The sequence below is a fragment of the Bacillus thuringiensis genome (assembly GCF_022095615.2).
GTDB classification, from domain to species: domain Bacteria; phylum Bacillota; class Bacilli; order Bacillales; family Bacillaceae_G; genus Bacillus_A; species Bacillus_A cereus_AG.
Genome location: NZ_CP155559.1, coordinates 4,167,008 through 4,397,693 on the forward strand (window position 1 = coordinate 4,167,008; position 230,686 = coordinate 4,397,693).

The window sequence follows — 230,686 nt, forward strand, 5'->3', positions numbered from 1 at the left end:
CCCAGATGGTTCTAAAATAGCGTATTCTACATCCCGTACATCCCCAACTCCCTGCTCTCTTAATTGCATCATTAAATCATCTATATTATAACGTTGCTTTCTCATCTTCTTTTCATCAATTTTCCCCGCATTTACAAGAATAGCCGGCTCGCCTTCTATTAAATGGCGAAAGCGTTGATACTTTAACGAAACAACTGACAAAATGATCTGTATACACATAAGAAAAGTCATCGGAACTAATTGGTGCCAAAGTGATTTATCGGTATTTTCAATTGCCACTACAGCCATTTCACCAAGCATAATGAATACGACTAAATCTAATACACTTAGCTCTCCAATTTCACGTTTACCCATAAGACGAAAAATAATTAATATGATGATATACAAAAGCATCGTCCGGCCAATGATTGATACCCATTCCATTTCTACATCTCCTTTTTTACGTATAGACTCCCCTATAAAAAAGAAACTAGTCTAACTTAATCAAAATGAAAATATGCTTGTATTAAAAAGGGGGAATGTATACATGGATGGAACGAAAAAATTATCAACCGCAATTGGCTTTGGTATCGTTACACTATTAATTCTCGCATCACTTATTAGCATGGTTATGGCTCTTTTATTAAAATTTACAGATATGAATGAAGGGACATTAGCTGTTACTATTTTTATACTAGCTCTGTTATCTATGCTTATATCTGGATTTACTGCCGGCAAAAAGGCACAAGGGAAAGGCTGGTTAGTAGGCTTCACAACAGGACTTACATTCGCCATACTTGTTTTTCTAGTTAACTATTTAGGCTTCTCTCAAACTTTATCGAACTCCCAGTTACTTTATCAATTAGCATTGATGGGTGCGAGTACACTCGGCGGTATTTTCGGTGTAAATATGTCAAAACAAAACAACTAAAAAAAGGCCCTGCACATTTCATGCAGGGCCTTCCTCATTAGTTTTTCACAACTTCACGAATCGCATTGCGATCGAAAGTTAAGTGTGAACCACCAGATTTAATAACGATTTTCGTATCATCTACTGATTCGATTGTACCGTGTAAACCACCGATTGTTACGATAGCATCACCTTTTGCTAATTCATTTTGCATTTGAGCAACTGCTTTTTGACGCTTTTGTTGCGGGCGAATTAATAAGAAATAGAAAATCGCAAACATCGCAACAATCATAACGATATTCATCATACCTGGATTCATCTTTTGTTCCTCCTTTTAAATTATGTATTAGAAGTTTTTAGCATTCGGTTTATTAAAGCCATACTGTTCAAAGAATTCTTCGCGGAAATCGCCAAGACGGTCTTCACGAATAGCTTGTCTCACCTGCTCCATTAAGTTTAACAGAAAATGAAGGTTGTGATAAGACGTTAAACGAATTCCGAACGTTTCATCACATTTCATTAAGTGACGAATGTACGCACGAGAGTAATTTTTACATGTATAGCAGTCACAATTTGGATCAAGCGGACCGAAGTCTCTTGCAAATTTCGCATTTTTTACAACTAGACGGCCTTCACTTGTCATACATGTACCATTTCGAGCGATACGAGTTGGAAGTACGCAGTCAAACATATCAATACCACGAATTGCACCATCGATTAACGAGTCAGGAGAACCTACTCCCATTAAGTAACGTGGCTTATTATCTGGAAGAAGTGGCGTTGTAAACTCAAGTACACGGTTCATAATATCTTTTGGTTCTCCAACAGATAAACCACCTACAGCGTAACCAGGGAAGTCCATTGAAACAAGGTCTTTTGCACTTTGACGACGAAGCTCTTCGAACTCTCCGCCTTGTACGATACCGAATAAACCTTGATCTTGTGGACGTTCATGCGCTTTTAAACAACGTTCTGCCCAGCGGCTTGTACGCTCTACAGACTTCTTCATATATTCAAAAGTAGCTGGGAATGGTGGACACTCATCAAATGCCATCATAATATCTGATCCTAATGCATTCTGAATTTCCATCGCTTTTTCTGGTGATAAGAATAATTTATCTCCATTTAAGTGATTACGGAAGTGAACACCTTCCTCTTCAATACGACGGAAGTCACTTAAACTGAATACTTGGAAACCACCAGAGTCCGTTAAGATTGCACGATCCCAGTTCATAAATTTATGCAAACCACCTGCTTCACGAATAATTTCGTGACCTGGGCGTAGCCATAAGTGATACGTATTACTTAAAATAATGCCAGAATCCATTGCTTTTAATTCTTCTGGTGACATTGTTTTAACTGTTGCAAGTGTACCAACTGGCATAAATGTTGGTGTATCAAATGAACCGTGCGGTGTATGTACGCGTCCTAAACGGGCACCTGTTTGTTTACAAGTTTTAATAAATTCATAACGAATTGCTGTCATAATTTACTCCTTTTATTTGTTTCCCATCTTAGCATGTGATGCAACGAACATTGCATCACCGAAGCTAAAGAAACGATATTTTTCTTTTACTGCTTCATTATAAGCATGAAGTACATTATCTCTGTTCGCAAATGCACTTACAAGCATAATTAATGTTGATTTCGGTAAATGGAAGTTTGTAATTAAACCATCAATTGCTTTAAATTCATAACCTGGATACATAAAAATGTCTGTCCAGCCAGAAGCAGCACAAAGCTTGCCGTCATGATCTGTCGCAATTGTTTCTAACGTACGAGTTGAAGTCGTACCTACCGTAATAATACGTCCACCACTCTCTTTCACACGATTTAATAATGCCGCTGTCTCTTCAGACATATGGTAATATTCTGCGTGCATATGGTGTTCTTCAATCGTATCGGCAGAAACTGGTCTAAATGTTCCAAGCCCTACGTGAAGTGTAATGAAAGCTAACCCGACGCCTTTTTGTTTTAACTTCTCCAATAACTCTTCTGTAAAGTGAAGTCCTGCAGTTGGCGCTGCTGCTGAGCCGATCTCTTTCGCATATACTGTTTGATAGCGATCGCGATCTTCTAGCGTCTCTTTAATATACGGAGGAAGTGGCATTTCCCCAAGTTCATCTAAAATTTCATAGAAGATGCCGTCATATGAAAATTCAAGCTGACGTCCACCTTGATCTGCAGTTCCTGTGCAAGTTGCTTTTAATTTCCCTTCGCCAAAAGAGATAATAGTTCCTTCTTTTACACGTTTCGCTGGCTTAACAAGCGTTTCCCACGTATCGCCTTCTTCTTGTTTTAAAAGAAGTACTTCAATGTGCGCGCCTGTATCTTCTTTCACACCGTGCAAACGAGCAGGCATTACTTTCGTTTCATTTAAAACTAAGCAATCCCCCTCATGTAAGTAAGAAAGAATATCCGTAAAATGTTTATGCTCAATATCGCCTGTTTCACGGTCTAACACCATTAATCTTGATGTTTCACGATCTTCTAACGGGACTTGTGCAATAAGTTCTTCTGGTAAATGAAAATCAAACAGATTTATATCCATAACTATATCCACCTATTTCTTATTTAAATCGATTTATTATATACATAATAAAAGATAATACAATACTTAACACAATACATGTAATGACAGGAAAATAAAAGGTAACGTTTCCTTTTTTCATAAAAATATCGCCTGGAAGTCTTCCAATAAACTTCCAAGCTAATCCAACAACAATGAGTAAGATACCTGCTGTAATAAGCAATTTTGGCATCTCCGTCATACTTTTGGCATCTCCATTCCGAAATGCTCATATGCAAGCGGCGTTACAATTCGGCCTCTTGGCGTTCGTTGTAAAAAGCCAATTTGTAATAAATACGGCTCATACACATCTTCAATCGTATGAGATTCTTCTCCGATCGTTGCCGAAACCGTTTCTAATCCGACTGGGCCACCGCGGAATTTCTCAATAATACCAAGCAATAATTTATGATCGATATGATCTAGACCTAATTTATCTACTTGCAGTAGTTCTAACGCCATTTGTGTAATTTCCATTGTAACTGTTCCGTTACCACGAACTTGTGCGAAATCTCGTACACGTCGTAATAAACGATTCGCAATACGAGGTGTACCACGAGCACGTCTTGCAATTTCTAGTGCAGCTAACGAATCAATTTCAACTTCAAATACTTCTGCTGTACGTTCTACAATCTCAGACAACTGATCTACTGTATAGTACTCTAATCTTGAAAGTACACCGAAACGGTCACGAAGTGGTGCTGATAATGCCCCTGCACGTGTCGTTGCTCCAACTAATGTAAATGGAGGTAAATCTAAACGTACAGATCGTGCTGACGGTCCTTTCCCAATTACAATATCAAGGCAAAAATCTTCCATCGCAGGATATAGCACTTCTTCAATCGATCTATGCAAACGATGAATTTCATCTATAAATAATACATCCCCCGGCTGAAGCGCTGTTAATACAGCTGCTAAATCTCCTGGTCTTTCAATTGCTGGACCTGAAGTTGTTCTAACATTTACGCCCATTTCATTGGCAATAATATTGGCAAGCGTCGTTTTACCAAGTCCTGGTGGTCCATATAGAAGCACATGATCTAACGTTTCTTCACGCATTTTCGCTGCTTCAATAAACACCTCTAAATTATGTTTCGCTTTATCTTGGCCAATATACTGACGGAGCGTCTGTGGCCGTAATGAATATTCTAAATCCGAATCTTCATATGCAGATTCCCCTGAAAGGAGACGTTCGTCCATTATACTCACCTCTTACCATTTAGTAAAAGACTAAGTGCCTTTTTAATATACTGATCCGTCGTTAATGATTCTTTTAATAACTCTGGTACAACGCGAGAAACTTCTCGTTCTGCGTATCCAAGTGCGCGCAGAGCTTCCAGCGCCTCATCAAGCTCAGCTGATGAACCTTTCTTCTCATCAAAACGTTCTGTATCTGAGAATAAATCAACAAATGCATCTGGTACGACGTCAGCTAGTTTTCCTTTTAAATCTAAAATCATTTGGCGTGCTGTTTTCTTTCCGACGCCCGGGAATTTCACTAAAAACTTCTCGTCTTCATGTTCAATTGCTTGAACGACCTGTCCTGTTTGACCAGAAGCTAAAATTGCAAGAGCGCCTTTTGGTCCAATGCCAGACACACCTAACAACTTTGTAAATAATAAACGCTCTTCACGTGTTTTAAACCCGTAAAGTGCCATAATATCTTCTCTCACATAATGATATGTATAGACACGGATTTCTTGCTTACTTCTTTGAAATACATACGGATTTGGTGTGAAAATTTGATAACCAATTCCATTATGGTCAATTACGACATATTCCGGTCCTACATACTCCACGTAACCTGTAACATATTCAAACAAAATACGATCTCTCCCTCTTAAATCATGTATTCCATTTTAACATATTTAATGATAGAAAAGCGAGACTACCCCAACAAATGTTCTCCATTTGAAACTTCTGTTATTTTCCATTGACAGAAAGCATGAAGCAACTTAATATACAGAAGTCGATAATGATTATCAATACTAATTAAAGGGGTTACATCAGGATGAAACAGAAGCTATTTATTTTATTTACTATTATGCTAGTTGTTCTTTCTATCGTTGGCTGTTCTTCTCAAAAAGAAGAATCGAAAGCGAAAGAACAACCGAAAACAAAAGTTGTAAAACACGCTAAAGGGGAAGCTACAATTCCAGTAAATCCAAAGAGAATTGTTGACTTATCTGGATCAACAGAAGAATTATTACTTCTTGGACACAAACCTGTTGGTACAGCAAACACATATAAAGATAAAATCCAAAAGCATTTAACAGACAAGCTAGATGGTGTAAAAGCAGTAGGTTGGTATTGGGCACCTAAAGTTGATTTAGAAGCTGTTACTGCTTTAAAACCAGACTTAATTATTTTAAATAATCGTCAATTGAAGATCTATGATCAATTAGAAAAGGTTGCACCGACAGTTGTTTTAGAAACAAACTTAGAAGACTGGCGCGGTAAGTTTAAAGAAGTAGGTAAACTATTTGACGAAGAAAAGAAAGCAGACAAATGGATTGCAGACTACGATAAAAAAGCAGACTCTTTATCTAAAAAAATTAAAGAGAAAACAAAAGATGAGAACTTTATGTTCGTCGCAGTTACACCACAAAACTTCCGTGTATACGGTAGCTTCGGGTACGGTGACATCATCTTTAACGACTTAAAACTTCCGGCAACAAAAGGTACAGATTTAAAACAAACGATGGCGCAAGTATCACTAGAAGGTCTTGTTGCATTCCAACCTGATCAAATGTTTATTGTAAACTTTGGTGGCGAAGCTGATAAAGTTTACGAAGACTATAAAAGTAGTGCCGTTTGGAAAGACAATAAAGCAGTTAAAAACAATCACGTATATGAAGTATCAAATGAGGTCTTCAATACAAAAGCATTCAACCCAATCGGAAAAGATATGCTAATCGATGAAATCGCAAAACAAATTTTAGATAAAAATAAATAAAAAAAGCAGCTCACCATGAGCTGCTTTTTTTACTTATTTTGCACTGCGTATTGCTTCATTTTTTCAATCGTCTTCACAAAACCTTCTTTTGATTTAATACGAATACCACGCTTCAATTTCGCGCGCTCATAACTCTCAAGCTTTTTCATATCAATTTGAAAGAAGGAATGAATCGCATTATCACTTTTCGGTACACCTTTAAAAATTTGTAATATCCCTTCCTCTGAAACACCAAAATATCCGCTCGTTTTCAATAATGGAGAAATATCATCAACTTTCTTTTGTAATACGATTTGTACATCATCACGATCAACGAGCTGCCATTCTTTATATTGCTGTAAAAACTTTTCTAAGTCCGCCACTTTTTCTGTAAATATTTCCTCACTTACTTCTCCATCAACATACATTCGCTCTAATAAAATTGTAACTTCAGGCTCTTTTACTGTTACTTCTGGTACTGGCCCTTCCGCCTTCACATTCGTTTCATAAACGAAGCAAAACATCATAACGAAAGCTTGCATCGCAATCAGTATCCATTTCATTTCCGTTCACCTCTTTTAGGCAAGATCAAACTTTCATTAGTAGTTTTTCCGAAAATGGGGGTTTTATCCATATAAATGACCGTATTACATTTCACTCGAAAATAAAAAATGCAGATAAAGTTTTAGCTTTATCTGCATTAGCATTTGTTTTTATATAAAATGAAAGACGCCTGCAAAGCAGGCGTCTTGATGCGTTTACGGCGAGAGACCAGGCGACCACATTCGCGTGTTTAGCACTTAAGCATATCTCTCGTCTTACGTAAATTAGCTCATCGCTTTGCTAATATAACATTAATAAAGTATAAGTGCAACATATTTATAAAAACATTTTATTTTCTCTTTCACCCAAACGAACTTTATGTAAATTATAAATTGATAAATGTAATGTATATGTTACAATTGATGCAACAGCGAAATCATAATAAACAGGAGATGGATATTGTGAAAAAAATAAAGGATGAACGTCTCATTCTGAAAACATTAAAAAACATACGTATTGCCTTTCTTTTTCAATCACTTGGTATAATTGGCATTTTAGGCTATATCGGATTCACTGAAGGAATGGATCAAATTACGAAATCTCCATTATGGTTATTATTTATGCTTACGAGTATTTTAATTGCTTATTTACAGTTAAGCGTTTCTATCGATGTACAAGAGAGCGAAAAAGATATAAAGTTAACTCCTTATTACAAAATTATTTTACGTTCTCTTATTGTTGGAATTATTATAGCTATTATTTATATCATTTTCAGTCCAGAAAGACCTCTCTTTGAAGCAGTTTTAACAGGTAGTATTTTCTTCATATGCTTTTTAGCGTCTTATTCCGTTAGTTATTTTATTAAAAAACGTCGTGTACAAGACAATGATGAATAAAGAGGAAGGGCTCCCCCTTCCTCTTTTATTTTGCTATCGCATAGTACCAGTAGTACCAGTTAAACCGTAACGAATGTCTCGGAACATATTCCCTATATCACGATTAAAATCGTTTGTAACTGTACCGTTACGTAGGCGTGTACTCATTGCATCGACACGAGTAAACATGTCATTTCTTACAGAGACGTACACGTTTCTGTTCCCAACTTCATTTACAACAGCTTGACGAACTTCATTTGCAAGTGCCGTTTCATTCGATACTGGATTACGCGGTTTTACTGCAATTGCCACATCGTTTCCATATACAACTGTAGACACGCGGTCTACGTTATTCATACGTTTCACACGATTTGTTATTCTTTCTGCTGTTTTACCATCATTGTTAATGTATGAATTGTTCATTGTGATATTACGTGTTGGATGCGGATTAGCAATTTGCCCGTTGTAATTTACATCGCGGTAATAATTGTTATATCCTGTATCGTTACGACCATTTCTATATGTTACATAATCTGTATAACGATCGTTACGCGTTACATTATCACGATACTGGTGTGTATCATTATAAGATGTACGCTCATAATTGTAATTACGTCCATCCATTGCATTGTTATCTTTTGGTGTACCACATGCAGCTAAGGCACTGGTAACTAACAAAGAAGCAGCAATCACTTTTACTTTCGTATTCAATACAAAAACCCCCTCTGTTAGAATGAACTTCTCTTCTGAAAAGCTCCCTCTTATGATGAGTAACAGAGTAGGTTTTTACACTGTTAATATTTCACTGGGAATTTTCTAACATTTGATGTAGATCTTCCGTTTTATGAAAGACTCTACACACAAAAAAGGTGGGAATAATCCCACCTTTTTTAAACTTCCTCTTCGTCCTCTTCTTCTGAAACTGGCTCTCCAAATACATTTGGTGGATCTGGTTGATAATACATTGTTCCTGGCTGTGGTGCATATGCCGATTGAGTTGGTTGATAATATAACGGATTCGCATATTGCGGACCTCCAGGTTGCGGACTATATAGCCTACTCTCTCCTCCGCACCCACAATCTTCCTCTCCTTGCACGAGCGGCGGCATATTATTATCCATTGGCATCATATTTGGGTTTGGCATAGACGTATATTGCGGTCCAAACGGTGCTCCTTGCTGATATGGCATTTGATATGGATTTGATGGTTGATTATATGGATTCGGCGGCATCATAGGCTGTTGATACGGCATTTGATATGGCATCATATTTGGCATTTGATTATTACCCATGGTCGGCATCATATTCGGCATTTGATTATTATCCATGATCGGCATCATATTCGGCATTTGATTGTTATCCATAATCGGCATCATATTCGGCATTTGATTGTTATCCATGATTGGCATCATATTCGGCATTTGATTGTTATCCATGATTGGCATCATATTCGGCATTTGATTGTTATCCATGATCGGCATCATATTTGGCATTTGATTGTTATCCATGATCGGCATCATATTTGGCATTTGATTGTTATCCATGATCGGCATCATATTTGGCATTTGATTGTTATCCATGATCGGCATCACATTTGGCATTTGATTGTTATCCATGATCGGCATCATATTTGGCATTTGATTGTTATCCATGATCGGCATGATGTTTGGTATTGGGTTATTATCCATGATTGGCATTATATTTGGCGGTTGATTATTATCCATGATTGGCATTATATTTGGCGGTTGATTATTATCCATGATTGGCATTATATTTGGTGGTTGATTATTATCCAACATTGGCATGATGTTTGGCATTTGAATATTTGGCGGTATTACTTGTGGAATAACTACATTCTCTTTCGTTACATTTGGTGATACGATATTCCCTACATTTTCTTTCTTCACTTGCGGTGACACGATATTCCCTATATTTTCTTTCTTTACTTGCGGTGACACGATATTCCCTACATTTTCTTTCTTTACTTGCGGTGACACGATATTCCCTACATTTTCTTTCTTTACTTGCGGTGACACGATATTCCCTACATTTTCTTTCTTTACTTGTGGTGATACTATGTTTCCTACATTTTCTTTCTTTACTTGTGGTGATACGATATTCCCTACATTTTCTTTCTTTACTTGTGGTGATACTATGTTATTTTTTTTCGTTTGCGGAGAAATGACGTTATTAGGTTTCATCTTATTAATTTGAGGAGCAATTAACTCGCTTCCTTTTTTAATGACATCCGAAATTTTATATTCTTTTTTCGCTTTTATTGGTGGTTGCGGCGGCTGTGGTAATACATTTACCGAGAATTTCGTGTTTTCTTTCTCTGCTGGTTTTTGTTTTTCTATAACAGGTGGTTTTTGAATAACAGACGGTTTTTCAACTGGTTTTTCTATTTGAATTGGCTTTTCTTTTTGCACTTCTTTTTGTGGCTTTACCTGTACTTCCTTTTGCGGTTTCACTTGCATTTCCTTCTGTGGTTTTACCTGTACTTCTTTTTGTGGTTTTACTTGCACTTCTTTTTGTGTTTGTTGCATAGCAGGTTGTTGTGTAATTGGTGCCGATTGATACGTAATTTCTTCCTCATCTTCTATTCCAAGCGGCGTTGGCGTTGCTGCAAATTCTTTTTGTTGCACTTCTTTAACATATTGTTTTGGAGGTGCTGATCCTGCTCCAGCATGCTGTTTTACATGAACGCTGTTTGATGGTACTTTAATTTTCATACCTGGCATAATTAAATCTGGATTACTAAGTTGTGTATTTGTATTTTTCAACGTATCAAAATCCACTCCGTACTTTTTCGCAATTTTCCAAAGGGTATCCCCTTTTTGCACGATATGAATTTTCAAATTTTCCCCCTCCTGTATAACTTATCTATAAGTAACAAATCTCATGAAGTAACCCTTTCTAAATAAAGCTAACTTCTTTTCACTTGTATCACTTCTTCGATTTTCAATATCATTAGAAGTGGAATAAGCATAAGAAAATCGCAATGATTTCTTCAAAACAATGTATGCCCATTTCGTTCTCGTTATGATTATATGCATGAAAAAAAGCAACAGAAATACCGTTGCTTTACACACGCTCTAACATACGATTTAATGCAAGAACCGCTTCTTCAGTCACTTGTTTATCTACGCTAATAACGTTAATTTCTTCTCCTCTTTCTACCGTTTCAAGCACCCATAATAAGTGCGGCAGATCAATTCGGTTCATCGTTAAGCACGGACACATAAATGGATTAAGTGAAACAATCTCTTTATCTGGATGCTGCTGAATAATTCGGTTCACTAAATTCATCTCGGTACCAATTGCCCATTTACTTCCAGGCGGCGCTGCTTCAATCATATCAATAATATATTTCGTTGATCCTGCGTAATCCGAAGCATCAACAACCTCATAACAACATTCTGGATGTACAATAATATTCATATCCGGATGATTTTTACGTACATTTTCAATGTTTTTCACTGTAAAGTTTTGATGAACCGAACAATGCCCTTTCCATAAAATCACTTGAATTCCTTCTATATCTCCATCGTACTCTAATGAATCTGTATGTGGGTCCCATACTGCCATTTTATCTAACGGGATACCTAAATCGTATGCTGTATTTCTTCCTAAATGTTGATCCGGTAAAAAGACAAGACGCTCTTTTTGTGTAAACGCCCAAGACACCATTTGTTTTGCATTAGAAGAAGTTACTGTTGCTCCGCCATTACGACCACAAAACGCTTTAATTGCAGCTGTAGAGTTAACATATGTTAACGGAATCATCGTATCTCCAAATAATTTCGCAAGCTCTTTCCATGCTCTTTCTGTTTGTTCAATATCTGCCATATCTGCCATCGAACAACCTGCACGCATATCTGGCAAAATAACGATTTGATCATCTGTCGTTAACATATCTGCTGTTTCTGCCATAAAGTGTACACCACAAAATACAATATATTTTGCTTCTTTATTGCTCGCTGCAACTTGCGCAAGCTGAAGTGAATCTCCTGCTGCATCAGAAAATTGTACCACTTCATCTTTTTGGTAATGATGTCCTGGAATAAATAGTGTTTTCCCCATTTTTTCTTTAATTTCACGAACACGCTTTTCCATGTCTTCTGTTGTCATCGTGTAATAACGCTCTGGTAACATCGTTTCAATCGGTTGTACTTTTTCTAAAATACTCATATTCCTTTGTCCCCCTCTAAGCCACTTTCCTTACGCCTCAATATTGAAACTAATATCAAGTGCTTTCACTGAATGTGTTAACGCTCCAAGTGAAATATAATCGACCCCTGTTTTTCCATATTTCGATAACTCTTCAATTGTAATGCCTCCTGATGCTTCCGTAACGATGGCACTTGGTACAATCTTTGAAAACTCCCGAATCTCATCTGGCGTACGGTTATCAAACATAATAATATCTGCACCAGCAGCTACAGCCTCTCTCACTTGCTCCTCCGTTTCTGTTTCCACTTCTACTTTCACCATATGTCCTAATTTTTCTTTCACCGATGTAACAGCTTTCGTAATAGAACCAGCAAAAGCAATATGATTGTCTTTAATCATGACACCGTCATATAAACCGAAACGGTGATTAAATCCGCCTCCGCACACAACTGCATACTTATCAAACATACGTAGCCCTGGCATCGTTTTTCGCGTATCACAAATACGTGTATGGCCGCTATCTAACGCAAGAACAGCTTTATGTGTCATCGTAGCTATCCCGCTCATACGCTGGATAACGTTTAATATAACGCGCTCTGCCGTTAATAACGAGACAATTGGTCCTTGCGCAGTTGCTATTATTTCGCCCTTTTCTACAAGATCTCCATCTTTTTTATGAAGCTCCACTTCAATTCTTTCATCAATTAATTTAAATCCTTCTTCAATTACTAAACGCCCCGCAAAGACACCTGTATCCTTCGCAAGAAACGTTCCTTTTGAAAGTAAATTGTCTGGAAAAATAAGCTGAGATGTTACATCTCTTTCTCCTATATCTTCTAGAAAAAATCGATTTAATGCTTCTTTCACTTTTATCGTGTTCATAGAGCCCCTCTTCCCTTCATCACACAAGTTGTAGTTTTCTTTTCACTCGAACGATCTCTTTTTTTACGCTATTTCTATCTGGATAATCACTTCGATAATGGCCACCAATACTTTCTTCTCTTTGCAAAGCTGATACGACTATAAGTTCACAGGCTGTTAACATATTAATAAGCGTTATCTCTTCATTTGTAAGAGCATCATGTTGTAATATCATATTTCGAACACCGTACTTACTAAGCCATCTCTTTGCATAAGATAAACTTTGCTCTGTTCGCACAATCCCAACGTATTTCATCATACATTCTTGTATTTCTTCTTTCGCCGGCAAATGATTCAGAACAATAAACTTCTTTTCCTTCTCAGCCACGTTGTTCCAGCTTTCTTTTGTCGCTTTGGTTAAAATATGTTGTCCTATTCTTTTTCCAAACACAAGACCTTCTAATAATGAATTACTTGCTAATCTATTTGCTCCATGAACACCATTACAAGCTACTTCACCGACCGCATATAAATCTGGAATGGATGTCTCCCCATCACAGTTCGTTTTCACGCCGCCCATATGAAAATGAGCACCGGGTACGACTGGAATGCGTTTTTCATTTATATCGACACCATTTTTTTTACACAATAATGATACCGTCGGAAAACGTTCTTCGAAATTTTGGATAGACTCGATATTCAAATACACTTTTTCACCCGCCAAAAGCTGTTCATGAATCGCTCTTGCTACTACATCACGCGGCGCAAGATCGTGATCAGGATGTATGTCCATCATAAAACGCTGCCCTTTTCCATTTATAAGGACAGCTCCTTCACCGCGAACAGCTTCAGAAACGAGGCCTGGGCACCGCCCGCCCGCGTATAACATTGTTGGATGAAATTGTACAAACTCTAAATCTACGAGCTCCCCGCCTGCGCGGTATACCATTGCAAGTCCATCACCCGTAATTGTCTTGTCGTTAGAAGTAAAGGCGTATAAACCGCCAATCCCTCCTGTTGCTAACACCGTATAATCTGCAACGTAACGCTTCAGCTTCCCTTCACTATTTCGTGTTAAAACTCCAACACATTTACCATTTTCTATAATAAAATCGAGCACCATTTCCTGTTCCACTACCGTAACGTGCGGAGCTACTTCTTGAATGAAATGCTCTAATAAATTCTTTCCTGTTGCATCGCCACCTGCATGTAAAATACGACGCTTTCGATGTGCACCTTCTTTTCCAAGATGAGGACCCTTTTCATCTCCATCAAATTTCATTCCATTTCCAATGAGATTATTCATTTCTTTCGGTCCTTCCTCGACTAAATAACGGACCACATCTTCATTGTTATAATGACATCCTGCTACTAACGTATCTTCCAAGTGATCATTTGGATTGTCATATGTAGCAACTGCTGCGGCAATTCCACCTTGCGCTAAATATGTATTATTATTACGATTTGTTTCCTTTGTGATAATAATCACATTCTTTTCGTGACAAATCTCTTTCGCAACACGAAGTGCCGCAACGCCACTTCCAATAATTAAGACATCTGCACTTGGCATAATTGTTGCCTCCTACTTTACACTTTTCAACTGTCTTGACACCTATATTTACATAGTTTTAAAATAATGACAAGAGTTTTTTTATAATTCTTATTTTCACTACCATAAAAAAAAATATAAGAACTGTAACTCTTACTAGGGAGAGGAACTTACATGATGATATATCTTGACTATGCAGCTACTACACCTATGAGTGAAGAAGCATTACACACATATATGAAAGCAGCATCGCAATACTTTGGAAATGAACAAAGTTTACATGATATTGGAGGAACAGCCTCTTCTTTATTACAAGTTTGCCGAAAAACATTTGCTGACATGATTGGTGGAAAGGAACAAGGGGTATTCTTCACAAGCGGTGGCTCGGAATCCAACTACCTTGCGATTCAATCCCTTTTAAAGGCCAGAAGCGAGAAACATATCATTACAACACCTATGGAGCATGCATCCATTCGAAGTTATTTTCAATCCTTACAATCAGAAGGGTATACAATTACTGAAATTCCTGTTGATAAAAGCGGGGTAATCCATTTAGATGATTTAGAATCAGCTATTACAGAAAATACTGTTCTAGCAAGTATACAGCACGGAAACTCTGAAATTGGAACCGTTCAAAACATCGCAGAGATCGGAGCACTTTTAAAAAAATATAACGTTTTATTTCATTCAGATTGTGTACAAACATTTGGTAAACTTCCTATCAATGTTTTTGAGATGGGGATTGATAGTCTTTCTGTTTCAGCACATAAAATATACGGACCAAAGGGCGTTGGCGCTTGCTATATAAATCCGCAAGCTCGCTGGAAACAAATATTTCCGGGAACTTCTCACGAAAAAGGGTTTCGCCCAGGTACAGTAAACGTTCCTGGCATCGCTGCTTTTTTAACAGCTGCTGAGAATATATTAAAAAACCAACAAAAAGAGAGCTTACGTTTTAAAGAGTTACGATCCTACTTTTTAAGACATTTACAAGCCCTTCCTCTAGAAATTCAAGTAGAAGGTCATTCTACTTCTTGTTTACCACATATTGTTGGGGTTACAATAAAAGGAATAGAAGGTCAATATACAATGCTAGAATGTAATCGACATGGTATTGCTATTTCCACCGGAAGTGCTTGCCAAGTCGGTAAACAAGAACCTTCGAAAACAATGCTTGCAATTGGAAAAACGTATGAAGAGGCAAAACAATATGTCCGCTTCTCTTTCGGACAACAAACAACGAAAGATCAAATTGATACTACTATTCATGCACTACACACAATTGGAAATCAATTTTATAGAGGTGTTAAATCATAATGAAACAAAATGACCAAAAAAAGATTTTAGGTGAAGAAAGACGACAACTTATCCTTCAGTGGCTTCTCGCTGCAAATGAACCGTTATCTGGGAATGAACTATCTAAAAAGACGAACGTAAGTCGACAAGTTATCGTGCAAGATATTTCCTTGCTTAAAGCACGAAACGAACCAATTATTGCAACTGCTCAAGGATATTTATATTTAAAACCACAAGAGAAACAACAAACTTTCGAACGCGTAATTGTATGCCAACATAAACCAGCGGAAGTACGTCAAGAACTTACAATGCTTGTTGACCACGGCGTTACGATTAAAGATGTAAAAGTTGAGCATCCTGTATACGGTGACTTAACAGCATCCATCATGGTAAGTAATCGCTTTGATGTAGAGCAATATTTACAAAAAATCGAAAACACGAATGCCTCCTATCTTTCACAACTAACAGATGGTATTCACTTACATACAATTGAGGCAGATTCAAAAGAAAAGTTAGACGCTGCTTGTGAGGCACTAGATAAAGCAGGATTTCTCGTTTATTAATTCATGTAAAGCACAGAGTTTTTTAACATTCTCTGTGCTTTTTTAATGCTATAATATTGTAATCAATCGTAAAGGAGATCAAATATGGGAATTGAACTCGTTCACTTTAGCATTGGCAAACCGAAACAAATGAAATATGGCGAAGGTAAAGAAATGATATCAGGTATATGTAAAGATCCTACAGAAGAGGCTTTCCTCTCAAAAGACGGATTCCTCGGTGATGACGTAGCAGATTTAAAACACCATGGGGGACCTGATCGCGCAGTTTGCGTGTACCCACACGAGCATTATGCACTATGGGAAGAGGAATTTCAAACTACGCTTCCCGCTTCCACATTTGGTGAAAACATTACCGTAACAAATATGTTAGAGCGCGATGTTTGCATCGGAGATACATATCAACTAGGTGAAGCAATCATTCAAATCACACAAGCAAGAGTACCTTGTAGCACAATTTCAAAACGCCTTGGTATTCCTGGCATACTGCCGCGCATTGTAGCAACTGGATTTACTGGCTACCTATGCCGCGTTCTTCAAGAAGGTACTGTACGTAAAGATTCTAAAATTACATTACTAGAACGTCAACCGAGCAATGTATCTGTTTTATTCTCTAACGAAATTTATTTTCATAATAGAAAAGATAAAGATGGCATTGAAAAGATTCTTGCTGTTCCAGAACTAGCTGATATTTGGCGTGGTCAGTTAGAAGATCGTCTTGTGAAGTTAAAATAAAGAATCCCACCATTTATAGGTGGGATTTTATTTATCTATCAGACGGTATAACCTAACTCCCCCTTACAACCAATAAGAAGAATAACTTCCCAGCACAGTCACAGAAAAGCCGAGTGCTTCAAGTTCCATCGTTACGCCTGGCAATAATACATCATCGTATGCTTTATCGACATCGATTAAGAAAAAGTAATTTCCGAGTCCTGTTTTCATCGGGCGCGATTCGATTTTTGATAAATTTAATTTTCTCCATGCGAAAGCTGATAACACTTGATATAGCGCTCCTGCATAATCAGCAGGTAACGTTATCATAAGCGTCGTTTTCTCTCCGCGATTTTCTCCATTATTTGAGAGTATTGCTTTCTTTTTCTTATGGAGCACAAGGAAGCGTGTATGATTGTTTTTATGCGTATGAATGCTACGTCTTACGATCGTCAATCCATATTTTTCTGCAGCTGCTTCATTTGCAATGGCAGCGATTTTTTCTTCAGGATGTTCTTTCACATATTGCGCAGCAGCACTTGTTGATGTCATATCTCGAACGGTTACCCCTTTTAATTCTTCATTTAAAAACTTATGACATTGCGCAATAGCATGCGGATGAGAATGCACTGCATATACTTCTTCCCACACTTCTGCATACTGCGGATGTACAAGTAAATGTTGCTGAATCGGTACTGTAATTTCTCCTACAATAGAAAGCGGCTGCTCATGCACGAGGTAATCAACTGTTATATTCACTGAACCTTCTATGGCGTTTTCTAGTGGTACCACTGCATAATCTACATTTCCATTTGCAGCTGCATCAATACAATCTGGAATCGTTCGATACGGTACATGCTCTGCTTCTGGAAAAAAACGACTCACCGCCATATTTGTAAATGTTGCTTCTGGTCCTAAATATCCTACTCGAATCATCGTCTTTTCCCCTCTTTTTCGTTTTCTTACTGTTATACCATACTTTTTAATATTCTTCTATGTAAATTTCGAATATTAAAAAAAGACTAGCATTCGCTAGTCTAAATGTTTCCTATATTCTCTTTGAGCGAAAAAGAAATAAATAATGCATGCAGCGATATAAAATAGAATAAACAAACCTACTTTTCGTAATGAACCATCCATAAAGATCGTATTATGAAACGTATATAACGCAACCGCACTATGCATACTCCCGACTATAATAGGTGCAAAAAATAGCATACACAATTGCCAGCGAGAAATCTTCCACACTTCTTCCTTCGTCATTCCAAGCTTAGAGAGCGCACCGTACTGCTTTCGATCCGATGCAATATTATGAAACCATTTAAAATATACGATACTACATGAAGTAAGAAAGAATAATATACTAATGAATGAGCCTACAAATAGAGTAATATCGCCGAACTCTTTCATATTCACATATAACTCCATATTACTTCGAAATGCGTTATTATCATCTTGTTTCATATGTTTCCGTAAAGCTTCATTTAATTTTTTCGTATTTTCGATATTTGGTAATGTGTATCCTCTATACATCATTTTTTCAGCATCCGGAACCTTATTTGCTATACTGTCAAAATCTTCATCATTCATGACGAAAAACAGACCGTTAATGTGCGCAAGATGATAGTTAAATCGCACCCCTTCTTTTTGACCGTTAAATACGAATGGATACGTTTGATTCATTACTTGTAATTGAATCTCTTTTTGATTATATATATTCGGATGATTGTATTTATTATAATAAACAAGTGTAACAGTTCCTTTTTTAGGATGATACGTTTTCTGTTTTTGTTTTCTTGCCTCCTGATTGTATTCACTTTCTTTAATGAGCGGCGCTACTTCTGTTTCTCCCTTGTTGGACTGAAAAGATGCATGCACTCCAACAAAGCTCATAGATTGAAAATCATCATATCCATATTGATGCAGTAATTGTTCAACCGTACCTTCCTCAAAGACTTCATGAGTAGAAACACCTTTTTCTATATATGAAAATGAGTGTGCGCCCCCGTCCCGCCACATATCTTGCATACTAGAAAAATATAAGAACACCGTACCTGTTGCCGTAACTACAAATGTCGTTGCCATAGAAAGCATAAAGAAAAAGCGACCATTTTCCTTCATTCGATGTGACAATTGATTTACTATAAATAAATACGGATATGTATACATAATCTTTTTATTTCGTTTAATCATTTCTAACAATTGGATTGTACCGTGTGTAAAAGAAAAGTACGTTCCGAAAAAGACAAGTATAGACACAGGGAAAAAATATAATCCTATCGTTTCCATTGTCACTTGTAGCGCTAACGTATATCCTGTCCCTAAACAAATAAAGCCGAATATACAAAGCCATATTGATGTTTTCTTCTCTTTTTTATCCGTTCGAAATTCTTTCAATAACCGAATAATTTTTATGTTCCATATACGTAAAGCACTTATAAAAGATAACAGAATAAAAACAACCATATATGTAATAAACGTTACCCCAATCGCTTTCACGTCAAATATGACAGGGAGTTCTCTCGGAAGACGCATTAGCATGCTAAACACCATAAAAAAGAGTTTCAAAAAGATCATGCCAACCCCTATACCAAAAATATTAGCAAATACTCCAATCAACATTTGCTCGGTCATAATCACTCCTATTACGTTAGATTTCGTTGCTCCCATTAACATATATAATCCCAATTCTTTCTTACGCGCCTCTATGAAAATAGAAGTAGAGTACAAAATAAATATGACGAAAAAAGAAATGATTATAATATTACATAGAACAAGTCCCCAGCGTACGTTTTGATACCACAGCGTCTCCTGCATATACGGATGCACAATAACAGACATATATGCATAAGAAGCAAATATCGCAAAACAACTACTTAGGAAAAACACTTTATAATTACGCCAATTTCCTTTTATATTTTGCAGCGCTAATTGCCAAATGTTCATCTATCGTCCTCCTATAACTTACTACATGCGTAAAAAGCTAGAGGTTTCCCTAGCTTTTTACGTGTTTCAAATATCCTCTTTGCGCGATTATAAAGTAAATCGCAGAAGCTACAATGTATGCTCCAATTACAATCGCACCTGATTTCCATAAATCGAGATAAAGCATTTTCCCTAACGTATGAAGAGCAAATCCACTATGAATTGCACCAATTAAAATTGGGATAAAGAAGATAACACCCATTTGTCGAATTGCAATGTTGCGAATTTCTTTATCTGTCATACCAATTCTCTTTAACGATTTAAATTGAATACGATCTTGTTCTTTATCGTTAAACCATTTAAAGTATGTCATACTACAAGCGAAGAAGAAGAACAGTACAGCTACAAAGAAACCGATAAACATCGTAATTGCTCCTGATTCCCTTATATTTTTATAAGCGAACACCGAGTTATTTAATTCCTCTTGCTTATCTGGTGCAACTTCCTTTTTCAAATCTAACACAAGGTCTTCTGTATTTTTCCAGTCTTCTATATAATAACCGTAATATTTCGTCTTTTCTTCATCTGGTACGAGCTTTGCGTATTTCTCAAAATCTTGATCATTTACAATGAGATATTCACTATCATTAAAAACAGAAAATGAAGTTGGCTCATTTAACTGAACAGACTGCATTTGTCCGTTCATTTTAAATTCATACGGTTTCGCAAGATCTACCTTCATCATATCTTTCGCCATATCCATTATGACCATCGTTGCACTACCTGGTGCATTATGAACTTCTCTAACTTGCTCTCTCTTTTGTTTACGTACTTCAGCGTTATATTCTTTTTCTGAAACAATCGCCATTGGCACTTCATGTTCACTGTTAAACATCGTGATTTTTTGAGTTCCAGGAAGTTTGACGTACGTTACTTCTCGCGCTTCTTCAAATCCGTGTTTTTTTATTAATTCTTTTGTTTTCCCTTCTTTTATAATATTATGCGTATTAATTCCTTTTTCCTCATACGAAATAGCATGCGGGGTACTAGTTACTGCCTTATAACTCATATCCTCAAAAAATACGTACAGTGTACCGACTGCCGAAGATACAACTGCCGTAATGATAGAAATTACAAATAGAAAACGAGCATTATCTTTCATTTTATAAATAAGATTGCTAAGTACGAACATATTTGGATATGTATAAAAAGATTTTTTTCGTTTTTGTAGCGCCTTTAATACGACTGTACTACCTTGTGTAAACAGTAAATAAGTTCCGCCTATCGTCAGCCCTACAATCGGTAAAAACAGCATAATAAAATTCATAAATGTCACTTGGAAGCTAAGTACATATGCAACAATAATACATCCTATTCCCGCTACACATAACCATGTAAATGCAAAAGGTTCTACTTTCTGTTTTCTTGCTTCTCTTAATAAATCAATAATTTGCAAGCGCCCTACTGTCCAAACGCTAAATAATGATAGGATTAAAAATAGGATAAAGTATACACCCGCTGTAATAAGAATTGCTTTACTATTCCATACGAGTGGAAGTGTTTTATCTATTTTCAATATTACGCTTAATGCTTGGAAAAATAATTTAGAACAAAGCATGCCAAGCCCAATACCTACTACAATTGCAATACTACCTAACATCAGTTGTTCTAATATAATCATTCGGCCAAGTTGAGATTTTGTTCCGCCTATTAATGTTAATAGACCAAACTCTTTTTTTCTTGCTCGTAAAAATGTTGAATTTGCATATAAAATAAAGAGCGCTGAGAAGATGACTACAATATAATTCATCGATTCTAACCCTTTTGAAATCATCGTCTTCATACTAATATTACCGCTTACGACATCTGGATGATAAATGAAGGAAGCATACATAAAAAATACGACAATCGATAAACAACTACTAATCAGAAACGCTTTATAATTACGCCAATTTCCTTTTACGTTATTAAGCGCGAGCTGGCGAAAGTTCATGATATTCCCCTCCTAGCATCGCAAGTACGTCCAGAATTTCTTGGAAAAAGGCCTGTTTCGTTCTCCCTTTATGTATTTCTGAGAAAATTTCTCCATCACGTATGAAGAGAATGCGTTCACAATAACTAGCAGCTACTGGATCGTGCGTTACCATTGCAATCGTTACTTTCTTTTGTTCATGTAAGTCTTGCAACGCACTCATTAATGATTTCGCCGACTTCGAATCTAAGTTTCCAGTTGGCTCATCCGCTAAAATTAACGTCGGTTCATGAATGATCGCTCTCGCAGCTGCTGCACGTTGTTGTTGTCCGCCTGATACTTCATATACTTTTTTATTTAAAATTTCTTCGATATTTAAAAACTTTGCAATCTCAAGCACTTTCGCATCGATTTCATTTACAGATTTTTTCGCCATTACAAGCGGTAAAATAATATTTTCTTTAATCGATAACGTATCAAGTAAGTTAAAATCTTGGAAGATGAATCCTAAATGTGTACGACGAAACTCCGCTAATTTTGCAGCACGCATTTGATTAATTTCTTCGCCATTTACAAGCACATGACCTGAAGTTTGCTTATCAATTGTTGCTAATAAATTTAAAAGCGTTGTTTTTCCGCTTCCTGAAGGACCCATAATCCCTACAAATTCGCCTTCTTCTATTTTAAAATTTATATCATTTAAAGCAGTCGTCGCTACTGAACCTTTCGATTGATACACCTTCGTTAATCCCTTTACTTCAAGAACACTCATTTCTAATCCCCCTATGTGTTTTCTTCTTACATTTACTATAAGAAAAATAAGAAAAAGAAACGAGTGATTTCCCTTACAAAACGTTTTGTTATCTTACAGTTTTGTCATTTTTCTCATTAATGTATGATATTCTTCATCTTTGGCAAATTGGAACGTGAATGTTGTCCCTTCCCCTTCAGCCGATTGCACATACATTCCATGATGTAAATTATCACAAATTTCCCTCGTAATATATAAACCCATTCCAGTCGCTTCTCTCGTTTTACGGCCATTTATTCCCGTAAAGAATGGATCAAATATACGCTTTACATCTTGCTCTGGAATACCAATTCCATTGTCCTTAATATGTAGTAACACCTTTTGATCTTTCTCTTCAATTTGAAATTGAATTTCCTTTTTCTCTGCTTCTGAAATTTTCGTATACTTAATTGCATTTACAACAATTTGCCCTATAGCAATACTTAGCCATTTTCTATCAGATGCAACCATACAAGTATCTTCATCAAACATTACTTTCGGAAATACCGACGATTGAATGAAAGATTTTCGATTTTCATTAATAATACCCCTGATGATATCTATCACATTTACTACTTCTACTTTATAATCTTTCGCAAATTGCTCTAACCTTGCCATATGTAACGCCAAATCTAAACCATTTAGTATACGGTTATTTTCTTCACGAATACTTTCAACTGTTGCTCTTGCTTCACGATGCTCTTTCCCAAACTTCTGTAATAGCAATTCTATAACCGATACTGGTGTTTTCATTTGATGAATCCATTGGTTCATAAATATCATTTGCTGTTGTTCTTTCGCATGTTGTTTATGAACTTCATTCATATATTGCTGTCTTAATAGCGTAAACGATTCAACAACCATCTCTTGCTCTGACGTATAAGAAGTATCAATAAGTAAAGAGTCGTGTAATGTATTTCCGCTAGCAACATATTTTTCGATTCTTTTTAAAAATACACTTCGTTTTCGATAATCGTAAATGAGGTATACAGTAAATACAACTGTCCCTAATAAAAGCCCATATAACCACGTACTCCAATCAATGGATCTTTTTTCTAAAAGACTTTGCAACTGCAAGACGAGCCCAAATAAACAAAGGCTAATAATATAAGAAAGAAGTAAAGAAAAACGGTCCATGAGGTAATTTTTAACCTTCATGCCCTTCGCCCCACTCTGTAAGAAGCGCATAACCATATCCGCGTTTCGTTACAATTGCATTTTGAATGCCTAGCTCCTCTAGTTTCTTCCTTACGCGTTTTACATTTACGGTTAATGTATTATCATCAACAAAAGCTACCTCATCCCACAGGGCTTCTAACAGTTCTTCACGCGTTACATACTGATTTGCCTGTTTCATCAAACACTCTAATAAGTAAAATTCATTTTTCGTCAGCTCCGTTTGTTGCCCTTGCCACTCAACAATGTGCTGGGACGGAAATAACAACAGTCCATTTACACCTAAACAATCACTCTCAGCAACAGATGCATACTCACCATACCCACGGCGAAGTGCACTTTTCACCTTTGCCATTACAATATCTAAATGGAATGGCTTTGTAATGTAATCATCTCCGCCATTCTCGATCGCCATTACTTGATCCATTTCCCCTGTTCTTGCAGAAACAAAAATAATCGGCGCATTCGATACAGTACGAATTTGACGACACCAATAAAAACCATCAAAATATGGTAAATTAATATCCAGTAATACGAGATGAGGATTTATTTTCACGAACTCATCTTTTATATGACGTAAATCACTCGCTCTAAATGATTGATAGCCATACCTTTCTAAATGCTCCTCTAATATTCCCGCTATTTTTTCATCGTCTTCTACAATTAATATTTTATACATGTTCGTTTTCTCCCCATAAGAAATTCTTCCAAAACCACTCCTTGTTCTATTATAAATTGAAAATTTAATTAGTGGGTATTTTTTCCTATACGAATCAGACATTTACAATAAAAAAAAGACTGCCCTATTTCGGCAGTCTTAATCGATAAATTCAAATTGATATTCAAGAATTTTTACAATATCTCCGTCTTCTGCACCACGTGCACGAAGGGCTTCATCAATACCCATTCCACGCATTTGACGAGCAAATCGGCGTACAGATTCATCACGTGAGAAGTCTGTCATTTTGAATGTTTTCTCAATATCATAACCAGAAATAACAAATGTGCCATCACTTTCGCGTGTAATTTCAAAATTAGATTCAGATTCAAATTTGTACATTACACTTGCTTCAGATTCTTCTACATCATCGTACATTGGGAATTCTGGTGTTGTTTCTAATAAGTTCGCTACTTCAAATAGTAAATCACGAACACCTTGTTTCGTTACAGCTGAGATTGGGAAGATTTTTACTTCGTCTCCCACTTTCTCTTTAAATGCTTGTAAGTTTTCTTCTGCATCTGGCATATCCATTTTGTTTGCTACAACAACTTGTGGACGCTCAGTTAAACGCATATTGTATTCTTTTAATTCATTATTGATTGTAACATAATCTTCATATGGCTCACGTCCTTCTAAACCAGACATATCAATAACGTGCACGATTACACGTGTACGTTCGATATGACGTAAGAATTGGTGTCCAAGTCCAACGCCGGAATGTGCCCCCTCAATTAGTCCAGGAAGGTCAGCCATAACGAAGCTGCGGTTATCACCAGTTTCAACAACACCAAGATTTGGAACGATTGTTGTAAAGTGATATTCTGCAATTTTCGGACGCGCTGATGATACAACAGATAATAATGTAGATTTACCTACACTTGGGAATCCAACAAGTCCAACATCTGCCAGCACTTTAAGTTCTAGCGTGACATCACGTTCTTGACCTGGTTCCCCGTTCTCAGCGATTTCTGGCGCTGGGTTCGTCGGTGTTGCGAAACGTGAGTTACCACGGCCACCGCGGCCACCTTTTGCGATTACAGCTGTTTGTTCATGCGTTACTAAATCGGCAAGAATTTCACCTGTTTTTTCATCTTTTACTATTGTTCCCGGTGGAACCTTTACGATTAAATCCTCAGATTTACGACCGTGCTGACCTTTACTCATTCCGTGCTGACCGCGATCAGCTTTGAAATGACGTTGGTAGCGGAAGTCCATTAATGTACGTAAGCCTTCCTCAACAACAAAAACAACATCTGCACCTTTACCACCGTCGCCACCTGCTGGGCCACCTTTAGGTACATACTTCTCGCGACGATACGCAACCATTCCGTTACCACCGTCGCCGCCTTTTACATATATCTTGACCTGATCTACAAACATTATTTCACCACACTTTTTTCGATTGGTTGTAATATAACTGAGACTTCTTCGTCTCGTACTGTATAAGAAATGGAATACCATTTATTGTTTTGGTTCGCAAGCCAATTCTGTAGTTCTTCTACACTCGTTAGCTTACCACGAAAATCAAAAAAGAAACGAGCATTCTCCGCGTCACATTCAATTGTGATACAAACATAATTTTCAACATATACGTCTAAACTATGCTGAAGTATTGAGAAAAATTGATTCGTCCATATACATACAGTCTCATCTAAATGAGATAAGTTATGTAAATTCCCTAATACTTCGTACTCCAATAAGCACGGCTGCTGTTTCCAATTATATGTTAAAATCCACTCTGAAAATAAAGGCATTGATAGCCCTATCAGGTTGGATTCTTGTCTCGCTTCTTGGACAAAACGATCGATGAGACTATGAATCTCTTCCACTTTTCCAAGTGAAAGGTTTCCTTTCACCATCTGCATACGATTGAGCCAATCATGTCTTGAATGACGCAATGCATCTATAATTGTCCATTTTTCATTCATTTAGATACCCCTTAATATAGAAAAACTCTAACCTGCACTCAGGTTAGAGTTTTCCGTGAGTTCTTATGCTTCTTGAGCAACAGGATATACGCTCACTTGTTTGCGGTCACGGCCAAGACGCTCAAAGCGTACTACGCCGTCAACTTTCGCGTATAAAGTGTCATCGCCACCACGACCAACGTTAACACCTGGATAAATTTTTGTACCGCGTTGACGGTAAAGAATTGAACCACCTGAAACCGTTTGACCATCTGCGCGTTTAGCACCAAGACGTTTTGACTGAGAGTCACGACCGTTCTTTGTACTACCTACACCTTTCTTAGATGCGAAAAACTGAAGATCTAATCTTAACATACGTTACACCTCCTGCACTTTTTCTATTAAACGGATATACTTTCCGTAATCAAGTTCGATCGTCTTAAGCGAAACAACCAATCCTTCTAAAAGTATCTGTGCTTTTTCTGCTGTATGAACGTCTAAATCATTAGGCAATTCATACGTTAAGAATCCGCCGTCACTCCCGAGTTCAATAGTTGCCTGCACATTACAAAGTTCTTCCACTGCATTTATAGAACCAAACACAACCGCTGTAGTTCCAGCACAGACAAGATCTTGTCCATGTGGCGCATAATTGGCATGTCCAGTCATTTTAAATGATTGGATACTTCCTAATTTCGTGCGACTTATCGTAATTTTAATCATGTTAACCTGAATTAAGCGTTGATAGCTTCAACAACTAGCTTAGTGTAAGGTTGACGATGACCTTGTTTCTTACGATTGTTCTTTTTCGCTTTGTATTTGAAAACGATGATTTTCTTAGCGCGACCTTGTTTTTCAACTTTCGCAGTAACTGTTGCACCTTCTACAACTGGGCTACCAACTTTAACGTTTTCGCCACCAACGAAAAGAACTTTGTCAAAAGTAACAGTTTCACCAGCTTCAACATCTAATTTTTCAATGTAGATTGCTTGACCAGCTTCAACTTTAATTTGTTTTCCACCTGTTTCGATAATTGCGTACATACTTGCACCTCCTCTTAATTACTAAGACTCGCCAAAAACGAGGTAGACATAAATGTCTTTAGGGAACCTGTCTTGTGCGGTTGTAGCATATAGCCGTTTAGGTGCTATAAACTATAACATAAAGATGTTATCATGAATCATAGACGGTTGTCAATAAATGTTCTGCTAACTATTTTTCCCGTTCTACAATTTCTTTTTTACTTCCAAAACGGATAATGGCGTACTTTTCGATCATATCATCTTTGAAATAAATTTCAAATGGAATATTTTTTTGTAATTCTTTTTGCAAAAATTGTTTTTGTAATTCTTTAGGTGCAGCGATTAATACTACCTCATCCTCTATATTGCCATATGTAATTAGCTCTCTCTCTAACTCATACGCAATTGTTTCATATGACATCACATACCCCGTTGCTTTGCAAGGTACACACTCTTCTAGTAATACGTCGCGTAAAGAATGTTTCTTACGTTTACGTGTCATCTCCAAAATCCCTAACTCTGTAAAACCGAGCACTCTTGTATATGTGCGATCATTTTGCATAGCAGCCATGAGACATTCTCTTACCTTTTCTTTATCTTCTCTTCTTTTCATATTAATAAAATCAATTAATATCATACCACCGATATCACGCAGTCTTAATTGACGTGCAATTTCTTCAGCTGCCGCCTCATTTGTACGAAGGACTGTATCTTGTAAATTCTGTTTCCCAGTAAACTTGCCCGTATTCACATCAATTACAGTCATCGTCTCCATTTGTTCCACAATTAAATACGCACCATTCGGGAGCCATACAATTTTTTGAAGTGCTTTCTCGATCTCACGCTCTATTCCAAAATGGTTAAACATTGAAGATTTTTCATTATAAAAAGATACTTTTTCTTTTCCGACTTTTTCTTCTAATTCTTTTACTATACTTCTTGTATCTACAACTACTTTTTCAATCATTTCAATCGGATTCTCTTGAAATACACGATCTAAAAAGGTCGCAGGTCGATGAAGTAGTAGCGGCGCTTTTCCTTGGCCCTCTTTTCTTTTTAATTCTTCATATAACTGCTGTAACCTTTGCATTTCAGCTTGTATGTCTTCAATTTCTCCTTTTTCAGAAGCAGAGCGAAAAATGTACCCTCCTGTCCCTTCTACCTCAATTTGGAGTAGCTGTTGCCTTCTTTTATTATTTTTTATTTTTCGAGAAACCGCACGCATTTCATCATATGGCATATAAACGACATATTTCCCGGTAAATTCTATGTTTGCTGTCAATTTCGGCCCTTTCGTATCAATTGCCTCTTTCACAACTTGTACGAGTACTGCTTGCCCTTCATGTATACGATAAGAAGATGGTACATCATCGTATGAAAGGTACGCATGTTTTTCTAAACCGATGTTTACAAAAGCTGCGTTCATTCCAGCAATCGTTCTTACGATACGTCCAACATAAATATGCCCAACAATCTCTTGTTCTTCATTTCGTTTCCATAAAAACTCAACAATTTTTTTCTTCTCTTCAATTGCAACGCGTTTTTCCGATCCTGCATAGTTCATATATAACGTTTTCAAAATTCTTTCCTCACTTTATAATCTTCTTTGCTTTTACAATAATAAAAGGTTAGTGCTATCGTCAACACTAACCGATTAATTCTTCAACAGATGAAGTTGTTCGTTTTTCAGTAAAATACGCATAGAGTAATTCATTTTCATCCAATGTGTAATGTTCTTTATATTTTCCATGGACGATAATAGAGTGCTTATACCCTCTACGAAATTTTGTGAATATCTTATATAAATGATCTTCGGATTGCACTTCAATAGGTGCAATCTTTTCAATTCCTCTTTTGTTCCCATAATAACGTTCTAATAAAAAACGCATAAAGGCATACTGTCTTTGTTTCCACTCTTGATATAACGACACCGCTAAAAATATGAGTAGTACCCACATCATAATATTATTACTATTCCAAAGTAACTGCCACACTAGTATTACACTAAAAAAAACACATGATAATTTCATCATCTTTTCATGTGCTTGTAAATAAGGAAAACGATATGATAATACGTTAAACAATACTTTTCCACCATCAAGCGGCCAAATAGGCAGTAAATTAAATGCTAAAATAATTATATTATTCCATATAAAGAAATAATATAAATCCGTACCCAGCCAACCAGCTTCAAACACTATATAACCTACCACCATCATCCAAATATGTTGTATAGGTCCTGCAATTACAACAACAAGTTCCTCTTTCAATGACTTATTCCCATGTTCCTCAAGCTCAGCCACACCACCAAACGGTAAAAGTTGAATCTTTTTAATACGCCAATTATAGTGTGCCGCCGCAAAGGCATGCCCAAGTTCATGGATAAGAACGATACAAAATAACAGTAGTAACTCTTTAAAACGTGCCGTAAAAATACCAATGACAATAATAACCCAAAACAACGGATGCACGGAAATCTTCGTTAAAACTTCTCTATATTTAATCAAATGAAATCACCTGAATCGGGTCAATAAACTTTTCATTCTTTTTTATCGCGAAATAAAACTTACCATTTTTATTATTTGCATCATTATTCACCGTTCCAATTTTTTGTTTCTTTGAAACGTAATCATATAATTTTACTGACATGTCATTTAAATTCGCATACCACGATTCTGTTCCATCTGCATGCTGAATTTGAACCGTATTACCAAGTTCCTCTTTCTTTCCTGCAAAAACAACTAGCCCTTCATTCACTGACTCAACAGTTGCATTTGTAGCTGTTTGAACAAATACACCTTGGCCATTTTTTTGAAACCCTTGCATCACCTTTCCAGAAGCAGGGATGGCATAATCTTTTTGCTGAATAGTTCCTTCTTTTTTCTCAGTAGGTGAAAAAAATACGAGCGGTTTTCCAAACTGCTTTTCGTACCATTTCGCTACAGTAGCAAACTGAAATTCTTCTTTCATCACTTTTTCTGTAACAGCTTTAGCACCGTCGAAAGAAGAGGGTGCATTCTTATATAAAATAGCGATAGAAAGAACTAATATTGCTGATAACAAAACTTTGAAGAAAAATACTTCTTTTCGAAATAAAGGATGAATTTCCTTTTCTCCTCCTTCAATAAATACTGTTTCACTATCAAAATTCCCTCCAGCAAAATACTGCTCTTCCTCCATCCTTTCTTGCTCTGCCTTCCTTTTCGCAATCCGTTTTTTAATTTCTTCTACACGTCTATTCTTCATACTGTCTCCTTTCTTTCGTTAAGCTAATTAAAATAGAAACAGTTGTATACAGTTTGTACATATGTATGAGCTAAGAAAGAAAGATATTCGTGTGAAGAAAAAAGAAAGCACTTCGCATATGTGCGAAGTGCTTTTAACGGATTCCAAAGAAGTTTTTCATCTTTGTAAATACCGATACCTTTTCTTGTTCAAATGCTTGCAATGGTACATTCTCACCCAACAAGCGTCTTGCAATATTACGATAAGCTAACGCTGCTTTTCCGCTCGGTTGCAACGCTACAGGTTCACCTGTATTTGTAGCACGAATAACTTCATCATCATCCTCGACAACACCAAGAAGCTCGATTGACAATGTACGTACGATTTCATCAACATCTAACATATCCTGCTCATGAAGCATATGACTACGTACACGATTAATAACAAGTTTTGGTGGTTCAATATCCTCTTTTTCTAAAAGCCCGATAATACGATCCGCATCGCGCATTGAGGATACTTCTGGCGTCGTAACAACGATTGCTTTATCCGCACCAGCTACCGCATTTTTAAACCCCTGCTCAATCCCCGCAGGACAATCAATTAATATGTAATCATAATCTTGACGTAATACTTGTATTAATTCATCCATTTGTTCAGGTGTTACCGCTGATTTATCACTCGTTTGTGCTGCAGGTAATAAATAAAGATCGTCAAAACGCTTATCTTTAATAAGCGCCTGAGGTAAACGGCAACGCCCTTCAACGACATCAACAAGATCAAATACAATACGATTTTCCAGCCCCATTACTACGTCTAAGTTTCGAAGACCGATATCTGTGTCAATTAAGCACACTTTCTTTCCAGATAACGCTAGGGCTGTACCAATGTTCGCAGACGTTGTAGTTTTACCTACTCCGCCTTTTCCAGATGTAATTACTATTGCCTCTCCCACAGCTATACAATTCCCCTTTCTAACTTTGTTAAATTAGGTCTAAGATGAGTGAGAAGTTGCAGTCGATCGACAACAATGTGATTGTTCTCATTAATATACGCACATTCTGCCGCCTCCGCTCCGTCTTCTTTCTCTTCCGGAGCCCGCATTGCCACATCACTAATTCGAAGTTGCATCGGGTTCATATCAGATGCAGCTATTACAGCATCCGAATCCCCATAATACCCAGCATGCGCAATTCCTCTTAATGATCCTACGACAAAAATATTCCCCCCAGCGATAACCGTTCCGCCTGGATTAACATCTCCAATTAACAATAAATTTCCTTTTACATGTAAAACTTGTCCAGAGCGAACAATTTTGGAAATAGGGACAATTTCTGTTTCTTCTTTCCAAGCTATTGCTTCTGCTTTAGTTATAACATCACTTTCAATTGAATCCACAACAAGATTCTTTTTATTACGAATTAACGTACGAATCTCTTCTTGTTGGACTTCTGTTAAATAACGATTTCCCACTTTCACATGCACTTCAATTAAAGAGCGCCCATCACCATCATAGTAATGTGTAGAAAGCTTTTCATCCAATTCCTCCAGTAATTCAGAGAATGAACAACAATCATCTAAATGAAGCGTTATTCCGTCTTTTGTCCCTTTTATTGTTACATTTTGTTGCTTTTTTTCTTCCACTAAAGTTCACCCCACCGATTCAATTCGACATAAAATTAGAAAATCCTTTTTTCTTTTTCTTCCATCGCTTTTGAAAGACGCATTAAATATCGTCTCAGTGGGAAACAAACTATCAATAAGAAAATTGCATTTAGCAATAAAGTAGACAGGAGACGATCTGTGAAAAAGACATACGCCGACATATGAGTACGTCCTAACAAAGTTAAAAATCCATACACATAATACTCTAGTGCTACAATGCTACCTAGTACGATAGAAGCAACAATAAATAAATTCAATTGTAGTACCTTCATCACACTATAAACTAAATAAGCTAAAATCGGATACGCAAAAATATATATACCGACAAGTTCTGTGTATACGGTATCAAATAAGAAACCAAATAAGAGTCCGTAATAAATCCCTTGGACCGGACTATAGTACACAGTAACAAAACATAACACAATTATAAAGAAATGAGGTGCTGCTATACTGTCTTTCCAAAAAACCTCTGTTGGAACAATAGTAGCAAACATATTTTCAAATAAAAAAACAAAAAGGAGCAAAAGAGGAAGAGCTGCTCTTTTTAGAATCTTCATCATCTCTTCTCCCCCTCCTATTCTAATGGCGCTGAAGGCTTCGCACGTTTCGCAACCATAACATGCTCTACGTCATTTAAATCAGCGGCAGGTTTTACATAAGCTGTTTTTGTTAAGCCGTATGGATCTGGCTGAACATCAACGATTGTTCCAATTACAAGACCTTTCGGGAAAATATCACCAAGTCCAGATGTTACAACTAATTGATTAGGTGCTACTTTTGCATCAGAACCAATCTTTGTGAAAAGAAGTAAGTGCTTTTCTTTATCATAACCTTCAATCAATCCAAAGATTTTCTCATCACCTTGTACGATAGCAGAAACACGATTTGTTCGGCTCATAGAGCTTAGCAATTCTACTGATGATGTAAACTGAGATACACTTTTCACTCGTCCAACTAGGCCTTGTGAAGTCACTACAGCCATATCTTTTTTAATTCCTTGCTGTGCCCCTTTATCAACTCCAACTAAATCGTACCATTTATCCGGGTTACGAGAAACGACAGTAGCTGGAATTTCAGTATAATCACTAGGCAACTCTTTTTTACCAGTTAACTCTTGTAACTTCTTTTTATCATCTTCTAATTGTTTTACTTTCCCTGATAGACCTGCATAATTATCTAATTTTGCTTTTAATTCTTTATTCTCTTCATACGTGCGCTTTACATCTTCTACATTTTCGAAGAATCCAGCTACGTATTTCGCTGGCTTTTGGAATACACGTTCTACAACACCGACAGTGTCTTTAACAAACTGCTCTGGCCATGTTAAACTGTTCCGTTCTTTCAATGAGATTCCAATCAATGCCACGAGAAGAATAATACTAACTAACAAAACAATTAATCTTTTGTTTAAGAAAAACTGTGGCACGTTCACACCCTCTTAATTTCATTGATTTTTATTTTGCAATATTATCGAGCAGCAGTTTTGAAAAGATCGATATTGTCTAATGCTTTACCCGTTCCAATTGCTACGCAATCTAATGGGTCTTCTGCAACAAGAACTGGCATATTTGTTTCTTCACTAATCACTTTATCTAAGTTACGTAGTAAAGCTCCGCCACCTGTTAATACGATACCACGGTCCATAATGTCTGCCGCTAATTCAGGTGGAGTTTTCTCTAACGTATTTTTAACAGATTCTACAATTGCATCTACTGTATCTTTTAATGCATCTGCAATTTCTTCTGGCTGAATTAGTACTGTTTTTGGTAAACCACTTACTAAATCACGACCGCGAATTTCCATAGGCTCGATACCTTCTGGCTCGCCTGCAGAACCGATTTCTAATTTTAATGCTTCAGCTGTTCTTTCACCAATCATTAAGTTATAGCTTTTCTTAATGTACTGAATAATTGAATCGTCCATATCATCACCAGCAACACGAACTGATTGACTTGTTACAATACCACCTAAAGAAATGATTGCAACTTCTGTTGTACCGCCACCGATATCAACAACCATACTACCAGTTGGTTCCCAAACAGGTAAGTTCGCACCAATTGCTGCTGCAAATGGTTCTTCGATTGGATAAGCATCACGAGCACCCGCTTGACGAGTTGCATCGATTACTGCACGTCTTTCTACAGCTGTAATCCCAGACGGTACACATACCATTACGTATGGTTTACGTGAAAAGAATCCATTTGATTTTTGAGCTTGTTGAATGTAATATTTCATCATTGTTGCTGTCGTTTCGTAATCAGCAATTACACCGTCTTTCATCGGGCGAAGTGCCACAACGTTTCCTGGTGTACGACCAATCATTTGTTTTGCATCGCTACCTACAGCAACGATTTGTTTCGTATCAGTTTGTAACGCTACTACTGAAGGTTCACGTAAAACTACACCTTTTCCTTTTACATATACAAGCGTGTTCGCAGTTCCTAAATCTATTCCAAGATCGCGAGTAAAGCCACCAAATCCAAACATATTATTATCTTCCTTTCTTGTTTTCACGGACTCATTTTTTCTTACTTTATATTATAAAAACAGTACGTTTTTTATATCTTTATCCTTTTTGTAGATAATTTTCTACAAAAAACTCATAAATCACATTATAAAACAAAATAAGTAAAAAGCATAGTCTTAAATATGACCTTTTTCCTTTAAACTCACGAATTTATGGTCACCTATTATAATATGGTCAAGCACTTCAATTCCGATAATTCGCCCGCATTCTACTAAGCGTTTCGTTACTTCAATATCTTCTCGGCTCGGCGTGGGATCTCCTGAGGGATGATTATGGAGACATATGATAGAGGCTGCCGCACGGCGAAATGCTTCTTTAAAAACTTCTCGCGGGTGTACAATCGACGTATTTAAACTTCCAATAAAAATCGTTTGCCTATGTATGACTTGATTCTTCGTGTTCAAATATAAACATACAAAATGCTCCTGCTGCAGGAAGCGCATTTCTTCCATCATATATCTTGCACAATCTTCTGGGCTTCGAATGCTGTATCTATTTTGATATTCTAACCGTACCATTCTTCTACCGAGTTCAAAAGCAGCTATAAGCTGGGCTGCCTTTGCAATCCCGACGCCATGTATACTGACAAGCTCTTCTAACGTTGCATCTTTCAACATACGTAAACCATCAAAGTGATGTAAGATTTTATCTGATAACTTTAAAACTGTTTCTTCTTTAGAACCTGTTCTGAGTAATACTGCAAGAAGCTCCCTATTCGATAAACTTCCAGCTCCTTCTAACAATAAACGCTCCCGTGGCTGTTCTTCTTTGACAACATCACGAATACCGTTCATTTCTCCACCCCTTTTACTTGTTCTCTCAAAGAAAATCCCATGCAATTTTACGCATGGGTTACATCAATATTAAATTGTTTTAATTCCCGAACAAGACGTGAAATTGGTAAACCGACTACACTATAATAGTCCCCTTGAATATGTTGAACAAAAATAGATCCTTTACCTTGAATTCCATAACTTCCCGCTTTATCAAGAGGCTCTTTTGATGCAACGTATGCGTCAATTTCCTCTTCTGTTAATTCCCAAAACGTAACTTCTGTACGCTCGTAAAAAGTGACTGTTTTGTCTTTTGTTATAATTGCAACACCAGTATACACTTCATGTGTTTTCCCTGATAATAATTGCAACATTTCTTTCGCCTCAGCCTCATTAGAAGGCTTTCCAAGAATACGCGATTCATATGTAACAATTGTGTCTGCACCTAACACAATATGATCACTGTTATTTTCTGCTACCGCAGATGCCTTTTGCAGGGAAAGGGACATAACAATATCAGAAGGTGATGAGTACGCACCAATCGTTTCTTCTACTTCACTTACAATGATTTCAAATGGTACATCTGCTAACTCAAGCAGTTCCTTCCTGCGAGGTGACCCTGATGCTAAAATAATTTTTCTCATATTTTCTCCTTCCTTTCTCACATGAAGCAGAATCATTTATATCAATCGTATCAAAGGAATAGTTTGTCCACAAATGAAAGAAATATTATTTTCTCTAAACAAAATAATACTTTTTACTAAAATACGATTATATTCCTGCCATAGAGAAAGCACTTTGCTCTAAATTCAAAAGAAAAGAAAGAAGTACCTATACTTCTTTCTTCATCATTTCATTATCCTATTATTTCACCTTTTGTGAAACAATTTTTTCATATGAAAGCATACCATCAATAATAACTTGATTTAATTTCGCCAAAGATTCCTTATCACCTTTTCCATCCTTCACTGTTTTCACAGCTACTGACGTATACATATACAATTTCTTTGCTTCTTCCTGCTTCATACTTTTCCCTTCTTTTTCAATTGCTTTCCACTCTTTTTCAATCGCACCTATATCTTTTGCGTTACTTTTTCCACTAGCTTGTACGCTAGAAGCATATTTTGCTAAATGAGTATATAATGGCTGTACTTTTGTTAAAAACGCCCCAACTTCTTTATCATTTTTCAGTAACGCTTTATCTGTTATATCCCAGTTCTTTTTCAATACGGAGACATTATCATTTTTATACTGCGTCATTAATTGATTTACGCCCTGTTCATCACTAGCAATACCAACAACTAATGCATACTTATCGCCGCTCGGTTTTAAAGCTGCTACGCCTCCATTACCTTTCCACTCTTCAAGAGCGGCCTGTCCCTTTTCTTCGGAAGAATAAATCCCTCCTTGAACAAAAAATAATTTCATTGGATCTAATGACGTTCCTGTCTGCGCTTTTTGTTTTTCCTCTTTTGGTGCTGGTGTTTGTTCTGACGTTCCACCCACCTTTGATTCTTCATTTTGCATCTGCTTCGAAGCTGTTACTTCACTTCCCCCTGTCGCTCCTTGCCCTTTAAGTAACTGTAGCATTCCCATCCCAAACGCCGTACCAATAACAATCGCAGTTGCAACGATTGCAATTAACGTATTGCTCCACTTCTTTCGTTTTTTTTCCGTAGACACTAATTTCGCTTTTTGAAACGGAACAACGTTTTTCGGTCTTTCACTTTCTACTACCATCCATTCAAATTCATCTTTCTTCTTCTCCTCATACTTCGCTTCTGTTCCATTCACTTTCACTGAGATCGTTCGTGATTGCTTGTCCATACACTCACACCTCACCTCTTATCGTTGTCCGCATCATATCATATTCCTTTCACAAAAAAACGAGATATTTGTCAGAGGAATTCGCCAAATAACCCTATATATTTATCTTATATGTATGCATTTGACTTCATTTGTAGAACAAAAAAACTAGATAGCAAAGACCATCTAGTTTTTCTCGCGAATATATTTTCGAACTTCCGAAATGAAATAAAGAGAACCTGTTATGATAAAAACATCATTTTCTCCAATCATTTCAACCTTTGTATCAATTGCCTCTTTCCAATTTTCAAAAACTAGTTTTGACTCTTTCTTTGCATACGATGCTAGCTTATCAGCAGAAATAGCACGATCAAAGGCGAATGTTGTAAAAATAATTTCATCGGCGATGGTTTCTAATTGACCTACCATATTATGCAATTGCTTATCACCAAGGGCAGTAAATAAAACTATTACATTTTTATCTTTGTAATGTGATTCTACCGTTTTCACAAGGCTTTCAATACCTTCTGGATTATGAGCACCATCTATAATGATATCTGGATTACTTTGCAGTTTTTCAAAGCGCCCAATCCAATAAGCTTCCTGTAATCCAGTTCTTATTTCTTCTTCCTCAATTAAAAATGATACGTATGTTTTTACATACATAACTGCCATCAGTGCAAGTGCTGCGTTTCCTACTTGATGACTGCCTTTCATTGAGATTCGCACATCTTCAAAAAAGGCGAAAGGACAAGTGAAATCGAACTGTTCTCCATCTTCACAAGACTGTTTATGTAACGCTGTAAAATGCTTGCCCATCTCGTATAAGTTTGCATGATTTTCCTTTGCAACCTTTTGAATGACTTGCAATGCTTCCTCATCTTTCACACCAGTAATAACCGGGACACCAGACTTAATAATCCCCGCCTTTTCATATGCAATTTCTCCTAGTGTATTCCCTAAAATATGCATATGATCGTGGCCAATATTTGTAATAATCGTGAGAACAGGATGAATAACATTCGTAGAATCAAAGCGCCCTCCAAGCCCTGTTTCAAATAAAACAACATCACAGAAATTAACTTTACCGAAATAATAAATTGCCATAACAGTAATAATTTCAAACTCAGTCGCTTCCCCTAAATCCGTCCCATCTAGTTTTTCAACGACTGGCTTTACCATCTTTACAAGTTCAGTAATCTCTTCATCTGCAATTGGTGTTCCGTTCACACTAATACGCTCGTTAAATGTTTCAATATATGGAGAGGTAAATGTTCCTACCTTATATTTTGCATTTTCTAACATGTAGCGCATATATGTTAATGTTGAACCTTTTCCATTTGTACCAGCAAGATGAACACATTTTATGTGACGCTCCGGATTTCCGAGCTCTTCTAGCATCCATCTCATTCTTTCCAATCCTGGTTTAATACCAAACTTCAATCGGCTATGAATCCACCCTATCGCTTCTTCGTATGTATGTATCACGTATGCTTTCCCCTTTCAAAAGACAACCTTCATACTCCTATTATACGCAAAGAAAAGAGACTCACCAATATAGTGAGCCTCTAAAAAATATTTTACTTTTCAAGATCTGCTAGACGTTGGCGAACTGCTTCACGTTTTTCTAGATAGTCTTGCTCTTTCGCACGCTCTCCATCAATAACTGCTGCAGGAGCTTTCGCTACGAAACCTTGGTTTGAAAGTTTCTTCTGTACACGTTCTACTTCTTTGTCGAACTTCTCAAATTCTTTCTCAAGACGTGCTCTCTCTTCATCAAGATTGATAAGATCAGCTAATGGTAAGAATAACTCTGCACCTGATACGATTGCAGTCATTGCTTTTTCTGGTGCTTGTAAATCCGTTTGAATTATTAATTCACTTGGGTTACAGAAACGCTCAATGTAAGAGCTGTTTTTTGTAAGTTGAGCAAGTACAGCCTCATCTTTTGCTTTAATTTGCATTTGGACTTTTTTGCTCATTGGCGTATTAACTTCTGCACGGATGTTACGAACAGAGCGAATGATATCAACTAGAAGGTGCATTTCTGCCGCAGCTTCTGTATCTTGTAAATCTTCGCGAACTGTTGGCCATGCTGCTACTGTAATAGATTCGCCTTCATGCGGTAAATGTTGCCAAATCTTCTCTGTTACGAATGGCATGAATGGGTGTAATAGACGCATTGTTTGATCTAATACGTAAGCTAAAATAGAACGAGTTGTTTTCTTAGCTGCTTCATCTTCACCGTATAGTGGAAGTTTCGCCATTTCAATGTACCAGTCACAGAAATCGTCCCAAATGAAGTTGTATAATGAACGACCAGCTTCACCGAACTCATATTTATCCATGTTACGCGTTACACTTTCGATTGTTTCGTTTAAGCGAGTTAAAATCCACTTATCCGCAACTGATTTTTCACCAGTTAAATCGATTTCTTCATACTTCATGTCATCCATATTCATTAATACGAAACGTGATGCGTTCCAAATTTTATTAATGAAGTTCCAAGTAGATTCTACTTTTTCCATGCTGAAACGTAAATCTTGACCTGGTGCACTTCCTGTTGATAAGAAGTAACGCATTGCATCTGCACCGTACTTCTCGATAACATCCATCGGATCAATACCGTTACCAAGAGATTTACTCATTTTACGTCCTTGCTCATCACGAACTAAACCATGAATCAATACATCTTTAAATGGACGCTCGCCTGTAAACTCTAAACCTTGGAAAATCATACGAGATACCCAGAAGAAGATGATGTCATAACCAGTTACTAAAGCATCTGTTGAATAGAACTTTTTAAAGTCTGCTGCATCTTCATTCGGCCAGCCAAGTGTTGAGAACGGCCATAACGCTGAACTGAACCATGTATCAAGTACGTCATTATCTTGATTCCAGTTTTCAATATCTGCTGGTGCTTCTGTACCTACGTATACTTCACCAGTTTCTTTATGATACCAAGCTGGGATGCGGTGTCCCCACCATAATTGACGAGAAATACACCAGTCATGAATATTTTCCATCCAGCGTAAGTATGTGTTTTCAAAACGCTCTGGTACGAACGTTACTTTTTCTTCTTCTTTTTGTTGAAGTGCTACTGCTTTTTCTGCAAGTGGAGCCATTTTTACGAACCATTGTGTTGATAAGTAAGGCTCAACTACTGCACCGCTACGCTCACTATGACCCACTGAATGCATATGAGGCTCGATTTCTACTAATACGCCAGCCTCTTGTAAGTCTTTCACTAACGCTTTACGGCATTCGAAACGATCCATACCGTTATACTTACCAGCTTTTTCGTTCATCGATCCATCTTCATTCATTACTAAGATGCGTGGTAAGTCATGACGGTTACCTACTTCAAAGTCATTCGGGTCATGAGCTGGTGTAATTTTTACAACACCTGTTCCGAAATCTTTTTCTACGTACTCATCAGCAATAATCGGAATCTCACGGCCTACGATTGGAAGTGTAACTGTTTTTCCGATTAAATGTTTGTAACGATCATCTTCTGGATGAACCGCTACCGCTGTATCACCAAGCATCGTTTCTGGACGAGTAGTAGCAAGGCGAATGTGACCTGAACCGTCTGTTAACGGATAGTTCATATGGTAGAATGCACCTTGAACTTCTTTATGAATTACTTCAATATCAGAAAGAGCCGTGCGTGTTGCTGGGTCCCAGTTGATAATATATTCACCGCGGTAAATTAAGCCTTTTTCGTATAATTGAACGAATACTTTATTAACCGCATTAGATAAACCTTCGTCTAATGTGAAACGTTCACGAGAATAGTCTAGTCCTAAACCAACTTTCCCCCATTGTTGACGAATGTGAGACGCGTATTCCTCTTTCCATTCCCAAGCTTTTTCAAGGAATTTCTCACGGCCAAGATCGTAACGTGAAATACCTTCTTCACGAAGTTTTCCTTCTACTTTCGCTTGTGTTGCGATACCCGCATGGTCCATTCCTGGAAGCCATAATACATCGTAACCTTGCATACGCTTCGTACGAGTTAAAATATCTTGAAGAGTTGTATCCCAAGCATGACCTAAGTGTAACTTACCAGTTACGTTCGGAGGTGGAATTACAATTGTGTATGGTTGTTTCTTCTCATCTCCTGTTGCTTCGAAATATTTGCCTTCAAGCCACCATTGATAAAGGCCTTCTTCAACGGACATATGATCATATTTAGTTGGTAAATTCTTTTCCGTGTTTGACATTATTTTCCCTCCTTAAAATAAAAAATGCCCCTCATCCAAAAAGGACGAGGGACATCGCGGTACCACCTTTATTTACAAACAAATTCAGGAATTTGCTTATACTCTTAATTTGATAACGGACAAATCCGTCTTTTCCTAATGAGAACTGTTCCGTTCAGAAAAGATGCTCCAGGGCTACCTTCTAACATAACTATCTAGAGAATCTCCCAGCTAATGATTCTCCTCTCTGAAGACGTTTCTTGTTATACTCTTCCCCTTCAAGGCATTTATATGATTGTTAATTATTATATACAATAGTGTAAAAAACGAAACCCTATTCGTCAAGATAAATTTAATACCACGGCTTTTTGGGCAAAAAAAGAAGATAAGTAGCATCCTCTACTTATCTTCTTTATCCCGCTATTTGTGGGCAGTAAGACCCTCCACTAATTAAAGTTTCACTTTATCCGTTCCCTTGCTGTGCAGCTTGTAACTGCGAGAGGAAATATTCTATATTGCTTACGAGCCAATGCGATTGTTGTAAGCTCTTTACTCCGAGAAGTTCATTTTCCTCATTGCGACTCTCTCTTCTTTTCTTATAAGACTGGATTTGCCGAATAAATTGCGATGGATACGTCATATACGCAAACATGAGTAGTTGCTCTTCTTTCGTAAAAGGGAAATTTTTTTGGTACATTTGATACCATTCAAACCGATCACTTCGCGCAATTGGATACGTATTTAAAGACCGAGAATAAAACCCTACTATATCTTGCACAGGCGTTGCAAACTTTGATTTTTCTAAACTAATAAAATAGCCATTCCGTTCATAATCAAATAAGAAATGATTAAGCGATACGTTACCATGCACAAAAGTAATACGTGTTTTTTCTTTTTCCTTCATCGCATCGTTCCACTCAGTTAATTGCTTCGTTGCAAACTCACGCGCCCTCATTACATGATGATAGTACGTACAATATTGCAATTCAAATGGAGACATATACCATTTCGCTTCAGATTCTACGAGAAACTCTTCTAACATCTCACCATCATTCTCCCAGCGATCGGATATATTTGTATAATGTTTTTCTAAATCTTCTTCTGTATACGTTTCTTCTTTCACCGTTTTTTGATGTAACGTTCCGAGAGTTTGAAACATTTTATGGTACTGATCATTATCCTCGCCGTTGCCTTCCGCACGTTCTAACCAAGGCATTAAATAATAATTATACGTCCCGTCACTTAAAATATAATTTCCATCCGTCGCATGGTATATAGGTACATAATTTGAAAAACCGTTCTCCTTCAAATATTGAATATGGTGCAGAAAGTTATTCCGCTCTAACTTTCTGCTTTCTATTTTCTTGAGCGCATATGGACCTTGATTCGTGTAAATTTTCGTTACGCTTCCGTGCTCTTCCATATGCTGTGTATCCAATCTATATTGCCTTACAATGGGTTCATAGCGATTTCGTAATTCCATATCCATACGAATAACCCTTTCTATTCAAAACATAGCCTTTAGGAAAATAAGCGAGTGAAAACACTCACTTATTTCACTTTTGCTCTTGAAACGGGAATATAAATAATTTGTCCCGCAGTTAAATATATATCTTCTGTTTGATTGACACGGTATAAGTTTTGTACAGATGTTTCATAACGGTCTGCAACAGATTCGATTGTATCCCCTTCTTGCACGAAATATATTCTTAACTTTGTAAATTCTTCTTCCGGTTCTTTCGTAAATAATTTCGTTAAATAAAGTGCATTTTCATCTCGCTGTGAATACGTTTCTTCTTCTTGCTCTTCTTGTTTTTTCGCTTTTTCTTTCTTGAAATCTTTTCTTCCGAACAATTCAAATTGTGGCGTTGATTCTTTCTCCTCTTCACGCTCCACAAATTCATGTTCTTCTATTTCCTCTTCCTCTACTTCCTGCTCTTTTCTTTCCTCTAGTTGAAACGGTTCAAATGCGTAATCTTCCCACTCATCTGATTCCTTATAGACTGGTTCTTCTACGTGGGCAGGTCTATTTTCATCTTCTTGTGCGGAATAAGCCTCTAACTCAGCATACGCCGTTTCTTCCTCTTCATCCTCGATTCTTTCTTCATCACATAAACCTGTAATAGATATATCCGCTAATAACTGTAAGCAACCATTTTCCTTTAATTCATAATCAAATTCCTCAATGGATACATATAGTTCTTCAATTACTTTCACTCGATTTCTTGGAATTGATATTTCAAGCGGAAAGGAATGAACAAGTTCATTAACCCCATCTTCCCTTGTTTCTACATAATCAATTGACTTCGCTGGTGATAGATCTCTTAATGAATAAGCTGAATCATCTTGCCGTGCAACATACTCTCCCGTTAAATCTAATTGCCCTCTCACGATAACTTCATGATCAAGCTCTTCTATCTCAACGTCTGGATCTAACGAAATTGACAAAAGTTCTTCGACTTCCTGTCCTTTTTGGAACCAAACAGATTCTTTTAATGAAAAACGTAATGAATGATCTGTTGCCACTTCTTTTCCCCCTCCCAAACTATATGTCATTACAGATTTATGTATGGAAAGCTAACTTTATGAATAAAAAAAATCGCTCCCCTTATGGAGAGCGATTTTCTTTCATCAATTAAGCTTTTAATTTTGACATTGCAATTTCTGCCGCTGCAATCGTCGCTTCAATATCTGCATCACTATGTGCTGTCGATAAGAATAGACCTTCGAATTGAGATGGTGGCAAGAATACACCTTGTTCTACCATTTCACGATAATAAGCCGCAAAGAATTCTAAGTTTGAAGATTTTGCTGCGTCGTAATTAATAACTGGTTCATCTGTAAAGAAGATACCAATCATCGAACCCGCACGGTTAATATAGTGCGGAATGCCATGTTTTTCAGCCGCTTTACGTAAGCCAGCTTCTAACATTTCAGCTTTACGCTCAAATTCTACATATGATTCTGGCGTTAACTGTACTAACGTTTCATAACCTGCTGCCATTGCAAGTGGGTTACCTGATAAAGTACCCGCTTGGTAAATCGGTCCGCTCGGTGCAACTTGGCGCATAATTTCTGCTTTACCACCGTATGCTCCTACTGGTAAGCCACCACCGATTACTTTACCTAAACAAGTTAAATCAGGTGTTACACCATAATAGCCTTGTCCGCAATTATAAGCAACTCGGAATCCTGTCATGACTTCATCAAAAATAAGCAATGCACCATTTTGCTCTGTTACTTCACGAAGACCTTCTAAAAATCCTGGTTGCGGAGGAACAACACCCATATTTCCTGCTACTGGTTCTACAATTATACAAGCAATATCATCACCGAATTGTTCGAAAGCGTATTTCACACTGTCTAAATCGTTATACGCTACGGTAATCGTATTTTTCGCTACACCTTCTGGTACACCAGGGCTATCTGGTAAACCTAGCGTCGCCACACCAGAACCCGCTTTAATTAATAACGAATCACCATGACCGTGGTAACAACCGATAAATTTCAAAATTTTATTACGTCCTGTATAACCACGAGCTAAACGTAGCGCACTCATTGTCGCTTCTGTTCCAGAGTTAACCATACGTACAATCTCAATTGATGGTACGCGCTCAATAACAAGTTTCGCTAATTTATTCTCAATTTCCGTTGGAGCACCGAAGCTTGTTCCTCTTTCAGCAACAGATTTTAAAGCTTCAACAACACGATCATTCGCATGACCATGAATTAAAGGACCCCATGATAATACGTAATCGATGTATTCATTTCCATCGATATCATATACTTTAGAGCCTTTTCCGCGCTCCATGAACAACGGATTCATACCAACAGACTTAAAGGCACGAACTGGGCTATTTACGCCACCAGGCATTAAATCTTGTGCCTCTTCAAACGCCGCAATCGACTTATCAAACTTTTTCATTATTTAGCGCCTCCTTCTTGTAACCATCTTGCTGCATCTTTTGCATGATACGTAATAATTAAATCTGCTCCTGCACGTTTCATGCTAATTAATTTTTCAAGTACAACTTCTTTTTCATTAATCCAACCATTTTGTGCTGCCGCTTTAATCATGGAATATTCACCACTTACGTTATAAGCAACGACTGGTAAATTAAAGTTATTTTTCACATCACGAACGATATCTAAGTAAGAAAGGGCTGGCTTTACAATTAAGAAATCTGCCCCTTCCATTACATCTGATTCAGCTTCACGGAATGCTTCCATACGGTTCGCTGGATCCATTTGATATGTTTTACGATCACCAAATTGCGGGGCACCGTGCGCCGCATCACGGAATGGCCCGTAAAATGCTGATGAATATTTCACAGCGTACGACATTACTGGTACGTGAGAAAAGCCATTTTCATCTAATGCATGGCGGATTGCTGTTACGAATCCGTCCATCATGTTTGATGGCGCAATAATGTCTGCTCCTGCTTTCGCTTGACTTACAGCTGTTTTCGCAAGAACTGCAAGAGACTCATCATTTAAAATAATACCATCTTCAATTACACCGCAATGACCATGGCTTGTGAATTGACATAAACATGTATCCGCAACTACTACTAGCTCAGGGAATTCACCTTTAATTTGCTTAACTGCACGTTGCACAATTCCATGATCACAATATGCTGATGATCCAACTTCATCTTTTTCAGCAGGTAAACCAAATACAATAACAGAACGAATACCTAAATCAACAACCTCTTGCATTTCAGCTTGCAATAAATCTAAAGACATTTGATATACGCCTGGCATAGAAGGCACTTCATTACGAACGTTTTCTCCTTCTAATACAAAAATAGGGTAAATAAAATCTTCCGTATGTAAAAACGTTTCACGCACAAGCGCACGCATATTACCGCTTTGTCTTAAGCGACGATGACGATTAAATTGTAAAGAGTTCATAGATTTCTATCCCCATTCTTTTATTTTATCCCGCTATTTGCGGGCAGTAAGACCCTACTAATTAAAGTTTCACTTTATAGATTCACAAATGCAGTGTAGTAATGCTTCTACCGTGTACTCTTTCGGCATAATAATATGTGGAAAATAAAGGCTCGCCTCTTTTTCCGTAATAGGCCCTATACAAGCAATTGTACATTTTTTTGTCCATTCTCTCCAGTTTGTACCCTCAAGTAAACGAACAAAACTAGTAACAGTTGAAGGGCTCGTAAATGTAATAATGTCTACTTTCCCTAACTTCAACGCTACTATAAGCTCTTGCCTTCTCTCTACATTCTCTTTCGTACTATATACGATTAGCTCATCTAGAGAAACACCAATTTCGCGAAGTGCAACTGGAATTACATCTCTTCCTAAATTCCCTTTCGGAAATAAAATGCGCTCGTTTCCACTTAGTCTTTTTACAAACTCTTCTGCAAATACTTCTGCAACAAATGAAGTTGGAACGAAGTCCACTTCATAGCCCCGCTTTTCTAACTCCAACCTTGTTTTCACGCCTACTGCAGCAATTTTAGTCTTTGCGTGTAGCCTCTTTCTCAAACTATCTAGAAAAAAAGCTACCCCATTTTTACTCGTAAAAATAACCCAGTCATACGAATGCAGCTGCTCTGCTATATGTTGAATTTGCCTATGAGACATACCTTCCATACGCAAAAGCGGAATTTCCAATGGAATTCCGCTCTTTTCTTTCACCGCTACACTCATTTGTTTTGCTTGATGCTGGGCACGTGTAATTAATACCGTTTTGCCAGCGAGAGCGTTCATATTTATTGTTGCCCCTTATTTGCAGCAAGAATGAGTTCTTTTGCGCCTTGTTTAATTAAACGGTCTGCAGCCTCTAGTCCAACTTCCTTTGGATTCATGCCTACTACTGTCTCTTTCAATAAAACAGAACCGTCCATAGAACCGACAAGAGCCGTTAATTCGATTGCATCGTTTTCTGTAAGCGTAGCATATCCAGCGATTGGAACTTGGCATCCTCCTTCGAGTTTATGAAGAAATACTCGTTCTGCTGCCACTGTTCTTTCTGTTACTGCATCATTCATATGCGCTAACAACTGTAGTAAGTCCTTATCATCCTCACGGCACTCAATCGCTAATGCACCTTGCCCTACAGCGGGTACGCATAACGTTTCATCTAAATGTTCTGTAATAACTTCATTATCCCAGCCCATTCTTTGTAATCCAGCTGTTGCTAAAATAATTGCATCGTAATCTTCTTCTTGTAATTTACGTAAACGTGTATCGATATTTCCACGAATCCACTTCACTTGTAAATCTGGTCTCGCAGCTAATAATTGTGCACTGCGTCTTAAACTACTCGTACCTAAAATAGCACCTTCTGCTAACTCTTTAAACGATGCTCCGCTTTTTGAGATAAAAGCATCACGAGGGTCAACACGCTTCGGTGTACAACCAATCATTAATCCTTCTGGAAGTACGGCCGGCATATCTTTCATACTATGTACAGCCATATCAATTTCTTTCGTAAGTAACGCATGTTCAATCTCTTTAACAAACAAACCTTTTCCGCCTACTTTTGAAAGAGTAACATCTAAAATAACATCACCTTTTGTGACGATTTCTTTCACTTCAAATTCATATGGTAAACCTAGCGCTTTTAACTGATCAATAAACCAGTTTGTTTGCGTTAATGCTAATTTACTCTTTCGTGACCCTACAATAATTTTGCGCATAATTCTCTCTCCTCATTATAAATACCAAAAGTGGAAGTTGGATAAACTGCTTAATAGAAAAATATTGATTAGCATTACGAGAAACGCTCCGATGTTCCACTGCACGATTTTCTTCCCTTGCACCACGTCTGCCGCTCGTAAATAAAGACCCGCACAATATACAAATAGAACGACAAAAGATCCGATCACTTTCGTATCATACCAATGGAAATTGTCCAATTTCGTATATCCCCATATGCATCCTAATAAAATAGCTAGTAAGAAAAATGGAACAGAAAATAAATTTAATCCGTAAGACATCGATTCTAGCTTCGGTAAATTCCCTAACCTTCTTAATCTCGCATTCCATTTTTTCTTTTTTAATAGGCGATATTGCAATAAATACATAATAGAAAAAATAAACGATACAGTGAAAGTTGCATAAGAAATAATAGCCATACCGACATGTACATATACAAGTTCTGAAACTAATTGCTCTGCCAGTACCGGCGACATCTTTCCGAGCGGTGTAAAAATAGAAAAAGCGCTTACGCCAAATGCGACAACATTTGTAAAAAAGACTAGAAAGTCAATTCTCATAAATCGATTAATGACTAACGACATCGTAATCAATAGCCAAACATAAAAATAAATCCCTGATAATAAAGTTAATATAGGATTCGTTTCTGAATCTGTAGCCCTAAGTAACATAAAGATAGACTGCAGAACCCATACAATCGAAAGTAACCAAAAAGCAAATCGGTTCGCCTTTCGGTTACTTTGGAAATAATCTATAAAATATAAACTAATGCTGCAAGCATATAAAATAATTGCAATATGATAAATAATACTGTTATTTAAAAAACTCATCCGATCATCCTTCCAAATTATAAAGATGGAACGGATGGTGTCCACGCTCTTTTATGTTCTACTTCTTCCGCACAACTCTCTACATCTTCCATTTCTAAGTCGAAAATCTTTGCAAATAACGCTAATTTTTCGTCTGCTCCCTCTTCAGCAGCTATTTCTTTCGCTACTAAAATTGGGTCTTTTAATAATTGATTAATAATACTTTTCGTATGCTTACTAATTACTTTTCTCTCACGATCACTAAGGTTCGGTATTTTCCGTTCCAAGCTTTCCATCGTTTCACTTTGGATAGCAAGTGCCTTATCACGAAGAGCTGCTATTAACGGAACAACACCAAGTGTACTTAACCACGTTTTAAATAAAACAATTTCCTCTTCAATCATAAATTGAATTTTCTCCGCTTCTTTCAAACGCTCAGCACGATTTGCTTCCACTACTCCTTGCAAATCATCAATGTCATATAAGAAAGAACCTTCTAGCTCATTAATCGCTGGATCAATATCACGTGGCACTGCAATATCAACCATAAATAAAGGACGACCAGAGCGCATTTTCTCTACCTTTGTCATCATCTCTTTCGTAATGACATACTCAGATGCACCAGTTGAACTAATTAAAATATCTGCTTCTAATAATGCACATTGTAATTCACTTAAAGGCTTTGCATATCCCATATATTTCTCAGCCATTACTTCCGCTTTCGTAAACGTCCTATTCATGACTGTTACTTTTCGAGCACCGCTTCCATATAAGTTTTGCAGTGCCAGTTCACCCATCTTACCAGCACCAAGAATAAGCACATGACAATCTGTTAACTCACCAAATATTTTCTTTCCGAGCTCAACAGCAGCATAGCTAACAGACATCGCGCTTTCACCAATCGTCGTTTCTGAGTGCGCACGTTTCGCTAACGTAACCACCTGCTTAAACAACTCATTAAAAATTGTGCCTGTCGCTTTTACTTGTTGCGCTTCTAAAAAGCTATCTTTTATTTGGCCTAAAATCTGTGTTTCTCCAACTACCATAGAATCTAAACCGCACGTCACGCGGAATAAATGATCTATTGCACCATCTTGTTCAAAAATAGTTAAATATGGCGCGACTTCTTCTATTTCAAGCTGAAACCAATCAGCTAAAAACTTCTTAATATAATACCGTCCCGTGTGTAATTGATCGACAACAGCATAAATCTCAGTGCGATTACAAGTTGATACAATGACATTCTCTAACACGCTCTTTTGATTTTGTAATGTAGTCATTGCTTGCTCTAACTCTGCTGCCTGAAATGTGAGTTTCTCACGAAATTCTACAGGGGCTGTTCGATAATTTACACTAACAACAAGAATATGCACGCAGCATGTCCCCCTTCACCCGTTTTATCACTTTATCTACTATCATAATACAACTTTCCTCTTATGAATCTGACAATCGTGTGAACAACCGATTATTTTTTATTTATTCTCCGTATGTAATAAAGGAGATTCAGTAAAACTAATAAAGATTTTCTACTTTATAATGATTATAAATTAATAACTCTATTTGTACGTTACCAAAAAAAGCCCTCATAATCAAGTGATGGAAACTATTCCATATGAATTATAACATCATCTTTCCTATCTTCTTTCATCATGAAGGAAAATATGTATGATTGTTCCAAATTGTAGCACAAACTTTCTCAATACAATGTATTTGACATTGTATTTCTTTTTCGTTATATTGGTTTTACAAAATTAAATTGTGCACAACTTAATAAGAAAGGAGTTATGTATGACAGAGAATTCTTTACATCTAGATAATCAACTTTGTTTTTCTATTTACGCCTGTTCTAAAGAAGTGACCCGCTTTTATCGACCATATTTAGAAAAGATGGGTATTACGTATCCCCAGTACATTACTTTACTCGTACTATGGGAGCAAGATGGACTAACAGTAAAAGAAATTGGAGAACGTCTATTTTTAGATTCCGGTACGTTAACACCTATGTTAAAACGAATGGAATCATTAAAACTTGTAAAACGCGTTCGTTCCAAAGAAGATGAGCGCAAAGTTTGTATTGAATTAACAGAACAAGGTAAAGATTTAAAAGAAAAGGCTTGTTCATTGCCGACAACAATGGCAACAAATTTAGGAATTACAGAACAAGAATATCGTTCTTTATTAATTCAATTAAATAAACTAATTGAAACAATGAAAACAATAAATGATAGAAAAGGGGAATAAACATGGATAAATTATATACTGCTTCAGTAACTGCTACAGGTGGAAGAAACGGAAAAGTAGTTTCAGATGATGGCATATTAAATCTTGATGTAAAAATGCCGAAAGCACTAGGTGGTGCAGGCGGAGAGGCAACAAATCCAGAACAACTATTTGCTGCTGGTTATGCCGCTTGTTTTGATAGTGCATTACAACTTGTCATTCGTACAAAACGCATGAAAGTAGAAAGTACAGAAGTAACTGCTCACGTTTCTATCGGAAAAGATACAGATGGTGGTTTTGGCCTATCTGCTGTACTTGACGTACACGTTGCTGGCGTTTCTCACGCTGAAGCACAAGAACTTGTAGAAGCTGCTCACGGTGTATGCCCTTATTCGAAAGCAACAAGAGGTAATATTGAGGTTACGTTAAACGTAAGATAAAAGAATTTAGTAAATAAAAAAAACGCGCGACATTCGTCACGCGTTTTTTGTTTTTGTCATTCTATGAATTGCCTTCCACGCTTCTTCTTTTCCAAGTCCTGTTTCAGAAGAGAATAGAACGATTTCATCGCCAATTTCAACAGCAAGCGTTTCTTTTACAACTTTTAAATGCTTTTGCCATTTTCCTTTCGGAATTTTATCGGCTTTCGTCGCAATAATAATTGTTGGGATTTCATAATGCTTTAAGAAATCATACATCATCACGTCATCATTTGTTGGTTGGTGACGTAAATCAACTACTAATACAGCTGCGTCTAATTGCTCACGTGTTGTAAAGTAAGTCTCAATCATCTTGCCCCATGCTGCGCGCTCTGTTTTAGATACTTTCGCATAGCCATAACCTGGAACGTCAACAAAATGCATCATCTCATTGATTAAGAAAAAGTTCAACGTTTGCGTTTTCCCTGGTTTAGAAGAAATACGTACTAACTTTTTACGATTTAAAATTTTATTAATAAAGGAAGACTTCCCGACATTTGAACGACCTGCTAATGCAATTTCTGGTAAATCACTGTCTGGATATTGTTCTGGTTTAACAGCACTAATTACAATATCTGCTTTTGTTACTTTCATTGTTTCACTCCTACTAATGCGTGCTCCAATACTTCATCTAAATGAGATGCAAGCACAAACGTAAGGTTTTCTTTTACGCTTTCTGGAATATCATCTAAATCTTTCTCGTTTTCTGCTGGCAAAATAATTTTTGTTAAGCCTGCGCGGTGAGCACTTAATGTTTTTTCTTTTAAACCACCAATTGGTAATACACGACCACGAAGTGTAATTTCACCTGTCATCCCCACTTCTTTACTTACAGGAATACCTGTTAGTGCAGAAATAAGTGCCGTTGCCATCGTAATACCTGCTGATGGTCCATCTTTTGGAACTGCTCCTTCTGGAACATGAATATGAATATCATTTTTCTCATGGAAATTCGGATCAATCTGAAGCTCTTCTGCACGAGAACGAATATAGCTAAACGCTGCTTGTGCGGATTCTTTCATAACATCCCCAAGTTTACCTGTTAAAATTAATTTCCCTTTACCAGGCGCTACAGACACTTCAATCGCAAGTGTATCACCGCCTGCTGCTGTATACGCTAACCCTGTCGCCATACCAACTTGGTCTGTTTTTTCGGCTTGCCCATAACGGAATATGTGCTTACCAAGTAAATCAACAATGTTTTTCTCTGTTACTACAATACGCTTGCGTTCTGCTGTAACGATAATTTTTGCTGCTTTACGACAAACTTTTGCGATTTGACGCTCTAGCGTACGAACACCAGCCTCACGTGTATAATAACGAATAATTTCAAGAAGTGCTTCATCACGTACTTGTAAATTACCTTTTCGTAAGCCATGCTCTTTTAATTGTTTCGGCAATAAATGTTCACGGGCAATGTGAACTTTTTCAAGTTCTGTATAGCCAGCAATCGAAATAATTTCCATACGGTCAAGCAGCGGACCTGGAACACTTGAAAGTGTATTCGCAGTTGCTACAAACATAACTTTCGATAGATCATACGGTTCTTCAATGTAATGATCACTGAAGTTATGGTTTTGTTCTGGGTCTAACACTTCAAGTAATGCCGCTGATGGATCTCCACGGAAGTCGTTAGACATTTTATCAATCTCATCTAATAAAAAGACTGGATTAACTGTTTTCGCCTTTTTCATACCTTGAATAATGCGTCCTGGCATCGCTCCAACGTACGTACGACGGTGACCACGGATCTCCGATTCATCACGTACACCACCAAGGGATACACGGACAAAATTACGATTTAATGATGTTGCAATCGAACGCGCTAACGAAGTTTTCCCGACCCCAGGAGGTCCTACTAAGCAAAGGATAGGTCCTTTTAATGAATTCGTTAACTTCTGTACAGCTAAATATTCAAGTACGCGCTCTTTCACTTTCTCAAGACCGTAATGATCTTTGTTTAAAATCTCTTCCGAATGAGCAAGATCAATCATATCTTCTGTCGCTTCTGTCCACGGAAGAGCTAATAACCAATCCATATAATTGCGAATAACACCGCTCTCCGCAGAACTTGCTGGTAACTTTTCATAACGATCTAATTCTTTCAGTGCAGCCTTCATTGTTTCTTCAGGCATTCCTGACTGTTCAATTTTCTCACGAAGTTCTTCAACTTCCCCGCCCTTACCTTCTTTATCGCCAAGTTCAGTTTGAATCGCCTTCATTTGCTCACGTAAGAAATATTCTTTTTGCGTGCGCTCCATTGAACGTTTCACTTTTTGTCCAATTTTCTTTTCTAAACTAAGTAACTCTTGTTCATCTTGAATAATTGAAATAAGTGTATGTAATCGTTCCTTCACAGATACAATCTCTAAGATTTCTTGTTTCTGTTTCGTTTTAATCGGCAAGTGAGAAGCAATTAAATCAGCTAATCTCCCTGGCTCTTCTACATCAGCTACCGTTGCAAATGTTTCATTTGAAACTTTTTTCGAAACTTTAATATATTGTTCGAAATGCTCCAGTAATGTACGCATAAGAGCTTTCTCTTCTAGATCATCTTCTACTTCTTCCGTTACCGTTTTGATAGAAACTTGCACTACATTTTCTTCTTCGATAAACTCTACTACTTCAGCTCTATGTAAACCTTCTACAAGGACACGAAGCGTACCGTTCGGCAATTTTAACATTTGCTTCACTTTCGCCACTGTACCTACACTATATATGTCATCTTCTTTCGGATCATCGATATTCATTTCTTTTTGCATCGCTAAAAAGATGATATTTTCATCCATTGCCGCCTGCTCTAGTGCTTGTATCGATTTATCACGTCCTACATCAAGATGCAGAACCATCGTTGGATATACGAGAACGCCTCTTAATGGTAGGAGGGGTACGATTCTTTCATTCGTATTCATACTAGACATAGCACCTCCATAATAAATTAAACTCCTGTTCAACTATTTTATATTACAATACATCTAGATGCAATTGCAGAGATTTTCCGCAATTGTAAATCCCTCGTTTTTCTCCCTTATAAAAAGGAAAAAAGACTCCGCTTAAGCATACAAACTTAAACGAAGTCTGGCAAATTTTATTATCGTTCATTCTCACATTGATTGTGCATCTGTTTCGTCCACAGCAGTATGTATATCCAGCTCTCGATGCATATTTTCCTGCATAAACGTTAGCTCAAATACTTCTTTTAACTTACGAACAGGAATGATTTCAATTCCTTTTATTGTGTACAAAAACGGTTGCATGTTTTCAGCAGGAATAATGACTTTCTTCGCACCTGCTTTTTTCGCAGCTTTTATTTTTGCGTACACACCACCAATCGGTTTCACTTCACCGTGTATACTTATTTCACCGGTCATCGCTACTTCATTATTCACATACGTACGATGCACTGCTGAATATACACCCGTTGCCATAGCAATACCTGCGGAAGGCCCATCAATTGGGATACCGCCTGGAAAATTAATATGTATATCGTACCCTTCTGGCAACACATCTAGAGAACGAAGTACCGTTAATACATTATCTACAGAACCTTTCGCCATACTTTTACGGCGAATGGATTTCGTTTGACTACCAATACTTTCCTCTTCAACAATTCCGGTAACATTTACCGATCCTTTATCTTTCGCTTTGATTGCTGTTACTTCAATTTCTAATAACGCGCCTGTATTTGGTCCGTATACAGCAAGTCCATTTACAAGGCCGATTCTTGGAATAGGATAAATACGTTTTTCATATTTTGGTGTAAGTTGACTAGAGTGAACAACCCACTCTATATCTTCATCTTTAATGAAAGAACGTTCTTCATTTATCGCCATACCAGCAGAAATTTGCACAAGATTAATCGCTTCTCGTCCATTTCTTGCATACATCCCAATCATTTCAATACCATTCTCACCCATTTGCATTTCCACTTTGTCAGCTGCATTCTTCGCTACTTTTTGGATTTCTTCTGTATCTAACTCCCGAAAAAATACTTCTAAGCAGCGTGACCGAATAGCAGGAGGAATCTCCTCCGGCGAACGCGTCGTCGCCCCAACTAAGCGAAAATCAGCTGGTAAACCTTTTTGAAAAATGTCATGTATATATGTTGGAATCATCGTATTCTCTTCACTATAGTATGCACTTTCCAAAAACACTTTCCGGTCTTCCAGCACCTTTAACATTTTGTTCATTTGAATCGGATGTAGTTCACCAATCTCATCAATAAACAAAATACCACCATGTGCATCTGTTACCGCACCTTTTTTTGGCTGCGGGATACCCGCTTGCCCCATTGCACCAGCTCCTTGATAAATCGGATCATGTACCGAACCGATTAAAGGGTCTGCAATGCCACGTTCATCAAACCTAGCTGTCGTCGCATCCAGTTCAATAAATGTTGCATTCGTGCGAAATGGAGATTTTGGATTTCGTTTCGCTTCCTCTAAAACAAGACGTGCTGCCGCTGTCTTTCCAACACCTGGTGGGCCATATATAATCACATGTTGCGGGTTCGGGCCACAAAGAGCCGCTTTTAACGACTTAATCCCGTCCTCTTGCCCTACAATATCTAAAAAGGATGTAGGACGCACCTTTTCCGCAAGCGGCTCTGTTAAAGAAATCTCGCGCATTTTACGAAGTTGTTCTAATTCTTTTTTCGATTCTCGATCAATTGAAACTTTTTGTGTTCGCTGATTTCGAAGTAAATGCCAAAAGTACAATCCGACAATTACACCAAAAACAAGTTGAACAAGTAGAAATATATTTGTCCAGCTCATCATTTATTTCCTCCCGCAATGTTTTATCTCTTAGTATTTCCGCGGAGGAACATAGCTAAACATAAAGAAAAACAGCAATTATAAAAATTGCTGTTTCTCCTTTGCACTATGCAGATGTTTTTGTATCAAGTACAGTACCGTCTTGTAACACCAATTTCGGCGGTTCATTGTCAGCTACTGTTTCTTTCGTAAGAATACACTTCTCAATATCTTTGCGAGATGGCAGTTCGAACATTACATCAAGCATCAAGCCTTCAATAATAGAACGAAGTCCACGAGCACCTGTTTTACGTTCAATTGCTTTTTTCGCAATTTCAATTAGTGCACCTTCTTCAAACTCTAACTCAACATCGTCAAGCTCCAATAGTTTTTGGAATTGCTTAACAAGTGCATTTTTCGGTTTCGTTAAAATATCAACAAGAGCATCTTCATCAAGCGGCTCTAGGTTCGCAATAACTGGAAGACGACCGATAAACTCTGGAATTAAACCAAATCTTAAAAGGTCCTCTGGTAATACGTGAGATAAAACATGCTTCTCATTTACATCAGCATTCTTCTTCTCAGAACCAAATCCAATTACTTTTTCACCAAGACGACGTTTAATAATTGGCTCGATGCCATCAAACGCTCCACCACAGATGAATAAGATATTCGTTGTATCAATTTGAATAAACTCTTGGTGCGGATGCTTACGACCACCTTGAGGTGGAACACTTGCTACAGTACCTTCTAAAATTTTCAGAAGTGCCTGCTGCACACCTTCACCAGATACATCACGTGTAATTGATGGATTTTCGGACTTACGTGCCACTTTATCAATCTCATCAATATAAATGATTCCTTTTTCCGCTTTCTCTACATCATAATCAGCTGCTTGGATTAATTTTAGTAAGATGTTTTCTACATCTTCCCCAACGTATCCAGCTTCTGTTAAAGATGTTGCGTCCGCGATCGCAAATGGAACATTTAAAATACGCGCTAATGTTTGTGCCAGTAATGTTTTACCACTACCCGTTGGCCCAATAAGTGAAATATTACTCTTCGCTAATTCTACATCATCAATTTTGCTGTTAGAATTAATACGTTTGTAATGGTTATATACCGCTACCGCTAGTGCTTTTTTCGCGTTATCTTGTCCGATGACATACTCATCTAAAATTTCACGAATTTCTACCGGTTTCGGTACATCTTTGAATTCTACTTCTTCGTCCTTCGCAAGCTCCTCTTGTACAATTTCAGTACAAAGTTCGATACACTCGTCACAAATGTAAACACCTGGACCTGCAACTAACTTTCGAACTTGCGTTTGTGTTTTACCACAGAAAGAACATTTTAATTGACCTTTTTCATCATTAAATTTAAACATATTTTCACACCCCTTACAAAGTGCTAACCTCTTGCCTTCGTATGTACACGATAAATGTATCGTATGTAAATACATATTATGTCACTACGTGGCGAGAAATACAAATAATATGACTAGTTATGTACAAATAAAAAAATTTTAAAACTTTTGAAATATGTATATTCGACTTACAAAGGAACTTTTCCTTCTTCATCAAAAAGTTTTATAAATATATTTCTATATTTATAAAACAAGGCACGATTAAAATCGCGCCTTGTTATTTTATTATGCAGCGTTGTCTACTAAGAAGTCTACAGCTTTACGCACTTTAAGGTCTTCAGATAAAGCGTCTACACTTCCAAGAGCTTGCTTGATAGCGTCTACTGGCATACCGTACATTTCAGCCATTTTTTCAACTTCTGCAGTTACTTCTTCTTCAGTAACTTCGATGTTTTCAGCTTCAATGATAGCTTCAAGAACAAGATTGATTCTTACGCGTTTTTGAGCGTCTTCTTTCATTTGCTCTTTTAACTTGTCAGCGTCAGTACCTGTGAATTGGTAGTAAAGCTCAAGGTTCATACCTTGTTGGCTTAAACGTTGCTCGAATTCACGAACCATACGATCTAACTCAGTGTCGATCATAGCTTCCGGAATCTCGATTTCAGCGTTAGCAGCAGCTAATTCTACTACTTCGTCACGTACTTTGTGCTCAGCTTCGTGCTTTTTGCCTTCTTCTAAGTTTGTACGAAGTTTTGTTTTTAATTCATCAAGAGTTGCAACTTCTTCGTCAGCTTCTTTAGCGAACTCGTCGTTTAACTCAGGAAGTTCTTTTGTTTTGATTTCGTGAATTGTTACTTTGAATGTAGCTGGTTTGCCAGCTAATTCAGCAGCATGGTACTCTTCTGGGAATGATACTTCAACTTCTTTAGAATCACCAGATTTAAGACCAATTACTTGCTCTTCGAAACCAGGGATGAAAGTACCAGAACCGATTGCAAGAGAGTAGTTTTCGCCTTTTCCGCCTTCAAATGCTTCGCCATCAACGAAACCTTCGAAGTCGATTACAGCTGTATCACCGTTTTCAACAGTTCCTTCTTCTTTAACAACTAGTTCAGCTTGACGCTCTTGTAAAGATTTTAATTCGTTCTCTACATCTTCATCAGTTACAGTTGTTTCAACTTTTTCTACCGCTAAACCTTTGTACTCACCTAATTTAACTTCAGGTTTCACTGTAACTTTTGCAGTGAAGATAAGGTTAGCATTTTTTTCGAACTTCTCGATGTTGATTTCAGGATGATCAACTGGGAAGATACCAGCTTCATCAATCGCTTCACCGTATGCTTTTGGTAAGATGATATCTATAGCATCTTGATATAAAGATTCGATACCAAAGCGTTGTTCGAATAACGGACGAGGCATTTTTCCTTTACGGAAACCTGGTACGTTGATTGTTTGTACTACTTTTTTGAACGCAGCGTCGATAGAGTTGTTTACTTCTTTAGCATCAACTTCGATTGTTAAAACGCCTACGTTACCTTCTAATTTTTCCCATTTTGCAGCCATTTATTCTTTCCCTCCAACTATAATAATGTATGCACATACCTCTATAGATTAAAATCTTCATTATCTCTTTTTTGAAATAACAAAAGTACAAATAATCCTCTAGCAAAAGCTTTCAGATATAATGTTCCAATCTATTAATTGCCTAAAAGACAACTACGGTATATTTTGTTCGAGAATAATATGAAACATATTAAGTAAGAGAATTACACTTCTCTTCTCTTACAAACAGGCAGATTTCTGCCTTTTGCAACCCTTACATTATAACATAGAATATGCTCGTTTCAAGAACCGAACGATTCTTTTTCATAATTATACGGGCAAATATCCATCTCTTTCAACACGTAATAACCATTGATAGGCAATATGAAACTCTTCTAATTCAATATTATACGCTGTCATAAGCTCTTCTTCATTAATAGTCAATCCGAAACGCTTTCTTCCAATTCTCTCTAAAACAGCAGCCCAAATCTCCACTTTATCCATTAATAGGGCGAATGGGAAAACGCTAATTCGCAATTCTTTCCAATATGTAACCATCGCTTCAAATATATCGGGATAATTTTGCTCTAATCGACTTGATAATGTATGTATAATGTTATCGGATTGCTCCTCATTATGACCTGTAAATGCTGGAATTATCTTGATCGTATTCCCAAACTTTTCTACCTCTATCTCTTCTTCTATTTGATTCTCTATCATTTTATACAAAATAGAAGTTTTCAAATAAGGGTGCTGTTTTTCGTCTATTAAAAATTTCTTTAAAATAGGTAATGCAAGATCCAAGTCTTTTAACGAAAGTTGCTGAATCGCTCTTAGCTTTTGCCCAAAGTTTTCTCCAAACATTTCATTAGTAAATTCATCCAACTCAAAATTCGAATCGACTAGTGACGTATCTACTTCATTTAACATACCTTCTGCAAATAAAGCGAGCTGCGCTAATTTTTCCTTTTGCTCAGGCATTATATCTTTCGTTTGCAAAACTTTTTCGACGGTTTCAATAACGCCTTCATAATCATTTGTTTGAACTAAAATCGTCACATATGTTTCAAGAATATCACCAAATAATACAGCTCCCATTTCAAGCAACTGTTCACATTTGTCTTTCGCTTCTTCCATATGCTTTAATTCTAACAAACAAATAACCGAAGCTAGTTCTGTTTGTTCCGTTTCTGCATTATACTGACGTAATATTTCAAAGCAGCGCAATGCATCTTCGAATTTCCGCTCTTTCAGTGCTAAAAAACCTTCATCAATATATCGCTCTGATAGCTGCGGAAACAATACGACCGTATTTTCTTTTTTATCCATACGTCCGCCTCTTTTTCTAGATTTTAATTATCTTTAAAGTAAATATATCAAATGAGTAATGAGAACACAACATCCCAAAACCCTTTGTTTGAAATATGAAAATATTTAATTTTTATATTTCAATATAAACAAACCCTTACTAAAAATTAAAAATGCGCAAACAAAAACCCTCAGCAATTAAAGCAGAGGATTCATCATTAATGGAAAGCTTTTATAATAGTGGGGTATATAACAAGGGTAATAATTTGGAGAACAATGATTGCCATAACAATCATGCTAAAATAGAAGATTGGTTTACTTCGCTTCATTAAAAACATAATAATAAGCATCGTACAAGCAAACAAACTTAAGAAGAACATACTCGTTGTCAAACTAAGTATACCACTCGGGACAAAGAACAATAACACTACACTACAAGTACCTATAATTCCAAATAACCATTCCATTCATTCACTCATTCCCTTTCCCTCTCATGGCTGTTTTTTTGCTAAGCGATTAAATGTTTTACAACATCAACTACATACATTAATTTCTCATACGCCACAAATCCAAAAGCAACTGTTAAACCCGTTACGATTAATCCTTTCATCATTTCTTCCTCCTCGTTTTATCGTTGTTACTTTCATTATAGAGGATTAGCAAGTTGTTACCATCGAACTACCTTACAGTTACCTTACAGAGTTGTAAGATTTCAAAAAGGATAGAAAAACACCTCATATCACTTGAGAGGTTTTCACGGAATTTCTCTATACTCACTTGCAAAACTAACTTTTTTCTCTTGTTTATTTTTGGGAGAATCTATTCTTAAACTAATAGATTTACTAAATAATTTTGGATTGAAATAATAACAAGAATCCGTTTGAAGACAATATACGCAATACACATCTATTTCTTATTTATTCACTTCTTTTGTAGCGACTCCACTTGCCGTAGAATAACTAGATCGGAATCTAACTTCAAGAATCCCTCTCGAGTTCAATTCTCTATATTTCACTTGTACCCTCTTAAACATTCCATCTTTATACACTGCAAGATCAAACGAAGAATGTTCCGTTTGTGGCGTTAAAATCATATATCCCTTTTCATACAAATCCACTTGAGCCTTTAAAACCGCTTAATCTCCTTTTGTTTTTGTATGATGGTGCACTTTCCCTCAACACCTTTTTACATATTTTTAAAATAATATTCTTTAATCTTCTTAACTTACCTTCAAATATTTTCGTATTACAGGAAAACACCGGATTAAAATCATGTTAAAATATTTTTGTACAATTAAGAATTTAATTTACAAGGGGGATTATATATGTTTAAAAAAATGGCTGCAGATGTATTAGGACTAAGCGATGTAGGTTCTGTCATTACACCGAAAGATTATGATAAAGTTGATGCTGATGATTACGTGATGCATGAAGATGGAGAAAAAATTTATTTTCTAATTAAATCAAAGTCAGATGAATACTGCTTCACAAACAAAGGATTAATCCACCTAGACGGTACAAGTGCGACAAGCAAAAAGCGTACACTTCGCCGCTATAGCTATAGTAAATATCTAATTAAAAACGTAGCACTCGAAACTGCGGGAACGATTGATTTAGATGTAGAAATTAAGTTTCAAATGGGCGATGAGCATTATTCAATTGATGTTCATAAAAAACATATTGAAGAATTAAAAGATTTATATAAAGCTTTACTTAAAATCGAAGAAATTTCATACGACAACGGTATTACATTGCAGTATGCACATAAAAGTTTAGATATGGCATCTAACGCTTTCAGCCGTATTTCAAACGCACAAGTAAATTTAGCAGACCAATTTAAAGAAATGAACGAGATCGCTTTTAACTGGCTCGTTGATACGAAGAAACAATATAACGTGAAAGATTATGGTTTTGTCTTTGAAAAGTTTATTAATAACTAAACAAAAAACCTTGTTATCAAAAGATAACAAGGTTTTCTTAGCGTCCCAGGAAAGATTCCAATTCCAACTCCCGACCCGCCCATTTCCGTACTATTTTATATATTTTGATCGCAGTCTTAATATATCTTCCTCTTCGCGAATGCCTGCCGATCCCTTCCTCACATTTTTTACGACAGTCCAATTCGGGTCAGTTTCATCACCGATGTTCTGTATTGTAAAGTTGCCGTCACCATATTTTCGTTTACCTTCTGCCAATTTCTCTGTTAAATTATTCTCTTTTGATTTCGCCATCTTTGCGCCATCTCCCTTTTTATACAACCTTCTTAAACTGTCCAATCACACGTCCAGTCAATTGGAGATCCTCGCTTTCCGCTTCGATTAATTGTAACACACTGCCAGGGATAAGTTCTGATAACGGCTGCTCAATCGTACTAGAATGGTAAAAAGTTTTATAACATTGTAAGTGAACAATTAGGAGAATCTAGATATGGATTTGAGTTCCATCATAAGCCTATTGATTCTTTAAATTAAATATGAGGAACAGGGCGCATAAACGGCGCTCTTTTTTAATGCTTTTTAATCCGTTTCATATACTCATTATCATATATTCCGTTATAATATTTTTAAACTTCTTGCGCATACATCAATTTTTAGACAAACAAAAAACCTTGTTATCAAAAGATAACAAGGTTTTTTTAGCGTCCCAGGAGAGATTCGAACTCCCGACCGTACGCTTAGAAGGCGTATGCTCTATCCGGCTGAGCTACTGGGACATGGAGCGGGTGAAGAGAATCGAACTCTCGACCAGAGCTTGGAAGGCTCTTGTTTTACCACTAAACTACACCCGCATATGTTATTTTATTTTTCTTCGTTAGCGCTGTTGCCCTATCGACAATATTTATTATATGTATAACCATACATAAAGTCAACACCTTTTTTAAAAGAGGATAATTTTTCTTATCCTCTTTTAAAAACTGCTTGTTCAACTAGTTGTCCGTCTAATGTTTCAAAACGAACTTCCATTTGATTTTCATCCATTTCTAATAAAGCAAATGTCTTTTCTACACGCTGACGCGGTAATAAAATACTACCTGGATTAATAAATAATACGCCTTCTATTAATTCCGCACCTAATACGTGAGAGTGTCCGAAGCATGCGACTTGCGCCCCTACCTCTTCTGCATAGTACGCTAATGTTTGTAATGTCATTTTCACGTTATGACGATGTCCGTGCACAACTACGAAACGAATGCCATCTACATCAGTTACAATTTCATCTTGAAAGTTAGCATAATCACAGTTTCCTTTTACAACATGGAAACCTTGCAGCTCTTCATGAGCAGGCGTTAGCTCTGAATCACCGCAATGAATCATGACATCTACTTTTCCTTCATATTTCTCTTTCAACTGCTGTAATTCCTTCACAGAGCTATGACTATCGCTTACGATTAAAGCTTTCATCAATCTCTCTCCCTTATTCTCCTAAAAACCATTCAGGGATTTTTTCTTCTAACTTACGAAGAGCACGTCCGCGGTGACTAATGGCATTCTTCTCATCTGAACTTAGTTCCGCCATCGCTTTTTTATATTCTTCCACATAAAAAATCGGATCATATCCAAATCCGTTTTCCCCGCGGCGCTGTTCTAAAATATACCCTTCGCACGTCCCGTTTACAATGACAGGCTTTTTATCACCTTCAGGGAAAGCCACTGCTAGTGCACAGTAGAAACGAGCTTTACGCTTTTCAAACGCTACGTCATTTAATTCTTGTAAAACTTTATCAATATTCGCTTGATCATCTTTCGGCTCTCCAGCAAAACGAGCTGAATACACGCCTGGTTTTCCATTTAAAGCATCTACAATAAGACCTGAATCATCCGCAATTACGATTGCATTCAGTTGTCTACTCAGACTATTCGCTTTTAAGATCGCATTTTCTTCAAATGTTTCACCAGTTTCTTCGACTTCTTCAATATGAGGAAAATCGTGTAATGATTTTACTTCTAAATCAAATCGCTCAAATAACTCAGCAAATTCACGTACTTTCCCCATATTTTTTGTCGCTACAACAACTTGTTTCATACTTTCCACCTCTACTCTATATGAGATACGATGTCACCTAACGCTTCTTTTTGCATGTCAATCAGTTGGAAAATACCTTGTTCCGCAGCATCCAGTAATTCATTTAACTGTGCTCTGCTAAACGTCGCTTCTTCTCCAGTTCCTTGCACTTCAACAAACTGGCCTTTTCCAGTCATAATTACGTTCATATCAACATCTGCTTTAGAATCTTCTACATAGTTTAAATCTAAAACAACACCTTGCTCTTCAACAATCCCTACTGACGTTGCTGCTAAATAATCTTTTACTGGAATTTTAGATACTTTTTCTGCTTGTAATAACTTCTCAAACGCTAATACCATCGCTACATATGCACCTGTAATAGAAGCAGTTCTCGTTCCACCATCCGCTTGAATAACGTCACAATCAATCCAAACCGTTCTCTCACCAAGCGCTTCTAAGTCAACTACCGCACGTAATGCTCGTCCAATTAAACGCTGGATTTCCATTGTACGTCCTGTTACTTTCCCTTTACTTGACTCCCTAATTGTACGTTGTTCTGTTGCACGTGGAATCATCGCATATTCAGCTGTTACCCAGCCCTTTCCTTCTCCACGCATAAACGGCGGGACACGCTCTTCAATTGTCGCTGAGCAAATTACCTTTGTATCCCCAACCTCAATTAATACTGATCCCTCTGGATTTTTTAAATAATTCGTATGAATATGTATATGGCGTAATTCTGTTTTCTCTCTACCATCTACTCGCATAAAAATAACCTCCTCATAACTACTTGTTAGTATAGCCAAATTTAAATGTATGATATGTATACAATAAAAGAAGGAGAACCCAAAAAGCAATTCCCCTTTCTTACTTAATTAAGTATATCAAATTATTGACGATTAAAAACTACCTGTATTCACGTTTTCTGGACGATCTACAGGTTTTATTAACTTTCCGCCCTTTTCATCTATAAGATTCGCTTTACCATTCACTTCAATAGAAACACTTTTCACGCCTTTCTTTTCTGTTAAAGATAAAACTAACGATTTCAATACGTAATTCGAAACCATATTTTTATCTGGGTTTATAAATATATTTTCATTAAAGTTTAATGTAAGATTTCCATCTTGTAATTTCGGGTTCGTAATCAGCTTAACTCCTGGATTAAAATCATTCAGAAGAGACTGATGAATCGGTCCTTTTACAAGTTCATCTATAATTGCTGCATAATCATTTTCTTTTCCTTCTACAACTCGGCGTGTTACTGGTACGTAGTATTGTTGTTTATTATTATTTTGTGCCATAAAATAAAGTGTAACCGGTTTTGTATTTGTGACATCCGCTACTTGTTCATCATCGAAGTTGATACCATTAGCACGGCTCACCCCTTCCCCAAGCGGTGTACCACCAACAGGCATCTTCGCCAATTTCTCACCATTTATTTGGAACTGCACTTGTTTTACTTCTTTAAATTGCGTCAACGTCCACGCTATTGACTCAACAATTTGACGCTCTTCTTCTTTTGCATAGTTTTTCATTTCTTTAGAGAAATCAATGACTGCCGTCCCATCTTTTTTCAAATCTAAGGTCATCGATGTATTCGCTGGAATGACTGCGCGGAACCCATTTGGTAATAAATTCGTTACCGGTCCATCTTTCACAAGGTACTCTAACGTTTGCTGCATAACCTCGTTTGCTTTCGAAGTAGGTACAGCTAACGTTTGCGGTACAACATAACCATTTTTATCAACAAGGTATAGTTCTCTATTCACCGTTTGTCCTTGCTTATCTTTCTTAGCTACTTCTTTCTTTCCACCCTCTGTATACGTAACTTGTTTTGGCGGATCAATTTGTTCCGTTGCTTTCTCCTGATTTATAAAGCCACACCCTGTTAGTAAAACAGCGCTCACAGTAGCACCAACAACCCATTTAAAAGTGGATTTAGGCATGCCATTCCCCCCTAAAATCTAAGTTTGTACTATTATGTATACGAGCTGTTTCATGTTTTAGAACTAGCTGTGCTTCTTATAAAGTGAAACTTTAATCAGTGGGATAAACAAAAAACTCCTGATTTCTCAGGAGCTCACTTATATGAATTCTACTATTATTCTTTTTCTAAATAAATATGTTTCACATTTTCAATCGGTTGACCAAACCATTTTGATGCAATTTCTTTAAATAGGCCTATTTTTCCTGTTGTTAAGAAGAGATGATCACTTTGTTCCTCTCCCTCATTCAACATTTTACTATGGTATAAAATTGTACTCACTTCACGCGCTGTTTCATCACCTGAACTAATTAGTTGCACTTTATCCCCCATTACTTTTTTTATAACAGGACCTAAAATTGGATAATGTGTACAACCTAAAATAAGTGTATCAATATCAGTATTTTTCAGCGGTTGCAATGTTTCTCTTACAACTTCATATGCCATTTCACTTTCAAAATTGCCACTCTCTACAAGCTCAACGAAAGGCGGACACGCTAAACTTTCTACCATAACACGGTTATTAATAGACTTTAACGCTTCTTCGTATGCACCACTTTTCACCGTTCCAATCGTTCCAATAATTCCAACATGATACGTGTTTGTCACTTTTAAAGCTGTACGTGATCCTGGGTGAATAACTCCTACCACTGGAATTGGTAATTGTTTCTGCATCTCTTCTAATACAACCGCAGTTGCTGTATTACACGCAATAACTAACATTTTGATATTTAAATCTAGTAAATGCTCTGTCATTTCCCACGTAAATTGGCGCACCTCTTCTCGAGAACGTGGACCATAAGGGCAACGTGCTGTATCCCCTAAATATATAATGCGCTCTTTCGGCAACTGACGAATTAATTCCTTCGCTACTGTTAAACCGCCAACTCCTGAATCGATAACACCTATTGCTCTATTCAACTTCATCACCCGTTTTCTCATTCATCATCTTATTTTATCATTATATTTTACACACTTTAAGTTCGCTCACTTAAACTGCTTCTGTATGAAAATTTTCATTAGTACCTGTATAGACTAGGACCTTTTTTATTTTGCTCCTTTTTTTCATAATTTGCAAGACAGAAAAATAACCGACCTTCTATATGAAAGTCGGTTTCTTCTATAATAAAGTATATCTTTATTGCTCCATCTTTTTTTGGAAAGAAGACATTCCTATTAATAAGAAGAAATGAGCAGAAATTAACATAACGATTAAAATAAAATTCAAACGATAACTATTTGTGGATTCCATAATTTTGCTCGCTACAGCTGGTCCAAATGCCATACCGAAAAAGTTAATTAAATTATATAAACCAAGACCGACCCCAACTTTAGCCGGATGTAATGTTTTCGGTATAAATGTGTTTAATGATACTTGAATGGCTGAATAACTCATAAACGTTAAAATAATCGCCAATACAATAACGACTATACTTCCATTCGGAATAAACCCTAAAATTAAAAAGCCAACGATCATAATGACCGACGCTACATAAATCATATTCACATTTCCAAACGAAGGGACAATCTTTCCAGTAATAAAACTAGACACAATACCAAAGAGTGATGCAACAAATAATACAATTCCGATAACAAATGGCGACAATCCGTGCACTCTTCCTAACAGTAATGGCAATAATAATAAATTAGCACATAACGCCACATTAATTATAAATCCGACTGTTATTAAACGAAGAAATGCTTTGTTCGAAAATAACTCAATATCGATAAATGGATGCTCCGCTTTCTTCATACGAACCTTGAATAAAAACAAGAAAATTATCGATAACACAAATAACCAACTATTAATATTTACACCTAATAAAATAGTCGTAATGAATGCAAATAGTAACGCCGCTCCAATGTAATCAAAAGGAAACGCTTCATCCGTATGCAACGCTTCTTCTGGCATAAATTTTATAAGTAAGAAAATCCCCACTACTGAAATAACCATAAATAAAAATAAATATGGCCACCCTAGTGTATTTGTAATAGCCCCGCCAACTAAAGGACCAATACCTATCGCTAATGCAATAGAAGAACTAATCATCGCTAACGCACCAGGCTTCTTATGAGGAACAACTAATTTTGCCACCGCAATCATACTAAGCGCAATAAACGCCGCACCCCCGCTCGCCTGCACTAATCTTGCAAGAATGGTAATTGCATAAGATTGATTCATAAATCCAATAATAGAGCCCACTACAAATATGATAATTGAAATAATTAATAGTTTTTTCACACTATAACGATCAGCCAGCTTCCCATATATCATCGAACCAATACCGACAACTAAGGAATAACCTACTACAACCCAACTTACTTTCGATTGACTAATGGATAAATCATGAGCCATATCCTCTAAAGCTACATTAAATAAAACCGCATTCATCGGTCCTAATAAAACGATAAAACATAATGTGAAAACAAACCATTTTGAATGGCTGCTTATATCTTTCCCCATGTGTAACACCTCTCCTGATTGTAGTAACTGTAAATGAAAAATAAATTTGTTTAGCTCCTCTATCACCACTAAACAACTTCATCAAATGTATAAATTTATCGCGCGACAAACTGAATTCGAAACGAAACATGTACCTTGTTCGATATTCATGGAACTATCATAGTTTCAGCATTACAGTTTGTCAACGAAAAATATACAAAGTAAACTAATTTAGTGTTTTTAGTTTACTTTGTTCAAAAATTGTTATACACTAATTTCGAATCTGATATAAGGAGGACTGGCATAGTTATTCAAATTTGCAATTTCTAACTTAATAAAATAATGAACTTTTATATAGAAGAAACATTACAGGAGGATTATGATGAAGAAAAAAATGTTAGTTGTATTAACGAGCGTAGAAAAATATCCAAATTTAAATAGAGCTACTGGGCTTTGGCTTGGTGAAGCTGTTCATTTCGTTAAAAAAGTAGAAGAAGCTGGTTACGAAGTAGATTATGCCAGTCCACAAGGTGGTTATACACCGATTGATCCGCACAGTTTAGCAATGGCGGAGAGCATCGATTGGGGATGGTATCAAAAGAAAGAATTTATGAATCGTCTCGGTTCTACAATGAAACCGAGTGAAGTGAATCCAGCAGACTACGCTGTGATTTATTACGCAGGCGGTCATGGTGTGATTTGGGACTTCCCAGAAAATAAAGAACTTCAAATGATCAGCCGCAACATTTATGAAAATGGTGGAATTGTTTCCTCTGTTTGTCACGGAGCTGCTAGTTTATTTCATATTACATTAAGTAATGGGGAACGTTTAATTAGTGGTAAAAAAGTAACAGGATTTTCAAATGAAGAAGAAAAACTAGCTGAATTGGATCAATTCGTTCCATTTTTAACAGAAGATGAACTTATTAAAAATGGAGGACTTTACGAAAAAGCTGCGCAACCTTGGGAAGCTTTTGCTGTAGAAGATAATCGGGTTATCACTGGCCAAAACCCAGCTTCAGGTGGTCCAGTAGCTGAATTAGTATTAAAGCATTTAGAAAAATAATATGTACTAAAAAAGCAGATTCCCCTCTATTAAGGGAGATCTGCTTTTTTACGAAATCATTTGCAAAATAGCAATAACTTCTTTTTCAATTTCTGAATCATCAATCGCTTCTATATACTCTGGTTTAAAAAGTTGATACTTCTTTAGTTGATAAAAATCAAGTATCGCTTTCTTTAACGTAATATCGTACTGAATACAAAAAGAATGATCTATAATACGTCTTAACATCACATCATCTTGCACCATAAATAATTGTGCATTCATTTTATTAAAGTATCCTTGTTCCATACCAGTTTCAAAAAACATTTGCAAATTATGATTACGATTTTGTTGTGCAGCAACTAACTGATCAGATAAGTGCGGATACGCCTCTTTCAAATCTTGTAAAAAGACATCAGAAATATATGTCACACATTTTAAAGAATGGATAAACGTCTTTTGGAAACGTTCTGCAAAAGACATACTTTCATCTTGATTATCCGCATCTCCTTCAAGAAGGTAGTTTATAAAATCTTCTACCACAGCTTCAATAATCTCATCTTTTGAAGAAAAACGTTTATATAAAGTAGCTTTACTAATATCCATATACTTCGCAATTTCATCTATTTTCAATTGGCTAAAACTCGTTCTTCTAATAACAGGCTTTATTTTATTAATATAAGTGTTTGCACACGCAACTTTTCTCATTAAAAGAGCCTCCCCTTTTGTCCATACAAAATAGTATAGCAAATTCACGATTAATTATAAATGAAGTCATTATACTCAATACATCTTTTGGGTTTAAGAGATTTTTCATTTACACTACAGAAAAAATGCCCGCTACCTTTATGAGTAGCGAGCACTTTTTCTAGAATTTATCGACAGCTCTTCTTATAGCTTTCCCTATTTCCATACTAGACTGCGGATTTTGCCCTGTAATTAAAGCCCTATCTACTACGACATGCGGCGTGAAATTTGGAGCAACATAAAACAAAGCCCCTTCTTCTTTTAATTTACTTTCTAATAAAAACGGCACTCGCTTTTCTAAATGCACAACTTTTTCTTCATCATTTGTATAACCCGTTATACGCTTACCCGCACTAAAAAACGAGCCGTCCTTATTTTTCACACCGACCAAAGAACTTACTCCGTGACAAACAGCCGCTACAATCCGGTTATTGTTGTACATATTCTCAATCAAATTTGCAACATATGGATTACCTGGAAAATCTACAATCGCCCCGTGCCCACCACCAAATAAAACTGCATCATAATCCGAAAAATGAACATTTGAGATCGGCTTCGTATTTTGCAATAAAGATGCGACATACTTAAATTCACGAGGTATGCCATTTGGAATAGACACTCTATCAATAGGGACTCTACCGCCCTTTATCGACACAACATCCACATCGAACTTAGCCTTTTTAAACACATTATAAGGAGCTGCGAGCTCTTCCAGCCACAAACCAGTCGGGTGTCCATTCATATCATGAGCGCTTGTTGAAACTAACAATACCCTTTTCAACATATCCCCTCCTTACTACCTATTTATGTATGAATCATTCTTATCATTCATATAGAACATGAAACAGGCAGAAAAATAGCCGACTCTTCATATAAAAGTCGGCCTTCTTTTTATAGTTCGAGCTCTCCCATGCGCAGAAGCTCAACAACTGCTTGTGAACGTCCTTTAACCCCTAGCTTTTGCATTGCGTTTGAGATGTGGTTGCGTACTGTTTTTTCACTGATAAAAAGTTCACCTGCAATTTCCTTCGTTGTTTTATCTTGAACCAGTAATTCAAATACTTCTCTCTCTCTCTTTGTGAGTAACGGTTTAGATTGATACGCTTTTTCCTTCAACTGGTATAACCCTCCTTGCTTAAGCCAGAGCCGTGTATGTGTAAGTTGGGTGTTTATTTAGTCAAGATATTGTATGAACGAAATGTGCGGGTGGTGAATGAAAATGGGCTTTATTTCACATGTTATTTTAGACTTTTATACAGTGCAGACACTCTTTGTATCCACTCACTTTTCAGTACGCCATATTTGTTCTAGTAATATGCTAACAACTGTACCTACGAACAAACCATTTCCGAATATATATTGCATCACTGACGGCAAGGATTGGAGTGCTCCAGACGGCAAAAACATAACACCGCTTCCAAATAAAACAGCAACTCCTAAAATCGTTACATTCCTTTCATTCATTGGCACTTGTTTTATATTATGAAATCCAATTCCAATTAGCTGTACGAACGAAGCCATTAAAACCGCAGATGCGACAGCAGATGGTAACGATGCTAAGTAACGAATAATAATCGGGAACAGCGACATTACGATTAGTAACATACATGCAAGTAAGAACGATCGTATATATTTTTGTTTCGTTAAACGTATAAATCCTGCCGTTGCTGGTAACGGCACGACACCTACAGTTGAAAATACAGAAGAAATGATATGCGAAATCCCTCCAACCCACGTACCATCCTTCAACTGCTTCTGTTCAATAGTCCCTTTTTGAATGGTAGCTTGATTGATCGCTATAATAGCTGCCACTGTATTTGAAACTAAAATACATACCATAACGAAACTTGATACAGCCATACCTGTATTCCACTTTGGAAGTCCCCAAGCAAATATATGTGGAAGTTGCACAAAATGAGTTACTTGAGATGGAATCGTCACTTTTCCTGCAATGAGAAAAAGAATCCACCCACTAATTAATCCTATTAAAACTGCATAACTTTTGACAAAACCTTTTCCAAAATTAGATAGTATAATAACGAACAGAAATATGCTAAACGCAATTATCGCTGTAAATCCATCGATTTGAGAAACGGTAGCTGTAATTCCTAGCATTCCTTTTAGAAATACACCACTTAATTGTAAACATAATAAAAGTAAAAACGTCCCTGTCACAAGCGGCGTAAATAAAAATAAAATACGTCCGATAAAGCCAGTTACTCCTAATCCTATTAAAATAACACCGGAAATTATCATTGCTAATTCTAAAATTTGCAACGTACTATGTAATTGATCTTGCCCGACAGTTGCGTAAGCAAGCACGGTAAATACGCCAACCCAAGATCCAGCTGGTCCATCCGCAATTGGTAGTCTATGTCCAAGCCACCCTTGTAAAAAAGAAGATATACCAACTACAAAAAATGTACGCTGCATCAAATAAAATATTTCTTCCGTCGTAAGATGAAATAATCCACCAACGACAATTGGTAGTGCGATTGAATTCGCTAATAAAAATATAAACCATTGCAAAGTTCCCATAATATGATTTTGGTTATGTTGATTGTCCAAATTCTTCATCCCTTCTAACTTCCTTATAAAAAATATATTGTAAGCATAAAAAAGAAGAGTTCTACACTCACAATTAGAACCCTCCTCAAAACATTCAAACGATTCTTTTACACAAGATTATTTAATTCCACCTCATTTAAACTCCCAACAACAATATTTCCTTTATGCACGACTAAACACTTCTCTGTTTGACGCGCTACCGCTTCAGCAGTACATGTTGCATTCGTCAAAACAAAACTCGCTTCATCTCCTACATTCGGCCATGCTCGCTTCCCTTCATTGTTTAACGTTTCTTTTCCACCTGTAATAAAGCGAAGGGCTTTTCCTAAAGACCTTTCGTTACTCCATCCGAAACGCTCTGCTAATCGATTTGCCTTTTGCAGCATATCACCTGTTCCAAACGGTGACCAATGATCTGTAATACTATCATTTCCTAATGAAACTTTCACACCTTTTTTATCTAATAACGGAATCGGGATTACTTGTTTCCCAATTGGCACTGTTGAAGTAATATCAATGTTTAAAGCAGCTAGTCTTTCTGCCACTTCTTCAGCTTCTTTATCCGCAACACCACCAAGTCCAAGCGCATGGCTAATTGTGACGCGACCTTGCCATCCCGCTTCTTCTGTTAGACTTGCCAATCGCTTCATTGTAAACGTTCCAAGATTATTTGCATCGTGCAGATGAATATCAACACCCGCATTAAATTCTACTGCGATATCCATAATTGTATGTAATGATTTTTCAATATCATTATCCACTGTAGCTGGATCCACTCCGCCTACTAGATGCGCTCCCATACGCATCGCATCTTTCACAAGTTGTACAGAATTACTGCGCAATAATCCATGTTGCGGAAAAGCAACGATTCTACCAGAAACCTGATTTTTATATGTTTCCAACGCGGCTAACGTCGCCTCCAAATTACCAAGTCCAATAATCGGATCAACATTACAATGCGTTCTAATATTCGTTGCACCATTTCGAAGCAATAACGCTAGCATATTTTTCGCTCTATCTTGAGCAGTTGCTAATTGCTTTGGCAGAATTTTTTCTTCTTCATGAAAACGTGTAAAAATATTCTCTGCTGGCATACAAGCTTTCCAAGGGCCACTATAATACGTCTTATCAATATGAATATGCATTTCTTCGAAAGCAGGCAAAATCAATAAACGATTGGCATCAAGAATGAGTACCCCTTCCTCTTGAACAGCCCCTGCTATCATCCTTTTAATTCGTCCATCTTCAATGAGTAAACTACATAACTCTGTTTCTGTTTGGGAAATTCTCCCCTCTTCATATGTATATCCTGATTCAAGCGTTACATTAGTCAACCAATATATTGTCATCTCTATTCCCCCACCCTTTATTAAAAGTCACCTCATATCTCTTACTATAATTTTAATATCAACTGAAAATTAAGACAATTAATACGACTGTTTCCTAAAAAAAATGTCATACAACCTCATAGTCTTCTCATAAATTTCCATATAGAATAGAAGTATATAGCTTGCTATAAAGTGAAACTTTGATCAGTGGGCGTTTTGTTGATCCCTCACTAATCGGGCTTTTACGAGCAGTTGACCTCCACCTAACTTCTTTTCTTTCGTTGAATTTTGAGATGGAGGTCTTACTGCCCGGCAAATAGCGGGATAAAAAGGAGTGAATTGGAAGATGTCAAAAAGATTATGTAAATCCGAAACTGATAAAATGCTATTTGGTATATGCGGTGGTTTAGGGGAATATTTTGATATTAGCTCTACTCTCATTCGCATACTTTGGGTCATTGCTATTTTATGTTTTGGGACGGGATTTTTAGTTTATTTTATTTGTTTATTACTTATGCCACGCTCTTACTAATAACATTCTTTCATATATTTGAGCATAGCATATAAAAAATCCCCTATAGATTTTTCTATAGGGGATTTTTTCATGAAGAATATTTCATCGTTAAATGTAATACTGCTACTTCATCTTCTTCATTTCTATAACTATGTTTTTTATTCGCTTCAAATTGAATAGAGTCAAACTCATTTAATTCGTATACATCGCTTTCTACTTGAATCGATACTTTCCCTTTCATTACTGTTACAAGCTCAATAGCACCTTCATGATGAGCTTCTGGTTCATATATACTATTCGATCTTAAACAAGCACGGTGCATTTCCATCCCCGTTTCTTTCGTATAGCGGAACATCGTTTCTAAATGCCATGCTTGTCCTACATCTACTGCAAATCCTTCTCCGCAGCGCGCCACAGCTACAGGTTCTCCAACAACCATCAATCTCGATAAAGGAATCGATAACCCTTTCGTTATTTTCCAGATGACAGCTAATGTCGGATTCGTTTCGCCTCTTTCAATCTTTCCTAATGTTAATTTACTAACCCCTGTTTTTTGGGCTAATTCTTCTAAACTTAATTTTTGTTCATTTCGAATTTGTCTTAACAGCTGACCTACTTGCTGAATGACTTCTTTCGTTTGCATATCTTCATGTTCTTTCATCTATAAAACCACCTTAAAGTATAAAATAATTTACTTTTATTATTTTTAAGTATATTATACTATACATAATCATCAAATTCCGAAAGGAGTGCTATACTTCATGCGCGCAATTTTATTAGGTCTTTTATCATCAGCCTTTTTTTCCGCAACCTTTATTATTAATCGGGCGATGAATGTATCTGGAACGAGCTGGGCCTGGACAGCTTCCTTCCGTTTTTTATTTGCTCTCCCTATTTTATTCCTTATCGTTTTATTTCGCAAAAACTTAGGGGGTTTATGGGAAGAATTAAAGAAACATCCATTAGCGTGGATCGGATGGGGGTCCGTTGCTGGTATTGGTTTCTATTCTTTATTAAGTTTCGCAGCTGTCTTTTCTCCAGCTTGGCTTGTTGCTGGAACTTGGCAAGTTACTATATTAGCAGGGCTACTTTTATCACCATTATTCTTCGTTAAAATAGAAACGAAATCAGGCACAAAACTTGTACGCGGAAAAATTCCACTTCGTAGTTTATATGTCGCATTATTTATTTTACTTGGTGTAATTTGTATGCAAGCGACTGCAGCAGGTCATATTACAATGACTCAGTTCATTTCAGGTTTTTTACCTGTCGTAGTAGCAGCCTTCTTATATCCATTCGGCAACCGTAAAATGATGGAACTTGTTGGCGGACGTCTTGATACGTTCCAACGTGTATTAGGAATGGCAATAGGAAGTCTACCTATAACAATTTTACTTGGTATATACGGATTTTCTACTACTGGTATTCCAACATCCAGCCAAATGTTGCAAGGACTTTTATTAGCATTATGTTCTGGCGTAATTGCAACGATGACATTTTTCTTTGCTACTGACTTAGCAAAAGATAATCTCGCTCTACTTGGAGCTGTTGAAGCAACGCAAGCTGGAACGATGGTCTTTACCGTGCTTGGCGAAATTGTTTTCTTGAATGGTTCATTCCCTGGTGGTCTTTCCCTACTTGGAATGATTATTATTATGTTAGGAATGGTTGCAAATAGCATTTTAAATCGACCTGTTCCAATCGTTAAGCAGAAAAAAACAGCATAAAAAAGAGTATGGTTCTCTAACAAAGAACCATACTCTTTTTTTATTGTCCCCCTATTTCGCCTTATCAGAATAGTATTTCATTAGCTGTTTACACTAAAACCTATGTTATAATACGTTTCATGCGCAATAATAGGAGGTAAATTATGTTAAAAAAAGCAATCGCTGAATTTATTGGTACATTTGTACTTGTATTATTCGGAACTGGAGTAGCTGTCATTGGCGGCGGAATTGAAGGAATTGGAACATTGGGAATCGCTATGGCTTTCGGTCTATCTATTGTAGCTATGGCATATAGCATCGGAACAATTTCTGGATGTCACATTAACCCAGCAGTATCAGTAGCTATGTTCATCAACAAAAGAATGAACGCTATGGAACTTTGTTATTATGTATTAGCTCAAATTTTAGGTGGTTTATTAGGAACTGCAACGTTAGTAACAATTTTAAAATCTGCTAAAACACCTTTAGATAATTTAGGACAAAATGGTTTTGGAACTCTTGGTTTATCTGGAGCATTTCTAGTTGAATTTATTTTAACTTTCGTATTCGTATTAGTGATCGTTGCTGTAACAGGTAAAAAAGGAAGCTCTTCTTTAGCTGGATTAGTAATTGGTTTCACATTAGTGTTAGTTCACTTATTAGGTATTCCGTTAACTGGAACTTCTGTTAACCCAGCTCGTAGTATCGCACCAGCTTTATTCGCTGGCGGAGAAGCACTTTCTCAACTATGGGTATTCATCGTTGCACCAATTCTTGGTGGTATCGTAGCAGCTATTGTCGGTAAATTCATTTTAAATACTGAAAAATAGAATTTTCAATATTTCTGAATAAAAAAAGGCGAGCCCTCATTATGAGGATGCTCGCTTTTTTACTCTTTCATTTTAGACTTTAAATTTGTAACTAATTGATCTACCGTTACATTTGCAAGTACGTTTTCCATTGCTTCTTGCGCTTGCATTAAAATAATTTCTAATACTGATTGAATATTAGCTCCTACTGGACATTCAATGTTGGGATTCTCATGGAAGGAAAATAGTTGTCCTTCTTCTACAACTTCCACTGCTTTATATACATCAAGTAATGTAATTTCTTCTAAATCACGAGCAAGTGTCGTACCACCTTTACCAGCTTGTACATCAACAAGTCCTGCTCTCTTCAACATTCCTGTAATGCGACGAATCACAACTGGATTTGTATTCACACTACCGGCAATCCATTCAGAGGTACAGCGAGAGTTTCGATCTATCGCAAGTAATGTCAGCATATGAACACCTACTGTAAAACGACTACTAATCCCCATCTGCACACCCTCCTTTGTATTCATTCTATTAAAAGACGACTCTTATTATTATATACTATTTTTAATTTATACATAAAGAAAAAGCATGATTTCAATAGGAAATCATACTTTTCTCTCATTATTGACGCTTTATAAATTTTGCTAAATCTTTAAATTTCACTTTGTCTGAGTAATTCATTACACCGTTTACGTAAATGCGGCTTGCAAGTATATTGACGATAGCAATAGTCACCAATAAAATGACTAAAGTCACAATAATCTCTACAGTTCCTGCTTCACCCGCTACAAGCCTTGAAAATGTAACCATAGGTGTAAAGAATGGAATATATGAACTAACTACAGCTAATGTACTATTAGGATCAAATAGTGATTTAATACTAATGAAAAATGCTGCTATACCTAACATTGTAATTGGGAACGAAAGAGATTGTACATCCTCAATTTTTGATACAACAGCACCAACCGCTGCATATAACATTGCATATAGTAAGTAGCCCGTAACAAAATATACAACGAACATACTAATTACTACAGCATCCAATTTAGAAAAGTCTAGTGCAAGTCCCACTAAAGATGCATTTTCTAAGTCTACCCAACCTAATAAATATGGTACAAGAAAACCGAATGAAGCAGTAATAAGTAATAGTAAAGCACTAGAAACAATTGCTAAAATTTTAGCATGTAGCATTGTTAATGGTTTTACTTTCGGAAGCATTAACTCCATAACACGAGACGACTTTTCAGATGCTATCGTCGTCCCAATTGCAGTTCCAAACACAATAATAAACATATATAAAGCAAACGAGAATACATAGCCAATACCAAAGGAAGATGCATGATCTTTTACCGCCTCTTGCTTTAACGGAATTTCCATCTGTAACTGTTTTGCTACTTCGGCAGATACATTATTCTTTTCAATCATTACCGCCGTATACTGTTCCTTTAAATAACTCGCCATAAGTGTAGCCATTGATTGGCTCGGAAAACCACTATACATATACGTCACTTCTGGAATACCATTCTTTTCTGTAATATGGAATAAACCGTCTAAATCGCCATCTTCTACTTGCTTACGTAGCTCATTAAACTTATCCTTATTTTCTACAGTTACTTTAGCAGACGGAAGTAACTTTGTTACATCACTTTCTTGCACTTTATACGTATCACTTTCAGTTACTACAGCAATTTTATCTTTTCCTTTATCATTATCAGCAGTGAAATGATTAAATGCGAAAAGCCCAAACACAACTAAAAATAAAATCGCACTCGTGATTAATGATTTTTTAGATAAAAATGCTTCTCTAAAATAAAATGAAAATACGTGAGAAAATTTACGCATCGTTATTTCGCCCTCTCTACAAAGATTTCGTTTAACGTCGGCTCTAACATTTTAAATTGTCGTAAGGTAACACCTTGTTCTTGCAACTGTTGTAAAATCTTTAGAGCTTCTGCATCATCTTGTACTTGCACATAAAGAAGGCCTTGTTGTTTTTCATACGATACATGAATAGATTCTAATCCCTTCTCATTCTCTTCTGTATCTTCAATCGTTAAATTGCGGAAACCGTATTCTTTTTTAATATCACTTAACTGGCCTTTTACGACTGCTTCGCCTTTTTTCAGAATACATACATGTTGGCAAAAAGCCTCTACTTGTTCCATACGATGACTAGATAAAATAATCGTCTTTCCGCTCTGTACTTGTTCTTCAATAATGCTAGCTAACATCCCAGCATTAACTGGATCCAGTCCACTAAATGGTTCATCTAAAATGAGAAGTTCAGGATTATGAAGAAGAGCAGCAATTAATTGGATTTTTTGCTGGTTCCCTTTTGAAAGCTCTCCTGCCGTTTTAAATTTATATTCCGGTATCGCTAAACGCTCTAACCAGTGATCAATAGCAAAATCTACTTCTTTTTTCGTCATGCCTTCTAATCTACCAAAATATCGCAACTGGTCTATTACTCTACTTTTCGTATATAAACCTCTTTCTTCTGGTAAATATCCAATCGTTACCCCACTAGTTCCAAATGATTTTCCATCCCATGTAATAGAGCCTTCATTAGGCGTTAATAATCCGAGAAGCATTTTGATTGTCGTTGTTTTCCCTGCACCATTTCGTCCAAGTAATCCTAGCACTTCACCTTTTGGCAACGAAATTTGCAAGCCGTTCACTGCTTTTGATTCCCCAAATAGTTTCGTTAAGTTTTGAATTTGTAAACTCAAAGTATAAAGCCTCCCCTTTAGTATTATTCATACTCTCTTTCAAAGACTATGTTTATTCTGGATAAAATATAGCACTACACTTCATCCTCTTAGTATGTAACATCGTCTTAATCCATCATTTGTTCTATTTAGTTAAAATTGTAAATAATATCATTTCATTTGTCAATTATAATTGTCATTTCGACAATTAAACTTGTCAAAATGATTCCCATCATTTTTCCCATCTTTCTAATATAGGACATACTACTATATATACAAAAGACAATATGCAAATGTTCATAAAAAAAATATTATTTTTCGATATATAATATTAAATGATTTTCTAACATCAAGGAGGGTACATATGAAGATGAAGAGGGGCATTACCACTTTATTATCTGTAGCAGTTCTATCTACATCACTTGTAGCATGTTCAGGAACACCAGAGAAAACAGTGGCAAAAGAAGAAAAAGCAAAATTAACAGACCAGCAATTAATGGCTGATTTATGGTATCAAACAGCTGGTGAAACGAAAGCACTTTACTACCAAGGATACAACATCGGTCAATTAAAACTTGATGCAGTTCTTGCAAAGGGAACAGAAAAAAAACCTGCTATCGTACTTGATTTAGATGAAACTGTTTTAGACAACAGTCCTCATCAAGCCATGAGCGTAAAAACAGGCAAAGGCTATCCGTATAAATGGGATGACTGGATTAATAAGGCTGAAGCTGAAGCCCTTCCAGGCGCAATTGATTTCTTAAAATATACCGAGTCTAAAGGAGTAGATATTTACTACATCTCAAATCGTAAAACGAACCAACTAGATGCAACAATTAAAAATCTTGAGCGTGTAGGTGCTCCTCAAGCAACGAAAGAACATATATTACTACAAGATCCGAAAGAAAAAGGAAAAGAGAAACGCCGTGAACTCGTTTCGCAAACACATGATATCGTCTTATTCTTCGGTGATAACTTATCTGATTTCAATGGTTTTGATGGAAAATCTGTAACAGATCGCAATCAAACTGTAGCAGATTCAAAAGCACAATTTGGTGAAAAATTCATCATTTTCCCGAATCCAATGTACGGCGATTGGGAAGGTGCTCTATATGATTATGATTTCAAAAAATCAGATACGGAAAAAGATAAAATCCGTCGCGACAATTTAAAATCATTTGATGCAAAATAAAGAGGATGGCGAATGCCATCCTCTTTATTTTGTTTTCTCTGTTAAAGGTAAGATAAACACTTCCACACGCCTATTCTTTGCCTTTCCTTCTTGTGTATCATTTGGAGCAATTGAACGGTATTCTCCGTAACCAATCGCACTAAATTTTTCTGGTTGTAATTCTTTATTTTGGAGTAATGCTTGCATAAAATTAACTGCCCGCTGCGTACTTAATTCCCAATTCGATGCAAACTGCGCATTGGCAATAGGGACAGTATCCGTATGACCGGATACTGTAATTTCACGCGGTGACGCTGAAACAAGTAAAGTAGACATCTCTTTTGCAATCCCTAAAGATTCTAATTTCACATCCGCTTTCCCTGAATCAAACAGTATATTCTCTAATATTGTCACCATTAATCCCTTTTCAGTTAATTTAGTTTGAAAAGAAGAGGATAATTGTTTCTCATTAATATATTGATCAATCTTTTTTTGTAATGCTTTCAATTCATCCATCTCTTTTTTTTCTTTTTCTCTAGCTTCTTCTTGTTTTTTGGCTTGTTCTGTCTCAAGGCTACCGGCTGATAATTCTTTCTCATCATTTGGCTTTTGATCACTTAAAAATTCTTTGTTACCTGTCCCACCAGCTAGTTCACTTCGAAAAGCAACAGCCATCTGTTTAAACTTCGCAGCATCTATACTACTCATCGCAAATAAAACGATGAACAATGCAAATAACAACGTTAACATATCAGAATAAGGGATTAACCAAGTTTCATCGATATGTTCATCATGCTTTTTTTTCTTACTTCTTCTATTTTTTTTACTCCGCATTTTTTTCTGCCCCTTTTTCAAGCTTTTTACGCTCGGTTGCAGAAAGTGCACCTAAAATGCGGTTCTTCATAATAAACGGATATGTACCTTCTTGTAACATTAATAAACAATCAATAATTAAACGTTTTTTCTCTAATTCAGCTGCAGATTTTTGCTTTAATTTATTTGCAAATGGATGCCATAATACATAGCCTGAAAAAATACCAAAAATCGTTGCAATAAACGCACCCGAAATAGCGTGACCTAACTTTTCAATGTCAGTTAAATTACCAAGTGCAGCTACAAGACCAATAACAGCACCTAAAACCCCTAATGTCGGTGCATATGTACCAGCTTGAGAAAAAATTGCCGCTCCTTTTGCATGCCTTTCTTCAATTGCTTCTAATTCAGCTTCTAAAATCTGCTCTAAATCTTCTGCGGATACGCCATCAATCACAAATTTCATACCACGCAAAAGAAATTCATCTTGAATTTTGTCTAATTGTTGCTCTAAAGACAAAATACCGTATTTTCTACTTTCTGATGTCCAATGAACAAATAATTCTAGCAACTGTTCATAACTTAAATCCTTTTTATTTGAACCAAAAAGAACTTTAAATAATTTTGGAACCCTTTTTAGTTGATTCATCGGAAATGCTATACATACTGCAGCAAATGTACCGATAAAAATAATTAATGCTGCGGCAGGATTCAATAAGGCATTTACGTCAGCGCCCTTGACGACCATCCCTACTACCACCGCTACAAATCCTAAAATAAGTCCAATAATTGTTGCAAAATCCATTCCCATTCACTCCTAGTCTATACAAGAAGTTCTTTATTCTCGATAATCGCTACATCTTCTTATGTATATATATTACATAAAAAATTCATTTCATGAAAGATAAGAAATGAATTAAATGAAAAAATACTACAATTTCACACATTTTCTGACATTTTCTTTGCATTTCTATTACGTTACGACTCTTATATTTCTTTTTCAACAAACTAGACTTATAATAAAAACAATACATATTTTATTAAGAAAGGACTGTGATTACAAGGCACCATGAAAAAGATAATCATTATTTCTGCCACTACTATTGTAATCGGTATCACTTCTTTCGTTTACTTTAGTTCTAAATCACCACTACAAAATGAGGCGAAAGCTGTAGAAAGTCAACAACATAGTAATCACCAAAAAGAAGAGATTCCTGCTTTTCCAAAAGCTGATCATAATGCAAAGAAGCTAGACAATGATTTTTCCGTTGTAACAAATCCAGAGTCTAATCTTGTCTTAGTTAATAAACATCGAAAACTACCAGACGGATACACACCTGAAGACTTAACAAGACCAAACGTACCATTTACTAGTCCAAAAGATAAAGAAAAAACATTGCTGCGCAAAGATGCTGCAGATGCGCTTGAAAATATGTTTGAAGCGGCAAAGAAAGAAGGACTTGAACTTACAGCTGTATCTGGTTATCGTTCATACAAACGCCAAAAATCATTACATGATACATACGTTAGACGTCAAGGAAAAGCTGAAGCTGATTCTGTAAGTGCCATCCCTGGTACGAGTGAACATCAAACCGGTTTAGCAATGGATATTAGTTCAAAATCTGCTAAATTCCAATTAGAACCTATTTTTGGAGAGACAGCCGAAGGCAAATGGGTGGCAAAACATGCTCATGAATTTGGCTTTGTCATTCGCTACTTAGAAGATAAAACAGAAACAACAGAATATGCATATGAACCGTGGCATTTGCGCTACGTTGGAAATCCATACGCTACATACATATATAAACATCATTTAACATTAGAAGAAGCAATGATAGAGTGAAAGAAAAATAAGAGAGCAAATTGCTCTCTTATTTTTCTTTCACTCTATCATTGTAGTAATTTTTTCTTCCACTCTTCAGGCCACGGTTCGCCTTTTCCCGTTTTTTTCGATGCTTGAACCATCATTCCACGGCCAACTAAACAAGCTTCTCCTTCTGCATTCTTCACCATGTAATGCAAATCTAAAGAAGAATTCCCAACCGATCCCGCTTTTACATACACCTTCAACTGTTCATCAAAATATATTTGCTTAATAAAATTACATTGTAAATCTGCAACAACGATCATCGTTTCTGAGGATTCATGCGTCCATTCTTGCATAAATCCAAGTTCTTTAAACAATGCAATACGTGCTTCTTCAAAATAGGTAAAGGCAATGACATTATTTACATGCCCAAACATATCTACTTCACCAAAACGAACTTTTACAGGATTGTAAAATGAAAAACCACTTTCCCATTGCTCAAAATCTTCAATATAAGAAATTCTCTTCATTATTCTCTCTCCTTTTCGCCCTCAAAATAAACAGAATAAACAGAAAAATAAAGTTATAAATATTGCCTCTTCAACATGAAGAGGCAATATTTATTAATAGTTATTGTCGCTACCAAAGAAATCTTTGAACGATTGAATTGTTGTATCACGGTTTAATGCCGCAATTGAAGTTGTTAATGGAATACCCTTTGGGCATGATTGCACACAGTTTTGAGAGTTACCACAGTTTGCAAGTCCTCCATCCCCCATAATTGCACGTAAGCGATCTGCTTTATGCATTTCACCCGTTGGATGTGAGTTGAATAAACGAGCTTGTGATAACGGTGCTGGTCCAATAAAGTCAGATTTACTATTTACGTTTGGACATGATTCTAAGCAAACACCACATGTCATGCATTTTGAAAGCTCATAAGCCCATTGACGTTTCTTCTCAGGCATTCTTGGCCCTGGCCCTAAGTCATACGTACCATCAATTGGAATCCAAGCTTTAACACGTTTTAGAGCGTTAAACATGCGACTACGGTCAACTTGTAAGTCACGTACAACTGGGAATGTCTTCATCGGCTTTAAGCGAATTGGTTGTTCTAACTGGTCAATAAGAGCTGTACATGATTGACGTGGTTTTCCGTTAATCACCATCGAACATGCGCCACATACTTCCTCTAAACAGTTCATATCCCATGCAATCGGAGTCGTCTGGTTTCCTTTTGAATCAACAGGATTACGACGAATTTCCATCAGTGCCGAAATAATGTTCATATTTGGACGATATGGAATTTCAAACTCTTGGTCAAACTCTTGTGCATCTGGTCCATCTTGTCTCGTAATGATGAGGCGGATTGTTTTCTCAGACATGTTGCTTATCCCCCTTCTCTTCACCCTTAGCAGCTACATCATGTTTTGAGGAATAGTCACGTTTACGTGGTTTAATTAATGAAACATCCACTTCTTCGTAATGGAATGCTGGTGCTTTTCCTTCTCCCTCAAATTTCGCCATCGTAGTTTTTAAGAAGTTTGCATCATCACGATTTGGGAATTCTGGTTTGTAATGTGCTCCACGGCTTTCATTACGGTTATATGCGCCAATTGTAATAACACGTGCTAACTCAAACATATTTGCAAGTTGGCGTGTAAATGAAGCACCTTGGTTACTCCATCTCGCTGTATCGTTAATGTTAATTCGTTTGTAACGTGCCATTAACTCTTCAATTTTCGCATCAGTTTCTAGTAGCTTTTTATTTTCACGAACTACTGTAACGTTATCTGTCATCCATTCTCCAAGCTCTTTATGAAGAACATATGCATTTTCGTTACCATCAAGCGTTAAAATATTGTTAAATTTCTCTGTTTCGATTAATTCATTTTGCTCATATACAGTAGATGAAACAGCATCAGATGATTTAGAAAGACCTTTCATATACTCAATCGCGTTCGGTCCTGCTACCATACCACCGTAAATTGCTGATAATAGTGAGTTCGCACCAAGGCGGTTACCACCATGCATAGAATAATCACACTCACCTGCTGCAAATAAACCTGGAATACTTGTCATCTGCTTATAATCAACCCATAGTCCGCCCATTGAATAGTGAACTGCTGGGAAGATTTTCATTGGTAGTTTACGAGGATCATCACCTGTAAACTTCTCATAGATTTCAATAATTCCACCAAGTTTAATATCTAGTTCTTTCGGATCTTTATGAGAAAGATCTAAGTACACCATGTTTTCACCGTTAATACCTAGTTTTTGCTCTACGCAAACGTCAAAGATTTCACGCGTTGCAATATCACGAGGTACAAGGTTTCCGTAAGCCGGATATTTTTCTTCTAGGAAGTACCATGGTTTACCATCTTTATATGTCCAAACACGGCCACCTTCACCACGTGCAGATTCACTCATAAGACGTAATTTATCGTCTCCAGGAATTGCCGTTGGATGAATTTGAATGAACTCGCCGTTTGCATAATATGCGCCTTGTTGATATACAGCAGAAGCTGCTGTACCTGTATTAATAATAGAGTTAGTTGATTTTCCAAAGATGATACCAGGGCCCCCTGTTGCCATAATCACGGCATCAGCTTGGAAACTTTTAATCTCCATTGTTTGTAAGTCTTGTGCAACGATTCCGCGGCACACACCTTCGTCATCCACAACAGCTCGTAAGAAATCCCAACCTTCGTATTTCGTTACAAGTCCTGCTACTTCGTGACGACGTACTTGCTCATCTAATGCGTATAGTAATTGCTGTCCAGTTGTTGCACCAGCAAATGCTGTACGGTGATGTTGTGTTCCACCAAAACGACGGAAATCAAGAAGTCCTTCTTCCGTACGGTTGAACATAACACCCATACGGTCCATTAAATGAATGATACCAGGTGCTGCTTCACACATTGCTTTAACTGGCGGTTGGTTCGCTAAGAAGTCCCCACCATAAATTGTATCGTCAAAGTGGATCCATGGAGAATCCCCTTCACCTTTCGTATTTACGGCACCGTTAATTCCACCTTGGGCACATACAGAATGTGAACGTTTTACTGGTACTAAAGAAAATAGTTCAACATTTACTCCTGCTTCTGCCGCTTTAATCGTTGCCATTAAGCCGGCCAAGCCACCGCCGACTACTATAAGTTTCCCTTTCATGCTCTCCCACTCCTTACTGGTTTGCTAGCTGTGGATCGATGAACGCTAATAATGCACTCACACCTACATAAGATAGACCTAAGAAAATAGCTAATGTTACATAAGTAGAGATTCTTTGTGAACGTGGAGATACTGTAATTCCCCAGCTTATGCAGAATGTCCATAGTCCATTTGCAAAGTGGAAAATCGTTGAAACAACACCGACTAAGTAGAATGCAAACATAGCTGGATTGTTTAAAATATCTGCCATCATATCATAGTTTACCTCTTTACCTAACATTGCTTGAATACGAGTTTCCCAGACATGCCAAGAAATGAAAATCAGCGTAACGATACCTGAAATTCGTTGGAAGACGAACATCCAGTTACGGAAATAACCGTAAGAAACCGCATTGTTCTTAGCTGTAAATGCAATATATAAGCCATATATAGCATGGTACAGTATCGGTAAAAAGATGATGAAAATTTCTAGCGCATACCGGAATGGAAGGAGCTCCATAAAGCCTGCAGCTTTGTTAAAAGCCTCTGCTCCTCTTGTTGCAAAGTTGTTTACAATTAGATGTTGCGTCAAAAAGACACCAACCGGGATGACCCCCATTAATGAGTGCCACTTACGAAACGTATACTCGCGGCCTTTCATGTCCCCATTACCCCCTTGAATGTTTGACTGCTGTTTTCAGATTAATTTACAACAATAATGTTTTTTCACTATTGGCATAAGAAAAACTGAAAAAATTATTCGAAATATTTCAGCATAATTTGATAACAAGTTCATTTTACCCCTATTTTTGTCGAAGCGTCAAGAAAACGTATACATAATTTGCATATAATTTGCCAATTCTTTTTCCCTTCTTATATATTCAGATTTCCCCAAAGAAAAATCTGTTTTTATAAATGAAAAATGTTATATAATAATCCCTATAGAAAGAGGGGAATATTGTGAGTAAAAATACAATCGATACAACATCTTTAGAAGATGTTTCATTGAACGCCTTCGCTTATGAATTGCTACGTGAAGAATTACTACCTGATTTAATCGGTAACGATTTAGATGGTATTTTATACTGGTCTGGTAGAAACCTTGCAAGAAAATATCCACTAGAAACGATTGAAGAAGTCATTCAGTTCTTTGAAAAAGCTGGCTGGGGCACTTTAAGCATTATTGAACATAAGCGTCGTGAAATGCAGTTCCAACTTAAAGGCACACTCATCGCTGAACGTCAAAAACAAAACAGACATTCTTCTTATCAATTAGAAGCTGGATTCATCGCTGAACAAATTCAAAAGCAACGAAATGTCGTTGCAGAGTCCTATGAAGAAAAGAAAAAACGTTCAGACTCTATTACATTTCTTGTGAAATGGGATATAAAAGATCTCATTGAAGTGTAGCATTACCCACAGTCAACTAGACATATAAGTTTAGTTGACTTTTTTGTATTTTCATTCAGTTAGGTTTATTTTAAATCTTCAGAAATTATACCAAAAAACAGAAGACGTTGTAAACTACAACGTCTTCTTATCCGCTAAATAAGTATAAATCGTCTCTGCGACATTTTTCGGCATACCTGCCTCGACAAATTCAGCTAAAGAAGCTTCTTTCATCTTCTTTAATGAACCAAAATGTTTTAACAATACCTTTTTCCGTTTATCACCGATTCCTGGAATATCATCCAGTGCTGATTGAATAACAGATTTTCCGTGTAATTGGCGATGAAATGTAATCGCAAATCGATGCACTTCATCTTGAATGCGCTGCAATAAATAAAATTCTTGGCTATTTCGCTCAAGCATCACAGGTTCAGGTGGGTCCCCAATAATTAAATGGGAGGTTTTATGTTTGTCATCTTTTACAAGACCTGCCATCGGAATATATAAACCGAGCTCATTTTCTAGAACATCACTTACAGCTGCCAGATGACCTTTTCCACCATCAATAATGATTAAATCTGGTAAAGGCAAACTCTCTTTCAGTGCCCTTGTATAACGGCGTCTCACAACTTCTCTCATAGACTCATAATCATCCGGTCCTTGAACCGTTTTAATTTTATATTTCCTATATTCTTTCTTAGCTGGTTTCCCATCGATAAAAGCAATCATTGCAGAAACAGGATTTGTCCCTTGAATATTTGAGTTATCAAACGCCTCAATACGATAAGGTGTTTCAATCCCAAGTTGCTTCCCTAAATGATCTACCGCTTTAATCGTTCGCTCTTCATCACGTTCAATTAAGTAGAATTTCTCTTCAAGAGCAATCTTCGCATTTTTATTTGCTAATTCTACAAGATCTTTTTTCTTACCACGTTTCGGCTGTGTCGCTTCCACTTCTAAAAAGCGCTCTACTAACTCTGAGTCTATACTTCCTGGAACGACAATTTCCTTCGGCTTAAAATGACTGCTGTTCTCATAAAATTGACCGATAAACGTTAAAAATCCTTCTTCTGGTTCATCGTAAATTGGAAACATAGAAACATCACGTTCAATTAGCTTTCCTTTTCGAACGAAGAAAACTTGAACACACATCCATCCTTTATCAACTGCATACCCAAACACATCACGATCCACTAAGTCACTCATAATCATCTTTTGTTTTTCCATAATCGCATCGATATGAGCAATTTGATCACGTAACTCTTTTGCACGTTCAAATTCTAGTTTCTCTGAAGCTTCGTACATCTTTGTTTCTAATTCTGAACGAACTTCTTTATGTCCACCATTTAGAAACTTAATAATCTCATCTACAATTTCTTTGTTTTGTTCTTCCGTCACTTCTTTCACACAAGGCGCTAAACATTGACCCATATGATAATATAAACAAACTTTATCGGGCATATTTGAGCACTTACGAAGCGGATACATACGATCTAGCAGTTTTTTCGTTTCATGAGCTGATTGTGCATTTGGATACGGGCCAAAATACTTTCCCTTATCCTTTTTTACATTTCGCGTAATAAGTAATCGCGGCTGTTTCTCAGCTGTAATTTTAATAAAAGGATATGTTTTATCATCTTTTAATTGAATATTATATTTTGGATCATGTTTTTTTATTAAGTTTAACTCTAAAATGAGAGCCTCTAGATTTGAGGAAGTTACAATATATTCAAAATCTACAATTTCTCCTACAAGCCGCAGTGTTTTCCCATCATGCGAACCAGTAAAGTACGAGCGCACACGATTTTTAAGCACTTTTGCCTTTCCGACATATATAACCGTTCCTTGCTTATCTTTCATTAAATAACAACCAGGTTGATCTGGTAAAATAGCCAGCTTCTCTTTTAAATGTTCGTGCACTCGTTACCCTCCATTTCTACATGCTTAGCATTTTTATTTTCACATGAAAACATACTATGCCAAAACACCCAACATACGTTCTTTCATTGTAACGGAAAGGTGTAAAAAAGGAAAATAAAAAAAGCTACCAACTGGTAGCCCTTTATTTTAGAAGTGTTTAGAAACTAATTCTACTAACGCTTCTTTCGGTTTGTAACCTAACGCTTGATCAACTACTTTACCGTCTTTTAATACGAATAGAGCTGGAATACTCATTACTTCGAATTGACGAGCAGTTTCTTGGTTTTCATCCACGTCTACTTTTACTACTTTTACTTTTTCGCCTAGTTCTGCATCAATTTCCTCTAATACAGGAGCGATCATTTTACAAGGTCCACACCAAGGTGCCCAGAAATCTAATAATACAACACCTTCGCTAGTTTCAGCTGCGAAGCTTTGGTCATTTGCGTTTACAATTGCCATTTTATTTCCTCCTTCAAGTATATTCTACCAAGAGTATATCATTAACTTATATACGTGGCGAATAATATGTATCGTTATGTATTGTAACAAAAAATTGTTCCTTTATACTATATAAAAATACGGATTACATACTAAAAAGATGAGAGACAGGGGATCTCTCACCTTTTTCTATATATAGGGGTACTTCACTTGGAACTCAAGGGTACTCAAATCATGAATGTACTTTTAACTTTTTAAACTCTTCTGTTAAAAGAGGTAAGACTTCAAATAAATCGCCAACAATACCATAGTCAGCTACTTTGAAGATACTTGCTTCTGGGTCTTTATTAATCGCAACGATTATTTTTGAGTTAGACATACCAGCTAAATGCTGAATCGCACCAGAAATACCGCATGCAATGTATAAGTCTGGCGTAACAACTTTACCAGTTTGACCAATTTGTAATGAGTAATCGCAATACTCAGCGTCACAAGCACCACGAGATGCTCCAACAGCGCCGCCCAATACGTCAGCTAACTCTTTTAATGGCTTGAATCCTTCTTCACTCTTCACACCGCGTCCGCCAGCGATAATAACTTTTGCTTCAGAAAGGTCAACACCTTCTGCCGTCTTACGGACGACATTTTGAATAATTGTACGTAGGTCTTTCACATCTACTGTAATAGAAGATACGTCACCACTGCGAGACTCATCTTTTTCAAGCATTGCAATGTTATTTGGACGCACTGTCGCAAATAAGATACCGTCTGTTACAATCTTCTTCTCAAACGCTTTACCAGAGTAAATTGGACGAGTAAAGATAACATTTCCACCTTCAACTTCTAAAGCAGTCACGTCAGAAACTAGACCAGCTTCAAGCTTCGCTGCTAATTTTGGTGATAAATCTTTACCAAGTGCTGTATGTCCAAATACAATACCCTCTGGATTTTCTTCAGCATATACAGCTAAAAATGCTTGTGCATACCCATCAGATGTATATGATTTTAATTTATCATTTTCAACTGTCACAACGCGATCTGCACCGTAATGAATCAATTCATTTGCAAAAGAGGCAACGCTGTCTCCAACTAGAAGACCTACTACCTCACCGCCTTCTGCAATTGTTTTTGCTGCTGCTACCGCTTCAAACGAAACGTTACGTAGCGATCCATCACGAACTTCACCCATTACCAATACTTTACGAGCCATAGATTTTCCCTCCTGCATATATAATTTCGTATTTTATTAGATTACTTTCGCTTCTGTATGGAGCAACGATACAAGTTCTTTTACTTGATCTTGCAGCTCGCCTTGTAACACTTTTCCTGCATCTTTCTTAGGAGGCAAATAGATTTCAATTGTTTTTGTCTTTGCTTCCACATCATCTTCTTCCAAATCTAAATCATCTAATTCTATTTCTTCTAGTGGTTTTTTCTTCGCTTTCATAATACCTGGAAGCGATGGATAACGCGGTTCATTTAAACCTTGTTGTGCTGTTACTAGAACTGGTAATGAAGTTTCAATCACTTCCGTATCACCTTCAACATCACGCTCAATCTTCACGTTTGTACCGTCAATTTCAAGTTTTGTAATTGTCGTTACGTACGGAATATTTAACGCTTCTGCTACACGTGGACCAACTTGTCCAGATGCACCATCAATTGCAACGTTCCCGCCTAAAATTAAATCTGCATCTTTATCCTTTAAATATTCAGCAAGTACTTTTGCTGTCGTGAACTGGTCACCATTTTCCACATCATCTTCAATATTAATTAATACCGCTTTATCGCAGCCCATCGCTAATGCCGTACGAAGTTCTTTCTCACTATCTTCGCCACCGACTGTTATGACAGTAACTTCTCCACCTTGTGCGTCTCTTACTTGAATTGCTTCTTCAATCGCATATTCGTCGTAAGGGTTGATGATGAATTCTGCTTCGCCATCGTAAATTGCACCGTTTTTAATTACGATTTTTTCTTCTGTATCAAATGTTCGTTTCATGAGTACGTAGATGTTCATTCCATTTACCCCCTTGTTTTTCAGAAAGATTCTATCAATTTTAATTTTCTGTTAATTTATATTAAAAAAATAATTGAACTACCTGCCACTAAATGAAGGTTTACGCTTTTCTAAAAACGCTGCTACACCTTCTCTTCCATCTTCACCCGTAAATACTTCACCAAAGATTTGAGCTTCGCGTTGTACACCTTCATAATAATGAGACGATTTCGTCGTTTGCAATAACTCTAGTACAGCACGAGTCGTCGCTGGGCTTTTTCCAGCAATCTGTTTTGCAACTTTAAGCGTATCATCTAAAAATGTTTCTTCAGCAAAAACTCCGTTAACAAGTCCCCATTTTAATGCTTCGGCACCAGTAATCGGTGTACTTGTTAACATCATTTCACAAGCTTTCGCTTTCCCAACATAACGTGGTAATCGCTGTGTACCTGCAAATCCAGGAATTAATCCAAGTGTTAATTCAGGTAAACCAAGTTTTGCACTTTCAGTTGCAAAGCGCATGTGGCAAGACATAGCAAACTCAAGGCCGCCGCCAAGTGCCGCTCCATGAATTGCCGCGATAACTGGTTTTGAACATTTTTCAACACGCTCAAACGTAACTTGTCCAAGCTGCGCTAATTCTGTCGCTTGCTTCGCTTCAGTAACAGATGTAAATTCTTTAATATCTGCTCCCGCCGAGAAAAAGCGCCCTTCACCGTGAATAACAACAACACGAATGTTATCATCCTTCTCCACTTGATCAATTAATTCAGTAACGTCATGCATAACTTGTGAAGACATCGCGTTTGCCGGCGCATGATTTAACGTCGCCACCGCGATATGATCTTCAACTCTTACAGATAGGAATTTCAACATGATCCCTCCCATTATTGACGATAACCACAAGCTGCAATAAGTAGCCCATGTACCGTTTTTGAAAGTGCGACCAGATCATACTTATGATCGCTCATTACCCAATTGGTTACAACTTCATCTACTGTTCCAAAGATCATTTGTCTTGCCACGCGAACATTTAAATCCGCTTGGAATTCACCTTGCTTTATACCAGTCTCTACAATCTCATCCATAACTTGTAAGTAGCCTTTTAATACTTCATTTATTTTCAGGCGTAAGTCTTGATTGGACTGTCTTAGCTCTAATTGCGTAACGATAGCAAGAGGATCATTTTGTGACAACAGCAAGAAGTGCGTTTCTACCAACATGAACAATTTCGATACAGCGCTTTCAATTCCTGCTGTTTTTTGACGAATTGTTTCGACAAATTCTCCCATCTTCTCTTGGAATAAGGATATTAATATATCTTCTTTATTTTTAAAATATAAGTAAATCGTGCCATCAGCTACCCCAGCTTGCTTTGCTATTTTAGAAACTTGCGCTTGGTGGTACCCATTTTCCGCAATCACAATGACTGCCGCATCAATAATTTGATTGTATTTCGGTCTATTTTTCTTCACTTTACTGTCCCCTTCAAGAAGATGACTGAATGAATAGTCATTCATATTCTTATAATACTGACTATTTAGAAAAGTGTCAATCCTATTTTTTCAAAAAGAAAGGGCCTTAGCCCGTTTGCTCATCCTCATTCTTTCTTTTCTCTTCATCTATTAGGACACGACGTAAAATTTTTCCGACTGTCGTTTTCGGCAGTTCATCTCTAAACTCATATACTTTCGGCACTTTATAAGCCGCTAAATATTTACGCGCAAACTGGTTTAATTCTTCCTCAGAACACTCCATACCTTCTTTTAATACAACAAATGCTTTAACTGTTTCTCCTCGGTACGGATCGGGAATTCCAATCGTCACTACTTCTTGCACTTTTTCATGCTCATATAACACTTCTTCTACTTCACGAGGATACACATTAAATCCACTCGCAACAATCATATCTTTCTTACGGTCTTTCACATAGAAAAATCCATCTTCATCCATGTAACCAACATCCCCTGTATGGAGCCATCCGTCTTGTAATACAGCTGCTGTTTCTTCTGGCTTATTCCAATACCCTTTCATAATTTGAGGACCCTTTACAACAATTTCACCAATTTCACCCGGTGGTAAAGCCTCTCCAGTTTCAAGTGACATAATGTTTGCCTCTGTGTCTGGCCACGGCACACCAATACTTCCTGGCACGCGTTTTTCCCACAAAAAATTCCCATGTGTAACTGGTGACGACTCGGTTAATCCATAACCTTCTACCAATTTTCCACCTGTAACTCTCTCAAATTCTTCCTGTACTTCTACAGGAAGCGGGGCAGATCCACTAATACAAGCCTCGATAGAAGAAATATCATATTCTTTTAAGAGGGGACTATTTAATAGAGCAATATAAATGGTTGGTGCCCCTGGAAATAGTGTGACTTTATGTTTTTTTATTGCTTCAAAAACCATTTTCATATCAAACTTCGGAATCAGCACCATTTTATATCCTTGCATAATACTTAAATTCATTACAGCTGTCATCCCATACACATGAAAGAACGGAAGAACACCAAGAATTACTTCTTCTCCTTCTTTACAATTATATAGCCAATGAGCTCCCATCAAAGTGTTCGAAACAAGGTTTTTATGCGTCAACATAACCCCTTTTGGAAATCCCGTTGTTCCCCCTGTATACTGCAAAAGAGCTAGATCATTTTCAGGATCACAAGGAACTTCAACATTAACATTACTTTCTCGTTCTACTGATTTCCATAGATGAATCGTTTCGCTTTCCGACACATTCACGACAAGATTTGCCTGCTTTTTTTGTACAAATGGATAAAGTAAATTTTTAGGGAAGGGTAAAAAGTCCGCAATCCGAGTTACAATAATATGTTCAATTTTTGTAGCAGATTGAACATTCGTTACTCTTGGAAACACTAAATCGAGACAAAGAATTACTTTGGCTCCCGAGTCATGAAGCTGGTATTCTAATTCTCTTTCTGTATATAGTGGATTTGTTTGTACTACGATACCTCCCGCAAGTAATGTACCATAATAACCAATTACAGATTGCGGACAGTTCGGCAACATAATAGCAACTCGATCACCCTTTTCCACACCGAGCTTTTGAAGATAATTCGCAAACCTCTTCACCTTATCGTGGAAGTCTGAAAATGTAATATCCTTCCCTAAAAAGTGAAGCGCTTTCTTTTCTGGATAGCGAGAAGCCACCTGTTCCACATATCCATGAAGCGGATGAATATCATAAGAAATCGTACTTGGAATTTCTTCTGGATAACTTTTCAACCATGGTTTTTCCACCTTCATTCCCCCTTCAAATACATAAAAAATAAATGAATGTTCATTCATGATGGTTGTTTTCATTATATTATAGTCGCCATAACGTTACAATCATAATATTCTGACTTTTATATAACTATGCTTCACTCCATTAACTTCTTATTATATGTATAAACTCTCCTAATCTATAAAAGAATAAGAGAGTTATTATTTAGCTTAATCTTATTATCGTTAACACAGCTCCTGGTGTAGTTGTTGATAATGTGGCAACAGCTAACAAACCAAATAGTTGCAAACTAATAGCATCTCCCGCTGCAAGAGTTGTAATGATTGTTGCGCTAAATGATGTAGTTGCTAACGCAGGAGCATTGATCGTCCCAGCAAGTGGTGATCCATTAATTGTAATCCGTGAACTGACTAATAATGAAGCCGTTATATTAATCGTATATGAAATGTAATAATTCCCAGCATTTGCAACCGTAAATACTGTGTTTCCACCAGAAACAGTAATTCCTGGACCGATGTTTTGATTATTTGGAAGCGGGACATTCGTTCCACCAAGAAGTACCGATATCGCTGTTCCCGACGTATTATTTGCAAATGCATACGTCGCCGTGATACTCGTACCTGTTACTCCCGTTGCTCCTGTTGAACCCGTTACTCCTGTCGCTCCTGTTGGGCCTGTTATTCCAGTTGCTCCCGTTGGACCTGTTACTCCTGTTGCTCCCGTCGCTCCCGTTGCACCTGTTAGGCCTGTTACTCCCGTCGATCCTGTTGGACCCGTTGGACCTGTTGCTCCCGTCGATCCTGTTGGACCTGTTGGGCCTGTTATTCCCGTCGCTCCTGTTGGGCCTGTTGCTCCCGTTGCTCCTGTCGATCCTGTTGGACCTGTTGCTCCCGTCGATCCCGTTGGTCCTGTTAGGCCTGTTACTCCCGTCGCTCCTGTTGGACCTGTTACTCCCGTCGCTCCCGTTGGACCCGTTGGACCTGTTGCTCCCGTCGCCCCTGTTGGACCTGTTGGGCCTGTTATTCCCGTCGCTCCTGTTGGACCCGTCGGACCTGTTATTCCCGTCGCTCCTGTTGCTCCCGTCGCTCCCGTCGCTCCCGTTGGTCCTGTTGGGCCTGTTGCTCCCGTTGCTCCTGTCGATCCTGTTGGACCTGTTACTCCCGTCGCCCCCGTTGGACCTGTTGGGCCCGTTACTCCCGTCGCTCCCGTTGGACCGGTTGGACCCGTTATTCCCGTCGCTCCTGTTGGACCTGTTACTCCCGTCGCTCCTGTTGGACCCGTTGGACCCGTTATTCCCGTCGCTCCTGTTGGACCCGTTGGACCCGTTATTCCCGTCGCTCCTGTTGGACCTGTTGGGCCCGTTATTCCCGTCGCTCCTGTTGGACCTGTTATTCCCGTTGGACCTGTTGGACCTGTTGCTCCCGTTGCACCTGTTATTCCCGTTGGACCCGTTGCTCCCGTTGCACCTGTTGGGCCCGTTATTCCCGTCGCTCCTGTTGGACCTGTTGCTCCCGTTACTCCCGTCGCTCCTGTTGGACCTGTTGGGCCTGTTATTCCCGTTGCTCCTGTTGGACCTGTTGGGCCCAGCTTAGGAACTGTCCCATCACAACTAAAACAGCATGAATCAACATGTACACCATTTTGATTATTACACCCACAATATCCATTTATATTATTGCTCCATGAAGACATGTTGATCACGTCCTTTACATTCAATCTTTTAAGTACAATCACCGAGTTAGAAAACACCTATCTAAGTAACAAAGAAATACTTTACCTAGTCGGGATAAACACAGATTTTTTCCATACATTCTAGTAATTATTACATGCGATTCGCTCTCTTTTCGCTTGTACTTTCGCCCCATCTCCACTGATTATTAGTTAAATCAATCGGGCGTTTACGGGCAGCACGACTCCCACCTAACTTCTTTTCTACAGCCGAATTTTGAGATGGGAGTCTTACTGCCCGGCGAATAGCGGGATAAATAACGACTACAATATATAAAAATCCGCATATTTAGTTATTTTTCGTCAAAATTTTAAAAAAATATTGACATTAAAAATATCCTCATAGTATGATTTGGGTGTTGTAATTGATAATGATTTTCAATCGCAAACAAAATAATTTATTTGGGGGCAGGAAATGAAAAAAATCCTTAGTATTTTTATAGTTGTTCTTCTATTCGCTGTTGGATGCGGACAGCAAAAAGAGGAGAAAAAAGAAACAAAAACAGGCGATAAGAAACAAGCTATAACAATTAAACACGCTGAAGGGGAAACAAAGTTAGATAAACCAGCGAAAAAAGTTGTTGTACTTGAGTGGGTATATTCAGAAGACTTATTAGCGCTTGGTGTTCAGCCAGTAGGGATGGCAGACATTAAGAATTATAATAAATGGGTAAATACAGCAACAAAACCAGGTAAAGATGTTGTAGACGTAGGGACACGTCAACAACCAAACTTAGAAGAAATTAGCCGTCTAAAACCAGATTTAATTATCACAGCTTCATTCCGCGGTAAAGCAATTAAAAACGAATTAGAGCAAATCGCTCCTACGGTTATGTTCGATCCATCAACAAGCAATAACGATCACTTTGCTGAGATGACAGAAACATTTAAACAAATTGCAAAAGCTGTTGGCAAAGAAACAGAAGGTAAAAAAGTGTTAGCTGATATGGATAAAGCATTCGCTGATGCAAAAGCAAAAATTGAAAAAGCAGATTTAAAAGATAAAAATATCGCAATGGCACAAGCATTTACTGCTAAAAACGTACCGACATTCCGTATCCTAACTGACAATTCTGTAGCTTTACAAGTTACAAAAAAATTAGGTTTAACAAATACTTTTGAAGCAGGAAAATCTGAGCCCGATGGTTTCAAACAAACAACTGTAGAATCATTACAAAGTGTACAAGATTCAAACTTCATTTACATTGTAGCGGACGAAGATAACATTTTTGACACGCAACTAAAAGGCAACCCTGCTTGGGAAGAATTAAAGTTCAAAAAAGAAAACAAAATGTATAAATTAAAAGGCGACACTTGGATTTTCGGTGGTCCTGAGTCTGCAAAATCTTTAGCAACACAAGTAGCAGATATAATGACAGCGAAGAAGTGATTACACGATGAATAGCTTACAACATACACTTCGATCAAGTCTTATATTCGGAGGAGGAGCAGCTCTCTTGCTCCTCCTTTTCTTTATTCATATCGGGCAAGGTCAAGCAAACATTTCCTTTAGTATGATTATTGATGCTCTTATCTCACCGAACCAATCACTAGAGCATCAAACTTTAATTATGCTTCGATTACCTAGAGCCGTAATTGCCATTTTAGCTGGAGGTGCTCTTGCTGCATCTGGGGTCATTTTACAAACGTTAACGAAAAATCCACTTGCTGAATCCAGTACAATGGGTATTCATTCCGGTGCATATTTCTTTCTAGTGGCGGCTACAATTTTCTTACCGAAAGGTCTGCACATTAACTCACTTCTTTTCACATTTATCGGTGGTGCTATTACTGCTTTATTTGTATACCGTATTTCTGGTGGAAAAAAGGGAACCCCACTTAGAATGGCACTAGCTGGGATGGTCGTTACATTAATGCTTTCTGCCTTTACTGGAACGATGCAGCTTTTCTATGAAAATGAAACAGCTGGTTTATTTTTATGGGGAGCGGGCTCTCTTATTCAAAATAACTGGGATGGCGTTCAATTTGCTTTTCCATTTATCATTATTTCTTTCCTAGTTTTACTATTTATGTCTCGTAAACTCAACATTCTCTTACTCGGTGATGATGTTGCTGTTTCTCTTGGCGAAAAAACAGCGGTAACACGTCTTATCGCCTTCATTGCTGCAATCTTTTTAACAGCAGTAATTGTTACTGTTGTTGGACCAATTGGATTTGTCGGCTTAGTTGCACCACATTTAATGCGTCTTATTGGCTACCGTCAGCACTTTACTCTTCTTCTCTCTTCCTTCTTATGGGGGGCAGTATTATTACTTGGAGCAGATGTTGTCGGTAGATTAATAGATCCAACCGGTGCAGAACTTCCTGTTGGGGCAGTCACTGCAATGATTGGATCGCCTTGGCTTATTTACTTAGTGTATCGAATGATGAAGTCGAAACAATATATGAATGATAACGGTGCGAATGCAGCTGGAGCTAGTTCTCGCTATTACTCTTATAAAAAGGTAATCATTATATCTATCACACTTTGTATTGTGACGATTGCTCTTGGTGTTACAATCGGTAGTAACGCTTATATCGAAAGCATTACTAATGTTATATCTGGGCAATTAACGCAATTTGATAAAAATATGATGATGAACCTTCGTTTACCAAGAATGCTCGTTGCTGCTATTGCTGGCGCATGCCTTGCAATAAGTGGGCTTGTTTTCCAAGGTATATTACGAAACCCACTCGCCGATCCTTCTATTATCGGGATCTCATCCGGAGCTGGTGTTGGTGCTTTAACTATTATGTATGTCTTTCCTGCACTTCCTGGTTTCTTCCTACCAATTGGTGCATTTATCGGCGGACTACTTGCAGTTGGAATTGTCCTCTTCTTCTCATGGAAATCAGGATTTAGCCCAACAGCTCTCGCTTTAATAGGAATCGGTATTTCAGCTCTCGGCTCAGCGATTATTCAAATCTTTATCGTTAGAGCAAATTTGAACGTTGCTGCCGCTTTAACATGGCTATCAGGTAGCACGTATGCAAGAGGATGGAATCACTTAGAAAATATCATTCTATATCCATCACTAATTCTTGTGTTCATTATCTTTTTCTTAATAAAACAACTTGACGTTCTCGTACTTGGAGACGATTTAGCAACTGGACTTGGGCAACCAGTAAATAAAACACGCCTTGCTCTGATTGTGCTAGCGACACTACTTGCATCAGTAAATATCGCTGCTGTCGGTACAATTGCCTTTCTAGGTCTTGTTGCACCTCACTTAGCTCGAATCGTCGTTGGTATGAATCATCAAAGATTATTCGTTTGCTCTGCACTGTTTGGAGCAATCCTTCTTGCCATTGCTGACTTACTTGGACGAACAATTGCATACCCGAAAGAAATCCCTTCTGGTCTTGTCGTTGCTGTACTTGGAGCACCTTATTTCTTATGGTTGATGAGGAAGAGTGGGAAGAAGGTTAATTAAAAAAGGGCTTAACAGTTCCTGGCGTATATGGTCCTGCAAAAGAAGAATGGGCTGCAGCTGGAATGGAAGCTCCTAAAATGTAACAACAAAAAAAGACAAGGGATTTACAAACCTTGTCTTTTTTTGTAACTTGTTTCATGTGAAACTATTTTTTATTAAATGGTTGTTTTATGGAAAAGATAGGTTAAAATGAATACATATTATGAAGAGGAGTAACCAAATTGAATACAAAAAATAAAAAAATAGTTATGGGAACTATTTTACTAACTTCTATTATTGGAGTTATCAGCGCATCTCTTTATTTCACAAGTTATGGTACCCCTTGGGGAAAACAAACAGCAGTTACGGAATCAAAAGAATATATTACAAAATACTTTAATCTAGATGCGGAAGTCAAAAATACTTCTTACGATGCTAAAATGAATAGCTATGCAATCTCTTTTGAAACAAGTAAAGACGGAGAGTTTACTATCGAATATAAAAGTCCTAATAACTTTAACATTTCCCCAGGGATGCAAGCGTATTTAAGCAAACACTCCAAATTTACAGAGTAGTAACGAAGCATACATATACAAAAAAGAGTTGGTGTAACGCCAACTCTTTTTCTTATTCTTGTTATACAGTTACATCTTCCTTCTCTATATTTTTAATTCCGTAATATGCAATCACAACTCCAATTACTGCAAGTGCTAGTTGAAGGGGAAGAAAAGTTGCTGTAGAAAACGCTGGGTTGGTATTCATTGTAATTGATACAACGATAAGAGACGAAACAATTGTAGCTGGCACTGAACGCTTACGCATTCCGAAATATAATGGGATTAAACTTATTCCCGCAGTGGCAACGGCTAAAGGAACCAGTTTTATTCCTTCTTGCGTCAATTGATCTACTGTAAATGAATTAGGAAGAATCGAAAAATAGCTATCTATCCCAAAGAAAATCCCCACAACTAAAATGTTAGATAAAATAACTGTTATAAATGTTACTATCGCTGTAATGGCTAACTTACTACTCATCATTTTCCTCCGATCAATAGGATAAGAAAACATAAGTAGTATTGTTTTGTTTTTATATTCACTAATTATTAACCTTGCGATTAACACACTACCAAAAATAATAAATGTTGCTCTTACTAATGTACTAGCCGTTAACAAAATCATCTGCGGATCCCTTATTTCCGGATCACCTTCTACTTGAGCAACGACGCTCGTAAGGATCATTAATGCCAGTATAGCGATATTTGCAATAATCGCGCCCCTTACATACCATCCAAGCTTAAACTTTTTCAATTCTAGCTTCATAAGACGTAGCATGATAGTCCTCCTTTCATTTACATTTTAATCGATATAAATCGCTCCTGTTTTACTTAAAATCTTCACTTCATTTTTTGCATCACCAACGGTCCCCGCTTTTATTTTTTCTGTATTTTTATCTTTCTTAAGTCCATTTACATTCACCATTACGTCAGACGAATTACTTTTAGCCGTAAGTTTTAAAGATGTCGGAACACCTTTATACCGTACGCCAATATCTCCTGATTTTGTTTCTACAAATAACACTTTTCCTTCTTTCATATCTTTCAGTAATACTTCACCGGATGTTGAAGTGATGTTCATATTTGAGTTACTTACATTTGTTATATAGTTATCACCAGTCGTAGACTTTATATTTAATTCTTGTACTGAACTATCTTTTACAGCTAACTCTCCACTTTGCGATATGAATTCACCTTTCTTCGCTGATAGTCTTACAACCATTTCATCTCCAGACTCACTTTTTGTCACGATATTTTTCACTTCTATATCGCTTATTTTCACATCACCCGATTTATTATTTAATACAATTTTATCTATTTCTTTCTTCGGAATAGCTATAGATATACTATTTTTCTTCCTAAACGTAAAACCATTAAAAAATCTGTTCACCTTTTGTTTTTGCTTAATCACAACTTTATTTCCTTCATGTTTTATTCCGACAGGATCTACCTCTTTATCTACTCGTTTACCTTGAGCCGAAATTACTATTTTGTTAGCATCTGTACTTTTAAATTCAACATCCCAGTTTTCATTGTCCACTTCTATCTCTTTTATATGATTTATCTCAAAAGACTTTTCTTTCTTAAAATCTTTCCCCTGAAATACCTTAAAACCAAAAACCACACTAGCAATTGTCAAAAATAAAATTGCAATTACTATTATTTTTTTCACCATTCATACCCCTGTTCGTTGTTGTTTTAAGCTTATTTTACGCAACATCAATCTTGTCGATTTTACGATACGATAGATAACTAATGAAAATCCCTAATAAACAGAGCACTATTGGGATAGCTATAAAATTAAACATACTTACTTGACCGTTTCCAGAACCAAAATTACTACTAATTAGCATCCCAATTATTACTGCAGAAGTAATTGTTGTCGGTGTCGATTTCTTTCTCATCCCAAAAAATAAAGGAATTAAACTTATACCAGATATCATAAATGCACTTATAAAAGTAGCTGGAACGATAGCTATTATTTCGCCTATCGTAGCAGGTGTTTCAATCATTCCCATCATTGGACTCACAAAATACACAAGCAAACTAATAATAAAAGTAGCCATAATGGTGCTTACAAAACAAAAACAAAAAACAATTGTTAATTTCGCCCTCATTAACATTTTCCTTTGCAGTGGATACATAAACAAAAGTTGTATCGTTTTGTTCTTATACTCATCAATTACTAAACGTGATAAAATGACCGAACTAAAAATAATAAATGTTATCCTAATAAAAGTGTTTATTAAAACCATTTGTTGCGTGAAGTTAGAGAATAGCCCATCTACCTCGTCTTTCACTCCCAACCCCATAAGGTTTACTACAACGAAGATTGCTATAATACAAATGGCTACCCCTTTACAGTAACTAGATAATTGATGTTTCTTCCATTCAAGTTTCATTAATTTAAACATATAAGCCACGCCTCCATCCCTTATATAATTATCTCTACGTTACTAACATTCTAATTCCAGCTGTACTTACGCTTAATATCCCTATCACTAGTAAAATTAACGCCCATTTCCGCTCTGGTTTTCTATAATATAAAATCCCACTTATGAACATTACAATCAATCCACTTACTAGATTCACTAACAATCCATTAAGCATGAATGCCCTCTCCATCCATTACATTTAAGAAATATTCTTCTAAGGAACTATGTTTTTTATTAATACTTTCAATTTCTACATCGTTCATAATAAGTGCTTTTGAAATAGCTTGCTGCGTCGCCTTCAATTCATACACACGAATCATGTTTCCACTCATTATTTTGTAATTTTTTATACCGAGTTTATCTTCTAAAATATAAGCTGCACGCTTCACATCAGGAACAGTAATTTCAATGTACTCTGTTTGTTTTCCGTTAATACTCTTCATTGAAACTTCTTTTATTAGTTTTCCATTTTGAATCATACCGATTGTATCTGCCATTAGTTCCATCTCGCCTAAAATATGACTAGAGACTAATAACGTAATACCATATTCTTTGCAGAGCATTTTAAATAATTCTCTTAATTCTTTAATACCAATTGGATCTAAACCGTTAATTGGCTCATCTAAAATGAGTAATTCTGGCTTCGTCATAATCGCCCTTGCAATACCAAGTCGTTGCTTCATCCCTAATGAAAAATCTTTTACTTTTTTATCATCTATACCGTGCAGTTTTACTAAATATAAAGCATGATCAATTGCGTTTTTATCGTAATAACCCATATATTCACAATGTAATTCTAAGTTTTCCTTCGCCGTTAATTTATCATAAAAGATTGGATATTCGATAATTGTCCCCATGCGCTTTAACAATTCATAAGATGTATCCGTTAACTTTTCACCAAAAATTTCAATATCACCGCTCGTCGGTTTTATTAAATTTGTGATCATTTTCATAATCGTTGTTTTACCTGCACCATTCGGTCCTAAGAAACCGTAAATCTCTCCTTTTTTCACATGCATGTTAACGCTAGAAATAACTTCTTTCCCTTTAAACACTTTCGTTAACTGATTCGTTTTTAATATATATGTCATGTCACTGTCTCCTTTCGCACTACCTTATACTTCTATAATAGACAACGGAAATCTCTTTTTTCTTACCCGTTCCTTACAAATTCCTTACGCTGAAAAAAAGCTTGTAGAATTTACTTCTCTACAAGCTAAAACAGCATTTTTTTTAATCCAACTGTAAAAATCGTTTTTTCATACGGCTTACTAGAAAGATGTATTTTTCCATCCATCGCTTCCACAAGCCTTTTCGTAATCGTTAACCCTAAACCGCTTCCTTGGTACAATCTATTTCTGGAATCTTCAAGTGTGTACATACGCTCAAACACTTTATCAATATGAGATTCATCAATTCCTTTTCCTGTATCCCATACATCTATATACACACTCGTTTCATTATCTCTTAACGTCACACCAAGTGTCTTTCCATCGTCTCCATATGTAATTGCATTTGATATTAAATTATTCAATACTCTACCTAATACTTCTATATTTCCAAGTGCATATATATTTCTTTCTGGTATATCAATATGAACTTGAAACCCTTTCGCCGTCACTAAATCATAAAAAGATAAAATCTTCTCACGACAAACTTCATTCATATTTACTTTTGTCATCTCGATTGCCTTGTCACCAGATTCTAATTTCGCTAAATCAAAAAACTTATGAATCAGTTCCATTACTTCTAGTGTTTTTACATGCACCTTTTCAAGTAATATTTGCTGTTCTTCTTTACTTATCGTTTTATCCTTATTTAACATTTCTGTATATCCAAGAATAACTGTTAGTGGCGTCTTTAAATCATGTGAAATATTTGAAAGCATTTTTCTCATCGAAATTTCTACTTTTGCATGATCTGCATTCGTTTTCTGTTTTGCATCTAATAATTGATTAATTGCCACTAATAATTTTTGCAATTCTAGATCATCTGTCATAACGAGTAACTTCTCGCCTGTTTGTCCATTTACAATACTTTCTAACTTTTCATATGTGTATCGTAAATTTTTACTACTATTTTTTCTCATTTTATATTGTATGTAAATGACACATAACAATATAAAAATAATACCTATTAACAAATTGACCATATTACATCACTTCCAACTTATAGCCGATGCCCCATAACGTTTTAATATATTCTGGATTAGATGGATCACTTTCGATTTTCTCACGCAATCTCCTCATATGAACATTAATAACGTTATCATCTCCGTAATACTCTTCGTTCCAAACTAACGTATATATTTGCGCTTTTGTAAATACACGATTTTGATTCTTTACGAACAGCTTTAAAATCTCAAATTCTTTTAAAGTAAGTTTGAGTGGCTTTCCGTTTTTTTCAACTGTAAAATTAATTGGATCAATTGCTAAATCACCAATTTGAATCATCTTTTCTGTTTCTTCTGTAGCCGAATATTTCGTAGATCTCCGAATACCTGCCTTTACACGTGCAGCTAATTCAATCATAGAAAACGGCTTACAAATGTAATCATCCGCTCCAAGTCCTAATCCAACAGCTTTATCAACATCTGTATCTTTTGCCGACATCATTAAAATCGGAACAGCACTTTTTTCTCGAATGATTCGCACAACCTCTAAGCCATCTAGCTTTGGCATCATAATGTCGAGGATAATTAAATCAAATGAACCTTTTGAATATGTGTTCACGCCCTCTTCTCCATCAGACGCAATTGTTACTTGAAAGCCTTCTTTTATTAAATACTTTTCCACCATCTCTTGAATTGAAATATCATCTTCAACTAATAAAATATGATGTGACATATGTCTATCCCCTTTTTTACAAACATTAACATTTTAATTGTATCGTAACGAATGAACACTGTGAAGAATTATATGAATTTTCAAACCAACTTCCCTTCCTTCCTTAACAATGATATGATGAAATTCACTACTATTGTTCATAATTAACTTTATATAAAGGAGACTTATCATGTCAGAAAACAAAAAAGTAAGCTTAGCTGATTTAATGCGTGAACAACTTGCAAAGAAAAAGCAAGGAAATGGAAATGGTTCAAATAATACAAATCAAAGCCAAGCAACGAAAAAATTACAAAACCAACAAACGAAGAAAACAAACAACCAACGTAGACGTACAGGTGTATAAATGAACGGACAAAAACGGTCTAATATCGCACCCGGTCTTGAAGTTGATATTGTATTAAAACAAGATCAACGCACGGGTAAATTAACACGTGGAATTGTAAAAGATATTTTAACAAACTCTCCTTCTCATCCACATGGCATTAAAGTACGATTGCAGGACGGGCAAGTCGGTAGAGTACAAAATATCGTTCAATAAGAAAAGGAGCTCAAGTAAACTCGAGCTCCTTTTCTTTATTACCCTTTAATTTTCTCGATGAAAACTACTTTTAAATAGTCTCCTTCTTTGAATTGATCAATGGTACGAAAATCTTCTGGTAAAGAATGTTCTTCTAATATTTTATATTTGCCATTCATTTCTTTAAATGCCGTATCGATAAATCCTTTAAACTTTTTCATATCAAATGCGCTACAGTTTGTAGAAGCAACGATAATCCCGTTATTTTCTGTAATCGCAATTGTTTCTTTTAATAAGCTTTTATAATCTTTTGCTGCACTAAATGTATATTTTTTTGATCGTGCAAAGCTTGGAGGATCAAGTACAACCATATCAAATTTCATCTTTTTCTTCGCTGCATATTTGAAGTAAAGAAAGACATCTTCTACAATAATATCTTGCGCTTCATAATCAACTTCATTTACACTAAACTGCTCAATCGTTTTGCTTAAACTACGATTTGCAAGGTCGACACTCGTCGTTTTGCTCGCTCCGCCAAGCGCTGCAAATACAGAAAAAGCACCTGTATAAGAGAACATATTCAACACTGTTCTCCCTGTCGCATATTTATCACGAATTTGTTTTCGAACGTTACGCTGATCTAAAAATACACCAACCATCGCTCCGTCGTTTAAATACACCGCAAAATTCACACCATTTTCTTTTACGATAAGTGGGAACTCGCCGCGCTCTCCCGCTACGAAATCATCGCCTTCAATGTATTTCCCTTTCGTATCAAAACGTTTTTTCTCATAAATCCCTTTAAAGTTTGCTACTTTTTGAAGAGCTGCTATAATCTCATCTCTGAAAGTATAAATCCCTTCACTATACCAACTTACTACGTAATAACCATCATAATAATCGATAATTAAACCGCCAAGACCGTCTCCCTCACCATTTAGGACACGGAATGCCGTTGTATCATTTGACTTATAAAAATGTTTTCGTTTATGTAAAGCAGATTTGATTTTACTTTCAAAGAAATCCTGATTAATTTGCTCTTTCTCTTTTCTCGTTAAAATCCAACCGTATCCTTTATTTTGCTTTCCATAATAGCCTTTTCCAATGAATTGGTTCTTTTCATCTACTACTTTAATAATAGTCCCTTCTTCTTGGACATCATTTAAATTTTGAATTGCATCTTTTAAAATAAGCGGGTATCCACTTTTAATTTCTTTTATAAATTTTGGTTTTATTTTTATAATTACTTCAGATCGCATGTAATGTCTTCCTTTCCATTTGAATGCTTTCTATTAGTAGGAAGCATATAAAAAAGAGGCTAAAAAACAGCCTCGTTTCACTATACCATATTATTGCTTTGCTAGTACAACTAGCTCATCTCCTGGCATGACGGTTATATATTTATACAATGTTGAAAAAGTGAGACTACCGTCACTATGACGAATAAATAAAAGTATATCTTTCGAATCCCTTACTTCCTTGTTTATCTTTTCTTCTTCTGTAACTTGTATCGTTTTAAAGTTATACCCATCTTCAATTTTCCGATTTAACTCTTCGTAAATTTCATTTTGACCAAACAGTAAATGCGCTTTTTTCGAAAGAGAAATACGCTCTTGCTCAATTTTCCCCACATCATGAATTGGGAGTAGGAATGTATTATGATGTCCGAACTGCGGAACATACGTATTTGCGACTAAGACGTTATAAGAATCTGTATCAGTTACTGCAATTAAATATTCATACTGATTCATGTCTACTTCAAATTGTAACTGTTCTGAGAGAATTTGACCATTATAGGTCTTAACCCCTTTCACTTTTGCACATTGTAAATGTTCTTCTGATACATCTACGATCAAGCTTGGAATCCCCATCTCTTTACAGTGTGATGCAAAGGCAGATGAGAATGTACTCGCTCCTGAAATTAAGATTCCTGGTGGCTCTGTATTCGCCAATCCTAATTTCTTTGCTAAAAATCCGATAGAGAATCCATGAGCACAAACTGTCGTAATAACAAGTGCAAATGTAAGTGCCGTTAATATAGAAGCATCTTTATAGCCTTCTTGTAATAACTCCGTCGCAAAATAACTAGAGACAGTTAATGCAACAATACCACGCGGCGCAATCCAGCCAACTAGCGCCCGTTCTGATTTTGTTAACTCTGTACCAATTGTCGATACCCAAATCGATAAAGGTCGTACAACAAATAGCATCATAAGTACAAAGCTTATAATAGGCCAGCTGAAAATCTCCATAATAGTCGTCCTTGGGAGCGATGCTGTTAATATAATAAAAACGGTCGACGTTAGTAGCACTGAAATATTTTCGTTAAAATGACGAATATCACCGATAGAGGAAATATATTTCTTCATCCGTGCAAGTGTAATCCCCATTACTGTTACAGCTAGCATACCTGTTTCATGCATCACTTCATCCGCAATGCCGAAGCATAACAATACCGTAACGAGCAAAATCGGTGCCTTTAAATATTCTGGCACTTTCCCTTTTAAAATCATATAGCTCATAAAAATACTAAAAGCATATCCAAGCACCATTGCGAATAATGAACCAGCAAAGAAATACAGTAACGTATGTAATTGTACACTTTCTTTCGTTAAAAAATTTACAATTTGAAAGGCAAATACAGCAAGCAAAGCTCCAAATGGATCAACAATAATTCCTTCCCATTTTAAAATTGCAGCTGTTCTTGGCTTTAATCTTGCTTGGCGTAACAACGGAATAATTACCGTTGGGCCTGTCACAATAAAGAGGCCTCCAATAATAAATGCAACCGCCCAATCTAATCCAGCGACGTAATGAGCTGCAAGTGAGCCAGCAATCCACGCAATAAACGCACCTAACGTAACGATACGAAATACTGGTTTTGATAGTCCCCTCAGCTCACGTATATCTAAACTTAAACTACCCTCAAACAATATAATTGCAACAGAGAGTGATACGAGCGGACTAAAAACATCTCCAAGCACCTCTTTTGGATTAATAATACCGAAAACTGGACCAATTAATAATCCAGCAACCGCCATAACAACAATAGCAGGGAGCTGGAAACGCCATGCAGTCCATTGTGAAGCAATACCTAACGTAATAATAATAACGATACTAAGTAAAAGTGATTCGGCCATAATATCCTCCTTGTTCATAGTATTGCGACAGCAAAGTATAAACATTCTCTACTTCTACATATTTTCAATTAATTATATTTACATAATATATAATCAAGTTAAATATATAGTCAACACATTCAACAGGAGGAAACCGTACTTCCACAAAAAATATTATCATAATTTAAAATCACCATTGACAATGATAATGATTTTCATTATCATTTAATGTATATGAGTTCTCGAAAATAAAGGATACATTTATAGGAGGAATAAAACATGATTATTGTTACAAATACAGCTAAAATTACAAAGGGAAATGGACATAAATTAATTGATCGTTTTAATAAAGTAGGTCAAGTCGAAACAATGCCAGGCTTTTTAGGATTAGAAGTTCTTCTAACGCAAAATACAGTTGATTATGATGAAGTAACAATTAGCACACGCTGGAATGCAAAAGAAGATTTCCAAGGTTGGACGAAGAGCTCAGCATTTAAAGATGCTCACTCACATCAAGGCGGGATGCCAGATTATATTCTTGATAATAAAATCACTTACTACAATGTTGAAGTTGTACGTATGCCAATGGCTGCAGCACAGTAAACATAGTTCTTTTTTTAAGTATAGAGTATGAGAAGTGTTACCACTTCTCATACTCTATACTTTTTTATTTACTGTCTTTTTACTAGTTTCGCATGCACGACTAACCTTCCTGCTTCCGGGTCGAGTACATAGTCGCACGTCGAAAGTGTTACGATTTGATCACTTGCTGTCAATTTTGTATCCGTTTTGTACAGCGATTTCCCTTGAATTTTCTCCAAAAATGATGTGTATTCCATATCACTGCTAAAATCCGTTTCAATGTAATAAAAATCAGTTGTTGTTGTATACACCGAGAACACTTCAAGATCATATCCTTCAAATAATGTATCGTAATATAACTTACGATGCGACCTGAAGAAATCTTCATCTAACATTTTCTTTAAACTTCCAAACATAGAACCATCTTTCATACGGTGACCATATAAAATAGTATTTCGATTTTGAGATTTCACATCATTACGATAGTCCATAAAAATGCTTCCTGCTCTCATATCTTCACCTTTATAATTACGAAATAAATAGTAATCATTGTCTTTCGCTTGAACGATTGGATAATTAATTTGTGTATCTTCCATCGTAATCCATCCAACTATTTCTTGGTTAATTTGCTGCAGAGCTTTGAACTGCTTACGCACTTCCCCGTCTTGTGATTGCTCTTCCATCGGACTTTTTTCATAAATATTTTGTGCTTCGGCCATTACTTTACGATTTTCATAGTAATCCATGAAAATATCACCTAATTCGTATACTGAATAGAAAAAGGTACCTAAAAAAACAACTGTAAGTATTCGTTGAAAAAAAGAATTCTTCTTCCGTTCTTTTTTACTACTCAAATTATCACCTCAAAACGGATTGTTCACATATTTAAATACCCATTGGAACCATATACAACCCTGTATCTTCATCTTGCTTTACAACGACATCTACACCGTATATCGTTTTTATCATACTTTCTGTCACAACATCATTTGGCTTACCTTTCGTAACAATTTCGCCGTCTTTCATAACGATAATATGATCACTATAGCGAATTGCCTGATTAATATCGTGTAATACCATAACGATCGTCAATCCATGTACTTCATTTAACTCTTTTACTAGCTCTAATATTTCAAGCTGATAATAAATATCTAAATAGGTTGTCGGTTCATCTAAAAAGAGCATTGGTGTTTTCTGAGCTAACGTCATGGCAATCCAAACACGTTGTCTTTCTCCACCAGATAAAGCATGAATCTCTTTATCTCGTTTACTTAACAAATTCGTACATGCTAAAGCCCTTTCGATTGCTTCTCTATCTTCATCAGTTTGCGCGGAAAAGATATTTTTATGAGGCATACGACCAAAACTTGTTAATTTCTCCACCGTCATATCTGCCGGCGCTTCATTTTGTTGGTGGACAACGGCTAACTTTCTAGCAAACTCTTTCGGTTTATATTGACTAATCGCCTTTCCATCCAGTATTACCTCTCCGCTACGAGGATCGTGATTTCTTGACATCACGCCAAGTAATGTCGATTTCCCACAACCGTTTGGACCAATAATTGTTGTAATTTTACCAAGTTCTATTTCACTACTAACCGACTTTAATCGATCCGTTACATTATCATACGAAAAGGTTACATTTTTAATTTCCATGAACTTTATCACTCTTTCTAAGCAAGAATATTAAGAATGGGCCACCAATAACCGCCATAATCGTCGCCGCTGGAATTTCGTTAGGTGGCACGATTAACCTTCCAATCGTATCCGCCGTCAAAATTAATAACGCTCCTGCAAGAGCAGAAAATGGAATTAATACTTTATGATCTGAACCGACTAATTGTCTTGAAATGTGCGGAACAAGTAATCCTACGAAAGCAATAACTCCTGCAATCGCTGTTGATACTGCCGCTAAAAGTACCGCAATAGCAGAGATAATAAGACGAACTCTCGTCACATGCAAACCTAAGTTTTTCGCAGTCTTATCTTGTAACGATAATAAATTACACCAAGCTCCTACAAATAGAGCAAGAATAAGACCAATTGTTCCATACGTAACCATTATTTCTACATCGCCCCACGTCTTCATCGTTATGTTAGAAGTCGTCGTTTGCTTAATACTCTTAATGAAATATCCGCAAATCGTTATGAATGATTCATTTAATCCAGTGAACATCGCATTAATAGCTATACCAACTAAAATAATACGAAGTGGACTTAACCCTGACTTCCACGAAAATGCATAAACGAGATAACATGCGAACGCACCACCTAAAAAGGCGAATACTGGTGTCCAGAAAAAAAATTGCGGGAATAACGTAATAATAACAAGTGTCATAAAACTTGCTCCTGAAGATATCCCGATTACACCAGCGTCAGCAAGTGGATTTTTCATAACAGCTTGAAAAAGCACACCTGAAACGGCCAGAGCTGCTCCAGTAAATAGTGCAATAATAATGCGCGGGAAACGTAAATCTTTAATCACTTCAACATCTTCATTCCCCCCTGTAAATATCCCTTGTACAAGGTCCACTATCCCTATTTCTAAACTCCCTTTCATCGCTGACAATGATGTCATAACAATAAGCAATGCAGTAACAATGAGGAAACTCCAAGTTTTTTTATTCATTCCACTCTTCCTTTATATTAAAATGCATCACGGATACATCATTTTTTTCAATTCATCTAACGCTTCAATTGCTGCTAAATTGCCTGTCGTTCCAAATAAACGCTCTTCTAAATCGTAAACACGGTTATTTTTAACCGCAGCGAAGTGCTTCCAAATGTCATTTGTTTTAAATTCTTTATCAAACATTTTTACAACTTCATCAGGCATGCCATGAGCTGCTCGTAAAATAATATCTGGATCAGCTTTCTTTAAATACTCTGTATTAGAAGCTAAATATTCTACTTGTTCACCTTGCACAATATTTTTACCACCTAATTGTTTCACTAAATCTCCAATATAAGAATGCTCTGTTGCCACTAAATAACTCCCTGGTACACCTAATAAAATAAGTACTGTCGGTTCTTTCTTTCCTTTTACTGCTTTTTTAATCTCTGCAACCTTGTTATCTAACTTCGTTACAACTGCTTCAGCCTGCTTTTCGCGTCCATATTGCTTACCTAAATCGCTAATGGAATTTTGCATATTTTTCAAGCTTGTTAAGTCTAAAAAGTTTGCTTTCGTGCCCACGCCATCAAAAACTGGCTTTAATTCATATTCAAGTGTTGTCACGGATAATACTTCTGACGGCTTTAATGATTTTACCTTTTCCATATCAGGACTCATCGGATTCCCGACTTCAGGTAAACCTTTATATCTCTTTGGTAAATCTTTCGTACTGGTTGGAACACCAATTAAATCTACTTCTAACGCATCCATAATTTCAGTAACAGCAACTGTCGTTGCAACAATTCTCTCTTTACTTTCACTTTTCACCTGTTTTGCTACTTCTTTTTTGGGTGCCGAGCATCCAGCTATACTCACTAATAAAATGATAGCCATTAGTACACTTGTAATTTTCTTCACTCTCAATCACCACTCCTTTCCAAACAATATGAAACAAGTCTTGATGCATGCGAGCATGCATCAAGACTTCAAAAATTACAATCTACCTGCTCTATATTTACGAACGAGTAAAACAAGTGATCCAAGTAGTAGCACCATGTATAAACCTAGTTGTGCTGTATCTGCTGTTTTTGAGTTTTTCTCTTTTTTTGAATCATTTTTTTGATCTTCTTTTTTCTTCTTATCATCTGCATTTCGGTTAAAGTCAGGATTATCTACTTTTTTTACATTATCTACTTTCGGTGTAATCACTGGATTGTTCGGATCTTTTTTTGGATCCTCTTTAATCGTTCCTAACGCACCAATGTTATTTGTATCAAATTGAATTTGGACATCGTAGAAATGATGGTAGTTCATTTCGTTGATATCAACTTTTACTTTTGCATTTAATTTTGCAAATAAATCACTTACTTCAAATTGCACTACTCTCGTATTTGCATTTTTATCTTCGCTTACTACTTTCGCGTCAGCAAAAAGACTGTTATTTTCCGTTTGGAATTTTGTAATCCATGCACTATTTTTCAACGTCATCTCAATGTATTTTTTACCATCTTTAACGATTAATTTTGCTGGATGTACAGTATAGTCATGCATCTTTGAAAGCTCATTTGTTTTATCTTTTAACACTTTAAATGGAATGTCATATTGACCATCCACTAAATTTTTCGGATCAACTATTACTTTTGGTTGATTATTTCCGCCTTGGTTACCGTTTCCGCCTTGGTTATCGTTTCCGCCTTGGTTACCGTTTCCGCCTTGGTTATTGCTTCCGCCTTGGTTACCTAAAACTTTAATACTATCTTGATCAAATACAAATTGAACATCGTAGAAATGGTGATAATTCATCGCATCAATATCTACTTTTACTTTTGCATTTAATTTTTTCGATAAATCATCTACTTCTAACTCTACTACTCTTGTATTTTTCTCTTTATTCTCACTTAACACTTTTGCGTTAACAAAAGAACCATTCTTTTCAAACTCAAATTTTGTAATCCATGTACTGTTCGTTAATGTAAATGATACATACTTCTTACCATCTTTCACTTTTAGTACAGCTGGACTCTTTGTATATGTGTTCATCATTGAAATTTCTTCTGTTTGATCTTTTAAAACTTTAAAACCAATACTGTATTCACCATCTTTAAGAGCTTTTGGATCAATGATTGTGTTATTATTTTGGTTATTGTTTCCACCTTGGTTATTGTTCCCGCCTTGGTTATCGTTTCCACCTTGGTTATTGTTTCCGCCTTGGTTATCGTTTCCGCCTTGGTTGTTGTTTCCGCCTTGGTTATTGTTTCCGCCTTGGTTATTGTTTCCACCTTGATTGTCATTTCCGCCTTGGTTGTCTAACGGTTTAATGCTACCTTTATCAAATGCAAATTGAATGTCATAGAAATGATGATAATTCATTGAATCGATATCTACTTTTACTTTTGCATTTAACTTTTTAGATACATCATCTACTTCTACTTCCACTACGCGTGTATCAGCTTTTTTATCTTCACTTAATACACTCGCATCAACGAACGAACCATTTTTCTCAAATTCAAACTTTGTAATCCATGCACTATTCGTTAATGTGAATGATACATATTTTTTACCATCTTTCACCTTTAACACGCCCGGACTCTTCGTATACGTGTTCATCATTGAAATTTCTTCTGTTTGATCTTTTAAAGCTTTGAAATTGATGCTGTATTCGCCGTCTTTAATTGTTTCAGCATCTGGATTCTTGTTTCCATCTGGCTTTTCTACTTCTGGCTTTTTATCACCGTCTGGTTGCTTTTCTTCGTCCTTAATTGGCTCAAGTTTTTCTTGATTAAATTGAAGTTGTAATTCATGCGTTTGTTTATAATTTTGTGATGCCACTTCAATAAATACTTTTGTATTTAACTTTTTAGATAAACTGTCTACTTCAAATTCTACTACTCTTGTATTTTTCTCTTTATCTTCACTTACTACTTTTGCATCAACAAATGAACCATCTTTTTCTGTTTGGAAATTTTTAATTGATGCGTTATCTGTTAATGTTACAGTCGCTTTTTTCTTACCGTTTTCTACTTTTAATACTGCTGGACTTATTACCTTGTCTTTCATTCTAGATTCTTCATCTGTCTTATCTTTTAACACTTTAAATGGAATGCTGTACTCTCCATCTGTAATTGTTTCAACATTTGGTTTTTCTACTTCCGGCTTTTTATCTTCATCCGGTTGTTTCTCTTCATTTTTAATTGGCTCAAGTTTTTCTTGGTTAAATAAAAGCTGTACCTCATGTGTTTGTTTATAATTTCTTGATGCCATTTCAATAAACACTTTTGCATTTAGCTTTTTAGATACATCACCCACTTCAAATTCTACTACTCTTGTATCTTTTTCTTTATCTTCACTCACTACTTTTGCATCAGCAAATGCGCCATCTTTTTCCGTTTGGAAATTTTTAATTAATGAGCTACTTGTTAATGTTACAAGCGCTTTTTTCTTACCGTTCTCTACTTTTAATACTCCTGGATTTACCATGTAAGTATTCATCTTAGATTCTTCATCTGTTTGATCTTTTAACACTTTAAATGGAATGCTGTACTCTCCATCTGTAATTGTGTTAGAATTTGGTTGTTGATCTGGGTCAGGCTTTTGGTCGGGCTTCTGACTTGGATCTGGTTTTTCATTTGGATCTGGCTTATTAGCTGGGTCCTCTTTTTCATTCGGTTGTTCTACATGAATTGGTGTAATGCTATTTTGATCAAATGCAATGCGCACATCATAGTCATGATGATAATTTAAAAAGTCTATGTCTACTTTTACTTTCGCATTTAATACCTTCTCTACATCGTCCACTTCAAATTCTACTACTCTTGTATCTTTTTCTTTATCTTCACTAATTACATTTGTCGCAACAAACTGACCTGCTTTTTCTGTTTCAAACTTTGTAATCCATGAACTATGTTCTAACGTAAAGGATACCTTCTTCTTCCCATCCTTCACTTTTAAAGTTCCTGGACTTACAGAGTATTGATTCATCATAGATTCTTCATCTGATGTGTCCTTAAGAACTTTGAACCCAATTGAATATTCACCGTCAGCCAACTGGGTAGCTGCTTGAACTGCAAGTGGTTGTAATGTTGATACGAATGTAAATACCATTAAAAACATAGCAACAATAATTTTTACATACCTGTTCAATGGAACGACTCTCCCTTTTGAAAATTTTTTAATTATTTAATACTGTTCCCATCAAATACAAAACGAATATCATATGAAGCATTATAATTAATAATTGGGATATTAATTTTCACCTTGCCATTTAGTTTTTTTGACAAGTCAGCAACTTCAAATTCTACAACTCTAGTATTCTCTTTTGTATTTTCACTTAACACAGTAGCTTCTATGAATTGACCATTTTTTTCTACTTGTAAACTTTTAATAGAAGTACTATCTTTCACTTTGAATGAAACATATTGTTTTCCATCTTTAACTGTTAATGTTGCCGGACTTTCAAAATAACTATTCATTCTAGAAGATTCATCTTTATCGCCTTTCCATACAGTAAAAGCAATATTATATTTTCCATCAGCCAATTTTGTTGCAGCCTTTGCATCTTGTAAACCTAGTGTTGCTAGAAACGTAAATAAAACAGCAAATACGGCAATAATCATTTTAAATTGTTTAAACATATATTCATCGCCCTTCAAAAGATTTATTTATTTAACTTCACTTTACGAATTAAGAAGATACCTGAAATAAGAATTAACGCTGCAAATAATCCGATGCGTGCTTCATCACCTGTTTTTGGATTATCTGTTTTTTCAGCTTTTCCACTTTCATTTGTTCCTTTGTTCGCCTCTTTATTTGCTTCTTTATTTGCTTCTTTACCCTCTTCTTTCTTCACTTCTTCCTTTAATTTTGTCTCTGTTTTTGTTTGATCATTATTCTTTGTTGCAGCAGTTGTTTTATTTTCTCCACCTACCGCTTTTACATTTGCATCAAACGCAAAGCGAATTGTGTAATTATGGTCATAATTTACGTTTGGTACAACAACGTGAATTTTTGCAGCTGCTGGTTTAGATAAATCGTCTATTTTAAACTCTACAGTTCTTTTATCTGCTGATTCATCTTTACTAACAACTTTTGCATCAATAAAATTTCCGTTCTCAGGTGCTTTAAATTCTGTAATCCAAGCACTATGATTCATCGGAATTTGTACTCTCATCTCACCATTTTTCACAACTAACTTAGCTGGTTTTTCAAAATAATCATTTGCCATTGAAGCTGAATCATTTTCCGCTTTTTGAATGACATAGTTAATATCATAAGTACCGTCAGCTAGTTGTGCTGAAACTTTCCCATATGGCATGACAAGAAAAGCTAGCATACATACGAACGTTATAATAAAAGCGGGTAATACAGAAATCTTTCTCATTTGGCTTACTTCCTCCTTGTTTATCTTTCATCCATACTTTTTGAAAATGATAATTATTCTCAATTTATAAGAAAAAAATAATAATCCTCTACCATTATGTAATTGTAATTTATTTATGTACTGTAGATATTATTGATTATCATTCTCACTTGATGTTAAAAATAATATCCCTCTCTATTCCGTATAAAGAGCGATTCACATTTTAACATACGTCCCTATCTTTTTTGTTGATTATCATTCTCAATGAATCTCAAAAAAAATAAAACTATCCATTTTCCTACTCTATCACCTCTATTTACAAAAATGATATCGTTATAGAAAACTTTATACCTTTCACTCCTCACTTTCCTTCCAATATTTCCACAACTAAGTCAATCTTAGCCTACTCATAAATTTTTTGTCAACTATATTACGTATAAAATTTTAAATATCTAAATCTCTCTATATGCGGCTTTTTCTACAAAAAAAGAGGCTTTCTTTCATAGAAAGCCTCTTTACTCTATTTTTCTACAGCAATTTCCTGCTTTTGAAACTTAGAAACTATATAACCAAATCCTATACCGATTATGCCTGGAACTAACCAACCAATGCCTACACTATATAATGGAATCTTATCTAAAATAGGTGCTAATGCTGCAATTTGCAGATTCGCATTGTGCAATCCATCAAAGAAGCTAATTGCGAACGCTCCTATAATACCGCCTACATACATCGCTAATGGAAGGCGAACGTAATTTTCAACGAGTGATAATACGATCAGCACGATACCAATTGGATAAATTGCAATTAGAATCGGTAATGCTAATGCGTTCAACTGAGTTAAGCCAAGATTTGCTACCATAAATGCTAACACACAGAAAATGAAAATAACTTTTTGATAAGAAAGCTTCGGTAATAAAGAAGAGAAATATTCTCCACAAGCAGCAACAATACCTACAGAAGTTGTTAAACATGCTGCTGAAATTGCAATTCCTAATAATAAAGTTCCGTAACTACCAAATAAATGATTTACAACGTTTGTTAAAATAATACCTCCGTTTGCTCCCATTCCAAGAGACACACTAGAAGCTCCCAGATAAGCAAGTGCTAAATAAACAAGTAGCAAACCTAGTGCTGCAATAAATCCTGCAAAGATTGTTACTTTTGCAATGCTGTTCTTATTTGTAACACCTTTTGCTTTTAAAGCATTAATAACAACATTTCCGAAAACAAGTGCTGCAAGTCCATCTAAAGTTAAATATCCATCAATAAAACCTTTAAAGAGCGGAGCACTATATGCTTCTGTCGGTGCACCAAATTCTCCAATTGGTGTAATAAGTGCTTTTACTACGATAATTGCAATAACAGCTAATAAAATTGGAGTTAACACTTTACCGATGCGGCCCACTAATTTCGATGGGTTTAAAGCTAAATAGAAAGTTACTGCAAAGAAAATAAATGTAAAGATAACAAGTGGATACGATTGACCAGCTATCTCACTTGGTAAAAACGGTGCAACACTCATTTCATAAGCAACAGTTCCTGTACGCGGCACACTTACGAATACGCCTAAACATAAATAAATTGCAGTGATAAAAACAAGTGCAAATATAGGATGTACACGCCCTGCTAACTCATTTATATCTCCCTTTAGAGCTATAACAATTACTCCTAATAAAGGCAATCCAACGCCTGTTACGATAAAACCAAACAACGCAATCCATACATCTGTTCCAGCACCTTGTCCTAACGCTGGTGGGAAAATCATATTACCTGCACCAAAAAATAGTGCAAATAACATTAAACTTATTGCAAACATCTCAGAAAACTTTAAAGATGATTTCATTTCTACTAACCTCCTAAATATTTTTATATTAACAAAATATTCTGAATTAAAATCCGTCACATATCCTCTTTCAAGCATACTTCCCCGTAAAAGAACGCAAAAAACACCCGTCCCTAACAAAGGGACGAGTGTTGAAATCGTGGTTCCACCCTTATTCTAATAAAATGAATTTATAACGAAATAAGCTCATTTTATAGCTCGTGTAAATTGATAACGGTTTTATCCGCCAAGAATTACAATGCATCATGCATGCAGTTCACTCTTGAAGTTTAGAGGTGGTAAGATTGTCTTTTCGTATTAGGAAGCTCACAGCCTAAGGCTTCCCTCTCTGAGAATCGTAGAAAACAACTCATGTCCTCATCATTACTTTTATAAAATATCTTGTCGAAACTTGTTGTTTTTTATTATATGGGCTATTTTTTAAAAAATCAATAGTTTTATTTTTTCTGACAAAAAAATATAGGGAGAAAATTCCCCCTCCCTATAGCTGTCCTATTAATAATTCTAATTCTTCAGCTGTAATGTCTCGCCACTTTCCTACTTCAAGATCATTTAGCTCTATATTCATAATGCGTTCTCGCTTTAGTTTTGTCACAGTAAACCCGAAAGCACGGCTCATTCTACGAATTTGTCTGTTCATCCCTTGCGTTAAAACGATGCGGAATGTAGACTGATCCACTCTCGTCACTTTACACGGCTTCGTCATGCCATCTTTAATCTTTACACCGCTAGACATCTCATCAATAAACCAATCTGTAAACGGCTTATCAACAGTAACAACATATTCTTTCTCATGCTCATGATCTCCGTGTAAAATTTGATTCGCAATCGCGCCATCATTCGTTAATAAAATAAGTCCTTCCGATGCTTTATCTAATCGTCCAACTGGAAAGATTCTCTCTGGATAATTGATATAATCAATAATGTTATCTTCAATATGATCAGCTGCTGTGCAAGTAATACCAACTGGTTTATGAAAGGCGATATACACCTTTTCTTTCTCTTCTTTTGCAATAACCTGTCCATCAATCGTTACAACATCACCATCGCTCACAAGTGCACCGTGCGTACATATTTCACCGTTAATAGTTACGCATCCAGCTTTAATAAGGCGGTCTGTTTCGCGTCTTGAGCAGGATTTTGCTTCGCTTATGTATTGGTTGATTTTCATAGCATATTCCTTTTCATATATATTAAAAGCGTCAATCTATGGCAATATAATTATGCCACGATTGACGCTCGTTTACTTCGCAAAAACAACTAAATAAATAACCCCAATCACCAAAAATATTCCGCAACAAGCTAACAATACTTTTGCAAGTTTGTCCATAAACATATAATGGTTTCCCCTTTGTTTGGTTGTTTGCTATTTTAATTCGACAACTGTTACGCCTAGGCCTCCCTCGCCCATGTCACCGTAGCGGTAGTTTTTCACACCGCGATGCTTCTTCAAGTAATCTTGTACACCTTGGCGAAGCGCTCCTGTTCCTTTACCGTGAATAATTGATACGCGCGGATAGCTTGCAAGCTGTGCATCGTCTAAATATTTTTCAACGCGCATCATTGCATCTTCATAACGTTCACCGCGAAGATCAAGCTCTAACGAAACGTGATAATCTCTACCCTTCACACTTGCGACTGCTTTTTTCTCAGTTTGCTTCGGTGTATTAATGTATTCCATATTGGATTCTTTCACTTTCATCTTCAGAATACCAATTTGTACGCTCCACTCTGTATCACTTACTTTTTCAAGCAATTGACCTTTTTGACCGAACGTTAACACTTTTACTTCATCACCTGCGCGTAATTGTTGTTTTGGCGCTGTGTTTTTCACGTTTACTTTTTGTTTCTTCACAAGCTCTGGCGCCGCACCTTCTAGACGGCTCTTTGCTTCAATAAGCTCATGGTCTTTCACGTTTATAAGCTGTGCTTTACGCAATTGACGAAGTTCTTGAATAATGCCTTCTGCTTCTTTCTTTGCAGCTTCGACTTTTTCTTCCCCTTCTTTTTGCGCTTTTAATAATTTTTCATCGCGCTCATCATTAAATTCAATAATTTGACGCTGTAATTCGCGATGCAGTTTTTCAGATTGCTTACGAAGTGCTTCTGCTTCGTTCCAGTCACGTTCTGCATTCTTTTGACTTTCTTCTAACTTCGCAATCATATTTTCAATTTTGTTTGTATCTGTACTAATGTGGTTACGAGCTTGATCAATCACGCGATCAGATAATCCAAGGCGCTTCGAAATTTCAAAGGCATTACTACGCCCTGGTACACCGATTAATAATTTATACGTTGGGCTTAATGTATTCACGTCAAACTCAACGCTCGCATTAATAACTTGCTCACGGTTATATCCGTATGCTTTTAATTCTGGGTAATGCGTCGTTGCAACAACGCGAGCACCACGATTACATACTTCATCTAAAATTGAAATGGCTAGTGCAGCCCCTTCTTGCGGGTCTGTTCCAGCACCTAATTCATCGAATAAAACTAAGCTTTCAAAATCAGCTTTTTCTAAAATATCAACAATGTTCACCATATGTGAGGAGAACGTACTTAAACTTTGTTCAATCGATTGCTCATCACCGATATCAGCAAAGATATGTTTAAATACACAAATCTCTGACTCATCCATTACTGGAATGTGAAGACCAGACTGCGCCATTAATACACAAATACCAACTGTTTTCAACGTAACTGTTTTACCACCTGTATTCGGTCCTGTAATAACAATTGTCGTGAAATCTTTACCGAGCATAATATTATTTGGCACGATAATTTCTGGATCGATAAGCGGATGACGTGCTTGTCTTAAATCCATATAACGCTCGTTATTTACGATTGGTTTCGTTGCTTTAATACGCTTCGCATAGAAAGCTTTCGCAAAGATGAAATCAAGATTTGCAACTACTTCTACGTTTGATAAAACGATATCGGCTTCTACTGCCACTTCTTCTGTTAACATCAATAAGATGCGTTCGATTTCTTGTTTTTCTTTCACACGTGCTTCTTGAAGTGCGTTATTTAATTCTACAATGACTTGTGGTTCAATAAATAACGTTTGCCCAGAAGCTGATTGATCGTGAACAATACCACCATATACGCCGCGGTATTCTTGTTTTACCGGGATTACGTAACGTTCATTACGAATCGTTACAATCGAGTCAGACAGCATTTTTTGCGCGTTTGAAGAACGCGTCATGTTTTCTAACTTTTCACGAATACGGCTCTCCGCAGTACGAATTTGAGTACGAATACCACGCAGTTTATCACTTGCGCTATCGACTACTTCACCGCCATCACCGATACAATTTGTAATTTTCTTTTCTAAATCATATAAAGATACAATTTGAGCGACATGAGTTTCTAAAATGGGAAGCTCAACACCATTATCAACCATATCTTCAATGAAACGTTTCATATTGCGACTACCATACATCGTATTGGCAATATCAAGTAGTTCATTCGGGCTTAACATACTTCCAATCTTTGCACGCTTCACATTTGAGCGAATATCCGTAATACCACCTAATGGTGCACTACCTTTTAAACGAATGACTTTCGCTGCTTCATCCGTTGTATCTTGCATTTCTACAATTTCTTCAAAATCAGTGCTTGGCACTAAATTCTTCACTTTGTCACGACCAAGTGAAGAGGCTGTATGTTCAAGTAATTGTTCTTTTACTTTATTGTATTCTAATACACGCAACGTTCTTTCTAACATGTTGCAGGTCCCCCTTGTGTTACTTATTACGTTTAATATAGTCTAATAAACGTTCAATATCCCACGTGTTAATCACGTTATCTTTTTGAATCCAACCTTTACGTGCTGCTGCTACACCTGTTTCCATATCTTCTAACATTTCAAGTGTATGAGCATCCGTATTAATCGCTACTTTTACACCAGCATCTTGTGCTTGTTTTAATAATTTCGCGCTTAAATCTAGACGGTTTGGATTCGCATTTAATTCTAAAACTGTATTTGTCTCTTTTGCGAGTTCGATTAATAAATCTGTATCTACATCATAACCCTCACGACGCCCAAGAAGACGTCCTGTCGGATGGGCAATCATTGTGACATGTTTATTCTCTAGTGCAGCGCGAAGACGTTTCATAATCGTTTCACGGTCTTGTGAGAAGCTAGAGTGAATCGCTCCAATTACATAATCTAATTCTGCTAATACTTCATCATCAAAATCAAGCGAGGCATCCGGTAAAATGTCCATTTCAATTCCGCGTAAAATTGTAATGTCTGGATACTTTTCATTCATGCGTTCAATTTCTTTCGCCTGTTCACGAAGGCGTTCTTTCGTTAAACCATTCGCTACTTTTAAGTATTGTGAATGGTCGGTAATTGCCATAAATTTATAACCACGAGCACGACATGCCTGTACCATTTCCTCAATCGAAAAGGCACCGTCACTCCACGTTGTATGCATATGTAAATCACCTTGTATATCAGAGAACTGAATTAAGTTCGGATATTCTTTAATTAATTCAATTTCTTTTCCATCTTCACGCACTTCTGGTGGGATAAATGGAAGACCGAAATGAGCAAAGAATTCTTCTTCCGTCTCAAATGTTTTCATTTCACCTGTTTCCAAGTTCTCTACACCGTACTCACTAATTTTCTGGCCTTTATCTTTTGCGATTTGACGCATTTTTACGTTATGGTCTTTTGATCCTGTGAAATGGTGAAGAGTTGTAATAAACTCTTCTGGTTTTACTAAACGGAAATCAATTGAAATATCATATTCGTATTGAAGACGAACAGAAACTTTCGTATCCCCGCTCGCGATTACTTCAATCATATTATCAAATTGCAGTAAATGCTCACGTACTACAGCTGGTTCTGTCGTTGCAATGATAAAGTCTAAATCTTTCACTGTTTCACGAACGCGGCGCAAACTACCAGCGCGAGAGAAACGAATTACTTCAGCAATATTCGACAATTTCTCCTCTATTTCCCCGGCAATAGGCAATACCATTGCGATTGGTAAACGCTCTGGACGAGATCCTACTTGATCGATTGCTTCTAATATTTTCTCTTCTGTCTTCTTACCGAAACCTGCTAAAGCTTGTACTTTATTTTCCTCACAAACCGCTTTTAGCGATTCCATATCAACAACACCAAGTTCTTTATATAACTTAGCTACCTTTTTACCACCAAGGCCTGGTAATTTTAATAACGGTAATAAGCTACTTGGCACTTCTTTCTCAAGCTCTTGTAATACTTCAGATGTTCCCGATTCTATATATTCTTGAATAACTGCTGCTGTTCCTTTTCCGATGCCCGGAATCTTCGTGAAATCTTCAATCTCAGAAAGACTACGATCATCACTCTCTAGTGCTGCTGCCGCTTTACGAAATGCAGAAATTTTAAATGGATTCGCGCCCTTTAGTTCCATAAAAAGACCGATTGTCTCTAATAATTTGATAACTTGTTTTTTATTTACTTTCATCATTGCCCCGCCTTTCTTTCATAGAAAAAAACTTCTCTTTCTGAAAAAAGAGAAGTTATACTCTGCTACCTGTCTGCCATAGTTCCTTCACCTTTTCAGAAAGAATCGGTGTATCGTCTACAATTATTTTGCTAATTGATGATTTTTGTAATGGTGTTTGTATTTGTTCAATCGGAAGAATGTTTCCAACGATAATTAAAACAAATAAAATAATATATACTTCTAAAAATCCGAGGATTGCCCCCGCAAATGCATTAACTTGCTTTAAAACCGGTATTTCTGCAAACATATTTAACAAATTACCAAGTAATGAAAGTGCAATTTTTGTAATAATAAACAATATGATAAACGCAAGCGCTTGATAAAATACTGTTTCAATATTATTTGCATCAATCCATTCTGGAACAGATACGTTTTTATCAAATGGATACGGAATAAATTTCGCAAGTGCTGGCGCTAAATCTTTACAGTACCAGTATGCAACAAGGTATGCGATAATAAAGCTTGTTAACTTTACAAGTTGCAGAATAAACCCTCTGCGTAAGCCGAGGAAAAATCCCATAACAAGCAGTAAAATGATAATAATATCAATCATGTTATTCCATTCCTTTTTTTGTCATACTTTCTTTCAATTTCTCATGTTCTTCTTTTAATTTTATGTAATCGTGTATGACGTTTACCGCCGTCAATACCGCTAGTCTACTCGTGTCAAGCGAAGGATTCTTGGCATTGAGTTCGCGCATTTTATCATCCACAATCGCTGCTACCATGCGGATATGACTTGTACTTTCATCGCCAACAACTGAATATTGTTGACCATAGATTTCTACATTAATTCGACTTTTCTTTCCCTTTTGTTGTGACAACTCACCGGCCTCCAATCACGTACAGAATCCTAAAGTTTATCATACCATGAACCTTCATAATATGGAAACAGAAAGAACAATCCGATATGATAAAAATAACAATATAAAAAAAGGGGTGACCATTATGTCAAATTCTATCGTAATTCAAACAAATTCTACAGTAATTGAAGACATGAAACAACAATATAAACAAGCTCTTAGCCCGAAAATTCCACAAGGCGGAATCTTCATGGCAAAGGTGCCATCTTGCACAATTACAGCATATAAATCTGGAAAAGTAATGTTCCAAGGAGGCCGCGCTGAAGCAGAAGCTTCTCGTTGGCAAACTGTCTCTCAAACACCGAAAACAGCTGTAAAAAAATCTGTCGATTCACACCGTTATGCACCGCCTGCTTCCATCAGTACAATGTCTATCGTAGGGTCAGATGAAGTTGGTACTGGTGATTTCTTCGGACCGATGACAGTAGTTGCTGTATATGTGAATGCAAAGCAAATTCCACTACTAAAAGAACTTGGTGTAAAAGACTCTAAAAACTTAAATGACGATCAAATTACTGCCATTGCGAAACAACTTCTACACGTTGTTCCTTATAGCTCTCTTGTCCTTCATAATGAAAAATATAACGAGCTATTTGATAAAGGAAACAACCAAGGTAAATTAAAAGCTTTACTACATAATAAAGCTATTACAAACTTATTAACTAAAATTGCACCTACAAAACCTGAAGGCGTCTTAATCGACCAATTCACACAACCTGATACATACTACAAATATTTAGCAAAACAAAAGCAGGTACAGCGTGAAAATGTTTACTTCGCGACAAAAGGAGAAAGCGTCCATTTAGCAGTAGCCGCTGCTTCTATTTTAGCTCGTTACTCATTCGTAAAACAGTTTGACGAACTAAGCAAAAAAGCTGGCATGCCACTTCCAAAAGGTGCCGGTAAACAAGTTGATATCGCCGCTGCTAAATTAATTCAAAAGCTTGGTAAAGAACGATTACCTGAGTTTGTGAAAATGCATTTCGCTAACAAAGAGAAAGCGTTCCGCTTATTAAAATAGTATCGACAAAAACAGGAGCCTACAAACTCCTGTTTTTTTGTTTCACCCTACTATTGTCCTTGTAACTTTGTTACAATATAAATATACAGATTATTCAAATTAAAAGGGAGGATTCCCATTGCTACTTCTACAAATGATTCTAAATATCTTACTAGGTGATCCACACGAAAGACAGTTTGAAATTAGAGAAAACATTCAGCTACTAAGTGAGCAACCAGCGTTCACTGATTTAATAGAGCGCTACGGCCGATCTTTCTTATTAAACTTTCGGATCCGAAGATTTATCGGGAAACACGATGCTCGCTTATTAATACATAATCCAGCAAAACTACAACTCTTCTGTGAGGAAATTGAGTTTATGATTAGAAGAAAAAGATTGTTTACATAAGGAGGGAATTCATATGAACGCTGTAAAAGTTAAAAAGTTATTATATGTTTTCGTACACCTCGTGGGCCCACTTTCTTACCTCACTATTTCTACCATTTGGGGAACTTTTTTCACTACTAAATCCATATCCGAAAATATATCTGATAATCTTGGTGTGATGGCCATCTATTACGTGTTCATGAGCTTACTGTGGTTTTTTCTATTTAGATCGATTAGACAAAGATGTAGATAGCATTACAAAAGAGATTAATGATAATAAGATGTAATACATATAAAAAAAGAGAGCCGCCAAGACTCTCCTTTTTATGTTAGCTTCGTTTCTGCTTCTTATTTGATGAAGATACTTTATGAGACCCTGTTTCATATGCCGTCGTTCCTTGTCCTTCTACCTCTGGAGAACCCAGGCTTGACCTTGAATGATCTTTTTTCACCTTTTTACTCATTTATATTCACCCCTTCGCGTTACTTTTTGCTACGGGGTCATAAACTATGCAAACAAAAAAGCGAGAGGAAATCCTCTCGCTTTTTTCATATTTTAGAACTCAGAAGAACCTGGAGTTCTTGGGAATGGAATTACGTCACGGATGTTAGCCATGCCAGTGATGTACATTAGGAAGCGCTCGAAACCTAGACCGAATCCAGCGTGTTTTGTACCGCCGTATTTTCTAAGTTCTAAGTACCACCAGTAGTCCTCTTCGTTCATACCTAATTCTTTAATTCTGTCTACTAAAACGTCCATTCTTTCTTCACGTTGACTTCCGCCGATTAATTCGCCGATGCCAGGAACTAGAAGGTCAGTAGCAGCTACTGTTTTTCCATCTTCATTCATACGCATGTAGAACGCTTTAATGTCTTTCGGATAGTCAGTTACGAATACAGGGCGTTTGAAGATCTCTTCTGATAAGTATCTTTCATGCTCTGTTTGTAAGTCAATACCCCATTCTACTGGGTATTTGAAGTCAGCACCTGATTCTTGAAGTACTTTAATTGCTTCTGTATATGTGATACGACCGAAGTCAGAGTTAATCACATTGTTCATACGCTCTAGAACTGTCTTATCAACGAAGCTGTTGAAGAATTCCATTTCTTCTGGCGCATGCTCTAGTACGTATTTCATTGCATATTTCAGCATATCTTCTGTAAGATCCATTACATCGCCTAATTCAGCGAATGCAATCTCAGGCTCAACCATCCAGAACTCAGCTGCATGACGAGTTGTGTTAGAGTTTTCTGCACGGAATGTAGGTCCAAATGTGTAAACGTCACGGAATGCTAATGCATAAGCTTCAGCGTTCAGCTGTCCACTTACTGTTAAGTTTGTTTCTTTACCGAAGAAGTCTTTTGACTCATCAACTTGTCCGTCTTCACCTTTTGGTACGTTGTTTAAATCTTGCGTTGTTACGCGGAACATTTCGCCTGCACCTTCTGTATCACTACCAGTGATGATTGGTGTGTGAACATGTACGAATCCACGCTCTTGGAAGAACTGGTGAATCGCAAATGCTGCGACAGAACGTACACGGAACGTTGCAGAGAATGCATTTGTTCTTGGACGTAAGTGAGCAATTGTACGTAAGTATTCAAACGTGTGACGTTTCTTTTGAAGTGGGTAATCAGAATCTGATAAGCCCTCGATATCAATTTTTTCTGCTTTAATTTCAAATGGTTGCTTCGCTCCAGGCGTTGCAATTACTTTTCCTTCTACTTTAACTGAAGAGCTAAGTGGAAGTTTTGCAATTTCTTTAAAGTTCTCTAATTCTGTATCGAAAACGATTTGAACGCTTTTGAAGAAGCTACCGTCGTTTAATTCGATGAAACCAAATGCTTTTGAATCACGTAAATTACGAATCCACCCTGATACTTGTACTGTTTGATCTGCGTATTTATCTGTATCTCTATACAGACTTTTTACTAATGTGTTTTCCATAGTGAAATTCTCCTTTGCTGATATATTTAAATACAAAAAAACCTTTCATCCATAAAGGGACGAAAGGTTAAACTTCGCGGTACCACCCAATTTGTCATAAAGACCAACTTTAACTCGTATGTAATACATACTTCCCGGTTTGTAACAGGCCGGATTCCCGTCTAAATCTACTCTTGAATACAAGATTCAATTTCGGTTAGCAACTCCAAGGTGTTCTTCACATATACCGCCTCATCAGGCTCTCACCGCCCCTGACTCGCTTTGGATTATAGTATATACTACTTTTCCTTATCATCGTCTTTCATTTTGTTAAACTAAAATTAATGTACTACATTCGAGAGAAAGATGCAAGATACCTTAATATTTATCGGCGATTTTTATCATATATCGACAATCGTGCCATAAAAAAATTGCCGGAATTAACCCGGCAATTTCTCATTACTTACGTAACTCCGCACCAAATTTCTCTTCTACCGTTGTTAATACACGGTTATGTGCTTCTGTTACTTCTTCGTCTGTTAACGTACGTTCTGCATCGAAGTAGGTCATAGAGAATGCAAGTGATTTCTTGCCTTCTTCCATTTTTTCACCTTCGTATAAGTCGAATAGCGCTACGTCTTTCAGAAGTTCTCCGCCAGCTTCAGCAATGACTTGCTTCATTTCACCAGCTTTTGTTTCTTTTGTTACGACAACAGCCATATCACGTGTCATAGATGGGAAACGTGGAATTGCTGAGTAGTAAGTTTCTTCTGCGTCTGCACCGAATACTTTTACAAGAGATAGTTCGAATACGAATGTATTTTTCACATCTAATTGTTTTTCTGCTTCAGGGTGCAATTGACCGATGAAACCAATTACTTCGCCATCTAATACGATGTCAGCTGTACGACCTGGGTGCATACCTTCACGTTTTGCTGGTGCATAAGTGATTTGGTTTGAAACGCCAAGTACATCGAATAATCCTTCTAGTACACCTTTCACAACGAAGAAGTCTACTACTTTCTTCTCACCTTGCCATGCATGGTGAAGAGCAAGACCTGTCATAACACCTGCAAGATGTTGTTCTTCTTTCGGAAGTTCTCCTGCTTCTGTCGGTAAGAAGACAGAACCTACTTCGTATAAAGCAACACTATCGTTTTTACGTGCAACATTGTATGAAACAGCTTCTAGTAGTTGCGGTACTAAGCTTAAACGAAGTTGGCTACGCTCTTCACTCATTGGAAGTGCAAGGTTTACAGGAGCTTTTTCATTTGACTCAACCATATATTGCTTCGCTTTATCAGCGCTTGTTAATGAATATGTGATCGCTTCATATAAACCAGCACCCTCTAGGAAGCGACGTACTTTACGACGTTTCGTTTGTGCTGCTGTTAATTTACCACGAGTCATTGTTCCAGAAGGTAATGTAACTGGAATGTGGTCATAACCGTATAGGCGGCCCACTTCTTCTACTAAGTCTTCTGAAATTGTAATGTCAGGACGACGTGCTGGTACATTTACATGGAATGTTCCTTCTACTTCTGTGAATGGGAATTTCAAGTTTGTGAACATTGTACCCATTTCACTCGCAGAAATATCTGTACCTAATACACGATTTACTTTTTCAGCAGTAACAGATACTGTACGCTCTTGTACTTGTAAGTTATCAGCTTCTACTACACCTTCAAGTGCTTCTCCGCCAGCGTATTTCGCCATTAAAGCAGCTGCGTGTTGAATTGCTTCAAATGTACGTGTTGGATCAATTCCTTTTTCAAAACGTGCACTTGATTCACTGCGAAGACCTAAATCTTTTGATGTACGGCGCACTGTTTGACCTGCAAAGTATGCAGATTCAATTAGAACGTTTACTGTCTCATTTGTAACTTCAGAATCCGCTCCGCCCATTACACCAGCAACAGCTAAAGCTTTTGTGCCGTTTGTAATTACAAGGTGGTGGCTTTGTAATGTACGTTCTTGATCATCTAACGTTTCAATTTTTTCGCCTTCTTTTGCAAGACGAACAACGATTTCTTTTGAACCTAATTTATCGTAATCGAATGCATGTAACGGTTGACCGTATTCCATTAAAATGTAGTTTGTAATATCAACTACGTTGCTAATTGGACGAATGCCAGCTGCCATAAGGCGAGTTTGCATCCAAATTGGTGATGGACCAATCTTTACGTTTTTAACCATTTTTGCAATGTATAATGGATTTTCTTCTTTCGCTTCTACACTTACAGAAATGTAATCAGAAGTTTTTTCTGCTGTTTCTTGTAAGTCGATAGCTGGAAGTTTTACCTCACGGCCGTAAATAGCAGCTACTTCATATGCAACACCTAACATATTTAAGCAATCTGCACGGTTTGGTGTTAAACCAAGCTCAAGTACTTCATCATGTAAGTTTAAAATTTCAAGTGCATCTGCACCAACTTCAGCGTCACTTGGGAAGATGAAGATACCATCTGCATATTCTTTTGAAACTAACTTTCCGTCAATGCCAAGCTCTTGAAGAGCACAAACCATACCGTGAGAAGCTTCACCACGTAGTTTTGCTTTTTTGATTTTGAAATTACCAGGAAGTACAGCGCCAACTTTTGCAACTGGTACTTTTAAACCTTTTGCAATGTTAGCAGCTCCACAAATAATTTGAACTGGTTCTTCTTCACCAATATCGATTAAGCATTTGCTTAATTTATCAGCTTCTGGGTGTTTTTCACATTCTAATACGTGACCAACTACAACACCTTTTACACCTTTATTTAATACTTCAACACCTTCTACTTCAATACCACTTTTCGTGATTTTGTCTGCTAGTTCTTGTGCTGTTACATCTTTAATATCTACATACTCTTGTAACCAACGATATGATACGAACATACTTATCCTCTCCTTCCCTTACGCTCGTTTGAATTGTTGTAAGAAACGTACATCATTTGTATAGAAATGACGAATGTCATCTACGCCGTATTTCAACATTGCGATACGCTCTGCGCCCATACCGAATGCGAAACCTTGATATTCTTTTGAATCATAACCAGCCATTTCAAGTACGTTCGGGTGAACCATACCTGCGCCTAAAATCTCGATCCAGCCAGTTCCTTTACAAGTACCGCAACCTTTGCCGTGACACATCATACAAGAAATATCCATCTCTACAGATGGCTCTGTGAATGGGAAGAAACTTGGACGAAGGCGGATTTCACGATCTTCACCGAACATCTTTTTCACGAATACTTGTAGTGTACCTTTTAAATCACTCATGCGAATGTTTTTATCAATTACAAGACCTTCAATTTGCATGAACTGGTGTGAATGTGTCGCATCATCGTCATCGCGGCGATACACTTTACCAGGACAAATAATTTTGATTGGGCCTTTTTCTTTATTATTTTCCATCGTACGTGCTTGCACAGAAGATGTATGTGTACGTAGTAACGTTTCTTCTGTAATGTAGAATGTATCTTGCATATCACGCGCTGGGTGATCTTTCGGTAAGTTTAATGCTTCGAAGTTGTAGTAGTCTTTTTCTACTTCTGTTCCTTCAGCTACTTCATAACCCATACCGATGAATACATCTTCAATTTGCTCAACAACAGCTGTTAACGGATGGTGACAACCTGTTTCAACAGGACGACCTGGTAGTGTAACATCAATTGTTTCAGTAGCTAATTTCGCTTCAATTACTGCTTTTTCTAAGTTACCAATTTTGTCTTCTAGACGCGTTTGAATCGCTTCACGTACTTCATTTACTAATGCTCCCATACGTGGACGCTCTTCTGCTGATAATTTTCCCATGCCGCGTAATACTTCTGTAATTGGGCCTTTTTTACCTAAATACGCTACGCGTACGTCGTTTAAGCCTTTTAGCTCTTTCGCTTCTTCAATAAGCTCTAACGCTTTTTGCTTTAGCTCTTTTAAACGTGCTTCCATTTGGAACCCTCCTAATTTTAAAAATAAAAAAACCTCGCTCCCAAAAAGGGACGAGGTAAATTCGCGGTACCACCCTAAATTGACAGAACAAGTCTGCCCACTCATTAGTTATAACGATCAATTCTGACCGGAACGCCTTTACATTTACATGGTCCTGGCGTCAACTCCAGAGGTGAATTCACTTCCGTCTACCATAAGAATGCTTTCAGTCTACGGCACTCTCTCCCTATATGGCGATTTTGTAAGCTACTCTTCTCTATCAACGTTTTTCGTTATTTAACTTTTAATATAATGTACTTCAACTTATTATAAGAAGTTTTTTATTTGTTCGCAACTGGGCTTTGCAAATAATACGTTAAAACCCCTGCTGCAACTGCAACATTTAATGATTCTGCCCCGCCGTAAATCGGAATATACAAGTTTTGATCCGTTTTCGCAAGAATTTCTTGGCTTACGCCGCTTCCTTCATTTCCTACAATTAATGCAAAACTACCGACCGGTGTTACTTCACCATACGGAACTCCATTTTCAAGAGCTGTTCCATATACAGGAACGTGTTGTTCTTTTAGCTTGTCTACCCATTCTTCTAAGTTACCTTTTACAACTGGCAAATGAAAAATAGAACCTTGTGTAGAGCGAAGCACTTTACTATTATATGCATCAACGCATCCTTCTCCAAGCACAACGGCATGAATACCAGCTGCATCAGCTGTACGAATAATTGTCCCTAAGTTGCCCGGGTCTTGAAGACCATCTAATAAAAGAAATTTTCCATCTGCAAGAGCTACTTCACTCTCGTGTTTCTCACAAACAGCAAATACACCTTGCGTCGTTTCTGTTTCACGAAGTACTTTTACGATTGCTTCAGGCACGATATACATTTCCACATCATTAACTATCCAATCTTTCGGAAGATCTGTCTGATCAGAAACGATAAGTTCTGTTACAACCCCTGCTTTTAAAGCTTCCTCAACTAAGTGGAATCCTTCTACAAAAAATAAACCTTTTTTATCGCGCTCTTTTTTCGTCTGCAGCTTTTTCCACTGCTTTACACGCGGGTTTTGTACTGAATCAATGTTTTTCATAATATGTATTTCCCTCTCTTCTTGTCTTATCATTATAGCCTATTTTTCATACATATTTACATAAAAAAGAACAAAAACTAACGTCAGTTTCAATTCTGAAGAAGAGGTGAAAGCAATGAGTTTTAATTTACGCGGTGCTGTATTAGCAAATGTATCTGGAAATTCACAAGACCAATTACAAGAGACAATTGTCGATGCAATTCAAAGCGGTGAAGAAAAAATGCTTCCAGGTCTTGGTGTTTTATTCGAAGTCATTTGGAAAAATGCTGATGAAAATGAAAAGCATGAAATGTTAGAAACGTTAGAGCAAGGATTAAAAAAATAAGCAATTTGAAAATCACCTTCGCATAAGCCAAGGTGATTTTTTTGCGAAAAAAATTTTCTTCTCCTAAACATTTCTACTTTACTAACGCTACCCCGATGGAGTACAATGTTCAAAATACATTTAAACCGATCGATTTTCTTTATAGACACCATTAGATAAAAGGAGTGAATGTTTTATGCACCGTATTACGCTTGAACAAATTTTTAAACACCATATTACACAAAAATACGTAAATCGTTCTGGGATGGTCCACGCGATTGCTGTCGCTTACCATGCGTTTCACTTAGCTAAAAAGCATCACGCCTCAGTCGATGCTGCAACAAAAGCTGGTTTCCTTCATGATATCGGACATCACACATGGTACAGTGAGGGAGAATGGGACTATGACTTGTATAAAAAGAATGATATACATGCAATTAAAGGAGCAGAAAGAGCTCATAAATTGCTTATTAGATTAGGAGAACATCCGAAACTAGCAAAAGAAATTTCTATCGCGATTCTTCTTCATACAGATTCTTTCTTAGTACAGCAAGAAATTGAAAGGACATCTCTTCAAAACATTATTAAATGGGCAGACGAAGCAGATGAAGAGCCGGGCGGAGCGCACCATTATAGAACGATTTCTTATGAAAAAGCACTTAAAGCTATTCAGCAGTTAGACCGATTGGTAGAACGTGAATTACAAATAGAGCAATCAAAATCGAACAATAAGGCAGAACATAGTTATCAATGAGAAAGAGGCATCACTACAGAGTGATACCTCTTTTATTATTTTATGGAAAATACACCTTTATATGTAATATTTAAATATTACATATAAAAACAAAATACTTTATAATTAAATATACAAATATAAAGAGGTGATTTTATACATGCAACCCGCTACACAACTTTCTAATGAACAGAAATACTCTATGTCATGGGGACAATTTATTAGCTCCGTTTTATTCGCTTTTTTCGGAACCGGACTTATTACTGTGTTCCTCGCAATGCCATTAACAATTTATACAGCAGGTCTTACAGATAAAAAACAAATTGCCTTATATGAATCTATCGTAAACACTGCAAGTATCGTATTACAACTAGCCGTTTTGTTATTCTTCATTTTTAAATTTGAACCCGCAAAAAAATTACTACTAAAATCATTTAACTTTAAAGTACTTAAAGAATGGCGTACATACGTATACTTTCTTCTTTTCTTCGTTATAAACATCATACTCAATTACATCTTGTTACATTATGTGTTCCAAGACGCAACAAAGCAGCAATCTTCCGCACTAAGCTTAGACGTCTTTAAGCAGTATCAAATATTATTACTTCTCAGCTTCGCAATACTTACACCAATTTTTGAAGAGCTTATTTTCCGTGGTTTTATACTTCGCTTCTTCTCAGAGCGCTTTCCATTTTGGATTGCAGCAGTTTTAACCAGTCTCTTCTTTGGTATCGCTCATACATACTCACTCGGAGTAATGATAATTACTTTCTTCACAGGATTATTAATGGCCATTTTATGTAAAAAAACAAAATCCATTATTCCAGCTATGTTATTTCATATTATGAATAACATGTTGGCATTCTTGAGTTAAAAAGAAGTATCATCGCAATACCTCTTTTTACTCTTTTATAACAACTTAAAAGTCTTCCGTTTGCACAGAACATCAATGTAAAATTATTACGGTCTGTAAATATTAGCTTCAAAATATCATTTTTACTACAATGATGACTTTTTTATAAACATTCTATAATCTTTATATTTAATTATTAAATACAAAAGGATAGGTGATTCACTATTATACAAGCCACACAACTAACTTACCCACAAAAGCATCCTATGTCACTCTCACAGTTTCTATTTTCGCTTGTTTTCGCGATTTGGGGAACAGGATTTCTAGCCGATCTCTTTATAGGCCTTCCTACCGTTATTTATACAGAAGGTTTAACCGATCCAAAACAAATTGCTTTAGCAAAATCACTTACTACTTTTGGGAGGCATTTATTTGTATTGTGCATTTTATTAATTTTAATTTATGCATATAAACCATTAAGAAATTTAATTGTCCCAACGCTAAACTTTACAGCATTAAAAAAAGTAAGCACATACATCTATATCATTCTTTTTTACGGACTATATATTGTTAATGACATATTTATAATTAGTAATCTTTTCCCTGATGCGGTAAAAGAGCAGTCATCCACTTTAAACCTAGAAATGTTAAAACAATACAAACTAGTATTGCTATTAGGTACCGCTATATTTGTACCTATTTTTGAAGAACTTATATTCCGTGGTATTATTCTTCACTTCCTACAACAGCGCTTCCCTTTTTGGATTGCAGCACTTGGGTCTAGCTTTCTCTTCGGAATAGGTCATATGTACTCAACTGGTGTGATGTTTAGTATGTTCATACTAGGTCTATTTATGGCTATTTTATGTAAAAAAACAAATTCCATTATTCCAGCAATGTTATTACACATACTGAATAATACCATTGCATTGTTATAGAACTTCCATCAGTGGTGGATTCTTTATCCTACACTGATTACTTCTTACTTAAAAATCAAATTTATTAGTGACACCCCAATTCCAGCTATATTATTTCATATTATGAATAACATGTTGGCATTCTTGAGTTAAAAAGAGGTATCATCACGATACCTCTTTTATTAATTCGTCTCATTACTTCTCATTTCTATCAATTTATACATATTTATTAATAATATCCAAAATAAACCTCATGTAGTAAAATATAACTGATTGCATAGAGGGAGATTCTATATGTTGAGCTTACTTTGGATTGTTTATATGCCACTTCTTGTTTTATGCGGATTTTTCGGTGATATTTTTTTAATTGTTACTAGCATGAAACATCGTAAATTATTTGTTGGTTTAATGGGGCTACTTAGCTTCTCCTTTGTCACACTACCTTTTGTTTTTTGGGGCATGTGAGTGGAGTCCAAGACAAAATTAAAAGTATACGTAATATGAGATTCATTATTTTTATCGCTGGAATATTAGGGGTTATCTTCTGGTTACTCATGCCTGTAGGTGATTCATACTCTATATAATATTTTTTAGAAACCAATAAATCGGAGGTAATACAGAAGTGTTTGGAATATTAACTTGGATGATTGTAGCCCTTACTTTGATGTTATGCCAATTCATCGTTGGCATTTTTTTAATTATTGCTGGTATTAAATGTCGTAAATCACTCACTATTATAGCTGGTTTAATCAGCATATCCCTTATCGTTGTTCCTATCATTTGTATAGGTTCTGGAATAGATTTAGAGGGGATGGTTCCTATTTCAGGAACTTTATATTGGAGTTTTTTCTCTTTAGCCGGACTATTAGCTATTATAAGCGGAAGACAAATATCAAGTATTCGTGCTATGGGAATGATTTTGCTTATAACAGGGCTGTGCTCCGTAACTGGTTATCATTTTTTATATTTAACTCTTTAAAAAGACAAAAAAGCAGGGAAATTAATTCCCTGCTTTTCTATTTGGCTTATTACCTGATGGTAAGAAGAACGATAACACCCAAGCAATCCCTGCGAGTATCGTTGCAATTAAGAAGGCATCGTTAATACCGTTAATTGCAGATAGCTTTGAAATTTGTCCATACAATAGTTGTGTGCTCATCGCATCTCCTGCTTGCGCTGATCCAGCTAAGGCCGCTAAGCTTTGCCCCATACCGTGTACTTTATCAACTAAAATTGGATTTGACGTCGTTAACATGTTGCCGTAATCTGCTACGTGAGCAGTCGTTTGTTGCGTCATAAGTGTAATTAATATCGCTGTTCCAATTGAACCAGCTACTTGTCTTGACGTATTTTGCGTTGCTGTACCATGAGAAATTAATTTCATCGGCAGTGCATTCATACCAGCTGTCATAATTGGCATCATAATGAAGGACATACCAATTGAACGTATAATATAATCCGTCATAATAACGCTATACGGTGTATCCATCGATAACGTTGTGAATTCATATGTTGCAAACGTTGTAATGGCTAATCCAACAATCGCTAACGGACGAATACCATATTTATCAAATAGTTTACCTGCAATAGGTCCCATGATACCCATAATTAATGATCCTGGTAGTAATAATAAACCTGATTCAATCGGCGTAAAGCCGCGAATGTTTTGCAGATATACTGGAAGTAATAACATACCTCCGAATAATGCCATCGTAACGATTGCGTTAATTACTAAAGTAAAAGTAAATACTGGATATTTAAATACTTGTAAATCCAGCATTTTATTGTCTGTCGTTAACTCTCTCCAAATAAATAACGCTAAACCAATTACACCGATAACAAGTGAAATAACAACTTCGGCACTAGTCCAACTATTATTTCCAGCTTCACTAAATCCATATAGTAAGCTACCTAATCCAATACTTGAACTAATCACACCAAATACATCTAATTTCGTATTAGACACTGGCTGAGCTAGTGTAAAGAATTTTAAAGATAGGAACGTAATAATTAAACCTATTACAAACATTCCGTAGAACATTAAGTTCCAGCTATAGTTTTCAATAACCCAGCCCGTTACAGTTGGTCCGATAGCTGGTGCTAAAATCATTGCAACGCCTAGTAATCCCATCGCTGCTCCGCGCTTATGAGGCGGGAATAATGTCATAAAAATATTCATACCAACCGGCATTAAAATACCTGCACCGACCGCTTGAATAATACGACCTGTCATCATCATTGTGAAGTTTCCTGATATAGCACAAATGATCGATCCTACTGTAAAGAATAACATTGCTGCTACAAATAATTTACGATACGTAAATCGTGAAACTAAAAAGGCACTAATCGGTACTAAAATACCATTTACAAGCATAAATCCTGTAATTAACCATTGTGCTGTTGAAGTTGATACGTTAAATTCATTCATTAACGGAGGCAATGCAACGTTAATGATTGTTTGGTTTAAAATAGAAACGAACATACCGAGAATTAATACTGTTACAACTGCTTTTACATTTACATTCTCTATAGGCATAGACGTTTGTTTTTTCGGCATTTCTTTTTCTTGTTTTACGTCTTCTTGCTTGCCTGTTTCTAATTCAACTACATTAGAAATTTCTACTTCTTGCTTTGGTGCTTTTTCTTGCTCTTCTACTTCTAGCTTACTTACTTCTATTTTACTTACGGCTGGGACTTGTTCTTCTCCCACGTTCGTTTTTTTCTTTCGTAAAAGACGATTTACAAGGAAGAAGACGATTATACAAAATAGTGCATATCCTACAATTGCAATTGAGGACATCTCATCTCCCCCTTACTTATGAATACGAACTGACACATTCATTCCAGGAACAATATTTACTGATTTACTATGGTCTAAAGAAATTTTAACTGGTACAACTTGCTTTACTTTTGTATAGTTCGCTGTCGCGTTACTTGATGGTAACATTGAAAATGTATTTGCTGTTGTTAATCCAACTTGTTCTACTTTACCTGTTAACGTTGTATCTGGGTATGCATCTACATACACATCTACTGTTTGACCTTTTTGAACATCGTCAATCACTGTTTCTTCAATATTTGCTGTTACCCATAAATTGTTCATATCAAATGCGTAAGCAATTGGGCTACCCGCTCCAACGAAAGCATTTGTCGTTGCGTTTGATTGTACAACTGTTGCATTTTGCGGAATTGTTACATCTACTGTTTGTTCCCCATTTGCTGCTGCTACAGTAACAGCACCTAATTTGTCGTTCTCATTGTAGTTCTTACCTACTTCAGCTTTCCAGTCCGTTAATTTACCAGCTACTGGTGAAGCAATCGGAATTACCTTTCCATCAATTTTTGCATTGTCTGTTTTTAAGTAATTTTCCGTTTGGTTGTAATAGTAGTAACCGCCAATACCGCCACCAACTAGTACAATTAATGTGATAATGTTGATAATTACCATTCTTCGAAACTGATTCATTGCATTCCTCTCCTTATATCGCATATAATTTTTTTCTAAACTATTTACGTCCTTATTGTTTAGATTGTTTAATTGTTAATTATATTAACTTTTAAACAAAAAAATCACACCATCTGCGGTGTAAATCGAAATTTATCTACCTGCGAGCGGTGCTGATTTCTGAAGGACTATCGTTTATAATTATAAATAATTATTTCGAATCTACAACCGACAATTTACGTATGAAATGTTGCTTAAACAACAATATAATATCAATATGTTGTTTAAGTATAGAAAATTAAACGAGGAGAAGTAAAAATGTCTATTAAAAATACAAATGATCCACGTGTAAAGCGGACGAGACAACTCATACAGGATGCTTTTGTCGCTTTAGTAGGCGAAAAGGGATTTGACGATGTAACTGTTCAACATATCGCAGAACGTGCTCCTGTAAATCGCGCTACGTTTTATAGCCATTACCATGATAAATATGACCTATTAGACAAAAGCATCGAAGAAATGTTAGAGAAATTAGCAGAAGTTATTAAACCCAAAAATAGAAATAAAGAAGAGTTTCAACTTACATTTGATTCACCACATCCGACATTTTTGGCTTTGTTCGAACATATCGCAGAAAATGTGAACTTCTATAACGTTATGCTTGGTGATAAAGCTGCCGGAAACTACTCTTATAAAATGATGAAAACAATACAAACTCATTTAACATTAAGCCTATCTATTTCACAGCCAGATGATAAAGACCTTATGGTTCCTCGTGATATTTTAATTAGTTATGTGACAGGAGCTCATATCGGGATGATTATGTCATGGTTAAAAAGAGGGATGATTTATACCCCACATTTTATGGCCATGCAATTAACTCGTTTAATTATTTTAGGTGCTCATACTGCAGCTGGATTAGAAAGACCTTTTTAAAACATAAAAAAGCGAAGGAGAACCTCCTTCGCTTTTTCTTATTAATTAAATGTAATGTTATGTACAGCCTCTTTATCAAGACGTTTAATAACTTCTACAATTAACTTCACTGCATTTTCATAGTCATCACGGTGTAACATTGCCGCATGAGAATGAATGTAGCGCGTTGCAATCGTAATTGCCATAGACGGAATACCATTTACAGCAATGTGAATTGCACCTGCATCCGTTCCTCCGCCCGCTACTGAATCATATTGGTACGGAATTTGTAATTCATCAGCAACATCAACTACAAAGTCACGTAACCCTGTATGTCCAATAACAGAAGCATCATATAAAATGATTTGTGGTCCATCACCCATTTTACTTTGTGCTTCTTTTGCCGTTACACCAGGTGTGTCACCAGCGATACCAACATCTACTGCGAATGCGATATCTGGTTTAATATAGTTTGCAGATGTTTTCGCACCACGAAGACCGACTTCTTCTTGTACAGTCCCTACGCCATATACAACGTTTGGATGCTTTTCATCTTTTAACTGTTTTAATACGTCAATTGCAATTGCACAGCCAATTCGGTTATCCCATGCTTTTGCAAGTAACATTTTTTCATTCTTCATCACTTGGAATTCAAAGTAAGGTACAACTTGATCTCCTGGTCGTACGCCCCACTCCATCGCTTCTTCTTGGCTAGAAGCACCAATATCGATGAACATGTCTTTAATTTCGACTGGCTTTTTACGCGCTTCTGGAGGTAAGATGTGCGGTGGTTTTGAACCAATTACACCTGTTATATCTCCTTTACGCGTTACAATTGTCACACGCTGCGCAAGCATAACCTGTGACCACCAGCCACCAACTGTTTGGAAACGAAGGAAGCCTTTGTCATCAATTTGCGTAATCATAAAGCCAACTTCATCTAAATGACCAGCAACCATAATTTTCGGGCCATTTTCTTCCCCTACTTTTTTCGCAACTAAACTTCCTAAATTATCAGTAGAAAGTTCGTCCGCAAACGGCTCAATATATTTCTTCATTACTTCGCGTGGTTCACGTTCGTTACCCGCGATACCACGTGCATCTGTTAATTCTTTTAGCATTGTCAATGTCGCGTCTAATTTTGTCATTGCCAACACCCTCCTTTTTCTTCAGTCACTTCATTATACAAAAGGAAATTGAAATATTCAAAAATTAAATTAGTATCCTTGTGTTTGACGCTGATGATTTACTTCATTTTTATCTAAATACGCCTTTTCAATCTCTTCTTGCTCAAACTCAAGCGCTTGTCCAAGTCGAAGATAGCTTGTAAATAATTCAATATAGTTCGTAATAGATGGTTGATCTGTAAAACGAATTACCTTCGCATATGTGTCTAAGAAAATTTCTACTTGTGTTTTATTCGTTTGTGCACATTTATAGAATAGGAAGTTTTTATCAATACCTAAATCAATTCCGATTGATAAAATAAAATGCAAACCATCTACGTATTCTTCTAATATTACTTCACGTTCTGATGCTGGTTTGTTGCTCCAATATTTAAAGCAACGTGTTTCATTTGCAAGTTCTCCAATTTCTACAAGAAGAGCTAACATTTTTTCTTTTAACAACTTTTTCGGTTGTAAGTCATGCTCTTTCGCAATACGGTCATCTAATTCTTTTTGTAATTTAAATAGTTGTAGTAAGTCCATTCTATTGTCCTCCTCCAACATCGCATTTTACGCAACAATGTTGTTTCATCTCAAAGTTCATTATTATTTTTCGTTTCTTATTAATAAGTCAGCCATTTACCTCTTTACAAAATAGCTTGTCCTTAATTTACAAATACGTTTCAATCATCACTTTTATATTGTACACTCTGATTGGTGATAACTAATAATTATTCAGGGATTGCCCACTGATAAAAATTTTATTTTATCTGATGAAAGTTCCATATCATCTTTCCATTATAGCAGTGTCGTTTCAGGTAGGAAAGATACTCTTCTTTCCAAAGGAGTATAATTGAAAAAAGCCAGGAGGATTCTCCTGGCTTCATATGTATATTCTTCTATATTGCTATAGCTTTTATATTGTTTTTGTCATATCATTTAGAATTTCTCTTTACATACAAACAAAAAACCTTAGAAGAAAAATCTTCTAAGGTTTCAACTAATTAATTAGTTAATGTTGTTTTTTGCAACTGTTGCTAATTCAGCGAAAGCTTTTTCGTCATGAACAGCTAAGTCAGCAAGCATCTTGCGGTTAACTTCGATGCCAGCATTTTTAAGACCGTGCATTAAGCGGCTGTAAGAAAGACCATTCATACGAGCTGCTGCGTTGATACGTGTAATCCATAATTTACGGAAGTCACGTTTCTTTTGACGACGGTCACGGAATGCATACATTAGAGATTTCATAACCTGTTGGTTAGCAACCTTGAATAATGTACTCTTAGAACCGTAGTAACCTTTTGCTAATTTTATAACTTTTTTACGACGTTGACGAGTAACTGTACCACCTTTTACTCTTGGCATAATATTACCTCCTAATTGTTCTATATATCAGCCGAACTTATTTTAAGTTGTCAAGCATTTGACGAATGCGTTTGAAGTCACCAGCGCTTACTACACCAGCTTTACGTAGTTTACGTTTAGCTTTTGTAGATTTGTTAGCGAATAAATGGCTTGTGTAAGCGTGAGAACGTTTCAGTTTACCTGATCCAGTCTTTTTGAAACGCTTTGCAGAGCCGCGATGAGTTTTTTGTTTAGGCATAGGTATTTCCTCCTCTATCTATTACTTATCGTTTTTCGGTGCTAAAACTAAGAACATACTACGTCCTTCCATTTTAGGCTTAGATTCAATTGTACTAACTTCAGCACAAGCTTCTGAGAAGCGATCTAAAACACGTTGACCGATTTCTTTATGAGTAATGGCACGTCCTTTAAAGCGAATTGACGCTTTAACCTTGTCGCCTTTCTCTAAAAACTTGATAGCATTACGAAGTTTTGTGTTAAAGTCGTGTTCATCAATTGTTGGACTTAAACGAACTTCTTTCATGCTAATTACTTTTTGATTTTTGCGCTGTTCTTTTTCTTTCTTCTGTTGCTCAAAGCGGAATTTACCGTAGTCCATAATGCGGCATACTGGCGGTTTCGCATTTGGAGCAACTAATACTAAATCAAGATTAAGATTTGCAGCTAAGTCTAAAGCGTCATTACGAGACTTGATTCCAAGTTGATCGCCATTTGCACCAACTAAACGTACTTCACGTGCACGAATTTGCTCGTTAATCATCATATCCTTGCTAATAGTAAGCCACCTCCAAGGTTTTCTCAGAACATATTTTGTAGTCATAGAACCCGACAAAAAAAGTGCGGGCATACGACACCCACACTTGTAAATTCTTAAGTAAGAAATACATTTACCTGTAAACTGCGAATGCGTCCATCAGGTGAGAAGCGGGTGCTTCTACTTGTTCCACAAAACAATATTCTATTATCCTTGATGAGTTTATCATAGGACATGACGTCTGTCAAGAAGACGCGATGTGTTTTACTAACAACAAGAAATATTGTAACAAACAACTAACATACTTGCAATACTTTTTTATGATAAGTATAGTTTGGTTATTTTTTCTAGTTTTTCTCTTTTATAATACATATAAAAGCCGCGGTATACCGCGGCTCTGTCTTATCGTTTTCCTTCTACTTTAATCATATCAACAAAAGCATCTAGTGCAATTGTTTCTGATTTTTGTTCACCATATTTACGTACGTTTACGCCGTTTTCAGTCACTTCATTGTCACCTACTACAAGCATGTACGGAATTTTTTGCATTTGCGCTTCACGGATTTTGTAACCGATCTTCTCTTCACGAGTATCTAATTCAACACGGATACCAGCACGACGTAATTCGTCTTGTACTTTCTTCGCATAGTCTAAATGTACTTGCGGAGAAACTGGAATTACTTGTGCTTGAACTGGAGCTAACCAAGTTGGGAATGCACCTTTGTATTCTTCAATTAAGAAGGCTACGAAACGTTCCATAGTTGATACAACACCACGGTGAATTACAACTGGACGATGTTGTTTACCGTCTTCACCAACGTAAGCTAATTCAAATCGTTCTGGAAGTAAGAAGTCTAATTGTACAGTTGAAAGTGTTTCGTCTTTTCCAAGAGCAGTACGAACTTGAACGTCAAGTTTTGGACCGTAGAATGCCGCTTCACCTTCAGCTTCATAATAATCAAGACCCATTTCATCCATAGCTTCTTTTAACATACCTTGTGCTTTTTCCCACATCTCGTCATCAGCATAGTACTTTTTAGTATCAGCTGGGTCACGATAAGATAGACGGAATGAATAGTTCTCCAAACCGAAATCTTTGTACACTTCTAGCGTTAAGTTTACAACACGTTTTAACTCTTCTTTAATTTGATCTGGGCGAACGAAAATGTGCGCATCGTTTAAAGTCATTCCGCGTACACGTTGTAATCCAGATAACGCACCTGACATTTCATAGCGGTGCATTGTTCCAAGTTCCGCAATACGGATTGGTAATTCACGGTAGCTATGAATATCATTTTTATAAACCATCATGTGGTGAGGGCAGTTCATTGGACGAAGAACTAACTCTTCATTATCCATTTCCATTGATGGGAACATACCATCACGGTAGTGATTCCAGTGACCAGAAGTTTCATAAAGCTCTCTGCTTCCTAGTACTGGAGTGTATACGTGATCATAGCCTAAGCTTGCTTCTTTATCAACGATGTAACGCTCAATAATGCGGCGGATTGTTGCACCTTTTGGTAACCAAAGTGGTAAACCTTGTCCTACTTTTTGGCTATTAGTAAATAGTTTTAATTCTTTACCTAATTTACGGTGATCGCGCTCTTTCGCTTCTTCAAGCATACGTAAGTGCTCATCTAATTCTGCTTTCTTAACGAATGCAGTACCGTAAATACGTTGTAGCATTTTATTATTGCTATCACCGCGCCAGTAAGCACCCGCAACGCTTAATAATTTAAATACTTTAATTTTCCCTGTAGATGGAAGGTGAACACCACGGCAAAGGTCGAAGAATTCGCCTTGCTCATAGATTGAAATAACTGCATCTTCTGGAAGATCGTTAATTAAATCTAATTTTAACTCATCGCCGATTTCTTCAAAGCGACGAAGTGCTTCTGCGCGTGGTACTTCATGACGAACGATTTCTAAGTTCTCGTTCACAATTTTTTGCATTTCTTTTTCGATTTTCTTGAAGTCTTCAACTGTAATTGCTTCTTCCATATCAATATCGTAGTAGAAGCCATTTTCGATTACTGGACCAATGCCAAGCTCAAGCTTAGCATCTTTATATAAACGTTTTAACGCTTGTGCTAAAAGGTGGGCTGTTGAATGGCGTAAAATGTATAAGCCATCTTCAGAATCTAATGTAATAATAGAAACTGCACCATCTTCTTCGATTGGTGTAACAAGATCGATCATCTCATCGTTTAATTTTCCAGCCACAGCTTTTTTCTTTAAGCCTGGGCTAATAGAAGCTGCGATTTCTTCAGTTGTTACGCCTTTTGGAAACTCCTTCACAGCTCCATCAGGGAAAGTAATTTTAACTACATCTGCCATCACTGGTCACTCCTCTTTTTTTCAAAATAAAAAACACTCATCCCGTAAAAAGGGACGAGTGTTGAATTCGTGGTTCCACCCTTGTTCCAATTAACCTTATTGTTAATTGCTCAAGTTCAACATAACGGTGTTGTCCGTTAGCAATTACTAGAAAAAACCGTTCACTGCTAAAGTTTAGAGGTGGTAAGTAATAATCTCGTACTAGGAAGCTCACACCCTAAGGCTTCCCTCTCTGAAAATCGTAGAAAACTACTCATGTCCTCATCATGACATTTCAATATATTTCATTTATGTAGGTAATTATATGCTCAAAAACTTAGAAAATCAAGGGCGTTACCTTTATTTTTTAAATTTTTCACATTGCGCTCAAACTCATGTAATCCATGTAATTGGACCCGTTCTTGAAATACATTTCGCAAAGTAATAATCATATTATGGTCTTGTTCTTTCGTATATAAATAAATTTTTTTCGGCGAAATAGAAAGAAGTGGTGCAATTACTTTCGTATCAATATATACATCCTTTTGCTGTAATAATTCCTCGTCTATATATTGGACTAATTTCTCCTGTTTTAAACGTCTACCTTTATCATCATAGAAAATAAAACTTTCATCAAAAATAAGATGCACACAGGACAAACGTGATTTTCTGCTGCGTACTTGTTGCCTTAGCGTCTCAATAAACATTTGATATTCTTGTTCCAACTTATACTCATCAATCGACACTTCAGCAAGCTTAGTTACCATTTCCCTATATGTACGAAGGCGAAAGCGAACATATGATGAAAACGAAAACGAAAGCGGATCACAAAGCCAGTTATTTAAAGAGGATTTAATATATGATTCAAATGTATGGCGTGTTAATTCACGAGCAATCCCTTTTCTTCTTCCGTTTAAAATTTCTTGTGCCATATTCAATATTTGATGACACTCTTCCTCTTCTTCATAAAAAAACTTTTCTTTTAAGATTGTATAAATCCACTCATTTTGCTTTACATTCACAATGAAATATACCATTACTGGCAATAAAATCTTTTCAATATAATTCGATTCACATACTGGTATGTGAATCGCCACCTTTTGTTCCTGTAAATACACATTCGTTTCCTTATATAACAGTCCCGCTCTTTTCAATAGTTGTCTATATACATGCATAGCATCATTTTTTTCTTCGAAGCAAATTTCAATCACTTTTGTCCCCCCTTTTATCCCTGCTCTAAAGGATTGTATCTATACGTTACAAATCCTATAAGAGTCCGTCCCGCGTGAAGTTCACTCTTAGTAGAATTACATTTCCTATCGTTAGAAAATCCACTCGATATGGCTTGCTAATTTTATATATATTAAGGGAGGGAGAAAAAAATGATACAAGCTACAATGAATTTTCCATAAGACCTTTTCGTTTTACAATTCACCTAGTCTGAAAAGTGTTCAAAACGAAAAAAGAGCAAGCTTTTCAGCTTACTCTTTACTTATGACGTCGGTTTTTCCCGCCAATTGGAATTGGCTTCGCTAAATATTTAATTCGTTCCATAATACGCGCTGCTTTCATTTGTTCTGCTTCACCACGTTGTGTATACGTTAAATGATGTTCCAATTCCTTGAAATCAAAGTTAGACGTAAAGAACGTCGGTAAGTTTTCTAACATACGGAATTGCAAAATTGCGCCAAGTACATCGTCACGCACAAAGCTTGACATCGCTTCTGCTCCGATATCATCTAGCATTAAAACTTGTACGCGTTTCACCGCATCAATCTTTTCCCCAATCGAATTATCTTGAATCGAACTTTTAATTTCACGTAGAAATTCAGGGAAGTATACGAGCATCGAACTTATTTTCTTTTGAGCAAGCTCATTCGCCATTGCTCCTAACAAATACGTTTTCCCTACACCAAATTTACCGTACAAATACAAACCTTGTACTTTTTTACCAGGTTCATATGTACTTAAAAATTCATTGGCAGCACCAATTGCATCAATACGCGCATCTAAATCTGAAGGATCTAAATTTTCCATCGTTGCCTGTAAAATGTCAGTTGGCATATATACACTTTGAACGAGTTTTTCATATTTCTTTCTCTCGTCATACGCTACTTTTCTAACGCAACGATCGTATTGAATATCAATCATCTTCCCTTGGATAACAAGCTTTGGCTCATATCCTTGCAGCATGTTTTTACACGAACCTAGATCCGGACAATCCGCGCAACCTACACTTTGCCCAATATATTCGTATAACTTCACAAGGCTGCGCTCAATCATAGAAGTTGTTACTTCACCTTGATGTTCGTCTATAAATTCTTTCACACGCGGATGTGCCATTACTTCCGCCTTTAATACTTCATATCTATTTTTAAAATTTTTATTTTCCATTAACTTTGCAAATGAATTTTGAATATGCTCCATTTTCTCACCTCAAAGAGCGTTCATTCTCTTCTATTAATCACGCTTATATTTTTTTAACACTTCTTCTAGTCGTTTTCGTTCATCGTCTAACGTACTCGCATCTTTTTTCTTACTTATATCTTTCTTCACTGTTTCTGTTTCTTTCTCTTGTTCTTTCGGCTCTTCTTTCAGCCAATCTGGTACCATTTCTGTTCGCACTGTTTTCTTCGACGTACGACCTTTTTTCTTCGTCTCAGCCCATTCTTGATATTGACGATTTTCTTCTTTCGCTAACGCCATTGCTTCAGCTACTGTACCGACCTTTTTACGTGCCCAATGCCCAGCAATTTTCTCCACATACGTTTTCGCAAGTTTCATATCTGAGCGTAGCATAACGTAATAAATAAGTACATTCACAACACCTGGCGTTAATTTTTGATTGATCATTACATCTTCAACGATTTGTAAGTCAGCCTTTGTCGCCTCTGCACCACCAGAGATTTCTTTCAATAGTTGTTTTGGTGAGATTTCCTCTAACTGTTTGATTAACATCTCTTCTTGCGTAGAAGGCTCTTTCCCTTTCATCATACGTGCAGCGTGAGGCTGTACCCTTTCACTTAATACAGGTAACGCTTGACCGTTTTCGAACTGATACCAATCACGTGCTCCTTTTCTAAGCCTTTCGATATCAATTGTCTGCATCTCTGTCACCGTACCAAGAACGATATTTTGCATCGATAACACATCTACATCGTACACGTAAGCAAGTGTAATGACACACTCTCGCACTTGATCTGTAATTGCCTTTTTAGGGACAAGAGCGGACAAGCCATCTACAAATAAGGAGAAATCAAAGAAATCATTCCAAACTTTCGGAGCATCTCCCTTCTCGTTACTTGGCATGGCTGTCGTTTTTGGAATACGAAGATCTTCTTGCGCATGCTCAAGCTGTCCTGGATTAAACGAACCAAACACATCATTGAAAGAACGCGTAACATTTTCATAAGAAGCAAAATCAAATTCTTCTTCTAAGAAATATTGCTTTACTTGATTATATTTTGTCCGACTCAATCGATTGTATAAAAAGATGCTTAACACAATATCATCAAAAAACTGCTTCGGAGATAAAGGTGGTTGCAATTCGTATATAAACATTCGAATATCTTTTTCTTTCTTAATATATACCTTCAAAAGCCCAATTGCCTCTAACTTTACTCGTTCCTCATATATTTCGGGAAGCTGCATTTGCATGGTCACCATAAGGGAATGATGTGTATTCTCTTTTCCAAACACACGATCTTGCTCAAGCTCCCCCCATAGCGTCATATATAAGCTAAAAGCTCTACTACCTATTAATGGCTGATACAACATCGTTAACACTTTTCGGTCGTAATTATGCAGTAACCCTTTCGCATTTACTTTATAACGATCAATTGGCAATAGCTCCATCCATGACTGTTTTTCCATTCTTGCTTGTCCTTTCTCTCATCCAATCTATCCTCTACTTCATTCATTCTATCTTCATTATATAATTTCTTAGCGAAAAAGAGCTATTAGCTTTCGCTTCTAGCTCTCTTATCTCATTACTTACGGTATGTAAAGAGAATAAAATACAACTTCTACTCTCTTTCTTTTTGCAGTATATCTTTTAATTCTTCAATAAATACATTTAAATCTTTAAATTGGCGATATACAGAAGCAAAACGCACGTAAGCAACATCATCAATATCACGCAGTTCTTCCATAACAATTTCACCAATCATATCACTTTTCACTTCTGATATACCTAAATTACGAAGTTCACGTTCCACACTTTGAGTTACTTCTTCTAATTGTCTTAAAGATACTGGTCTTTTTTCGCACGCTTTAATCAAGCCGCGCAAAATCTTTTCTTTATTAAACTCTTCTCGTGTGCCTTCTTTTTTTACAACGATAAGAGGTGACTCTTCTACTCTTTCAAATGTCGTAAAGCGACTTAAACAACTTTCACACTCTCTCCTTCTTCGAATAGAGCGCCCCTCGTCTACCGGACGCGAATCTAACACTCTTGTACCATTATGAGAACAGGATGGACAACGCAATATATTCACTCCTTTACACTATACTCTTTATTTTTTCTCTACTTACTTCATCTGACAATATATATACAATATTATATAACTCATTCTAACTCTCTTACCACTTTAAGTTTAAGCACATTATTTTATCATCTCGTTTTCAAAAATAAGATGGTAGATGGGGTGCTAACTTATTCATAAGAGCTTAATTTATTAACTAACGAGTACGTTATATTTTTCCTTTTTTATAAACTAAAAAAGAGGTGCATTATACACCTCTTTACATTTTAAATCAATTATGTTCTTTTTTAAAGAGCTTTTGTTTCTCTCTGCTTAATTTCGAAGCTACCAGTGCCTCGAGGAAGCTCGATGCTCTCACGCGTTTTTGCGTTTAAACCTTCTGCAATATATTCTGCAGCAACATTTGGATCAATACGATCCCCACAAGTATAAACATCAATACTTGCGTAACCGTGCTCCGGAAAGCTATGAATTGTTAAATGTGATTCCGAGATAATTACTACTCCACTTACACCTTGTGGTGCAAATTTATGGAAAGCAACCTCACGCACTTCAGCACCAGCTCTCAGTGCTGCATCCACAAATAATTGTTCAATATACGGCATGTCATTAAGCTTGTCGAAATCGCAATCCCAAAGTTCAGCGATTACGTGACGACCCATCGTATCCATAGTATCCATTCTACAGTTCCCCCTTGTAAATTTATTCTAACTGTTCGAATTGAAAACTAATTTGCAATTTGGCTTGCTCCACTACCACGGGGGAAAGTTAGTCCAGAGAGGTCCTAACCCTTTAAGTAGTGACTACGTACCTCAGCTCTTAAGTTTACGAGTGTTAGTATACTTTGTTTATTTTCATTTTGCAACAACAGTTTTTTCGATTTTCTGTCATATTTTCCTCTTTACTTTTCCCTAAAAAAAATAAACGATTCACAAATACAGTAATCACAACGTTTCGTGGTATGTCCACTTTCAAAAATATACTTATATAATTTTTTCCCTTTTCAGAAAAAAATAAAAAAAAGAGAGCAAATATTCACTTGCCCTCTCCCTTATTCACTTAAATATGTTGCACATTTTTTTGTTTCGCTAATTCGTCAACAACTAACGTTACAAGATCTACAACACGACGAGAGTAGCCCCACTCGTTATCATACCAAGCAAGTACTTTCACTTTACGATCACCCATTACCATTGTAGATAAACCATCAATAATAGCTGAGTGTGTATTTGTATTAAAGTCAATAGATACTAAAGGCTCTTCGCTGAATTCTACAATGCCTTTTAACGCACCGTTTGCAACAGTTTTAAACGCATCGTTAATAGCTTCAACTGTCACATCACGTTTTACATCTACTACTAAGTCAACAAGAGACACGTTTGGCGTTGGTACACGAAGTGCCATACCATGAAGTTTTCCGTTTAAGTGCGGAAGAACTTTTGCAAGCGCTTTCGCCGCACCTGTCGTTGTCGGAATGATTGATTGTCCGCAAGCACGTGCTCTTCTTAAATCTTTATGTGGGTTATCAATATTTTTTTGGTCATTTGTATAAGCATGGACAGTTGTCATTAAACCGTTTTCAATTCCAAATTGCTCATCTAACACCTTAACAACAGGCGCTAAACAGTTTGTTGTGCAAGATGCATTTGAAATAACAGTATGTTTTGTGATATCTAATTGGTCTTCGTTCACACCAACTACAATTGTTACATCTTCATTTTTACCAGGCGCTGTTAAAATAACTTTTTTCGCTCCAGCTTCAACATGAAGAATTGCTTTTTCTTTTGAATTAAATTTACCAGTTGCTTCAATTACAACTTCAACACCTAGATCTGTCCAAGGCAATTCCTTTGGATCGCGGTTGTTTAAAAGGCGAATCATTTTTCCATCAACTAATAAGTGATCTTCAAATGCTTCTACTGTTCCGTCAAACTTGCCGTGAACTGTATCATATTTAATTAAATGTGCTAACGTTTCAGATGGATAGCTTGCATTGATTGCTACAATTTCGAATGCGCTTTCTTTTATTGCCTGACGAAATACCATTCTCCCAATACGTCCAAATCCATTAATTGCCACACGAGTCATAATATGTTATCCCCCTTGAATGCGTTATACTATTTATCTCCAATCCCAATAATAGTATAACACAAAAAGGGGATATGTCACTAAGCATTTTCATTAATTTCACAATTTTTTAGTCAATAATGTTCCAATTCTTTAAAATCACCTGTAATTGTGTTTTCGTTCCCATAATTGTGCCATCATTATTTATCACTTCATCTGCATTCTTCACTTTTTCTTCTAACGGCATTTGAGATTGAATACGAACTGTTGCTTCTTCTTCTGAAAAATTATTTCGTTTCATTAAACGTTCTAATTGCGTATGTGGCTTAACTGCTACAACTAAAACGCGGTCAACGAGACTTGTTAATTTACTTTCAAATAAGAGAGGTATATCTAACACAACCGCTTGCATACCTTCCTTTATGTACTTTTCCTTTTGCCTATTCATTTCCTCACGCACTGCAGGGTGAACAATTTTATTTAACTGCAATCGTTTTTCTTCATTATAGAAAACGACACTTCCTAATTTCGGTCGATCCAATTCTCCATCTTCTTGTAATACTTCCGTTCCAAACACTTCTACTATTTTGTTATATGCTGGTTTTCCTCGCTCTACAACTTCCCTTGCAATAATATCCGCATCAATAACTGGTATACTCAGTTCACGAAACATGTCTGATACCGTACTTTTCCCGCTTGCAATGCCTCCTGTTAATCCAATTACTACTGTCATCATAATCCGTTGCCATAAACTTATAAAAATCTATAAATTTTGTTTATTTCCCTGTTCTACGTGTCCGATTTTGCAGAAAGCTACTTTCGTTTGACCTAACACTCCGAGGGCGTAAATTCGGATACAACGAATCCTACATATTAGCCGTAACTTTTTTGATATTAACTGGCTAATTCATACAGTGACAAATTGATAGCCGCATTTAAATCCCTATCCATTTCGTGACCACAAGTGCATTGGTATACACGGTCAGAAAGTTTTAGTTCTTTGTTGATGCTTCCACAATTGGAACACATTTTTGAAGAAGGATACCATGCATCAGCTTCTACAAATTCAATACCATATTTTTCACACTTGTATTGAATTTGTCTTTTGAACTCATATAAACACTGCTTCGCAATCGCTTTAGCTAGGTGTCTATTCTTCATCAGACCTTTCATATGCAACGTCTCCATCACAATACGAAATGGCTTGGTTTTCACAATTTCGCTCGTTGACTGATGAAGATGATTCTTTCTGATATTTGATAACCTTCTATGTAGTTGTCGTATCTCTTGTTCGATTTTTATAATGTTGCTTGTTTTGACAAAACGGTTTCCCTCCCTGTTCATTTCATATTTACGAGAAACTTGACGTTGCAACCTACGAAGGCGTTTCTCTGCCTTTCTTATCACCTTTGTTTTGTTGATATTTTTCTTTTTCTGACCATCAGAACAATATGCTAATTCTTTGATTCCAACATCTATTCCTAACGAAACAGCCGTTAACTTCTCTTTTGTAAACTCCTGTTCGATACTGACAGACAAATACCAATACTTACCATCAAAGCTAACGCGTGGATTAGAGTACTTCACCTCTTCAGGTAACTTTTCGGATGTTTTTACCCAACCAACTTTCTCAATCAAAACTTGTTTTTCTTTTACTTTTAACTTGATGTTATCGTTGTAGAAAGAGGGTTTTGATTTCCTTCTGCTTTTGAATCGTGGTTTATCAGCCAGCCCCTTAAAAAATCGTTTATATGCTTCACAAGCATCTTTGATTGCTTGTTTGGCTATATTATTCGAAACATCATACAACCAGGCATATTCTTCAGTCTGCTTCAATACAGTTAATTCTTTCCTTAAAAAACAGTCTGATATGAACTTTCCGCCATTCTTATAATTCTCCTCTTGCTTCGCCAGTGTCCAATTATAAGCCCATCTTGCCGTGCCAACAGATTTCCAAAGTTGCAATTCTTGTTCTTTATTTGGCTTGATTCTCACTTTCTTCGCAAGCATCACTTTCCAACAACTCCTTAACCATCTTCTTAGCTATATTTGCTCCTTCTCCTTGAAGATGGCAACTAGTTTACTCTGTCCTACCTACCTCTTTTACAAAATCACCAATTATTGAATATAATTTAAGATTTTTCACCCCATGAGGCTACTTTACCCTGACAATGGTTTTTTATCTATAAATATATACTTACCGTCCTCCCCTCCTCATAATAAAAGGCGCGAAACTAAAGTTCCACGCCCATACTTACATTTTCCAAATTCCAATAATAATGAGTAATACCCCAGGCAGGAATGTAAATTTTTGTAACCATTTCATATTTGATAAAACCGTTCCAAGTTTCATTCCAATAAATAAAAACAAAGAACTCATCACTGCAACTAATATCGCCATCATAGCAGGTGCATACCCTAATAAAGATGCACCAATTCCAGCACCGAACGAATCTATAGAAAGAGCGATACCAAGAAGTAACGCTTCTCCTGCAGAAATGGTGCCTGATTTATCAAAATCTGCAACAGTCGGTTTCCGCAAAATTTGAATCACTAGCCCGAGCGAAGCAATTTCTAATTTCCAAACCTTCTCCTCTTGCTTCGGTTCTTCTTTTTTCTCACTTCGAAAAAATTGGTATAATACCCAAATTCCTATTCCAATAAGGACAAGCCCACCGATACGCGTTGCGATAACAGGTGAAAATATTTTCGCGATCATATGTCCAATTCCCATTGAAACAAGCATAACAGCCGCTGAACACATTCCGATAATTATAATTGATCTTAGTGGAATTCTTACGCTTCTTAAACCATATGTTAGCCCTACACTACAGCTATCTAAGCTTAATGTAAAAGCTAATAAAATAAGAGATAAATAAAGGTACATCGGTAAGCGCCTCCCTTATACATAGCCCTGCTGTATGTATATGACAAATGCCTATCCGATGTTATCTCTTTTCTATATTCTCGGCTGACAAATCGGGCAGTAATGCGTTCCTCTTCCGCCGACAACTGTTTTTTCTAATATCGTACCGCAAGTAACGCACGGTTCTCCTTTTTTTCCGTATACATTTAGAAGTTCTTGGAATGAGCCAACTTGTCCTTGCGAGTTGATATACGTTCGAATTGTACTTCCGCCACGCTTCACTGCTTCACCTAACGTTGTAACAGTCGCCTCGTAAATTCGTTCAATTTCTTCTGCTGTTAATGACGAAGCTTCTCGTTCCGGATGAATTTGAGAACGGAATAAAACTTCATCTACATATATATTTCCAAGCCCTACTAAAAGACGCTGGTCTAATAATACGACTTTTATTTTACGATTGGTCTTTTGCAATCTCTCTTGTAAATACTGCGGTGTCAATTCAGCATCAAATGGCTCTGGACCTAAGTCAGCAAGAGGCATTTGATTCAATTCTTCACCTTTCTTAAAGAGATGCATCGTACCAAACTTTCTCACATCTTTATAATGTAGTTCAGTTCCATCTGTAAATAAGAAACGGACATGCGTATGCTTATCAATTGGCTCGTCCTCTTGATGCAGTAAAAACTTACCTTCCATACGCAAATGTGAAACAATAACATAATTCGTTACATATAAAAGCAAAAACTTTCCTCTTCGCTTTATATTTTCAATCTTCTCGCCTCTTAGCATTTCTTTAAAGATTTCTGCATCATCCGGTCGTTTTACTATTTTAGGATAGGTAACAATGACATCTTCAATTGTTTTTCCTGTCACAAGATTTTCAAGTGTCCGTCTGACGTTTTCAACCTCTGGTAATTCAGGCATTTCATCACTTCCTTATTTTGCGTCGTACCAAGTTGGACCGTAAGAATAATCAACTTTCAACGGAACTACGAGTTCAATTGCATGCTCCATTACTTCTGGTACAAGCTTCTCTAATTTTTCAATTTCTTCTTGTGGTGCTTCAAATATCAATTCATCGTGTACTTGCAGAAGAAGACGAGCTTGTAATCCTTCTTCTTCTAAACGATCTGCCATAATAATCATCGCTTTTTTAATAATATCTGCTGCAGTACCTTGAATTGGTGTATTCATAGCTGTACGCTCAGCAAAGCTACGTAAATTGAAATTACGACTCGTAATTTCCGGAATATAACGGCGGCGATTTAATAATGTAGCCACATATCCTTTTTGTTTCGCATCTTTTACGATGTCACTCATGTAATCTTGTACACCAGGGAAGCTTTCTAAATACTTTTCAATAAATTCCGCTGCTGCTTTTCTTGTAATTCCTAAGTTTTGTGAAAGACCATAATCACTAATACCATACACAATTCCGAAGTTAACAGCTTTCGCTTGTCGTCTCATATTTGAAGTTACTTCATCTTTTTCAACGCCAAATACATCCATAGCTGTTTTCGTATGAATATCCATGTCATGTTGGAACGCGTCAACTAGCCCTTTATCATTTGCAATATGAGCTAATACGCGAAGTTCAATTTGTGAATAATCTGCCGCGTACATAATCCATCCTTCTTCTGATGGAACAAATGCCTGACGAATCTTTCTTCCTTCTTCTAATCGAATCGGGATATTTTGCAAGTTCGGATCCGTTGAACTTAATCGACCTGTTTGCGTTAATACTTGATTGAAACGAGTATGGATTTTAGATGACTCTTCATGTACAACTTTTAATAAACCTTCAATATAAGTTGAATTTAGTTTCCCTAATTGACGATAATGTAAAATGTTTGGAATGATTTCATGACGATCCATAAGCTTTTCTAGTACATCAGCTGACGTAGAATAACCTGTTTTCGTCTTTTTAATAACTGGTAAGTTTAAGTTCTCAAACAGAATAACACCAAGCTGCTTCGGTGAATTAATATTAAATTCTGTTCCCGCAAGCTTATAAATTTCCTGTTCCATTTCCTTTAATCTACCTGCAAGTTCTTCTCCCATATTACGAAGACGCTCCGTATCAACTTTTACACCTTTTACTTCCATATCAGCTAATACACGCGCAAGTGGTAATTCTAACTCTGTAAACAGTTCATATTGCTCATTCTTTTGTAACTCTTCTACGAATGTTTGCTTTACATCATATAATACGTGCACTTTACGAGCTACATGCTCCGCTACTACTTCTAGCTCTGGAACAGCACGCTTCGCACCTTTTCCATAAACTTCTTCGTCGGATTTCACAGCATGTGTTTCTTTCATTTTTGCTACAGTACGGAAATCTTTATCCGTATCAGCCGGGTCAAGTAAATAAGCAGCGATTAATAGATCAAAGTCAATCCCTTGCATATCTATCCCGTTCCATTTAAGTGCAACGATTGCGCGCTTCGCATCAAATGTATGCTTTCTCATTTCTCCATCTGCAAGCCACTCTTTAAAGGCGTCTGACTTAAGAGCAATGTCTGTCTGAATAAAGTAACAGCCATTTTCATTTTGAATACCAAAACCTTGAATGTCCGCTCTATGATAGTTATCTTCTTGTACTTCAACGATAAGCGCACTATCTTGCTGAAGCATTTCTTCTGTAACTTCTTCCACAATATCAAATGTAATATCATCTAATTCAGCTGGAGTCGTTTCTTCTGGCGTAACACCTAATTTATTTAAAAGGGATGTAAATCCTAAATTCTCGAACATCGGAATCACATCACTTGCTTCATACCCTTTATACTCCATATCATCCACATGCACTGTAATCGGTGCATCTGTAATAATAGTTGCAAGATCTTTACTCATAAGAGCTTGATCTTTATTTGCTTCTAGCTTTTCTTTTAATTTCTTCCCGCTTACTTGATCTATATTTTCATACACTGCCTCGACCGTTTCAAACTGTGTTAACAATTTAATCGCAGTTTTTTCGCCAACTCCTGGTACACCTGGAATATTATCTGACTGGTCTCCCATTAAACCTTTCATATCGATAATTTGCTTTGGTGATAAGCTGTATTTCTCAAATAAAGCTTCTTTCGTATATTCATCCACTTCTGTAATCCCTTTGCGAGGAATACATACGAGTGTATTCTCTGAAACAAGTTGCAGTAAGTCTTTATCTCCTGAAATAACTTTTACATGAAACCCTTGTTCACTCGCTTCTTTCGCTAACGTCCCCATAATGTCATCCGCTTCATAATTTTCTAATTCATAACGCGGTACGTTGAATGCATCAAGCATCTCACGAATAAACGGGAATTGCTCTGATAATTCAGGTGGAGTCTTTTGACGTCCTCCTTTATACTCACTATACGTTTTATGACGGAATGTCGTTTTACCCGCATCAAACGCTACTAACATATGCGTTGGTTTTTCTTCCTCTAATATTCTCATTAACATCATTGTAAAACCGTAAATTGCGTTCGTATGTATACCTTTGTCGTTATTTAAAAGCGGTAGTGCAAAGAAAGCACGATACGCGATATTATTACCATCTACTAATACGACCTTTTTTTCCAAACCAGAAACCTCCCCATACAAATTTGAAATGATTTTTTTCACAGAAAAAAAACCGTTCCTTTCTTCTCTCTATATTAACATGACTAATAGAGAGAAGAAAAATAACGGCTATTTTCTATCATATATACAAACGTTTACTAACATAAAAGGGAAGTGACGAGAACAGCATAACTATTCTCGTCCAAAATTACTCCTTGGATGAAGGGGTTTTCATGTATTATATTAACAGACCTTTATTAATATTTAATTAAGCCATTGTTAATATATTGTAAACATCCTTCATCCTATTTTTCAGTTGCTGATTTTGGTAAAACAACTGTAAATGTTGTCCCTTCCCCAACTTCACTATCCACTGTAATCGTACCGTGATGTGCCTCAACTAAATGCTTTACAATCGATAATCCAAGGCCTGTACCACCAGTATTTCTACTTCTCGCTTTATCCACTCGGTAAAAGCGTTCAAAAATACGCGGAATTTCATCTTTACTAATACCAATTCCCGTATCCAATACTTTTATATAAGCATTATATTTATCTTCTGCTAATTCTACAGAAACAACGCCTCCAGCCGGCGTATATACGATTGCGTTATTCATTAAATTAATAAAGATTTGCTTCAAACGACTTGGATCTCCAATGACCGAGACTCCTTTTAGCGCATTTACTTGTAAAGAAATTTCTTTTTCTCCTGCTTTGTTATCAAGCACCATATGAATGTCTTCAAGAAGTCCCTTCATATCAACGGTCCCCATACTCAATTTAAATCCTTGTTGCTCAATCTTTGATAAATCTAATAAATCTTCAATTAACCCTTGCATGCGTTCACTTTCTTTTAAAATAATGTGCAAGAAATGTTCGCAGAATTTTTTATTATCCATCGCTCCGTCCAAGAGCGTTTCTGAAAAACCTTTAATAGAAGTAATCGGTGTCTTTAGTTCATGAGAAACATTCGCTAAAAAGTCTTTTCTCATTTGTTCTAATTTCTTTAGCTCAGTAATGTCATGGAATACAAGGACAATCCCTTTCCATTCATGGTTCGTCCCGATAATCGGTGCTCCATATACTTCGAAATGCTTTCGCTCAATTCCAAGCGGCAATAACATTTGTTTACGCACTTTCACTTCTGTCATAAAGATTTCTTCCACAAGCTCTATAATTTCTGTATGATGAAACGACTCATAATATAAACGATCTAAATATTCTTCATCTGTTACGTGGAAAGTCTCCTTATAAGAACGGTTTACAAGGTTTATATAACCGCGGCTATCAATTAAAATCATTCCGCTTCCCATATTTTCAATTAACGTATGCAGACGATCTTGTTGCATTTCTTGCTCAAGTGTCATCTCTTGTAAATTACGGGCTAAAATATTAATCGCTTTACTCAGCATTCCCGTCTCATCTGAATGACTTTCATAAGCGCGCGCTTTATAATTTCCCTTCGCTAATTCGATAGCCACTTTCGTAACGGATTCAATCGGCCTAATGTATTGCCCTGTAATTTTCATACCTAAAAATACGACTACGAGACAAGCGATAACAAATCCGATAATTAATAATCCCCACGTTTTTTGATGAACAGATTTCAAAGGCTCAATTGTACTTTTCACCAAAATGTACCCTTGTTTCCCTGCCACATCTTGAACGAACACCGCATGGTAAAATTCATTATTCTGATCTGTTTCTTTCGTAATGACTTTATTTCTTTGTTTCGTTGTTTCAGAAGTAAGTTCTTTAATTATCCCTTGGCTAAATGCAGACTGTTCTCCGCCGCTATATTGAACTTTCTTTTTTTCATCTACAAATACAATAGAAGCCTGTATTTTTTCTTCTAACTTTTCAAATACATATGGATTTTTTAAAACATCATCAAAACCCTGTTCTTCTGCTAATACCGCAACATACTCTGTCTCTTTTACCATTCTCTCTTTGGCATGATCTATATAGTAGTTTTCAAACACGGTTTCCAGTAATAAACCTAGTCCAACTAAAATAAAAACAATAAGAGAAACAAATGTAAAAAGAAGCCTGGAACGAAATTTATTCATCCCCTTTTGGCTCCTCTAATTTATATCCTAAACCACGTATCGTTTTAATGTACGTCGGTTTTTTCGTATTTTGTTCAATTTTATCGCGCAAATGGCTAATATGAACGTCAACAATTCGTGTATCACCAGCAAAATCATAGTTCCATACAGCACTTAATAATTGATCACGTGTCAACACGCGACTTTTATTTTTCGCAAGATAAACAAGTAGTTCAAATTCTTTTGGTGTTAATTCAAGCTTTCTTCCTTGGAAATAAGCCTCATAAAATTCCGGCAAAATTTTAAGTTCAGCAATTGTGATACTCTCTTCATCTGAAGCTTCTTTAACTTGTTCTTCTTGTTGTAGTTTCGTGCGGCGTAAAATTGCCTTCACACGCGCAACAACTTCCCTTGGGCTAAACGGCTTCGTCATATAATCATCTGCCCCAAGTTCAAGACCTAGCACCTTATCAAATTCATCATCTTTTGCTGTTAACATTAAAATCGGCGTCATAACGCGCTGCAATCGTAATTCTTTACACACTTCCATACCATCCATTTTCGGAAGCATTAAATCTAATATAATTAAATCTGGGCGTTCTGTTGTCGCTTTTTGAAGCGCCATTTCTCCATCCATCGCTGTTATAACTTCAAACCCAGCTTGTTGTAGATTAAATTCAATTAAAGTTAAGATAAATTCCTCATCATCAACTACTAAAATACGATTGTTCATTCTTTTCCTCCAAGTTATAGACTTGAAACCTTCTTCATCCTAGTATTTTCCCCGTTATTCTCATCATACTAGAAAACAAGGTCCCTCTCAATATAATTGTCTATACATGGAGCTCATTTGTATCAAACTGAGGAAAATAGAAGTAATTACAGCTCACCTTCAGCTACACAGGATTTTGCCAAACTTTATAGATTGCTCTCTCTTTTTTAAAGCTCACTTCCGTATGAACTGTAAAATCTTGATTTTGCGCTAGGAAAAACGAAAGAGCATACGCTATTTTATAATCTGGTGTTTCATATCCATCAAATACTCTCCCGTACATTTCATTCACGATTGAATCTGCCCATACTTCAGATTCTCTTATCGTTTCAAAAATAATGTCTTCTCGCTTCCACTTCATCTTAAAAAACCACCCCTTTCATTGACTTCAATCACCAATAAATATATCATTAATTTAAATATATAAATAAATACGATTTGGAGGCTATTATGCGGATATTACTACCTATTTTAACTTTATTAGCAACATGTTTCCTTACTTTTAATGTACCGAGCTGGGATACGATTACAACAGGTTGTTCAGAATTTGCTGAAGGGTTTAAAGAGGGATTCTTCAACTAAAAATAGCGCTAGCCCCCTTATAGAAAGGTATGCTAGCGCTATTCATATTTTTACTTTTTAAAAATTATCTAATGCTTTTTCCATAATAGAAACTGATTTAAAAGGCGGCGTTACTGTTAAAGAACCCTTTACAACTGTTTCTCCTTTTTCATCATGAGCAGATACAAACATATCAATTGTATGCTCCTCCTCAGAAACAGCCACAACTTCAAAGTGGATTTGTAACGTTTCATAATGGTGAACATGCTTCACGAACGTAAGGTCCTTCCTAGTAATATGACTACCTGGACCTGGTAAATATTTCGTAACTGCCGTTGTAATCATTCCAGTTAGCATAATGCTTGGTACAATCGGCTTTTCATACGGAGTTTGGGATGCGTAATCATGCTGAATATATAATGGATTGGCATCATTCGTTAACCCTAAATACAATAACAAATCTTTATCCTCAATTTTTTCAGTGATAGATAGTTTCTCTCCTACTGTAATTTCATCCATTTTACGACCAATTTGAACTTTTTTCTTTAACATGTTACAACCCCCTCCGATTTTTTCACCTTATTATCCTACTAAAAGGGATACCTTATCCGAAATTTACTATGATGAGGGCAATATATAGTATAATTCTATAGTTTCATTATAGGATACACCAAATGATAGCGTTTTCATGTTATTTCAAAAAAACATTTCAATAAATAGTAGAAAAAGATTCGGGGCCCCGAATCTTTTTCCGCTTATATTTAATTATTAAACAAGAACTTTCATAACATTACGTACAGATTCTACAGAGCGATCTAACGCTTCTTTTTCATCTGCAAGAAGTTCTAATTCAATAATTTTTTCAATTCCATTACCACCTAGAATTACTGGTACCCCTAAGTAAAGGTCACTATAACCGTATTCACCTTCAAGGTACGCAATAGCCGGTAATACACGGCGTTGATCTTTTAAGATTGCTTCTGTCATTTCAACTAAAGAAGCTGCTGGTGCGTAATATGCACTACCGTTTCCTAATAAGCCTACAATCTCGCCGCCACCTTTACGGGTACGTTCTACGATTGCTTCTAAACGCTCTTTCGGAATTAACGTCTCTAACGGAATGCCACCTGCATAAGAATAACGTACAAGAGGTACCATATCGTCACCGTGTCCACCAAGAACAAATCCTGTAATATCTTTCACAGAAAAGTTTAATTCTTGCGCGATGAATGTACGGAAACGAGCTGTATCTAATACGCCCGATTGACCGATAACACGCTCTTTCGGGAATCCTGCTTCTTTAAATACAGAATATGTCATTGCATCAACTGGATTTGTTAATACAACAATAATCGCATTTGGTGAATGTTTTGCAATGTCGCGCGTAATACTTTTCATAATTTTAGAGTTTGTTGCTACTAAGTCATCACGGCTCATACCAGGCTTACGCGCAATACCTGCTGTAATAACGACAACGTCAGAATCAGCAGTATCTGCGTAATCAGATGTTCCAATAATGTTAGCATCAAAACCTTGTACTGGGCTCGCTTCTAACATATCTAACGCTTTCCCTTTTGTTGGATTTTCCAGTTGTGGAATGTCCACTAATACAACATCCGCAAGTTCTTTTTGTGCTAATAAGAATGCTGTTGTTGCTCCTGTAAATCCTGCACCGATGACTGAGACTTTCTTGCGTTTGATTGTCATAATTTACCCCCCGCTTTAATTATGCGTTTTTGATTATCGCTACATCCATGTTTTTAATAAGTTCATTAGCGAACTCAGAACATTTCACTTCTGTTGCACCTTCCATTAAGCGTGCGAAATCATAAGTTACTACTTTTGAAGCAATTGTGTTCTCAACTGAAGCAGTTACTAATTTCGCAGCTTCGTTCCATCCTAGGTGCTCTAATAATAATACACCAGAAAGAAGAACTGAAGATGGGTTTACTTTATCTAAACCTGCATATTTTGGAGCTGTACCGTGTGTAGCTTCAAAGATAGCATGTCCAGTCACATAGTTAATGTTTGCACCTGGTGCAATACCAATTCCACCTACTTGTGCAGCAAGTGCATCAGAGATGTAGTCTCCGTTTAAGTTCATTGTTGCAACAACATCGAACTCACGTGGACGAGTTAAAATTTGTTGTAAGAAGATGTCTGCAATAGAATCTTTTACGATGATTTTTCCAGCCACTTCAGCGTCTGCCATCGCTTTATTCGCTGCATCTTTACCATCTTTCTCAACGATACGGTCATATTCAGCCCAAGTAAATACTTTGTCGCCGAATTCTTGTTCCGCTACTTCGTAACCCCAGTTTTTGAAAGCACCTTCTGTAAATTTCATAATGTTTCCTTTATGAACTAATGTAACAGAAGAACGTTTTTCGTTAATTGCATATTGAATTGCAGCACGAACAAGACGCTTTGTCCCTTCTTCTGAGATTGGTTTAATACCAATACCAGAAGTTTCTGGGAAGCGGATTTTATTAACACCCATTGCTTCTTTTAAGAAAGCAAGAACTTTTTCTGCTTCTGGAGATCCTTGTGCATATTCAATTCCAGCATAAATGTCTTCTGTATTCTCACGGAAAATAACCATATCAGTATCTTCCGGACGTTTTACAGGTGATGGAACACCATCAAAATAACGCACTGGACGTAGACATACATATAAATCTAATTCTTGACGAAGTGCTACGTTTAGAGAACGAATACCACCGCCAACTGGAGTTGTAAGTGGACCTTTAATCGCGATTAAATATTCACGGATTAAATTTAAAGTTTCTTCTGGTAACCACTCGCCTGTTTGGTTGAATGCTTTTTCCCCTGCAAGCACTTCTTTCCAAACGATTTTCTTCTCACCATCATAAGCTTTTTCAACTGCTGCTTCTAGTACACGAGATGCAGCTGCCCAAATATCAGGACCAATTCCATCTCCTTCGATAAATGGAATAATCGGATTGTTTGGTACATTCATAACACCATTAGTTACAGTAATTTTTTCACCTGTCGTCAATGTGATAACCCCCATGTTTGAAATTTCATATGTATGAAACTGAGGGAATAACCCCTCAGTTCAAACCGTTATTCAAATTAAAATATTCTAATCATTACGTCTTCCCGAAAAAATCAGACTTTTGAAAGCGTATTTTCACTATCAAAATAGTGTTTTTCGCTTATCGTTGTGCAATTGGAACGTACACTTGATGTGTTGGTCCATTATAATCAGCACGCGGACGGATTAAACGGTTGTTTTCATATTGTTCTAGAATATGAGCTAACCAGCCTGACATACGGCTAATTGCAAAAATAGGTGTAAATAAGTCATGGTCAATTCCTAAGCAATGGTATACAGAAGCTGAATAGAAATCAACATTTGGTGGAAGACCTTTTTCTTTTGTTACAATGTCTTCAATTTTGATAGACATATTATACCATTTGTCTTCTCCTAAAAGCACGCATAATCTCTTAGACATTTCGCGTAAATGTTTTGCACGCGGATCGCCCTGCTCATATACACGGTGGCCAAAGCCCATGATTTTTACTTTATTTTGAAGAGCATTATGAATATATGATTCTACATTTTCTTCTTCGCCAATTTCAGTTAACATCTTCATTACATTTTCATTTGCCCCGCCGTGAAGAGGACCTTTTAACGCACCGATTGCTGCTGTAATACCAGAATATACATCTGAAAGTGTAGCTACACAAACGCGTGCAGTAAATGTAGAAGCGTTTAATTCATGATCTGCGTGAAGTACAAGCGCCTTATCAAAAGCTTCAATTTCAACCTCATTTGGCTCGCGATCATTTAACATGTACAAGAAGTTTGCAGCTAATGATAAATCGTTTCTAGGCTCAACAACATCTAAACCTTTACGAATTCTTGCATAAGCAGCAACTAAAGTTCCCACTTGAGCCTGCAATTTAACCGCTTTCAAATAATTGGAGTTTTCATCCATATTTTCAGCGCTCTCATCGTATAATGATAGCATGGAAATTGCAGTTCGTAAAACAGACATCGGATGTGCGATTTTTAAATCTACTTGTTTCAAATATGTTAAAATCTCACCTGGAACTTTATAGTATTCCGATACAGTTTCTTTAAATTTCGCTAGTTCTTGTTCATTAGGAAGCTTGCGATGCCATAATAAGTACACTACTTCTTCAAATGTAGCATTCTCAGCTAAATCATCAATATTATACCCAACATAAGTTAATGTATCATCAATAATAGAGCTCACAGATGATGTTGTTGCTACTACCCCTTCTAAACCTCGAATAACAGTCATGACATTCTCTCCTTTTCCTGAAAATTCTCCCAACCTTGCTCCTTATATCTATTTGCTCCCCTTTTGAATTATGAACGCCCGTTCACTCTTTAGGCAAGCAAAATGCACGATCATGCAAATTTGTTGCGATGTTCCCCTCTTATGTCCATTGTCTACATGGAAAGCATGAGCGTGAATGTCTCCCCGAATCCTCACGCTCAAAACAACAAGTTAGTGAGGAAAAATAATTCCGAAGAGTTTTATGATAAAAACAACATAAAACAATATCATTATAAAATTGTTTTATGTTGTTTTTATTTTATCTGGTGTAAAGTCTCTGCTGTTATGTAACTTTTCAAAGTTTCTAATCCTATTATAAACAATTATCTGACTTTTGTGAACAGAAAGAATTCAAAAATTTTATATTACTATAAAATTTCTTATTTAAACATCTGTATAATACTCATAACTGCATAGGCAATTCCAGCCCCAATTAATGGACCTACAGCAACTCCATTAAATAAAGCAACCGCTATAATTGTCCCGAAAACGAGCGCAGTTGTAATATGAGGATCCGTCGTCAATAATTGTACGCCGCCTTTCGCTAGCAAAGCAACCGCTACCCCTGAAGCTAAAGCAATCCATGCATAATACGATTTCGCTGCTTCTCCAAGTTGTTTAAAACCTATTTCCCCCGTCGCAATCGGTACGAGTACTGCTATTGTAATAACCGTAACACCAAGGTTAATCCCTTTCGTTTGTAGATAAGGAAAGACTTTATCTCCTAGAAACGTAAATTTCAATAAAAATAACACACCAATAGCTACAGTAAGCGATTGGTTTTTCGCAATAAGTCCTATAATAAGTAGTATGAATAAAAATAACGTTGACTGACTAATCATGTTTGCACTTCCTTTCTGAAAATAATGAACTCATTTCCAAACAAAAATACCTTTAAACCTATCGTTATACATGCTATATCGATGTATATTCCACAATAATCACTTCATTTTTTACATATTTTAAAATGACAAACTGAGACTTTCATCATCAAAAATTTAAGCATGTATACATTTTTAAAAACGGTCGTCTCTCCTTTCTTTTCTAATAAGAAACAGGTAAAATAAAAAGAAGAGAAAATGAAGTTTTTACCATATAGTAGAAGCATCAACACCAAGCTTTTCCGGTCACTCATATACTGAAAAAGCAGGAAAAATCCATCATTCCACTATAACATAAAGTGAAACTTTAATCAGTGGCGGCACACTCGTTATAAGTTGAACGAATTAGGATAATCCAAATTGGAATGGGAGGTATACATCTTTGAACCGAAACTTACTATATATGATATTGCGACTCATATTTGTCATTGTAGCAACGGTAGCCGGGTTCTATGCATTACTATATATGTCAGGACTTATCTACCCTTTTATTATCGCTTTCGCATTTGCTTATTTAATTAATCCCGTCGTCAATTTCCTTAATCAAAAACTACAATTTCCTCGCGCACTAGCCGTGCTCGTTAGCTTAATTCTCGTATTCGGAGCTATCGTTGGGCTCGTTACATACCTTGTAACAGAAGCAATATCTGCCACAACATACTTACTACAACTTGTTACAGTAAAGTTTCCAGATATCGTGAAATTCGCAGAGCAATTTGCACTTAATCATATTATGCCTCTCTATGATGATTTAATTTCTAAATTTAATCATCTTGGGGAACCACAGCGCTATACGATTACACAAAACATTCAAAACTTAGGAACCGAAGCAACGACACAAATGAAAGAACTTTTAACTGCTATTATAAGCGGGTTAACAAATTTCATTAGTGCATTACCAACAACTTTAACTGTTCTTGTATTCGTTTTATTAGCCACTTTCTTCATTAGTTACGATTGGCACCGTCTTGCTCAGAAAGTAAGAAAATTTTTGCCCAATCGTGTTCATGGCTATGGAAAAACTATTTTTGTCGATTTAAGAAAAGCTTTATTTGGTTTTGTTAAAGCGCAACTTACACTCGTATCTATGACAACTGTTATTGTACTAATCGGACTGTTAATATTACGTGTACCATACGCCATTACTATCGCGATTATTACAGGGGTTGTAGATTTACTCCCATACCTAGGAACAGGCGCCGTCTTCGTCCCTTGGGTTATATACGTATTTTTCACTGGCGACACTGCTTTCGCCATCGGTCTTCTCATCTTATACATCGTCGTGATTGTCCAAAGACAAATTATGGAGCCTAAAGTACTTTCATCTAATATCGGCCTCGATCCATTAGCAACACTGATCGCTCTATTTGTCGGCTTTAAGCTTTTTGGCTTTTTAGGATTAATCATCGGTCCGGTCACCTTAGTACTACTTAATACATTGCACAAAGCTCGTGTATTCCATGATTTGTGGAAATATATTAAAGGCTCACCTTCAAAATAATAGTTTCTAATTCATATACAACAAAAAACTTACATGTAATCAGTGGGAATTTCCCACTGATTATTCCTTGTACTTATTTTTCATACTCATTACATCCAACAAGAGAATTGCACCCAAAAAGGATCATTCTCTTGTTTTTTGTATAAAAAACGCATATCTCGAGGTCTTTTTACATATTTATTCTTTTATTTTTATAATTATTACTTACATTTATTACTTTTTATGTAAATGAATAAATATGCAAAATAGCACAGAATGAGGCTTAAACTAACAATTTCTCTGCTCGTATCTAACTTTTCCACACTAATTGAATCCGTTTATATACAAAAACAAGCTTGCGTTCACAAAATTTTCTTGCAGCACACTCAGTAAGAACTACCTACCCCTCCAATCAATATCCAATCGAAAAATACACAGCAAATATATAATAAAGTAAAACTACGATTAGTAAGAATTTTGTCCACCACCGATTATTAACTTTCAATAATCGGACTTGTATAGGCAGTCTGATTTCCACTTAACCCCTTCACACTCACCAAACTTTAATTAACAGAGCTTCATCCATCCCCATCCTTTTGCGGGCAAAAAAAATAGTGCTTAGATCGCTATAATCTAAGCACTATTTCTGCACAATAATAGTAGAATTCTTTCTAAACTTCCATTCCATCCACTTCATAACAAATGGCTTCAACAAAGCCCTCGTCATAGGGAGAACAAAGATAAACCCTATTATATCCGTTACATATCCGGGAAGTATCAAAAGAATACCTCCTACAAAGATAAAAATACCATCTAGCACTGCCGCTCCTGGCATTTCCCCTCTATTCAACTTAGATTGAATCTCTCCCAGCACTTTAAATCCTTGCCTTTTCGCCAAATAGACACCTACAACACCCGTAAATACAATCATAGCGAACGTAGACCATAAACCTATTACATGACTCGATCCAATTAAGACCGTAATCTCAATCGCCGGTATTAAAATAAACAAGAATAGTAACCACTTCATAGTTCTACACTCCTTTCACATACCATCACTTTAAACGCCCTTACAACGCCCATATACACCATATAAAAGTCTAATACATTCCAATATCAAACTTCATAATAAACAGCTTATAAAAGCGATTTCAGACGTCTCAAGCCAGTTCCGCCTCATTTTTGTGTAAAAAAAAGAGAAGGACTCCGATCCTTCTCTCCGTATTACTTATAGCACTTCCGCATGTCCATTATAAACAATTCCGCGTGCTGCATCAACTGTTACTTCTTGGCCATTTTTTAAAGTTGCTGTTACGCCGTTTACACCAACGATAACAGGAATACCAATTGATACACCTACAACAGCCGCATGGCTTGTTAGACCGCCTTCTTCTACAACTAGAGCAGCAGCTTTTTCGATTGCAGGAATCATATCTTTATCAGTACTTGTTGTAACAAGGATATCACCTTCGTTTACGTTCGCTACAGCTTCAGCAGCTGTTTTCGCTACAACTACTTTACCTTTTGCAGCTTTGCGACCGATTCCTTGTCCTTTCGCAACTTCTTCACCAACAACATGGATTTTCATTAAGTTTGTTGTACCAGTTTCAGCAACCGGTACACCAGCAGTGATTACTACAGTGTCTCCAAGTCCAATTAGACCTGCATCCATACCTGTTTGAATTGCAGTATCTAACATTTCGTCAGTAGACGCTGCACGTTTTCCAGCCATAAATGCTTGTACACCCCAAACAAGTGCAAGACGACGTCCTACTTGCTCGTCAGATGTTACAGCTACGATTGGAGATTTTGGACGGTATTTAGAGATCATTTTTGCAGTATGTCCACTTTCTGTTGGAGCTACGATTGCAGCTACATCAAGAGCAAGTGCTGTATGCGCAACAGATTGGCTAATTGCATCTGTAATTGTTGGAGTGAACTCTTTAATACGTTTTTTGAACATATCTTCATATTGTAATGATTTTTCAACACGTACTGCAATGTTAGCCATCATTGTTACTGCTTCTACTGGGTATTGACCAGCAGCTGTTTCACCTGAAAGCATGATTGCATCTGTACCATCGAAGATTGCGTTAGCTACGTCACTTGCTTCCGCGCGAGTTGGACGTGGGTTACGTTGCATAGAATCTAACATTTGTGTCGCAGTAATAACCGGTTTACCTAACACGTTACATTTTTTGATTAGACGTTTTTGTACTAATGGTACTTCTTCTGGCGGAATTTCTACACCCATATCACCACGAGCTACCATTAAACCGTCAGAAACTTCTAAGATTGAATCGATATTATCGATACCCTCTTGGTTTTCGATTTTTGGTACGATTTGAATGTATTGAGCGTTATGCCCTTCTAATAATTCACGGATCTCTAATACGTCAGATGCTTTACGTACGAATGAAGCTGCAATGAAATCAACTTTTTGCTCGATACCGAAAACGATATCTTTTACGTCTTTTTCAGTGATACCAGGAAGCTTAATGCTTACGTTTGGTACGTTAACACCTTTTTTATTTTTTACAGTTCCGCTGTTTAAAACTTTTGTACGGATGTTTCCGTCAGCTTTTTCGATTACTTCTAGTTCGATAAGACCGTCATCGATTAGAATACGAGAACCTGGGTCTACATCGTCATAAAGACCAGCATAAGATACAGAGAACTTCTCTGCAGTACCTAATACTTGCTCAGTAGAAAGAACTACTTCTGCACCTGTTACAAGCTCAGCTTGTCCGTCTACGAAGTCGTGAGTACGGATTTCTGGACCTTTTGTATCAAGTAAGATACCAACTGTTTTACCAGTTTTCTTTGAAGCTTCACGAATGTTTTTAATACGAGCGCCGTGCTCTTCATGGCTACCATGAGAGAAGTTTAAACGAGCAACGTTCATACCCGCTTCGATTAATTGTTCTAATTTCTCAATACTTTCACTAGCAGGACCTATAGTACATACAATTTTAGTTTTACGCATATTGCACCTCCGAAAATTATGAAACCGTTCCCAAATATCCGACATTAAGCCGATTAGATGGATAATTCTTTAGATAATTGATACATATCTTTATCGATTGTATGCTTTTGAGCTAACGCTTCGATAATATCATGATCAACAAGTTTATTATCTTGAATACCTACACAACGTCCACCTCTACCAGCAATTAACAATTCAACTGCTCTTGCGCCAAGACGACTTGCTAATACACGGTCTTGTGCACTTGGTGATCCACCACGTTGTACGTGACCTAATACAGTTACACGAGTATCAAAGTTTGTTGCTTCTTCAATATGCTTACCGATGTCAATTGCACTTCCAACACCTTCAGCTACAATGATAATACTGTGTTTTTTACCACGTTCACTACCGCGCTTCAGACGAGCAATAACATCTTCCATGTCATACTCTTCTTCTGGAATTAAAATTGTTTCAGCACCATCAGCTAAACCAGCCCATAATGCGATATCTCCAGCATGACGTCCCATTACTTCGATAACATATGTACGTTCATGAGATGTAGCTGTGTCACGAATTTTATCAATTGCATCAATAACAGTATTTAAAGCTGTATCGAAACCAATTGTGAAGTCTGTTCCAGGAATATCATTGTCGATTGTACCTGGTACACCAACACATGGGAATCCTTGTTCAGTTAATTTTTTAGCACCTTGGTAAGAACCATCTCCACCAATAACAACAAGTCCTTCGATACCGTGTTTCTTTAATTGCTCGATACCTTTTAGTCGTACTTCTGGATCTTTAAACTCAGGACATCTTGCTGTATATAATTTTGTACCACCACGGTGGATAATATCGCCAACAGAACCAAGTTCTAATTTTTCAATATGACCAGAAATTAAACCAGCGTATCCATGGTAAATACCATATACTTCAATATCATGGAAAATCGCTTTACGAACAACTGCACGAATGGCAGCATTCATACCAGGTGAATCTCCACCACTTGTTAATACACCAATACGTTTCATTTGTACTCACCTCATAAAGATTATTTGCCTTATAATAAAATAACACGAAAAAATATAAAAACACAATGGAGAAGATGTGTCTTTTCATAATAAAAACGTGCATTCGCGAAGAGGAACGCACGCTTTTATTATTTTATCCCAATGGAAGCGTTTGAAAACGAAACTTGCCCAATTTTCATATATTTTTCATAACGTTTTTCGATTAATTCATCTTTTGAAATTCCGCTTAATTGTTCAAAAGTTTTCTTAAGCATTAAATCTATATTTTCTGATTGTTTTAAAATATTACGATGCGCTCCGCCTTTTGCCTCTGGAATGATTTCGTCAATTACACCTAATTCTTTCAAATCTAATGCTGTAATTTTCATCGCTTCTGCAGCTTCTTTTGCTTTACCAGCGTCTTTCCAAAGAATTGCCGCCGCACCCTCTGGTGTAATAACAGAATACGTGGAATTTTCTAGCATATGAATGTAATCTCCTACTCCAAGACCTAACGCACCACCACTACCGCCTTCACCGATAACAATACAAATAACAGGTACAGTTAAACCCGCCATTTCAAATAAATTGCGGGCAATTGCCTCACTTTGTCCACGTTCTTCAGCTGCTTTACCAGGATAAGCTCCCTTCGTATCGATGAAACAAATAATAGGACGATTAAACTTTTCCGCTTGTTTCATTAGACGCAGTGCTTTTCGATATCCTTCTGGATGAGGCATCCCAAAATTACGACGAATATTTTCTTTCGTATCTTTTCCGCGTTGATGCCCAATTACAGTTACTGGCATCCCCTTATATTTCGCAATGCCGCCGACAATCGCTGCATCGTCGCCAAATAGACGATCTCCATGACATTCAAAAAAATTAGTAAATAAGTGCTCAATATAATCGAGCGTTGTCGGTCGTTCTGCATGACGAGCAATTTGAACACGGTCCCATACTTTCATATTGCCGTATATATCTTCCTCTAATTTTTCTAACTTGTCTTCCAAAATACGAATCTCCTCACTGAAGTCCATCTGGCTGTTTTTCGTATAGTCTTTCAGTTCACGAATCTTATTTCTTAGCTCAACAACTGGTTTTTCAAATTCTAGCTCTGCCATACAGCCATTTCCCCTCCTTGATGAACTTCTAAAATCTTACGGAGCGATTCTCTCATATCATCACGATGCACCACCGCATCTAATTGACCGTGCTCTAATAAAAATTCTGCCGTTTGGAAATCTTCCGGTAGTTTCTCACGCACTGTTTGTTCAATTACACGTCTACCAGCAAATCCGATAAGTGCACCTGGCTCTGCAAGATTGTAATCACCAAGTGAAGCGAAACTTGCTGAAACCCCGCCCGTCGTTGGGTGAGTCATAACAGAAATAAATAACCCTCCTGCATTACTATGCTTTTTCAAAGCTACGCTTGTTTTTGCCATTTGCATTAAACTTAATATCCCTTCTTGCATACGGGCACCACCCGACGCAGTAAAGATAATAAATGGAACTTGTAAGTCGTATGCTTTTTCAACTGCACGGGCAATTTTCTCTCCTACAACAGAGCCCATGCTGCCCATTCGAAAACGAGAATCCATTACTGCAACAACAACAAGCATGTCATCAATTGTTCCTTCACCAGTTACAACCGCTTCGTTCAATTCAGTCTTCTTACGATCGCTCTCTAGTTTCTCTTCGTATCCTGGAAACTCGAGTGGATTTAATGAAACCATTTCTTTGTCATACTCACGGAATGACCCTTCGTCCAATATACTATCAAGACGTTCCCATGCATTCATAGGATGATGATATCCACAATTCACACATACTTTTAAATTTTTTAGAACCTCTTTCGTATACATGATTTTTTTACATTTCGGACATTTTGTCATAACGCCATCCGGTACATCTTTTCGTACTTGTTCTGAAGGTATTGCAGCGTACTTTTTCTTTTTCACGAATAAATCTCTTAGCACAATTTGACCCCCTTCGTTGAGAGCTAAGGTTAGCGCAAGAAGAAAATTGGGCTAACACCAAAGTTTGATGTTAGCCTTATCTTCTCAATCTGTCTAATAACCTCACTCTTTACGTTTAACTTTAACCGCTACGCGATAGAATGTTTGTCATAACGTGTCATGGTCATTTCGACAAATTTTATACATTACGAGTGAAACTGTATATTCTCTACTAATTCATCGTAAATTTTTAGTGCATCATTTTCTTGTTTTTCTTCCAAAGTAGCATAAAGCTTTCTATACATCTTGATAGAATCTCCTGAAACTTTACAAGAAAGAGTTGATACGTAATCATTTACGATCATCCAAATGCGATATAGTAAATAATTATCGACTTGTTCAATAAGTGTTTTAAAGAACGTTTGATGAAGCATCGGCATTGAGTTTTCATTTTCTTCAAGCACTTGATGTAATTTTCTTAGCACTTTAGAAAACGTTTCTTTCGGTAAATTACATACAATTCGAATCATATCTTTCTCAAGTAATCGTTTTGTTTGTAATAAATCACGAATTGTTTTCTCATCTTGCAGCAAGAACGGCGCAATCAATTGTACAAGACCGTTATCGTAAAAGTTTCGAATAAACGTCCCTTCACCACGTCTCGTTTCAATCAATCCTACCAGTTCTAAAGCACGCAATGCTTCTCTTACAGAGGAACGCCCTACGTTTAAACGTGAACTTAACTCACGCTCAGACGGCAAACGATCCCCCGCCACCAATCCATCTTCTTCCATAATGGAACGGATTTTTTTTACAATTTCGAGATATACTTTTGTATTTGATGATGTCAATGGAAATTCCTCGCTTATTCTTTACCAATCAGCGCTAATTGTTTTGTTTTCTCAGCAATCTCATTTGGGTCTACTTGACGGCGAGCTACTCCTGTCTCCATTGCAGCTTTCGCAACGTAAGCCGCCACTTGAGGCGCTACACGCGCGTCAAACGGTGCCGGAATGATATAGTCTGCATTCAACTCATCTTCTGCTACAAGCTCAGCAATAGCCTGTACAGCTGCCATCTTCATTTCTTCGTTAATTTGTGTCGCATGTACGTCAAGTGCACCACGGAAAATACCAGGGAACGCTAGTACATTATTTACTTGGTTTGCGAAGTCAGAACGACCCGTCCCAACAACAGCTGCGCCCGCTGCTTTTGCCAATTCTGGCATAATTTCTGGAACTGGATTCGCCATTGCAAAAATAATTGCATTGTCATTCATTGTACGAACCATCTCTTCTGTTAATGCACCTTCTGCAGATACACCAATGAATACGTCCGCACCTTGTACAACATCAGCTAAAGAACCTTCGATACGATTCTTATTTGTATATTTTGCAACTTCATCCTTCACAGGATTCATACCTGTAGGACGACCCTCATAGATCGCACCTTTACGGTCACACATAATAATGTCGCGTACACCATAGCGATATAAAAGTTTAATAATTGCAATACCTGCTGCACCTGCGCCATTTGCGACAACTTTAATGTCAGACATTTTCTTTCCAACTAATTTTAGCGCGTTCACAAGACCTGCTACTGTTACGATAGCTGTTCCGTGTTGATCATCATGGAAGATAGGAATATTTGTTTCTTTTTTCAAACGTTCTTCAATAATGAAGCAGTTTGGTGCTGCGATATCCTCTAAGTTAACGCCGCCAAAAGTTGGCTCCATTAATTTTACAGTTTCAACAATTTTGTCTACATCGTTTGTATTTAAGGCGATTGGGAATGCATCTACACCAGCAAAGCTCTTGAATAATACAGCTTTACCTTCCATTACTGGAAGAGATGCTTCAGGTCCAATGTTACCAAGACCAAGTACAGCCGTGCCATCTGTCACAACTGCTACCATATTTCCCTTCATCGTATATTCATATACCTTACTTTTATCGTCATAAATTTCTTTACAAGGTTCTGCAACCCCTGGAGAATATGCAAGACTTAAATCTTTTGCATTTTCTACTTTTACTTTTGATACAGTTTCTAATTTTCCTTGATGCACTTTATGCATGTGAAGTGCTTCTTCACGAAGTGTTGACAAACTATCCACTCTCCTCAAATTATTCTAGCTGATATCAATTTCTCCAAGTGGTCTGACCACGAACACTACTACTATAATAATCGAAGTGTAGGGAAATTGTCCATTATATTTTCACAACCACATTTTCTTCCCCGACAATTTCACGAAGTGCTCCTAAACATTCTTCACTTGGATGAATCGATAAACTTCGAGATAATTGTACCATTTTATGTTCCTTTTCATAATAAATTAGTACTTTCGCAAAACCTGAATAATCAAACAACATTTTAGTAACCTGATTTAAAAGCTTTTTCTCATACTGAGACGGCAATTTCACGTAAACAGATGCATCTTTCTTTTCTTCATACACATCCATTTCTTCTAATGGATAGAGTCCATTTACAATCCATTGTAACTTATGATTTCTTAGCTCAATCATGCCGTCAACTAAAACAATTGCTCCTTCTTGTAACTTATCTGAGAAATGTATATACGTTTCTGGGAAGAGAACCGCTTCCATTTCATCATTTTGATCACAAAATGTAATAAACGCCATCTTTTGCAACTTTTTCGTGCGAATCACTCTCACGCTTGTTATATACACGATAGCCCTTTGCACTTTTTTCTTATGTCGCATTGCCTGAGCGAGAGATGGAATTTCTAATTCTTTCGCTAACTTCACATACTGCGCTGTCGGATAGCTTGATAAATAAAAGCCTAGTGCTTCCTTCTCTTTATTTAACTGTTCAATAAAAGAGAGCTCTTCTCCTTGTACGTATTTTGATTTTGGAACAGCATCCCCTAAATCACGTGCAAGATTTGCGTACTCTAACGCTCCTTTAAGGCTTTTCCATAAATTCGTTCTCGAAACACCAAAATCATCAAAACACCCAGACCAGACGAACGCCTCTAAATTTCGCTCTGTTACAAACTTTGATGGCATACGAAGACAAAATTCAAATAAATCTTCAAACATTTTTTTCTCACGTTCTTCGAGTAATGCTGTCACTGTAGCCATTCCGATGTTTCGAATGGAAAGTAAGCTGTAACGTATCGCATTACCTTCTATTTGGAAATTGTAACCACTTCTCTGAAGAGACGGCGGCAAAACGTGAAAACCTTTCCGCTTCGTTTCTCGTATATACTGCACAATCTTATCTTCATTTCCAATTGCACTTGATAATAATGCTGTCATAAATTCCAGCGTATAATTCGCTTTTAAGTAAGCGAGCTGATATCCAATCATACTGTAGGCTACAGCGTGACTTCGGTTAAAACCGTAATTCGCAAATCTTACAATTAAATCGTAAATTTTCTCTGCGGATGTCTCGTCATAACCGTTTTGTAAACAACCTTGTACAAAATGCTTACGTTCCTGATCTAAAATATCACGATTTTTTTTACTCACTGCACGGCGTAATAAATCTGCTTCTCCGAGCGAGAATCCTGCTAATTTCGACGCAATTTGCATAATTTGTTCTTGGTACACAATTACACCGTACGTTCTTTCTAAAATTGGCTTTAAGTCCGGATGTAAATATTCAATTTTTCTTTTTCCATGCTTTGATTCAATAAAGGTCGGAATTTGTTCCATCGGTCCAGGTCTATATAACGAGTTAACAGCGACAATATCTTCAAATTCATTCGGTTTTAACCCGCGAAGCACATTTCGCATACCACCTGATTCAAGCTGGAATACACCTGTTGTATCCCCTCTACCTAACAATTGGAACGTCTTTTCATCTTGAAGTGGTAAATTTCTTATATCAATTTGTGTCCCCGTTTTTTTCACGATAAACTTTATAATATTTTCAAGTAACGTTAAATTACGTAACCCTAAAAAGTCCATCTTTAACAAACCAAGTTCTTCTAATGCATCAGCTGGATATTGCGTCACATACACATCGTTATGCCCTTCTTGAATTGCAACACTTCCTGTTAACGGCTCTTGGCTCATAATAACGCCAGCTGCATGAATAGACGTATGACGTGGTAAGCCTTCTACACGTTTTGCAATTTCAAACACACGCTCATGTAACAGATTCCCTTGTATAAACTCACGGAGTGATTGTGATTCCTCATATGCATCCTTTAACGTTATACCAAGCTTTGACGGGATAAGTTTTGAGAATATGTCAATATCTCGCGGCGGAACCCCCATTACACGCGCAATGTCTCTAATTGCCGCCTTCGCTGCAAGCGTCCCGAACGTTACAATTTGTGCAACACGAAGTTGACCATATTTATCTTTCACATATCGAATCATCTCATCACGTCTTATATCTGGAAAATCGATATCAATATCTGGAAGCGTCACACGTTCAGGGTTTAAAAATCTTTCAAATAATAAATCGTATTCAATTGGATCAATATCTGTAATTTCTAATACGTAAGAAACGAGTGAACCAGCTGCCGATCCACGTCCTGGTCCTGTTAAAATATGATTTTCATGCGCATACTTCATAAAATCCCATACGATGAGGAAATAATCACTAAACCCCATACTAGAAATAACGTTTAATTCATGATTTAAACGCTGGATATGTACTTCTTTCGGCGTACCATAACGTTTCTGCAACCCTTCTTCACAAACGCGGCGTAAATACATATCATTCGTCTCGTTAGCTGGAACAGGAAATTTCGGTAATTGATTTACATGAAACGGTATTTCTACTCTGCAACGTTCTGCAATTTCTACTGTATTGTTAATCGCCTCTTCTACGTGAGAAAATAGTGCTTCCATTTCATCTGATGATTTTAAATAATATTGATCTGTTTTCAGCCTCGGCCTATCTGGATCCGTCATTTTCGATCCACTTTCAACAGATAATAAGCACTCATGAACAAGTGCGTCACTTTGATTGATGTAGCGTACATCGTTTGTTGCAACAACTGGAACATTTATCCTACTCATAAATGCAGGTAATGTCTCTTGCAGAAGCAGTTCATCTTGAATCGCATGATGCTGCAAACTCATATAAAAATTGCCGAACATATTTTGGTACATGCGAGCTACTTCTTCAGCTTCACTCTCTTTATCTTCTAATAATAATTGTTCAATTTCCCCATCTTTACCTGGTGAAATAGCAATTAATCCTTTCGCATAATGGGCAAGCCACTTTTTTGGAATACCTTCTTTTGACTTCGTCATAATGCTACTAGAAATCTTTAATAAATTTTGATAGCCTATTTCATTTTCAGCAAGTAAAACAAGCGGATAAGATTTTTCGTCTTCTTCACTAAAAATAGAAGCTGTTAAGCCGATAATAGGCTGTATACCATGTTTCTTACATGCTTTATAAAACGGAATAACGCCATACATAACATTTTCATCCGTAATAGCGAGTGATGAAAAACCAAGTTCTTTCGCCCTGATTACAAGCTCATCAATTTTACAAGCACTTTTTAACAAACTAAAAACGGTTTGACATTGTAAATGCACAAACTTCACTGTTGTACCCTCTCTTTACCAATTTGACTACTTTTATTATAGGTGATGAGGAAAGCGGAAATCAAAACATACTTCTTATACTTTGTCCATATATATGAAGAAGAAAGGGGAATGACGATGGATGTAAGAGAACACACTTTTTTCTCTCTGCTTATTATTAGTTATTTTATTGCCTTTGGGGTTATACTCGGTGGTTCATTAATTGGCGGCTTTGGTGCATTTCTTATCGGAAAACCAACTCTAACTTACATTAATCAATTCGCCCAAAATTTAAAGATTTGGGCACTCGTTGCAGCAATTGGCGGAACATTTGATACTTTTTATAGCTTTGAAAGAAGTTTCTTTGGCGGAGATATGAAAGATATCGTAAAACAAATTCTCCTTATTTTTTTCGCAACGGGTGGTATGCAAACAGGTCTTACTATTATTAAATGGCTAACGCAGGAACATGTATGAGAGTACCAAGTGCCAATACAGCAAAAAAATGGTATTTAGTTTTAGCTGGTGCTGCTGTTGGAGGCGTGTTGAGCTGGTTTATTTTTTTGTACATATACGGTGTTTTTCAAGAAGAACAAGCTAGTAAAATAGCAGAGCAACGAGAAATTATAGAAAAACAAGAAGCAAAGCTCCACGTCCTTCTCGAAGATCAAGAAAAATTGAATACAGAAAATAAACGACTCTTAACTATTCAAGAGATTAAAATAAAAATAATCAATCGAGAAAAATACGATTTAGACAATCTTACACTCGAAAATATGACCACTTCTATTCATAATGACCTCCAGCATCTTTTAACGAAAAACATACAAAGTATCGCAAAAAATAAAGACCTACTCAAAAAAGCAATCGAAAATAAAACGTATAAACATTACGATCGTCTATACCGCTTTAAAGTCGATACAATATCTTTTGATACCGTGCTTGAAATTAGCATTGCTATAGAGAAAGAAAAATAAAGAAGGAGGGCTTTAGCGCCACTCCTTCTTTTCGTGTTAATATATAATCTCTTATTTACAAATCTCACGTAAATCCGCAAACAGACGATCCGCTTCTTCCCAAGAAGATGCTTTTGCACCAGAAGCCATCGGATGCCCTCCACCATTATATTGCATTGCTAATTTATTTATTACTGGTCCTTTTGAACGAAGACGTACACGAATCACATCGTCTTCCTCTAAAAATAGAACCCACGACTTTAATCCATCAATATTACCAAGTGCTCCAACAACACCGGATGCCTCAGAAGGAAGTACATCAAACTTTTCTAATACTTCTTTCGTTAATTTAATGTAAGCTGCTCCTTCTTCTACCATCGTAAAGTTTTGTAAAATATAGCCGTTTAAACGAGCAATCTTTTCTTTCGTCTTATACATTTCATTGTATAAATCTGTGAATTTCACATCCATATCAACAAGCTCACTTACATAACGAAGTGTTTTCGCTGTTGTATTCGGGAATAAGAAACGACCTGTATCCCCAACAATACCCGCTAAAATAAGACGAGCTGCTTCTTTTGTTATCTGTAACCCTTTATCTTTTCCATAACTGTAAAGCTCATAAATCATTTCACTTGTAGAACTTGCTGTCGTATCGACCCACGTAATATCTCCGTACGGATCTTCATTTGGGTGATGATCAATTTTGATTAACATCTTCCCTTTTGTATAGCGTTGATCGTCAACACGCTCTTGGTTCGCAGTATCACAAACGATAACCAGTGCATTTTCATATACACTATCTTCAATATCATCCATTACTCGTAAGTATGCTAGTGACGGTTCATTATACCCAACCGTATAAATATTTTTCTCTGGAAACGATTCTTGTAGAATTGTACTAAGACCGCCCTGTGAACCTAGTGCATCTGGATCTGGACGTACGTGACGATGAATAATAATCGTATCAAACTCTTTAATTGCTCCTAAAATTTGCTCATGCATATGTATAATCTCCTTTTTATTCAACTTCTTCACTTTATTCCGCATTAACGTGCAGTAAAAGCCCAATTTGTGCGGGCTAATCATTAGCGCGTGAAAACATTCTCACACTAATTAAAGTTTCACTTTATCCTTCATTATAACGGAAAGTATTTCATACATGCGAACAATTGCTTTATAATAAAAGTTAGAAAGTTTAGATATTTATCTTTTCTCCACTATTATTTTTCACAAAACGATGGGAGTGTGCATTATGCCAATATTAGTCTTCTGTATTATCGTTTCATTTATGTTGTACCTCTTCTACAAAACAAAATACTTTCGTACAAACCGCCCAATGGAGAAAGGTTGGCTCTCTGGAAAATCTGCAATGGCACTCGGTTCATTCGTCCTATTCTTCGGGATAAACCAATTCTTTTTAGAACTTTCAACCGCTCGTATTATCGTTGGTGTTTTATTTATTCTATTTGGTAGTGCAAGTGTATTTAATGGATTTCGCCAATATAAACATTTCTTACCATTAGCAGTTGAAGAAGCTGACTCTTATGAAGCAACGTAAAAAAGCATCAATATTGTGATGCTTTTTTACGTCCTCTAACTTTTAAAATCATGTATGCGACAAACGCAGAAGGGATATTGAATGGATTGCCTTGCACATGAAGATGTAATTGTTCTTCCCCAAAAGACATTTTTTCATATAGCTCTCGCTGAGATAATCCTGTTTTTTTCTTTTTTTCATGTAAACCTTGTAAGTATAAATATTGAATCGGTATCATCACAAGGAAGTAAAATAGTGCGATACTACCAAAAAAGAGTACTGTTGATGACATAATGCATACCACCTTCCAGAAATCCATTTTCTTACAATTCAATTATAACATAGGCTAGAATCTAAATGAATTAATATTCTGTTTTTTTATTAAACAATTGTCCCTCCGCATAATTCTTCTTCGACATACTGAATATATCGGCGAATAAAAGCGCCAGGATCTTTTCTAATCGGCTCAATATCAAGCCTTAATGGTATTTTCCCAGCCATATAAAAGATTCTTGAAGCGGTCCCAAGTCGAATGGCTGCTTCCGAAATATTTTCTCCATATCCCACCATGAAGTCCCCCCATACTTCTTCTAACTGTCCCGAAGCAATTAAATGCAATCTTGGAACACCAATATCAAACTCTTTATACCCAAATCCACATTCATCAAAATCGAGTAAATACCAATCCTCTTTGTCTACAAGAACATTGCCAAAATGCATATCACCATGAACAAATTGTTTTTCTCCTAATTGAGTTGAATTTGTGAGCTCTTGTATTCTTTCTGCAGTTCTCATGCACTTATGCTTATCCGCATGGGATAGAAATGAAGTATTTAGTAATCGTTGTAAAGGCTCGAGAATTGTCTTTTTCTCGCTATATATAGGCCTTTCATAACCTCTCCAAGTTTGCGGTACTCTTTTGAACACTTCATTTGTTTTTTCATGAAACTTTCGCATTAATAATCCAAGCTTTTCATAGTCTTTAGCCTTTGGTTCTACAATTTCACTTCCGTTTATAAAGCTAAAGACAACAAAATATTGGATACTTCCCTCATCTTTCATAACAGGTGTGATCCAATCGCCATTTTTATTTACAACTACTTCTGGTACTAACATTTGCTTTTGTATCGCTATTAACCAATGTATTTCAGCCTCTATTTGCTCGCATGTATAACGTCCTTCTCTATACTGCCTCACTACAAATTTATTTTTGTCCGATTCGAATATATATGTTTGATTTTCTCCCCCATGCAACAATGAAACTTTCGTAAGACTATTTAAATTATATTGCTTACATAACTGCTTTTTAGTGTGAAAATCCATCCTTCTCCCCCTAGTTCATATAGTAACGCAAACTTTTCTATCGACTAATAACCAATTCTCTAACTGGAGATAGATTAGCTAAAATCTCCAACATATCCTGCTATTTTTTCACTTCTCTACCAAAACCCTCCCCGAGCTTAAGTAATAGCTTCAAAATCCAATAAAACAAAATAAAGTTAAAGAAAAAGGCTAGTGGATTAAACGAAATTTCCCATCCGCCATAATAAATGAAATTTTCTGCTGGTATACCGAAGTAAAGAAAATCGCTATTATTTTCTCCAGTTGTAGGGATAAAGGAACAAATAATAGCGAAAATCAAACTTATTACATACAATTTCTTTTTATTTGAATCCATTATTCTATGAGTTATCACATGAACAGTAATTACAAATACTAAACCTAAAAAGAAAAATATTACTCCCATTCGACACCTCCACAATTATTGTTCAAGCATCTTCAAATGATTGCGTGCCCTACTTATAAATATGAAACAGAACGTGATTTAACTTTCTCTTTTGCAATTCAAAACATAATAGATTCATTTGATAACTAAATTTTAAAATTCTCTAATATAGCGTTCTAAAAAAAATGGAACAAACCAAAGCGGTCTGCTCCATCTTTTTATTTATCGATCAACTGCACCATAAGTAATGCTTTCCCGACAACATTACCTTCATGATGTACTTCTACATCCACCTTACCAAATTTACGTCCAATTTCTAATACTTTCGGATGAACTGATACAACATTGTCAATTTGAACTGGTTTTACGAAATAAATTGTTAAGTTCTCAACAATTAAATCGCTCTTCTTTTGCGCACGAATAACACGATTCGTTGCTTCCGTCACAATCGTTGCGAATACACCGTAAGATAACGTTCCGATCGAATTCGTCATTTGCGGCGTCACTGAAAATTGATATAAATGCTCATTCTTCGCTTCTTTCGGCGTCATGAATTGATTCGTTACAATATCATCGATTGTTTCCCCAACTTGTGGTTGACGCTGAATCATTTGCAATGCCTGAAGTACATCTTGACGGCTAATAATACCTTGCAGTTTATTTCCTTCATCAACAACAGGAAGTAACTCAATACCTTCCCACACCATCATACGCGCCGCAGCTGCGACAGACATTTTACCATTCACTGTAATCGGATGTTTTGTCATCACTTTATCAATCGGTGTTTCTTTCGCTACACCGATCATATCTTTTGAAGTTACGATACCTAGAACCTTTTTATTTTCATCAATAATCGGATATCTTCCGTGCATCGTCTCTTCATTATACGCATGCCATTGCTGTACCGTATCATTTGGCTTTAAATATAACGTTTCTTCAATCGGCGTTAAAATATCTTCAACAAGTACAATTTCTTTCTTAATAAGCTGATCGTAAATTGCGCGGTTAATTAACGTCGCAACTGTAAATGTATCGTAACTACTTGAAATAATCGGTAGTTTTAATTCATCTGCTAATTTCTTCACATGATCTTCCGTATCAAATCCGCCCGTAATTAACACCGCAGCTCCGGCTTCCAACGCTAATTGATGTGCATTCGTACGGTTACCAATAATAAGTAAGTTTCCTGCTTCTGTATAGCGCATCATCGCTTCTAACTTCATTGCCCCGATTACGAATTTATTTAACGTTTTATGTAGTCCTTCTCTGCCCCCAAGTACTTGACCATCGACAATGTTAACGACTTCTGCATATGTCAGCTTTTCAATATTCTCTTTCTTCTTTTGTTCAATTCGAATTGTTCCGACACGTTCAATCGTACTAACATATCCTTTATTTTCTGCATCTTTAATTGCACGGTAAGCTGTCCCTTCACTTACACTCAAATCTTTCGCAATTTGCCTTACAGAAATTTTATGCCCTACTGGCAGGCCATTAATATGTTCTAAAATTTGGTTATGCTTGGTAGCCAAATGGTTTCACCATACTTTCTTTTCCCTAAATTCTTCATGTGTTGTACTTTCAGTATACTATATTTTCAAAACTGTTACACTCTCTCTTTATATATCTGTACTATTTTTTTTATAACAAAATACGCCTTACATTACACCACTTCTTCTATTACAACAATGTAATTGTCATCTCGTTCGATAGTTTGTCCCGCTGCTTCCATATACCATGAAGACAAGAAATGAAACAAAGGAGCGGATACATGATGAAAAAATTATTAGAAGTTGCAGGTGCTGTATTTTTAGCTTTCGTAGACGGGAAAAAAGTTGCAATGGAATTGAATGAAACACCTGAACAGCCACTTCCAAAAAGAAAAGAATCACCAAAACAAGTACAAACTTTAAAAGTTGTCCTACACACGTAAAAAACCCTTCACTTGTCTTTTCAAATGAAGGGTTTCTTTTCTATAGTGTAATACTTTCTCCAGCTTCTAATACTTTCCCTGTACAGTTTTGTAGCTTTTCTACAAATTGATATGGATCTTGTTCAATTACTGGGAACGTATTGTAATGCATCGGTACAGCAGTTTTCGCCTGAACCCATTTCGCTGCTAAAACAGCATCTTCTGGTCCCATTGTGAAATTATCACCAATTGGTAAAAATGCTACATCAATGTTATTTAGTTCCCCAATTAATTTCATATCAGAGAATAAAGCAGTATCTCCTGCATGGTATACAGTTTTCTCTTCTGCTGTAAATAAAATACCCGCTGGCATACCTGTATATGTAATCGTCTTATTTTCTTCATCAATATAACTAGAACCATGGAATGCTTGTGTAAACTTCACTTTACCGAAGTCAAATTCATGCGAACCACCAATATGCATCGGATGTGTATTTACACCTTGCCAACTTAAAAATGTCGCTAGTTCAAATGGCGCTACAACAACCGCATTATTTTTCTTTGCAAGCTCTACTGTATCTCCAACATGATCTCCATGTCCATGCGATAAAAGAATTGCATCTACTTTTACATCTTTAGCCTTTAAATCCGTTATCGGATTTCCAGTTAAAAATGGATCAATTAAAATCACTTTTCCATTCGTTTCAATCTTTACAACTGAATGTCCATGATAAGATACTTTCATTATTACATTCCTCCCCTATTCACATTCTCACTTTTTATTCTACATGATTTTTCAATTCCCTGTCTTTTCTAACATCTATTTACTTGTCATAACGCTTTCCTCCGATGTAAAGTTATATTTGTAATTAAATATCTCGGGGGTGCCAATCGATGAATGCTAGATTAGAAACTTTAATGCAATGGCTAAAAGAAAAAAATGTAGAAGCTGCGTTCTTAACTTCTACACCAAACGTCTTCTACATGACAAACTTCCACTGTGAACCACACGAAAGACTTCTTGGTATGTTTGTATTCCAAGAAAAAGAGCCTATTTTAATTTGTCCTAAAATGGAAGAAGGTCAAGCACGTAACGCTGGCTGGGCACATGAAATTATCGGATTTACTGATACTGACAGACCATGGGATATGATTGCAAAAGCAATTAAAGACCGTGGTATCAATGCAAATGCAGTTGCAATTGAAAAAGAGCATTTAAACGTAGAGCGCTACGAAGAATTAACAAAACTATTCCCAAACGCAACTTTCAAATCAGCTGAGGAGAAAGTTCGTGAACTTCGTTTAATTAAAGATGAAAAAGAACTTTCTATTTTACGCGAAGCAGCTAAAATGGCAGACTATGCTGTTGAAGTTGGTGTAAATGCAATTAAAGAAGATCGCAGCGAGCTAGAAGTATTAGCAATTATTGAACACGAATTAAAAACAAAGGGCATACATAAAATGTCATTTGATACGATGGTATTAGCAGGTGCAAACTCTGCCCTTCCACACGGTATTCCAGGTGCAAATAAAATGAAACGCGGCGATTTCGTACTATTTGATTTAGGTGTAATCATTGACGGTTACTGCTCTGATATTACACGTACAGTAGCATTCGGCGAACTTTCTGAAGAACAAACTCGCATTTACAACACTGTACTTGCTGGACAACTACAAGCAGTTGAAGCATGTAAACCAGGTGTTACACTTGGCGCAATCGACAACGCTGCTCGTTCTGTTATTGCAGATGCAGGTTACGGCGACTTCTTCCCGCACCGCCTTGGTCACGGACTTGGAATTAGCGTACACGAATATCCAGATGTAAAAGCTGGTAACGAGTCACCATTAAGAGAAGGTATGGTCTTCACAATCGAGCCAGGTATTTACGTACCAAACGTAGGTGGCGTTCGTATTGAAGATGATATTTACATCACAAAAGATGGATCAGAAATTTTAACGAAATTCCCGAAAGAATTACAATTTGTGAAATAAGAAAAAAGGCAGCGTGATTGCTGCCTTTTTCTATTTCTCTACTATCATTTTCGCTGGATAACTTTCAAGTATTTTAGAAGACCATACTTTTATTTTATCCCCTGTTTTTAATTGATTATATGCGTCTTTATCCTTAAAGCTCAGCACTATATCTGATGGATGTTCTTTCTTCATTTGTTGTTCTATATAATGCTGCAACTCTACTTTTGTATTAAACGTTTTATCACCGACAAAAAATACCGTGTCATTTCTTACTATGACATACCCTTCTTCAGGTACTTCTTTTACAGTTACTTGCTCTACTTGTTTTGTAGTACACGCTGATAATATGATTAGAAATGCACCTAAAAACATAAACATAAACATAAACATAAAAAATTTTATATGCCTATTCATTTTTATCCCCTTACTCTATGCTATTTCCGCTTTAAAACCATCTTCTCCTCATACTTATCATCCCATTTAATCACAATCTCTATCGGTTCATCTTTAGATGGGGGTGCGCAACTTACACAAGAAGACTTCATTTCAACCCTTGCTCCTCTATGACTTTCTGACGTTTGTGTCATTGTACTAAGGGTTTCATTAATAGCAATCTCCAAATTTTGAAATTCTGTATTCCCATCTCCGCCCTTATACTGAAACGTAAACACTCCATCTTCACTGTTATCCTTAATATATCCTTTATATTACCCCGTCCAACTTTTACTCTCGCTAGAAAAAGTAACATACGAAATCGAGCAGCTTCCTAATAAGAAAATACTAATGAAAAAGAATAATGCTCTCTTCATAAATGGCCCTCCATTCAAAAGCACTTATTTATTGTCTATTTCTTCCTCTTATTATATTATAAAAATACAGAATTTTCTAAAATAGGAGGTTTATATGTTACAACAACAGTTAGAAGAAATTCGTAATAATAATTACATAATTAATGATGCCCTCAATATCGATTCTTTAAGTTCCAGTATGCTTGAGCATATTGGGGATACTGATAGCTATTTAAGGGATAAAATTATCTACTCTACTTTTTATCATCTAATCAAGAAGGACTATATTTCACACACACAATTACAGAAACTATTATTAGAAAGCATCAGTGACAAATATTTATTGTATAAGATTCATTCAAATGACGAAGATGCTGTATTTACCCGTGCATTTACAACATTATTAATTGCGCTCATTATTGATGCTGATACAAATCATAATTTCTTATCACAGCATGATATTTTAGCTGTAAAAGATCAATTAATTCTATATATGAACAATGAACATGATTTCCGTGGATATGTGCAAGACCACGGCTGGGCACATAGTATCGCTCATGCTTCCGATACATTCGAGGCGCTTGTGAATAGTCCTAAACTGGAAACTTTATATTACGAAGAGATACTACAAACTTTATTAAACAAAGTTTGTGTTCATTCCATCTATTACAAATACGAAGAAGATGAGCGTCTCGTTTATCCGATTGTCGCAATGCTGCAAAATGGTCTAAAGGAAGAAGTACTCATATTAGCCCTTCATGACTTGGTAGCTCAATTACCCGCCCAAAAACAAACATTACATATTAAATCGTACGAGTACCTATACGGAAATATAAAATCTTTCTTACGTAGCTTATTTTTCAGATTACGCACACTTTCTATATGTAAAGAAACCGAATGCGAAATTGAAAAATTGCTACAAGAGCTTCCAAAATATTATTAAAAAAAGAAGGCTACTTAAAAAGTGCCTTCTTCTATTTCACTAATATTTAATTGAAATTTCACGATCCAAACTGAGAAAAGGTGGACAAGAAGCGCAAACGCCATACATGCTCCGCTTAAAAAAGTTAGTATAGGATGCGAATACACGTGCCCTAATCCATAGGATATCGCCACGAAAAACATTGTTATGTAAATATAAATTGCTCCATGTATTTGCCTCATATGAACCTCCTTTTCCCATATTATAACATAAATTTTCTGATTATTCACATTAATCGTTTGTAATCAATATTTCTCAACTGTTACACCTCTAATAGCTGCCTTAATATATGGTGCCCCTTGTAAACTTTGTAAATCCTCTGTTTTGCCTGTTACAACTACACCGTATATTGGTAGGTCTTTTGGTTCGGTATTTTTTATTTCATTATAGTTTGTCCTAAAATACTCTTGAAATCCCCCTTTATTTTCACTTAAAGATTTCATAGATCCAAGAAATCCCGCTGAGTTTCCTTTAATATCCTCGTACTCGTCTTCCTTCTTATCAGCATAACTACCCTCAAAACCAAAAATATTCATTGATACCTCTGCATTTAACACCGCTCCAGTTTCAGGTTCTGCTAGTCCAGTATACGTCTCTGCTTTCGTTTCATCATATGTATCTACCCAAAGCCACACAGGTCGTATTCTTTCAGGGAGCATTTTTACTACTTCCTCCGCTGTATATGCCTTATCAAAAGATAGAGCTACCTCTGCGACTTTATTCTGCAATTCACTAATTCTCTCTAAATCATTCACATAGTTTAAATACTTTACAAAAGGTAAATAAAACCGCATTTCTCTTTGCATTGTCTGTCTATTATAATCTTGCTTTGTCGCAAATTCTGATTGTTTATTTATATTCTCTTCTTCTAAACCTGTATTTCCGTTATCATTTTTTTGACTATAACCCAAAATCGAATACTCATAAATTTCATCAATCCATTTAACTGGTTGTCCTTGAATGTTTTTATAGGAACTGTACATCATTGTACCGCTAGCTATTCCCATACTTAGTTTTGTATGTCCATTAAAAATAATATTAGGCCCTTGAACACTGTGTCTTAAATATACTCTCTGATCCATTTCTCGCTTATTCTTCTCGTTAAAATAAATTAACAAACTCATACTCCCTGTAATCAAGACTAATGTCACAACTACTGAGATCACGAGATTTCGCCAAAACTGCTTCCTCTTTGCCTTCTTCATCAAAGTCTTCATCTGCTTATCATCCATATTCAAATCAAAGTCCTTCCGACTCATCGTTTCTCCTCCTATACAATTTTTTAAATTGATTTCTTGCACGGTACAAACTTGTTTTTACTGCATCTTCTTTCATACTTAATAAAATGGTAATTTCCTTATAAGATAATTCATATTCATATTTCAACAGTAAAATATGACGATAATCCTCCGTCATCGTCTCCAATATTTCTTGTACCTCGCCTTGTAATTCACTTGTTAAAAGCAACTCATCTAATGACTTTTGACCAATAAGAACGACAGATTCAATCGCAATGGGATTTAGTCTTTTTTCTTTCCGGTGTAAATCTCGGTGCTGATTGATCGCAACTCTAAAGAGCCACGGTGTTAAATGCTCTAACGGTATTTCCTCCATAAGTAATAAAGCTTTGTACAACGTATCTTGCACAATATCTTCCGCTTCTTTTCTATCTGCTCCAATCTTAATTAAGTATCCAAATACAGCTTTTGATTTCTCTATTAATAATGTTTCAAACGTATCATGGCTCATTCTGCTCTCCTTTCTATATACTCAACGTTTGAGAGCGTAAAATGTATACAACTTTTCTTAAATTTTTTTCAAAATAAAAAGCACACCTATTTTGATGCGCTTCTCTCCAACATACTATTCTATTATTTCATCGCTTCCTTCACAACATCTTGAATCATAACGACTTCTGTTTTCATATCAACAGAGGGTGCTTCTTCATCAATACACTCATACCAAAATGCTAAGTGCTTTTTATCAATTTCATGATGAGAATTTTCGACAAGAGCCCCGCCTTCTCCTTGCACAGAATACCAATATAAGTACTCTTCTCCACCTCTTATTTCCCGGAAAATTGTCTCAACGTACATCTTTTCGTCGTTTAGTGTCAAAAGTACTTCTTTCATATTGTCATTAAGAAGCTGCATCCATTCATCTACACGATGACCTTTACCTTGTTTCACTTTAAATCTCGTTAACTCTACATTCATTTTTATTCCCCCGTTTTCTTACGTACAAACAAACTATATTCTATTGGATGATTAAAACTTAATTTACTAGCTAATCGTTGCGAAGGAATATTGTCTACATAACAATCCCAGCACGGTGTAATATTATTTCGCATGCAATGTTCAATAAACCTTGTTGCAACAGCTTGGGCTAATCCTTTCCCTTGGTATACTTTATGCGTCACAATATCAATTTCAGCAAATCCATTTCCGTTAAATATCGAAACACATTCAGCTACAATTATCCCATCTTGTTCTATACAAAATCCAAATCCACCGTTCAAAAATGTTTCTTTTGATCCCCAATATTCTTTGTAATACTCCTCTGTAAATTCACTGCTTCGTTCTATACCACTTTTATCAATACGCTTCACTTCATATGTATTTTTGTTTGAATCTCGTTTTCTCTCTTCAGAAATTTCTCGTTGGAACTTCATTCGAGGCATGTTCCGAAGTGCATTACTAAAACGCACTTCAATCATCATTTCCCACTCTTCACTTGAAGTGAAGAGTGTAAATCTCTTCTCTGTTTTTTCAATAGCCATTTTTAAATACGCAAATAAATCTTCGTTATAATTTTGATCATCCGTATCACCAAATAAATAATAGATACCGTTCGCTGTACGAATTAGTCCTGCTGTTAACTTCTCGTTGGCAAAAATCTCACCATCTATCATTTGGTCACATACCGCATAAGCAAACGTCGTCGTTCTTGTATGACTTTCTAAAATCGGAAGGATTTTTCTATACTCGGCTACAGATAATTTTTTCATAATTGCTCCACTTTAATCGTATCAGCCTCTATATTTTCAAAACAAAGATTTACTGTTCTCTTTAATGCTCTCGTTCTATGGATTGTGCACGCTGGAATTAAGATAGAATCATTTGGCTTTAAAACCTCTGTTTCTCCATCTTCAAAATCAATAAGTAATTCTCCCTCTAACACAATAAATAATTCATCCGAATTAGAATGATAGTGCCAATCATATTCACCAGTAAATACGGTGATTCGTAAGCAATGACTATTTACATTTGAAACGACAAAGTTTTTATGTTGATCTTGAATACCCTTTGTTAATTCTATTAAGTTCACAGTTTCCATCTTTCGTCTCATCCTTTCATTAGTCGTTCTTCTGAAAAATCACCTTAATCTCCACCACCTCCGCAATCTCCTCCACCATCACTTGAGCTACTACAATCACTGCTACTGTAGTCACCGAATCCACTTGATGAGCTTGAATAATAAGACGAATTTCTTTTCTTTTTTTGCCTTTTTTCTCCACCATTCTTATTAGTTGATAGTAATGTTCCAAACACTAAAACATGTACTAAAATAGCTACCATTAAAAAAATAATAAGTACAAATACATGCAAAGATAAATTTGAAACTGGTAACTTAATTAAGTTAATAAAAATAATACCCATGACAATAAAATACATAACATTCGCCGCATCTATTAAACCACTTTCAATTTTAGACCTAGGTCTCTTTTTCATAACTACTAACTCATGTTTACTCCTTATTACTCCTCTTTGTTTTTTGTGCTTCTTCCGCTTACTTTTTCTTCCCAATCTAATCCCCCTTCCTAAATATCATATAATTCTAAATTATCACAATCACCACTTATTAACAGTAATACACAACATTTTCACAATTTATTTCCTTATAAAAAAGACCCTCCTCATAAAGGAAGGTCTCGAATGTATTTCTATTATGATAAAGCAGGAGCTTTTTCAAGTAGCTCTTTTGCATCAGCGTATTGTAAGCCGTGAGCTTCTGCAACTGCTTCGAATGTTACATAGCCATCTAATGTGTTAATACCTTTTAGTAATGCAGTGTTGCCTAAGCAAGCGTCTTTGTAGCCTTTGTTCGCAATTTGTACTGCATATGGTACTGTTACGTTTGTTAATGCAAGAGTTGATGTACGTGGCACCGCGCCTGGCATATTAGCAACTGCATAATGAACAACGCCATATTTTTCGTAAGTTGGGTTGTCATGAGTTGTAATACGGTCAGTTGTTTCGAAAATACCACCTTGGTCAATCGCGATATCTACAACGACAGAACCTGGTTCCATTGATTGAATCATTTCTTCTGTTACAAGTTTTGGCGCTTTTGCACCTGGAATTAATACCGCACCAATAACAAGGTCAGATTCTTTTACAGCTTCTGCAATGTTGTATGGATTAGACATTAACGTTTTTACTTGATTACCGAAAATGTCATCTAATTGACGAAGACGTTCTGCACTTAAGTCGATGATTGTTACATCTGCACCTAAACCTACTGCAATCTTCGCTGCATTTGTACCAGCTTGACCACCGCCGATAATTGTTACTTTGCCGCGTTTTACCCCTGGAACGCCTGCAAGTAAAATACCTTTACCACCTTTGTTTTTCTCAAGGAATTGTGCACCGATTTGTGCAGACATACGACCAGCTACTTCACTCATAGGTGCAAGTAATGGTAAAGAACGATTTTCTAATTGTACTGTTTCGTATGCAATTGATGCAACTTTGTTATCAATTAATGCTTTCGTTAATTCTGGTTCTGGAGCTAAGTGTAAGTATGTGAATAAAATTAAACCTTCGCGGAAATAGCCGTATTCACTTGCAACTGGCTCTTTTACCTTCATAACCATATCTTGATTCCATGCTTCTTCAGCAGTTTCAACAAGTTTTGCACCAGCTTGTACGTATTCTTCATCTGTAAAGCCAGATCCTAAACCTGCTCCTTTTTGAACAAAAACTTCATGACCATTTTGTACTAAATGTACTGCTCCCGCTGGCGTCATTGCCACGCGGTTTTCATTGTTTTTAATTTCTGTTGGAATACCGATACGCATTATTAGTTCCCCCTTGAGTTATGAAATGACCCCTGAATCATTTTTTAAAGCGCTTTCTACGCTCTTATATTTTAACATAATATCTCAATATTTGACAAAAAATAATACAAGTTTTCCGATAGATTTAATCTTACATGAAAGGACAGTATTATCCGCAACTCTCAGCACAATGGATAAACTGTCCAATTATTCGAAACTTCATTTTATTTTATCGATGTCTATGAATAACATCGACTGCACCAGTCACTTCAATTATTGTACCGGTAATCATATCGGAATCTTCCTCACATAAAAACGAAATCGTTCTTGCGATATCTTCACCTGTTCCGGATCTACCAATTGGTGTGTTACGTTCTTTCAACTGACGTGCTTCTTGAATTGTCGCTTCTTTCATTTCACCAATAATATCACCAGGACATACCATGTTTGCAGTAATACCATATTCTGCTTCTTCGTAAGCAACTGTTTTCGTTAATGAAACAAGTCCTACTTTCGCTGCTGCAAATGCTGAACGATAAATCCATCCCGGTGCGCTATCTGCCCCTTGGAATCCGTAATTAATAATACGGCCAAAATTCTGTTTTCTCATAACTGGAACGACAAGTTTCAACAAATGAAATACCGCTGTTAAATTTCCCTGAATCATTTCATTCCATTCGTCTTCTTCATAATCAACTAACTTTTTTCTTTCAAATACATATGGACCAGCATTATTAATTAAAAAGTCAATTTTACCAAAACGACTCATCGCTTCTTCTACTATTTTATGTAAATCTTCCTTTTTCGTGACATCCGCTTGCACGAATTGTAGACGCTCTTCCATATTTTTATATGTTTCTTTCATCTTTTCCATAGCCACTATATCGCTATGATACGTTACTGTTACTGAATATCCTTTAGCCAATAACTTTTCTGTTACTTGCTTTCCTAAACCTTTCGTACCGGCTGTAATGAGCGCGTGTCTCACAAACATGCCTCCTTTTTAATTGCTATACTTCATATGTAACAAGTTCTCGCTCCAATTACAACTAAAATGAATTAAAGCAAAGTTTTCAAAATTCTGTAACGTTTTCGGTAAGCACATTACCAAAATTTGTTTTATAATAAAGTTGTAAACAGTAATAAAAATGATTGGGAGGAATTTACTATGAATAATACATATACAAATATTTTAATCGCGGTGGACGGTTCTAAAGAAGCAGAAAGAGCCTTTAAAAAAGCAATTCAAGTCGCAAAACGTAACAATGCAACATTAACAATTGCTCATATCGTTGATGTAAAAGCATACTCAGCAGTAGAAGCTTATAGCCGCGCAATTGCTGAACGTGCAAATCTATTTGCAGAAGACTTATTAGAAGACTACAAAAAAACTGCGCTTGAAGCTGGCCTTGAAAAAATTGAAACTGTATTAGAATTCGGTAATCCTAAATCTAAAATTTCAAAAGAAATCGCTCCAAACCATAAAGTAGATTTAATTATGTGTGGTGCAACTGGTTTAAATGCTGTTGAGCGTTTCCTAATTGGTAGCGTCTCTGAACATATTATTCGCTATGCGAAATGCGATGTCCTTGTTGTTCGTGGTGATGAGGAGCAAGGTGATCTTTAATTCATAAATAAAACACCAAGTCCACATGTTTTACTGGTGGATAAGGGAAATGAAGCTTTAGGCTTGAATGAACAATAAATACATGTTGTTAAACAACGATAAAAAAGGAGTGGGTAATCCACTCCTTTTTTTCACGACTGTGTAAAAAGAATAAAGATGTTTAATGTTACTCATAAAATAAATCTTCTCTGTTTTTCTCCACTCTTACATAGATTTTAAAATCATCATTTTTTAATTGATTTTCTAATCAAGTTTAAACTGTATTCTACTTAATTCTTTGAGTAATTGGATGGTCGTCTTTTAGTTGTAATAAATCCCATAAATTCCCGTACAAATCCTTGAATACTGCAACTATTCCATATTCTTGCTCTTTCGGCTCTCTCACAAATTCTATTCCTCTTGAAATCATTTCATTATAATCTCTCCAAAAATCGTCAGTATTTAAGAAAAGAAAAACTCTGCCGCCTGACTGGTTACCGATAAAGGAGTCTTGCTCAGGTTTAGATGCTCTAGCCAGTAATATTGTGGTGCCGACTGAACCAGGAGGAGATACCACTACCCATCTTTTGTTTTGTTCTGGCTGATATATATCTTGGACTAATGTGAAATTTAGTTTCTTTGTATAGAACTCTATTGCCTCATCGTAGTCTTTTACTACTAATGCGATATGAACTATGGATTGAATCATTATTATCCCTCCTATTATTACTGAACAATCAAATCATAGTATAACATTTCTTACTTTAATCTATATATTAGCTTAATAATACAGGCTCTTGTTTTTCTTCACTTCACATACTTCACTATAAATACAAGACAAACAACCACTACAACAGCTACTGCCAGCACATATGGCGGTAAGAACTTCAAAGACCACAATACCATCATGATCGTAGCTACCGTTAAATAAGATTGCCTTGCATCCTCTGTCATTTTTTTACGAAGCAAGAGCACATACAAATAACCGATTGGCGGCGTAATGAAGCAAAGAACATATATGATTTTAGATTTTAAATACCATTTTTGTTCTCCGAGTTTCTGTATACCTTCTTCTATTCTCTTATGTTCTTGTTCTCTCGCTTCTTCTACAAGCGGATCTTCCTCTTCTCCTCGCTTTTCTTTCATATAAGGAAGAAAGTGCATGAAAAAATAGTATGCAAATACGAACGCTCCAAATCCAATATCTAATCTTTCTAATGGAATATGTTCACTAAAAAAGACAGCAATAAGCACTAAAGACAAACAGTACGTCGTCATCCAAAATGAACGTTTTCTCTTTTTCCGTTCCATTTCTTTTTTATTTTGTACATGTTTTCTTTTCGAAAGCCATATCGAAATAAAGCAATCTACTATAAATAGAATAAAGATAAATATCCCCACGTGTACTGTTTCTACATCCTCAAATGAAAAGATATTTGGGAATGCAACGTGTAATACAATTAGCGTGTACAAAATTATCCCTATAAAATAAATACGTCTCATTTTCCATTCCTTTCTTATTTCCTAACTTTAGGTTAACATACATTTTTTAGAAATAGACGGACAAAATATATATGTAAAAAAAGGAGGATGCTATATGAATGATTCTGAGCGCATTATTTTAGACGTGAATGGGAAAGAACTCGAAATGTTAGATATGATTCGTACTCATTTTAAAGAGAAACATGGCGTGGAACTAAGTAATGGTGCATTGCTGCGAGATTTGATGGATATTGAGTATATTCGAATTACGGAAGATCGACATAAGTACGATTAATCGATACATTGTAAGCCTAGAGCAGATTGCTCTAGGCTTACTTACATCCATACGAAAAATGTTATAATTAGGAAAAAGTGTGGAGGATACGAAAATATGAAATCTGAAAATATCTCAAAACATTTTCATACATTACATGTACAAAGAAACAAGTTCCTTCCTCAGCTCCATTCACTATCACAAGAACAACTATGGTATCGCCCGAAGAATGGAAAATGGTCTATTGGGGAGCAGTTTTATCATTTATATTTAATTACAAAGATGCTAAAAGTCGCGATTAAATTCTCTTTCACTCTTATCCCTTATGCAAAACTACGAAGAAATGCCCCATTTGCAACTGACATACACGACATTTATGCCGAATATAAAGAAAAGCACGGCAAAGGAATGAAAGCACCTTGGATTTTAATCCCTTCAAAAAAAATCTATCAATCTATGAATGTAACTGAATTAGAAGAATTACTTGCAAGTGAAACAGATGACATAAAAAAGCTAGTTCAAAATATAGAAGAAAATATTGCAGGACATATCGTATTTTTAGATCCGATTGCTCACTATCCTAACCTGATTCAATCTATTCAACTATTAGCGATACATGAAAAACATCATTTTATGATTATGAAAAATAATTATGAAATGATAAATACTCCCCTAAAAATCTAAATACAAAAAGGTAAGGTACTTTCTAAAAAAGCACCTTACCTTCTATATCATGCATCATTTAATTCCAACAAACTCTACAGTTAATTTCTTCGCCTTCTCCAAAGCTTTTTCAATCTGATCAAATCCAGTCCCGCCAGCACTGTTACGGCGCTTTACAGCTGCATATGGTGAAAGAACTTCATACAAATCTTCTTCAAATAACGAACTCATTTCTTTATATGTTTCAAGTGGTACATCTAATAAATAAATCCCTTTTTGTGTACAGTGTAACACTAGCTTCCCAACAATTTCATGAGCTTGACGGAATGGTAGTCCTTTGCTTGCTAAGTAGTCAGCAATTTCTGTTGCGTTTGAGAAATCTTGCGTTACAGCTTGCCCCATCTTTTCTTTGTTGACAGTCATCGTTTCTAGCATGCCTGCCATAATATGCAGGCATCCTTCTACTGTTTTTACTGTATCAAACATTCCTTCTTTATCTTCTTGTAAGTCTTTATTGTAAGCGAGCGGTAACCCTTTCATTACTGTAAGTAAACTAAATAAATTACCATATACTCTGCCTGCTTTACCGCGGATTAATTCCGCCATATCCGGATTTTTCTTTTGCGGCATAATGCTGCTTCCCGTTGCGTATTGATCGCTCATTTCAATAAATTGAAACTCTTGGCTACTCCATAAAATAAGTTCTTCGCAAAAGCGTGATAAGTGCATCATGAGCATAGATGAGTTACTTAGGAACTCCAGTATGAAATCACGATCGCTTACTGCATCTAAACTATTTTCATAGATTCCATTAAACCCAAGAAGCTCCGCACTATATTCTCGGTCAATCGGGAATGTTGTCCCTGCTAACGCCCCTGCTCCTAATGGCGAAATGTTAATACGCTTTAATGAATCTTCATAACGATTCACATCACGCTCTAACATCCAAAAGTACGCGAGAATATGATGCGCAAATGAAATTGGCTGGGCACGCTGCAAATGCGTATAGCCAGGCATAATCGTTTCAATATTATTTTCTGCTTGATGAACAAGAACAGTTTGCAATTGTTTTGTAGCTTTTAGAATATGTTCTACTTTTTCTTTTAAATATAAATGCATATCAGTCGCTACTTGATCATTACGGCTTCGGCCTGTATGAAGTTTCCCTCCTACTTCACCGATTTTTTCAATTAACATCTTTTCAATATTTAAATGAATGTCTTCCGCCTCGACCGAAAAATGCAATTTGTTTTGCTTCGCTTCTTCTAATAAATATTGAAGACCTACCTTGATTTTCTCGGCTTCTTCTTTCGTAACGATACCTTGCTTTGCTAGCATCGTTACGTGTGCAATACTTCCGTTGATATCTTGATTTACTAATTGTTGATCGAAAGAGATAGATGCTCCAAACTCTTCAACCCAAGCTTCCGCTTCTTCCGTAAAACGTCCGCCCCAAAGTTTGCTCACGCTTCCACCTTCTTTTGATTCACTTGGCTATATACTTTCGTAGGTAAACCAAATAATGAAATGAATCCAACTGCTGCTTCATGATTAAATTCGTCCTGGGCAGTATACGTTGCTAGTTTTTCATCGTATAAAGAGTATTCAGATTTACGTCCTTCTACAATCGCATGACCTTTAAATAATTTCACACGTACTGTACCCGTTACATTCTTTTGCGTTTCTTGTAAGAAAGCATGAAGCGCTTGTTTTAAAGGTGAGAACCATAAACCGTTATAAATAAGTTCTGTTATTTTCTGCTCAATCATCGGTTTAAAATGCGCTACTTCTTTTACGAGTGTTAAATCTTCAAGTTCCTTATGCGCCGTAATTAACGTCATTGCTGCTGGGCATTCGTATACTTCACGCGATTTAATACCAACAAGACGATTTTCTACGTGATCGATGCGTCCAACGCCATGTTTTCCAGCAACCGCATTTAACGTTTTAATTAATTCTGAAAGTGAATATGCAGTACCATTTAAAGTAGTCGGTACGCCTGCTTCAAAACCAATTTCTACAAATTCCGGTTTATTCGGTGTATCTTCTAATGCCAATGTCATCTCATATGCATCTTCTGGCGGCGCTGCCCAGGGATCTTCTAAAATTCCACATTCGTTGCTGCGTCCCCATAAATTTTGATCGATTGAAAATGGGCTATCCAAATTAATCGGAATTGGTACATCATTTTCTTTTGCATAGGCAATTTCTTCTTCACGTGACCATTTCCATTCACGTACAGGCGCAATCACTTCTAAGTAAGGATTTAATGCTTGAATAGAAACTTCAAAACGAACTTGATCATTCCCTTTCCCTGTACATCCGTGTGCAACCGCAGTCGCCCCTTCTTGTTCTGCAATTTCTACTAATTTCTTCGCGATAAGTGGACGTGATAGCGCCGAAACAAGAGGGTATTTCCCTTCGTATAACGTGTGTGCTTGCATAGCCATCAATGCATATTCATTTGCAAATTCCTCTTGAACATCAATCATATATGATTTAATTGCACCTACTGAAAGTGCCTTTTCTTTTACGAATGCTAAGTCTTTACCTTCCCCTAAGTCTAAACAAAGCGCGATAATATCATAATTCTTCTCTTGTAACCATTTAATTGCAACGGAAGTATCAAGACCTCCGGAATATGCTAATACAACTTTTTTCTTCTCCATTTTGCATCCCCCTAAAGAATAAATATTCATTTTCTTTTATAATAATACACACTTTAACACCTTTTATAAAATGTATCAAGAGTCATTTTCAAATTTTTTCAAACAATTTCGTCGAACTTCTTTCTGTTTTTCTGTACAATATAAGCAGGAAAACGGGGGTGAACTTATGGAAAAGTATTTCTTATACGATGAACATCTAGGAATTGAAATTCCGCATTTACAAGAAGATTGGGAAGATATCCCCGAAAAAATACAACATGCGATTTTATTAAAATGGGAACAAGTTCGCGGGAGAATCCCTGATCGTATAAAAGAACTTGAGCACTATATTAATACAAAACAACATCATTTAAATCACGAAGAAGACTTCGAAATTTCTTGCAAACTTAATTCAGAAATTGCCGATCTCGCTTCCATCATTAATGACCTTTGGCTTTGGTATCGACTCACTCAAAATGTATCTGAGGGGAAAGCACACCAATGAAAAAAGCATGCCCCTCAATTACTTTGGGTCATGCTTTTTTGTCGTAACACGATTTACAATATATCTCTTGTGCTGTTTTCGCCAAACATACATCAAATGGACCAACTAATATACTTCTTTCTTTCGGCAACTTTACAAAAGCAACAAGCTCTTCCTCATATTGAATTTTTTTCTGGCATGAAACGCATATTAATTCTTTTCTTTTGAACATGTCTTTTAGCATATCTTCACTCTCCCCTTCATCTATCTATATTAATATACTCTCATAATAATTAAGACTTGTAAAAAAATGACACATTCCGAATCGAATGATTCATATACTATGTACAAAAGGAGGTCTCAAACCTATGCGAGCTTTCGTTATTATCGCTTTAACTTTTTTAAGTGTGATTAGTTGGGATGTGTTTTTTAAAGATAAAAATGATGAAAAGAATACAACTGAATAAAACCCTTTTTTTCTTACTTATTGGACAAACCGTTACAAACTGGCCAATCCTCCGAAATAAATTAGGCTTTTCTACAAAAATATTTAAACATAACATTTTTTGTAGATTCCCTCCGTTTATTGTCGGTTTCCATCCGCATACATTTTTTAAAAGTATGATATAATAGTATAAATCTTGAAGGAAGGGATTTTGATATCATGATCGCTCGAAGGAGCATGTGGCATCGTATTGACGAATCATACACGTAGCGTATTTTTTAGCTCAGATACTTTAGTCTAGCGAAAAAAATACGAGAGTGGGGAAATTATGATTGCCCGAAGGATAATTTGGCAAAAAAAAGACTCTTCTTACACATAGCGTTTTGTTTAGGACTTAATTGTTACTAACTAAACAAAACAAAGAAGAGCAGGATTGCTAAATGACGAATCCTACTCCACGTTTTGTTTAGTCGTTTTAAGACTTAAACTAAAACGAAGGTAGGGAGAATTGATGGACGAGAGGATTATTCGTTATTTCTTCAGCGACATATAGCGTAGTTAGTTTTTTCGTAAACTAACTGAAAGCTACATGTGAGCTCGTAGTTAGTTTACAACACAAAAAGGACTACTAACTACGGAAAGAAGGAATAACGATGAGGAACATCCAAAGTCGGCAAATTATTAAAGAAATTTTTATGGTTTTAATCGGTTCATTTATTTTAGCAGCAGCGCTATATCACATTCACTTCCAAAACCACTTAACAGAAGGTGGCTTTGTAGGAATTGCACTATTCATCCAAAATTTTTATGATATTTCACCATCTATTTCAACTGTAATTATGGATATCCCAATTATTTTACTATGTGCTTCATTTTTAGGTAAAAAAATGGTTGGCTATTCATTCCTAGGTTCGATTTCATTCGGAGTATTTTATTCTCTTATGGAAAATTATTCTCCATTTACGGTCGATTTATCAAATAATTTATTTATAGCTGCAGTAGTTGGCGGTGCGTTAGCTGGTATTGGACTCGGTTTTATATTGCGATTTGGCGGTGCAACCGGCGGAGACGATATTTTAACAATTGTATTAAGTAAACGAACTCGCTTTACAATTGGGCAAATTTTCTTCGTCTTTGACGCGATTGTTCTTGCGCTTTCATTATATTATTTAAATTGGACAGAAATTGCTTTTACTATTCTTTCAATTGCTGTACAGGCAAAAACATTGGATTTAATTTATTATCCAAAAGCAGAGAAGAAAGCAGAAAAGCAACCAGTATCTATTCCAATGTCCAAAAAGCATGCAACAAATTAAAAAAGCGAAAGGCCTCGGCCTCTCGCTTTTTTTTACGCTCTTTTTTCCTTCTCGACTATGTGGCGCACTTGATAAAATCTATTTGCAAATTCAGTAACGTTTCTTGTTAAACGATAATTCACTGTAGACCCGATTGCCATTCCAATTACCGGAATACCTTGGAATAGTTTACGACGAAGAGCATAAATCGAAAATGTTTTCAAAATTTGTTTTAACACAACTTCAGTAGAAGCTGGTTGTAACACCGCCTCGTCTCCTTCGTAGAAGAACGAATCTTCTTGCTCTAGCTCTTGCAGTAAATTGTACCATGCGTATTGCTGAAGCCTTCCTGGTAGTAATGACGCATGAAATACCTTTAACGCAAGCATCATTTCATAAGGCTTGTTCACATCATGTCCAAATGATGTGGCAATAAGTTGGACAGCCTTCACATTTAACGCAATCATAACTGGAAAATCAGCCGTTAATAATAATAAACCTCCAGCACCCGTTGCTCCGCCTTGTACGAATGAGTATAGGCGATGTCTCGCTGTTTGCTGCTCTGCTATGTATGTTAATTGATCAATAGATAATGCTTTCAAATCCTCTAGTTGCTCAATTGATTCATCAAATAATCTCGACGTTCCTAAAATACGATTACGCGCATCTAACTGTGATTGTGAACTTTGAATCAATGCATGCAAATGAAAGAGCCATCCATCTGCTTTCGTAAAGAAATCTTTTCGTTTTTTCTCAGGTAATTTCGCAATTGTAGTATGTACCCATTTATCAAACATTTTTTGAAAGTCAGTCGCTTCTTGCTCAACTAATTGCGATTCCCATTCTTTTATATTGTCTAAAATGGCTTGTTCTCGCTTCGATCGCATCGTAACAACCACCTCGTTCGATTTTTTTCTATTGTAACATATTTCTGCTTCTTCTTTGCAAATATGCTTGTCTATCTTTATTCACATACCATTTTTTAATGACATAAAATATTAGCAAAAAGGATGAGATGAATCACATGAATCTATCCAATATAAAAAAAGAATATAATGCAGTATTCAGCTTAGGACAAAACTGCTGGCCTGCTTGGGCTTTATATCAATTCGGATTATCACCATTTTTTGGCGTTATTGATTTTATGCTAAGCCCTTCATTAGAAAAAGTGAATGTATTATTACAAAATCGATTTGACCGTTTTTTACAGTTCGAAAACTTATCCTTCATCTCATTTTGGGATGATGATGCGAAATTAAGACTCCGTGACAACCTATATGAAATCGACTCCTGTCACGACTTTAAAACAGATGTAAACACACCAACTTCTTGGCCTTCTTATACAGAAATTAAGTTAAACTATGAGCATCGAATTAATCGTTTTCTAACTACAATCGAAACGGCAGAATCCACATTGTTTATTCGAACGGGAGGAACATACGAAGAAGCACGTTCCTTGGAACAAATTTTATCTCAAATAGTCAAACATAATTTTTCTGTCCTGTTACTCATTCCTGCAGATGTACCAACTATTGTCCAAGAAGATTGGCGATTGCAAAATATTTGCGTTATAAAATGCCCTATTATGGACGTATATCAGTACAATGAAGCATTTTGGAATGACTTATTTGATGGAATCACGATTAGACCGCAGGCTTAAAATATATCCAACAACAAAAAGACGAAATCCTATAGGATCTCGTCTTTTTTTCATATAGTATATTAACCAATATCTCCAAGACGTAGTACGTCACGAGCGATCATAACTTCTTCGTCAGTTGGAATTACGATAATTTTTACTGGAGAGTGTGGGAAGCTGATGAATGCTTCTTCACCAAATACGTTATTGCGTTTTACGTCGAAGTATACGCCCATGTACTCAAGGCCTTCTAATACGCGCTCACGAATAATCGCACTGTTTTCACCTACACCAGCTGTAAAGATGATTGCGTCTACACCTTTCATACGAGCTGTGTAAGAACCGATGTATTTGTGGATACGGCTTACGAATACATCAAGTGCTACTTTCGCACGGTGATCGCCTTCTTCTTCTTTCGCAATGATGTCACGTAGGTCACTAGAATAACCAGTAAGACCTAACATACCACTCTTCTTGTTTAATACGTTAACTACTTCTTCTACTGTTTGGCCTGTTTTTTCCATGATGTATGGAATTAACGCAGGGTCAAGGTTACCAGAACGTGTACCCATTGTTACACCAGCAAGTGGAGTGAAGCCCATAGAAGTATCGATAGATTTACCGCCTTCTACTGCTGCGATACTTGCACCGTTACCTAAGTGACAAGAAAGTAAGCTTAAGCTTTCAATTGGACGACCTAATAATTCAGCCGCACGCTCCGTTACATATTTATGAGAAGTTCCGTGGAAACCGTATTTACGGATGCCGAATTTTTCATAGTACTCATATGGTAAGCTGTATAGGAATGCAGATTCCGGCATTGTTTGGTGGAATGCTGTATCGAATACTGCTACTGCTGGTACGTTTGGTAATACTTCTTGGAATGCTTTAATACCAACAAGGTTTGCTGGGTTATGAAGTGGTGCTAAATCGCTTAATTCTTCGATATCAGCTAATACTTCATCAGTAATTAAAACAGAATCAGCAAATTTTTCGCCGCCGTGAACAACACGGTGACCGATACCGCCAATCTCATCTAGAGATTTAACGATTCCGTTTTCAGTTAATTTTTTAAGAAGCATATTAACTGCTACTGCGTGATCTGGAATGTTTGTAATTTCTTTTTGTTTTTCGCCATCTACAGTAATAGTGAAGATACTATCTTCTAAACCGATACGTTCTACTAAACCTTTTGTTAATACTGTTTCACTTGGCATTTCAAATAATTGGAATTTTAAGGAAGAGCTTCCTGCGTTAATCGCGATGATTTTTGACATCTAGTCTTTCGCCCCTTTTTCTCTTGGTAGTTGTGTGGATGTTTCCACAAACCGCTCGATTTTATCTAATCAAATTTACTAAATATGAAAACGTTTCATCATTAGCAAATTTTATACTCACGATTTTAATTTAAACATCGTCCGACATATATTTCAAGTGAAAAAATTGTAACACCAAGAAAAAATATATATTACAGATTTCAAAAAAATTCAGTTAAATCTAGTATATATTTAAAAATATGACATATTATATAAAACTGTACTACATGAATTACTAACCCTGTTACATATACCTTGCCTTATTTATGGGTTGCAAACCAAGTATTTAATTGATCCATAATGTTCTCCATCGCCTTCATGTTAGAGAATTTAGGCAACTCCACTAATAACGCCTGTTTTGGCATTGTTACATTAGAGCCTTTCTTTTGGAGAACAAATATACTTTTTGCATTTTTCTCGTTTTTAAACATGGAAACAGGAAGCTGTAATAATCCTTGAATAAAGCATGTTTCTTTAATAAATGCATGTAATTTTGGTGCCTGATCACTTTCAAAAATGAAGTTCGGTACTAAGAAGAATAAGTACCCGCCCTCTTTCGTGTGTTTCACACTTTGCTCAATAAATAAGTGATGGGCATACGACATTCCTTCATCTGCTTTTAATTTATATTCACTTGCACCGATTTCATTTGGATAGTAACCAATCGGTAAGTCTGAAACGACTGCATCAACTGGATCGATATAAAGTGGTGCTAGCCCATCTTGATGGAAGAATTCGATTGCATGCTTTTGTAAATTTGCATTTACTAAAGCAAGTTTAATTAGCACTTCATCCACTTCTACACCAAATCCACTCATTGTTAGCCCTTCTTTGGCGCTATTAAACACTGTAGTCATTAAATTTCCTGTTCCAATTGCAGGATCTAAAACTGTGATCTCGTTTTGACCTTGCATAAATTTATGGAATAAGTAACTCATGAACATTCCAACTGCATCAGGCGTCATTTCATGATTCGCTTGTACGCCTTCTTTCATTCCTTTTAAGATGGCTAACTGAAATGCTTTACGAATTTCTTCACCTTTATATGTTTCTTCATTAAACGTACTATATTCACGATTCAGCCTTTCAATTGCTGATTCGGATAATTCCTCTTGTAAAATCGCTCCCTCAAACAAGTTATCACCTGTTTCTACAAGCGCCTCTAAATATGTTACATCTAATTCTTTACGTAAAACTACCGCAGAAGAATCAAAAATAGAAAATAATGTTTCCACTGTCTGACTCACGTACATTCCTCCTTCTCTCTTTTACACATAACTTATATCATACCACAAAGTGTTTTTTTCCAAAAAGAAAAAGCGACCTCCTGCAAAGAGCTCCCCTTAAGTTATATATGATATAACGCTTTTTCTCATATATTGGTACCATTACGCAGCAATATATGAGAAAAAACGACCTCTTTATAAGAGGTCATTTCCTTCACATTATTTTGCCGATTTAGCTGCTTCTAATGCTGCTTCATAGTTTGGATGGCTTGTACCTTCGCTTACGTATTCTGCGTAAACTACTTTGTCGTTGCTATCTACTACGAATACTGCACGAGCAAGTAAACGAAGCTCTTTCATTACTAAGCCGTAAGCTTCACCGAATGAAAGGTCGCGGTGGTCAGAAAGTGTTACAACATTTTCTAAACCGTTTGCTGCACACCAGCGTTTTTGAGCGAATGGTAAGTCAGCGCTAATTGTTAATACTTTCGCGTTTTCAATACCTGCTGCATCTTGGTTAAAACGGCGTGTTTGTGCATCACACACACCTGTGTCGATTGAAGGTACAACACTAATTAATTTTACTTCACCTTTGTATGTCTCTAAACTTACTGGAGATAAGTCGTTTGCTAATACTTGGAAGTTTGGCGCTTGATCGCCAACTTTAACTTCTGTTCCAACTAAAGTCATTGGATTACCTTTAAAAGTTACGTTTGCCACTTGAAAATCCTCCCTTATTTAAACAAAATATGTACAATGTAAATGATAGTTTGTCCCTATCGATAATGCAAATAAAATCGCTTTATTTACAAAAAAATTAAAGAAGCCAATCCATTGATCAGCTTCTTTATTCGTTAAATTTGAAATTCAGGATCATCTTCTTTTCGTTTATCCATCATTTCTTTCACTTTATCAACAGCTTGTGGCGCTAATTCAATTATTTTATCGATGACGTGTGTTTGCTTATCTAAGTGTAATACTTTCACACCTTCTCCATTTATAACAAGGAAGGCAACAGGATTAATAGAAACTCCTCCACCACTTCCCCCGCCAAATGGATGACGGCCTGAATGTTCTACTTTACCAAATTCACTTCCACCAGCAGCAAATCCAAAACTGACTTTCGAAACGGTAAGAATTACACTTCCATCTGCCGCTTTAATTGGGTCACCAACAATTGTATTTACATCAGTCATTTGTTTTAAATGCTGCATTGCGGTTGTCATTAAACCTTGAATTGGATGGTCCATTCTATATCCCCCCTATGCTTGAACAGATTTTTCTGTCATACCAGATCTTTGCTTTCTCATAAACATGAGTAATTTCACCGCTGTTTTTACAGTACGGAATATACGAAAAGATGCTGTTAACTCACATCTTGATGCAAATCCCTTCCCTTGAAAAACAGGTGTAATTTCAAATTCTGGTACGTCGACAATATGCATATATTGTCCTACAACTCCAGCAGCCATTCCTTTTGTCCCCCATGCATATCCAGTGACAATTCCAGTACTAGCTGCGTCGCCTGCTCCAATTTGCGTATGCCATTTCCAACCATTGATTTTCACTCGTTTGAGAAAATCTTTAACAATAGTATGAACGTCTTGAAGCTTTTTTATCAGCTCTCCAATGCTATCAAGTTGCGCCATAATTTTATTATCTATTCCACCGTCTTTTTCCGCTTTTTCGATTTTCTGTCCTGTCTTTTTCTGCTGTTTTTCAATTCTTTCCAATACATCAAACGTATATCGAATCATCCATATTTTCACTTGAAATAAACATTGTTTTTCCATTTCTGAATATAAAAACGTCACCTTAAGCGATATTTTCGATAATAGTATTAGCAAAATAAAAAGTAGAAGAATTATCATTCCAATTACGAGCCACTTCATTCGTACCATCCTTTCACTCCATACCCATTGTCGACAAGTTTATTCATCATTAAACAGACTTTTATAAAATTGAATATAAAAATTTTTCTAAAAATAAAAAGGGATTTTGACAATTTATATCGAAATATACTATTTGAACATATCATCCAGAAACATGCTCTGACGATATGTAGCACTAAGACTAGAAAATTTAACTGCAGTGGAGGGATACATAATGGCAGATCGTCGCAATTTATTTTTCTTTTATGGTGATGACAAAATAACACTCGTTGAAAAAATGAAACCAATATATCGTATTTTAGAGGAGAATGGATTTACCATATTAGATCATCCAAAAAATGCAAACGCTATCGTCAGCGTTGGAGATGATGGAACTTTCTTACAAGCCGTTCGTAAAACTGGTTTTAGAGAAGATTGCTTATACGCAGGTATTTCTACGAAAGATGAAATTTCTTTCTACTGCGATTTCCATATCGATCACATTGATACAGCCCTTCAAGAAATTACAAAAAACGAAATTGAAGTGCGAAAATATCCAACAATTAAAGTAGATGTAGATCACGGTACATCTTTCCATTGTTTAAATGAATTCACATTACGCTCTAGTATCATTAAAACATTTGTTGTAGACGTACACGTCGACAATTTACATTTTGAAACATTTAGAGGTGATGGATTAGTTATCTCCACGCCTACAGGAAGTACCGCTTACAATAAATCATTACATGGTGCAGTTGTCGATCCACTTATCCCATGTTTCCAAGTAAGCGAACTAGCATCTTTAAATAACAACACATACCGTACACTCGGATCACCATTCCTTTTAAATCACGAGCGTACGTTAACTTTAACACTTAAACCAGACGGAAATGATTATCCTGTTATCGGAATGGATAACGAGGCACTTAGCATTAAACAAGTGGAAAAAGCCGTTGTTCGTTTAAGCGATAAACAAATTAAAACTGTTAAATTAAAAAACAATTCCTTCTGGGAAAAAGTACAGAGAACATTTTTATAGCATGAAAATAACCGCCGAATTATGGGATTCCATAATTCGGCGGTTTTTATTTCTCTCGCTACCGGCCACTATTCTTGTTATTTTTTGTCGGTAAGTCGATATCTTTTAATAATCGCTGATATATTTTCACATACTTTTTTATAGACAACTCGGCCATCAATTACTGTCATTTCTGCTTGTACTTCTTTTATTTCTTCTGCCTCTATTTCAAAAATATTGCGATCTAATATAGTAAAGTCCGCTTCATATCCTTTTGCGATTTGTCCTCGCTTCGCTTCTTTTCCGATTGCATAGGCACTTCCTGTCGTAAATAAAGAGACAGCCTCATATACCGTTAATCTTTCTTCCGGCATATAACATACACCGTCAATAAAACTTCTGCGTGTAACTGCGCTATATATACCTAAAAATGGATTCACTTGTTCAATTGGCGCGTCAGATCCACCGTTGCAGTGTAATCCCGCTTCCAGTAACGTCTTCCAAGCGTACGCATAACGAAGACGATGCTCGCCTAGTTTTCCAATGACTGATGGGAAGTCCGATGACACAAAGACGGGCTGAATATCAATAATAGCCGGCAAAGGTTTCATTCTCTCAATCAACTCTTCACGAGCGAGTTGACAATGAATAATGCGGTCACGTAATCCTTCTGCTGGTGGATATAATTCAAGTGCATCAATGACATATTCAAGCGATAAATCACCGATTGTATGAATCGCTACTGGCATATGTAAATCTCGTGCTTTTTTCACTAACTCCGCAAGCTCTTTGCGTGAGAAGATCGCCACTCCATTTGTTTCCTGCGCATCTTCATACGGTTCACTTAATAAAGCTGTTCTTCCGCCAAAAGAGCCATCAGAAAAAATTTTCATCGCCCCAAATTCAATATAATGCTCATTTTCATATTCTTTTCGTTCATGTGCTACTTCATGGTGAACGAGTAAATGTGCTTTAAATGGCATTTCCTTTATAACATGAGAAAACGCATTGTGCGTTTTTCTAAAGCCACCGTAATAATTTAAATCTTCCGTATGCCCACCAACGAGACCATATTGCCAGCAGTCTTTAATCGCTGTTTGCAAAGCGCTTTGTAAATAAGCTTCATCAATTTCTGGCTGAACATGTTTAATTAACTCTTGCCCTTGTTCATATAAAAGTCCTGTTAAATTATTTGATACATCACGGCCAATTTTTCCGCCTTTCGGGTCTTGCGTCGCTTCTGTTATGTTCGCTTCTTGCAGTATGTATGAATTCACCCATGTCACGTGACGACAAACACGCTTTAATAAAATGGGGTGTTCTTTCGAGATTTCATCTAAATCTTTCACATGAACATCTTTCGTATCTATAAAGTTATTTTCATTCCATCCTTCTCCAATAACCCAAGAGCCCTTTGGAGCTTCTTCCACTCGCTTCCGCACGAGAGTCAGCACTTCGCTATAAGATGTGCAGTTTGATAAATCTAGACGGAGTAACCTCTCTCCATGCCCAATAAGATGCATATGACTATCAACGAGACCTGGAATCATCGTTTTCCCTTCTAAATCGTGCAATTTAACCGTAGCATATCGGTCTTCTAATTCTTCTTTACTCCCGACATCAACGATCATACCGTTTTCAACATAAACAGCGTCTACTTTTTCATTCTCTTCTCGCATTGTGTAAATGGTGCCGCCATACCAAATTTCTCCCATATATCCCATCTCCTTTGTTTTTATTGTATAAAAAAAAGCACCATTTCAAAACATGGTGCTTTTCTAAAAATTACTTTTGCTCAGTAGTAGACGTTGTGATTTGCCATTCAATGCTAAATTTATCTTTTAGTTGTCCGTATGCTGGGCTCCAGAACGTTTCTTGAAGTGGCATAATAACTTCTCCACCCTCTTGTAACTTTTCGAATACTTCTTTCGCTTTTTCTGCATCACTAATTTGAATTGCGATTGTTACTTGAGATCCGATTGCATGCCCTTGACCTGGGAATGTATCAGAAATCATAAGATCCGTATTACCAACTTTTAAAGTAGCATGTAAAACGCGCTCTTTTGCTTCAGCTGGAATTGGATATTCAGGATTTTCAGGCATGTCACCAAAAGTTTGCATGACTTCTACTTTTGCATCTAACGCCTCTTTATAAAACTGTACAGCTTCTTGCCCACTACCATCTAAAACTAAGTACGGATTAATACCTAAAATCATACGGACACCTCTTTTTTAAATTTATAAAACAGAACTTACGTTCGTCTTTATAATATCATATGGTTTACAGTTCATTCAACTATTTTCAAAATTATTTTGAAGGAATCTCCATCTCTTGTTTTCTAAGTTCAATACGGCGAATTTTTCCAGAAATCGTTTTTGGTAGTTCATCTACAAATTCAATTTTACGAGGGTATTTATATGGTGCAGTAAGTTCTTTGACGTGTTGTTGGAGTATTGGAATTAATGTTTCTTCGTTCTTTTCTATATTCTCTCTTAATACGATAAATGCCTTCACGACACTTCCGCGAATTTCATCAGGACTTGCGACAACTGCGCACTCTCTTACGTAAGGATGTTTTACGAGCGCATCTTCTACTTCAAACGGTCCGATTGTATAACCAGAGCTAATAATAATATCATCACCGCGCCCTTCAAACCAGAAATAGCCGTCTTCATCTTTCTTCGCTTTATCACCGGTAATATAATAATCACCGCGGAATTGCATCGCTGTGCGCTCATCGTCTTTATAATATTGTTTAAAGAGGGCTGGTGTTTCAATGTGAACTGCAATATCACCCACTTCTCCTACCTTTACTGGCATACCTTCCTCATCTACAATATCAACGTGGTTGCCTGGCGTTGGTTTTCCCATTGATCCTGGTCTAATATCCATTCCTTTCATTACACCAACAAGCAATGTGTTTTCCGTTTGCCCATAGCCGTCTCTTACTGTAGTATTAAAGTGCTTTTGGAACGTTTCAATAACTTCTCTATTTAACGGCTCACCTGCGGATACAGCGCTATGTAATGCTTCTAAACTATACTCACTTAGGTCTTCTACCTTTGCCATTAATCTATACTCAGTCGGCGTACAACAAAGCACATTCACCTTATTCTCACCTAATAAGTTTAAATACGTTTTTGGTTCAAACTTACCATGATATACAAATCCTGTTGCACCTGATCCGAGAGTTGCTACAAATGGGCTCCAAATCCACTTTTGCCAACCTGGACTAGCTGTCGCCCATACAACATCATTCTCTTCAATTCCGAGCCAGTTTGGAGCGCTCGTACGTAAATGAGCGTACGCCCACGCATGCGTATGAACAACACCTTTTGGATTTCCTGTCGTCCCTGACGTGTAAGATAAAAAGACCATATCTTCTTTATCTGTCTTCGCCATTTCTAACAGGTCACTTTCTGTTTCTAACGCTGTTTTTAAATTAATCCATCCATCTACTGACTGCTCGCTCAGAACGAATTTTTGAAGAGATTCCATCGCTTCTATATCATCAAACTGCCCAATGTACGGCTCATAACTTACAATCGCTTTTACTTCCCCGTGCCCAATGCGATATTCGATATCCTTTTTGCGCAACATTTCCGAACTCGGAATTACGACAAATCCTGCTTTAATCGCAGCGATATACGTCATGTACGCTTCAATTAAACGTGGCATCATAATGAGGAGCTTGTCCCCTTTCTGCAGCCCACTCTTTATAAAAGCGTTTCCAATTTTATTCGCACCTTGCATTAACTCAGCATATGTAACTTCTCGTCTATTCCCTTTATCATCTTGCCAAATTAAAGCAAGCTTCTCTTTATCACCTGTATATTTCTCTATTTCAGAAACTAAATTATAAGACTGCGGCGCCAACAATTCTTCTCTCTTCATAAACATCCTCCCTTTTCTTTATGCCTCCCTTATATAATAAAGAATTTTCAGTTAATTTTGAACCCTCTTCTTTTGACAAATTTTTTATGTCTATGTCGAAATGAATGTATAACGATGCAAACAACAAAAAGAAAGAGCGGGAGAACCCGCTCTTTCTAAGCCATCATATATGGGATTATTTTTGGAAACCGCCTAATTGTTGCTCAGCTAGTGAAACTAGACGTTTCGTAATTTCGCCACCAACAGAACCGTTAGCGCGAGATGTTGCATCAGCTCCAAGTTGAACACCAAACTCTTGAGCGATTTCGTATTTCATTTGATCTAATGCTGCTTGAGCACCAGATACTGCTAATTTATTGTTGCTTGCCATGTTGTATCACCTCCTTGTGAGTATAGAGTGTGATAAACAACATGACTTCATACATATTTTAGATATGGTAATTTATGGTTTTAGAAAAGTTCTTCGAATTTTTCTTCTTCCGCCACTACTTCTACCGTTTGTAATACCATTGTTTCTTTGTTCGCTACAGCTTCATCGATTAATGGTGTGAAATCGTATTTCGCTTCAAAACGATTTGCTTTTTCACGCTTCGGCTTCGTCGCTGGGCTTGCTGGTGTGAATACTGTACAGCAATCTTCGTACGGACGAATTGAAATATCATATGTTCCGATTTCTTCAGCGATTTTAATAATTTCTAATTTATCCATCGTAATAAGTGGACGAATAACTGGATAGTTTGTTACTTCGTTAATTGTATGCATACTATCTAATGTTTGGCTTGCTACTTGTCCAAGACTTTCACCAGTCGTGATTGCAAGTGCATTACGCTCCTCTGCGATACGCTCTGTAATACGCATCATCATACGGCGCATAACTGTCATTGAATAGCTAGATGGAATTTCTTTATTAATCGTTTTTTGCACTTCTGTAAATGGAACAAGGTGAAGCGTTACACGTTTACAGTACTTCGTTAACTCTTGTGCTAAATCAATTACTTTTTGTTTTGCACGCTCGCTTGTGAAAGGTGGGCTATGGAAATGAACTGCTTCCACAGACACGCCGCGTTTCATCGTTAAGTACGTTGCTACTGGGCTATCGATACCACCAGAAAGAAGTACCATTACTTTTCCGCCAACGCCAACTGGTAAACCACCAGCTCCCATATGCTCACCACACATAATATAGCTGTAACCACTGCGAATTTCTATACGTACATTCACATCTGGATTATGAACATCTACTGTGATATCCTCTGTATTTTCTAAAATGTGCCCACCGATTTCTGGAAGTAACTCCATCGTCTTCATTGGGAAGCGCTTATCAGAACGGTGCACTGTAATTTTAAATGTTTTCACATCGCCTTTTACTTGTAAGAAAGCTGCTAATGCACCTTTTTTAATATCTTCTAATTCTGATGGTACTTTCATCGCTAAATTAAATTTATGAATACCAAATACATCTTTCAATCTTTCAGAAATTGCTTCGTGGTCTTCGCCATTTAATTGGATGTACATACGATCATGCGTTGCATCAATTTTAATATTTGGGAATTTTTTTAATTTGAATTTCACATTATCTTTTAACGTACTTACAAATTTAGAGCGGTTCTTACCTTTAGTCGTCATCTCTCCATAACGAACTAAAATATATTCATATGTCATCATATTCCTTTACCTCATCACTTCATGTAATTTTGGCATCGTCTCTTTCACAATACCTTCAAATTGTTTTACTTCTTCCATCGTGTTTTCTGGTGCCAAACTAATGCGAATAGCACTTGCAGCAGCGGCATGCGGTACCCCCATTGACACTAACACTCTGCTCACTTCATTTGCTTTTGAAGAACAAGCAGACTTCGTCGATACATACACACCGTGCTCTTCTAAAGCATGAACGACCACTTCTGGTTTTAAACCAACAAATGATACATTTAAAATGTGCGGTGCTGCATATGCAAGCGACGTATTGATCGTTACATCTTCCATCTCTTTAAAGAAACGGACAAGCTCTGTTTGTAAATTGTGCAAATGAGCTATCTTTTCTTTCACTTGTTCCATTGTCATGCGAAGTGCTTTCACCATCGCTACAATGCCAGGTAAGTTTTCTGTACCAGAGCGATACTTAAGCTCTTGTTGACCGCCTGATAAAATCGGATCTAACCTCACGCCATCACGTACATAAAGAAGACCCGTTCCTTTTACACTGTGGAATTTATGTCCAGATATTGAGCAAAGATCAATATGAGAAGCATATAAATCAAGCGGTACTTTTCCTATCCCTTGTACATGGTCCACATGGAATCTTATTTTCGGATAGTTCGATAATAACGTTCCAATTTCAGCAACAGGCTGAATTGCTCCAGTCTCGTTGTTCACGTGAATAATTGACACAAGAATCGTATCTTCACGAAGTGCTCGTTTTACATCCTCTACCGAAACAACACCATGCTCATTAACCGGTAAATATGTTACATCAAAACCGAGATCTTCTAATTGTTTATATGCTTCAAACACAGACGCGTGTTCAATATTTGTTGTAATGATATGTTTACCGCGCGAACGATTCCTCATCGCTATTCCTTTAATCGCAAGGTTATTCCCTTCTGTTCCACCTGATGTGAAAATAATCTCAGAAGGTTTAACGTGAAGAAGCTGCGCTGCAATCGTTCTTGATTGTGTTAATAGACGCTCTGCCTCTCCCCCAAGCGAATGAATAGAAGAAGGGTTTCCAAAATATTTTCCAGCAACCGTTACGTACGATTGAAGGGCTTCTGGATATGGCTTCGTCGTCGCACTATTATCAAAATAGATCATCGTTCTTCCCCTTTCAGCGCTATCACATCATATAATCATATCACAAATACGTGTAATTACGCTAAGACTACTCAAAGGTTCCATTTTATCCCGATTGTGAAGGGCAATAATTAGTGAAGATGCCCCTACTGATTACAGTTTCACTTTATCTTAAAATGAATCACCTTACTGTATTCCGCTATTCATTATAGCAACATCGCCCTCAAAATTACACAAAAAAACAAACCCTTATGAAAGGGTTTGTTCATTGTCTACATATTCAGCTATTTTTTGAACAACGCCGGGTTCAAGCTGCTCTAGTACAGAAGCCGCTTGTTCTAAAGCTGCATCGTATTGATATTCACGGAATAATTTCTCCGCATAATTTAAGCTCTCTGCAAGGTTCTCATCGTGACTGCGATAACGATTACCGTATTGAATTAATTTTTCAACTAAATACGCTTGTCCAATTAACTCTTCTGTCATTTCAGCTACACCATTAACAGTTGTGTACGCTTCTTCTAAACTGCTATTTACAGCGTTCATATTTAACGGTTTCACTTCTAACTGTTCATATACAGCTTGCATTGCCATTTGTCCTCTTTTTAAATCTTCCATAATGCTTTCTGGAAGACCTGGCAAATTCGACTTTTGCATAAAACGTTTCGTTTCAAAAATGATATTTCGCATTTCTTGCAACTTCTCACGCGCTTCAAATTCCTCTTTACGCATCGTTTGCAGCATTTCTTTATACTCTGCATGAAGTACTTTTAACGTTTCACATTGCTCATAAACCTCTTCTAGTTCCTCACGAATAATAGAGAAGGCAATATCTTGTTCCGCAACGCGTAATTGTAGCATTTCAAAACGTTTCGTTAAAATGTGCATTTGCTTTTCAATTACTTTTTGAGACTCAATGTCCTTATCTTGTAACTGATAACTTTGTTTCACAAGTTGTGTTTCTGCTTTTGTTTCAAGCGTTTCAGTGCGGATTTCTTCTAAGTCTTCATAAACAGAAAGTGTTTTTTGCTCCACATAATGTCTCGCATGCACTTCTTGTTCCAGTTGATCATAGAAGCCATCTAAACGCGTTTTTAAGTCTTCTACTTTTTCAGCCGCTTCCGTTATATGAAGCTCCTGTATATCCATTAAACATGTGTGTAGTTGTGTCGTCATATCGCGAACTTCTTTAGGGATTTCCAAATACTCTAATACATAACCTTGTCTTACCATATCATTATGTCCGTGTAATAAATCTTCCAGCTGAACTGGTAACGTCGCTTGACACTCTACCAGTAAATCTGGAATTTGGTGAATAATGATTTCTAAGTTTGCTAAACCTTCTTCTAAACTAATAACAATTTCTCGTGCTTTTAAGTAGTCACCATTATCTGTTGCCTCTTCAAAGCTTTTAAACTTATTAGATTCAGCGTCTAGCATCTCTTCAATTTTCTGCTCTGCTGCTCCATACATATGTCTATGAGCAAGAACACTCTTCTTCATACTACGATATGTATCACGTAACCCTTCAATTTCCGAGCTATTTTTTTCATGGCTTTCTAACAATTGCTGTAATTCATTTAAAATGTCTGTAATACGATTATCAGCGTCATCTAAACCACTTATGGATTCATTCATCGCATGCTTTGCTTTTCGGAAGGAGAATTGCGAGGCGAATTTTCGCGCTTGCGCTAAATCTTTATCTGCTTTCGGAAGGGTTGTTGATACAATCTCATCCCATTCTTCACGCCATTTACCAAACAGTTCTTCTGTTTGACCTGTCATGTTTAAATCTTTCACCCGTTTTAGTTCATCTGCCACAGGTTTATCTTTTATCTCTTGTTTCCACTGCTCAAGTGCTTCAATATCTTTATATGAACGATTTCTTATCACAAGCTCTATCATGAGCAGCACTAGAATAGAGCTTACTACAATGATAACGATCGTCAGGATAGAATCCATGCAAAAAAGCCTCCTAGTTATATCTCTTTTTTTGTCCGTTCCGTTTATGAAATGGAAGGCATTATGTATAAAAAGGGAATTCCCCTATATTTAACAACTAACAATGTACTAATCATACCATGTAATGGCTTGTTTTTGACCTAGTTTTTTTTAAAATTTCATGTTTCTTTCAATGCAATTGTAATCTTTCTCAATCTTCTGTTTGGATTATCTTCCATCATCAAATGATTGTAATAACAGGTTCTCTTTCATATGAGATACGAAATAAATTTTGCGCACAAGTGGTGGTTCAATAGAAATCGCATACACATTCCCTTGCTTTACCGCCTGCTCTATTGCCATTTCTGGAAGTAACGTAATACCAAGTCCAGCTCCGACCATTGCAAGCATCGGTTCTGCATAAGAAGTTTCAAATGCAATGATTGGTTTCGCACCTATCCCTTGAAACATATTCGTAATCATTTTCCTTACATCACAGATTTCTGGATATACGATTAACTTTTCATTTTGCAAATCTTCCATTCGGATTACTATTTTCTCTTTATAAAGATGATCACTTGAAACTACACAAACAATTTTTTCTTCTCGCATTTCTTTTATACACGTAGCGTCTTCTACTACTGAATCGACGAACATCGCTTCAATCTTCCGTTCTTTAAAGAGTCCCATTAGTACTTTCGTATGCTCAATTTTCCATTCTACTTCGAATCCATCACCTAATACATCTTTACATTTTGATATATAATGCGCTGCTAAACTTGGCAATATGCCTATAGAAATTTTCCGCTTCTCTTGAAAATTCTTCATTTCGGCTTTCACTTCATGTATGTGTTCCAAAATCGGTAACATCCTTGTTATAAATAACTCTCCAGCCTCTGTTAACTCCACTCCTTGCGCGGAACGCTTGAGTAAAGTAACCTCTAAATCCGCTTCTAACCTTTGAATTTGCTTACTAAGCGCCGGCTGAGAGATATGTAACAGCTTACTCGCCTTTGATAAACTTCGCGTATTCTTTACTTCAATAAACGATCTTACTGCCTCCAAATCCATCGTACACACCTCTAACAAAAAGTTATAACTGTCATAAAAAATCGATATTTCCTTCTATAAACAATTACTCTTTATACTTATTTCATCAACTTACTATAACGAAATACAAAGGGGAATGAAACTCTTGAACAAAAAACAAATGCTACTCGGATCCTTCCTATGCCTACTTGCCGTAACCGCTTGGGGATTTATGTTTCCTGTCATGGCAAATGCCCTGCAGTTTATCGATCCGTTCTTCTTCACAACTATCCGGTACGGATCGGCAGCTATAATTTTTCTTATTTTGCTACTCATTACTGAAGGAAAAACTTCACTCCGCTTAGAAAAAAGAACATTTTCGTTATTCTTTTACGGAACAGTCGGTTTCGCTGGATATGGTTTTCTCATCTTTTACGGCCAACAACTTGCTGGGCCTTCTGGAGCCATCCATGCTGCGATGATTCAGTCTCTTATGCCGCTCATCGCTTTATTATTGCAGGGGATAACAAAAAACAAACGCCCACAAAACTACACATTCCTTTGTATGTTCGTTGCATTGCTCGGTGTTATGCTTGTCATTTCAAAAGGAAATATTCACTTATTATTTGGAGCTGCCAGTCACCTCTCAACAAATATACTTATGCTATGCGGCGTTACTTGCTGGGTCATTTATACGAACGGCGGTGCTCGTTTTCAATCTTGGTCACCACTCAGGTATACGACGTTAACTTGTTTATTCGGCTCGATTTCACTCATCGTTATCGTCACTTTCTTCACTTACACAAACATCGTTACTATGCCGTCACTTCGTACAATTATGAGCGTTCGTTTTGAACTCTTGTATATGTCGATTATTGCAGGTGTTATCGCTGTATTTTGCTGGAACACAGGAAATCGCTATATTTCATCTATTAACGGCATATTATTTATGAATTTAGTTCCTGTACTTGCACTTATCGGTTCCATCTTTCGAGGTTATACAGTCGCCAAAGTTGAAATTGCGGGAGCCTCCTTAACAATTATCGCGCTATTATGCAACAATGTATGGCAAAGGAAAGAAAGCACAAAAATCCCCACCTCAGTTCGTTAGGTGGGGATTTTTCACATATGAACAGCTCTTGGCAATTCATAGTACATATTCGTTATACATAATGTTTGCTCCATCCATTGTTCAATTTCTTTCGTGTACATTTCTATGAAAAATGTCTCAGACGGAAAAGAATGCAGCACTTCTGATATATATTGCGGATATAAAAACGGCATATTCATCATGCCTTTTAATTGCGTCATAAACATTGTAAAAGATACCTTTTTAAATTCCTGCTTCATTTGTCCCTGTCTAATCATTTGCTCTATATAATATCTTTCTTTAGAAAAGTAAATGGTCATCACTTCGCGAATTAATGTCGTATCAAGTGAAAGCTCTCGGTAGAAGAAACGTGTCAGTTCCCTATTTTCAAATTGATATCGTAAAATCCCGCGCACCATTTGCACCATCACATCTTTAGCCGACAAATATTCTCTCTGTTCGAACGACATTTCAATCACATGAATATATCCTTCTAAAAAGTCAGTAATAAGCTGTTCTAATAAACCTTGCTTTCCAGCAAAATAATATGAAATATTCGCTACATTCACATCCGCTCGCTTTGCAATTTCTCGCACCGACGTTCCATCATAACCTTTCGTGTTAAACAACGATATTGCCGCATCAATTACTTTTTGTTTCGTCTGTTTCATGCGCTCACTTCCTCTCACTGAACAGCTATAGTTTAAATTTCTTGACTTTTAAGACAAATTCCTTTAATTTTCTATCGACAAAGTCATGTGAAATACATCGTATTTTGCTAATATTTTACACATCTCGATAAAAAGGGAGTTGTTTCCATGTTTACAAAAGAAAGTTATGCAGGTTCTCGCGTGCAGCAATACGAGACAGTAATTAAACAACTGGATGCATTATTAACTGGCGAACCAAACGTAGTCGCAAACTTATCAAATGCGTCCGCATTATTAAATCAATTTTTAGATCGTGTGAATTGGGTTGGCTTTTATGTAACAGAAGGAAATCAGCTTGTTCTTGGACCTTTCCAAGGAATGCCTGCTTGCGTGCGCATTCCATTTGGACGAGGCGTTTGCGGCGTTGCAGCTGAAACGAAAACAACGCAGCTTGTAGCAGACGTTCACCAATTCCCAGGACATATCGCTTGCGACAGTGCTTCGAATTCAGAAATCGTTGTACCGATCGTGAAAAAAGGAACTGTCATTGGTGTACTTGATATTGATAGCCCTGAAAAAAATCGTTTTGATGAAGTAGATCAGCGCTATTTAGAAAAGTTTGTGGAAACACTCCTAAAACATATTTAAAAAAGAAAAGAGTGAGTTATCGATTGCGTACATCACGTACGAAACCGATAGCTCACTCTTTTTTATTGGTTACTAACAATAGATATTTTCTTTAGTGCCTGCTCTAAATCAGAAACGATATCTTCCCATGATTCTAAACCGACAGATAAACGTATTAAATTATCATAAATACCCATTTCTTGTCTTAACTCAGCTGGAATCGCAGCGTGCGTCATCGTTGCCGGATGCTGAATTAACGTTTCTGTATCTCCTAAACTTACGGCAATTGTAATAAAGTGAAGGTCATTGATAAACGCTTGCGTCTCTTCTTTTCCGCCTTTTACTGAAAAAGAAATCACACCGCCGCCTCGTTTCATTTGGCGAGATGCTAACTCACCTTCTGGATACCAAACACCTTCTACCGCATCATGATTTTTCAGGAACGATACAATTTTTTCGGCATTATCACAATGGCGGTCCATCCTTACCGCTAGTGTCTTTAATCCACGTAACAATAACCATGCATCAAACGGCGCCATAATACCGCCGATATCTTTTCGCATCGGGCGAATTTTTTCAGCTAACACTGTCGTTTTACAAATCGTTACACCCGCCACAACATCGCCATGACCGCCAATATATTTTGTCGCACTATGAACAACGGCGTCACAACCAAGCTCAAGCGGTCTTTGTAAATAAGGTGAACAAAACGTATTATCAACAACGACAAGTAAGCCATTTCGCTTCGCAACCCGAATCACTTGTTTTAAATCGATTAATTTCATCGTTGGATTAATCGGTGTTTCAACGAAAATAACCTTTGTATTTGGACGGATTTTATTTTCAACATCAGCTTCTGTCTCCATATCACAAAACGAATGTGTAATCATAAATTTCTCTTCTAATACTTCTAAAAATCCGTACGTGCACCCGTATAATCCATTTGAACAAATAATATGATCTCCAGCTTTTAGAAAGCCAATTAACGTTGCTGAAATAGCTGCCATACCGGATCCGAAAGCAAGTGCTTCTTCTCCTCCTTCTAACACCGCCATACGTTCTTCAAATAATTTTACAGTTGGATTTCCAAGTCTTGAGTAAATATAAGACGGATCCACTCCCGCAAAACTCGCCTCTCCTTGCTGCGCAGTCTCAAATGTAAATGTAGATGTTTGAAATAACGGTGGTGTTAAACTTCCTTTATGTTCTTCAGATTTATACCCGTGATGAATTAACGCTGTCTCCATATGCTTCTTTTTCATAAAAACATCCCCTTTTATGTTTTTATCCCGCATATTCATCAACAAAAATTTGATGAACGTTTTACTTTATTTTATGTAAGCGTTTTATTTGTGTTTCTATCTCTTCTTTTATATCGTTTTAAATTCCTTCTTGTTAATTTCCAAAATTTATATGCATAAAACAAAAACGTACTCGCTTGACGAAACTCTGGGTAAAAGATATAATAGCGTTTGTGTAAAATAAAAAGGCAGCCTTGTAATGTGAGTTTATCGTTTGTATTTTGTTCCTCTACGGAGGTGTATCTCGTAACTCCCTGCTGCTGGAGCGAAGGTACATGAAAACAAAATGCCCGTAAATATCGATTACGTCTGTTTTTATTTTACGTAAATAAAAACATTTTTAAAGGAGGAGTCAACTATGGCTCGTTATACAGGTCCAGCTTGGAAACTGTCTCGTCGTCTTGGAATCTCTCTAAGCGGCACAGGAAAAGAATTAGAAAAACGCCCTTACGCACCAGGTCCTCACGGTCCTAACCAACGTAAGAAACTTTCAGAATACGGTTTACAATTACAAGAGAAACAAAAACTTCGTCACATGTACGGCATGACTGAGCGTCAATTCCGTCGCACATTTGACCAAGCAGGTAAAATGCCTGGTAAGCACGGCGAAAACTTCATGATCCTTCTTGAAGCTCGTCTTGACAACTTAGTTTACCGTATGGGCTTAGCTCGCACTCGTCGTGCAGCTCGCCAATTAGTAAACCACGGTCACATCACAGTTGATGGATCTCGCGTAGATATCCCATCTTACCGTGTAAAACCTGGTCAAACTATCAGCGTTCGCGAAAAATCTAACAGCCTTGTTGTTGTTAAAGAAGCGATCGAAGTTAACAACTTCGTACCAGAATACTTAACTTTCGATGCTGATAAATTAGAAGCTACTTACACTCGTCACGCTGAGCGTTCTGAGTTAGCAGCTGAAATCAACGAAGCATTAATCGTAGAGTTCTACTCTCGTTAATGACAAAAAGCCAATCCTGTGGATTGGCTTTTTTCGTTTATATATAAAATAAAATTATTTATTTTCCTCTTTCTGAACATATACATAAGCATCTTTCTGCTCTTTATGTACATCAACCTTCGAATTCTCTGCAAGCTGACCCGCGTTTAGCAAAGAAAAAATAATGAGCGCTTCTAGTGACATTTCGTTTTACCACTCCTTTCTATTTGTTATACATTTATCATACCGCTTACATGTGATTTCCGTATGAACTCGAAAAGGAGATTACAACAAAAAGATTACAGGAATATGAATGCACGCTATAATAACCATTAAATAGGAGGTCGATTTATTTTGACAATAAATCAAATGGTTCAGTTGGGTAGTGCATGTATGCTGTTTATTACTTCCGCACTTATTAATTGGTATCAGGGAAGTAATTTGATAGATGATCCCGATGAATGGAAATATAGCGCTAAGTTTACGAATTACTTTAAAGGTACCGTTTCAAACTACCAAGATATTTATCAAATCGATTTCTTTATATATGCGGCAAAGTTTTATCCAACAGCATTTGTTGTTATGCTCATTAGCTTACTTTATATGCTCGTATTAATTCTTCATATTCTATTTACAAGAACTCGTAAGGTAATCTAAATTCATACATAAAAACCCCGAATCATAGACTTTTCAGCCTACAATTCGGGGTACTATTTGTTTTATATTCGTTTCTGATTAGTAACGAATTAAGAAATATTTCTTTTTACCGCGGCGAATGATTGTGAATTTACCTTCGATGCGGTCGCTTTCTGTTACAACGTAGTCTAATGCTTGTGTACGCTCACCGTTTACGTAGATTGCGCCGTTCGTTACATCTTCACGTGCTTGACGTTTTGATGGAGAGATTTTGCTTTCTACAAGTAAATCGATTAATACTGTATCTTCTGCAGTACGTTCTACAGATGGTACGTCTTTGAATCCTTGCTCGATTTCGCTTGCAGTTAGTTCTGCTACAGAACCGCTGAATAGTGCAGCTGAAATTTTAATCGCTTGCTCTAATGCTTCTTCGCCGTGAACAAGTTTTGTCATTTCAGAACCTAATGCTTTTTGTGCTGCACGTTTTTCTGGTGCTTCAGCTACTTGCTTTTCAAGCTCAAGAATTTCTTCATGAGATAAGAATGTGAAGTATTTTAAGTATTTAGCAACGTCACGGTCATCTGTGTTAATCCAGAATTGGTAGAACTCGTAAGGAGTTGTTTTCTCTGGGTCTAACCAAATTGCGCCGCCTTCTGTTTTACCAAATTTCGTACCGTCAGATTTTGTAACAAGTGGAATTGTTAAACCGAATGCTTTCGCATCTTCTTCTGATTTACGGATTAATTCAAGACCAGCTGTAATGTTACCCCATTGGTCACTACCACCGATTTGTAGGCGGCAATTATGGTTTTGGTATAAGTTTAAGAAGTCGTATGATTGTAAAATCATATAACTAAACTCAGTGAATGAAATACCAGTATCTAAACGAGATGCTACTGTATCTTTTGCTAACATATAGTTTAAACCGAAGTTTTTACCGATATCGCGTAAGAATGAAATTACATCTAAGTTACCAAGCCAATCATAGTTGTTAGCCATTGTTGCTGGGTTGTCCACGTTTTCGAACTCTAAGAAGTTTGAAAGTTGGTTTTTAATGCTTTCTGTGTAGTAAGCAACTGTATCTTTCGTATTTAATGTACGCTCTGCTTTTTTACCACTTGGATCACCGATCATACCAGTACCTCCGCCAACAAGTGCGATTGGTTGGTGACCAGCTAATTGGAAACGACGTAACATTAATACTGGTAACATATGACCGATGTGTAAGCTATCCGCTGTCGGGTCGAAACCA

The 230,686-nt window shown here is 36.6% G+C and carries 231 protein-coding genes, 2 tRNA genes, 9 pseudogenes and 7 other annotated features (2 of these 249 cut by a window edge); of the genes and pseudogenes, 54 read left to right on the plus strand and 188 right to left on the minus strand.

Translation table 11 applies throughout. The features are described from left to right. A protein-coding gene (locus KZZ19_RS21570) for a DUF421 domain-containing protein (RefSeq protein WP_237979564.1) crosses the window boundary here: on the minus strand, window positions 1-423 show its 5' portion. The gene continues 225 nt to the left of window position 1, outside the view; only the first 423 of its 648 coding nucleotides appear in the window; the start codon lies at window positions 421-423; the stop codon falls past the left edge of the window. A 103-nt stretch (window positions 424-526) separates the two neighbouring features. Between KZZ19_RS21570 and KZZ19_RS21575 the strand changes: the two genes are divergently transcribed. Further along, window positions 527-910, plus strand: coding sequence for a TIGR04086 family membrane protein (locus KZZ19_RS21575; protein WP_088097854.1), 384 nt, complete (start codon window positions 527-529; stop codon window positions 908-910). 37 nt (window positions 911-947) lie between these two features. Here KZZ19_RS21575 and yajC read toward each other — a convergent pair whose 3' ends face one another. The 6 genes from yajC to ruvA are packed head-to-tail and all read right to left on the minus strand — an operon-like array spanning window position 948 to window position 5,281. Continuing rightward, the gene (gene yajC, locus KZZ19_RS21580; protein WP_088097855.1) at window positions 948-1,208 is read right to left on the minus strand and encodes a preprotein translocase subunit YajC; all 261 of its coding nucleotides are present in this window, start codon (window positions 1,206-1,208) and stop codon (window positions 948-950) included. Window positions 1,209-1,235: 27 nt separating this feature from the next. Then, a complete protein-coding gene (gene tgt, locus KZZ19_RS21585; protein ID WP_000125362.1) occupies window positions 1,236-2,375 on the minus strand; it encodes a tRNA guanosine(34) transglycosylase Tgt in 1,140 nt (379 codons plus the stop codon). 12 nt (window positions 2,376-2,387) lie between these two features. After that, window positions 2,388-3,440 (minus strand): tRNA preQ1(34) S-adenosylmethionine ribosyltransferase-isomerase QueA, encoded by a 1,053-nt coding sequence (gene queA, locus KZZ19_RS21590; RefSeq protein WP_088097856.1) that lies wholly within the window; start codon window positions 3,438-3,440, stop codon window positions 2,388-2,390. 19 nt (window positions 3,441-3,459) lie between these two features. Further along, complete coding sequence (locus tag KZZ19_RS21595) at window positions 3,460-3,660, minus strand: DUF2905 domain-containing protein (RefSeq protein ID WP_088097857.1); 201 nt, start codon at window positions 3,658-3,660, stop codon at window positions 3,460-3,462. Beyond that, window positions 3,657-4,658, minus strand: a complete 1,002-nt coding sequence (gene ruvB / locus KZZ19_RS21600; RefSeq protein ID WP_000344467.1) for a Holliday junction branch migration DNA helicase RuvB — start codon at window positions 4,656-4,658, stop codon at window positions 3,657-3,659. The genes KZZ19_RS21595 and ruvB overlap by 4 nt, the downstream gene beginning before the upstream one ends. Window positions 4,659-4,663: 5 nt before the next feature. Continuing rightward, window positions 4,664-5,281: a Holliday junction DNA helicase RuvA gene (gene ruvA, locus KZZ19_RS21605; protein ID WP_000464511.1), complete on the minus strand. Its 618-nt coding sequence runs from the start codon at window positions 5,279-5,281 to the stop codon at window positions 4,664-4,666. A gap of 188 nt (window positions 5,282-5,469) precedes the next feature. Here ruvA and KZZ19_RS21610 point away from each other — a divergent pair, with 188 nt between their 5' ends. Next, the gene (locus tag KZZ19_RS21610; protein ID WP_226544934.1) at window positions 5,470-6,414 is read left to right on the plus strand and encodes an iron-hydroxamate ABC transporter substrate-binding protein; all 945 of its coding nucleotides are present in this window, start codon (window positions 5,470-5,472) and stop codon (window positions 6,412-6,414) included. 29 nt (window positions 6,415-6,443) lie between these two features. Here the strand turns inward: KZZ19_RS21610 and KZZ19_RS21615 are convergent, their stop codons facing one another. Next, a complete protein-coding gene (locus KZZ19_RS21615; protein ID WP_226544933.1) occupies window positions 6,444-6,956 on the minus strand; it encodes a BofC C-terminal domain-containing protein in 513 nt (170 codons plus the stop codon). A 432-nt stretch (window positions 6,957-7,388) separates the two neighbouring features. Here KZZ19_RS21615 and KZZ19_RS21620 point away from each other — a divergent pair, with 432 nt between their 5' ends. After that, a complete protein-coding gene (locus KZZ19_RS21620) occupies window positions 7,389-7,832 on the plus strand; it encodes a branched-chain amino acid ABC transporter substrate-binding protein (protein WP_098341751.1) in 444 nt (147 codons plus the stop codon). 33 nt (window positions 7,833-7,865) lie between these two features. Here KZZ19_RS21620 and KZZ19_RS21625 read toward each other — a convergent pair whose 3' ends face one another. The 5 genes and pseudogenes from KZZ19_RS21625 to nadB all read right to left on the minus strand — a co-directional run bounded on the left by KZZ19_RS21625 (window position 7,866) and on the right by nadB (window position 14,415). Next, complete coding sequence (locus tag KZZ19_RS21625; RefSeq protein WP_088097861.1) at window positions 7,866-8,522, minus strand: YhcN/YlaJ family sporulation lipoprotein; 657 nt, start codon at window positions 8,520-8,522, stop codon at window positions 7,866-7,868. 1,990 nt (window positions 8,523-10,512) lie between these two features. Further along, a pseudogene (safA, locus tag KZZ19_RS31200) lies at window positions 10,513-10,669 on the minus strand (SafA/ExsA family spore coat assembly protein); the annotation flags it as partial. 226 nt (window positions 10,670-10,895) lie between these two features. Then, a complete protein-coding gene (nadA, locus tag KZZ19_RS21635; protein WP_088097863.1) occupies window positions 10,896-12,002 on the minus strand; it encodes a quinolinate synthase NadA in 1,107 nt (368 codons plus the stop codon). Between the two features lie 30 nt (window positions 12,003-12,032). After that, window positions 12,033-12,866, minus strand: coding sequence for a carboxylating nicotinate-nucleotide diphosphorylase (nadC, locus tag KZZ19_RS21640; RefSeq protein ID WP_237979568.1), 834 nt, complete (start codon window positions 12,864-12,866; stop codon window positions 12,033-12,035). Window positions 12,867-12,885: 19 nt separating this feature from the next. Next, entirely contained in the window at window positions 12,886-14,415 is a 1,530-nt protein-coding gene (nadB, locus tag KZZ19_RS21645; protein ID WP_237979569.1) for an L-aspartate oxidase, read from the minus strand. A gap of 153 nt (window positions 14,416-14,568) precedes the next feature. On the opposite strand from nadB, the gene KZZ19_RS21650 reads away from it, so the two are divergent. The 3 genes from KZZ19_RS21650 (at window position 14,569) to KZZ19_RS21660 (ending at window position 16,985) form a co-directional block, all read left to right on the plus strand. Further along, the gene (locus KZZ19_RS21650) at window positions 14,569-15,711 is read left to right on the plus strand and encodes an IscS subfamily cysteine desulfurase (protein WP_088097866.1); all 1,143 of its coding nucleotides are present in this window, start codon (window positions 14,569-14,571) and stop codon (window positions 15,709-15,711) included. Beyond that, window positions 15,711-16,253, plus strand: coding sequence for a transcription repressor NadR (locus KZZ19_RS21655; protein WP_060632390.1), 543 nt, complete (start codon window positions 15,711-15,713; stop codon window positions 16,251-16,253). Before KZZ19_RS21650 ends, KZZ19_RS21655 begins: the two co-directional genes overlap by 1 nt. Before the next feature lie 84 nt (window positions 16,254-16,337). Beyond that, window positions 16,338-16,985 (plus strand): MOSC domain-containing protein, encoded by a 648-nt coding sequence (locus KZZ19_RS21660; protein ID WP_237979570.1) that lies wholly within the window; start codon window positions 16,338-16,340, stop codon window positions 16,983-16,985. Between the two features lie 63 nt (window positions 16,986-17,048). Here KZZ19_RS21660 and pheA read toward each other — a convergent pair whose 3' ends face one another. The 32 genes from pheA to hemA form a co-directional block, all read right to left on the minus strand. Next, entirely contained in the window at window positions 17,049-17,900 is an 852-nt protein-coding gene (gene pheA, locus KZZ19_RS21665) for a prephenate dehydratase (protein WP_087982144.1), read from the minus strand. Window positions 17,901-17,996: 96 nt separating this feature from the next. Then, window positions 17,997-19,910, minus strand: coding sequence for an ABC transporter permease (locus KZZ19_RS21670; protein WP_237979571.1), 1,914 nt, complete (start codon window positions 19,908-19,910; stop codon window positions 17,997-17,999). Window positions 19,911-19,959: 49 nt separating this feature from the next. Continuing rightward, window positions 19,960-21,882 (minus strand): ABC transporter permease, encoded by a 1,923-nt coding sequence (locus KZZ19_RS21675; protein WP_237979572.1) that lies wholly within the window; start codon window positions 21,880-21,882, stop codon window positions 19,960-19,962. Continuing rightward, window positions 21,857-22,633: an ABC transporter ATP-binding protein gene (locus tag KZZ19_RS21680; protein WP_000114530.1), complete on the minus strand. Its 777-nt coding sequence runs from the start codon at window positions 22,631-22,633 to the stop codon at window positions 21,857-21,859. Before KZZ19_RS21680 ends, KZZ19_RS21675 begins: the two co-directional genes overlap by 26 nt. Before the next feature lie 93 nt (window positions 22,634-22,726). Then, window positions 22,727-23,809, minus strand: a complete 1,083-nt coding sequence (locus KZZ19_RS21685; RefSeq protein ID WP_237979573.1) for a HAMP domain-containing histidine kinase — start codon at window positions 23,807-23,809, stop codon at window positions 22,727-22,729. Further along, the gene (locus KZZ19_RS21690; RefSeq protein WP_000276710.1) at window positions 23,799-24,506 is read right to left on the minus strand and encodes a response regulator transcription factor; all 708 of its coding nucleotides are present in this window, start codon (window positions 24,504-24,506) and stop codon (window positions 23,799-23,801) included. Before KZZ19_RS21690 ends, KZZ19_RS21685 begins: the two co-directional genes overlap by 11 nt. 138 nt (window positions 24,507-24,644) lie before the next feature. Continuing rightward, window positions 24,645-25,928 carry a GTPase ObgE gene (obgE, locus tag KZZ19_RS21695; RefSeq protein WP_088097872.1) on the minus strand — a complete coding sequence of 428 codons (1,284 nt, stop codon included), beginning with the start codon at window positions 25,926-25,928 and terminating at the stop codon, window positions 24,645-24,647. Continuing rightward, window positions 25,928-26,476, minus strand: a complete 549-nt coding sequence (locus KZZ19_RS21700; protein WP_088097873.1) for a sporulation initiation phosphotransferase B — start codon at window positions 26,474-26,476, stop codon at window positions 25,928-25,930. Before KZZ19_RS21700 ends, obgE begins: the two co-directional genes overlap by 1 nt. Window positions 26,477-26,539: 63 nt before the next feature. Continuing rightward, the gene (gene rpmA / locus KZZ19_RS21705; protein WP_000944957.1) at window positions 26,540-26,830 is read right to left on the minus strand and encodes a 50S ribosomal protein L27; all 291 of its coding nucleotides are present in this window, start codon (window positions 26,828-26,830) and stop codon (window positions 26,540-26,542) included. Between the two features lie 3 nt (window positions 26,831-26,833). Next, window positions 26,834-27,178: a ribosomal-processing cysteine protease Prp gene (locus KZZ19_RS21710; RefSeq protein WP_002008596.1), complete on the minus strand. Its 345-nt coding sequence runs from the start codon at window positions 27,176-27,178 to the stop codon at window positions 26,834-26,836. An 11-nt stretch (window positions 27,179-27,189) separates the two neighbouring features. Beyond that, window positions 27,190-27,498 carry a 50S ribosomal protein L21 gene (gene rplU, locus KZZ19_RS21715; protein ID WP_000270907.1) on the minus strand — a complete coding sequence of 103 codons (309 nt, stop codon included), beginning with the start codon at window positions 27,496-27,498 and terminating at the stop codon, window positions 27,190-27,192. 14 nt (window positions 27,499-27,512) lie between these two features. Beyond that, window positions 27,513-27,590, minus strand: a sequence feature (ribosomal protein L21 leader region). 77 nt (window positions 27,591-27,667) lie between these two features. Then, the gene (locus KZZ19_RS21720; RefSeq protein ID WP_088097874.1) at window positions 27,668-29,056 is read right to left on the minus strand and encodes an Rne/Rng family ribonuclease; all 1,389 of its coding nucleotides are present in this window, start codon (window positions 29,054-29,056) and stop codon (window positions 27,668-27,670) included. Between the two features lie 67 nt (window positions 29,057-29,123). Next, window positions 29,124-29,984, minus strand: coding sequence for a stage IV sporulation intramembrane metalloprotease SpoIVFB (gene spoIVFB, locus KZZ19_RS21725; RefSeq protein WP_237979574.1), 861 nt, complete (start codon window positions 29,982-29,984; stop codon window positions 29,124-29,126). Next, complete coding sequence (spoIVFA, locus tag KZZ19_RS21730) at window positions 29,977-30,723, minus strand: stage IV sporulation protein SpoIVFA (protein WP_237979575.1); 747 nt, start codon at window positions 30,721-30,723, stop codon at window positions 29,977-29,979. The genes spoIVFB and spoIVFA overlap by 8 nt, the downstream gene beginning before the upstream one ends. Before the next feature lie 133 nt (window positions 30,724-30,856). Further along, window positions 30,857-31,654, minus strand: a complete 798-nt coding sequence (gene minD, locus KZZ19_RS21735) for a septum site-determining protein MinD (RefSeq protein WP_000503310.1) — start codon at window positions 31,652-31,654, stop codon at window positions 30,857-30,859. Between the two features lie 2 nt (window positions 31,655-31,656). After that, a complete protein-coding gene (minC, locus tag KZZ19_RS21740; RefSeq protein WP_000391511.1) occupies window positions 31,657-32,343 on the minus strand; it encodes a septum site-determining protein MinC in 687 nt (228 codons plus the stop codon). Window positions 32,344-32,378: 35 nt separating this feature from the next. After that, window positions 32,379-32,924: a rod shape-determining protein MreD gene (gene mreD / locus KZZ19_RS21745; RefSeq protein WP_088097877.1), complete on the minus strand. Its 546-nt coding sequence runs from the start codon at window positions 32,922-32,924 to the stop codon at window positions 32,379-32,381. Window positions 32,925-32,938: 14 nt separating this feature from the next. Further along, window positions 32,939-33,790, minus strand: a complete 852-nt coding sequence (gene mreC, locus KZZ19_RS21750; RefSeq protein WP_237979576.1) for a rod shape-determining protein MreC — start codon at window positions 33,788-33,790, stop codon at window positions 32,939-32,941. Between the two features lie 41 nt (window positions 33,791-33,831). Next, window positions 33,832-34,851: a cell shape-determining protein MreB gene (gene mreB, locus KZZ19_RS21755; protein WP_000466737.1), complete on the minus strand. Its 1,020-nt coding sequence runs from the start codon at window positions 34,849-34,851 to the stop codon at window positions 33,832-33,834. 156 nt (window positions 34,852-35,007) lie between these two features. After that, the gene (radC, locus tag KZZ19_RS21760; protein ID WP_016135385.1) at window positions 35,008-35,685 is read right to left on the minus strand and encodes a DNA repair protein RadC; all 678 of its coding nucleotides are present in this window, start codon (window positions 35,683-35,685) and stop codon (window positions 35,008-35,010) included. A 47-nt stretch (window positions 35,686-35,732) separates the two neighbouring features. Beyond that, window positions 35,733-36,308 carry a Maf family protein gene (locus KZZ19_RS21765; protein ID WP_237979578.1) on the minus strand — a complete coding sequence of 192 codons (576 nt, stop codon included), beginning with the start codon at window positions 36,306-36,308 and terminating at the stop codon, window positions 35,733-35,735. A 220-nt stretch (window positions 36,309-36,528) separates the two neighbouring features. Next, on the minus strand, window positions 36,529-37,491 hold the full coding sequence (locus KZZ19_RS21770) for a stage II sporulation protein B (RefSeq protein ID WP_237979579.1): 963 nt from the start codon (window positions 37,489-37,491) through the stop codon (window positions 36,529-36,531). 165 nt (window positions 37,492-37,656) lie between these two features. Further along, on the minus strand, window positions 37,657-38,958 hold the full coding sequence (locus KZZ19_RS21775) for a bifunctional folylpolyglutamate synthase/dihydrofolate synthase (RefSeq protein WP_237979580.1): 1,302 nt from the start codon (window positions 38,956-38,958) through the stop codon (window positions 37,657-37,659). 92 nt (window positions 38,959-39,050) lie between these two features. Continuing rightward, on the minus strand, window positions 39,051-41,696 hold the full coding sequence (locus KZZ19_RS21780) for a valine--tRNA ligase (RefSeq protein ID WP_237979581.1): 2,646 nt from the start codon (window positions 41,694-41,696) through the stop codon (window positions 39,051-39,053). 37 nt (window positions 41,697-41,733) lie between these two features. Continuing rightward, window positions 41,734-41,966, minus strand: a binding site (T-box leader). Window positions 41,967-42,138: 172 nt separating this feature from the next. Then, window positions 42,139-43,164, minus strand: a complete 1,026-nt coding sequence (gene ysxE / locus KZZ19_RS21785) for a spore coat protein YsxE (protein WP_237979582.1) — start codon at window positions 43,162-43,164, stop codon at window positions 42,139-42,141. A 62-nt stretch (window positions 43,165-43,226) separates the two neighbouring features. Beyond that, on the minus strand, window positions 43,227-44,201 hold the full coding sequence (gene spoVID, locus KZZ19_RS21790) for a stage VI sporulation protein D (RefSeq protein ID WP_237979583.1): 975 nt from the start codon (window positions 44,199-44,201) through the stop codon (window positions 43,227-43,229). Window positions 44,202-44,310: 109 nt separating this feature from the next. Next, the gene (hemL, locus tag KZZ19_RS21795; protein WP_088097885.1) at window positions 44,311-45,600 is read right to left on the minus strand and encodes a glutamate-1-semialdehyde 2,1-aminomutase; all 1,290 of its coding nucleotides are present in this window, start codon (window positions 45,598-45,600) and stop codon (window positions 44,311-44,313) included. Then, window positions 45,600-46,589, minus strand: a complete 990-nt coding sequence (hemB, locus tag KZZ19_RS21800) for a porphobilinogen synthase (protein ID WP_237979584.1) — start codon at window positions 46,587-46,589, stop codon at window positions 45,600-45,602. Before hemB ends, hemL begins: the two co-directional genes overlap by 1 nt. A gap of 69 nt (window positions 46,590-46,658) precedes the next feature. Beyond that, the gene (gene hemD / locus KZZ19_RS21805) at window positions 46,659-47,411 is read right to left on the minus strand and encodes a uroporphyrinogen-III synthase (protein WP_237979585.1); all 753 of its coding nucleotides are present in this window, start codon (window positions 47,409-47,411) and stop codon (window positions 46,659-46,661) included. A gap of 2 nt (window positions 47,412-47,413) precedes the next feature. Beyond that, the gene (gene hemC, locus KZZ19_RS21810) at window positions 47,414-48,343 is read right to left on the minus strand and encodes a hydroxymethylbilane synthase (RefSeq protein ID WP_237979586.1); all 930 of its coding nucleotides are present in this window, start codon (window positions 48,341-48,343) and stop codon (window positions 47,414-47,416) included. A 15-nt stretch (window positions 48,344-48,358) separates the two neighbouring features. After that, window positions 48,359-49,192 (minus strand): cytochrome c biogenesis protein, encoded by an 834-nt coding sequence (locus KZZ19_RS21815; protein ID WP_237979587.1) that lies wholly within the window; start codon window positions 49,190-49,192, stop codon window positions 48,359-48,361. A gap of 17 nt (window positions 49,193-49,209) precedes the next feature. Beyond that, window positions 49,210-50,544 carry a glutamyl-tRNA reductase gene (gene hemA / locus KZZ19_RS21820; RefSeq protein ID WP_348638007.1) on the minus strand — a complete coding sequence of 445 codons (1,335 nt, stop codon included), beginning with the start codon at window positions 50,542-50,544 and terminating at the stop codon, window positions 49,210-49,212. 415 nt (window positions 50,545-50,959) lie between these two features. On the opposite strand from hemA, the gene KZZ19_RS21825 reads away from it, so the two are divergent. Then, window positions 50,960-51,412, plus strand: a complete 453-nt coding sequence (locus tag KZZ19_RS21825; RefSeq protein ID WP_237979599.1) for a MarR family winged helix-turn-helix transcriptional regulator — start codon at window positions 50,960-50,962, stop codon at window positions 51,410-51,412. A 2-nt stretch (window positions 51,413-51,414) separates the two neighbouring features. After that, entirely contained in the window at window positions 51,415-51,831 is a 417-nt protein-coding gene (locus tag KZZ19_RS21830; protein WP_002015349.1) for an organic hydroperoxide resistance protein, read from the plus strand. 36 nt (window positions 51,832-51,867) lie between these two features. Here KZZ19_RS21830 and ysxC read toward each other — a convergent pair whose 3' ends face one another. From ysxC to KZZ19_RS21870, 8 genes and pseudogenes are all read right to left on the minus strand, one after another. Next, window positions 51,868-52,464, minus strand: coding sequence for a ribosome biogenesis GTP-binding protein YsxC (ysxC, locus tag KZZ19_RS21835; RefSeq protein WP_000869124.1), 597 nt, complete (start codon window positions 52,462-52,464; stop codon window positions 51,868-51,870). Further along, window positions 52,461-54,791 carry an endopeptidase La gene (gene lon / locus KZZ19_RS21840; protein ID WP_000097312.1) on the minus strand — a complete coding sequence of 777 codons (2,331 nt, stop codon included), beginning with the start codon at window positions 54,789-54,791 and terminating at the stop codon, window positions 52,461-52,463. The genes ysxC and lon overlap by 4 nt, the downstream gene beginning before the upstream one ends. A gap of 183 nt (window positions 54,792-54,974) precedes the next feature. Continuing rightward, window positions 54,975-56,645, minus strand: coding sequence for an ATP-dependent protease LonB (gene lonB, locus KZZ19_RS21845; protein ID WP_237979601.1), 1,671 nt, complete (start codon window positions 56,643-56,645; stop codon window positions 54,975-54,977). 106 nt (window positions 56,646-56,751) lie between these two features. Next, window positions 56,752-58,011, minus strand: coding sequence for an ATP-dependent protease ATP-binding subunit ClpX (gene clpX / locus KZZ19_RS21850; protein ID WP_000472286.1), 1,260 nt, complete (start codon window positions 58,009-58,011; stop codon window positions 56,752-56,754). Between the two features lie 264 nt (window positions 58,012-58,275). Next, complete coding sequence (gene tig, locus KZZ19_RS21855; RefSeq protein ID WP_237979602.1) at window positions 58,276-59,553, minus strand: trigger factor; 1,278 nt, start codon at window positions 59,551-59,553, stop codon at window positions 58,276-58,278. A gap of 309 nt (window positions 59,554-59,862) precedes the next feature. Beyond that, window positions 59,863-60,861: a hypothetical protein gene (locus tag KZZ19_RS21860; RefSeq protein ID WP_237979603.1), complete on the minus strand. Its 999-nt coding sequence runs from the start codon at window positions 60,859-60,861 to the stop codon at window positions 59,863-59,865. A gap of 197 nt (window positions 60,862-61,058) precedes the next feature. Then, the gene (locus KZZ19_RS21865; RefSeq protein WP_088097895.1) at window positions 61,059-61,307 is read right to left on the minus strand and encodes a hypothetical protein; all 249 of its coding nucleotides are present in this window, start codon (window positions 61,305-61,307) and stop codon (window positions 61,059-61,061) included. 287 nt (window positions 61,308-61,594) lie between these two features. Then, window positions 61,595-61,957 (minus strand): annotated as a pseudogene (locus KZZ19_RS21870) (group I intron-associated PD-(D/E)XK endonuclease). Between the two features lie 207 nt (window positions 61,958-62,164). On the opposite strand from KZZ19_RS21870, the gene KZZ19_RS21875 reads away from it, so the two are divergent. Next, window positions 62,165-62,779 (plus strand): PH domain-containing protein, encoded by a 615-nt coding sequence (locus KZZ19_RS21875; RefSeq protein WP_237979604.1) that lies wholly within the window; start codon window positions 62,165-62,167, stop codon window positions 62,777-62,779. A gap of 90 nt (window positions 62,780-62,869) precedes the next feature. On the opposite strand, the gene KZZ19_RS21880 is transcribed toward KZZ19_RS21875, so the two are convergent. After that, window positions 62,870-63,070 carry a cytoplasmic protein gene (locus KZZ19_RS21880; protein WP_088098194.1) on the minus strand — a complete coding sequence of 67 codons (201 nt, stop codon included), beginning with the start codon at window positions 63,068-63,070 and terminating at the stop codon, window positions 62,870-62,872. Window positions 63,071-63,217: 147 nt separating this feature from the next. Here KZZ19_RS21880 and KZZ19_RS31205 point away from each other — a divergent pair. Further along, window positions 63,218-63,310, plus strand: a pseudogene (locus KZZ19_RS31205) (DUF6572 domain-containing protein); the annotation flags it as partial. A gap of 168 nt (window positions 63,311-63,478) precedes the next feature. On the opposite strand, the gene KZZ19_RS21885 reads toward KZZ19_RS31205, so the two are convergent. From KZZ19_RS21885 to KZZ19_RS21920, 8 genes are all read right to left on the minus strand, one after another. Next, window positions 63,479-63,552 (minus strand) — tRNA-Arg (locus KZZ19_RS21885). Between the two features lies 1 nt (window position 63,553). Continuing rightward, window positions 63,554-63,627: transfer RNA gene (locus KZZ19_RS21890), tRNA-Gly, on the minus strand. A 109-nt stretch (window positions 63,628-63,736) separates the two neighbouring features. After that, on the minus strand, window positions 63,737-64,240 hold the full coding sequence (locus tag KZZ19_RS21895) for a metallophosphoesterase (protein ID WP_237979605.1): 504 nt from the start codon (window positions 64,238-64,240) through the stop codon (window positions 63,737-63,739). Between the two features lie 13 nt (window positions 64,241-64,253). Beyond that, window positions 64,254-64,862: an XTP/dITP diphosphatase gene (locus KZZ19_RS21900; protein WP_237979606.1), complete on the minus strand. Its 609-nt coding sequence runs from the start codon at window positions 64,860-64,862 to the stop codon at window positions 64,254-64,256. Window positions 64,863-64,873: 11 nt separating this feature from the next. After that, entirely contained in the window at window positions 64,874-65,611 is a 738-nt protein-coding gene (rph, locus tag KZZ19_RS21905) for a ribonuclease PH (RefSeq protein WP_001261774.1), read from the minus strand. Window positions 65,612-65,743: 132 nt separating this feature from the next. Next, window positions 65,744-66,793: a spore germination protein GerM gene (gene gerM, locus KZZ19_RS21910; protein WP_237979607.1), complete on the minus strand. Its 1,050-nt coding sequence runs from the start codon at window positions 66,791-66,793 to the stop codon at window positions 65,744-65,746. 155 nt (window positions 66,794-66,948) lie between these two features. Then, window positions 66,949-67,758: a glutamate racemase gene (racE, locus tag KZZ19_RS21915; RefSeq protein WP_000774001.1), complete on the minus strand. Its 810-nt coding sequence runs from the start codon at window positions 67,756-67,758 to the stop codon at window positions 66,949-66,951. Between the two features lie 211 nt (window positions 67,759-67,969). Beyond that, window positions 67,970-69,295 carry an MFS transporter gene (locus tag KZZ19_RS21920; protein WP_237979608.1) on the minus strand — a complete coding sequence of 442 codons (1,326 nt, stop codon included), beginning with the start codon at window positions 69,293-69,295 and terminating at the stop codon, window positions 67,970-67,972. A 361-nt stretch (window positions 69,296-69,656) separates the two neighbouring features. Here KZZ19_RS21920 and KZZ19_RS21925 point away from each other — a divergent pair, with 361 nt between their 5' ends. After that, a complete protein-coding gene (locus tag KZZ19_RS21925) occupies window positions 69,657-70,340 on the plus strand; it encodes a type 1 glutamine amidotransferase domain-containing protein (RefSeq protein ID WP_237979609.1) in 684 nt (227 codons plus the stop codon). Window positions 70,341-70,388: 48 nt separating this feature from the next. On the opposite strand, the gene KZZ19_RS21930 is transcribed toward KZZ19_RS21925, so the two are convergent. The 5 genes from KZZ19_RS21930 to KZZ19_RS21950 all read right to left on the minus strand — a co-directional run bounded on the left by KZZ19_RS21930 (window position 70,389) and on the right by KZZ19_RS21950 (window position 74,983). After that, on the minus strand, window positions 70,389-71,027 hold the full coding sequence (locus KZZ19_RS21930) for a TetR/AcrR family transcriptional regulator (RefSeq protein WP_237979610.1): 639 nt from the start codon (window positions 71,025-71,027) through the stop codon (window positions 70,389-70,391). Between the two features lie 160 nt (window positions 71,028-71,187). After that, window positions 71,188-71,850 (minus strand): type 1 glutamine amidotransferase domain-containing protein, encoded by a 663-nt coding sequence (locus KZZ19_RS21935; protein ID WP_237979611.1) that lies wholly within the window; start codon window positions 71,848-71,850, stop codon window positions 71,188-71,190. A gap of 107 nt (window positions 71,851-71,957) precedes the next feature. Continuing rightward, entirely contained in the window at window positions 71,958-72,182 is a 225-nt protein-coding gene (gene gerE, locus KZZ19_RS21940; RefSeq protein ID WP_000659484.1) for a spore germination transcription factor GerE, read from the minus strand. A gap of 165 nt (window positions 72,183-72,347) precedes the next feature. Continuing rightward, complete coding sequence (locus KZZ19_RS21945; protein ID WP_237979613.1) at window positions 72,348-73,643, minus strand: purine/pyrimidine permease; 1,296 nt, start codon at window positions 73,641-73,643, stop codon at window positions 72,348-72,350. A 98-nt stretch (window positions 73,644-73,741) separates the two neighbouring features. Continuing rightward, window positions 73,742-74,983, minus strand: coding sequence for an amidohydrolase family protein (locus KZZ19_RS21950; protein WP_237979615.1), 1,242 nt, complete (start codon window positions 74,981-74,983; stop codon window positions 73,742-73,744). 325 nt (window positions 74,984-75,308) lie between these two features. Here KZZ19_RS21950 and KZZ19_RS21955 point away from each other — a divergent pair, with 325 nt between their 5' ends. Continuing rightward, a complete protein-coding gene (locus tag KZZ19_RS21955) occupies window positions 75,309-75,494 on the plus strand; it encodes a PspC domain-containing protein (RefSeq protein WP_000044335.1) in 186 nt (61 codons plus the stop codon). A 70-nt stretch (window positions 75,495-75,564) separates the two neighbouring features. Here the strand turns inward: KZZ19_RS21955 and KZZ19_RS21960 are convergent, their stop codons facing one another. Then, window positions 75,565-76,137, minus strand: coding sequence for a helix-turn-helix domain-containing protein (locus KZZ19_RS21960; protein ID WP_000658052.1), 573 nt, complete (start codon window positions 76,135-76,137; stop codon window positions 75,565-75,567). A 100-nt stretch (window positions 76,138-76,237) separates the two neighbouring features. Here KZZ19_RS21960 and KZZ19_RS21965 point away from each other — a divergent pair, with 100 nt between their 5' ends. Both KZZ19_RS21965 and KZZ19_RS21970 read left to right on the plus strand, forming a co-directional pair. Next, window positions 76,238-77,203, plus strand: a complete 966-nt coding sequence (locus tag KZZ19_RS21965; protein WP_237979617.1) for a DMT family transporter — start codon at window positions 76,238-76,240, stop codon at window positions 77,201-77,203. A gap of 143 nt (window positions 77,204-77,346) precedes the next feature. Continuing rightward, window positions 77,347-78,012, plus strand: coding sequence for an MIP/aquaporin family protein (locus tag KZZ19_RS21970; protein ID WP_060632441.1), 666 nt, complete (start codon window positions 77,347-77,349; stop codon window positions 78,010-78,012). Window positions 78,013-78,071: 59 nt separating this feature from the next. Here the strand turns inward: KZZ19_RS21970 and KZZ19_RS21975 are convergent, their stop codons facing one another. The 3 genes from KZZ19_RS21975 to KZZ19_RS21985 all read right to left on the minus strand — a co-directional run bounded on the left by KZZ19_RS21975 (window position 78,072) and on the right by KZZ19_RS21985 (window position 80,729). Further along, window positions 78,072-78,503: an Rrf2 family transcriptional regulator gene (locus KZZ19_RS21975; RefSeq protein WP_000512998.1), complete on the minus strand. Its 432-nt coding sequence runs from the start codon at window positions 78,501-78,503 to the stop codon at window positions 78,072-78,074. A gap of 118 nt (window positions 78,504-78,621) precedes the next feature. Beyond that, the gene (locus tag KZZ19_RS21980) at window positions 78,622-79,842 is read right to left on the minus strand and encodes an ABC transporter permease (RefSeq protein ID WP_088097908.1); all 1,221 of its coding nucleotides are present in this window, start codon (window positions 79,840-79,842) and stop codon (window positions 78,622-78,624) included. A 2-nt stretch (window positions 79,843-79,844) separates the two neighbouring features. Continuing rightward, window positions 79,845-80,729, minus strand: coding sequence for an ABC transporter ATP-binding protein (locus KZZ19_RS21985; RefSeq protein WP_237982890.1), 885 nt, complete (start codon window positions 80,727-80,729; stop codon window positions 79,845-79,847). Window positions 80,730-81,072: 343 nt separating this feature from the next. Between KZZ19_RS21985 and KZZ19_RS21990 the strand changes: the two genes are divergently transcribed. Next, window positions 81,073-81,900 (plus strand): 5'-nucleotidase, lipoprotein e(P4) family, encoded by an 828-nt coding sequence (locus tag KZZ19_RS21990; RefSeq protein ID WP_237982889.1) that lies wholly within the window; start codon window positions 81,073-81,075, stop codon window positions 81,898-81,900. A 24-nt stretch (window positions 81,901-81,924) separates the two neighbouring features. Here the strand turns inward: KZZ19_RS21990 and motB are convergent, their stop codons facing one another. Together motB and motA are read right to left on the minus strand one after the other, a co-directional pair. Then, entirely contained in the window at window positions 81,925-82,713 is a 789-nt protein-coding gene (gene motB / locus KZZ19_RS21995) for a flagellar motor protein MotB (RefSeq protein ID WP_237982888.1), read from the minus strand. Next, entirely contained in the window at window positions 82,703-83,497 is a 795-nt protein-coding gene (gene motA, locus KZZ19_RS22000) for a flagellar motor stator protein MotA (RefSeq protein WP_076540523.1), read from the minus strand. The genes motB and motA overlap by 11 nt, the downstream gene beginning before the upstream one ends. Before the next feature lie 264 nt (window positions 83,498-83,761). Between motA and KZZ19_RS22005 the strand changes: the two genes are divergently transcribed. Next, complete coding sequence (locus tag KZZ19_RS22005) at window positions 83,762-84,535, plus strand: M15 family metallopeptidase (protein WP_237981652.1); 774 nt, start codon at window positions 83,762-83,764, stop codon at window positions 84,533-84,535. A gap of 47 nt (window positions 84,536-84,582) precedes the next feature. Here KZZ19_RS22005 and KZZ19_RS22010 read toward each other — a convergent pair whose 3' ends face one another. The 4 genes from KZZ19_RS22010 to sdhC all read right to left on the minus strand — a co-directional run bounded on the left by KZZ19_RS22010 (window position 84,583) and on the right by sdhC (window position 88,310). After that, complete coding sequence (locus KZZ19_RS22010) at window positions 84,583-85,029, minus strand: acyl-CoA thioesterase (RefSeq protein WP_237981653.1); 447 nt, start codon at window positions 85,027-85,029, stop codon at window positions 84,583-84,585. Between the two features lie 93 nt (window positions 85,030-85,122). Then, window positions 85,123-85,884 carry a succinate dehydrogenase iron-sulfur subunit gene (sdhB, locus tag KZZ19_RS22015; RefSeq protein ID WP_001291830.1) on the minus strand — a complete coding sequence of 254 codons (762 nt, stop codon included), beginning with the start codon at window positions 85,882-85,884 and terminating at the stop codon, window positions 85,123-85,125. After that, window positions 85,877-87,670 carry a succinate dehydrogenase flavoprotein subunit gene (sdhA, locus tag KZZ19_RS22020; RefSeq protein ID WP_061677094.1) on the minus strand — a complete coding sequence of 598 codons (1,794 nt, stop codon included), beginning with the start codon at window positions 87,668-87,670 and terminating at the stop codon, window positions 85,877-85,879. The genes sdhB and sdhA overlap by 8 nt, the downstream gene beginning before the upstream one ends. Before the next feature lie 13 nt (window positions 87,671-87,683). Next, window positions 87,684-88,310, minus strand: coding sequence for a succinate dehydrogenase cytochrome B558 (gene sdhC, locus KZZ19_RS22025; protein WP_000678354.1), 627 nt, complete (start codon window positions 88,308-88,310; stop codon window positions 87,684-87,686). Between the two features lie 299 nt (window positions 88,311-88,609). Here sdhC and KZZ19_RS22030 point away from each other — a divergent pair, with 299 nt between their 5' ends. Then, on the plus strand, window positions 88,610-89,059 hold the full coding sequence (locus KZZ19_RS22030) for a YslB family protein (protein ID WP_000042225.1): 450 nt from the start codon (window positions 88,610-88,612) through the stop codon (window positions 89,057-89,059). 114 nt (window positions 89,060-89,173) lie between these two features. Here KZZ19_RS22030 and uvrC read toward each other — a convergent pair whose 3' ends face one another. The 8 genes from uvrC to KZZ19_RS22070 all read right to left on the minus strand — a co-directional run bounded on the left by uvrC (window position 89,174) and on the right by KZZ19_RS22070 (window position 98,343). After that, window positions 89,174-90,958 (minus strand): excinuclease ABC subunit C, encoded by a 1,785-nt coding sequence (gene uvrC / locus KZZ19_RS22035; RefSeq protein WP_088097913.1) that lies wholly within the window; start codon window positions 90,956-90,958, stop codon window positions 89,174-89,176. A 147-nt stretch (window positions 90,959-91,105) separates the two neighbouring features. Next, the gene (gene trxA / locus KZZ19_RS22040) at window positions 91,106-91,420 is read right to left on the minus strand and encodes a thioredoxin (RefSeq protein WP_001018943.1); all 315 of its coding nucleotides are present in this window, start codon (window positions 91,418-91,420) and stop codon (window positions 91,106-91,108) included. 211 nt (window positions 91,421-91,631) lie between these two features. After that, complete coding sequence (gene etfA, locus KZZ19_RS22045) at window positions 91,632-92,609, minus strand: electron transfer flavoprotein subunit alpha (protein WP_237981654.1); 978 nt, start codon at window positions 92,607-92,609, stop codon at window positions 91,632-91,634. Window positions 92,610-92,645: 36 nt separating this feature from the next. After that, a complete protein-coding gene (gene etfB / locus KZZ19_RS22050; protein WP_237981655.1) occupies window positions 92,646-93,419 on the minus strand; it encodes an electron transfer flavoprotein subunit beta/FixA family protein in 774 nt (257 codons plus the stop codon). Window positions 93,420-93,497: 78 nt separating this feature from the next. Further along, on the minus strand, window positions 93,498-94,274 hold the full coding sequence (locus tag KZZ19_RS22055) for an enoyl-CoA hydratase (protein ID WP_000911294.1): 777 nt from the start codon (window positions 94,272-94,274) through the stop codon (window positions 93,498-93,500). 11 nt (window positions 94,275-94,285) lie between these two features. Beyond that, window positions 94,286-94,873 carry a TetR/AcrR family transcriptional regulator gene (locus tag KZZ19_RS22060; protein ID WP_432442718.1) on the minus strand — a complete coding sequence of 196 codons (588 nt, stop codon included), beginning with the start codon at window positions 94,871-94,873 and terminating at the stop codon, window positions 94,286-94,288. 106 nt (window positions 94,874-94,979) lie between these two features. Next, window positions 94,980-96,665: a long-chain-fatty-acid--CoA ligase gene (locus KZZ19_RS22065; RefSeq protein ID WP_237981657.1), complete on the minus strand. Its 1,686-nt coding sequence runs from the start codon at window positions 96,663-96,665 to the stop codon at window positions 94,980-94,982. Window positions 96,666-96,855: 190 nt separating this feature from the next. Beyond that, window positions 96,856-98,343: a BclA C-terminal domain-containing protein gene (locus tag KZZ19_RS22070; protein ID WP_237981658.1), complete on the minus strand. Its 1,488-nt coding sequence runs from the start codon at window positions 98,341-98,343 to the stop codon at window positions 96,856-96,858. A gap of 451 nt (window positions 98,344-98,794) precedes the next feature. Here KZZ19_RS22070 and KZZ19_RS22075 point away from each other — a divergent pair, with 451 nt between their 5' ends. From KZZ19_RS22075 to KZZ19_RS22090, 4 genes and pseudogenes are all read left to right on the plus strand, one after another. Continuing rightward, window positions 98,795-99,769 carry an ABC transporter substrate-binding protein gene (locus KZZ19_RS22075; RefSeq protein WP_237981659.1) on the plus strand — a complete coding sequence of 325 codons (975 nt, stop codon included), beginning with the start codon at window positions 98,795-98,797 and terminating at the stop codon, window positions 99,767-99,769. Window positions 99,770-99,776: 7 nt separating this feature from the next. Continuing rightward, window positions 99,777-101,813 (plus strand): Fe(3+)-hydroxamate ABC transporter permease FhuB, encoded by a 2,037-nt coding sequence (gene fhuB / locus KZZ19_RS22080; RefSeq protein WP_237981660.1) that lies wholly within the window; start codon window positions 99,777-99,779, stop codon window positions 101,811-101,813. Window positions 101,814-101,818: 5 nt separating this feature from the next. Next, window positions 101,819-101,896 (plus strand): annotated as a pseudogene (locus KZZ19_RS22085) (DinB family protein); the annotation flags it as partial. 138 nt (window positions 101,897-102,034) lie between these two features. Further along, window positions 102,035-102,367 (plus strand): spore coat protein C, encoded by a 333-nt coding sequence (locus tag KZZ19_RS22090; protein ID WP_237981661.1) that lies wholly within the window; start codon window positions 102,035-102,037, stop codon window positions 102,365-102,367. A 61-nt stretch (window positions 102,368-102,428) separates the two neighbouring features. Here KZZ19_RS22090 and KZZ19_RS22095 read toward each other — a convergent pair whose 3' ends face one another. From KZZ19_RS22095 to KZZ19_RS22125, 7 genes are all read right to left on the minus strand, one after another. Beyond that, on the minus strand, window positions 102,429-103,124 hold the full coding sequence (locus KZZ19_RS22095) for an ABC transporter permease (RefSeq protein WP_088097916.1): 696 nt from the start codon (window positions 103,122-103,124) through the stop codon (window positions 102,429-102,431). A gap of 24 nt (window positions 103,125-103,148) precedes the next feature. Next, window positions 103,149-104,021 (minus strand): DUF4097 family beta strand repeat-containing protein, encoded by an 873-nt coding sequence (locus tag KZZ19_RS22100; protein WP_237981662.1) that lies wholly within the window; start codon window positions 104,019-104,021, stop codon window positions 103,149-103,151. Window positions 104,022-104,055: 34 nt separating this feature from the next. After that, a complete protein-coding gene (locus KZZ19_RS22105) occupies window positions 104,056-104,760 on the minus strand; it encodes an ABC transporter permease (RefSeq protein WP_088097917.1) in 705 nt (234 codons plus the stop codon). A gap of 34 nt (window positions 104,761-104,794) precedes the next feature. Next, window positions 104,795-104,956, minus strand: a complete 162-nt coding sequence (locus tag KZZ19_RS22110; RefSeq protein ID WP_237981663.1) for a hypothetical protein — start codon at window positions 104,954-104,956, stop codon at window positions 104,795-104,797. Beyond that, complete coding sequence (locus KZZ19_RS22115) at window positions 104,949-105,872, minus strand: ABC transporter ATP-binding protein (protein ID WP_237981664.1); 924 nt, start codon at window positions 105,870-105,872, stop codon at window positions 104,949-104,951. Before KZZ19_RS22115 ends, KZZ19_RS22110 begins: the two co-directional genes overlap by 8 nt. Window positions 105,873-105,997: 125 nt before the next feature. Next, a complete protein-coding gene (locus KZZ19_RS22120; protein WP_237981665.1) occupies window positions 105,998-106,933 on the minus strand; it encodes a HAMP domain-containing histidine kinase in 936 nt (311 codons plus the stop codon). 1 nt (window position 106,934) lies between these two features. Next, on the minus strand, window positions 106,935-107,627 hold the full coding sequence (locus KZZ19_RS22125; protein ID WP_237981666.1) for a response regulator transcription factor: 693 nt from the start codon (window positions 107,625-107,627) through the stop codon (window positions 106,935-106,937). A gap of 169 nt (window positions 107,628-107,796) precedes the next feature. On the opposite strand from KZZ19_RS22125, the gene KZZ19_RS22130 reads away from it, so the two are divergent. Then, window positions 107,797-107,970 (plus strand): hypothetical protein, encoded by a 174-nt coding sequence (locus KZZ19_RS22130; RefSeq protein ID WP_001293584.1) that lies wholly within the window; start codon window positions 107,797-107,799, stop codon window positions 107,968-107,970. Next, a complete protein-coding gene (locus KZZ19_RS22135; protein WP_001014310.1) occupies window positions 107,971-108,165 on the plus strand; it encodes a YwbE family protein in 195 nt (64 codons plus the stop codon). A 38-nt stretch (window positions 108,166-108,203) separates the two neighbouring features. Here the strand turns inward: KZZ19_RS22135 and KZZ19_RS22140 are convergent, their stop codons facing one another. Both KZZ19_RS22140 and KZZ19_RS22145 read right to left on the minus strand, forming a co-directional pair. Beyond that, the gene (locus KZZ19_RS22140) at window positions 108,204-109,403 is read right to left on the minus strand and encodes a class I SAM-dependent rRNA methyltransferase (protein ID WP_237981667.1); all 1,200 of its coding nucleotides are present in this window, start codon (window positions 109,401-109,403) and stop codon (window positions 108,204-108,206) included. Between the two features lie 90 nt (window positions 109,404-109,493). Next, window positions 109,494-111,284 carry a cation:proton antiporter gene (locus KZZ19_RS22145; protein WP_237981668.1) on the minus strand — a complete coding sequence of 597 codons (1,791 nt, stop codon included), beginning with the start codon at window positions 111,282-111,284 and terminating at the stop codon, window positions 109,494-109,496. A gap of 258 nt (window positions 111,285-111,542) precedes the next feature. Here KZZ19_RS22145 and isdG point away from each other — a divergent pair, with 258 nt between their 5' ends. Further along, window positions 111,543-111,866 carry a heme oxygenase gene (gene isdG, locus KZZ19_RS22150; RefSeq protein ID WP_087968424.1) on the plus strand — a complete coding sequence of 108 codons (324 nt, stop codon included), beginning with the start codon at window positions 111,543-111,545 and terminating at the stop codon, window positions 111,864-111,866. A gap of 68 nt (window positions 111,867-111,934) precedes the next feature. On the opposite strand, the gene srtB is transcribed toward isdG, so the two are convergent. The 13 genes from srtB to zapA all read right to left on the minus strand — a co-directional run bounded on the left by srtB (window position 111,935) and on the right by zapA (window position 127,992). Further along, window positions 111,935-112,699 carry a class B sortase gene (srtB, locus tag KZZ19_RS22155; RefSeq protein WP_237981669.1) on the minus strand — a complete coding sequence of 255 codons (765 nt, stop codon included), beginning with the start codon at window positions 112,697-112,699 and terminating at the stop codon, window positions 111,935-111,937. A 31-nt stretch (window positions 112,700-112,730) separates the two neighbouring features. After that, the gene (locus KZZ19_RS22160; protein ID WP_237981670.1) at window positions 112,731-113,501 is read right to left on the minus strand and encodes an ABC transporter ATP-binding protein; all 771 of its coding nucleotides are present in this window, start codon (window positions 113,499-113,501) and stop codon (window positions 112,731-112,733) included. Continuing rightward, window positions 113,491-114,474: a FecCD family ABC transporter permease gene (locus KZZ19_RS22165; protein ID WP_237981671.1), complete on the minus strand. Its 984-nt coding sequence runs from the start codon at window positions 114,472-114,474 to the stop codon at window positions 113,491-113,493. The genes KZZ19_RS22160 and KZZ19_RS22165 overlap by 11 nt, the downstream gene beginning before the upstream one ends. 27 nt (window positions 114,475-114,501) lie before the next feature. Then, entirely contained in the window at window positions 114,502-115,383 is an 882-nt protein-coding gene (gene isdE / locus KZZ19_RS22170) for a heme ABC transporter substrate-binding protein IsdE (protein ID WP_237981672.1), read from the minus strand. A gap of 69 nt (window positions 115,384-115,452) precedes the next feature. Then, window positions 115,453-118,599, minus strand: a complete 3,147-nt coding sequence (locus tag KZZ19_RS22175; protein ID WP_237981673.1) for an NEAT domain-containing protein — start codon at window positions 118,597-118,599, stop codon at window positions 115,453-115,455. 32 nt (window positions 118,600-118,631) lie between these two features. Continuing rightward, window positions 118,632-119,090, minus strand: a complete 459-nt coding sequence (locus tag KZZ19_RS22180; RefSeq protein ID WP_237981674.1) for an NEAT domain-containing protein — start codon at window positions 119,088-119,090, stop codon at window positions 118,632-118,634. Between the two features lie 23 nt (window positions 119,091-119,113). After that, on the minus strand, window positions 119,114-119,836 hold the full coding sequence (gene isdC, locus KZZ19_RS22185; protein ID WP_237981675.1) for a heme uptake protein IsdC: 723 nt from the start codon (window positions 119,834-119,836) through the stop codon (window positions 119,114-119,116). 499 nt (window positions 119,837-120,335) lie between these two features. Further along, window positions 120,336-121,661: a branched-chain amino acid transport system II carrier protein BrnQ6 gene (gene brnQ6, locus KZZ19_RS22190; RefSeq protein WP_088097931.1), complete on the minus strand. Its 1,326-nt coding sequence runs from the start codon at window positions 121,659-121,661 to the stop codon at window positions 120,336-120,338. A 117-nt stretch (window positions 121,662-121,778) separates the two neighbouring features. Further along, window positions 121,779-122,034, minus strand: a binding site (T-box leader). A gap of 108 nt (window positions 122,035-122,142) precedes the next feature. Continuing rightward, complete coding sequence (locus tag KZZ19_RS22195) at window positions 122,143-122,832, minus strand: 23S rRNA pseudouridine(2604) synthase RluF (protein WP_088097932.1); 690 nt, start codon at window positions 122,830-122,832, stop codon at window positions 122,143-122,145. 195 nt (window positions 122,833-123,027) lie between these two features. Continuing rightward, entirely contained in the window at window positions 123,028-125,388 is a 2,361-nt protein-coding gene (locus KZZ19_RS22200; protein WP_237981676.1) for an endonuclease MutS2, read from the minus strand. Between the two features lie 19 nt (window positions 125,389-125,407). Beyond that, window positions 125,408-127,126, minus strand: a complete 1,719-nt coding sequence (polX, locus tag KZZ19_RS22205) for a DNA polymerase/3'-5' exonuclease PolX (RefSeq protein ID WP_237981677.1) — start codon at window positions 127,124-127,126, stop codon at window positions 125,408-125,410. A gap of 55 nt (window positions 127,127-127,181) precedes the next feature. After that, complete coding sequence (locus KZZ19_RS22210; protein WP_000565411.1) at window positions 127,182-127,721, minus strand: CvpA family protein; 540 nt, start codon at window positions 127,719-127,721, stop codon at window positions 127,182-127,184. Between the two features lies 1 nt (window position 127,722). Further along, a complete protein-coding gene (gene zapA / locus KZZ19_RS22215; RefSeq protein WP_000082701.1) occupies window positions 127,723-127,992 on the minus strand; it encodes a cell division protein ZapA in 270 nt (89 codons plus the stop codon). Between the two features lie 124 nt (window positions 127,993-128,116). Between zapA and rnhC the strand changes: the two genes are divergently transcribed. The 3 genes and pseudogenes from rnhC to KZZ19_RS22230 all read left to right on the plus strand — a co-directional run bounded on the left by rnhC (window position 128,117) and on the right by KZZ19_RS22230 (window position 129,706). Then, window positions 128,117-129,052, plus strand: a complete 936-nt coding sequence (rnhC, locus tag KZZ19_RS22220; RefSeq protein WP_237981678.1) for a ribonuclease HIII — start codon at window positions 128,117-128,119, stop codon at window positions 129,050-129,052. A gap of 118 nt (window positions 129,053-129,170) precedes the next feature. Beyond that, window positions 129,171-129,440: a hypothetical protein gene (locus KZZ19_RS22225; RefSeq protein ID WP_237981679.1), complete on the plus strand. Its 270-nt coding sequence runs from the start codon at window positions 129,171-129,173 to the stop codon at window positions 129,438-129,440. Between the two features lie 13 nt (window positions 129,441-129,453). Then, window positions 129,454-129,706 (plus strand): annotated as a pseudogene (locus tag KZZ19_RS22230) (hypothetical protein). Between the two features lie 42 nt (window positions 129,707-129,748). On the opposite strand, the gene KZZ19_RS22235 reads toward KZZ19_RS22230, so the two are convergent. From KZZ19_RS22235 to KZZ19_RS22255, 5 genes are all read right to left on the minus strand, one after another. Then, a complete protein-coding gene (locus KZZ19_RS22235) occupies window positions 129,749-129,883 on the minus strand; it encodes a YuzL family protein (protein WP_237981680.1) in 135 nt (44 codons plus the stop codon). 92 nt (window positions 129,884-129,975) lie between these two features. After that, window positions 129,976-131,367: an asparagine--tRNA ligase gene (asnS, locus tag KZZ19_RS22240; RefSeq protein ID WP_098344189.1), complete on the minus strand. Its 1,392-nt coding sequence runs from the start codon at window positions 131,365-131,367 to the stop codon at window positions 129,976-129,978. Window positions 131,368-131,419: 52 nt separating this feature from the next. After that, window positions 131,420-131,671 (minus strand) — a binding site (T-box leader). Window positions 131,672-131,805: 134 nt separating this feature from the next. Next, window positions 131,806-134,226 carry a phenylalanine--tRNA ligase subunit beta gene (gene pheT / locus KZZ19_RS22245; protein ID WP_237981681.1) on the minus strand — a complete coding sequence of 807 codons (2,421 nt, stop codon included), beginning with the start codon at window positions 134,224-134,226 and terminating at the stop codon, window positions 131,806-131,808. An 18-nt stretch (window positions 134,227-134,244) separates the two neighbouring features. After that, complete coding sequence (gene pheS, locus KZZ19_RS22250; RefSeq protein ID WP_000388220.1) at window positions 134,245-135,279, minus strand: phenylalanine--tRNA ligase subunit alpha; 1,035 nt, start codon at window positions 135,277-135,279, stop codon at window positions 134,245-134,247. Window positions 135,280-135,322: 43 nt separating this feature from the next. Beyond that, window positions 135,323-135,551 (minus strand) — a binding site (T-box leader). Between the two features lie 48 nt (window positions 135,552-135,599). Next, on the minus strand, window positions 135,600-136,397 hold the full coding sequence (locus tag KZZ19_RS22255; RefSeq protein ID WP_237981682.1) for a TrmH family RNA methyltransferase: 798 nt from the start codon (window positions 136,395-136,397) through the stop codon (window positions 135,600-135,602). 82 nt (window positions 136,398-136,479) lie between these two features. Here KZZ19_RS22255 and sspI point away from each other — a divergent pair, with 82 nt between their 5' ends. The 7 genes and pseudogenes from sspI (at window position 136,480) to KZZ19_RS22285 (ending at window position 140,150) form a co-directional block, all read left to right on the plus strand. Beyond that, entirely contained in the window at window positions 136,480-136,689 is a 210-nt protein-coding gene (sspI, locus tag KZZ19_RS22260) for a small acid-soluble spore protein SspI (protein WP_000009509.1), read from the plus strand. Between the two features lie 175 nt (window positions 136,690-136,864). Continuing rightward, entirely contained in the window at window positions 136,865-137,422 is a 558-nt protein-coding gene (locus KZZ19_RS22265) for an HD domain-containing protein (protein WP_000554785.1), read from the plus strand. A 139-nt stretch (window positions 137,423-137,561) separates the two neighbouring features. Then, window positions 137,562-138,275, plus strand: coding sequence for a CPBP family intramembrane glutamic endopeptidase (locus tag KZZ19_RS22270; RefSeq protein WP_088097940.1), 714 nt, complete (start codon window positions 137,562-137,564; stop codon window positions 138,273-138,275). Window positions 138,276-138,478: 203 nt separating this feature from the next. Continuing rightward, window positions 138,479-139,192 (plus strand): CPBP family intramembrane glutamic endopeptidase, encoded by a 714-nt coding sequence (locus KZZ19_RS22275; protein ID WP_237981718.1) that lies wholly within the window; start codon window positions 138,479-138,481, stop codon window positions 139,190-139,192. A gap of 273 nt (window positions 139,193-139,465) precedes the next feature. Continuing rightward, window positions 139,466-139,633: pseudogene (locus tag KZZ19_RS31210) on the plus strand (DNA-binding protein); the annotation flags it as partial. Window positions 139,634-139,635: 2 nt separating this feature from the next. Then, window positions 139,636-139,755 (plus strand): annotated as a pseudogene (locus KZZ19_RS31215) (DNA-binding protein); the annotation flags it as partial. 38 nt (window positions 139,756-139,793) lie between these two features. Beyond that, window positions 139,794-140,150: an ammonia permease gene (locus KZZ19_RS22285; protein WP_237981683.1), complete on the plus strand. Its 357-nt coding sequence runs from the start codon at window positions 139,794-139,796 to the stop codon at window positions 140,148-140,150. Between the two features lie 21 nt (window positions 140,151-140,171). Here the strand turns inward: KZZ19_RS22285 and KZZ19_RS22290 are convergent, their stop codons facing one another. Both KZZ19_RS22290 and KZZ19_RS22295 read right to left on the minus strand, forming a co-directional pair. Beyond that, complete coding sequence (locus tag KZZ19_RS22290; RefSeq protein WP_237981684.1) at window positions 140,172-141,971, minus strand: DHA2 family efflux MFS transporter permease subunit; 1,800 nt, start codon at window positions 141,969-141,971, stop codon at window positions 140,172-140,174. A 12-nt stretch (window positions 141,972-141,983) separates the two neighbouring features. Next, entirely contained in the window at window positions 141,984-142,637 is a 654-nt protein-coding gene (locus KZZ19_RS22295; RefSeq protein WP_016086016.1) for an HlyD family secretion protein, read from the minus strand. Between the two features lie 297 nt (window positions 142,638-142,934). On the opposite strand from KZZ19_RS22295, the gene KZZ19_RS22300 reads away from it, so the two are divergent. Further along, on the plus strand, window positions 142,935-143,552 hold the full coding sequence (locus tag KZZ19_RS22300; protein ID WP_088097945.1) for a TetR/AcrR family transcriptional regulator: 618 nt from the start codon (window positions 142,935-142,937) through the stop codon (window positions 143,550-143,552). A gap of 41 nt (window positions 143,553-143,593) precedes the next feature. Here KZZ19_RS22300 and KZZ19_RS22305 read toward each other — a convergent pair whose 3' ends face one another. From KZZ19_RS22305 to KZZ19_RS22400, 21 genes and pseudogenes are all read right to left on the minus strand, one after another. Continuing rightward, the gene (locus tag KZZ19_RS22305; RefSeq protein WP_088097946.1) at window positions 143,594-144,679 is read right to left on the minus strand and encodes a M42 family metallopeptidase; all 1,086 of its coding nucleotides are present in this window, start codon (window positions 144,677-144,679) and stop codon (window positions 143,594-143,596) included. 69 nt (window positions 144,680-144,748) lie between these two features. Next, on the minus strand, window positions 144,749-145,240 hold the full coding sequence (locus KZZ19_RS22310) for a dUTP diphosphatase (protein ID WP_000365050.1): 492 nt from the start codon (window positions 145,238-145,240) through the stop codon (window positions 144,749-144,751). 465 nt (window positions 145,241-145,705) lie between these two features. Then, complete coding sequence (gene rplT, locus KZZ19_RS22315) at window positions 145,706-146,062, minus strand: 50S ribosomal protein L20 (protein WP_001138364.1); 357 nt, start codon at window positions 146,060-146,062, stop codon at window positions 145,706-145,708. A 37-nt stretch (window positions 146,063-146,099) separates the two neighbouring features. Continuing rightward, window positions 146,100-146,300 carry a 50S ribosomal protein L35 gene (gene rpmI / locus KZZ19_RS22320; protein WP_001125946.1) on the minus strand — a complete coding sequence of 67 codons (201 nt, stop codon included), beginning with the start codon at window positions 146,298-146,300 and terminating at the stop codon, window positions 146,100-146,102. Between the two features lie 21 nt (window positions 146,301-146,321). Next, entirely contained in the window at window positions 146,322-146,825 is a 504-nt protein-coding gene (gene infC / locus KZZ19_RS22325; RefSeq protein ID WP_000973214.1) for a translation initiation factor IF-3, read from the minus strand. A gap of 62 nt (window positions 146,826-146,887) precedes the next feature. Then, window positions 146,888-147,008 (minus strand) — a sequence feature (ribosomal protein L20 leader region). Window positions 147,009-147,218: 210 nt separating this feature from the next. After that, window positions 147,219-149,156, minus strand: coding sequence for a threonine--tRNA ligase (gene thrS, locus KZZ19_RS22330; protein WP_000786073.1), 1,938 nt, complete (start codon window positions 149,154-149,156; stop codon window positions 147,219-147,221). Between the two features lie 47 nt (window positions 149,157-149,203). Then, window positions 149,204-149,433 (minus strand) — a binding site (T-box leader). A gap of 31 nt (window positions 149,434-149,464) precedes the next feature. Then, the gene (gene ytxC, locus KZZ19_RS22335) at window positions 149,465-150,346 is read right to left on the minus strand and encodes a putative sporulation protein YtxC (RefSeq protein ID WP_237981685.1); all 882 of its coding nucleotides are present in this window, start codon (window positions 150,344-150,346) and stop codon (window positions 149,465-149,467) included. Between the two features lie 277 nt (window positions 150,347-150,623). Continuing rightward, complete coding sequence (gene dnaI / locus KZZ19_RS22340; protein WP_000400114.1) at window positions 150,624-151,562, minus strand: primosomal protein DnaI; 939 nt, start codon at window positions 151,560-151,562, stop codon at window positions 150,624-150,626. Between the two features lie 33 nt (window positions 151,563-151,595). Beyond that, window positions 151,596-153,008: a replication initiation and membrane attachment family protein gene (locus tag KZZ19_RS22345; protein WP_237981686.1), complete on the minus strand. Its 1,413-nt coding sequence runs from the start codon at window positions 153,006-153,008 to the stop codon at window positions 151,596-151,598. A 152-nt stretch (window positions 153,009-153,160) separates the two neighbouring features. After that, a complete protein-coding gene (gene nrdR, locus KZZ19_RS22350) occupies window positions 153,161-153,622 on the minus strand; it encodes a transcriptional regulator NrdR (protein WP_001203687.1) in 462 nt (153 codons plus the stop codon). A gap of 284 nt (window positions 153,623-153,906) precedes the next feature. Beyond that, complete coding sequence (gene speD, locus KZZ19_RS22355) at window positions 153,907-154,290, minus strand: adenosylmethionine decarboxylase (RefSeq protein ID WP_002003660.1); 384 nt, start codon at window positions 154,288-154,290, stop codon at window positions 153,907-153,909. Window positions 154,291-154,678: 388 nt separating this feature from the next. Continuing rightward, a complete protein-coding gene (locus KZZ19_RS22360) occupies window positions 154,679-155,707 on the minus strand; it encodes a glyceraldehyde-3-phosphate dehydrogenase (protein WP_000198973.1) in 1,029 nt (342 codons plus the stop codon). Window positions 155,708-155,816: 109 nt separating this feature from the next. Then, complete coding sequence (coaE, locus tag KZZ19_RS22365) at window positions 155,817-156,419, minus strand: dephospho-CoA kinase (protein WP_088097949.1); 603 nt, start codon at window positions 156,417-156,419, stop codon at window positions 155,817-155,819. A 161-nt stretch (window positions 156,420-156,580) separates the two neighbouring features. Further along, window positions 156,581-157,696 (minus strand): RNA-guided endonuclease InsQ/TnpB family protein, encoded by a 1,116-nt coding sequence (locus tag KZZ19_RS22370; RefSeq protein WP_237981719.1) that lies wholly within the window; start codon window positions 157,694-157,696, stop codon window positions 156,581-156,583. After that, window positions 157,662-157,760 (minus strand): annotated as a pseudogene (locus tag KZZ19_RS31220) (IS607 family transposase); the annotation flags it as partial. The gene KZZ19_RS22370 and the pseudogene KZZ19_RS31220, both read right to left, overlap by 35 nt. Window positions 157,761-157,940: 180 nt before the next feature. Then, complete coding sequence (gene ytaF, locus KZZ19_RS22375) at window positions 157,941-158,573, minus strand: sporulation membrane protein YtaF (protein WP_000281739.1); 633 nt, start codon at window positions 158,571-158,573, stop codon at window positions 157,941-157,943. A gap of 72 nt (window positions 158,574-158,645) precedes the next feature. After that, on the minus strand, window positions 158,646-159,476 hold the full coding sequence (gene mutM / locus KZZ19_RS22380; RefSeq protein WP_237981687.1) for a DNA-formamidopyrimidine glycosylase: 831 nt from the start codon (window positions 159,474-159,476) through the stop codon (window positions 158,646-158,648). Between the two features lie 12 nt (window positions 159,477-159,488). Further along, window positions 159,489-162,122: a DNA polymerase I gene (gene polA, locus KZZ19_RS22385; protein WP_237981688.1), complete on the minus strand. Its 2,634-nt coding sequence runs from the start codon at window positions 162,120-162,122 to the stop codon at window positions 159,489-159,491. Between the two features lie 284 nt (window positions 162,123-162,406). Beyond that, window positions 162,407-164,170, minus strand: coding sequence for a sensory box histidine kinase PhoR (phoR, locus tag KZZ19_RS22390; RefSeq protein ID WP_237981689.1), 1,764 nt, complete (start codon window positions 164,168-164,170; stop codon window positions 162,407-162,409). Beyond that, window positions 164,163-164,882 carry a two-component system response regulator PhoP gene (gene phoP, locus KZZ19_RS22395; RefSeq protein ID WP_001065222.1) on the minus strand — a complete coding sequence of 240 codons (720 nt, stop codon included), beginning with the start codon at window positions 164,880-164,882 and terminating at the stop codon, window positions 164,163-164,165. The genes phoR and phoP overlap by 8 nt, the downstream gene beginning before the upstream one ends. 163 nt (window positions 164,883-165,045) lie before the next feature. Next, complete coding sequence (locus KZZ19_RS22400; RefSeq protein WP_237981690.1) at window positions 165,046-165,282, minus strand: hypothetical protein; 237 nt, start codon at window positions 165,280-165,282, stop codon at window positions 165,046-165,048. An 89-nt stretch (window positions 165,283-165,371) separates the two neighbouring features. Between KZZ19_RS22400 and KZZ19_RS22405 the strand changes: the two genes are divergently transcribed. Beyond that, a complete protein-coding gene (locus KZZ19_RS22405) occupies window positions 165,372-165,503 on the plus strand; it encodes a hypothetical protein (RefSeq protein WP_088097954.1) in 132 nt (43 codons plus the stop codon). Between the two features lie 57 nt (window positions 165,504-165,560). On the opposite strand, the gene KZZ19_RS22410 is transcribed toward KZZ19_RS22405, so the two are convergent. The 5 genes from KZZ19_RS22410 to KZZ19_RS22430 all read right to left on the minus strand — a co-directional run bounded on the left by KZZ19_RS22410 (window position 165,561) and on the right by KZZ19_RS22430 (window position 170,658). After that, on the minus strand, window positions 165,561-166,034 hold the full coding sequence (locus tag KZZ19_RS22410) for a MaoC family dehydratase (RefSeq protein WP_237981691.1): 474 nt from the start codon (window positions 166,032-166,034) through the stop codon (window positions 165,561-165,563). A gap of 216 nt (window positions 166,035-166,250) precedes the next feature. Next, a complete protein-coding gene (gene mdh, locus KZZ19_RS22415; RefSeq protein WP_000153226.1) occupies window positions 166,251-167,189 on the minus strand; it encodes a malate dehydrogenase in 939 nt (312 codons plus the stop codon). A gap of 19 nt (window positions 167,190-167,208) precedes the next feature. Next, window positions 167,209-168,501 carry an NADP-dependent isocitrate dehydrogenase gene (gene icd, locus KZZ19_RS22420; RefSeq protein ID WP_137036652.1) on the minus strand — a complete coding sequence of 431 codons (1,293 nt, stop codon included), beginning with the start codon at window positions 168,499-168,501 and terminating at the stop codon, window positions 167,209-167,211. A gap of 160 nt (window positions 168,502-168,661) precedes the next feature. Then, entirely contained in the window at window positions 168,662-169,810 is a 1,149-nt protein-coding gene (gene citZ / locus KZZ19_RS22425; protein ID WP_140392563.1) for a citrate synthase, read from the minus strand. A 386-nt stretch (window positions 169,811-170,196) separates the two neighbouring features. Then, entirely contained in the window at window positions 170,197-170,658 is a 462-nt protein-coding gene (locus tag KZZ19_RS22430; protein ID WP_000625507.1) for a DUF441 domain-containing protein, read from the minus strand. A 421-nt stretch (window positions 170,659-171,079) separates the two neighbouring features. Here KZZ19_RS22430 and ytvI point away from each other — a divergent pair, with 421 nt between their 5' ends. Then, window positions 171,080-172,198, plus strand: a complete 1,119-nt coding sequence (gene ytvI / locus KZZ19_RS22435) for a sporulation integral membrane protein YtvI (RefSeq protein WP_001081381.1) — start codon at window positions 171,080-171,082, stop codon at window positions 172,196-172,198. A gap of 619 nt (window positions 172,199-172,817) precedes the next feature. Here ytvI and KZZ19_RS22440 read toward each other — a convergent pair. The 8 genes from KZZ19_RS22440 to dnaE all read right to left on the minus strand — a co-directional run bounded on the left by KZZ19_RS22440 (window position 172,818) and on the right by dnaE (window position 183,649). Continuing rightward, the gene (locus KZZ19_RS22440; RefSeq protein ID WP_237981692.1) at window positions 172,818-173,207 is read right to left on the minus strand and encodes an FxsA family protein; all 390 of its coding nucleotides are present in this window, start codon (window positions 173,205-173,207) and stop codon (window positions 172,818-172,820) included. A 198-nt stretch (window positions 173,208-173,405) separates the two neighbouring features. After that, window positions 173,406-175,163 (minus strand): pyruvate kinase, encoded by a 1,758-nt coding sequence (pyk, locus tag KZZ19_RS22445; RefSeq protein WP_088097959.1) that lies wholly within the window; start codon window positions 175,161-175,163, stop codon window positions 173,406-173,408. A gap of 53 nt (window positions 175,164-175,216) precedes the next feature. Further along, window positions 175,217-176,176, minus strand: coding sequence for a 6-phosphofructokinase (gene pfkA, locus KZZ19_RS22450; protein ID WP_000821162.1), 960 nt, complete (start codon window positions 176,174-176,176; stop codon window positions 175,217-175,219). A gap of 128 nt (window positions 176,177-176,304) precedes the next feature. Beyond that, the gene (gene accA / locus KZZ19_RS22455) at window positions 176,305-177,279 is read right to left on the minus strand and encodes an acetyl-CoA carboxylase carboxyl transferase subunit alpha (protein ID WP_000818786.1); all 975 of its coding nucleotides are present in this window, start codon (window positions 177,277-177,279) and stop codon (window positions 176,305-176,307) included. Next, on the minus strand, window positions 177,267-178,136 hold the full coding sequence (gene accD / locus KZZ19_RS22460) for an acetyl-CoA carboxylase, carboxyltransferase subunit beta (RefSeq protein WP_000942872.1): 870 nt from the start codon (window positions 178,134-178,136) through the stop codon (window positions 177,267-177,269). Before accD ends, accA begins: the two co-directional genes overlap by 13 nt. 185 nt (window positions 178,137-178,321) lie before the next feature. Then, window positions 178,322-178,966, minus strand: coding sequence for a FadR/GntR family transcriptional regulator (locus KZZ19_RS22465; protein WP_237981693.1), 645 nt, complete (start codon window positions 178,964-178,966; stop codon window positions 178,322-178,324). A gap of 14 nt (window positions 178,967-178,980) precedes the next feature. Further along, on the minus strand, window positions 178,981-180,189 hold the full coding sequence (locus KZZ19_RS22470; RefSeq protein WP_163096237.1) for an NAD(P)-dependent malic enzyme: 1,209 nt from the start codon (window positions 180,187-180,189) through the stop codon (window positions 178,981-178,983). Window positions 180,190-180,322: 133 nt separating this feature from the next. Further along, complete coding sequence (dnaE, locus tag KZZ19_RS22475; RefSeq protein ID WP_088097962.1) at window positions 180,323-183,649, minus strand: DNA polymerase III subunit alpha; 3,327 nt, start codon at window positions 183,647-183,649, stop codon at window positions 180,323-180,325. Between the two features lie 42 nt (window positions 183,650-183,691). On the opposite strand from dnaE, the gene KZZ19_RS22480 reads away from it, so the two are divergent. Together KZZ19_RS22480 and ytrI are read left to right on the plus strand one after the other, a co-directional pair. After that, window positions 183,692-184,105: a YtrH family sporulation protein gene (locus KZZ19_RS22480; protein ID WP_116329186.1), complete on the plus strand. Its 414-nt coding sequence runs from the start codon at window positions 183,692-183,694 to the stop codon at window positions 184,103-184,105. Then, the gene (gene ytrI, locus KZZ19_RS22485; RefSeq protein ID WP_088028354.1) at window positions 184,102-184,605 is read left to right on the plus strand and encodes a sporulation membrane protein YtrI; all 504 of its coding nucleotides are present in this window, start codon (window positions 184,102-184,104) and stop codon (window positions 184,603-184,605) included. The genes KZZ19_RS22480 and ytrI overlap by 4 nt, the downstream gene beginning before the upstream one ends. A 51-nt stretch (window positions 184,606-184,656) precedes the next feature. On the opposite strand, the gene KZZ19_RS22490 is transcribed toward ytrI, so the two are convergent. Further along, window positions 184,657-185,589 carry a DHH family phosphoesterase gene (locus KZZ19_RS22490; RefSeq protein WP_088097963.1) on the minus strand — a complete coding sequence of 311 codons (933 nt, stop codon included), beginning with the start codon at window positions 185,587-185,589 and terminating at the stop codon, window positions 184,657-184,659. Between the two features lie 250 nt (window positions 185,590-185,839). On the opposite strand from KZZ19_RS22490, the gene KZZ19_RS22495 reads away from it, so the two are divergent. Next, complete coding sequence (locus KZZ19_RS22495) at window positions 185,840-186,145, plus strand: YtpI family protein (protein ID WP_088097965.1); 306 nt, start codon at window positions 185,840-185,842, stop codon at window positions 186,143-186,145. 7 nt (window positions 186,146-186,152) lie between these two features. On the opposite strand, the gene KZZ19_RS22500 is transcribed toward KZZ19_RS22495, so the two are convergent. The 4 genes from KZZ19_RS22500 to KZZ19_RS22515 form a co-directional block, all read right to left on the minus strand. Beyond that, a complete protein-coding gene (locus KZZ19_RS22500) occupies window positions 186,153-186,416 on the minus strand; it encodes a DUF3949 domain-containing protein (RefSeq protein WP_140392564.1) in 264 nt (87 codons plus the stop codon). 89 nt (window positions 186,417-186,505) lie between these two features. Next, complete coding sequence (locus tag KZZ19_RS22505) at window positions 186,506-187,447, minus strand: phosphotransferase enzyme family protein (protein WP_237981694.1); 942 nt, start codon at window positions 187,445-187,447, stop codon at window positions 186,506-186,508. 100 nt (window positions 187,448-187,547) lie between these two features. Then, the gene (locus tag KZZ19_RS22510) at window positions 187,548-187,871 is read right to left on the minus strand and encodes a hypothetical protein (RefSeq protein WP_088097968.1); all 324 of its coding nucleotides are present in this window, start codon (window positions 187,869-187,871) and stop codon (window positions 187,548-187,550) included. 197 nt (window positions 187,872-188,068) lie between these two features. Further along, on the minus strand, window positions 188,069-189,382 hold the full coding sequence (locus tag KZZ19_RS22515) for a CBS domain-containing protein (protein ID WP_088097969.1): 1,314 nt from the start codon (window positions 189,380-189,382) through the stop codon (window positions 188,069-188,071). A gap of 239 nt (window positions 189,383-189,621) precedes the next feature. Between KZZ19_RS22515 and KZZ19_RS22520 the strand changes: the two genes are divergently transcribed. Next, window positions 189,622-189,783: a hypothetical protein gene (locus tag KZZ19_RS22520; RefSeq protein WP_237981695.1), complete on the plus strand. Its 162-nt coding sequence runs from the start codon at window positions 189,622-189,624 to the stop codon at window positions 189,781-189,783. Window positions 189,784-189,823: 40 nt separating this feature from the next. On the opposite strand, the gene KZZ19_RS22525 is transcribed toward KZZ19_RS22520, so the two are convergent. Then, the gene (locus tag KZZ19_RS22525; protein WP_237981696.1) at window positions 189,824-190,507 is read right to left on the minus strand and encodes a metal-dependent hydrolase; all 684 of its coding nucleotides are present in this window, start codon (window positions 190,505-190,507) and stop codon (window positions 189,824-189,826) included. 149 nt (window positions 190,508-190,656) lie between these two features. On the opposite strand from KZZ19_RS22525, the gene pepQ reads away from it, so the two are divergent. Further along, a complete protein-coding gene (gene pepQ / locus KZZ19_RS22530) occupies window positions 190,657-191,754 on the plus strand; it encodes a Xaa-Pro dipeptidase (RefSeq protein ID WP_237981697.1) in 1,098 nt (365 codons plus the stop codon). Window positions 191,755-191,784: 30 nt separating this feature from the next. On the opposite strand, the gene KZZ19_RS22535 is transcribed toward pepQ, so the two are convergent. Both KZZ19_RS22535 and KZZ19_RS22540 read right to left on the minus strand, forming a co-directional pair. Beyond that, a complete protein-coding gene (locus KZZ19_RS22535; RefSeq protein WP_237981698.1) occupies window positions 191,785-192,150 on the minus strand; it encodes a DUF3221 domain-containing protein in 366 nt (121 codons plus the stop codon). A gap of 20 nt (window positions 192,151-192,170) precedes the next feature. Continuing rightward, a pseudogene (locus tag KZZ19_RS22540) lies at window positions 192,171-192,545 on the minus strand (hypothetical protein). Between the two features lie 94 nt (window positions 192,546-192,639). Between KZZ19_RS22540 and KZZ19_RS22545 the strand changes: the two are divergent. Beyond that, entirely contained in the window at window positions 192,640-193,467 is an 828-nt protein-coding gene (locus KZZ19_RS22545; RefSeq protein WP_237981699.1) for a DUF2785 domain-containing protein, read from the plus strand. A 14-nt stretch (window positions 193,468-193,481) separates the two neighbouring features. Here the strand turns inward: KZZ19_RS22545 and KZZ19_RS22550 are convergent, their stop codons facing one another. The 9 genes from KZZ19_RS22550 to KZZ19_RS22590 form a co-directional block, all read right to left on the minus strand. Further along, window positions 193,482-193,688 (minus strand): hypothetical protein, encoded by a 207-nt coding sequence (locus tag KZZ19_RS22550; protein ID WP_001248905.1) that lies wholly within the window; start codon window positions 193,686-193,688, stop codon window positions 193,482-193,484. Between the two features lie 63 nt (window positions 193,689-193,751). Continuing rightward, window positions 193,752-194,765, minus strand: coding sequence for an anti-sigma factor (locus KZZ19_RS22555; protein ID WP_237981700.1), 1,014 nt, complete (start codon window positions 194,763-194,765; stop codon window positions 193,752-193,754). Further along, on the minus strand, window positions 194,746-195,255 hold the full coding sequence (locus tag KZZ19_RS22560; RefSeq protein WP_237981701.1) for an RNA polymerase sigma factor: 510 nt from the start codon (window positions 195,253-195,255) through the stop codon (window positions 194,746-194,748). Before KZZ19_RS22560 ends, KZZ19_RS22555 begins: the two co-directional genes overlap by 20 nt. Window positions 195,256-195,377: 122 nt before the next feature. Continuing rightward, window positions 195,378-195,722 carry a DUF6176 family protein gene (locus KZZ19_RS22565; protein WP_237981702.1) on the minus strand — a complete coding sequence of 115 codons (345 nt, stop codon included), beginning with the start codon at window positions 195,720-195,722 and terminating at the stop codon, window positions 195,378-195,380. Window positions 195,723-195,724: 2 nt separating this feature from the next. Further along, window positions 195,725-196,513: a GNAT family N-acetyltransferase gene (locus KZZ19_RS22570; RefSeq protein WP_237981703.1), complete on the minus strand. Its 789-nt coding sequence runs from the start codon at window positions 196,511-196,513 to the stop codon at window positions 195,725-195,727. After that, entirely contained in the window at window positions 196,510-196,842 is a 333-nt protein-coding gene (locus KZZ19_RS22575; protein ID WP_237981704.1) for a cupin domain-containing protein, read from the minus strand. The genes KZZ19_RS22570 and KZZ19_RS22575 overlap by 4 nt, the downstream gene beginning before the upstream one ends. Before the next feature lie 44 nt (window positions 196,843-196,886). Then, complete coding sequence (locus tag KZZ19_RS22580) at window positions 196,887-197,312, minus strand: hypothetical protein (RefSeq protein WP_237981705.1); 426 nt, start codon at window positions 197,310-197,312, stop codon at window positions 196,887-196,889. A gap of 140 nt (window positions 197,313-197,452) precedes the next feature. Beyond that, on the minus strand, window positions 197,453-198,586 hold the full coding sequence (gene ald, locus KZZ19_RS22585) for an alanine dehydrogenase (RefSeq protein WP_237981706.1): 1,134 nt from the start codon (window positions 198,584-198,586) through the stop codon (window positions 197,453-197,455). A gap of 208 nt (window positions 198,587-198,794) precedes the next feature. Then, window positions 198,795-199,559 carry an SDR family oxidoreductase gene (locus KZZ19_RS22590; RefSeq protein ID WP_098342878.1) on the minus strand — a complete coding sequence of 255 codons (765 nt, stop codon included), beginning with the start codon at window positions 199,557-199,559 and terminating at the stop codon, window positions 198,795-198,797. 174 nt (window positions 199,560-199,733) lie between these two features. Between KZZ19_RS22590 and KZZ19_RS22595 the strand changes: the two genes are divergently transcribed. Beyond that, window positions 199,734-200,192, plus strand: coding sequence for a universal stress protein (locus KZZ19_RS22595; RefSeq protein ID WP_001066680.1), 459 nt, complete (start codon window positions 199,734-199,736; stop codon window positions 200,190-200,192). Between the two features lie 265 nt (window positions 200,193-200,457). Here the strand turns inward: KZZ19_RS22595 and KZZ19_RS22600 are convergent, their stop codons facing one another. Both KZZ19_RS22600 and KZZ19_RS22605 read right to left on the minus strand, forming a co-directional pair. Then, complete coding sequence (locus KZZ19_RS22600; protein ID WP_088097983.1) at window positions 200,458-200,880, minus strand: VOC family protein; 423 nt, start codon at window positions 200,878-200,880, stop codon at window positions 200,458-200,460. 98 nt (window positions 200,881-200,978) lie between these two features. Beyond that, complete coding sequence (locus tag KZZ19_RS22605) at window positions 200,979-201,674, minus strand: hypothetical protein (protein ID WP_237981707.1); 696 nt, start codon at window positions 201,672-201,674, stop codon at window positions 200,979-200,981. 94 nt (window positions 201,675-201,768) lie between these two features. Between KZZ19_RS22605 and KZZ19_RS22610 the strand changes: the two genes are divergently transcribed. Both KZZ19_RS22610 and KZZ19_RS22615 read left to right on the plus strand, forming a co-directional pair. Continuing rightward, window positions 201,769-201,948: a ProA domain protein gene (locus KZZ19_RS22610; RefSeq protein WP_088097985.1), complete on the plus strand. Its 180-nt coding sequence runs from the start codon at window positions 201,769-201,771 to the stop codon at window positions 201,946-201,948. Between the two features lie 96 nt (window positions 201,949-202,044). Beyond that, window positions 202,045-202,611: a DinB family protein gene (locus KZZ19_RS22615; protein ID WP_237981708.1), complete on the plus strand. Its 567-nt coding sequence runs from the start codon at window positions 202,045-202,047 to the stop codon at window positions 202,609-202,611. A gap of 54 nt (window positions 202,612-202,665) precedes the next feature. On the opposite strand, the gene argH is transcribed toward KZZ19_RS22615, so the two are convergent. Then, a complete protein-coding gene (argH, locus tag KZZ19_RS22620) occupies window positions 202,666-204,057 on the minus strand; it encodes an argininosuccinate lyase (RefSeq protein ID WP_237981709.1) in 1,392 nt (463 codons plus the stop codon). Beyond that, complete coding sequence (locus KZZ19_RS22625) at window positions 204,054-205,259, minus strand: argininosuccinate synthase (protein WP_237981710.1); 1,206 nt, start codon at window positions 205,257-205,259, stop codon at window positions 204,054-204,056. Before KZZ19_RS22625 ends, argH begins: the two co-directional genes overlap by 4 nt. 166 nt (window positions 205,260-205,425) lie before the next feature. Here KZZ19_RS22625 and KZZ19_RS22630 point away from each other — a divergent pair, with 166 nt between their 5' ends. Further along, complete coding sequence (locus KZZ19_RS22630; RefSeq protein ID WP_088098200.1) at window positions 205,426-205,743, plus strand: radical SAM protein; 318 nt, start codon at window positions 205,426-205,428, stop codon at window positions 205,741-205,743. A gap of 28 nt (window positions 205,744-205,771) precedes the next feature. Here KZZ19_RS22630 and KZZ19_RS22635 read toward each other — a convergent pair whose 3' ends face one another. Next, window positions 205,772-205,966 (minus strand): hypothetical protein, encoded by a 195-nt coding sequence (locus KZZ19_RS22635; protein ID WP_000910278.1) that lies wholly within the window; start codon window positions 205,964-205,966, stop codon window positions 205,772-205,774. Between the two features lie 854 nt (window positions 205,967-206,820). Between KZZ19_RS22635 and KZZ19_RS22640 the strand changes: the two genes are divergently transcribed. Then, window positions 206,821-207,483: a YitT family protein gene (locus KZZ19_RS22640; RefSeq protein WP_048544413.1), complete on the plus strand. Its 663-nt coding sequence runs from the start codon at window positions 206,821-206,823 to the stop codon at window positions 207,481-207,483. Between the two features lie 32 nt (window positions 207,484-207,515). Here the strand turns inward: KZZ19_RS22640 and KZZ19_RS22645 are convergent, their stop codons facing one another. Then, entirely contained in the window at window positions 207,516-208,349 is an 834-nt protein-coding gene (locus tag KZZ19_RS22645; RefSeq protein ID WP_001256871.1) for an EcsC family protein, read from the minus strand. Between the two features lie 137 nt (window positions 208,350-208,486). Here KZZ19_RS22645 and KZZ19_RS22650 point away from each other — a divergent pair, with 137 nt between their 5' ends. Then, window positions 208,487-209,122: a DUF1796 family putative cysteine peptidase gene (locus KZZ19_RS22650; protein WP_088097990.1), complete on the plus strand. Its 636-nt coding sequence runs from the start codon at window positions 208,487-208,489 to the stop codon at window positions 209,120-209,122. 62 nt (window positions 209,123-209,184) lie between these two features. Here the strand turns inward: KZZ19_RS22650 and ackA are convergent, their stop codons facing one another. The 5 genes from ackA to KZZ19_RS22675 all read right to left on the minus strand — a co-directional run bounded on the left by ackA (window position 209,185) and on the right by KZZ19_RS22675 (window position 213,544). Next, window positions 209,185-210,378, minus strand: coding sequence for an acetate kinase (gene ackA / locus KZZ19_RS22655; protein WP_088097992.1), 1,194 nt, complete (start codon window positions 210,376-210,378; stop codon window positions 209,185-209,187). A gap of 299 nt (window positions 210,379-210,677) precedes the next feature. Continuing rightward, a complete protein-coding gene (locus tag KZZ19_RS22660; protein WP_000084365.1) occupies window positions 210,678-211,664 on the minus strand; it encodes a class I SAM-dependent methyltransferase in 987 nt (328 codons plus the stop codon). A 198-nt stretch (window positions 211,665-211,862) separates the two neighbouring features. Beyond that, window positions 211,863-212,363, minus strand: coding sequence for a thiol peroxidase (gene tpx, locus KZZ19_RS22665; protein WP_000024525.1), 501 nt, complete (start codon window positions 212,361-212,363; stop codon window positions 211,863-211,865). Between the two features lie 134 nt (window positions 212,364-212,497). Then, the gene (gene ytfJ, locus KZZ19_RS22670) at window positions 212,498-212,893 is read right to left on the minus strand and encodes a GerW family sporulation protein (protein ID WP_000350005.1); all 396 of its coding nucleotides are present in this window, start codon (window positions 212,891-212,893) and stop codon (window positions 212,498-212,500) included. 12 nt (window positions 212,894-212,905) lie between these two features. Next, a complete protein-coding gene (locus KZZ19_RS22675) occupies window positions 212,906-213,544 on the minus strand; it encodes a DUF2953 domain-containing protein (protein ID WP_002123030.1) in 639 nt (212 codons plus the stop codon). 205 nt (window positions 213,545-213,749) lie between these two features. Between KZZ19_RS22675 and KZZ19_RS22680 the strand changes: the two genes are divergently transcribed. After that, window positions 213,750-214,553 carry an NAD kinase gene (locus tag KZZ19_RS22680; RefSeq protein WP_088097994.1) on the plus strand — a complete coding sequence of 268 codons (804 nt, stop codon included), beginning with the start codon at window positions 213,750-213,752 and terminating at the stop codon, window positions 214,551-214,553. A gap of 77 nt (window positions 214,554-214,630) precedes the next feature. Here the strand turns inward: KZZ19_RS22680 and KZZ19_RS22685 are convergent, their stop codons facing one another. The 8 genes from KZZ19_RS22685 to KZZ19_RS22720 all read right to left on the minus strand — a co-directional run bounded on the left by KZZ19_RS22685 (window position 214,631) and on the right by KZZ19_RS22720 (window position 224,232). After that, window positions 214,631-216,247, minus strand: coding sequence for an amidohydrolase (locus KZZ19_RS22685; protein WP_237981711.1), 1,617 nt, complete (start codon window positions 216,245-216,247; stop codon window positions 214,631-214,633). Between the two features lie 70 nt (window positions 216,248-216,317). Further along, window positions 216,318-216,749, minus strand: coding sequence for a VOC family protein (locus KZZ19_RS22690; protein WP_088097996.1), 432 nt, complete (start codon window positions 216,747-216,749; stop codon window positions 216,318-216,320). Between the two features lie 91 nt (window positions 216,750-216,840). Next, entirely contained in the window at window positions 216,841-218,427 is a 1,587-nt protein-coding gene (mbcS, locus tag KZZ19_RS22695; protein WP_098342869.1) for an acyl-CoA synthetase MbcS, read from the minus strand. 175 nt (window positions 218,428-218,602) lie between these two features. Then, window positions 218,603-218,797 (minus strand): alpha/beta-type small acid-soluble spore protein, encoded by a 195-nt coding sequence (locus KZZ19_RS22700; RefSeq protein WP_000157912.1) that lies wholly within the window; start codon window positions 218,795-218,797, stop codon window positions 218,603-218,605. 80 nt (window positions 218,798-218,877) lie between these two features. Next, window positions 218,878-220,092, minus strand: a complete 1,215-nt coding sequence (gene thiI, locus KZZ19_RS22705) for a tRNA uracil 4-sulfurtransferase ThiI (protein ID WP_000989277.1) — start codon at window positions 220,090-220,092, stop codon at window positions 218,878-218,880. Window positions 220,093-220,098: 6 nt separating this feature from the next. Further along, window positions 220,099-221,241 (minus strand): cysteine desulfurase family protein, encoded by a 1,143-nt coding sequence (locus KZZ19_RS22710; RefSeq protein ID WP_063260703.1) that lies wholly within the window; start codon window positions 221,239-221,241, stop codon window positions 220,099-220,101. Between the two features lie 228 nt (window positions 221,242-221,469). Continuing rightward, window positions 221,470-223,182 carry a septation ring formation regulator EzrA gene (gene ezrA / locus KZZ19_RS22715; protein WP_088097998.1) on the minus strand — a complete coding sequence of 571 codons (1,713 nt, stop codon included), beginning with the start codon at window positions 223,180-223,182 and terminating at the stop codon, window positions 221,470-221,472. A 207-nt stretch (window positions 223,183-223,389) separates the two neighbouring features. Next, the gene (locus tag KZZ19_RS22720) at window positions 223,390-224,232 is read right to left on the minus strand and encodes a LysR family transcriptional regulator (protein ID WP_237981712.1); all 843 of its coding nucleotides are present in this window, start codon (window positions 224,230-224,232) and stop codon (window positions 223,390-223,392) included. A 124-nt stretch (window positions 224,233-224,356) separates the two neighbouring features. Here KZZ19_RS22720 and KZZ19_RS22725 point away from each other — a divergent pair, with 124 nt between their 5' ends. Further along, window positions 224,357-225,301 carry a DMT family transporter gene (locus KZZ19_RS22725; protein WP_237981713.1) on the plus strand — a complete coding sequence of 315 codons (945 nt, stop codon included), beginning with the start codon at window positions 224,357-224,359 and terminating at the stop codon, window positions 225,299-225,301. An 11-nt stretch (window positions 225,302-225,312) separates the two neighbouring features. On the opposite strand, the gene refZ is transcribed toward KZZ19_RS22725, so the two are convergent. Further along, window positions 225,313-225,951, minus strand: a complete 639-nt coding sequence (gene refZ / locus KZZ19_RS22730; protein WP_000814939.1) for a forespore capture DNA-binding protein RefZ — start codon at window positions 225,949-225,951, stop codon at window positions 225,313-225,315. 147 nt (window positions 225,952-226,098) lie between these two features. Between refZ and KZZ19_RS22735 the strand changes: the two genes are divergently transcribed. Then, window positions 226,099-226,578, plus strand: coding sequence for a GAF domain-containing protein (locus tag KZZ19_RS22735; RefSeq protein WP_237981714.1), 480 nt, complete (start codon window positions 226,099-226,101; stop codon window positions 226,576-226,578). A gap of 62 nt (window positions 226,579-226,640) precedes the next feature. On the opposite strand, the gene megL is transcribed toward KZZ19_RS22735, so the two are convergent. Next, window positions 226,641-227,819 carry a methionine gamma-lyase gene (gene megL, locus KZZ19_RS22740; protein WP_237981715.1) on the minus strand — a complete coding sequence of 393 codons (1,179 nt, stop codon included), beginning with the start codon at window positions 227,817-227,819 and terminating at the stop codon, window positions 226,641-226,643. A 397-nt stretch (window positions 227,820-228,216) separates the two neighbouring features. Here megL and rpsD point away from each other — a divergent pair, with 397 nt between their 5' ends. Continuing rightward, window positions 228,217-228,819 (plus strand): 30S ribosomal protein S4, encoded by a 603-nt coding sequence (gene rpsD / locus KZZ19_RS22745; RefSeq protein WP_000135322.1) that lies wholly within the window; start codon window positions 228,217-228,219, stop codon window positions 228,817-228,819. A gap of 54 nt (window positions 228,820-228,873) precedes the next feature. On the opposite strand, the gene KZZ19_RS22750 is transcribed toward rpsD, so the two are convergent. Further along, entirely contained in the window at window positions 228,874-229,002 is a 129-nt protein-coding gene (locus KZZ19_RS22750; RefSeq protein WP_000050944.1) for a hypothetical protein, read from the minus strand. A gap of 150 nt (window positions 229,003-229,152) precedes the next feature. Between KZZ19_RS22750 and KZZ19_RS22755 the strand changes: the two genes are divergently transcribed. Continuing rightward, the gene (locus tag KZZ19_RS22755) at window positions 229,153-229,455 is read left to right on the plus strand and encodes a YjdJ family protein (RefSeq protein WP_237981716.1); all 303 of its coding nucleotides are present in this window, start codon (window positions 229,153-229,155) and stop codon (window positions 229,453-229,455) included. A gap of 78 nt (window positions 229,456-229,533) precedes the next feature. Here KZZ19_RS22755 and tyrS read toward each other — a convergent pair whose 3' ends face one another. Then, window positions 229,534-230,686, minus strand: the 3' portion of a protein-coding gene (tyrS, locus tag KZZ19_RS22760) for a tyrosine--tRNA ligase (RefSeq protein WP_237981717.1). It continues 104 nt past the right edge of the window; the window shows 1,153 of its 1,257 coding nt (coding positions 105-1,257); its start codon lies beyond the right edge, outside the window; the stop codon is at window positions 229,534-229,536.

What these genes read in the sequence shown, in the direction of transcription:
- KZZ19_RS21575 (WP_088097854.1), top strand. Translation starts at nt 527, where the DNA reads ATGGATGGAACGAAAAAATTATCAACCGCAATTGGCTTTGGTATCGTT.
- yajC (WP_088097855.1), bottom strand. Translation starts at nt 1,208, where the DNA reads ATGAATCCAGGTATGATGAATATCGTTATGATTGTTGCGATGTTTGCG.
- tgt (WP_000125362.1), bottom strand. Translation starts at nt 2,375, where the DNA reads ATGACAGCAATTCGTTATGAATTTATTAAAACTTGTAAACAAACAGGT.
- queA (WP_088097856.1), bottom strand. Translation starts at nt 3,440, where the DNA reads ATGGATATAAATCTGTTTGATTTTCATTTACCAGAAGAACTTATTGCA.
- KZZ19_RS21595 (WP_088097857.1), bottom strand. Translation starts at nt 3,660, where the DNA reads ATGACGGAGATGCCAAAATTGCTTATTACAGCAGGTATCTTACTCATT.
- ruvB (WP_000344467.1), bottom strand. Translation starts at nt 4,658, where the DNA reads ATGGACGAACGTCTCCTTTCAGGGGAATCTGCATATGAAGATTCGGAT.
- KZZ19_RS21610 (WP_226544934.1), top strand. Translation starts at nt 5,470, where the DNA reads ATGAAACAGAAGCTATTTATTTTATTTACTATTATGCTAGTTGTTCTT.
- KZZ19_RS21615 (WP_226544933.1), bottom strand. Translation starts at nt 6,956, where the DNA reads ATGAAATGGATACTGATTGCGATGCAAGCTTTCGTTATGATGTTTTGC.
- KZZ19_RS21620 (WP_098341751.1), top strand. Translation starts at nt 7,389, where the DNA reads ATGGATATTGTGAAAAAAATAAAGGATGAACGTCTCATTCTGAAAACA.
- nadA (WP_088097863.1), bottom strand. Translation starts at nt 12,002, where the DNA reads ATGAGTATTTTAGAAAAAGTACAACCGATTGAAACGATGTTACCAGAG.
- nadC (WP_237979568.1), bottom strand. Translation starts at nt 12,866, where the DNA reads ATGAACACGATAAAAGTGAAAGAAGCATTAAATCGATTTTTTCTAGAA.
- nadB (WP_237979569.1), bottom strand. Translation starts at nt 14,415, where the DNA reads ATGCCAAGTGCAGATGTCTTAATTATTGGAAGTGGCGTTGCGGCACTT.
- KZZ19_RS21650 (WP_088097866.1), top strand. Translation starts at nt 14,569, where the DNA reads ATGATGATATATCTTGACTATGCAGCTACTACACCTATGAGTGAAGAA.
- KZZ19_RS21655 (WP_060632390.1), top strand. Translation starts at nt 15,711, where the DNA reads ATGAAACAAAATGACCAAAAAAAGATTTTAGGTGAAGAAAGACGACAA.
- KZZ19_RS21660 (WP_237979570.1), top strand. Translation starts at nt 16,338, where the DNA reads ATGGGAATTGAACTCGTTCACTTTAGCATTGGCAAACCGAAACAAATG.
- pheA (WP_087982144.1), bottom strand. Translation starts at nt 17,900, where the DNA reads ATGATTCGAGTAGGATATTTAGGACCAGAAGCAACATTTACAAATATG.
- KZZ19_RS21670 (WP_237979571.1), bottom strand. Translation starts at nt 19,910, where the DNA reads ATGAACATTTGGCAATTAGCGCTGCAAAATATAAAAGGAAATTGGCGT.
- KZZ19_RS21675 (WP_237979572.1), bottom strand. Translation starts at nt 21,882, where the DNA reads ATGAACTTTCGCCAGCTCGCGCTTAATAACGTAAAAGGAAATTGGCGT.
- KZZ19_RS21680 (WP_000114530.1), bottom strand. Translation starts at nt 22,633, where the DNA reads ATGAGTGTTCTTGAAGTAAAGGGATTAACGAAGGTGTATCAATCGAAA.
- KZZ19_RS21685 (WP_237979573.1), bottom strand. Translation starts at nt 23,809, where the DNA reads ATGAAGGTTAAAAATTACCTCATGGACCGTTTTTCTTTACTTCTTTCT.
- KZZ19_RS21690 (WP_000276710.1), bottom strand. Translation starts at nt 24,506, where the DNA reads ATGTATAAAATATTAATTGTAGAAGACGATGAAAAAATAGCGGGAATA.
- obgE (WP_088097872.1), bottom strand. Translation starts at nt 25,928, where the DNA reads ATGTTTGTAGATCAGGTCAAGATATATGTAAAAGGCGGCGACGGTGGT.
- KZZ19_RS21700 (WP_088097873.1), bottom strand. Translation starts at nt 26,476, where the DNA reads ATGAATGAAAAATGGACAATTATAGATGCATTGCGTCATTCAAGACAT.
- rpmA (WP_000944957.1), bottom strand. Translation starts at nt 26,830, where the DNA reads ATGTTAAGATTAGATCTTCAGTTTTTCGCATCTAAGAAAGGTGTAGGT.
- KZZ19_RS21710 (WP_002008596.1), bottom strand. Translation starts at nt 27,178, where the DNA reads ATGATTAAAATTACGATAAGTCGCACGAAATTAGGAAGTATCCAATCA.
- rplU (WP_000270907.1), bottom strand. Translation starts at nt 27,498, where the DNA reads ATGTACGCAATTATCGAAACAGGTGGAAAACAAATTAAAGTTGAAGCT.
- spoIVFA (WP_237979575.1), bottom strand. Translation starts at nt 30,723, where the DNA reads ATGAAGAATAGACGTGTAGAAGAAATTAAAAAACGGATTGCGAAAAGG.
- mreD (WP_088097877.1), bottom strand. Translation starts at nt 32,924, where the DNA reads ATGATGAAGATTCTAAAAAGAGCAGCTCTTCCTCTTTTGCTCCTTTTT.
- mreB (WP_000466737.1), bottom strand. Translation starts at nt 34,851, where the DNA reads ATGTTTGGATTTGGTGGCTTTACTCGCGATCTTGGAATAGATTTAGGA.
- radC (WP_016135385.1), bottom strand. Translation starts at nt 35,685, where the DNA reads ATGAACGGTATTCGTGATGTTGTCAAAGAAGAACAGCCACGGGAGCGT.
- KZZ19_RS21765 (WP_237979578.1), bottom strand. Translation starts at nt 36,308, where the DNA reads ATGAGAAAAATTATTTTAGCATCAGGGTCACCTCGCAGGAAGGAACTG.
- KZZ19_RS21770 (WP_237979579.1), bottom strand. Translation starts at nt 37,491, where the DNA reads ATGGACAAGCAATCACGAACGATCTCAGTGAAAGTGAATGGAACAGAA.
- KZZ19_RS21780 (WP_237979581.1), bottom strand. Translation starts at nt 41,696, where the DNA reads ATGTCAAACACGGAAAAGAATTTACCAACTAAATATGATCATATGTCC.
- ysxE (WP_237979582.1), bottom strand. Translation starts at nt 43,164, where the DNA reads ATGGATATGGAATTACGAAATCGCTATGAACCCATTGTAAGGCAATAT.
- hemL (WP_088097885.1), bottom strand. Translation starts at nt 45,600, where the DNA reads ATGAAAAAGTTTGATAAGTCGATTGCGGCGTTTGAAGAGGCACAAGAT.
- hemB (WP_237979584.1), bottom strand. Translation starts at nt 46,589, where the DNA reads ATGAACTCTTTACAATTTAATCGTCATCGTCGCTTAAGACAAAGCGGT.
- hemD (WP_237979585.1), bottom strand. Translation starts at nt 47,411, where the DNA reads ATGAACGCTCTCGCTGGCAAAACGGTATTAATTACACGTGCCCAGCAT.
- hemC (WP_237979586.1), bottom strand. Translation starts at nt 48,343, where the DNA reads ATGCGCAAAATTATTGTAGGGTCACGAAAGAGTAAATTAGCATTAACG.
- KZZ19_RS21815 (WP_237979587.1), bottom strand. Translation starts at nt 49,192, where the DNA reads ATGAGTTTTTTAAATAACAGTATTATTTATCATATTGCAATTATTTTA.
- KZZ19_RS21825 (WP_237979599.1), top strand. Translation starts at nt 50,960, where the DNA reads ATGACAGAGAATTCTTTACATCTAGATAATCAACTTTGTTTTTCTATT.
- KZZ19_RS21830 (WP_002015349.1), top strand. Translation starts at nt 51,415, where the DNA reads ATGGATAAATTATATACTGCTTCAGTAACTGCTACAGGTGGAAGAAAC.
- ysxC (WP_000869124.1), bottom strand. Translation starts at nt 52,464, where the DNA reads ATGAAAGTAACAAAAGCAGATATTGTAATTAGTGCTGTTAAACCAGAA.
- lon (WP_000097312.1), bottom strand. Translation starts at nt 54,791, where the DNA reads ATGTCTAGTATGAATACGAATGAAAGAATCGTACCCCTCCTACCATTA.
- lonB (WP_237979601.1), bottom strand. Translation starts at nt 56,645, where the DNA reads ATGAGCTGGACAAATATATTTCTACTTGTTCAACTTGTTTTTGGTGTA.
- clpX (WP_000472286.1), bottom strand. Translation starts at nt 58,011, where the DNA reads ATGTTTAAATTTAATGATGAAAAAGGTCAATTAAAATGTTCTTTCTGT.
- tig (WP_237979602.1), bottom strand. Translation starts at nt 59,553, where the DNA reads ATGGCTGCAAAATGGGAAAAATTAGAAGGTAACGTAGGCGTTTTAACA.
- KZZ19_RS21860 (WP_237979603.1), bottom strand. Translation starts at nt 60,861, where the DNA reads ATGGATAAAAAAGAAAATACGGTCGTATTGTTTCCGCAGCTATCAGAG.
- KZZ19_RS21865 (WP_088097895.1), bottom strand. Translation starts at nt 61,307, where the DNA reads ATGGAATGGTTATTTGGAATTATAGGTACTTGTAGTGTAGTGTTATTG.
- KZZ19_RS21875 (WP_237979604.1), top strand. Translation starts at nt 62,165, where the DNA reads ATGTTTAAAAAAATGGCTGCAGATGTATTAGGACTAAGCGATGTAGGT.
- KZZ19_RS21880 (WP_088098194.1), bottom strand. Translation starts at nt 63,070, where the DNA reads ATGGCGAAATCAAAAGAGAATAATTTAACAGAGAAATTGGCAGAAGGT.
- KZZ19_RS21895 (WP_237979605.1), bottom strand. Translation starts at nt 64,240, where the DNA reads ATGAAAGCTTTAATCGTAAGCGATAGTCATAGCTCTGTGAAGGAATTA.
- KZZ19_RS21900 (WP_237979606.1), bottom strand. Translation starts at nt 64,862, where the DNA reads ATGAAACAAGTTGTTGTAGCGACAAAAAATATGGGGAAAGTACGTGAA.
- rph (WP_001261774.1), bottom strand. Translation starts at nt 65,611, where the DNA reads ATGCGAGTAGATGGTAGAGAGAAAACAGAATTACGCCATATACATATT.
- gerM (WP_237979607.1), bottom strand. Translation starts at nt 66,793, where the DNA reads ATGCCTAAATCCACTTTTAAATGGGTTGTTGGTGCTACTGTGAGCGCT.
- racE (WP_000774001.1), bottom strand. Translation starts at nt 67,758, where the DNA reads ATGAAGTTGAATAGAGCAATAGGTGTTATCGATTCAGGAGTTGGCGGT.
- KZZ19_RS21920 (WP_237979608.1), bottom strand. Translation starts at nt 69,295, where the DNA reads ATGGGGAAAGATATAAGCAGCCATTCAAAATGGTTTGTTTTCACATTA.
- KZZ19_RS21925 (WP_237979609.1), top strand. Translation starts at nt 69,657, where the DNA reads ATGAAGAAAAAAATGTTAGTTGTATTAACGAGCGTAGAAAAATATCCA.
- KZZ19_RS21930 (WP_237979610.1), bottom strand. Translation starts at nt 71,027, where the DNA reads ATGAGAAAAGTTGCGTGTGCAAACACTTATATTAATAAAATAAAGCCT.
- KZZ19_RS21935 (WP_237979611.1), bottom strand. Translation starts at nt 71,850, where the DNA reads ATGTTGAAAAGGGTATTGTTAGTTTCAACAAGCGCTCATGATATGAAT.
- KZZ19_RS21945 (WP_237979613.1), bottom strand. Translation starts at nt 73,643, where the DNA reads ATGAAGAATTTGGACAATCAACATAACCAAAATCATATTATGGGAACT.
- KZZ19_RS21950 (WP_237979615.1), bottom strand. Translation starts at nt 74,983, where the DNA reads ATGACAATATATTGGTTGACTAATGTAACGCTTGAATCAGGATATACA.
- KZZ19_RS21955 (WP_000044335.1), top strand. Translation starts at nt 75,309, where the DNA reads ATGTCAAAAAGATTATGTAAATCCGAAACTGATAAAATGCTATTTGGT.
- KZZ19_RS21960 (WP_000658052.1), bottom strand. Translation starts at nt 76,137, where the DNA reads ATGAAAGAACATGAAGATATGCAAACGAAAGAAGTCATTCAGCAAGTA.
- KZZ19_RS21965 (WP_237979617.1), top strand. Translation starts at nt 76,238, where the DNA reads ATGCGCGCAATTTTATTAGGTCTTTTATCATCAGCCTTTTTTTCCGCA.
- KZZ19_RS21970 (WP_060632441.1), top strand. Translation starts at nt 77,347, where the DNA reads ATGTTAAAAAAAGCAATCGCTGAATTTATTGGTACATTTGTACTTGTA.
- KZZ19_RS21975 (WP_000512998.1), bottom strand. Translation starts at nt 78,503, where the DNA reads ATGGGGATTAGTAGTCGTTTTACAGTAGGTGTTCATATGCTGACATTA.
- KZZ19_RS21980 (WP_088097908.1), bottom strand. Translation starts at nt 79,842, where the DNA reads ATGCGTAAATTTTCTCACGTATTTTCATTTTATTTTAGAGAAGCATTT.
- KZZ19_RS21990 (WP_237982889.1), top strand. Translation starts at nt 81,073, where the DNA reads ATGAAGATGAAGAGGGGCATTACCACTTTATTATCTGTAGCAGTTCTA.
- motB (WP_237982888.1), bottom strand. Translation starts at nt 82,713, where the DNA reads ATGCGGAGTAAAAAAAATAGAAGAAGTAAGAAAAAAAAGCATGATGAA.
- motA (WP_076540523.1), bottom strand. Translation starts at nt 83,497, where the DNA reads ATGGATTTTGCAACAATTATTGGACTTATTTTAGGATTTGTAGCGGTG.
- KZZ19_RS22005 (WP_237981652.1), top strand. Translation starts at nt 83,762, where the DNA reads ATGAAAAAGATAATCATTATTTCTGCCACTACTATTGTAATCGGTATC.
- KZZ19_RS22010 (WP_237981653.1), bottom strand. Translation starts at nt 85,029, where the DNA reads ATGAAGAGAATTTCTTATATTGAAGATTTTGAGCAATGGGAAAGTGGT.
- sdhB (WP_001291830.1), bottom strand. Translation starts at nt 85,884, where the DNA reads ATGTCTGAGAAAACAATCCGCCTCATCATTACGAGACAAGATGGACCA.
- sdhA (WP_061677094.1), bottom strand. Translation starts at nt 87,670, where the DNA reads ATGAAAGGGAAACTTATAGTAGTCGGCGGTGGCTTGGCCGGCTTAATG.
- sdhC (WP_000678354.1), bottom strand. Translation starts at nt 88,310, where the DNA reads ATGAAAGGCCGCGAGTATACGTTTCGTAAGTGGCACTCATTAATGGGG.
- trxA (WP_001018943.1), bottom strand. Translation starts at nt 91,420, where the DNA reads ATGGCAATTGTAAACGCAAATGACCAAAGCTTCGCAGCTGAAACTAGC.
- etfA (WP_237981654.1), bottom strand. Translation starts at nt 92,609, where the DNA reads ATGGCTCGTAAAGTATTGGTAATGGGTGAAGTTCGTGATGGATCGCTA.
- etfB (WP_237981655.1), bottom strand. Translation starts at nt 93,419, where the DNA reads ATGAACATCTACGTACTCATGAAACGAACATTTGATACAGAAGAAAAA.
- KZZ19_RS22055 (WP_000911294.1), bottom strand. Translation starts at nt 94,274, where the DNA reads ATGTTGAAATTCCTATCTGTAAGAGTTGAAGATCATATCGCGGTGGCG.
- KZZ19_RS22070 (WP_237981658.1), bottom strand. Translation starts at nt 98,343, where the DNA reads ATGTCTTCATGGAGCAATAATATAAATGGATATTGTGGGTGTAATAAT.
- KZZ19_RS22075 (WP_237981659.1), top strand. Translation starts at nt 98,795, where the DNA reads ATGAAAAAAATCCTTAGTATTTTTATAGTTGTTCTTCTATTCGCTGTT.
- fhuB (WP_237981660.1), top strand. Translation starts at nt 99,777, where the DNA reads ATGAATAGCTTACAACATACACTTCGATCAAGTCTTATATTCGGAGGA.
- KZZ19_RS22095 (WP_088097916.1), bottom strand. Translation starts at nt 103,124, where the DNA reads ATGCTACGTCTTATGAAGCTAGAATTGAAAAAGTTTAAGCTTGGATGG.
- KZZ19_RS22100 (WP_237981662.1), bottom strand. Translation starts at nt 104,021, where the DNA reads ATGGTGAAAAAAATAATAGTAATTGCAATTTTATTTTTGACAATTGCT.
- KZZ19_RS22105 (WP_088097917.1), bottom strand. Translation starts at nt 104,760, where the DNA reads ATGTTTAAATTAATGAAACTTGAATGGAAGAAACATCAATTATCTAGT.
- KZZ19_RS22110 (WP_237981663.1), bottom strand. Translation starts at nt 104,956, where the DNA reads ATGCTTAATGGATTGTTAGTGAATCTAGTAAGTGGATTGATTGTAATG.
- KZZ19_RS22115 (WP_237981664.1), bottom strand. Translation starts at nt 105,872, where the DNA reads ATGACATATATATTAAAAACGAATCAGTTAACGAAAGTGTTTAAAGGG.
- KZZ19_RS22120 (WP_237981665.1), bottom strand. Translation starts at nt 106,933, where the DNA reads ATGGTCAATTTGTTAATAGGTATTATTTTTATATTGTTATGTGTCATT.
- KZZ19_RS22125 (WP_237981666.1), bottom strand. Translation starts at nt 107,627, where the DNA reads ATGTCACATCATATTTTATTAGTTGAAGATGATATTTCAATTCAAGAG.
- KZZ19_RS22130 (WP_001293584.1), top strand. Translation starts at nt 107,797, where the DNA reads ATGTCAGAAAACAAAAAAGTAAGCTTAGCTGATTTAATGCGTGAACAA.
- KZZ19_RS22135 (WP_001014310.1), top strand. Translation starts at nt 107,971, where the DNA reads ATGAACGGACAAAAACGGTCTAATATCGCACCCGGTCTTGAAGTTGAT.
- KZZ19_RS22140 (WP_237981667.1), bottom strand. Translation starts at nt 109,403, where the DNA reads ATGCGATCTGAAGTAATTATAAAAATAAAACCAAAATTTATAAAAGAA.
- KZZ19_RS22145 (WP_237981668.1), bottom strand. Translation starts at nt 111,284, where the DNA reads ATGGCCGAATCACTTTTACTTAGTATCGTTATTATTATTACGTTAGGT.
- isdG (WP_087968424.1), top strand. Translation starts at nt 111,543, where the DNA reads ATGATTATTGTTACAAATACAGCTAAAATTACAAAGGGAAATGGACAT.
- KZZ19_RS22160 (WP_237981670.1), bottom strand. Translation starts at nt 113,501, where the DNA reads ATGGAAATTAAAAATGTAACCTTTTCGTATGATAATGTAACGGATCGA.
- KZZ19_RS22165 (WP_237981671.1), bottom strand. Translation starts at nt 114,474, where the DNA reads ATGAATAAAAAAACTTGGAGTTTCCTCATTGTTACTGCATTGCTTATT.
- KZZ19_RS22180 (WP_237981674.1), bottom strand. Translation starts at nt 119,090, where the DNA reads ATGTTTAAACAATTTAAAATGATTATTGCCGTATTTGCTGTTTTATTT.
- isdC (WP_237981675.1), bottom strand. Translation starts at nt 119,836, where the DNA reads ATGAGAAAGATTTCTGTATTACCCGCTTTTATTATAACGTTCGTATGT.
- brnQ6 (WP_088097931.1), bottom strand. Translation starts at nt 121,661, where the DNA reads ATGAAATCATCTTTAAAGTTTTCTGAGATGTTTGCAATAAGTTTAATG.
- KZZ19_RS22195 (WP_088097932.1), bottom strand. Translation starts at nt 122,832, where the DNA reads ATGAAAATCAACCAATACATAAGCGAAGCAAAATCCTGCTCAAGACGC.
- KZZ19_RS22200 (WP_237981676.1), bottom strand. Translation starts at nt 125,388, where the DNA reads ATGTTAGAAAGAACGTTGCGTGTATTAGAATACAATAAAGTAAAAGAA.
- polX (WP_237981677.1), bottom strand. Translation starts at nt 127,126, where the DNA reads ATGAAAGTAAATAAAAAACAAGTTATCAAATTATTAGAGACAATCGGT.
- KZZ19_RS22210 (WP_000565411.1), bottom strand. Translation starts at nt 127,721, where the DNA reads ATGATTGATATTATTATCATTTTACTGCTTGTTATGGGATTTTTCCTC.
- rnhC (WP_237981678.1), top strand. Translation starts at nt 128,117, where the DNA reads ATGTCAAATTCTATCGTAATTCAAACAAATTCTACAGTAATTGAAGAC.
- KZZ19_RS22235 (WP_237981680.1), bottom strand. Translation starts at nt 129,883, where the DNA reads ATGAGTAAAAAGGTGAAAAAAGATCATTCAAGGTCAAGCCTGGGTTCT.
- asnS (WP_098344189.1), bottom strand. Translation starts at nt 131,367, where the DNA reads ATGGAAAACACATTAGTAAAAAGTCTGTATAGAGATACAGATAAATAC.
- pheT (WP_237981681.1), bottom strand. Translation starts at nt 134,226, where the DNA reads ATGTTCGTATCATATCGTTGGTTACAAGAGTATGTAGATATTAAAGAT.
- pheS (WP_000388220.1), bottom strand. Translation starts at nt 135,279, where the DNA reads ATGGAAGCACGTTTAAAAGAGCTAAAGCAAAAAGCGTTAGAGCTTATT.
- KZZ19_RS22255 (WP_237981682.1), bottom strand. Translation starts at nt 136,397, where the DNA reads ATGATAAGACAAGAAGAGAGGGAAATACATATTATGAAAAACATTGAT.
- sspI (WP_000009509.1), top strand. Translation starts at nt 136,480, where the DNA reads ATGAGTTTTAATTTACGCGGTGCTGTATTAGCAAATGTATCTGGAAAT.
- KZZ19_RS22265 (WP_000554785.1), top strand. Translation starts at nt 136,865, where the DNA reads ATGCACCGTATTACGCTTGAACAAATTTTTAAACACCATATTACACAA.
- KZZ19_RS22270 (WP_088097940.1), top strand. Translation starts at nt 137,562, where the DNA reads ATGCAACCCGCTACACAACTTTCTAATGAACAGAAATACTCTATGTCA.
- KZZ19_RS22290 (WP_237981684.1), bottom strand. Translation starts at nt 141,971, where the DNA reads ATGTCCTCAATTGCAATTGTAGGATATGCACTATTTTGTATAATCGTC.
- KZZ19_RS22295 (WP_016086016.1), bottom strand. Translation starts at nt 142,637, where the DNA reads ATGAATCAGTTTCGAAGAATGGTAATTATCAACATTATCACATTAATT.
- KZZ19_RS22300 (WP_088097945.1), top strand. Translation starts at nt 142,935, where the DNA reads ATGTCTATTAAAAATACAAATGATCCACGTGTAAAGCGGACGAGACAA.
- KZZ19_RS22305 (WP_088097946.1), bottom strand. Translation starts at nt 144,679, where the DNA reads ATGACAAAATTAGACGCGACATTGACAATGCTAAAAGAATTAACAGAT.
- KZZ19_RS22310 (WP_000365050.1), bottom strand. Translation starts at nt 145,240, where the DNA reads ATGGACTTACTACAACTATTTAAATTACAAAAAGAATTAGATGACCGT.
- rplT (WP_001138364.1), bottom strand. Translation starts at nt 146,062, where the DNA reads ATGCCAAGAGTAAAAGGTGGTACAGTTACTCGTCAACGTCGTAAAAAA.
- rpmI (WP_001125946.1), bottom strand. Translation starts at nt 146,300, where the DNA reads ATGCCTAAACAAAAAACTCATCGCGGCTCTGCAAAGCGTTTCAAAAAG.
- infC (WP_000973214.1), bottom strand. Translation starts at nt 146,825, where the DNA reads ATGATGATTAACGAGCAAATTCGTGCACGTGAAGTACGTTTAGTTGGT.
- thrS (WP_000786073.1), bottom strand. Translation starts at nt 149,156, where the DNA reads ATGGCAGATGTAGTTAAAATTACTTTCCCTGATGGAGCTGTGAAGGAG.
- dnaI (WP_000400114.1), bottom strand. Translation starts at nt 151,562, where the DNA reads ATGGAGCATATTCAAAATTCATTTGCAAAGTTAATGGAAAATAAAAAT.
- KZZ19_RS22345 (WP_237981686.1), bottom strand. Translation starts at nt 153,008, where the DNA reads ATGGAAAAACAGTCATGGATGGAGCTATTGCCAATTGATCGTTATAAA.
- speD (WP_002003660.1), bottom strand. Translation starts at nt 154,290, where the DNA reads ATGGATACGATGGGTCGTCACGTAATCGCTGAACTTTGGGATTGCGAT.
- KZZ19_RS22360 (WP_000198973.1), bottom strand. Translation starts at nt 155,707, where the DNA reads ATGACTCGTGTGGCAATTAATGGATTTGGACGTATTGGGAGAATGGTA.
- coaE (WP_088097949.1), bottom strand. Translation starts at nt 156,419, where the DNA reads ATGACAGTAGTAATTGGATTAACAGGAGGCATTGCAAGCGGGAAAAGT.
- KZZ19_RS22370 (WP_237981719.1), bottom strand. Translation starts at nt 157,696, where the DNA reads ATGCTTGCGAAGAAAGTGAGAATCAAGCCAAATAAAGAACAAGAATTG.
- ytaF (WP_000281739.1), bottom strand. Translation starts at nt 158,573, where the DNA reads ATGTACCTTTATTTATCTCTTATTTTATTAGCTTTTACATTAAGCTTA.
- mutM (WP_237981687.1), bottom strand. Translation starts at nt 159,476, where the DNA reads ATGCCTGAATTACCAGAGGTTGAAAACGTCAGACGGACACTTGAAAAT.
- phoR (WP_237981689.1), bottom strand. Translation starts at nt 164,170, where the DNA reads ATGAATAAATTTCGTTCCAGGCTTCTTTTTACATTTGTTTCTCTTATT.
- phoP (WP_001065222.1), bottom strand. Translation starts at nt 164,882, where the DNA reads ATGAACAATCGTATTTTAGTAGTTGATGATGAGGAATTTATCTTAACT.
- KZZ19_RS22400 (WP_237981690.1), bottom strand. Translation starts at nt 165,282, where the DNA reads ATGAAGTGGAAGCGAGAAGACATTATTTTTGAAACGATAAGAGAATCT.
- KZZ19_RS22405 (WP_088097954.1), top strand. Translation starts at nt 165,372, where the DNA reads ATGCGGATATTACTACCTATTTTAACTTTATTAGCAACATGTTTCCTT.
- KZZ19_RS22410 (WP_237981691.1), bottom strand. Translation starts at nt 166,034, where the DNA reads ATGTTAAAGAAAAAAGTTCAAATTGGTCGTAAAATGGATGAAATTACA.
- mdh (WP_000153226.1), bottom strand. Translation starts at nt 167,189, where the DNA reads ATGACAATCAAACGCAAGAAAGTCTCAGTCATCGGTGCAGGATTTACA.
- KZZ19_RS22430 (WP_000625507.1), bottom strand. Translation starts at nt 170,658, where the DNA reads ATGATTAGTCAGTCAACGTTATTTTTATTCATACTACTTATTATAGGA.
- KZZ19_RS22440 (WP_237981692.1), bottom strand. Translation starts at nt 173,207, where the DNA reads ATGAAGTGGTTACTATTCTTGTTTATTTTAATACCGGCGATTGAGATT.
- pyk (WP_088097959.1), bottom strand. Translation starts at nt 175,163, where the DNA reads ATGCGTAAAACTAAAATTGTATGTACTATAGGTCCTGCTAGTGAAAGT.
- pfkA (WP_000821162.1), bottom strand. Translation starts at nt 176,176, where the DNA reads ATGAAACGTATTGGTGTATTAACAAGTGGTGGAGATTCACCTGGTATG.
- accA (WP_000818786.1), bottom strand. Translation starts at nt 177,279, where the DNA reads ATGGCAGAGCTAGAATTTGAAAAACCAGTTGTTGAGCTAAGAAATAAG.
- KZZ19_RS22470 (WP_163096237.1), bottom strand. Translation starts at nt 180,189, where the DNA reads ATGCATAAAGTGCATCAAGGAAAATTAGAAACTGTATCAAAAGTAAAA.
- ytrI (WP_088028354.1), top strand. Translation starts at nt 184,102, where the DNA reads ATGAGAGTACCAAGTGCCAATACAGCAAAAAAATGGTATTTAGTTTTA.
- KZZ19_RS22490 (WP_088097963.1), bottom strand. Translation starts at nt 185,589, where the DNA reads ATGCATGAGCAAATTTTAGGAGCAATTAAAGAGTTTGATACGATTATT.
- KZZ19_RS22495 (WP_088097965.1), top strand. Translation starts at nt 185,840, where the DNA reads ATGCCAATATTAGTCTTCTGTATTATCGTTTCATTTATGTTGTACCTC.
- KZZ19_RS22500 (WP_140392564.1), bottom strand. Translation starts at nt 186,416, where the DNA reads ATGTCATCAACAGTACTCTTTTTTGGTAGTATCGCACTATTTTACTTC.
- KZZ19_RS22505 (WP_237981694.1), bottom strand. Translation starts at nt 187,447, where the DNA reads ATGGATTTTCACACTAAAAAGCAGTTATGTAAGCAATATAATTTAAAT.
- KZZ19_RS22510 (WP_088097968.1), bottom strand. Translation starts at nt 187,871, where the DNA reads ATGGGAGTAATATTTTTCTTTTTAGGTTTAGTATTTGTAATTACTGTT.
- KZZ19_RS22520 (WP_237981695.1), top strand. Translation starts at nt 189,622, where the DNA reads ATGATGAAAAAATTATTAGAAGTTGCAGGTGCTGTATTTTTAGCTTTC.
- KZZ19_RS22525 (WP_237981696.1), bottom strand. Translation starts at nt 190,507, where the DNA reads ATGAAAGTATCTTATCATGGACATTCAGTTGTAAAGATTGAAACGAAT.
- pepQ (WP_237981697.1), top strand. Translation starts at nt 190,657, where the DNA reads ATGAATGCTAGATTAGAAACTTTAATGCAATGGCTAAAAGAAAAAAAT.
- KZZ19_RS22535 (WP_237981698.1), bottom strand. Translation starts at nt 192,150, where the DNA reads ATGAATAGGCATATAAAATTTTTTATGTTTATGTTTATGTTTATGTTT.
- KZZ19_RS22545 (WP_237981699.1), top strand. Translation starts at nt 192,640, where the DNA reads ATGTTACAACAACAGTTAGAAGAAATTCGTAATAATAATTACATAATT.
- KZZ19_RS22550 (WP_001248905.1), bottom strand. Translation starts at nt 193,688, where the DNA reads ATGAGGCAAATACATGGAGCAATTTATATTTACATAACAATGTTTTTC.
- KZZ19_RS22555 (WP_237981700.1), bottom strand. Translation starts at nt 194,765, where the DNA reads ATGAGTCGGAAGGACTTTGATTTGAATATGGATGATAAGCAGATGAAG.
- KZZ19_RS22560 (WP_237981701.1), bottom strand. Translation starts at nt 195,255, where the DNA reads ATGAGCCATGATACGTTTGAAACATTATTAATAGAGAAATCAAAAGCT.
- KZZ19_RS22565 (WP_237981702.1), bottom strand. Translation starts at nt 195,722, where the DNA reads ATGAATGTAGAGTTAACGAGATTTAAAGTGAAACAAGGTAAAGGTCAT.
- KZZ19_RS22570 (WP_237981703.1), bottom strand. Translation starts at nt 196,513, where the DNA reads ATGAAAAAATTATCTGTAGCCGAGTATAGAAAAATCCTTCCGATTTTA.
- KZZ19_RS22575 (WP_237981704.1), bottom strand. Translation starts at nt 196,842, where the DNA reads ATGGAAACTGTGAACTTAATAGAATTAACAAAGGGTATTCAAGATCAA.
- ald (WP_237981706.1), bottom strand. Translation starts at nt 198,586, where the DNA reads ATGCGTATCGGTATTCCAACAGAAATTAAAAACAATGAAAACCGCGTG.
- KZZ19_RS22590 (WP_098342878.1), bottom strand. Translation starts at nt 199,559, where the DNA reads ATGTTTGTGAGACACGCGCTCATTACAGCCGGTACGAAAGGTTTAGGA.
- KZZ19_RS22595 (WP_001066680.1), top strand. Translation starts at nt 199,734, where the DNA reads ATGAATAATACATATACAAATATTTTAATCGCGGTGGACGGTTCTAAA.
- KZZ19_RS22600 (WP_088097983.1), bottom strand. Translation starts at nt 200,880, where the DNA reads ATGATTCAATCCATAGTTCATATCGCATTAGTAGTAAAAGACTACGAT.
- KZZ19_RS22605 (WP_237981707.1), bottom strand. Translation starts at nt 201,674, where the DNA reads ATGAGACGTATTTATTTTATAGGGATAATTTTGTACACGCTAATTGTA.
- KZZ19_RS22610 (WP_088097985.1), top strand. Translation starts at nt 201,769, where the DNA reads ATGAATGATTCTGAGCGCATTATTTTAGACGTGAATGGGAAAGAACTC.
- KZZ19_RS22615 (WP_237981708.1), top strand. Translation starts at nt 202,045, where the DNA reads ATGAAATCTGAAAATATCTCAAAACATTTTCATACATTACATGTACAA.
- KZZ19_RS22625 (WP_237981710.1), bottom strand. Translation starts at nt 205,259, where the DNA reads ATGGAGAAGAAAAAAGTTGTATTAGCATATTCCGGAGGTCTTGATACT.
- KZZ19_RS22630 (WP_088098200.1), top strand. Translation starts at nt 205,426, where the DNA reads ATGGAAAAGTATTTCTTATACGATGAACATCTAGGAATTGAAATTCCG.
- KZZ19_RS22635 (WP_000910278.1), bottom strand. Translation starts at nt 205,966, where the DNA reads ATGCTAAAAGACATGTTCAAAAGAAAAGAATTAATATGCGTTTCATGC.
- KZZ19_RS22640 (WP_048544413.1), top strand. Translation starts at nt 206,821, where the DNA reads ATGAGGAACATCCAAAGTCGGCAAATTATTAAAGAAATTTTTATGGTT.
- KZZ19_RS22645 (WP_001256871.1), bottom strand. Translation starts at nt 208,349, where the DNA reads ATGCGATCGAAGCGAGAACAAGCCATTTTAGACAATATAAAAGAATGG.
- KZZ19_RS22650 (WP_088097990.1), top strand. Translation starts at nt 208,487, where the DNA reads ATGAATCTATCCAATATAAAAAAAGAATATAATGCAGTATTCAGCTTA.
- ackA (WP_088097992.1), bottom strand. Translation starts at nt 210,378, where the DNA reads ATGTCAAAAATCATCGCGATTAACGCAGGAAGCTCTTCCTTAAAATTC.
- ytfJ (WP_000350005.1), bottom strand. Translation starts at nt 212,893, where the DNA reads ATGGACCATCCAATTCAAGGTTTAATGACAACCGCAATGCAGCATTTA.
- KZZ19_RS22675 (WP_002123030.1), bottom strand. Translation starts at nt 213,544, where the DNA reads ATGGTACGAATGAAGTGGCTCGTAATTGGAATGATAATTCTTCTACTT.
- KZZ19_RS22680 (WP_088097994.1), top strand. Translation starts at nt 213,750, where the DNA reads ATGGCAGATCGTCGCAATTTATTTTTCTTTTATGGTGATGACAAAATA.
- KZZ19_RS22685 (WP_237981711.1), bottom strand. Translation starts at nt 216,247, where the DNA reads ATGGGAGAAATTTGGTATGGCGGCACCATTTACACAATGCGAGAAGAG.
- KZZ19_RS22690 (WP_088097996.1), bottom strand. Translation starts at nt 216,749, where the DNA reads ATGATTTTAGGTATTAATCCGTACTTAGTTTTAGATGGTAGTGGGCAA.
- mbcS (WP_098342869.1), bottom strand. Translation starts at nt 218,427, where the DNA reads ATGAAGAGAGAAGAATTGTTGGCGCCGCAGTCTTATAATTTAGTTTCT.
- KZZ19_RS22700 (WP_000157912.1), bottom strand. Translation starts at nt 218,797, where the DNA reads ATGGCAAGCAACAATAAATTAGCAGTATCTGGTGCTCAAGCAGCATTA.
- thiI (WP_000989277.1), bottom strand. Translation starts at nt 220,092, where the DNA reads ATGATGACATATGAATATATTTTAGTTCGTTATGGAGAGATGACGACT.
- KZZ19_RS22710 (WP_063260703.1), bottom strand. Translation starts at nt 221,241, where the DNA reads ATGATCTATTTTGATAATAGTGCGACGACGAAGCCATATCCAGAAGCC.
- ezrA (WP_088097998.1), bottom strand. Translation starts at nt 223,182, where the DNA reads ATGGATTCTATCCTGACGATCGTTATCATTGTAGTAAGCTCTATTCTA.
- KZZ19_RS22720 (WP_237981712.1), bottom strand. Translation starts at nt 224,232, where the DNA reads ATGGATTTGGAGGCAGTAAGATCGTTTATTGAAGTAAAGAATACGCGA.
- refZ (WP_000814939.1), bottom strand. Translation starts at nt 225,951, where the DNA reads ATGAAACAGACGAAACAAAAAGTAATTGATGCGGCAATATCGTTGTTT.
- KZZ19_RS22735 (WP_237981714.1), top strand. Translation starts at nt 226,099, where the DNA reads ATGTTTACAAAAGAAAGTTATGCAGGTTCTCGCGTGCAGCAATACGAG.
- megL (WP_237981715.1), bottom strand. Translation starts at nt 227,819, where the DNA reads ATGAAAAAGAAGCATATGGAGACAGCGTTAATTCATCACGGGTATAAA.
- rpsD (WP_000135322.1), top strand. Translation starts at nt 228,217, where the DNA reads ATGGCTCGTTATACAGGTCCAGCTTGGAAACTGTCTCGTCGTCTTGGA.
- KZZ19_RS22750 (WP_000050944.1), bottom strand. Translation starts at nt 229,002, where the DNA reads ATGTCACTAGAAGCGCTCATTATTTTTTCTTTGCTAAACGCGGGTCAG.